Source organism: Chryseobacterium sp. T20, assembly GCF_047345655.1.
Lineage (GTDB): Bacteria > Bacteroidota > Bacteroidia > Flavobacteriales > Weeksellaceae > Chryseobacterium.
The window spans coordinates 228,219-458,904 of record NZ_JBLFDU010000003.1 but is presented as its reverse complement, the minus strand read 5'-3'; the positions used below and the strand labels follow the sequence as shown (position 1 = coordinate 458,904).

Below are 230,686 nucleotides of genomic sequence, written 5' to 3'. Positions count from 1 at the left end.
TCCTGGCGCTTTGTATTACCATCATTGAAGTGGCGCTTATCATCTCGCTGATGGTTGCCGGCGGAGATCAGGCGATCACGCTGGCCAGAGATACCGTTTTTGCTGCTGTAATGCTTATTCTCAACGGAATTCTTGGAATATGTATTTTAGTAGGTGGCGTTAAATATCATGAACAGTTCTTCGCAAGAACTTCAGCAACTACTTATCTGGTGAGTATTGTTTCCATTCTGGTACTTACCCTTGTTCTTCCCAATTTTACCTCAAGTGTCAACGGACCATTCTATAACGAAGCACAGCTTATTTTTATATCCATCGCATGTCTTGCGATTTATGGGGTTTTCCTGATGGTACAGACCGTGCGTCACAGAAGCTATTTTATTGTTCCTGATGAACATCCGGAAGAACATTATATTCCCTCATTGCCCAAAACGCTTATCAGCTTTGTTTTTCTGGTAATCTGTCTTGTGATTGTAGTACTAATGGCCAAAGGGCTTTCCGATACAATAGAAGGAATGGTACAAAGCCTTGGAGCTCCAAAATCCCTGGTCGGAGTAATTATTGCTGCTGTAGTTCTTCTTCCTGAAGGCGTTGCAGCGATCCGTGCGGCAAGAGCCAATCAAATCCAGTCCAGTTTGAATCTGGCATTGGGTTCTGCACTGGCAAGTATTGGACTGACAATTCCTGCAGTTTCTGCGGTATGTATTATGTATGATATCCCACTTGTATTGGGATTGGATAAAAAAGATATTATTCTGCTTTCTTTATCCGTATTTATTGTGATGCTCTCTTTAAGTCGTGGAAAAACAAATATTCTTTACGGAACTGTTCTGTTGGTGAATCTGGCAGCCTATATCTTTACGGTAATTGTTCCTTAAAAAGAAAAAGTACAAAATTACAAATCTGTCTATCTGTAAAATAAATCCAGGAATTTAACCTTGATATCTATATCCCGTACCCCGAATCCCGTATCACTATAACCTTCTCGCCAAATCCATTTTGAAAGCCATCAGTTTTGCTATATTCTCTGACTTGTAAATCGCCATGTCTGCATTTTCGCCTACGAAATTTTCCTCAATAGTGGTACGCCAAAGCAGCAGCCATCTGTCAAAGTGTTTCTGCTCCATAGCCTGTATCTCATTAATCGGGAAGTGGACACCCATTGGATTTCCTTTATAGCTCATCTGGCCAAAAAGAATAGATTCCCAGAAAGAATACATTTTAGGAAGATGTTTATCCCAATCTACTTGAGCAATATCATTAAAAAAGAATCCAATGGTTTCATCTTTAACAACTTTGTTGTAAAATGAATTGACAAGGTGTTCAATATCTTCTCTTGATTCAAGCTTTTTCATAGTTCAAAGTTAGTACAATTCGTATTAAAAATTCCAGTCGCGAAATTGATAAATTTCATGTAAACAGTATTTTAGAGTACAACGTGTTATAAAACAATGGAAAATTGGGAAAGATTAAAATTTGATTAATTCGCAAAAAAACACCTTAAAAGAATTCATTTTTTGTAAATTTAATTATTAAACACTAAAAAATTATTAAAATGATCAAAAAAATCAATTCTGTTTGTATTCTCTTATTGATGTTTTCAGTATCATGTTCAAGGGATGAAGTGAGTGCTATGAATGATGATTCAGAAAAAGTAAATTATTCTGAAGTAAAGAAATCACAGATGACTGAGGCAGAGATGCTTCAGCAAGGTTGGAAAATTGTAGATGACTTTCAATTGGCTGGTAATAATAGTTTGAGGACCAACTACAGTTCGTCTAGTGAAGAGCGCGAAATCCCTTTCAAGTCAAATCACCTGAAAGATATGGGGTATGATGTCAGTTATTCCGGAGAAAGAACAAGATTAAAAAATGTTTTTGCTTATTCTGGCCAGGTTCCGGATGGAATTATCTTCAATCCTGATCTTTCTCTAGATGGAGATACCCGTAATACGGCCCCTAATCCTGATGTTTCCATTGTTTTAGGAACTCCTGAGGTGACCATAAAAACAGACGGAATAGATTTACCGGATAATGCCTATACTACGGAGGCCATTAATAATGGGGACAGAGAAAGTGAAATTACGGTAACCTATTCTTATAAAAAGGGATATTCTACTTCCTGGAAACGGACTGTTTCAGGTTCATTTGAAGTGGCTGCATCAGTATCCGTTGATATTCCGTTAGTGGCAAAAGCCTCAGCAAGTACAAAAGTTGTTGTAGGAGGAGATACCACGGAAGGTACAGAAAATTCTGAAGAAATTACTGAAACCAGCAGCTACAAAACCATTGTTCCTGCCCATTCTAAAAAATCGATTTCTATCCTGACGAAGTTAAAAGGATCATCTGTTGAATACTTTGTACCTATGAAATTAACCGGAAGATTACAGGCCAACTTTCCTTCTCCTGTAGATGGACATTATTATTGGGCTTTTCCTATTGAAAGCTTCCCTAATTTTCTTTCTAATATACATGGAGAGTCCGGGGTTGTAAAATCTGTCAGCAATGTAAGTGTTACTGTACTGGAATCACCGGCACAAAAGATATAATTGCTGTTGCTCAAAAAGGTAAAAGTAGAAAGCTATTTTGTTTTTTTTTTATCTTTTTGAGCAATTTAATGTAAAGCGGGTTCGCGATAATATAATTCAACTGGTGGTGTATTATCAAAAACAGGTAGGTACAAGTTTTTACAATAATTTTAATTCTTAATTTTAGAAATAAAACTTTTAGGATGATGTACAAGTATTGGGTTAAGCTATAATAGAAATATGATCTGGCTCCTAATGATGGTTTCACTGAGAGTTATGTTGATGAATTTTTTACAGGAATAGATAAGCTATAGAAAGATGTAATGCATGGCTGGACAGTTTTCGTTCTTTACTTCATCATTTTGATACAACAGTATCGGCTTGAAAATCTTTCAGTTATATCGCTTTTATAGCAACAGCTCTGAATAAATTTTATTAATCAAAAATTACAACAAGATGAAAAAAAATTATTTTATTCTTTTGTTTCTGATCTTTTTACAGATAGTTTTTGCTCAGCAGTATAAAATGCCTGTAGCTTATGCAAGTTCGTTACAACCACCACAACCCGGACAGGAAGCAGGAATGTGTAATGATAATAATGTGAACACACTTTATCATTCCCGGTATAATTTGAGTACAGCACTTCCGGACCAGTTAAATTTTAAATTTTCCAGTCGGGTAAAAAGTGTAAAAAAGTTGGTATACAAGCCCAGAACAACAGGCCCTAATGGAATCTGGACCAGTGTGAAGGTTTCCTATTCTACGCAATCCGATCCTTCTGTTTTTATTACAGCAACCGGAGTTATTTCCTGGGCATCTGACAATACGGCAAAAACAATAGATTTGCCGACAGCAATTGTTCATCCTGATGTTATTAGGATTGATGTTCTAAGTGCTCAAAATAATTTTTCAAGTTGTGCTGAGATGGAGTTTTATTCTGAAGAACAGATGGATCCTGTACAAGCAGAATGTACACTTCCCACCAATGAGTTTTCAGCATATGCGGATACCCCTGTGTTGCCCCAGATGGCAGGATCTTCGGCTTCAAGTTTCCAATCGGGAGAAAATATAGAGAAATCCTTTGATGGTGACGTCAATACGCTTTATCATTGCAGCTGGAGTGCAACAGCAGCCACTTTTCCTATTTCTCTGATTTATAAGTTTGATGGGCAGACATCTATGAATTATTTAAGGTATACCCCAAGACAAGATGGTGGGCCAAATGGTCTTTTCGGAAATATAAAAATAAGTTATAATACCATTTCTAACCCTGCTTATGTTGATATTGCTACTCAAAATTTTGGACAAACGAGTACTATTAAAACGGTAGTTTTTCCTTCTGCCATTACTCCTTTAAATATAAAAATTGAGGTTCTTGATGGTAAAAACAATTTTGCCAGTTGTGCTGAAATGGAATTTTTTCAGAATAGCCCTAATAGTTTTAATCCTTCAGCTTATTCAAATATTTTTAATGATACTCTTTTCAGTACTTTAAAACCAACAGTAACCCAACAGGATATTGATGCAATTTCCTCACCTTTCATTAAAGGGTTAGCTCAGTGTTTATTTAATAATACCTACAATAGAAAATACAGAGTTCAGACTTTTACGGCATATAAAACAATTGAATCCATAAACAACCAGTATAAGGTTGGGAATTATAATGGCTATGAAAATCCGACAGGCTTAGCATTTCAGCCTAATACTACTGCTATTGTTTTTGCCAAAGATATTACGGAGGCAAACAAAGTTTATTTAAAAGTAAGAGATTTCGCTACTGAAGGTTCTTCTCCTGAAAAATCTTATGAATTGAAAAATGGACTGAATATTCTTAATATTACAAATGCCGGACTTGGATACATTTCATATTACACTGATGATGTAAATGCATTACCTATATCGGCAAATATTACAGCAGGGATTGTAAATGGTATATATAAAAAGGGTACAACGTCTACAGAATGGGCACAAATGCTGACTAATGATGTCTATCCAAAAATTGATATAGAAGGGTATTATACAAAACTGCTGATTAATAAGTCTGTTGTAAGCAATTTCCATTTCACCACCGCTCAGCCTTTAATCGATAAATATGATGCAATTGTTAAATCTGAAAGAGAAATCATGGGCTTTTTTAAGTTCAATAAAAATCTTAAAAACAGACAGCTTGTTTATACAGAATCTTCAGGAGGCTGGTATGCAGGAGGTCTGGGTGCTCATCTTGATCTTAGTTGGGGGCTTTCAAACTCTGCTTCAGCAACTGGGCTAGACATTTGGGGAGTAGCTCATGAACTTGGCCATATTAATCAGATAAGACCCGGCTTAAAATGGATTGGAACAACAGAAATTACCAATAATATATATTCACTGTGGGCATATTACAATTTGTATTCACCAACAGGAGCTAACAGATTTACAAGGCTGGAAGGTGAAATTGCTGATAAAACGGCTTTCCCTAAAGTAGCAGGAAACAGATTTGGAGAAATTATTATTCAAACCCAAATTAACGGGAAGAGTATTATGGATCAGTTCAGAACAGATTATGTGAATCCTGCGGATGCAAATTTCAGAAGCCTTATTCCGTTTTGGCAATTAGAATTGTATTATCAATTGGCGGGTGCTTCAAAAAGTGCTTCTACGCTTACATTTGATTCGGATATGTCGGATGAAGATACACCTACGGTTACACCTGCCGTTCCGGGAATAGATTATGCACATTGGTTTGCTATAGTAGCTGAGAAAGTAAGAAATACAAACGAAACTCAGCTTACCCAAGGACAAATGGTTATGAATTTTGTGAAAAATACCTGTGACGCTGTACAGGAAGACCTTACAGATTTCTTTACCAATACAGGTTTTTTAAAACCTATTGATGCCACAATTTCAGATTACTCAAACGATCAGCTTACAATTACACAAAGTATGATTGATGATGTGAAAAGCTATATTTTAACAAAAGGATATGCAAAACCAGTATCTCCTGTGATTAATTATCTTTCGGCAAATAGCGTGAATGCTTATAAAAATCTTCTGCCGGTCTCAGGGATTACAGGAGTTGGAGCTCAGATTGTGAACAATGCACAAGGTCAGTTTTTATTGGTAAATAATTCTAATTGGAATAATGCTGTTGCCTTTGAAACGTATGATGCTGGTGACCAGCTCATCAGTGTTTCTATTGTAGGAACAGGAGATACTACATTGGCCAATACCTATGTTGATTTCCCTTCCAATGCTTTGAAAGTGTATGCAATAGGATATAACGGGCAAAAAATTCTCGTTTATCCGGCAAATACGTTAGCAGTTAATAATAGTAAGACAAATAATAATGATTTTATTGTTTATCCGAATCCTTTAAAAAACGGACAAAAACTGGTTATTCATATTAAAAATTCAAAAGAAAATCTGAATGCAGAATTATCTGATATGACAGGGACGTTATTGATTTCAGCAAAAGGCTCTCTAAGTGACATCAATAAGGGAATTAACGATAAAGTAAAAGATCTGAAAACGGGAATTTATATTATTTCAATAAATAATGGGACCAATAAATATCAGTCAAGGATTATTAAAGAATAATATTTGTAATTGATTTATGGAATTTAATATTACCCAGTTGACCTCACATAAAATGCTATTACGCAATTGGGATTTAATAAGATGATATAAACAGCAGAAAACTTTGAATTTCTGCTGTTTTTTTATTCATCTTGAGTAAAAATTTTGTAGAAAGTCCATGGTGAAATCATCTATCATCTGAAGGAGTAATTTAAAAAAATGATTACTCAAAAAATTAAGCATCATAATGCGTTCTATTCTTAACTTTGCCTTTTAAAATATCTGTATGCTGAAAGAAAGCGCTGATCATCAAGTGGCTTATGGATAGAGGAAAATCATCATATAACAAAGTTAAAATGATTAAAAAATGACAGGAGGATTCAGAAAAAAGATCCGTCAGAAAAATGCGGAGAACAGTGGTTTCGGAACCAATGCCTCAGGAAGGTTCATCAATAAAGATGGTCTCCCGAATGTTCAGCGAAGAGGCGTGAATGTTTTTAACAGGTTAAGCTGGTATCATACCATGCTGAATTTGTCCTCATTTCGTTTTATTTCTTATTTGGTTATCGCTTATATTCTCATTAATCTACTGTTTGCCATGATATATTACCTGATTGGAGTAGAGCATCTTACGGGAATAGATAAGAGTGATCCACTCAATGAATTTATTGATGTCTTTTTCTTTAGTTCCCAGACATTCACTACAGTTGGATATGGAAGAATAGCTCCGGTAGGATTTTTGGCAAGTCTTGTAGCAACTTTTGAAGCTTTTCTGGGATTGCTTACCTTTGCCATTGCAACAGGACTTTTTTACGGAAGATTTTCAAGACCGCGGGCATATCTTAGATTTTCTGATATAGCAGTTATTGCTCCTTTTCAGGAATCTTCAGCATTGATGTTCAGGCTTGCTCCCTATAAAAATAATGCATTAACGGATGCAGACGTAATTGTATCGGTAGCTATTGAAGTTGTGGAAAACGGGGTTGCCAAAAGTAATTTTTACAGACTTACCACGCAGATGAGTAAGATCAATACGTTGGCTCTCAACTGGACTGTAGTGCATAAAATTGATGAAAACTCTCCGTTTTACGGTTTTTCTGAAGAAGATTTTAAAAATACAGATCTTGAGCTTATCGTACAGGTACGAGCATTTGACGAAGTCTTTTCAAATACGGTGGTTCAAAGATCTTCGTATACTACAGGAGAAATTGTATACGGAGCCAAATTTGTTCCGATGTATTATCCAAACAAAGAAAATCTCTCAACGGTACTGGATCTGGATAAAATTAACGAATATAAAAAAGAAGAACTTCCGGAGTCCGTGAGAAACAAAGAATAAATGGATTTAGATTTTTATAAAAAACAGGCGATACAAAAGCAGAAAGAACACAAGAAATTTCTGGACGGATTAAAGAAAAAACCGCCCAAAAATCTCGATTATATAGTGCAGGAAGCCCATGAGGAAGTTTTTGAAGAAATAGACTGTTTGCAGTGTGCCAATTGCTGCAAAACAACGGGACCTCTCTATACCGAAAAAGATATTGAGAGAATTTCCAAACATCTCCGAATGAAGTCTGCAGACTTTGAAGCAAAGTTTTTAAGAGTAGATGAAGATAATGATAAGGTATTGCAGAATCTTCCCTGTTTTTTTCTGAACAACGATAATACATGCTCTATTTACGACGTAAGACCAAAAGCCTGCCGTGAATATCCCCATACAGACCGTAAAAAGATTTATCAGATCAATAATTTAATGTTGAAAAATACTGTTATCTGTCCGGCAGCATTTGAATTCGTAGAGAAAATGATGAAGAATATTGCGAAGTAGAGGTAAAGCAAGGAGCAGGATGATAGAAGCAGGAAGTCTTGATAATAAGCCGTTTTAGCTAATATTTTCACTGAAATAAACCCCAGCTTCCAACATCCCTCTTCCAGCTAAATCATCCGAACTCATTTTTGCAAATTCCTCTTAAATAATTATAAAGTACGTTAAATAAGCTTTTTACACATAATTTTATAAATGATGCCTCGTTTAAGTTAAACAATCATTTAAATATTACATTATGAAAAAGTTATTTTTAACGGCAGCGTTTACATTAGTCGGAGTAATCGCAGTATCAGCACAATCAACACCACAAAAGCCGGCCGATACTTCTACTAATAACACTACGACAACTCAGACTCAACAACCGAATACACAGACTACAAGTCCTTCGGATCAGAAGAATCAACAGGAGAAATCACCTGCAACTACAATGGAAACGGCACCTGCAACAGATCCATCAGTAAGTACAACGCCTACTGATACTACTAAACCTGCAGATGCTCCTAAAGAAGAGAAGAAAGACAAAAAGAAGAAAAAGTAAAGCACTTTAGCAAACACTAGTCGGAATCCTGAAATCTTGTATTTCAGGATTTTTTTTGTTCAATTTCTTCCACTCTGAACAATAAAATCTTAATGATCAGATCCAGCGGCAGATTTTCAGTGATAGGAAATTGAACGGCCCCTTTTGAAAATTTATATTTTCTTTCCTCAAAATCTTTTTTAAAATTATGGATGCCTTCAGCTCCGGGATAGAATCCGATATGCTTTTTATATCCTGCAAAATAAATCAATGGTTTTCCTTTGTACCGGAAGGCTGGCATCTGATATCCGATATATTCTTCCAAATCCGGAACCTGTAAATGAATTACCTCTCTAAGTTCCAGTAATTTTTTCTGTACATCTATCGGGAACAGAAGAATGTATTCATCAATATTTTTAAACGTGTTTTGCATCATATAAAAATAAAAAAAGCGCTGCATATAGCAGCGCTTTCTCCTTTCACTTTTTACTTTTTTCCCATTATCCCGGGAACAGGCTATATCAAAAAAGGTCGGGAGTTTTTCCCAACCTTTGTTTTTTTGTTACACAACTCCTTGAGCCAACATTGCTTCTGCTACTTTTACGAAGCCGGCAATATTTGCACCTTTTACGTAGTTTACATAACCGTCTTCGTCTTTTCCGTAGTCTCTACAAGCTTTGTGGATACCGATCATGATTTCTTTTAATCTTGCATCAACTTCTTCAGAAGTCCAGTTAAGACGGATAGAGTTCTGAGTCATTTCTAATCCTGATGTAGCAACACCTCCAGCGTTGGAAGCTTTACCAGGAGAGAATAATACTTTATTATCTAAGAAATAGTTGATAGCATCAAGTGTAGAAGGCATGTTAGCTGCTTCAGTTACACAGATACATCCGTTTTCAACTAATTTTCTTGCATCATCTAAATCTAGTTCGTTTTGAGTTGCAGAAGGGAAAGCTACGTCACACTTCACATCCCAAGGACGTTTTCCAGCGTGGAACTCAGCAGATGGATATTTTTTAGCATAGTCTTCAGCTCTGTTATTACCAGAAGATCTAAGTTCTAATAAATAATCGATCTTTTCTCCGCTGATACCATCTTTGTCATAGATGTATCCGTCTGGTCCAGAGATTGTTACTACTTTAGCACCTAATTCGGTTGCTTTTTTGATAACTCCCCAAGCTACGTTTCCGAAACCTGATACTGTTACAATTTTATCCTGGAAATTTTGTCCGATCGTTTTAAGCATCTGCTCTGCGAAGTATACTACACCGTATCCTGTAGCTTCAGGACGGATTAATGAACCTCCATAAGCAAGACCTTTTCCTGTAAGAACTCCAGTAAATTCGTTTCTGATTTTCTTGTACTGTCCGAATAAATATCCGATTTCTCTTGCTCCAACACCGATATCTCCTGCAGGTACGTCTGTTTCAGGACCGATGTGCTTGCATAATTCTGTCATGAAAGCCTGGCAGAAACGCATTACTTCCATATCAGATTTTCCTTGTGGATCGAAATCTGAACCTCCTTTACCACCTCCCATTGGAAGAGTTGTTAAAGAGTTTTTGAATACTTGTTCGAAAGCTAGGAACTTAAGAACTGATAAGTTTACAGTAGGGTGGAAACGGATTCCTCCTTTGTATGGTCCAATAGCAGAGTTCATTTGAATTCTGAAACCTCTGTTAACCTGAATTTCTCCTTTGTCATCAACCCATGGAACTCTGAAAATAATAATTCTTTCAGCTTCAGCCATTCTTTCAAGCAGCTTCATTCCGGTATATTCTTTTTTAGTAGCAATGAATGGAATTACGGTTACGGCAACTTCTTTTACAGCCTGTAAAAATTCCGGTTCGTTAGGATTTTTTGCTTCAATTTTTGCAATAAACTCTTGGATTTTCTGGTCAATATTATATTGTTCCATATATTAAGGTTGAATATTATTGTCAACAAATTTAATTTTTTTTTCAAGATTCACAACACTGTATTTCAACATTGTTAAAAATTAAATAATAATGTTTCGTAATATTATTAAATTGATAATTTATGATCAAATTTTATTAAAAATGAAATGTTATGTGTGAAATAATGCAATATTAAGAAATCGTTAAATATCAAATTGCTATAAATTGCCTCCCGGAAAACGATTTTACTTTCCCTAAAAGTTCCAATTCTAAAATTATTGGTAAGATTTTGTGAGTAGAAACTTCAATTTTCTGTGACAGATCATCCAGAGAAATCTGAGGATGGTCTTTGATAGATTGATATATTAAATTCTGACTACCAGACAATTGTATGCTTTTCTCGCTGTGAGGAAATAACTCTTCCATTTTTTCTTTAGGATCATTTAATCCTAGGAGTCCGATAAGATCTTTTATGGTAGAAATTGCCGTTGCTTTATTATGGAAAATCAGCTGATTACATCCCTGGCTGCTGCTTTCCGTAATTTTTCCTGGCAGTGCAAAAACATCGCGGTTATAATCATTGGCAAAGGCTGCTGTGCTCACAGAGCCTCCTCCGAAACCGGTTTCTACGACAATCGTAGCCGGAGACATTCCTGCCACAATTCTGTTTCTCTGGATAAAGTTTTCCCGGTCAGGTTTTCTGGAAGAGCTGAACTCCGTTATTAATGCACCTCCTTCCTGTAAAATTTTTTCAGAAAGTTTTCTGTTTTTTGCCGGATATAAATATTGAAAACCATGTGCAAGAACTGCTACAGTGGGTTTTTGATGACAAATAGACTGTTCGTGAACTTCTTTATCAATGCCTAAAGCGAGACCGCTTACAGAGGTGTATTCTGAGGATTGTGTTGCTTCAAAAAAATCTTTAATAAACTGTTTCCCATAAGCTGTCATATTTCGGGTTCCTACAATACTTACCTTGGGCTGTGCATCCTCAATATTCCCTTTTTGATAAAGAATAGCCGGAGCATCATTACATTCATTAAGTAGGGAAGGGATTTCTTTAAGGTGTTTCAGCCTGATCTGAATATTATTTTTTTCGCAAAAATTTAATTCTTCTTCTGCGAATTTCAAATGAGACTTATTTCCAATATCCGAAACTGTTTTTTGTCCTATTCCTTCCAGTTTTTTATATTCTTTTTTGGCTCTTTTCCAGGCTTCCTGAGCGCTTCCGAAAGTATGGACAAGTTTATGAAAATGAATGTCGCCAATCTGGCTGCATTCGCGGAGGGCGATGGCATATAAGTATTCTTCGGAGGTCATGTGTGTTTTTTTTCAAATGTAATGAAATAAGTTTTATCTTTTTCTCAATTCATCCAAATGATCCCAGATATCATCTTTTTTCTTGTAAGGAAGTTCCATAAAGTCTTCAGGATGATTTTCCTTGTATTCCTGCCACAATTTATCATCCTTTTCGCTGTAATAATTCGGGAACTCCCAGATAAATTTTTTCTTCTTTTCGCCGACATTTTTAAAGGCAAATGCAATTATACTGCCTACTACAGCTCCGGAAAGATGGGCTTGCCAAGAAATTTTGCTTGGCTCCTGCATATTGTAAAAAAGTTCTTCAGGAAGCATTCCCCATATCAAACTGCCATAATAAAGCACAACAAGCATTGAAATTGTGAGAAGTTTCGTATTCCATTTAAATACCCCACTGAAGAATAGGAAAAAAGCGAGTACATAAACTACACCACTGGCTCCGATAGTACAAGTGTACATATATTCACCAGTAAGGATATCAATAGGAGGAAGAAGCCATACCAAAAGTCCTGTTGCCAGCCAGCCGATGATAAAGACTTTGTTGGCAACCAATGGATAAAACTGGTACAGCAAAAACATAAGTGCTGCTATCGGAATAGAGTTTCCTATAATATGATCAATATTTCCATGTAAAAGGGGAGAGGTAACCACGCCAAGCAATCCCTCGGGCAAGAGAGGAATAATGGCTCCAAAACAGCTTTGAAAAAAGCCCTGCATTTGTAAAAAATACCCGAACCACATTGCTGAAAGCATCAGCAATGGGTATATAACCGCTCTTTTGGAAATTACATTTTTGAACATGTGGATTTTACGTCAAATCAAAAGCCAATAATAAATTTCGGAAAATTTGTCGATGAATTCGTTTCTACCGACCTGATTTTAAGACAAAAGGTATTAAATTTAACTTTTGAACTTATTATTTTGGCATTGATTTTATAGAAATATCTTGTTATGAGGTGATTAAACTTTATTGAATTTCGATTCTTTTAAAGCTGAATTTACCTTTAAAAAAAATTATATTAATATTTTTGCATTGAAAATTATTTAGAGTAATGAAGAAGTTTTTATTGATTCTTTCCTGTTTTATAGGAATATATGCTAGTGCACAAGAAGAATTAAAAAAAGATTCCGTAGTTGTAGACACCGTAAAATACTGGTCGGTTTTAGGAAAAAATACATTAATGATCAACCAGGCTGCCTTTTCAAACTGGGTAGGAGGTGGAGCCAACAACGTAGGATGGCTAGCCGGAATCAATTATAATCTGACGTATGAAAAAGATAAAGACCTTTGGGAAAATATCATCATTCTCGGGTACGGACAGAATGATACAAAAGGACTTGGAATCAGAAAAACACAGGATGTTATTAATGTTTCTACTAATTATGGTAGAAAATTTTCGAAAAGCTGGTATTTCTCTTTAGGAGCTGGTTTGCAATCACAGTTTGCAGCAGGATATGAAGATGGAAATAACCCTGAAGCCAAAAAAATCTCAAACTTTATGGCACCAGGTTACCTGAATGTCGGGATGGGTATCACCTACAGGCCCAATGATGATCTTACGGTAACTTTGCGTCCTACCAACGCCAGATGGACATTTGTATTGGATAAAGACCTTCAGATGGCTGGAAGCTACGGTCTTAAAAATGATGGTGATACTTCTTTATTACAATTCGGTTTTCTGGGTACAGCCATGTATAAATTTAAAATAATGGAAGATATTTATTTAACCAATACAGCTTCCGTCTTTTCGAATTATCTTGATCGGCCGGACAGATTGGTTCTTGCTTATGGAGCTTTGCTGAACCTGAAAGTCAATAAATATATTTCTTCTAATGTGACAGTGGACTTGCTCTACGATCATAATCAGATTGAAAAAACACAGTTGAAGCAAACTCTTGGAATCGGATTCGCATATACGCTGGAAAATGGGGTAAAGCGTTCCGAACGTAAAGATAGCCAGTGGTGGATCAAAAAATAGTTTAGAAAACTTATATTATAATTAAAAACACTTCAGAAATGAGGTGTTTTTTCTTTATAAAATTCTGTAATTTTAAGTTGACTTAAGTTTGATTGGTAATTGTTTTGTTTTCAAGTGATTTAATTTCAGTTATTTATGTACCTGTTTTTAGTTATGTTAAATTCATTTTAAAGTGAATTTTATGACGGCGTAAATTATTATTTATACATTTGTAATAAATCAACATTATGAAAAAACTTTTATTGATCAGTTCTATCTCTTTTGGGGCTGTAGCATTCGCTCAGGAGGCTAAGACAGAAGCTCCGGCATCAGACACCGTTAAAGCATGGTCTATTCAGGGACAAAATACATTAATGCTCAATCAGGCTGCCTTTTCAAACTGGGTAGGAGGTGGAGCTAACAACGTTGGATGGCTTGCTGGTGTTAATTACAACCTGACGTATGAAAAAGGGAAAGATCTTTGGGAAAATATCATTATCCTGGGTTATGGGCAAAATAACACGCAGGGAACTGGAGTAAGAAAGACTCAGGATGTTATTAACCTATCTACAAACTATGGTAGAGAATTTGCCAAGCATTGGTATTTGTCTGCAGGCGCAGGCCTTCAGACTCAGTTTGCTCCGGGTTATGAAGATGGAAATAATCCTGATGCCAAAAAGATTTCTAATTTTATGGCTCCCGGATATCTGAGTGTAGGAGCAGGGGTTACTTATCGTCCCAATGACAATCTTACCGTGACTTTACGTCCGGCGAATGCAAGATGGACTTTTGTTTTAGACGAAGATCTTCAGAAAGCAGGAACTTATGGTCTTAAAAATGATGGAGATTCTTCTCTTTTCCAATTCGGTTTCCTGGGGACAGCAATGTATAAGCTGAAGATTATGGAGAACATAACCTTGCTGAATACGGCTTCTGTATTCTCAAACTACCTTGATCATCCGGGCAGACTTGTTCTCGGGTACAGCGGAGTTTTAAGCATGAAAATCAATAAATATATTTCTACCAACGTTACTCTGGATCTTTTGTATGATCATAATCAGATATGGAAGACCCAGTTGAAGCAGACTTTAGGCGTAGGATTGGCTTATAATTTTGATAACGGTAAGAAACGTTCAGAAAATAAAGATAACCAAAGCTGGTTGAAAAAATAAGACAGAAATACAATCTGTAATACAATAAAAAAGCACTTCAAAATGAAGTGCTTTTTTATCAATATATATAAGTTTTAAAATTCTATATCAACTCCTAATTTCTCAGCTAAAAGTTTTGAAATTTTATCTTTTAGAGGCTCTATATCAATGTTTTGCATGGCGTCATTTGCGAAAGCATATAAAAGTAATGCCTGTGCTTCTTTTTTAGAAATTCCTCTTGCTCTCAGATAGAATAAAGCATCTTCATTCAATTGGCCTACTGTACAACCATGAGAACATTTTACATCATCAGCAAAGATTTCTAACTGAGGTTTGGTATCAATACTTGCCCCTTCGCTTAGCAATACGTTGTTATTCTGCTGATAAGCATTTGTTTTCTGAGCAATTTTGTCCACGAAAACTTTTCCGTTGAAAACTCCGTGAGCATTCCCATCAAAGATTCCTTTGTAGTTCTGGTAACTTTCACAGTTCGGGAAGTTATGGTGAACCGCTGTATGGTGATCTACCAACTGATCTTTCCCGATAATGGTGATTCCGTTCATGAATGAATTGATATTAGATCCATTATGAATAAAATCAAGGTTGTTTCTTACCAGTTTACCTCCGAAAGAGAATGTGTTTACCGTTGTTAAGCTGTCTTTCTCCTGTCTTGCGAAAGTATTGTCGATAAGATAGGTTGTGTTGTTATCGTTCTGAAGTTTGTGCCAGTCAGCCTTTGCATTAGGGTAGGTAAAGATCTCCGTTACAGAGTTTGTTAATACGTAAGTGCTGTCAAAATTGTGATGGCTTTCAATGACCTCTACTTTAGCTCCTTCTTCTACGATCAAAAGGTTTCTTGTGTTGTAAAACGTGTTTTCCTCCTGATTCTGAGAAATGTAAAAAACGTGGATTGGCTTTTCAATCACTACATTTTTAGGAACTTTAAGGAAGAACCCGTATTTGCAGTAAGCAAGGTTCAGGTTCGTAAAAGCCTGTTCTTTGGAAGCAATCGTATTGAAATACTTTTCAAAAACCTCTTTATGCTTCTCATCATTCAATGCATAATTGAATGAAAGGAATTCTACATTCTCAATAGAAACTTTAGATAGCTCTTTGTGAAGCTTACCGTTTACAAAAACAATCCAATCAAAATTTTCTTCTCCAAGGTGCAGTTCATCAAACTGTTCTTTAGTGATATTGTGGCTCTCTTTCGGGAAGAAGTTGTAGCTTTTTTCCGTGATTTCCTTTAGATTGGTATATTTATATTCTTCGTCTTTTTTTGTCGGAAAACCAAGGTTTGAAAATCTTTGAAGAGCTGCTTTTCTGCTGTCATCCAGAAACCTGTGACGAAGACTCTCCAAAAATTCATTATGGTTCTCTATAATTTGTTCTTTTAATGCCATTACTGGTATATCTGTGGTTTGCACCATTTTTTCTTTTTTTATTAACTAAAATATTGTTATTCCGAGGAATAGGGAACCCAATTTTTAATATTAGAGATTCTTTTTTGCCACATTTTATAAATGATTACGAAAAAGTTAATCTCTGAAATAATATATATTCTTCTTAGTTAAGAAGCCAGTCGTAACCTTTTTCTTCAAGTTCTAATGCTAAAGACTTGTCTCCTGTTTTGATGATTTTTCCATCTGCTAAAACGTGAACGAAATCAGGCTGAATATAGTTTAGCAATCTCTGATAGTGCGTAATCAAAAGAACTGCATTTCCTTCATTTTTAAAATGATTTACTCCATCTGCAACGATTCTTAAAGCATCGATATCCAATCCTGAATCAGTTTCATCAAGAATAGCTAACTTAGGATTAAGCATCATCATCTGGAAGATCTCGTTTCTTTTCTTTTCACCTCCGGAGAATCCCTCGTTCAATGATCTTGAAAGGAAATCTTTTTTAATTCCCAGCTTTTCAGACTTCTCACGGATTAATGCAAGCATTTCTTTAGCCGGCATTTCTTCCAGTCCGTTTGCTTTTCTCGTCTCGTTCAAAGCAGCTTTGATAAAGTTCGTTACAGAAACTCCCGGAATTTCCACTGGATACTGGAAAGAAAGGAAGATCCCTTTGTGAGCTCTATCTTCAGGAGCATCTTCGCTGATGTCTTCTCCCTGGAAAAGGATCTCTCCACCAGTTACCTCGTAATCTTCTTTTCCTGCGATTACAGAAGAAAGGGTAGATTTACCAGCTCCGTTTGGTCCCATGATCGCGTGAACTTCGCCCGGCTTTATTTCAAGATTAATACCTTTTAATATTTCTGCGCCATCTTCAATTTTGGCGTGAAGGTCTTTAATTTGTAACATTCTTGCTAACTTTTGCTTTTTATAATTGTATGAGCTTCTTTCCTTTATATACACATCGTCTTTATATTAGGATATCTCCTCAATAGACGGACAGAAGCTTTTTATATTTTATGTTTATAATAATCTTCAATGAAGACTATAACTTATATTTCCGTTAATAACGGTTGATCATCGGATAAAAACTCTGAAAACCTTGCCTTTAAATCAGTTTGTTTTTATCTGAAGGGTAATATTATCCTACTGAACCTTCTAATGAAATCTCAAGTAATTTCTGAGCTTCAATAGCAAATTCCATTGGAAGCTTGTTCAAAACTTCTTTGCTGAAACCATTTACAATCAGAGCAATGGCTCTTTCAGTATCAATCCCTCTCTGGTTACAGTAGAAAATCTGATCTTCCCCGATTTTTGAAGTCGTTGCCTCGTGCTCTAACTGTGCCGTAGGATCTTTAATTTCAATATAAGGGAAAGTATGAGCTCCACATTCATTACCCATCAACAAAGAGTCACATTGTGAGAAGTTTCTTGCTCCTTTTGCAGAAGGCATTACTTTCACCTGTCCTCTGTATGAGTTTTGTGATTTCCCGGCAGAAATACCTTTTGAAATAATTGTTGATTTGGTATTCTTTCCGATGTGGATCATTTTTGTTCCTGTATCTGCATACTGGTGGTTGTTGGTTACCGCGATAGAGTAGAACTCCCCGATAGAATTGTCTCCTTTAAGGATACAAGACGGATATTTCCACGTTACTGCGGAACCTGTTTCAACCTGTGTCCATGAGATTTTTGCATTTCTTTCGCAAAGTCCTCTTTTCGTTACAAAGTTGAATACACCTCCTTTTCCTTCTTCATTACCTGGATACCAGTTCTGTACCGTTGAATACTTGATCTCGGCATTGTCTAAAGCAATAAGCTCTACAACAGCTGCGTGAAGCTGGTTTTCATCTCTTGATGGTGCTGTACATCCTTCAAGGTAAGAAACATAACTTCCTTCATCAGCAACAAGAAGCGTTCTTTCAAACTGTCCTGTTCCTGCCTGGTTGATACGGAAATAAGTGGAAAGTTCCATTGGGCATTTTACCCCTTTAGGAATATAACAGAAACTTCCGTCAGAAAATACTGCGGAATTCAATGCTGCATAAAAGTTATCTCCTCTCGGAACTACTTTTCCAAGATATTTTCTTACTAAATCAGGGTGGTTTTTAATAGCCTCAGAGATGGAGCAGAAAATAATTCCTTTCTCTGCCAATGTATCCTGGAAAGTTGTTTTCACAGAAACTGAGTCCATTACGATATCTACGGCAACTCCGGAAAGTCTTTTTTGCTCTTCGATATTAATCCCTAGCTTTGCGAATGTCTTCAACAACTCAGGATCTACTTCGTCAAGACTTGCCAGTTCTGGCTTTACTTTAGGAGCAGCGTAGTAACGGATTGCCTGAAAATCTGGTTTTTCATATTTGATATTAGCCCATTCAGGCTCTACCATTTTCTGCCAGATTTTGAAAGATTCCAATCGCCATTCAGTCATCCATTCCGGTTCTTCTTTTTTAGCAGAGATCGCACGGATGATGTCCTCATTTAAACCGATCGGGAAATCTTCATAATCAATCTTCGTTTCCCAACCGAATTCATATTTTTTATTTTCTAGATCGACTCTTAAATCGTCTTCTGTATATTTACTCATTACTTTTTTTTAGATTTCAGATTTTAGATTTCAGAATCCAGAGTAGCTCTGAGGTCTGAAATCTAGGATCTAATGTCTTTTCTCTAAAGACTAAATGATTCCCCACATCCACATGTTCTGGATGCATTCGGGTTGTTAAAAACAAACCCTTTTCCGTTCAATCCTCCTGAATACTCAAGAGTTGTTCCTGCTAAATAAAGGATGGATTTTTTATCTATAATAATTTTAATGTTATTATCTTCAAAAATCTGATCTGTGTCTGTTTTTTGGTTATCAAACTTTAAAACATACTCTAAACCAGAGCATCCGCCGCTTTTCACCCCTACTCTTATATAATCTTCAGCAGGGTTAAAACCATCTTCCGTCATTAACTGGATGGCTTTCTCCTTTGCATAGTCTGATACTTTTATCATTGTATTTATTTAGAATGATTTAATGATGCAAAAATACGAACTAATTTCCGCAATCTCAAATCGAAGATATCTATTTTAATGATTCTGATATTAATAGCAATTTCTGAAAGGATAAATTATGTTAAAAAATGATAAATTTAGCCGTTCAATGTGAAGATTTCATTACGGATTTAACCTTGAATCTTATTTTCGATCTATAAAGAAAATTGGTAATGAAACAAAAAATAATAGTTTTTTTTGTATTGTTTTTCACCATTGTATCCTATGGACAGACCACCAGATTTGTTTATGAAACCTTGGTAAATCCGGATTCAATCAATCTGGTAAGTATGAAAAGTGAGAGAACTTTTCTGGATGTTAAAGGAGATCATTCATTATTCATCAGTGAAAATAAATTGAAAAGGGATTCTCTTTTTGCAGAACTAAGGTCAGAAATAAAGGAAAACAAAAAAGAGGAAAAAGATTTTTCCAAAATGGAAGGAAGAAAACATTTTGAACCTACATTTTTTGAATATTTCATTACCAAGACCATTCCGGATCAGAAAGTATATTATTATGAGAAGGCTTCAGGAAAACAAATTTATTATCAGGAAGACAGATCTGTAAAATGGGAAATCACCAATATGATGGAAAAACAGAATGGATATTCTGCCCAAAAAGCAGTTGCCGAGTTTGGTGGAAGAGTCTGGACAGCCTGGTTTACCAAAGAAATTCCATTGTCTGACGGTCCTTACAAGTTTTCAGGATTGCCAGGACTGATTGTAAAACTGGAGGATGATAGAGGAGACTATAAATTTGATCTTGTGAAAAAGCTTACGATTAAAAATGCTTTTGAAGAACAGATAAATTCTGATGCTAAACAAAGTACAAGAATTAATTTCCATGGTGATAAAGCTGCTCTTGAACTGGAATTCGGTAAAAACAAAAAAGCGATAGCCGGGAATAATACTGGTGGAAATATGAACTTCGGAGGTGGAAAACATGGCGGCGGAATGAACGGAGGTGGAATGAGAGGCGGCGGCCACGGAGGTGGTGGAATGCACAGAGGCGGAATGGGTGGAGACAATCAGGGAATGCCAATGCCACAAGGCTCATCTGTAGAAACACCTTCTTTTACCAATACAGCACAGAATCCAATTGAATTAAAATAAATAAAAATATAAATGAAAAAATTAGGTATTATCGCATTGGCACTCTTCATACAGAATGTTTCTGCACAGACTAACAGGTTTGTGTATCAGGTGACTATGAAGCCTGATGCTGAAAATAAAACAGACATCAAAACTGAAAACGCTTATCTGGATATTTCTCCGGAAAAATCAGTGTTTTATTCTGAAAACAGAATCAAAAGAGACTCTATTATGCAAAAAGCATTTCAAGGTGGAGGCGGAAGAGGAAGTATCAACAGAGATCAGATGGAGGGCTTGAGAACCAATATCAACTATTCCATTGAAAAAGATAAAACCAACCAAAAGACGTATTTTAAAGATAGAATTGGACGAGATATCTATTCTTATGAAGAAGACAGACCTCTGAACTGGAAAATTGAATCAGAAACGAGAAAAATTGGTGAATACAAAGTTCAGAAAGCTGAAACCGATTTTGGAGGAAGAAAATGGACAGCATGGTTTACCACAGATCTTCCTTATCAGGACGGACCTTATAAGTTCGGAGGACTTCCTGGACTGATTGTAAAAGTGGAAGATGATAAAGGAGATTATTCTTTTGATTTAATGAAAAACTATAAAATTGCTGAGTTTCCAACATTGAATCAGTTTGGAAATACTTTAAAAGTAAAAAGAACAGATTATTTAAAGCAGCAGCAAAAGTTCAAGACTGATCCAATGTCTTTCATGAGTCAGAGTGCAGGTGGTATCAGCGCTCCGATGAGAGTAGGCGGAGGAGGAAGAGGCCCTGGAGGCGGTGGAAACCAGAATCCTGCCGATATGAGAAAGAGAATGGAAGAAAGAGTAAAAGAAGAAGCCAAGAAAAATTCTAATCCCATCGAATTGCAATAAATAAAAAGCGGTCTCCAACGAGACCGCTTTGTTATTTATTTTAAGTTTTGATCAAACTATTTTAATAGCTGGTTGAAAGTATCACCTTGTCTGATATCACCAGTGTTGTAACCTTTCATAAACCATTCTTTACGTTGTGCAGATGATCCATGGGTAAAGCTTTCCTGATTTACATATCCCTGTGCTCTTTTCTGAATATTATCATCTCCGACGGCTTCTGCAGCATCTATTGCAGATTCAATATCTCCGGGTTCTAGAATATGTTTGCTGTCATTGGTTCTTTTGGCCCAGACTCCTGCATAGAAATCGGCCTGTAATTCTGTAGCAACAGATACTCTGTTCATCTGTTCTTCAGAATATCTTCCACTTCTTCTTAAAGCATCTACTTTTTGAGTAGTTCCCAAAAGAGTCTGTACATGATGTCCTACTTCGTGGGCAAGAACATAAGCTACTGTAAACTCAGTTACCTTAGCTCCGAATTTTTGCTGAAGTTCACCAAAAAAGCTCATATCCATATAAACTTTCTGATCTGCCGGACAATAGAACGGGCCCATGGCAGACTGCGCTGTACCACATGCTGAAGAAGTTGTATTTTCAAAAAGAACAATACCTGGGTCAGTATAAGTCATACCGTTTTCTTTAAATATTTGCGTCCAGGTCTGACTATTCCATGCATCCATCATCTTTACCATTTCTCCAATCTGCTTTTCACCTGTAGTCAGTTCTCTTTGTTCTCCGGAATTTCCTGAAGGCTGCATGCTGCCAGAATTCAAAATACCGGATGGGTCACCTCCCAAAAAGAACACGATGGCTGCTATAATTAAAGTTCCGAGTCCACCTCCTACAATCATGCCACCACTTCCGCCTCCTGAACCACGGCGGTCATCAACGTTTCCGCCTCTGTCGTCTGTCCATTTCATATCAATAAATTTATGGGTTAATTTAAATATTTTAAGCCGAATTATAAGCGAAAATATCTAGATATTTATCTGTTGAGTTGTTTTGTTTTGAGCCAGTAAGAAGTAGATTGATAGGCTGATACAGCATCCTCTACCAGTTTCTGATCAGGATCTTTTAATAATTTTTCGTCGTAATACAGTTTAAATTCCGGTTTCAGATCACTTTTTTCCAGTTCCAAAGAATATTGTTTTACCTTTTTTACTGGCGAAATAATGGTCAAACGCTCACCTTTGATAAATCCAAGATCCTGATAGGTTGCCACATACGCTTTAGGTTGGAATTCCTGTCTGAAGACATCCTGACCTAAAAACTTAGACTGATAGTTGAAATTTAATAATCCCATAAGCGTAGGCATTACATCTATCTGAGACATCAATGCATTGAATTTCTGCGGCTGAATAAATCCTTCAGAGAAGATCATAGCAGGAATTCTGTATTTATCCATCGGAAGTTCTGTTTTTCCTGCACTTGATGCACAGTGGTCTGCAATAATAACAAAAACCGTATTCTTATACCAGTCTTGTTTCTTAGCCATATCAAAGAACAGCTTAAGAGAGTAATCCGTATATTTTACACCACCTTCACGGGATTTTGCGGTCCCAGGAATATCGATTCTTCCGTCAGGATATGTAAACGGCCTGTGATTGGAAACTGTCATCCAGTGATTGAAAAACGGCTTTCCTGACTTGGCTTCAGCATTCATTACCTGAATAGCTTTTCTGGCCATATCTTCATCTGCAACTCCCCAAACATTGGCAAAAGTGATTTCTTCAGGTTTAAAGTTGTTTCTATCTACGATACCATAACCGTTTCCTCCGAAGAAGTCCTGCATATTATCAAAATAGCTGTATCCTCCGTATAAGAATTTAACATCATATCCTTTAGACTTGAAAACACTTCCGGTTGTGAATTTATTCTTATTGTCATCTCTCTTGATGATACTTTCTCCTGCTGTAGGAGGAATACACAATGTCAAAGCTTCCAGTCCGCGTACCGTTCTGTTTCCGGTGGCATACAGATTGGTAAACATCAGTGATTTGTCGGCAAGGCTATCCAGGAAAGGGGTAATTTTTTGGGTATTACCATAATGTTCCATGAAATCCGCAGAAAGACTCTCGATAGAAATCAATACTACGTTTTTCTTTATTTCCGGTTGTTCTGCAACAACAGCTCTTGATAAAGTGTGTTGTGGATATTGGCTTAAGAAATTCTTTTCGGCCTGCTGTTGATTAATCTGCGAGTAAAACTGGAAATAATCCAGCTCATTATGGGTAAATGCCCAGTAGAACTTAGGAAGTCCGTTAGCTTCAATTTCGTCTGCGAAAACATTGTCAGATTTGATCTGCATCAAAGATGGTATTGCCAGGGCACTAAGCGCACAAAGTACCATAAAACTGCCCAGAAGGACCATTTTTTGTTTAAAGTCCGGAAGTTCCAGCAACTCATCTTTTGTTTTCTTATAAATAAACCATGTGATGGTAATGGTAACAATCATGATGGCAGAAAACAATGGAATTACAGGGTAACTTTCCATGATATTCCCAATCACCTCATTGGTATAAATAAGATAATCTACAGCAATAAAATTATATCGGACTCCAAATTCATTGTAAAAGAAGTATTCACTGACTCCGTTAAAAATAATCAGAAGAACATATAATAGTAATGTAATGAAATATAATGTGTTACGTATTTTTATTCTTTGAGTAGGAAGGAAAAGCATCAATCCGAAGAAAAGAGTTTTTATTCCTACGAAAACAAGAGCAATTTCCATGATGGAACCTCCATACTGCTTGAAAATGTTGTTCGGCACAAGCCATATATAAAGGAAGAATAGAACCAGAGCACTCAGAATAATATACCCGTAAGGTTTTTTATATTTTGAATTGGAAAGAAAGAGGAAGTAAAGAGCGAGAATGGAACTGGCCAGTATGAAAACAAAAACGTCATTCACCAGACCTATCAGCAAAACTTTTACGACTTCGAAAAATCCAAAACTAGCGGTAGTAATAGGATGAAAAAAGAATACGGTTCTTATTATCAACGAAATAATAAGATAGAAAATTCCTAAATACAGGAAGGGTTTTATTTTTTTTAAAAACATGTATTGTCTGTTTTTATTAATTTTCACAAAGATAGTTTTTGTGGGGAACTTTTGACGGAAAAAAAGAAAAACATCCTTTTTATTAATAAGATTTATGAATTATTTATATCTTAATAAAAAAGGACTATTAAAAAATAGTCCTATTATATTGTCAAAGTAAATAAGCAGTTAAGAGTGCCCGAAACCGATATTTCCTTTTTTATCAGATAATTTCTTTTTGAAATCAATCATTCTAAGAGCTGTAACGGCTGCTTCCACTCCTTTATTTCCAAGATCTCCACCGCTTCTCGCAATAGATTGTTCTTTATTATCATCTGTTAATACACAGAAAATAGTAGGAGTATCCGTCATGATGTTACAGTCTTTGATTCCCTGCGCTACTGCAGAGCATACATAGTCAAAATGAGGAGTTTCCCCACGGATCACACATCCGATAGAAATTACTGCGTCATATTTTCTCTCTTTGCAAAGCTGCATACTAGCATAGCTTAATTCGAAAGCTCCTGGTACAGGGAAAAGTTTGATGTTTTCAGGTTTTACTCCTTCTTTTTCAAGGATTTCCAAAGCTGCATCACGAAGATTGTAAGTTACAAAATCATTCCACTCAGAAAAAACAATGCCGATAGAAAAATCTTCGGCATTAGTTATATGAAGTGGCTTGTAATCGGATAGATTAACTGTTGCCATTTTTTAATAATATTTAGTCATTTCAATATAAGAATCAGACATTCCGTTGTCGTAGTCCTGATATTTTTCATCAATTGCAGAGAAGTATTTTTTAGCTTCTGCATTTTTCTTTAATCCTAAAGCAACGATACCTGCTTTTCTTGTGAAATAATACGTTGTATAAGGATCATCAGATGCTGATGCAGCCTGATCTAGCAAACCTAAAGCTTCATCATTTTTGTTAAGACCTGATTTTGCATCTGCCATAGCACCATACTTCATTGCCATTAAAGTCTTGTTTTTGGAAGAGAATTTATCTAAAAGATCATAAGCTTCCTGGAACTTTCCTTCTTTGAATTTTAATAACCCGGCATTGTAAGAAGAAAGTTTACCGATTTCAGTAGAAGCATATTCATTTGCTGTCCCTATAAAACCAGGATTAGCAGCAGATTTTCCGCCCAAAGCATCTTTATCTTTACCTTCAGCAAGGTTTTTCTGAGCAGCAAGGAAACTTTTTACAGCTTCAGTGTTCTTTGGAGCAATTACAAATTGCTTATAAGCAAAGAATCCTAAAACCCCTAAAATCAAAGCTCCAAATACAAAACCAAGCGGCTTTGAATATTTTTCAACAAATCTTTCAGTGTTTAAAGCCTCTCTGTCAAGGTCTTTAAAGAACTCAACTGTTTCTTTACCTTCTTGCTCGTTCTGAGCACTCTTTCCCAATTTTGCCATAAGTTTTTAAAAATTGAAATGCAAATTTAATTGTTTCTGAGAGATTTACAAAATACTTTGTGAGTATTATTGATGAAATCTTGTGAATTGTTAATCTTGGATGATGAATTTATTAAAAAAAGATGCTTCGACAGGCTCAGCATGACACTTCTAATCTTACAGTAAATTATTAGCCATTGTCATGCTGAGCGGAGTCGAAGCATCTATCTTTATCTTGTTAGGATCAATCTTAATAACTTAAGATGTGGTAGATCTCTGCACCAAATTTTTTCAGTTTTTCATCACCATTCAAGCCTTGTAAGCCGATAAGAAAACTAAACTGTGAAACAATTGCTCCTTGTTTTTCTACCAACTTGGCAGCAGCTTCAGTAGTTCCTCCTGTTGCTAAAAGATCATCGTGGATTAAAACTCTTTGTCCAGGTTTTATCTGTCCTTCACGGGTTTCAATAATGGCACTTCCATATTCCAGGTCATATTTTTCTGAAATGACTGGTGGTGGAAGTTTTCCTGCTTTTCTGATTAGAATAAATGGTACTTCCAATGCCACAGCAATAGCGATTCCAAAAAGGTAACCGCGGCTTTCAATTCCGCAGACTGCATCTATTTTTCCTTTACTGAAGGCTACAAGATCTGCAATAACGTCTTCGTAAAGTTTTGGGTCTAAAAAGATGGGTGAAATATCCTTAAACTGTATTCCCGGAATCGGAAAATCAGGGATATTTTCAATTGTTTCTTCTAATCTTTTGATCAGTTCTGCTGAAGCCATTTATTAATTGATTTTATAGCTGGAAATTTTCCAGTCTCCATTTACATTTTTAAGTCCGAAAGTCACTTTTAAAGAAGTTGTCTTCCCACTTTTATCCGTTACATCATAAGTAGCATTTACACTGGCACTGTTAGCTGATGTCCCATTAGTCGTAATATTTTTTACGCTTACATTTTTCACAGATCCAAAACCTGAAGTAGGATTTGAGAAAGATTCATAGCTTCCCCAGCTTGGATTGCTGGCTGTTTCGTATGCTGCTTTTAAATTCTGAGAGCTTACACTGTTCAGGAACTTACTAACTGTATTTTTAGGGTCTGCTGTTGGTTGCTTTGGTGCAGCCGGTGTTGCAGGAGTAGATGTTGCAGGATCCGTAGTTGCTCCAGGAATAGCTGTTGGATTGTTTGGATCTACCACCGCGCTTGGTTGCTCTGTCACTGCTGTTGAATCAGTTTTTGGGATGGTAGGAACTTTTAGAGCTGCTGCATTGACATCAAGCCCGATTTTAGACATTTTGAAAGTCTTGGCAGTCGTTTTTACAGAAACTGTGATATCAATTTTATTATCTACCACTTTTGAAGCAGGGATAGATGAGAACTTTAAATTGAATCCTTTAAAGTTATTATCCTGCATCAGGTTTTTAGCAGTAGCTAATCTTACACCGTTACTGAAGACTTCAAGAGTTGCTTCAAGGCCAGCTCCTGTGAAAGATACAGGGTTTCCGGCTGCATCTACAAGTCTTGGAACAATCTGGATTGCTGTAGGCGCTCCGGTTCCGTCATCTCCTGTAGGTATTGTCACAAGGCTTAATGATCCTGCTTTTACATCATTAGGATCACTTTCTTTAGCTTTATCATCCCCGAAGATATTCATTTCTCCAAGTGATGGTGGGGCGGTACTTGCCCATTCTATTCCGTTTTTCTGTGCAATTTCGTCAGCCAATGACATAATTTCAGGAACTTTCTTCCCGTTAATCAGCTTTCCAAGGGCTTTTAGCTCATTGATATCACCGTCTGCCTCTACTCCAAATGTCTTAAGGATATAAAGAGCCTCATTAAACTTAATCTGCTTAATGGTTGGTAAACTGGAGGTCATATCATTGATACTTGACTGCAGTGTTTTAGTATTCGTAGCATCTACATGATCTTTCTTACATGCTGTAAAAAGCAACAGACTGAAAACAAGTAGAAAAGAAAACTTTTTCATTTTTATTTGGTTTGTTGCAAATTTAATAAAACCTTTATTAATACTGGATTTTATTTTCACTTTATGTTTTATGGCTTGTTTTATTTCTTTTTTACACTAGCCATAATTCTATATTTTTACTTTTTATTAGGTTGTTCTTTCAAGTCTCCCTTGAAAAAATTGCTGAAGATGGTCTGCATATTTGGGAATGAAGAATCCTGCCAGTAAGAAGTTTTGTAATTACTGTTTTCTTTATCAAATTTTACTTTTTCAATATCATTGTCATTATTAAAGCTTAGTTCTGTAGGATAAAAATTGGTGTAAACGGCAATCTGATTGTATTCGGGTTCGCTTTTATGTTTTAGTTTTACAAAAACAAGTTCATTGTATTCAAGGAAATCTTTCAATGTCTTTTCTGTTCCCTTTTCAAAGGACATATTCAGAATTGTTCTGATATCATAAAATCTATATCCGAAGAATGAAAACTCTTTTTCCTGAAGCGCTCCCTCTGTTACCTCTATCTGATCTTTACGATCGCCTTTCAATTCTCTGATGATATTTCTTTTTGTTTTATATTCTTCCGGATTTCCTACATTTTTAAGTTTTGGAATCTGTAGAGAATTTCCATAATCCCATGATGAAGTTTCTTTCTTCTCGTTTTTAGGTTCTGTCAATCTGAAAACCCTGTATTGTTCAACATTGGTACTTTTTAGTTTTTTTGTTTTGTTGTCAAAAATATAGGTTACAATTCCGTCAGTATAGCTATTCAGTTTATTATTCACCGTTACGTACGCATTAAAATTTCCTTTGATAAAAATATACTTGGCAGGTTTGTTATTTTTGATAACTACAGTTTCAATTTCCTTTACCTGATCATTGATTTTAATAATGGGCTGGTCAAAATCGGAATATGACAGGGTGGCCACTGGAAAATTATTATAGACAAGCTGAAACTTTTCCTGAGATGGCGACAGCGATTGTTTGTCAATCTTCCCTTCAATATCTGAGTATGCCAGAATAGTTCCGTCTTTCCCAAACACTGAAACCCTGGGAAGGGGAGCATTACTTTTTTCAGAAACGAAAGTGATGGTCTGTGCCTGAATGAAGCTAAACAGAAAAAGGAAAAATGAGTACAAGAAAAGTTTTGTTTTCATAATAAGATTTTGTTTTAGTTGTTGATCTCATGATAGAGATGCACGGTGATCAGTTGTTTCATATGCATAAAAAAAGACTGATCGTTTTAACAATCAGTCTTTTATAATTTTATTTTGTTACAAGTCCTTAGAAAGGATACTCATAAATTTCAGATTCGTGTAAGAATGGGTTTCCTGTAGGGATCAACTTCAGTTTAGATAAAGCTGAAAGTACAGTAAACATAAATAATCCAGCTACGAATAGGATTGCTCCTAGGATTAACAGGAATACTTCAGGAGTGTTCCAGTATGGTCCTACTGTTCCTGGCATTACCATGTTGAAGTAATCTAAGATGTGTCCTAAGATCACTACTACTGCCATTGTAGTAACTACTTTGTAGTTTCTCTTGATGCTGCTACTTACTAATACCAATAGTGGTAATAAGAAGTTGATGATCAACATCGGTAAGAAAGTAGGAGAGTAGTGTTGGAATCTACCGAAGAAGTAGTTAACCTCTTCCGGAACGTTTGCATACCAGTAAAGCATGAACTGAGCGAACCATGTATATGTCCAAAGCATACTTGTAGCGAAAAGGAAAACTCCTAAATCGTGTAAGTGGTTATCATTGAACTGTGGTAAGAAACCATTTTTCTTAAGATAAACACTTAATAGAATGATTACAGCAATACCACTTGAAAGGCAGCTAACCATTGAATACCAGATATACATTGTAGAATACCAGTGAGGGTCAATAGACATCAACCAGTCCCAAGCCCAAGCTGCAGAAGCAAATCCGAAGAATGCGATATATCCTACTGCCCATCTGTAAAGCATTTGGTACTCTACTTTAGACTTAGTTTCATCTACTTTCTTAGACTGAGCTTTTAATTTCCAAGCGAAGAAAGAAGCACCAATCACATAGATTAAAGTTCTTACTGCGTAGAAAGGAATATTTAAGAATTTTTTCTTTTCGAATAAGATCACATCAAAATGCGGAGAATCCGGGTTTGTCAATTCAGGGTCCATCCAGTGGAATAAGTGACCATTATGAGTGATGTTTAAGATCATCAGGATTACTAAGATTGCACCACCGTAAGGGATATAAGAAGCAATAGCTTCCATTACTCTTGTAATGATGATTGGCCATCCTGCGTGTGCAGCGTGCTGAATAGAATAGAAGAATAATACGCAGCAGCTTACTCCAAAGAAAAATACAGCTACAAAATGTATTGCTGCTAAAGGCTGGTTGTGTACCTGCAATGTAGCGTGCTCAAGGTGAGCCGCGTGATCCTGAGGTCCAACCATTTCACTTGAGTGTGTAGGAGCAGTATGACCTGAAGCATGAACAGCTTCCATCATTTGTTCTATTTTCTCAGTAGAAATTCCTTTGTTCAAAAAGAAACCAATACCGAAAAGAACTAAACCTACAACAAGAAGTATTATAGAAGTTGATTTTAATTTTGGTGAAAAACTATACATTTCTTTTCTTATTTTTTAGTTTCGGTAGTCGTTTCAGTTGTTGCTGGTGCCGCCGCTGTAGCTGCTGCCGGTGCTGCTGCTCCTTTTTTGAAAGCACTCATCACATACATTGCTACTCTCCATCTGTCTCCTGCGTTCAATTGTCCCGCATAAGATCCCATGGCATTTCTACCGTTTGTTAATACATAATGAACAGATCCTACAGTAATTTCTCTGTCAGCATAGTTTGGTACTCCAGAGAATGCTCCACTTTGAACGATAGGTCCTTGTCCATCACCTCCTGTACCGTGACATGCAGCACAAGTATGATCGAACAATATTTTACCTCTTTCAAGATCCTTAGCTGCATTAGCTGGGTTCAAAGGAGATGCTGTAAGTTTTTTAGATGCTTCATACCCTGCGTTGTACTCGTCAACATTCTTAGGTAATAAGCTTTCTTCAAAAACTCCGTCTTTATTCTGAGGAACTGATCCTTCTACTGGAGAAAGACCTGTTGCACCATTATTTTTAACAAAAGCAGGAATTTCATTTTCATGATCTGAATAAGCGTCCTGAGCTTTCATCAATGGATCATAAGCTACCGGAAAATACATGTCCGGGAAATATACCAACGGAGTGTTCTCCTTTGGTCCGCAAGAGTTAAGTAAAACTGTTGTTAAACCTAAAACCGCTGTAATTTTTAATACATTCTTTTTCATTTTAAGCGTCTTTAACAGTTATTTCTTCAACTCCAGTTTCAATAAGCAACTGTTTTACAGATTCTACATCTTCAGTTACAAATTCCATCATGAATTTATCATCAGTAGTTCTTGGATCCGGGTTCTGAGCTGGAGCTCCTGGATACATTTTGTTTCTAACTAGGAAAGTTAAAGACATCATGTGAGCAGCACAGAATACCATTAATTCGAACATTGGAACTACGAATGCCGGCATGTTGTGTCCCCAGTCAAAAGCTGGTTTACCACCGATATTCTGAGGCCAGTCGTGATTCATCACGTACCATGTTAAAGTAGCACCGATAGTAACCCCATAAAGAGCATATAAGAATGCGGCATCAGAAATTCTAGTTTTCTTTAAACCTAAAGCTTTGTCTAGCCCGTGAACCGGAAACGGAGTATAAACCTCGTTGATTGCGATTCCTTTATCGTTGAATGCTTTAACGCCGTTCATTAAATCGTCGTCGTCAGCATAAAGTCCGTATACAATTTTAGTGGTGCTCATCTCCTTCTTTTGCTTTATAAGTTTCACCTGAGATTTTCAAAATCGATTTTAATTCAGCCTGTGCAATTACAGGGAATGTTCTTGCATATAATAAGAATAATACAGAGAAGAATCCGATTGTTCCTAAGTATACACCCACATCAATGATCGTTGGCTTAAACATTGTCCATGATCCTGGTAAGTAGTCTCTTGAAAGGTTGATAACGATGATATCAAAACGCTCGAACCACATACCGATGTTGATGATTAATGCAACAATGAATGTCCAGATAATGTTCGTTCTTAGTCTCTTGAACCAGAAAGAAGCAGGAATAACAAGGTTACAGATGATCAATGACCAGAATGCCCACCAGTAAGGTCCTACAGCAGCACCTGGAGAAAGATATGTGAAATCTTCAAATCTAGATCCTGAGTACCATCCGATGAAATATTCAGTTGCGTAAGCTACAGTTACCATACCACCAGTTAAGATGATTACGATGTTCATAATTTCGATATGATACATTGTAATGTACTCTTCTAGGTGACACACTTTTCTTGCAACCAACAATAGGGTCTGTACCATTGCAAATCCTGAGAAGATCGCTCCAGCAACGAAGTAAGGAGGATAGATCGTTGAGTGCCATCCTTTAATTACTGAAGTTGCGAAGTCAAATGATACGGTTGTGTGTACTGAGAATACAAGTGGAGTTGCCAAACCTGCAAGAACCAAAGAAAGTTCTTCGAATCTTTGCCAGTGTTTTGCTTTACCACCCCAACCGAATGCAAGGAATGTATAAATTTTCTTAGTCCAAGGAGTTTTAGCTCTATCTCTGATCATTGCAAAGTCAGGGATTAGTCCCATGAACCAGAATACAGTTGATACTGAGAAATACGTAGAGATTGCAAATACGTCCCAAAGTAGAGGAGAGTTGAAGTTCCCCCAAAGAGAACCGAATTGGTTTGGTAAAGGGAATACCCAATATCCAACCCAAACTCTACCCATGTGGATTACAGGGAAGATTGCTGCCTGTACAACCGCAAAGATCGTCATCGCCTCTGCAGATCTGTTTACAGACATTCTCCATCTCTGTCTAAATAATAATAATACTGCGGAGATTAGGGTCCCGGCGTGACCGATACCTACCCACCATACGAAGTTGGTAATATCCCAACCCCAGTTAATAGTTCTGTTAAGCCCCCATGCTCCAATACCTGTCCCGATAGTGTAAGCGATACAGCCGAATCCATAGAGGAATAGAACTAGTGCAGCATATAATGAGATCCACCATAATTTACCTGCTCTTTCTTCGATAGGTCGTGCGATATCTTCTGTAATATCGTGATAAGTTTTGTGACCAATAATTAGAGGTTCCCTTATCGGAGCTTCGTAATGTCCTGACATTTTTTACCTATTTATTATTTAAACTTTATTTTTCTACTCTGTTTCTTACTTTAGTGTGATAGAACACGTTTGGTTTTGTTCCGATCTCCTCTAGTAAATAATATCTTCTGTTAGATGCATATTGCTCTCTAATTGAAGAATCTTTATCATTCATGTCTCCAAATGTCATTGCTCCAGTAGAACAAGCTTTAGAACAAGCAGTCTGGAATTCTCCATCCTTCACTCTTCTTCCTTCTTTCTTAGCCTCAAGAATAGTATTCTGAGTCATTTGGATACACATTGAACATTTCTCCATTACCCCTCTAGTTCTTACAACTACATCCGGGTTAAGTACCATTCTTCCTAAATCGTTGTTCATGTTGAAATCGAACTTGTCATTTAGGTTATAAGTAAACCAGTTGAAACGTCTTACTTTGTACGGACAGTTGTTTGCACAATATCTGGTACCGATACATCTGTTGTAAGCCATATGGTTTTGACCTTGCTTACCGTGTGAAGTAGCCGCTACCGGACATACAGTTTCACATGGAGCGTGGTTACAGTGCTGACACATTACTGGTTGGAAGATTACATCCGGGTTGTCTGCAGGGTGGTTTAACGCACCTCCGTCTCCGAAAGCAGTACCGTACAATTCTGGTACAGCCATTCCTTCTTTCAATCCTTCGTAAACTTCTACTTTCTGTCTTGAAGAGTAGTAACGGTCAATTCTTAACCAGTACATATCTCTAGACATTCTTACTTCTTCTTTACCTACTACAGGAACGTTGTTTTCTGCCTGACAAGCAATGATACATGCTCCACAACCAGTACAAGAGTTCAAGTCAATAGATAAGTTAAAGTGAGGACCATCAGTATCATCAAAAGCATCCCAAAGGTCGATTTTTCTCGCTGGAAGTGCTCCGCTGATCGTGTGGTATTCCAAAGGCTTGTTCCATCCTTTGTGCTCATCATCAAAAGCAACGTTAATGAATTCAGCTAAAGGAACTTCCTTCGCGATTTCATAACGACCCATTAATGTATTTTGAAGCTGGATACCTGCGAACTCGTGATCTTCTCCTGTTTTTTCAATTTTAACACCTGAAAGAACAAGGTTAGAACCGTCAAATAAAGGATAAGCGTTTACACCAGTATCAGCAGTTGCTCCTGAGTTTTTCTTACCATAACCAAGTGCAAGACCTACAGATCCTTCAGCTTGTCCTGGTTGTACGAATACAGGAACGTTTTCTATTTTAACTCCGTTTACAGTAAGGTTTACAATAGAACCATCTAGCTGCATTCTCGCGTTAAGATCGTTGTCAATTGCAAATTTCTCTGCATCTTTAGGAGAAATTGTAAGGTAGTTATCCCAAGACATTCTTGTGATTGGGTCAGGTAACTCTTGTAACCAAGGGTTGTTTGCCTGAGTACCGTCTCCCATTGAAGTCTTAGTGTATAATACTAATTCTAATTCAGAAGCTTTAAAGTTTCCTAGTTCAGCAACAGCCTGAGCAGCGTTTCCTCCTGCATAAGTAAGAGAAGTTGCATTCGTAGAAGCGTTGATACCGTTATACAATGCTTTGTTGAAAGAAGTACCACCTAAAAGAGAAGCAGAGCTTGCTTTTAAATAATCGTAGTAGTTGTTTGCTGCATTGTTTTTACCATTCTTCCAAACCAATAGAGACTCTTCAATCTGTCTTGATTTGTAGATTTTCTGGATCGTAGGCTGCATTAATGAATATACACCAGTCTGTGGTTCGATATCTCCCCAAGACTCTAACCAGTTAGCTACCGGAATTACAGCTTTCGCTGCTTTGTACATTTCATTTTTCTTATCTGCTACAGCAACTACGTAAGGAACTTTTGATAAAGATTTTTTGAAATCTTCTCCTTTTGGATGAGAGTAGATAGGGTCTACGTTGTTTGTAATCAATACACCAACTTGTCCACCATTTACCCATCCTAAGAATTCCTGGTATTTAGCACCGTTGAATTCTTTAAGGAAGTTTGCCTTACCTGTGAAAGCTACTGAACCTAATTTTTGGTTGATTAAGTGTGCTAAAACCTGTGCTCCTTTAGAACCGTCAGCAAAAACAACAGCTTTGCTTCCTTTTGCTTTTAGTTCGTTAGCAATTTCAGTTGCAGTCTTATCAGTAGTACCGCCACCTACGATTGCATTGTAAACTTCCACTAACGTTTTGTTTACAGCACTTGGTTTTAATCTGTATCTTGAGTCAGCGTTAGCACCAGTTAATGACATGTTAGACTCCACCTGGATGTGTCTCAACATGCTTGCTCCTGGTTTTCTAGCTGCTGCGTAAGAAGTCTCTAAGCTTGAAGCGTTATAATCTCCTAAGAAATCAGCCTGGAAAGAAACTACCAATTCAGAACCGTTAAGGTCATAAACAGGTAATGCTCTTTGTCCGAATACTTCCTGAGCTGCATCTAATCCTGCAGAATAAGGGAAAGCATCATAAGTTACTAATTCAGCTGTAGGATATTTAGCTTTGAATTCAGCGAATAACTTTTTGAAAGTTGGGGAAGCAAAAGAGTGTGATAAAACCACAATCTTTTTGCCTGACGCTTTAGCTTCTTCCAACCCTTTGATAACGAAACTGTCTACTTTATCGAAAGTTTCATCTTTACCGTCTAGTTTAGGCTGCTTTACTTTATCGTTATCATAAAGAGAAAGTACACTTGCCTGAGCTCTTGCGTTAGTTTTACCTAAATCACCACCAGCCGGGTTTGGTTCAATTTTGATAGGTCTACCTTCACGGGTTTTTACTAAAACACTAGCAAAGTCGAAACCGTCAAAATATGTTGAAGCGTAATAATTAGGGATTCCCGGAATAATATCATGCGGCTTTACCACATAAGGAATCGTTTTGATTACCGGAGCTTCGCAGGCAGCTAATGTTACTGCTGCTGTAGAGAATCCTAGTAATTTAAGGAAATCTCTTCTTGAAGTACTTGATCCGTTTTTCTCAGCATCTCCAAGGAAATCTTCTACCGGAATTTCTTCCTGAAACTCTTTCTGAGCCAGCTTATTATTCAAAGCTGGATCTTTAAGTTCATGAATACTTCTGAATTGTATTTTGTTTGAAGCCATTTATACTTCTAATTTTTTAGTTATTAATAATGACATTTACCACACTCAAGACCTCCAATTGCATCTACAGTGATCTTACCTCCATCTTGTGGATATTGTTTTTTCAACTTGTCATGTAGATTTTTGAAGTACTCTTTATTATAACCGTTGTTCATATCAACTTCAGTCGTTCTGTGGCACTCGATACACCATCCCATAGTAAAGTCGTTAGCCATTTGAACAACATTCATTGTATCAATTTTACCGTGACAAGCTTTACATACAACATCAATTTTGTTGTTAGGATTCTTTTTGTTGAAAGAATTGATGATAGCTTGTTCTCCAGCAATTACGTGCTGAGAGTGGTTGAAGTAAACGAAGTCTGGCATGTTGTGGATTCTTGTCCATTCAACCGGCTGTGTTTTTCCTGTGTACTGTTGTTTTGCAGGATCCCAACCTGTTGCAGCGTAGATCTTCTGGATTTCTCCGTCATAGAATGCCTTGTCTTTTCCTGGCTCCATGTAGTGATCTGCGTTGTATTCAGAAATTGTTCTGTGACAGTTCATACAAACGTTCATAGAAGGAATCTCAGATACTTTTCCGTATTTAGCACTAGAGTGACATAACTGACAGTCAATTTTCTGTTCTCCAGCGTGAATTTTGTGAGAGAAGTAGATAGGTTGCTCCGGCTTGTACCCTTTGTAAACCCCGATCCACATTAACCAGTTCCATACTCCGTAAGCGGCTAAAATAGCAAGGATTGCCAATAGACCTTTACCAATGAAGTGGAACTTCTCATACATTTCACTGAAAGAACGAACTCTTGTTTCATTAAGTCCAGCTAAATCTTCAGACTGACCCAGTTTTACCAATTGTCTTAGTTTAACCAAGATCCAAACCAGTAAACCTGCGATCGCTAAAAGTGAAATGATGACAACGTTTGTTGTAGTTTTGTCTGCAGGAGCTGCCGCAGTAGCGTCAGTTGCAGGAGTTGCTTCCGGTTTTTTCTCCTCCGGAGCAGGAGGGTTAGTTGTGAAAGCTAAAATGTCGTCAATATCCTTATCTGTAAGATTTGGAAAGACCTGCATTTCAGTCTTGTTAAACTTTTCAAAAATCTCATTGGCGTATTTATCCCCAGAAGCCCTTAGAGCTTTGTTGTCTTTGATCCACTTGTGAAGCCAATCTTTGTCTACACCACCTTCTGTCTTTACTCGTTCTACAACCCCTTTTAATGGTGGTCCTACAACTTGTTTGTCCAGCGCGTGACATGCAGTACAATTCGCTTTGAAAAGTTTCTCTCCGTTTTTAGGATCGCCGTCTTGCCCGTAAAATGAAGCACTGGTTGATAGCAATAAGCCTATTGCGATCAACGTTTTTTTATAATGCTTTCTCCAACTAATCATTTAAATTATCTTATGTTAGTAAATTATTGAACATTCAATCAATTCCGCAAAAATAATATTTTTAACAGGAATTTAACGGTATATCGAAAAGGGAAAATATCATTTACGTTTAATTTGTATTGATTCTAAATAACCAGTTTGGTATAGTTTTTTAATTTGTATAAATTTGCGGAAACAAGTTTAAATGAGAAATCTAATCAAAATATTTTCGATATTATCATTATTTGGATTTTATAATATTGAAGCACAGCAAGTTGTTAAAAAGGATACCCTGTCAGGAACAGAACTGGTCATGACAATGGATTCCAAAATAAATGCTGCTTTGGAAGGAATTGAAGGAAAGTGTGCGAAAGTTGCTCCAACAAATTCTCCTAAAGATTTCAGTAATAATGATAGTGGAATTTCTACAGGAATCAATACAAAACCCCCTAAGATCTTTGTGCCGAGCAGAGAGCTTACCAATGCTGAAATCTGTAAGAAAAATCCTAGAATTTTAGGGTTCAAAATCCAGATTACAACAGTGAAAAGTAATGAGGAGGCTAATGAGGTGAAATCTTATTTCAGAAAAAGATTCCCGAATCTGAAAGTGGAGACGGATGCTTCTTTAAGACCTAATTATAAAATTTTAGCTGGAAGTTATTTCACAAAACAAAGTGCTGCCAGTGATCTTTCCAAGATCAGAGAATATTTTAAATCTGCAGTAGCAGTACAGTATAGAATTTTCTGTGCCGAGGCAAAATAAGAATAATTTATTTCAATATAAAAAACAAAAAGCTGAGAAATTTCTCAGCTTTTTTTATTGATAATAATTTTCCATAAACCAGAAGAATTCTGTCATTCTAAAGATGTTGTTGACTAACAGATAGGTAAATAATATTGCCACAATTAATGTTAAAAATGACATCATTTTTGCTGATGACCTGTAAGCAAAAAAGAGCCATCCTAAAAGAAGAGGATATACAAAAACAAAATGTCCTCCATAGATATAGGAAGTGTGAAGGCCAAACCTCATTACGCAATGGATAATGATGTCAACTAAAAATGAAATGACGATAACCTGAACCCATTTGTTTTTAAAGTTTTTAAAATAACTCCAACTTATCAGGATTAATAATGTACCGATGAAAAAGTAGGGAAGAGCTGATGAATAAACATCCATGTAAAGCCCTTTAAAATTAAATCCTTTCATATTATGTTTGTCAGACATAATAAACCCAGGGAAAAGAATATTGCCCCCAAAGAAGAAGGAGAGAATCATATCCCATGTCGGCATTGATTCTACATTGGAGAACTTTTCATATTGCTGATTGGTTTTTGAAAAGATGTTCTGATATTTAAAATCAATTCTATTCAGATAAAGCAGTACAAAACAAATGGTAGCAACTATTACCCTTAATGCTGCATTTCCGAATTTCTTCCAGTTTGTAAAAATGCCTTTCTCAAAAATAAGTGGAATGAAAACCTTTACAATATTTGTAATGGTAAGTCCTCCGATAGTAATCCCAGCCAGGGATAAAGCTGTTGCTGGTATTTTCTCTTCTTTCCTTAGTTTGATTGCTGCATAGTAATTGTATAGCGATAGTAAAAATAAGGTATAGGTAAAGTTCTCCGGAGTAAAAGACAAGATGATATTAGTGGAAAAAGCTCCAAAGAATAATATGATTAAAAGGCTTAACCATAAAGGTAGCTGAATGATATTCTTTAAATATTTAAATACCTGAATAATATTTAATGTAATGATAATATTACTGAGCCATGCCAGGGTAAGTCTGAAATTGGCATCCATTTTTCCCCCTGAAATAAATAATGAGAATTCTCTTATCCAGTTAAAAAAATAGTAGGATAAAGGATGTCTTTCAAAACTGCCTCCTGTCATAAGGATTGATTTATTATCAAAACTGAAGTAAGCATCCCACGGAATCCTGCTGTCAAAGATAATCCTGTAATGAAGGGCAATATAAGATCCCAGAATTCCATAACAGACAATGAAAAACAGAAATACCGCCAGCTCGGTATAAGTGGAAGGGAAAACCAGTTTAAGGAAATTGATGATTTTTGTTTTGATAAAAGACACGGGTCAAATTTTTTGCAAAAGTAAAATAAAAAAACCACCAAAATTGGTGGTTGTAAAAGTTTGTATAAACGTTGTTAGTGTTTGATTACTTTTTCTGTTTTAGAAGTTCCGTCTGAGAAATCTACTTTTAATAAATAAACTCCTTTTGGAAGTGAAGAAATATCTAATCTTTCTGAAGTATTGTTGAGCAGAGATTTTCCACTTGCATCACTTACTGTAGCAGATTTGATTTTTTTGTCTGTTTTTATATTAATTTCTCCCTTTGTTGGGTTAGGATAGATGTTTGTAAAGTCTTTTACTTTAGCATTGGTTTCCTGAGTAGCTAATGTAGCACTTGCTAAAACCTGTACATCATCTATGGAAAGGCTGTCTGCATCATTAGCCACATAACGGAATCTGAATTTAACATTGGCCTGCCCTGCATATGAGGCTAAGCTCACGGTAATCGCTAGTGTTTCATAATCGGTATATAATCCATAGTCTTCTTCAACCCATACCTGATTCCAGGTAGTTCCTCCATCTGTGGAAACTTCTACTTTTAAATCTCCGTTAGGATTTGGATCAACCATGTATTCGTATCCAATTTTAGCATTGAATTTTAGTACAGGACTCGTTGTTCCTACCAAACTGAAGGAAGGACTTGTTAAATGAGCATCCTGTGCCTGGGCAATCCATCCTATGCCAGCAGATTTTCCACCATTGATATTGAATGTTGCTTGCCCGGTTGCATTAAATATGGTAGTGGTAAATCCCCAAGGTCGTGAGGCCACATTTGTTCCGGTTGTCCATCCTGTTGGAGGAAATGTCGTACCCTGAAAAGTCTCTGTGAGAATCTGTGCATTTCCAAATACAAAAGAGATTAGGAAAAGGAATAGTAATTTTGTTTTCATTTGGTTTACGTTTAAAGTTGTTAGTAAATGTAATAAAAAAATGAAAATAATTACATGTTTTTTAATTTTTTATGAATATTTGTTAATTACGAACTACATGAAAGTGTGGAACATCCGGCCGTATCATCATATCCAGACGGTCTTTTGGCAGAGAACTCAGGGTATATTTCCTGATATGGATTTTCGAGGGCTTTAATGAGCTTTTCCAGCATCTCTTTTTTGCCATTTCCGATCTCTTCAATACATTCGTAGAGAAGATAATTTCGGAGGATAAATGTTGGATTTGTTTTTTCCATCATGGCTAAAGAGTCTTCTCCTGAAATAGCGTTTAAAGCTTTTCTTGCTTCATAGCTTTTGATGAAACTATTTAGCTTTTCCAGCTTTTCTTTATTCAGAATAATATAAGAGACATCTTTAAAATGTTCTGATATGTTTGTTCTTTGGGTTATTTTTTTTAATTGATTGAAAAACAAGGTGTAATCCAACTGAAGTTCCTGCATAAGACCCTGCCAGTTGGTGAAAAATTCTTCATCATCTTTTTGAAGCTGATCAAAACCGAACTTTTTACAAAGCATCTGGTCGTGAGCTTCCCAAAAATAAGTTCCGAAATTATTTAAAGTATCTTCTAAAAACTTTTCATCCTTGATCAACGGATGAAGAGCATTAGCAAGCTGCCAAAGGTTCCATTGGGCAATTTGTCCCTGTTTTCCGAAAGCATATCTTCTTCCCGGAAGGTCTGTTGTGTTAGGTGTGAAATTCAAATCATATTCGTCCATCATGGAATAAGGGCCATAATCAATGGTTAATCCGAGAACTGACATATTATCTGTGTTCATCACTCCGTGTACAAAACCAACTCTGAACCATTCAACCATTAAGTCAGCAGTTCGGGTGCAGATGTTTTCAAAAAAGTCTCTGTATTTCTTACTGTCAGTTGCTGTAATTTCCGGGTAATAGTTTTCAATGGTAAAGTCGGCAAGCTCCTGAAGATTGTTGTATTCTCTTTGGGCAGACATAAGTTCAAAATGTCCGAAACGTAAAAAACTTTCAGCAGTTCTGATGACCACTGCACCTTTTTCAAGCTGTGGATTTCCACTGTACATGATATCACGCATCACATCTTCACCTGTAAAAGCCAGGCTAAGCGCTCTTGTTGTTGGAATACCTAAGTGATGCATGGCTTCACTCATAAGGTATTCACGTACAGAAGACCTTAATACGGCTCTTCCGTCAGCATGTCTGGAATAAGGAGTAGCACCGGCTCCTTTCCATTGGATTTCGGTCTTTTTTCCTGCCTCATTGGTAATTTCACCTGCAAGGATGGCTCTTCCATCTCCAAGCTGTCCTGCCCAGTTTCCGAACTGATGTCCTGCATAAGCTGTGGCATAGGTTCGAACGTTTTCCGGAAGGTTATTTCCTGCCAGAAAGTTCAGATCTTTATCTTCGTATTTTCCTAAGCCAATTTCCTCTGATAAAGCTTTGTTAAAAGCAATCAGTTCAGGCTTGTCAAAACCTGCAGGCTTAATAGTAGCAAATAAAACCTTTGGAGTGTTTCTTTGTATAGTGTTGTTTGAAAAATCACCGGGAAAAGTTTCAATAAATGGCTGTCTGATGCGTTCGATATTCATCCTTCAAAGGTATTAATTATAAAAGAAAAGACCTTTCAAATTATTGAAAGGTCTTGTATATTTCTAAAAGAGAATTTATTTATTGAAATCTACTTCATCATTAGAATGAAGGTTTTCATTGATATTATCCTCTTTCTTTTCTGTTGGTTTTTTAGGAGTTGGATCTGCCGGTCTTGGATTTTTGATCTCATCGATCGTCTGAAGACTTCCATCGTCTCCATATCCTCCGCTTAGTCCTTTAAGGTTTGAGCATCCGTCTTTCCAGTCTGATGGCTTGACAAACTTGTCATCAGGAGTTACTCCTAAGCTCTTATCAGCCCATACTTTCTTCATAAAAATTGCCCAGATCGGAAGTGCCATTCTCGCACCCTGACCTTCACCTGTTCCAAAGAAGTGGGTTGCTCTGTCTTCCCATCCAACCCATGCTCCGGTTGCCAGTTTTGGTGTGATTCCCATAAACCATCCATCGGAGTTATTCTGAGTTGTTCCTGTTTTAGCAGCAATTTCCACAGCTTTTGAAATTCCTCTTCTTCCCAACTCTCCGGAAGCAGTTCCGTATTGTGCAACACCTTTCATAAGTTCAATCATGGTGTAGGCATACATTGGGTTCATTACTTCTTTTGGCTCTACGTTTACTTCTTTGATGACTCTACCATTGGCATCTTCAATTCTCCAGATCATCTCTGGTTTGTTGTAGTTACCATAGTTGGCGAAAGTACTGTATGCACCTAGCATCTCGTAAATCGTAATGTCTGATGAACCTAAAGCAATTGTATTGTTTCTTGGAATATCTTCTGTTACACCCAGATCTCTTGCCGTCTGGATTACAGCATCTACTCCTGTCATTTCAATAAGTCTTGCAGCAACGGGGTTCTGAGAGTGTGCTAATGCATCTTTTAAAGTAAGCATTCCGCCTCTTCCTGGTACATGCCATCCGTTATGATCATAAGTTCCGTTAGAAACAGCAGAACAAGGTGTCATTCCCAGTTTCATAATAGCAGTAGCATATACGAAAGGCTTGAATGTAGATCCTACCTGTCTCTTACCTTGCTTGATGTGGTCATATTGGAAGTGCTGCCAGTCTATACCACCTACCCAAGCTTTGATTTCTCCGGTTCCCGGAACCATAGACATCAAACCTGCCTGTGCAATTTGTTTGTGGTATCTGATAGAATCCCATGGAGACATTTCCACCTCTTCTTCTCCGGCCCATGTGAATCGTGAAGTTTTGATAGGTTTTTTGAACTCCATCATAATAGAATCCTCAGGCATTCCGTCAGCTTTCAGCAATTTGTAACGGCCGGTTCTTTTCATCGCCTGAACCATTACATCTTTGATTTGTTTATCATTAAGATAGTAGAAAGGTCTGTTCTTTCTTCCTCTCTGTTCTGCATCAAATCTCTTCTGAAGATCTGTTAAGTGTTCTTTGATTGATTCTTCAGCATATTTCTGCATTTTAGAATCAAGAGTAACATATATTTTTAAACCGTCCTTGTAAAGGTTAAGTTTTTTACCGGTTTCTTTTTCATGAGCTTCAAGATATTTGTCAATCTCTTTTCTCAGATAGAACTTGTAGTAAGCAGAATATCCATCCGTGATGCTTTTGATAGGGTGGAAGTCTACTTCAATCGGAGTACTGGCCGCTTTTTCATAAGTTGCGGCATCAATATATCCGGTTTTCTGCATTTGATCCAATACAACATTCCTTCTTTCTTTAGCCTTTTCAGGATATCTGTAAGGATTGTTTTTTCTTGGATTTTCAAGCATTGCTACAAATGTTGCAGCTTCAGGTAATGTAAGTTCAGACGTTTTTTTGTTAAAGTAAACTCTGGAAGCCATTTCAATACCATTAGCGTTGAAAAGAAAGTCAAACTTGTTGAAATAAAGAGTGATGATTTCTTCTTTGGTGTATCTTTTCTCAAGACTTACTGCCACTACCCATTCTTTCAGTTTCTGGAATGCTCTCTGAACTTTATTCTGAGAAGCGTTTCCTGTGAAAAGAAGTTTGGCTAGCTGTTGAGTAATGGTAGAACCTCCACCACGTCCACCACCATATGCTACGGCTCTGGCAACGGAGTATAAATCGATTCCTGAGTGTTCTTTAAAACGCTCATCTTCTTTAGCCTGTAGAGCATAAATAAGATAAGGAGGAAGATCCTTATAAACGATTGGCTGAGTTTTTTCTTTTTCGAATTTACCCAAAGTTACTCCGTCTGAAGAAATAATTTCAGAAGCAACAAAGATATCCGGGTTTTCAAGTTCTTTTACATCAGGCATTTCCCCAAGGAATCCTTGAGAAACCGAAAAGAACAGCCCTGAAATTCCCAGAACTACCGCAATGAGTCCGATCCAAATAAACGAAACCCATTTTCTCCAGGAGGTATCTTTCTTTTTCTTGGGAGGCAGAGGAAATGTTTTCCCCTTATTTCCTGCATTTTTTTTGTTTTCTTCCATTTATGGTTACGGTTTAGCCGTTTCTATTTTTACCCCAATATCCTCAATTCCCGGAAGGTTGTCATTTCTCATCGCCTGAGTAAGACTGATTTCATATTTTCCTTTTCCCGGAAACTGGTAATTTACTTTATACTGAAACAAAGTTTCCTTCGTATCACCAAACCCTGTACCAAGCCATTCTCCGTTTGGTTTAGCCAGAACATAATTCAAGGTGTCTGTTTCCTTTTTTTTGTTCTGAAGATTGGTGAAATTCACTATAAACCTTATATTGCTGTAAGGATAAGTGTTGTTATTTCTTACGACAAATATAATATTTTTAGGATTCTGCGGATCTGAAACTTCAAGATTAAATTTTTGTTCACTTTTCTTATTCCATTTGTTATCAACGGAATTCATGATGACATCCCCTCCTGAGGAAGAGTTGCAGCTAAAGAAAAGGATAAGTGAAAGTAATCCTAAAATTTTATGCATTGTTATCTTTTTTTGGAGGATATTTCTTTTTGAATTTTTTCTTGTTCGGATTGTTGCTCTGTGGCTTTTTATCAGCGTCAGAATTATTCACTGCTTTTTCCACGGGTGCTTTTTGCTGTGGGTGCTGCTTTTGAGGTTTAGGCTGATTTGAAGATTGAGCATTTGGGTTTTCGGTTTTTTCAGATCTTTCCGGTCTGTTTCTTTTTTGTCCTTGGCCCTGACCCTGACTTTGCTGGTTGTTATTTTGCTTATTCTGGTTGCTCTGGTTGTTTCTGTTCCTGTTGTTTCCTCTGTTTTTCTTTTCGAAACGATCCACATTGTTTTCCTGGATCAAATCGATCGTGTGAGTAGAGGCTTCCGGTTGTTTCAGGTCTTCAAGAGGAAGTGTTTTTTCTCCTCTTTTATTCTTTGAAATCAGTTTTTTAACAAGGTCAATGTCAAAATCATACCATGCAATGGAGCTGTCTACATAAGCAAACCACATTTTCTTTTTGAAAACGTCGATTTTAATACAGAATGCTTTTCCTTTCTCTGTTTCCAAAGTAGTTGAAGAAGAAGGGAAGTTGCTTAATGCATCCAGGTAACTGTCAAGCTCATAGTTAAGGCAGCATTTAAGCTTACCGCATTGTCCTGCCAGTTTCTGAGGATTGATGCTCAGCTGTTGATATCTTGCAACATTGGTGTTTACAGATCTGAAGTCTGTAAGCCATGTAGAGCAGCAAAGTTCACGTCCGCAAGATCCGATTCCACCTACTTTGGCAGCTTCCTGTCTGAAACCGATTTGTTTCATGTCGATTTTAGTACGGAAAGCTCCAGCGTAATCTTTAATCAGCTGTCTGAAATCCACTCGGTTCTCAGCAGTGTAATAAAAGGTGATTTTTGAGGAGTCACCCTGATATTCCACGTCTGTAACTTTCATTTCCAGGCCTAATCTCTGGGCAATTTTTCTTGCTTCAAGCTTTACGCCATCTTCTTTTTTTCTTGCTTCCTGCCATACCTCAAGATCTTTTTGGTTGGCCTGTCTGTATATTTTGAGTGCCGATTCTTCTGAAAACTTTTTCTTTTTCATCTGAATCTTTACTAATTCTCCCGTAAGGCTTACTACGCCTACATCGTGTCCCGGACTTGATTCTACTGTAATTACGCTACCTATATGTAAAGGGATATTATTTACATTCTTATAAAACGATTTTCTGTCATTTTTAAATCTAACTTCTACAAAATCACACCTGTTTGGTGCCGGATTGTTGATGTTAGAAAGCCAGTCAAAAACACTTAATTTATAACTATTCCCGCAGGTATTTACATTTTCACAGCCATTTGCGGTTTTTTTAGGGCCGCAAGAATGTGCAGAATCGCCGGATGTTTTACATCCACAACTCATATTTTCTATTATTTATAATCTGCAAATTTATGTATTTTTATCTTTATGCGATTCTAAAATACTTAAATAACCTGAATTGGAGATAAAACATTTTCCTGTTTTTAGCCAGAATGATCGTTAAGAGCTGCTATTAAGGATATAAAGGTCATCGTTTTTTTAATTTAATATTTTTATTCCAGCTCTGTTTAATTTAACATTTATTATCATTTTACTTTCCTGCTAGTGTTTTTTGGAGGTGTTATGACTTAGTGTTAAACATTTGTTTAAAATTAAACAATAAATGATGTTTAGTTTTTTAATCTCTTTAATTATTTCATAATGATTATTTTGTGGTTTATTTCCTTGGAGTTATTATTTTAAACATAGTTTTCTTTTAGGATATTGTTTAAAATATTAGGAAATATTAACAGACGTATTCAAAATAATTTTATATTTGGCTTATATAATAATAGTCTATGAAAAAAATATTAGTATCAACTGCTTTATTGGCGGGAGTTCTATCTTACGCAGGAGGCTTCAGAGTTTCCCTGCAGGGGGTAAAACAATTGGCAATGGCGCATACTAGTGCTCATGCCGAAGACGCGAGTGTGACATTTTTTAACCCGGCGGGTATGTCATTTATCCCTTCCAAACTGAGTGTAGTGGCAGGAGGATTTGCAGCAAGTAACAAGGTTACTTTTCAAAACTTCAATACTTTACAAAGTACAGAGACAGATAACCCTGTAGGAACTCCTTTCTATGCCGCAATTACTTATAGACCGATAGAAAAGCTTACCGTAGGTCTAAGTGTAACAACGCCTTTTGGAAGTACAATTAAGTGGCCGAATGACTGGGAAGGTAAAGAAATGGTTCAGAAATTAGAACTGAAAAGTTTCTATTTCCAGCCAATGGTTTCTGTAAAACTAGCTCCATGGGTATCTTTTGGTGCCAGCTATATCTATGCAAAAGGAGTTGTAGACTGGGATAAAGCAGTTACGCAATTTGGAGGACAGGTAAATATCAATGATAAAAAAGCAAGCGGACACGGATATGGTTTCGGTTTCTACTTCAGACCTGATCCGAAATTAGATGTAAGTATTGCTTACCGTTCTGCAATAGATATGAAAGCTAAAAACGGTACAGCTACTTTCCAATTCCCTTCTCAATCTATCTATAACCAGTTGAAACTAAATGCTGCCGGACAGGATGGGTTCTCTGCAACACTTCCGTTGGTTGAAGAGTATACCATTGGTTTAACTTATAAAGTGACACCGAAATGGCAGGTTTCAGCAGACTTTAACTATCATGGATGGGAGAGATACAGCAAACTTACTTTAGATTTCGAGAATGCTCCTATTGGAAACAATCCATCGGATCCTACTATTCTTACAAGTCCTAAAAATTTCAAAAACTCCAAAACATTCAGATTGGGAACTCAATATGCATTCACCAATATGATCTATGGACGTTTAGGAGCTTATTATGATGAAGCACCATATACTACAAATAACTTTATTCCGGAAACACCTTCATATGACACTTATGTTGTAACAGGAGGAATAGGTATCAAGCTGAAACAATTCGGAGTGGATATTGCCGGGGGATATGCAATGCCTCAATACAGAAATGTAGATAATGCTAACTTAGGTTTCTACGGACAGTCAAAAGCAACAGCATTCTACTTAGGTCTAGGTTTATCTTATAATCCATTTTAATTTTAGAAGACTATGAAAAAAATTATAATATCGACAATTGCAGTTTCTGCACTTCTTTTTACAGTTACAAGCTGTAATACGGATTTCGATACGGATGTGAAAGATATCCAGGTAACAAAAGGTGACGCAGATTTTACGAAATATATTTCACTGGGAAATTCACTTACTTCGGGATATCGTGACGGAGCTTTGTACAGCAGCGGTCAAAATGAATCTTACCCCAATATGATTGCAGGACAAATGAAGCTTGCAGGTGGAGGAGACTTTAAATTGCCATTGATGCCTAATGATGTAGGTGGATTTAACAATCTACCGGGGTTTCCTGGAAAATTGAACCTTCAGGTGGTTAACGGATCTCTGTCTCCGGTGCCAAGTGCTCCGGCAGCAGCATTAGATGTTCTGTCTGGTGGAGGTACTTATAATAATATGGGTGTACCTGGTGCAAAATCATTCCATTTGGTAGCTCCTGGATATGGTAGCCAGGCAGGACTTGCAACCGGAACAGCCAATCCTTATTTTGTAAGGTTTGCATCTTCTGCAACAACAAGTGTGCTGGCTGATGCTATGGCTCAGAAAGCAACATTCTTCTCCCTTTGGATCGGAAATAATGATGTATTATCTTATGCTACGAACGGAGGAACAAACTCACAGACAGTAGGAGGTGTTACCACTTATACAGCAGCTACAGTTCAGACAGGAAATACGAACCCTACCACTTATAAATCAAATGACATCTCCGATCCTGCACTTGTTGCCGGATCTATTAAGGCGGTTTTAGATGGACTTAAAAGTGTAGGAACAACAAAAGGAGTTATTGCTAATATCCCTTCTGTTACTTCAGTTCCTTTCTTTACTACGGTACCTTATAACCCTTTGACACCTGCTCTTTTAGGTTCAAATCTGACAACTCTTAATACGAGTTTATATGGTCCTTTGAAGCAGGCTCTTACTGCTTTTGGAGCTGGGGATAGAATTAATTTACTTTCCGCAACAGGTCCAAACCCTGTTTTAATTAAAGATGTTGCTTTGACAGATTTATCCGCTCAGCTTACTGCTGCTTTAACTCCTTCTTTGGGAGCGCCGACAGCTGCTGCTTTTGGACAAATTTTTGGCCAGGCAAGACAGGCAACAGCAGATGATTATATTTTGCTTACTACGAGTTCTGTAATTGGAAGTACTGCGGCTGGAGTTCCTGCTCCGGTAAATATTTATGGAATTTCTTATCCATTACAAAACCAACATGTACTAACAAAAACAGAAGCTGGATATGTGAAAACAGCAACAACTGCATATAATGCTTCTATAAAATCACTTGCTGATTCCTATGGACTTGCATTTGTAGATGCAGCTGCTAAAATGTTGGAATTAAACGGACAATCCGGTATTTCATTTGACGGAGTAAAATATACTGCGAAATTTGTAACAGGAGGAGCTTTCTCTTTAGATGGAGTTCACCTTACAGGACGTGGATACGGTATTGTTGCTAATGAATTTATCAAGTCTATCAATGCTAAATATAAGTCTACACTTCCACAGGTAGATCCGAACAAATATTCAGGAGTTAAATTCCCTTAATAATTGATAAAATAAAAACTTAGAAACCACAAGAGTAAATCTTGTGGTTTTTTTTTAAATTTGCAAAATCTTTTAAAAAGTAAAAATGGCCGATCAGTTAAGTTATCTATTTTGTACAAGAACCAGCAGGGACTTGGCAGAGAAAATTGCCCAGAATTATGGGAAAGAATTAGGAAAAATCAACTTTCAGGAGTTCAGCGACGGGGAATTTGAGCCTGTTTTGGACGAATCTGTAAGAGGAGGAAGAGTTTTCCTGATTGGATCTACATTCCCTCCTGCAGACAATCTTTTGGAACTTCTTCTAATGATTGATGCAGCAAAAAGAGCTTCTGCAAAGAGCATTACCGTAGTAATTCCTTACTTCGGACTTGCCAGACAGGACAGAAAAGACAAACCAAGAGCGCCGATCGGTGCTAAACTAGTTGCTAACCTTCTTACAGCAGCAGGAGCAACAAGAGTGATGACTATGGACCTTCACGCAGATCAAATCCAAGGATTCTTCGAAATTCCGGTAGATCATCTGTATGCTTCCAGTATTTTTGTGGATTATATCAGATCTTTAGAGCTTGATAATCTTACCATTGCTTCACCGGATATGGGAGGTGCAAAAAGAGCGAAAAACTATGCCGGTCACTTAGGGGCTGAAGTAGTAATTGCTTATAAGGAAAGAAAAAAAGCAAACGTTGTAGAAGAAATGTTCCTTATCGGGGATGTAACAGGTAAGAACGTGATCCTTATTGATGATATGATTGACACTGCAGGTACACTTTGTAAAGCAGCTGATATCTTAATTGAAAAAGGAGCAAAAACAGTAAGAGCTATGGCAACTCACGGAGTGCTTTCAGGGAAGGCTTACGAGAATATTGAGAACTCAAAACTTTTGGAAGTTATTGTAACTGACTCAATTCCTGTTAAAAATAATTTGTCATCTAAAATAAAAGTGCTATCTTGCGCCCCATTATTTGCTGACGTTATGACAATGGTTCATGAGCACAAATCAATTAGCAGTAAGTTTGTTATTTAATTGATTTAAAGCAGATTGCAAATTAAAATTAGAACAATTTTTTAAATTTTTTATAAATGAAATCTATTACAATTCAAGGTACAAAAAGAGAAAGCGTGGGCAAAAAGTCTACAAAAGCTTTACGTGATGCTGAATTAGTTCCTTGTGTTGTTTATGGAGGTGAAGCACCTTTGAACTTCTCTGCTGAAGAGAGCGCTTTCAAAGGATTAGTATACACTCCTGAAGCACACACGGTATCTATTGAAGTTGACGGAAAAACAATTCCAGCAGTTCTTCAAGATATTCAGTTTCACCCAATTACTGACAAAATTCTTCACATCGACTTCTATCAGTTATCTGACGATAAGCCAGTTATCATGGAAGTTCCTGTAAGAATTACTGGACGTTCTAAAGGTGTTGTTGCTGGTGGTGTTTTACGTCAGTCTTTCAGAAAACTAAAAGTAAAAGCTATTCCTGCTAACCTACCTGACGAAATCGTTGTAGATGTTACTCCATTAAGAATTGGTAACAAACTTTACATCGGTAGCATCAAAACAGAAGGATACTCTTTCGTACACCCAGACAACGCAGTAGTAGTTGCTGTTAAGATGTCTAGAAATGCAATGAAAGGTGGTGCAGCAATGCAAGATGATGAGGATGAAGAAGAAGTTGCAACTGAAGAAGGTGCAGCTCCTGAAGCAGCAGCTGAAACTGCAGCAGAATAAGAATTACTTATTTAAACAATATAAAAACCCGTCATTTTTGGCGGGTTTTTTATTTGATATCAAGTCCAGTAGAATAGACTAAACAGATTAATGCGTTACTTTTAATTTTGTCTTTTCGCTTTATTGTCTTTCTCCGCCTTACACTATCGAATATTTCTATCAACTGACAATGATCAGTACCCGACCTGATGCTTCCTTTCGGAAAAAAAGCCGTAAATTTGAAGAGTTCTAAATAAGACCGTTTTAATTTAAAAAATAAATAAATGTTTGACATTCAGGAAATAAGAAACCAGTTTTCTATATTGGACAGAGAAGTGAACGGTAAGCCTTTGGTTTATCTGGATAATGCAGCTACATCCCAAAAACCAAATTCAGTTTTGGAAGTCTGTCACGCATATTATACAGAACTTAATGCCAACGTTCACAGAGGAATTCATACCTTAAGCCAGCTGGCAACTGAGGAAATGGAGCTTTCAAGAAGAAAGATTCAGAAATTCATCAATGCTGAACATGATTTTGAAGTCATTTTTACAAAAGGTACAACAGAAGGGTTGAACCTCATTGCTTATATATTAACACAAAAGCTGCAGAAAGATGATGAAATCATTATTTCATATCTGGAGCACCATTCTAATATTGTTCCCTGGCAGATGCTTTGTGAAAGAACCGGAGCAAAACTTCGTGTGATTCCTATTGATGAAAACGGGATTCTTCAGATGGATCATTTTGATCAGTTTTTAAGCGAAAAAACAAAAGTTGTTTCTGTAAACCAGGTTTCCAATGCATTGGGAATTGTGAATCCTATTGAGGAGATTATTGCCAAAACAAGAAAAAACACAGATGCTTATATTGTGATCGATGGAGCCCAGTCTGCTCCGCATTTCAATATTGATGTTCAGAAGATGGATTGTGATTTCTTTGTATTTTCCGGTCATAAGATGTACGCTCCGATGGGAACGGGTATTTTATACGGGAAACGTGAAATCTTGGAAGCTTTGCCGCCATTCCATGGAGGAGGAGAGATGATTGCAACCTGTTCTTTCGAAGGAACTACCTATGCAGGTCTTCCATTCAAATATGAAGCAGGGACACCCAATGTAGGAGGAAATATAGCCTTAGGTGCTGCTGTTGATTTTATGAACAAAGTAGGGCATACCCAAATTCAGAATCATGAGAATGCGCTGTTAGAATATGCACAAAGACAGCTTTTAGAAATAGATGGTATTAAGATCTATGGTGAAAAAGCAAAGAGAACCGGGGTAGTATCCTTTAATCTGGAAGGAGTGGGGATTGCCTCTGATGTAGGGATGATCCTTGATAAAATGGGAATCGCTGTAAGAACGGGCCACCACTGTACACAGCCTATTATGAACTTCTTTAATATTGCCGGAACGGTGAGAGCGAGTTTTGCTGTTTATAATACGTTCGAAGAAATTGATGCCTTGGTGGAAGGCGTTAAAAAAGCACAAAGAATGTTGAGTTAATTAATATAGAATCTCAATCATATAAATTAAAAGCAGCCCAATGGCTGCTTTTTTTATTAGTCTATTGGAACACAATAGCAGCGGCCATCAATAATGACCTGATAATATCCGATAGCACACTCCAGGCAGATTTCTCCTCCTCCCATAATGTTTTTCATTTTTTGTTTGTTCAGCTTTTTCATATGAAATGATTTTGGTTAGATATAAAGGTATAAATTATAGATAAAAGTTCTCATTCTTTTTAGAATTGATGTAATGTATTGATTTTATGTATAATTGTGTTTTGTGGAATATAATTCATTAATTTTATATAAACATCAAATATTTTATTATGAAAAAACTATTTATTATTTTTTTATCAATTTGCGGTATATGTGATGCGCAAGTTTTTTCTGAAAACTTCAATGGTAATACTCTGCCGACTGGGTGGACGGTAGAAAACCCTGATAACTCTTATAACTGGAATGTAGGTGCACAGAATGGTTTCGCAGGCTTTCCCGATGGGGCGGCTTTTTTTGATGATGATGATGCCGGTCCAACCGGAGTTGTTACAAATGCCAGGCTGATTTCTCCCATAATTAATCTTACCGGAGTGGTGAACCCAAAGCTGTCATTTAATTATGCCAACATGATTTATGATCTTGATTCCACTTTAAAAGTTGAAGTTTTCAATGGAACTTCCTGGATTCAGGTTTTTACCTTTTCAGGGGAAGCAGGGGTATGGGATCTGGATTTTAATACCTTTTCATATGTAGTAACGAGTTATGCTGCCGCAGCAAATATAGATTTGACACCATATGCCAATGCTGCTTTTAAACTAAGATTTGTTTATGATGATGCCGGTGACTATTCTTACGGTGTTGTAGTAGATAATGTGATGATTACAAGTGGTATTTTGGCAACTTCAGAGGTTTCATACGCTGATCATATAAATGTATATCCGAATCCGGTTAAGGGGAATCTTTATATTAAGCAAAGCTCTCAAAATAAGCTTGAAAAGATTTCTGTGATTGATCAGTCAGGGAAGCTTGTGAAAACATTTAACAAAGCATCTGATTCCTATGACTTATCAGATCTGCCAAAAGGAATCTATATTATAATGATTATTAATCAAGATGGAGAAGTTATTAAGAAGAAAGTAATGAAGGAATAATCATTGAAAAAATAATTTAACAAAAAACCCTTATAGAATGCCTATAAGGGTTTTGTATATTTTTAAAAGAATTAATCTTATACATTTGGTTTCCAGTCAACCACTGCTCTGATGAATGCTTCAGCATTTTCAACAGGAACATTCGGTAGAATTCCGTGTCCTAAATTAGCAATGTATCTGTCTTTTCCAAAACGGTTGATCATTTCATTCACCATTTTCTTGATGGTTTCAGGTGTTGAATGAAGTCTTGCAGGATCAAAATTCCCCTGTAGAGTCATCGTATGGTTTGTCAAAGTTCTTGCAAATTCAGGCTTAATAGTCCAGTCTACGCCAAGAGCAGAAGCTTTAGACATCGTCATATCTTCCAGGGCAAACCAGCATCCTTTTCCAAATACTACAACATGAGTAAGCGGGCTTAATGCTTCAACAATCTGGTTGATATATTGCCATGAGAATTCCTGATAATCTGTAGGAGAAAGCATTCCTCCCCAAGAATCGAAAACCTGTACAGCAGAAACTCCTTTTTCTACTTTTCTCTTCAGATAAGCGATTGTAGTGTCTGTAATTTTTTGTAATAATAAATGTGCTGCTTCAGGCTGTTGGAAACAGAAAGATTTTGCAATATCAAATGCTTTGCTTCCTTTTCCTTCTACACAGTAGCAAAGGATGGTCCATGGAGAACCGGCAAAACCGATCAATGGAATATCATTGTCCAGCTTCTGAAGGGTAAGTTCAATAGCATCAAAAACGTATCCTAAAGTATCATTCACATTCGGAGTTTCAATATTCTGAACCTGCTCCATTGTTCTGATAGGAGTATCTAACCATGGGCCCACAGATTCTTTCATTTTGAAATCAATTCCCATTGCCTGTGGAACTACCAGGATATCAGAAAACAGAATCGCGGCATCCAAAGGAAATCTGCGGATAGGCTGTAAAGTGATCTCAGCAGCAAGCTCCGGGGTCTGACATCTTGTAAAGAAATCATACTGATCTCTTAAAGCAATGAATTCCGGCAGATATCTTCCAGCCTGCCTCATCATCCAGACAGGAGGTCTTTCAACGGTTTCTCCGCGAAGTGCTTTTAAATATAGGTCGTTTTTTATCATAATCTATTGTAACTAATATTACCGGCAATATTTCGGTAACAGATATTTTAAACTCTACTTCCGATTTCTTTTCTGATCAATGCAAAGATGGAGGTCAGAGTATTTTCTTCAGAAGTAAAAATTTCTTCCTGCGTATAATTTCTCAGCTCACCGGAAGTGGTTTCGCCAATTGAAAAAAGCTTCATGCCTTCCAGAGAATTTCGCCTTGCAAAACTACGAACTCCGCTCGGACTAAAAAATACTGCAGCATGATATTTTTCAGTTATTACAGGATTGATTTCCTCAGTATTATAAATTGTAACTTTTTTGTACTTAATGTTTTGTAACGGAAGGTCTTTGTCCAGGACATTGATGGCAAGATTGCCACAGAAGTGCAGGAACTGCTCGTGCTGGCATTTTCCAATAATGAATCTGGAAAGAGTTTCAGCATTTTTCAGCACCTTAAATGTTCCAAAACCATGCTTTCTCAGCTCTCTTTTGGTCTTTTCTCCTACACAATAGATCTTGTTATAATTTTTGGCTGTAAAATTCTCATTGGGTTTGAATCTGTTTTTAAAAAAAGAAGCAACTCCATTGACACTGGTGAAAATCAGAGAATAGTTTTTCAGCTCAAAAGGACTGATCATGATAGGTTTAGTCTTAATTACCTCAACACAGTCAACCAAAATATCCTCTCCTAATTCTTTGGATATAATTGTCTGGTCTATATTTTTGGTAAATAAGATTTTCATGTTGTAAGGCTTGAAGCTAGAAGCTGGATGAAGGAAGTTTTTTAAATCTGACTTTTAATTTCTGCCATTAATTCTTTTCCTCCGTTTTCAAGAACAACTTTTGCAAACTTTTCTCCGAAATTCTCGGTTGGAGTATACACAAAGTTTTCATCCACAGCAATGCAGTTTTTCCCATCCAGAGAGCAAAGTGCTGCTTTGAAACGGATCTGATCGCCGATGATTTCTGCAAAAGCTCCGATAGGTGCAGTACAGCCTCCTTCTAAAGTGCTCAGGAAGTTTCTTTCAATTTCTACACAGATCTGAGTCTGTTTGTGGTTGATCTGGCTTACGATCTCATTGATCTCCGGTTTGTCAGTATGTCCGGCTACAGAGATTACCCCTTGTGATGGTGCAGAGATCATTAATGGAAGCATTTCGTAATCAATTTCCATTTTCATTCTTTTGATACCTGCCAAAGATAAAATCGTAGCATCGAAATCTCCGTCTTCAAGTTTTTGAAGTCTGGTTTGAATATTTCCACGGATATCCGAAAAGTCAGTAGTCGGATAATTTCTCAGCCAGAAAGCTCTTCTTCTCAAACTGCTGGTAGCGAGTTTAAGCTCATGGAATTCTTTATTCCTTGAAGATTCTTTTCTGATCAGGATGTCCTGTGGATAATCTCTTTCCAGGTAAGCGATCATCTCAATATTTTGAGGCAATTGAGTAGGAACATCTTTTAAAGAATGTACGGCAATATCAATCTCATCATTCAGTAAGGCGATATCAAGGTCTCTTGTGAAAACCCCGGTAATTCCTAAAGAATAAAGTGGCTGATTAAGGTTCTTATCGCCAGAAGAAACGATAGGAACAATTTCCGTTAAATAATTGTTGTTCTGAAGGTGCCTCGCAACCTCTCTAGCCTGCCAAAGTGCAAGTGCGGAATTTCTCGTTCCGATTCTAATGCTTTTCATTGAATTCGTTGTTTGGTTGTTCAACTAATATTTCGTGCATTAATTTACTAATTTCTTCGGCTTTTAAAGGATTATCGATGATATATTTTGCAAAACGGTTGGTGATTTTCTGGATCATTTTGTCAGAAAGTTCCATGTCCGTGATGTTTATGTATTTATTCTTTTTGTAAAAATTATGCATTTCATTGCGTTCCATATTCTTTAGAACTGCTTTGAAATGATGAATATTGGGTGCCAGCTTTCTCTTTTTCTCCCACTCAATAAAGTCTTTCATCAGTTCCTTAATGATTTTTTCAGCCTTCGGGATTTCTCTTTCTCGCTGTTGAATCGTTTCCTGAATCTGTTTTGAAAGCTCATCTACGTCAATCAGGGTTACATTTTTATTTTCGGTAACATTCTTTTCAACGTTATGAGGAATAGAAAGATCAATGATCAGTGTTTCTTTTCCATTTGGGAAATGAGACTGGTTGACAATAGGATGTTTGGCTCCTGTTGCCACAATAAGAATATCTGTATTTTTTAATTCCTGGTCAAAATCAGAATAATCAACGTGAGGAATATTATATTTCTGGGAAATCTTTTCAGCTTTCTCCTGAGTTCTGTTGGCAATTTTAATTTTCGGCTGATAAACATGTTTTACCAGATTTTCAACGGTATTCTGTCCTATCTCACCTACACCCAAAAGAAGAATGTTTTTTTCAGTAATTCTTTTCTGGCTGTTTAAAATATAATGAACTGCAGCATAGGAAACAGAGGCTGCTCCATTGGAAATGCCGGTTTCATTTTTTATTCTTTTCGAAATCTGAATAGCCGCATTGATAGCTCTCTCCAGATAAGGATTAGAATTTTGTCTTTCTTTTTTGAAACGGCTGTATGCTTTTTTTATTTGCCCGATAATTTCAAAATCTCCGATAATCTGACTTTCTAGACCTGCCGCTACTCTGAAAAGATGAATCAAAGCTTCCTCTTTGGTAAGAATATTAGCGAACTGAAGAAAATCTGTAAGTTGTACCCCAATGGTTTTACAATACTCTTCAGCTACTAAAAGATAATTGGGAGATGTGGTATAAATTTCGGTCCTGTTACAAGTGGAAACAACAAATGCATCACCCAGGTCTTCCTGATGGACTCTGGAAACAAAGTTTTTGATGTTCTCATCAAAGAATGCAAACTTTCCTCTCGTTTCTACATCGGCTTTCTCGTAGCTTATTGAAAGCACGGCAAAATTTGACGTTCGATGAATGTTGGAATACTGTAACATAGGCAGTCGCAAATTTACGATTTTTTTAATTAACCTCTCTCAGATAGTGTATATGATAATTATCGTAAAAAACTATAAAGGGGAATAAAAGGCGTTTCTGGCAGACAGACGAAACGGTAAAATGATAAAATTCCGTGTCGGAAAAGAATTATTGGTGTTTTTAGGTTTTTATTTTGGTCTTCAATGCCGTGTTTTCGTAGTCTTTTTACCCTTTTGTAATTTCCCTTTTTTGCCCATTTAACATTCCATTAATTTTAGTTGAAATCAAACTCTGTAAATGTCTAAATTGAAAGTTAATAAAGAATTATAAATTTTAATAAAATTTTAACCAAATTAAGTTGGTGGGAAATTTCTTTAGTACTGTTAAATTTATATCTTTGTAAACTTAAAATCAGAAGAAAAATATGAGTTTATTTGATATGTTTACGCAAGAAATTGCGATAGACCTTGGAACTGCTAATACCCTAATCATCCATAATAATAAAATTGTTATAGATCAACCTTCAATTGTTGCAATTGAACGTTCATCGGGTAAGCCGATTGCCGTCGGAGAGCAAGCCAAGCATATGCAGGGTAAAACTCACGAGGATATCAAAACAATCCGTCCTTTGAAAGACGGGGTTATTGCTGATTTCCACGCTTCTGAACATATGATCAAGGAATTTATCAAGAAAATTCCTGGAATCAAAGGTAAATTCATTCAACCAGCATTACGAATTGTAATCTGTATCCCTTCTGGTATTACTGAAGTTGAAAAAAGAGCGGTAAGAGACTCCGCTCAGAAAGTAAACGCAAAAGAAGTAAGATTGATCTACGAACCAATGGCAGCTGCAATTGGGGTTGGGATTGACGTTCAAAAGCCTGAAGGAAATATGATCATCGACATAGGTGGTGGTACTACGGAAATTGCTGTGGTAGCTTTAGGAGGTATCGTTTGTGATAAATCTGTGAAGATTGCCGGAGACGTATTTACCAATGATATTGCTTATTACTTAAGAACTCACCATAACCTTTATATCGGAGAAAGAACTGCTGAAAGAATCAAAATTGAAGTAGGTTCTGCAGTAGAAGATCTTGATGTAGATATCGAGGACATTCCGGTACAGGGTAGAGACCTTATTACAGGTAAGCCTAAAGAAATTATGGTTGGATACAAAGAGATTGCACGTGCATTAGACAAATCGATCATCAGAATCGAGGATGCTGTAATGGAAACATTATCTCTTACACCACCGGAATTGGCTGCTGATATTTACAAAACAGGTATTTATCTAGCTGGAGGAGGAGCGCTATTAAGAGGTCTTGCGGACAGAATTCACAAGAAAACAGGTCTTCCTGTATTTGTAGCTGAAGATCCGTTGAGAGCTGTAGTTCGCGGAACAGGTATTGCCCTTAAGAATATGGATAAGTTCAATTTCTTAATTAAATAATTTTAACTTTTTACGACTTTATATCTGAATGGGATTTTTGCTGAGATTATTTTCGAAGAATACTCTTTTCGTCTTCTTTATATTCCTGCAAATTATTGCTCTGGTTTTGATATTCTCAAGAAATGCCATGCAGAAATCCTGGATTGCGGGCCAAACGGCAGCGTTTAATTCCTGGGTTTCCGGATATATTGATGAAGGAGTTTCTTATCTGAAGCTAAAACAGATCAACGAAGATCTTGTGGTTCAGAATAAAGCCCTTATGACTGAGCTCTATGGAAAAGACGGAGAGAAAAATCCTGTTTTCAAAAGAGTTCATGATACCATTGGTGGAGGGCAGATCTATACTTTTGTTGATGGAGAAATTGTTTTCAACAGTATCAACAGAAGAAATAATTATTTTACAATCAACCGTGGCCGTAGAGATGGAGTCTTTCCTCAAATGGGAGTAATGGCGCCAAGAGGTATTGCGGGAATTGTAATCAATTCTACAGACAGTTATGCATTAGTTCAATCCGTGTTAAGTGTTAATAAGATCAGAATTAATGCAGCACTTAAAAACTCAGGGTATTTTGGTACTTTAACATGGAATGGAGATAACTCAAGGGTGATGCACCTGGCGGATATTCCAAAATATGTTGCCTTAAAAGTAGGTGATACTGTCGTTACAGACGGTAAATCTGCTATTTTCCCTAAGGGAGTTACCATCGGTACTATTGCAGGATACTCTGTAGACAATAAAACCGGCTTCTGGGATATTTCCGTAGAGCTGAGTGAAAAAATGGGAGCGTTGAATAAAGTGTATGTAGTGAAGAATCTTAAGAAAGCAGAAGTGCAGAAGATTCAGGACACTATGCAGGCTGTAATAAAAAAAGAAAATGATTAGCAGGACTTTATTTACCGATATATTGATCATGATCTTTCTTGTTGCATTACAAATATTTGTATTGAACAGGATTACCCTTTTCGGGAAATATACTCCGGTATTATATCCTGTGTTTGTCATGTTCTATCCATTTTTCAGAAATAAATTTCAGTTCCTGGCATTGAGCTTTTTAATAGGGCTGTCTATTGACGGTTTCCTTTATTCATGGGGGATCAATGCATTTGCAACAACGTTAATCGCTTATTTCAGAACGTTGATCTTCAGGACTTCCACAGATACGTCTACGGACTTTTTCTCATTCCAGTCCCTTCAATGGGCGCAGTTTTTGCTGTTTTTATTTTCAAGTATTTTCCTGCATCAGCTTTTAGTACAGTATATCGAATTCTTTAAGTTTAGCAGGTTTTTTGAAATATTATTTAATGTGTTGGTGACAAGTGTAATTTCATTTATCTTTATAGTCATCTACGCATTAATATTTAAAATCAAACAAAAAGTTTGAACACACGTTATTTAAAAATTTTTTCCATCCTCGTTATCATCGCCCTTATTTTTGTGGTGAGGCTTGCGTATTTGCAACTGTTTACAGACCGTTATGCCTTAAATGCGGCCAATACCTCCATCAAAACAGAATATGTTATTCCACAGCGTGGAGTTATTTTCGATAGAAATGGGAAAATCATGGTAGGAAACCAGCCTGCTTATGAAATTTCGTTTACCCAGGCTTTGATGAAACCTGATTTTGACACGCTGGCTTTTTGTAGTTTAATGAAAATTACAAAACAGGATTTTATCAATAAAATCAATGTGATCAAAAAGGAAAAATATTATTCTAAGCTGACCCCGATGACTTTCATTAAAGACCTCAGCAGAGAAGATATTGCAAGAGTTCAGGAAATTATTTTTAAATATCCCGCATTTAATATTGTGTCAAGACCTCAGCGCCAGTATGAAGTTTCCACATCCGGAAACCTTCTTGGGTATACGAGTGAGGTGAACGAAAGAGATATCAAAAAAGATTCTATTTACTATTTACCTGGAGACTTTATTGGAAAAACAGGTGTCGAAAAATCCTACGAAAAAGAACTCCGCGGAGTAAAAGGAGTGAAATATATCCAAAAAGATATCAGACTTCGTAATATCGGTTCTTATAAAAACGGATCTCTGGATAAAGATGTAATTACAGGTAAGGATATTACCTTAACCATTGATTACGACCTTCAGAGAACTGCCGAAGAAATGTTGGTCAACAAACACGGCGCAATTGTAGCATTAGACCCTAATAACGGAGAAGTACTAGTGGCTGCAACCGGACCGGATATTGATCCAAACCTTTTTACGGGTCCTTATAAATCAAAAAACTTATACGCCCTTTCAAAAGATACGCTTTACGAGAATAAACCAACTTTTGATCGTGCTTTACAGGCGGGATATCCTCCTGGGTCAACGTTCAAATTATTGACTGCTTTAGCGGCAATGCAGATGGGTGTGATGGATGAGAAAACTATTTTCCCGTGTGGAGGAGGATTCTTCTATAAAGGAAAAAGAATTAAAGGTCACGGTGGAGCAGATCCACTTATTCCTTCCATTCAGGTTTCCAGTAACTGTTTTTTCACCTACGCCTTTATTGCCATTATCAAAAAATATCCGGGAAACCCTTCAAAAGGAGTTGATGAATGGAAAAAAATCATGAGCAGTTTTGGAGTGGGAGAGTTTTTAAATAATGACTTTGCCGTTGGAGCAAGGGGTAGAATACCTTCTGGAGATTTTTACGAAAAAAGATTTAAAGCCATCATGAAGGCAAGCGGTTCTCAGAGAACTGATTTTAAAAACTGGGATGAAATGTCCACCGGTGCTATTTATAACGGAATGGGGCAGGGAGATGTTTTAGTAACTCCTATTCAGCTGGCTAATTATGTAGCTGCTATTGCTAATAAAGGATGGTATTATACGCCTCATATTGTAAAAGGTATCGATGGAAAACCTAATCCTGATCCGAGATTTAAAGTTAAACATCAGACTTTGGTAGATCCAAAACATTTCGAACCGGTCCTTAAAGGTATGGAAGCTGTAGTGTTAAGAGGAACGGCAAGAGGACTGAAATCCAATGACTTTACGCAATTAGCCAAAACAGGAACAGCACAGGTTCCTCAAGGGAAGGATAATTCCATTTTTGTATTGATTGCTCCTGCTGATAAACCCAAAATTGTTGTAGTAGCCGTAATGGAACATGCAGGATTTGGTGCTACATGGGCAGGGCCAGCCTGTACAGTGATTGCTGAAAAATATATTACCGGTGATTTGAAAAGAGAAAATCTTTACAAAAAAATGATTACCTCGAGTTTCATGCCTGAATATAAAAGACAATGGATTGCAGATTTGAAGCGTAAAGGATTATATGTTGATCCTAAACCTGATTCAATCAAACAAAAAAGAATAAAGGATAGTCTGGAATTGGTAAAACAACAAAAGGCTAAGCTACAAAAGAAAATAGAAGAGGAAGCTAAAAAGAATAACACTGCTAAAAAACCTGTAAAGCAATGAAATGGACAGAAGGAATAGATAAACTGGGCCTTGGGCTGTATTTCCTGCTTTGCATTTTTGCCATTGCAAATATTTACAGTGTTGACCAGAAACTAGGAGAGAAGCAATTGGTTTTTTTCTGTATTTCTGTATTTGTAGGGCTTGTTATATTCGTAGGAAGAAGCAAATTCTTTGAGAATATGGCTGGTATTATTTATATAGGCGGGGTTCTGTTATTAGTAGGCCTTTTCCCGTTTGGTAAAGAGATTTTGGGACAAAAGAACTGGTATAAGTTTGGAAGTTTTACCATGCAGCCCGTTGAGTTTGCAAAAATAGGTACAGCTTTGATGCTGGCCAATTTTGTTTCAAGCCCGGATTTTAATATTAAAAATAAAAAATCTATCTGGACTGCCCTTGCTATTATAGGAATTCCGGCAGCAGTCGTTCTGGCTATTCCGGATGTAGGTTCTATGCTTGTGTTCATCGCATTTTTCATCGCATTATATAGAGAAGGATTGAGTGGACTTTTATTTGGAATAGGATTTATTTTTGCCGGAGTTTTTCTGATCTCACTGGCAATTCCTCCCATTTATGTTGCAATCGCGGTTTTAGTGATTGCTGGTGTTTTGATCGCCATGAATTATCATAGAATGTCATGGGACGTGATTTCTATTTCAGGAATTGCAGGTTCTATTCTTATATTGTGCGGACTGGCTTTCGGGTCACCTTATATTTTAGAAAAACTGCCTAAACACCAGAGAGAAAGAATTGAGGTTCTTTACAAAGGTGAAAAGGCATTCAGAGATACTTCCGGGTATAACTTATTATATTCCAAAACAGCCATCGGATCAGGAGGAATCTGGGGAAAAGGATACCGTGAAGGATCCGTTACCCAGGGAAAATTCGTTCCCGAACAGGAAACGGATTATATCTTTTGTACCGTAGGAGAAGAATGGGGCTTTGTAGGAAGTGCAGTTCTTATCCTGTGTTATATGGTCTATATCGGAAGAATCTATTATCTGGCAGAACAGCAGAAATCTACTTTTAACCGGGTATTTGGGTATTGCTTTGCCTCGATTCTGCTGATGCACTTTTCAATCAATTTAGGAATGGTTATGGGGCTTTTCCCTACCGTTGGGATCCCGCTTCCTTATTTCAGTTATGGAGGAAGTTCTTTATTGGCTTTCTCAATGATGACTTTCATCTTCTTTAAGCTTAATTATTCGGATAAGAATAGTTTGGTGTAAAAGAGGGAAGTTGGAAGCTGGATGATGGAAGTTTATCATTGTTCTGCTGATCATTCGTTTTCAAAATCAACTTCATCAACACATTTTTCATGAAACAATCCTATTTCTCAGACGAAGATTTCGAGAGCAAAGATTTCACGCAACTTCCTTTAGAAAAAAGTGAGTACGAAAACTGCACATTCCGAAACTGTAATTTTGAATATGGGAATCTATCTGGTTTCAGCTTTACAGATTGTGAGTTTATCGAGTGTAACCTCAGCATGGCAAAATTGGTAAAAACAGCTTTCCATAACGTGATCTTCAAAGAATGTAAAATGTTTGGACTTCAGTTTAATGATTGTAATGCGTTTGGGCTATCTTTTACGTTTGATGGTAGTGCTTTACATAACTCTGTTTTCTATAAGACATCCGTTAAGAAAACTTTCTTTAAAAATTCCAAATTAATAGAGGTAGATTTCACGGAATGCGATTTGTCTAATGCAGTCTTTAATAACTGTGATCTGTCGGGCGCTGTTTTTTATGGTACAAATCTCGAAAAGACAGATTTCAGGACATCAATCAACTACTCAATAGATCCGGCTTTAAACAGACTTAAAAAGGCTAAATTTTCACTTTCTGAAATCCATGGACTCTTATATAAACTGGATATTGAAATTGATAAGAACAGCTGATCTCCTGGGAGGTATCAGGATTAGTTATAAAAATATAGGTGTTGAATCAATAGGAGTGGGTTTTAACCCGCTTTTCTCTTTAACGGCTATTCCCATTGGCTTTAGGGAAAACTCACCAAAAATGCGCACATAAAAAAGCCATCAGATTTCTGATGGCTTCATTATTTAAATCAATTATTTATAAAATTAAAAATTTGCGGGTGTAGCAAGAGTAGCTGCTGCTAAGTTGTTGTAAGCTTCTCCTTCTTCGTTGATCACTCTCTTGGCAAATCTGAACTTAGGTCCCCAATACGAGTCATTCAGTGAAGAAATCATTACTCCTTTTGATGTTGCTGCGTGGATAAATTTAATCTCACCTTCCTCAGTAACACTTTCTACAATACCTACGTGAGAAATTCTTCTTCCATGAGAAAAGAAGATTAAGTCTCCTTTCTGTAGATCTCCTTTTTCAATTCTTTCCCCTTCCTGAGCCTGAGAAGCTGCTACTCTAGGTAAGCTAAGACCTGCTGCTGCTCCAAATACAGAAAGAACGAAAGCTGAACAATCTATACCGTTTCTGGTTGTTCCTCCATATCTGTAAGGAGTTCCAAGGTATGTTTCAGCTTCTTCAAGGATACCGTCAATGGTTTTATTATGTTTGATTGCTTTGGCAATCTCAGAATTCTTAACTGCTTTTTTTGCACTAGCGATAGATGCTGATTTTTCAGCAAGGAAAGAGTCGATAAGTTTCTGCTTATCTTGCTCCATTTTTTTGTTATCTATAGAAGCTAGTTTGGCATCTGTTTTGTATTCTTTTGTGTAAGTTGCTGGTTTTGAAACCACATAATTTGTAGCACACGATTGCAAAGAAACTGTAGTAACTAAAGCAACTAAATAAAACAAAACTCTTTTCTTCATATATATTTGATTATCCGTGTTAAAAAGGAATATTTATTTTCAAAAGCATTACAAAAGTAGAGATTCCGAGCAAAAGACCCCTGATATGATAATTGTCAGGATCTTATTTTAACACATTTTAACATATAATTTACATATGTTAAAGAAAAATAAACCGCAACAGCCTGTTTTTGGTAAGTGTGCGGTTTTTTTTATTAAGATTCTTTAACAAACTCAATCGATTTTCTTCTAGATATCAGGTTTCGTGATATAAAACTCTAATTTTCAAGGCTGTTAATAAAACAAAAAAATTCCCCGGAAAACCGGGGAATTTAAACTAATATGGAACTTTACAGGACGTTATTTTGTAAACAACATTTCTCTGTATTTTGTCATCGGCCAAAGCTCATCGTCTACCATCATTTCCAATGCATCAGAAGCTTCTCTGATCGGGTCGAATAATGGTTTTACTTTATTACAATAGCTTTCTGCCTGTTTTTGGCTGTCTGAAATACCTTTGGCTGTTTCTCTGGCTTTTAGAAGTTCTTCAACACCAAGTTTAATTTTAGAAACATTTTCAGAAATGCTTGTAATTAAACTCATTTGTTCTTTTGCTAAAGATTTGAACTCTTTATCACCAAAGATTTCTTTAAGACCTTTTACATTTTCAATTAATCTGTTCTGATAATTTAATGCAGAAGGAATGATGTGGTTTCTTGCGATGTCACCTAATACTCTTGATTCGATATCAATTACTGTAGAATATTTCTCTAATTTGATTTCGTTTCTTGCTTCAACTTCTCTGTGGTTGAAAATTCCCATTTCTTCATACAGATCTAGGAATTTCTTATCCATTTCCTGTTTTAAAGCTTCAGGAGTTGTCTTAAGATTGTTCAATCCTCTTTTCTTAGCTTCTTTCGCCCAGTCATCAGAATATCCGTCTCCCTCAAACATAATGTTTTTACACTGCTTGATGTATTCTCTCAATACATTGAAGATCGCTTCGTCCTTCTTAAGACCAGTTTCGATTAAAGCATCCACTTCTTTCTTGAAATCATTAAGCTGTTTTGCTGCAATAGTGTTCATTACCGTCATAGACTCTGCGCAGTTTGCAGAAGAACCTACCGCTCTGATTTCAAATTTATTTCCTGTAAATGCAAAAGGAGAAGTTCTGTTTCTGTCAGTATTGTCTAACAGGATTTCAGGAATTTTTCCAACTACATTTAATTTTAATTCTGTTTTCTCTTCCGGAGATAGTTTTCCGTTGGTTACTTTTTCAAGTTCTTCCAATACGCTGAACAACTGACTTCCGATAAATACGGAGATAATTGCTGGTGGAGCTTCGTTGGCACCAAGTCTGTGGTCATTGCTTGCAGAAGCGATACTTGCTCTTAAAAGGTCTGCATATTCGTGAACCGCTTTAATCGTGTTAACAAAGAATGTTAAGAACTGTAAGTTTTTCTTTGGATTTCTTCCCGGGCTTAAAAGGTTTTCACCAGTATCTGTAGCTAAAGACCAGTTGTTGTGTTTTCCACTTCCGTTTACTCCAGCGAATGGTTTTTCGTGGAAAAGAATGTGGAAGTGGTGTTTGTGAGCTACTCTTGCCATGATGTCCATCAACAAAGAGTTGTGGTCTACAGCAACGTTTACTTCTTCAAACATTGGTGCAAGCTCGAACTGGTTAGGGGCAACCTCGTTATGTCTTGTTGTTGCAGGGATCCCCAATTTCATACATTCGATTTCCAGCTCTTTCATGAAGTTCATTACTCTTGTAGGAATAGAACCGAAATAGTGGTCATCCAATTGCTGTCCTTTTGCAGGAGAATGTCCTAATAATGTCTTCCCTGTTAATACAAGGTCCGGACGGGATTGATATAATGCTGAATCAACAAGGAAATATTCCTGCTCCCAACCCAAAGTAGGAGTTACCTTCGTTACGTTTTTGTCAAAATACTGCATTACGTTAGTTGCAGCTTCATCTACAGCGTTCAAAGCTCTCAAAAGAGGTGCTTTGTAATCTAATGTTTCTCCTGTATAAGAGATAAAGATAGAAGGAATACATAATGTAGTTCCCATAATGAATGCCGGAGATGTAGGATCCCAAGCTGTATAACCTCTTGCTTCAAAAGTATTTCTGATACCTCCGTTAGGGAAAGACGATGCGTCTGGCTCCTGTTGGATAAGCATGTTTCCGCTGAATCTTTCGATGGCTCTACCTCCTTCAATTGGTGTAAAGAAAGAATCATGCTTTTCTGCAGTAGTACCTGTTAAAGGCTGGAACCAGTGCGTGTAGTGTGTTACACCTTTGCTCATTGCCCAGTCTTTCATCGCTACAGCGACCTGATCTGCAATATGTCTCTGGATTTTAGTTCCTTTTTTAATAGCGTCGATAATAGAACCGAATGCTTCTTTCGTTAAATATTCTCTCATGGTTTCTTCTGAGAAAACATTTTTGCAGAATAGCTCTGATAATTTCGCAGGGATCTCAACAGAGTTGTCTTTTCTGAAATCCTTAAATGGAAGGGTTTCTAATGCTTTGAATCTTAAGGTTGACATAATTGGGTTGATTTTTTACAGGGCAAATTTACGAAAAAAATGAATCAAAAACATTTTGACCCTAAAAAAATTAGGGGTGTTTTGAAAATTTATATAATTTAAACAGACGTTTGGTGTTTTTTGAACGGGGTGTTTTTTGATTTATTGTTTAAAACATGAGATTCTGAGCCCGTTTTCTAAGGTAGAAATATAAATGTACTATATGGAGTACAATTTACAATAATTCTACGAGATTAAGCCACTTATTAAAAGACAGTTAAAATAAAGTGGGCAAAGATTTTGTATATTTGTGTGAAATTTATTTTATGACAAATTCTAGAGCAAGAGAAACCACAGAGGCTATTGAAAGACTATACATCTCTATGAGACACCTATTTTATAGAGGATTTTTCAAGCCGGGCGGAGTTTCAGGAGAGAGTATCAGAAGTTTGTTGAAGACCATCAATCCGGAAATCTACGGAACCATGAATATTCCAAGCAAATTGGAACTTGACGGTTTGATGTATGTACTGGACAGACTTCCGGAAGGAATTGAAGAATGCGCTTTTATTCATCTTACATCTGATGAAGGGTTTGATAAAGGAAGTTTCGAACCTATTGTTCCAAAGAAAAGAAGAAGAAACTGTTATAGAATAGACGAACACCAGATGAATATTGAGGTTCTTTTGGGCCGTTCCGAAATTTATGACATTCTTACCCACCTTACCTTCCTTTTTATAGAAGCTGACAAAATCCGTAATCTGGCATTCATCCAGGACGAGAACTGGAAGCCAACACGTGCCTTCAAAATTATTGAAGAAGTGGTAAAAGGTGAAAAGAAATACAGCAGAAAAGAAAAAGAAGTAGCACTTATTCATCTTTCTTCTTTAATAGGAAGATCTTTTGATGAGACTTTAAGAGCTTATAATACTTTTGGTGATGATCACAACCCTGACCGTCTGTTTAAAATCATTTACAACTTAGCAAAAGTAAGTCTTGATGATGCGAAAGGAAGCAGAGAAAGAGAAATTCATTTCAGTTCTATATTAAAAGAAAGAGTAGGTCACCACTATTTTGGAGAAAAATGGGCGAACAAAGTGAAAGAGGTTTTATTTGAAAACAATCTCCACATGCGTCCGCTTCATATTATTTCAGCCAATATGCACTCGGTGAAAAATATGCTGTATGCCAATAATGCCCTTAAAAAGAAGCAGCATCACGAGGTGGATTATAAACTGTACGAAGAGATTTCAAACAAGAAAGAACTTCGTGATAAAGTTTCAAAATATGCTTTGGAGGAAGGAATGATCCATATTGCAGACAAGAGTGGAAGTAATATTGATGTTCAGATCATAGACCTCAGCAAAACAGACCTTAAGAATACACCATTTGCAGACTGCAAATTCGGAGGAGATGATGTAGTGATGGTTTTTGACTATGCATTCGGAGAACAGGCTTTTGAAGTAATGGATGAATTGCTTAGACCTTTTGAGCAGAAAGGAGAAGTTTATATGATGCATGTAAAATCTGTTTCCATTATGGGTAAAGCAGGTATTCTTACGGGAGAGAAAGGAGATATCATGATCCCTACTTCTCATATTTTTGAAGGAACTGCAGATAACTATCCTTTTGAAAATGCTTTAAAACTTGAAGATTTTAAAGATGATGAATTAAAAGCTTTTGAAGGCCCCATGATTACAGTATTGGGAACTTCTCTTCAGAATAAAGATATTCTATTGTACTTTATGAATACTTCATGGAAAGCAATTGGTCTTGAAATGGAAGGTGCTCACTACCAGAAAGCCATTCAGGTAGCATCTAAGATCAGACACCATATTTCACCGGATCTGTTTGTAATGTATGCTTATTATGCATCTGATAATCCATTGGAAACAGGAAGCACATTATCTTCAGGAGGATTAGGTCTTACCGGAGTAAAACCAACGTACCTGATCACTTTAAGAATCCTTGAAAAGATTTTAAGAAGTGGTAAGAAAGAAGCTTCTGCTAAAAAATAATTGTAATTCAATATTATAATATCAACCTCAGATGTATTTTGCATTTGAGGTTTTTTTGTAATTAGTTAAACACGAATGTCACAAATTTATTTGCACAAATTGCACTATTTTATTGTGTTTAAAATAGTGGTTTTCATTGGTGAAATTTGTGTTTAAATAAAAACCTATCTTTAGGAAACATAAATAAAATCTCCATGAGCTCAGTTTCACAACTTGCCAAAAGATTCAGAGAGGTTCTGCTGGATGGTTTCTGGATCGCCAATACGAATTTTAAAGATCAGCTTTCAGAGGTGAGCTGGGAACAGGCGGTAACAAAAGTAGATGCTTTAAATACCATTGCGATGCTTACTTTTCACATTGATTATTATATTGCAGGAATTATCAATGTCTTTGAAGGAGGAGATCTTGAGATCAAAGACAAATTCAGTTTTGATCTTCCTCCCATAGAATCTCAGCAACAATGGGAAGATTTGTTGAATAAACTCTGGACGGATTCTGAAAAGTTTGCCGCATTATTGGAACAAATGCCGGATTCCAAACTTGATGAGGTTTTCGTTGATGAAAAATATGGAACTTACCGAAGAAATATCGACGGAATGATTGAACACAGCTACTATCATCTGGGGCAGATTACTTTAATCAAAAAACTCTTAAAAAATCTATAAGAATATCCACAATCATCTGTGAAAATCTGTGCTATCTGTGGTTAAAAGAATCTTCACATTCATCTTCTCAAGAAATCTGTTCACACCATCTGTGGAAAAAGGAATTTAACAATCCAGATTAAAAGCTATCTAAAACCATAATAAACAGAATAAAACCTCAGAATAACTCCTATTTGAGGTTCTTAGTTAAATTACCTACCTTTAGAAAAAATAAAATTTTAAATGAGAAAATCGGCTGCAATCATTTTTGCGTTTATCATTTCACAATTTCAGGCTCAGCAAGGAGCTTATTATCAGCAGGCTGCGAAGTACAAGATGGATATTGATGTCAATGCTGAAAAATTTACCTATCAGGGAAAACAAACTTTAGAATACACCAACAATTCTCCGGATGAGCTGAATGTGGTATATTTCCACTTATACTGGAATGCTTTCAAGCCTAATTCTATGATGGATCAGAGAGTGGCTTCACAAGGGAAAAATGGTGATGGAAGACTGCAGAAAGATGGTATTTCAAGATTGGCTTCCATTCCTAAAGATCAGGAAGGAACTCAGAATATTCACTGGATTAAACAAAATGGGAAAGACCTTAAATTTGAGGTTCAGGAAACCATTATGAAAGTATATCTGGCAGAACCTATTAAGCCAAATTCTACCACTACCTTTACGATGGATTGGGATTCTGTGATCCCTCAACAGATTAGAAGAAGCGGAAGAAACAATAGAGAAGGAGTGGATATGACAATGACCCAGTGGTATCCGAAAATTGCTGAGTACGATTATGACGGCTGGGCAACTTTTGATTATCTGGGAAGAGAATTCCATGCGCCGTTCTCCGATTTTGATGTTACTATTAAAATCAATAAAGATTATGTGGTAGGAGCAGGAGGAATTCTGGAGAACCCAACAGAAGTAAAAGGCTATGATGCCAATGCTAAAATAAAAACAGAAAAAGATAAAAAGGCAATCTGGAAATGGACAGCAAAAAATATTCTTGATTTTGCATGGAGCGCAGACAGAGATTATTCTGTAGAAAGCTTCAATGTTCCTGAAGGGCCAAAAGTATATCTTGTATATCAGAAAAATGATAAAACGAAGGCATGGGGTGAATCTCAGCCTTATATCACGAAGTATTTCCAGATCATGAATGCTCACTTTGGAAAATATGTGTATCCAACTTACGCATTTATCCAGGGAGGAGATGGCGGAATGGAGTACGGAATGTGTACCATGATTTTAGGAGAAGCTAAAAACGTTAAAGATTTAATGGGCTTAATGGCTCATGAAGGATCTCACTCATGGTATCAGCAGATGCTTGCTACGAATGAATCTGTACGTCCGTGGATGGATGAAGGTTTTACAAGCTATGCAGAAGGGTATACGATGTATCAGCTGTTTCCTGAAGATCTACCCAATCCTTTTGTGGAAAGACTTGATGCTTACAGAAACTTTACAAAAAAAGGAATTGAAGAACCAGCTGTTTGGTTAGGTGATCACCATGATAATGGAACTTCTTACACCTATGCATCTTATGTAAAAGGGGAGTTGTATTTAGTGCAGCTTGGATACATTATGGGAGAGCAGAAGCTAGCCGAAACCTTAAAGCAATATTACGATCAGTGGAGTATGAAGCATCCTTCAGACAGAGATTTCCTTCACATTGCGCAGAAAGTTTCAGGAATGGATCTAAAGTGGTTCCATAACTATTGGATCAATACAACCAAGACGATCGATTATGGAATTAAAGATGTAAAATACGATGCAAAATCTACTACCATTACTTTAATCAACAATGGTCAGGTTCCAATGCCTATTGATTTTGGAGTGATGACAACGGATAAGAAAGTAATCACTTATCAGATTCCAATGAATATGACTCATACATGGAAAGAAAAAGATATCTACGGAGAGTTGAAAACAATGCCTTACTGGCCTTGGACTCAGAAGGAATATACGCTTACTATTCCTTACACAAAATCTCAATTATCTGTTCTGGGAATTGATTTCAGCCAGAGAATTGCAGATGTGAATATGGAGAACAATTTTGTTGAAGTGAAATAACAATAAATATATATAGATAAAAATCCACAGATAAGTCTGTGGATTTTTTATTTTATTCCAAATTGCTGCACCATCCAGTGATGGGGATGATTTTTGATAAGGTCCTGCCTTAAGGCTTCATCTTTGGTATTTAAATAACTGTAAACTTTTAAAGGAATAGAATCGGGATATTCTTTTAAGCCGTTTGCAATCGTAATTTGTGCTTCTTCTTTTTTTGAGCCGCTATCTAAGGCCTCTGCTTTAAAAATGTGAATGATTGCCGGGAGTTTTCCATATACTTCTTTTGTTTCACTTTCCAGAAGGTGCATAGTTTCTATCTGAAACACAGGATTGGGACTTTTTCCTTCTGCTACTGCCTGGCTGATATGCTGCTGATACATCAGAAAAAGATAAAGCAGATGTATATTTTTGGTACCCGGATCAGAAACTGCTTTTTGAAATTTTTGTGTAAACTCGGGCGTCACTTCATCACTATCTGCCTGAAGATTTTTTTGATAAAACTCATCCATCAGATCATATACCATCTTATCCTTAGTGTCAATTTTTGACTGACTCTTTATTTTTTGTAAAATGCTTGCCATTGAATTGTCGGATTGTGCAAAAATGGAGACGCTAAGGCATAGTAAAGTACCAAGGATCAGTTTTTTCATGATATGTTTTGAATGATTGTATTGTGAAATTAAATATACAGATTTGTTCCCAGGAAAGAAAAAATAAGTGAGCCATTGTAATTTAGTTTGATAATGACAGGTTCTTTTTCTTAAAATTATTAAATTTATTGCCTCAAAATTAAGCGGAAATTTCAATTATATATCATGAATTTCTTCTGAAAAATATGTCAATGAATTCAATTGTAATAAATGTAGGAAACAGCAATATCAGATTTGGTCTTTTCAATGGGGATAATTGTGATATTTCGTGGGTAATCAATACAAAGCCTTACAGAACGGCAGATGAACTTTATGTACAGATGCTGATGCTATATCAGACCTATAAAATTGATCCCAAAGAGATTGATAAGGTGATTATAGGATCCGTAGTACCTCAGCTTACCAAAGTAATGAGCTCAGGAATCAAAAAAATTCACGGGACGACTCCTGTAATTGTTGATAGGTCAACGCCTTCCGGAGTACAGGCAAAATCTAAGCAGATGGGAACGGATATCTATGCAAACCTGGTCGCTGCACACAATTTGTACCCGAATAGAAAGAAGATTGTCATAGATTTCGGAACAGCACTTACTGCAAGCTGTGTGGCAGAAACAGGGGAGACTTTAGGAGTAATTATCGCTCCGGGAATTGTGACTTCTCTGAATTCATTAATTAACCAGACGGCGCAGCTTCCGGATATTGAACTGAAGAAACCGAAATCTGTTTTGGGATTGGATACGGTGACCTGTATGCAAAGTGGTATGGTATATGGCTTTCTCGGCATGGTAGAAGGTTTTGTAACCCGCATCAATGAGGAAGTGAACGACGATTGTTTTGTAGTAGCAACAGGAGGTGTTTCCCATGTCTATAAACCTCTGACTGATAAGATACATGTGATGGACAGGCTTCACACCTTGAAAGGTCTTTATTTCCTTGGGAAAGATTTATAAATTAAAGAGTAGAAGTCAGGTCGAATCTAATATCTTACTCTTTACCTCAACCTTAATTTTAATACAATGAACAAGTTTCCTGTAATAGAAACAGAAAGACTTATTCTTTCACAGCTGGAAGAAAGAGATGTTCCTTTTATTGTTGGATATCTTCAGCATAGAATTTTTTCTGATCTTACCTCCAATATTCCTTATCCGTATGTGGAAAATGATGCCAGATCCTGGTTGAAAATGTCAAAAGAAGCTTTTGATACCAATACCGGATATACTTTTGCAATCCGGAATAAGGAAGGTCAAATCATAGGAGCTATCGGGCTGCATGACAGGGATGATGATAAAGCTGAACTTGGGTATTGGATAGGAATCCCTTACTGGAATAAAGGATACGTTACTGAAGCTGCAAAAGCAATTGTAGATTTTGGTCTTAATGAGATGAGGTTTAACAAAATTTTTGCTACTCATTTCCTTCACAATCCGGCTTCAGGAAGAATAATGGAAAAAATAGGAATGGAACAGGAAGCTGTGTTAAAGCAGGAAATGAAGAAAGACGGAGAATATTTTGATATTGTGAGGTATTGTATTTTGAAAACGGATTAGAAAAAATAGTACTATCTATAAAAACAAAAGCCAGAGAAAATTATCCTCTGGCTTTTTATATGTTATTATTTCAGCCCAAATACACTTGATTTTTTGGATGGGTCAGGATTATCTTTTACTTTTAAAAAAGTCTTTAACGATAGAAGAACATTCGGCTTCCATAATTCCTGTGACAATTTCTGTTTTAGGATGTAGAGAAAGATGTTTGTTGATAAAACCTCTTTGCTCATCCCGTGCTCCAATCACTACTTTTGAGATTTGAGACCATGAAAGTGCGCCTGAGCACATCACACAAGGTTCCATCGTTACATAAAGTGTACAGTCTTTTAGGTATTTTCCTCCAAGGAAATTAGCTGCTGAGGTGATGGCCTGCATTTCTGCATGGGCGGTCACATCATTTAATGTTTCTGTGAGATTATGAGCTCTTGCAATAATTCTGTTGTTGGAGACTACCACACATCCTATAGGAACCTCATCTTTTTCTAAAGCGATTTCTGCTTCCTGCAGCGCCATTTTCATATAATATTCGTCGGTAAACATTAGTCCGTTATTGTTAAAGTTAAAGGAAGTCTGAAATGATAAATGGTAGGGCCGCCTTTCAGTATTGCAGGAGAAAACTTTTCTGCCAGAGAGTATAATGCAATTTCTGCCTGTCTGTTGAAAGTGAAATTATTTCCTTGTGCATGAACATTGCTGACAGTTCCATCTTTCTCAACAATAAAGGCAACATCGGTTTTTATCATTTTTTCTTCAGAATAGACCCCGTCAACATACAAAAGATTGGCTACTTCCTGTCTCAAAGAATTAATTCCACCGGGATAATCTGCAATTTTTTCTGCCTCTGAAAATTTTTCAGATGAGGTAAATCTGGGATTTTTGATGGTCTGTAGATCTTCAAGGTTTCTGACTTTTAATAAAGCTCCAATCAGAGCATTATTTTCAATGCTGTCCATTTTTTTCATGAAAAAAAGAAAATCTCCTTTTATAGCAGCTTTTTTGACTGTATTGGATTCTGCATCAAATTTCTTTTTGAACTCTTTATTCAGCATATTTCTGTGCTGGTTATAGTAGCTCTTCACAAGTCTGAACTCTTCTTTCTGCTGAGCAAGAAAAAAGGAAGAGATAAAGCAGCTGATGCCAATGAATAAAGTTTTCAATAAGGGTATATTTATGTAAATATAACAAAAAATATGAAATTTAGTGCTTATGATCAGCTTTCAAGATAACGGTTCAAAGATTCCTGCAAATGATTGCGAATGTCATCAACTAAACCTTTCGGTTCCAGAACAGTTACTTCTTTTCCGAATGAAAGAATTTCCTGCATGAAATCATAAGTAGGGTGGAGGAAGAACTCAAAATAGATCTCTTCCGGCGTTTCTTTGGTTTCTTTCTGAGATTGATGAAGAGGGAAACTTCTAATGTATTCTCCCTGATGGCGGCTGCATTTCAATACAATGTTCTGTGGTTTCTGTTCCGCAAGGTTCATCACTCCGAATGCATTTTTGAAATGCTCCCTGAAGTTGTATTTGTACTTCTCCCTGAACTGATTTTTGGCTACATCCAGATAGTTGATTCTGTCCAACCCAAATGATTTTAAAACTTTATCTTTTGTATCAATGGCAATAAGATACCATCGGTCTTTAGATTCTTTTAAAGCCAAAGGATGAACTTTTCTGGAGGTCATCAGTTTATTCTTGTAATTGTAGTGTTCAAAACTTACCACTCTTTTATTCCTGATAGCGAAGAACAGATCATAAAAATGTTCTACACCAGTGGGTTTTCGACTTTCAAAAAAGATAAAATCTGAAAAATCCGGGTGGGTATTCATGGCGTTACTTACCTGAAAAGATTCGAGTAGTTTTTGGTTGTATTCGTCCACTTCCATGATGGGGCGGCTCTCAATATAATATCGGTTGTCACCCTTTTTTTTGTTATGAATAGAGAGATTAAAAAGATCGGAAATCTCCCGGATATCCCTCTGCAGGGTACGGATAGAGTAGCTCTTGATTCCTGCATCCTGGAATTCAAAAGAGTTTAAAAGATAGTCCTCCAGCTGGGAATACGTAGCAGGAGAACTTTCTAATCTTTTAATTATTAAGGCATATCTTGTCAGATAAAAATCTTTCTTCATTTCTCTATTTTTTAGGGTGCAGCAACGCTGCATTCATGGTAAAGTTTTATAAGACAAATATATGCGGTTAATGCGACAAAACATGTCGTGTTTTATTTTTTATCTATTATATTCTTATTAGAAGGATGCAGTCAAATTACCATTTTCATCCCATTTTTTATAAGTTCCGTCGTATTCTACGTTGTTATGGGCTTTATATTCTGTATATTTTTTACCGTTTTTATGATAAGATCTGAACCATCCTTCCTGATAGCCGTCTTTATATTCCTCTTCGCAAAAAAGTTCGCCGGTGTCATAGTACCGTAAAACAACACCTGTAAAAGGGCTGCCATTGTGATAATATATAGGAACTCCACCGCCATCTAAACGGTTACATGTTAACTCACTTTCTTTTATTTTTAATGCCATGATTATTCGATTAATGTATTAAACAAATTTATTAAAATCCCATGAATCTAATTCCTGAGGTTAAATAATAACAATGGACACATGGAGGTTGTAATTTATCGGGAATTCTTAAATATCTGTTGTATCCGATAATATCATGAAAGACTGCTTCTCCCAGTTTTCCTTCAGGATCAATAGTAGTTAACAGCCTATCTAATGCTCTGATCTCTCCATGAGACCCCATTGCACCAGCCCTTAATATGTCAATTTCTTCAGCAGGAACCCCTTTCATTTTTAAACGGGCAATATGCTTTTCTAACCTTATTTTAAGAGTAGGGTGGATATTATCAATGAAGTTTTTATATACTTCACCTTTTCCTTTTCCTATTTCTGCTTTCAAAAAATTGGTTTCAGTTGAAATATACCTTATTCCATTTTTTACATAAATGAAACCACTTATCATTGTTTTTTCAAAAATAACACCAGCATCGAAAGTAGAAAGGATTTTGGCAGCATCTATATTCACCTTTTCTACGAGGCTTCTACCCCAATCCCCATATTTATTATAAGCTTCTGCTTCAGTAAGTAAATCTTTTAAATTACTTGTAGGATATATTTTACCATATGTAAGAAGTTCTTCAGCTGCTTTAATAAATTCCTTTGGGTTATTAAGGTGCTTCAATAGCTTGTTGGCCTCTTTATAAAACTCGGATTTTTGAGCTCTTGTAATTATTTCACCTTTATATACTATAGCAATCTCGTTATTAACTTCTTCTACAACCTTATTTTTTACAATTCTTTGAGTCTTGAACTGTCCTTCTATAAGGAACATGCCATATTTATTTAGCATTTTTGATTTAGCTTCGTTTACAAGACCTCTTGTTGCATCTATTAATTCCTTGTTTGTCAGGAGTACCTTAAATGTATTTTTGGTAAAGTTCGAAATTTCTCTTTCTAGCATAACTTTTACCATGCAGCTCATTACAAAATTCTTTACTTCTGCTCTGGTTTCTTCGGCTAATATCTTTCCTCCTATTTTGTATAATTGTTGTACTACGGCTGTTGTAGCTGTTGCATAACCTGCTGTTTTATAAATTTTCTCCCATATATCCAGAAATTCTTTCGTTAGGTTGTCTTTGGCTAATTGAATTCCCAAATCTCCTAAAGCGATAGCTCCGTCTACAGCGACTAACATTCCCCAAAATGTAATGGAGCTGGCTCCTTCAGCAGCTAATAAACTTGTTCCAAGAGTTTCTACAGCTAATGCAATCGCCAGCATGTTTATTCCAATTCTGATTGCACTGGCCAGTCCTTCCATATTTTTCTGATGCTGTTTATCATAGAGAAACAATGCAGGTACAAATAAGAGACTTTGAGTTTCTTCTTCTATCACAATAACAATATCTAGTGGATTTAGTTTTATTACTCTTGTTGTAATGGTGTTACTACCAATATCCATGATAACACTTCCAGTATCTATTAACTGTTCGTCTGTAATATATTTTTGTTGAACATAGTATTTGTTTTTGTCCTCTTTTAGATTGGACTCTATTTTTTCCAGACTTACAAAAGATTTTTTCCCAACTGAAAAAAGATGATTAGTAAAAGTGAAGCTATCTTTTGCGATATGAGAGAATGAATTAATGATACTTATAAAGGCCATTTTACAAGGAACCTCCTGTCCCATAAAAGCTATCTCATCATCCAAAGCATGATAGAGGTTAACTACAAAACTTTGGTTTTTATTGAACTGTTGCATCAAAAATGAGATTCGTTGAGGAGTGTTAAATGCAAATAATGCTTTCATTAACGCAGGACTAGCATCTCTTACAAAACTGAAAAAACCGTTTACATCATAGCTATAAAAAGAACAAATGTTTTTCCATAAAACTTCAGGTTTTAAGCTGGATAATGTGAAATCAGGGGCGTTTTCATATAACCAAATAAGTTGTTTAATATCTGTACACCTTTCAATTAATGGAATATATTTGTTGTTAATTAATTGTTGGAACCATTCAGGGGTATCTCCTTGGATTTCTTTGATTAAGTAATATATATCCGTAATGTTTTCACTGAAAAGCATGATGCCAACATATTTATCATTAATGCTAAATGCATTTTCTGAAGTTGTTGATTGTACGGAATTCCGATACTGTTCTGTATTTTTATAAAAGTATGCTGCCTTACACTTTATTTGTTCCTGGTTGCTGTCAATTTGAAAAGATATTGATATTGTATTATCAATATTATCTATTTTTCTATTGATACCACAGCTAATCGATGTTGTAATTTTCTGTTTATAAGAGTTGATATAAGAAAAAGGAATTGTCTCATTAACTTTTCTCTCTACATCAACCACACCATCTGTACCAATTACAACACTTTCATTAATTATTTTTGTTGGGGCAATAAAGGTATTCCAGTCTAAAGGTTCTTCTATACCTGTCTTCAAGTATTTAACTATCCTGGAAAAATCAATTTTTTCATTTCTTTCTAATCCATAAAAATCTTCTGAATATTTACCAGATTTTTTTTTGGGTAGCCCTAGCGGAGGAATAGCTTTTATGACTTGAGATGGAGAGGAAATATCCTGTATTTTTGGAACTTTTAATGCTTTTATTGTGCTCATCTTTTTAGTTTTTAATGTTATGAGAAATAAAATGGCGGATTAACCGCCATTTTATTGAATAAATATTAACCTAAAGTACTGGTGTCTTTTTCTCCATGCTGTAATTGTGCTTGTTCATCTAATCTGAAACTTGTTTCAAATTCCAACTCTGATGGGTTTTCACAATTCTTAGGATCATTTTCCGGGAAAATCGGTAATGGCTGATTTACTGGAAGTCCTGTAGATTTATCCTGAAGGATCGTCAATGTAGTAGGGATTCTGGTAATCCAGTATTTACCTTGAGGTTCTCCGGTTGGCTGTCTCATTTCGTCCACGATACTCATGTACATTGGATCTCCGATTACCGGAACAGAACCGCCATTCCAGATTATTCCTGTTTCAAGGAAGAACTGAACGGCTGCTTCGAAACCTGGTTTTACGGTAACGATAATTCTTGCCATACCTGCCTGTAGGAAGCTTCTGAATAAAGGATCCATACTTTCACTTATGTAGAATTCCTGCCAGCTCTTACGGTTGGCCCAATAATATGGGTAGAAGGTGTAATCCATGATTTCCCATTCGAAAGCCTGTTCCATAAACTTGGCAAGGGCTGTGTATCTGTCCAGATTTTCATTCAGGTATACCTGGAAATTATCCATGGTTGTTTTCTCATCAGCACCGTTGGTTGTTTCCTGGCCTAATGTATAAAGGTAGTCCTGTAACAAATAAGCAATACAGTTGTGCTTTAAGACATCATGCTCCATATAACGATAGAAAGTATCCTGTCTTTCTTTAAGCTGTGCTTCCTTTTCTTTTTGCTCTGCGTCCAGTCTTGCCTGATCTTCCTGGAATTTGGCATAGGCAGCTTCGTATGCTTTAATAATATCGTTAAAACTATCTGTTTTCCATTTATTGATAAAAGCATCACTTAGTTCACAATTCACAACTACTTTGATGGTATAACTTCTTACGTTGTGTCCTTTCACCTGGAAAGTTACATTACCTGTGATATTGAAACCGGATGATCCTTCGCTAAAAACAAGATCTCCACCACGTTCAGAACGGCCAATCATATCTCCTTTTAAGTTAGAGAAGAGGACTTCAGAATAACGTGATCCTGACCATCCGCCACCTCTGTTTCTTGTTGATACGCAGTTGAAGCTTGCATTTTTTCCGGCATAGTTATCCGGAATGGTAAACTGGGTGTGATCAATTCCAAAATCATCATTTGTCTGAGGAACACTAGAAGCTGTATGAATAACCTGTTTGGTTGCTTCCGGGAATGCTTCTAAAGTGACTCCATATTCCTGAGCCCAATGCTGGATCTGTACAATAGTTGCAGATTTTGGATCTGCCATTAACCATGGTTCCGGTGCTTTTCTAGGATCTACAGGAGCTTTAAGTACCTGAGCTTTGGCAACAGTAAGAGCTAAGCGGTGTAATCTTGAAGGTTCAGGAACCATAAATTCAAACATGGTACGTTTACCATAGTTGTAGATCTGATTTTTCATTTTCTTGTCGATCCATCTGTAAACTCCGGTAATATGCTTAGGCTGTGCTGCTTCAGCGTTATCAGTGTTGGTGATTTTTCCTCTGTTATCATATTCATGAACATTGGTTTCCGTATATTCCTTGATGATTTTCTGTACTCTTTCTTCTGAAATTTTAGTAAGAACTCTTTCCATTGCTCTTTCTGTGATTTCCTGAGATTTCATTACAGCTTGTCTTGTGCTGTCGTGTTGTGCCGTATTATTGGCATAGTCTGCTCCAATTTCAAACTTCATTGCACTGTCATTTCCATAGCTGAATCTTGTGTAGGCAGAAATACTTTGCTGCTTCTCAATTTCTTTAGCAACTTCAGTTTGCATATCTGTTCTGGAGGTTTTGGAAGTGTCTGACATCTTCTCTGTTTCCTGAGACTTGGATGTAGTGTCAGTAACTTCAGAATATTCTCTGGAAACCGAAGATTTGTGTCTTAATTCACTTGCCATAACGTTCTCAATATTGGAAACCTCTCCTGGAACGTAAGCATGAACACTTTGTACTACTTTCATATAATCGGCTACTCCAAGTCTTTTGATCCCGAAATTTTTACGTTTTTGGATGGTACCTGGCTCAGGCGTACCTGGGTTTTCAACTGCTGCACGTTTCAATGTAAGCATTCCTGTAAGGTTCAGATCTTCTTTTGGATATTGTGTAGCAATCTCTCCATAAGCTACGCTTCCGTTATCAAAAATGATTTCTATTTTGAAACTAAAACTGCCTCTGAATCTATCTACCAAAGCTGCAGGTAATGTAATCTTATTATCTACCACAGGAATATTGCTGTAGTTTTCTTCAAAAGTTCCGGCAGCATCTGTTGTGGCTGTAATTTTAGCATTAGCAACACTCCATGAAACATCTTCGACTTCAAAAGAAAAATTAACAAATCCTCTGCTACCAGAGACCCTATAAGAGCTATGTGCATATAAGCTGTATGCCATTGGTGTTCTGGCTGTATTTTGAATAAGAGGAATTGAGGCTCCACCGATATTCGCATACTGTTGCTCTGGAAGAGGACTGTTTTGAAGAGCCGTTTCCATAGAAGAAGAAATATTGCTTTTTACAACAAGTAAAGCATCCGCATAGCTTTCTATCTCGTCATCAAGAGTAATGGTTTGTGCACCCATTCTCAACGTGTTATCTGAAAGAATCTGAAGATTTTCTGTTTCTTCTGCCAGAGAAGCCAATCCGGTTGTAGACTCTCCGAAAAGTTCAACAAAAAGGTCGAAAGATTCCGGAGAAAGCTTTGCCTGCAAATCTTCTAGATTGATTTCATTTTTGTACGTAAATACAAACGGAGCAACTTCATATTCTTTTAAAGTGCTATAAAGACGTTCTTTTTCTTCCTCAGACATGTCCGGAGTGATTTTGCTGTCTACTTCAGCCAATTTTCTGTCATAGAGTTCTAATCGTTCTTTGTTTTCTTCCATATATCTTGAATACGCATCCTGGTATGCCTGATGTCTGGATTTATGAAATTTTTTCTGAAGTTTTTCCAGTTCGGAATTCAGTTTGTTCAATGATTCTTTTCTGTGGATCGCTTTGCTGGATACAAAAGAAGCTCTTGCTTCTGCTTCTAATCTTTGGATTGTTCTTGCACCCAAAGCTGGTTCCGAACCTTCAGCCGCTCTTGCAGAAACTGAAGAAACCTCTTCAATATCTTCTGAAAATAGAATGGTTGGTAGAATAATTTTCCCATCCAATGCTTTTTCTAATGGCTTTTCTCCATTAATCTTGATGATTTCCTGATCCGTAAGGTCCTGATTGCTGGCAAAACCTAGCTGAATAGCCATTAGAACGTGGCTGATTGCTTCTTTAATATAGAAATCTCCCTGGGTAACGATTTGATGAATATAATTATTCCAAAGCTGGGAAAATATAGCAATTCCTTCTGTATTTAACTGTCTGTTAGTGTTAATAAGACTTTTGTAATAGTCTGTAACGAAAGCCCAGTCGGCACTCTCTAATGTTTCTTTTTTAGAAAGCTTTCTTCCAATTACCAAAAGATTTTTAAATGCACCTTCTTCGATGTTCTTCTCGCTTTCGAATCCAACATTGTTAAACTCACCGGCAACCCTTTTCATTGCAGCAAATTTTAACGTTTTGGCAGGTCTTCCCGCTACTGCTGTATCAAAAATACCCGTTACTCCCTTAGGTCTATGGATAAATCCTAAGTTTTTATCTTTAGTTTCTGTTAATTGTGGGTTTCTCAGACTTACAAATCTGAAAAGTGATTGTGATGCGTTATTGGTTGTATTCATAGGGTTTGTTTCTTTATAATTAATAATTCCTTCTCCTACTAAGGATTTTCCGACGGTAAATGCGGATTTTGCTGTTGATGTATTGTTTGTTGGCATTTTGTTCTTATTTTTTGGTGTATTCAAGGGTTAGAGTAAACGAATTGATAAGAGAATAATCATAATCAGGCATATTCAACAGTTCAATAATTGCTCTTTCTCTTTCAATAGTGATGTAGACTTTTGTTCGCCACTGATTACCTGCAAATGCGGTTTTAAGATCATACCATTCTGTAAACATTTCATTGGAGATGATGGTTTCAAGATCCGGGAATTCAGCCTTCAGATCAATTTCACCTGTTCTGGGAATCTGATCCAGATACAAGGTTTTTTTATAAACAGGCTTACCGTTGATCCATTTTCCACCTGTTAGCTCTTCTTTGGTGCTGTAAGAGTGCTGTTTATCTGCATATTGTTTCTGGATGTAATCATTCTCCTGAGCATTATCTCCAAAATAAGTTTTAGAACTTAATCCTCTGGGATTTGTTGTTTCATGCTCTATAAGGACAGGTTCATCTATATTGGGGCTTGCAAAAATTCCTTTTACCCCTCCTCCGTTTGTCTGTCTTAAAGCAGCACCTACGTCACTTAGCATCAAACGCGAGCCATGTCCATAAGCAAAAACACCATTTTCTTTACTTACGGAGACACTGGAGGCATTGGTTCCATCCAAATTGCCAGAGGACATCATAGCGGATTCAGAAAATAATCCGAGAACATTTTTTACTCCATCAAGTTCATTCGTTCTGTAAATGACTCTCTCTTCTGGATCTTCATCTGTAAATTGGATATTGCCTGTCACCAGAGCTCCGGCTCCCGTTCCTGTTAATGGAATGAAATCGGTGAAGTCTGATAAATTTTTATATCCGAAAACATTACCGGAATTTAGAACAGCTACTTTTGTATAAGTATTATCAGCCTGTGGTGTTCTTTTAGCACTGATTACAGCATCAAAATCTAATGTTCTTGCAGCAAAGTCTCCACCAATTAAAGGGGTTACAAAATCATGACGTCTTGCTACCGGATTAGATTCAATAACCAGTTTATTGAATGTTGAACCTCCTAACGGGGCATTACAGCCGATAACAACATTGTTATCACCCCAAACACCCATAGCATGAGTAGTAGAGGCTGCATTATATCCAATAAAAGTATTGGAACCCCATGCGCCTGAGGTCGTTGCTTTTCCATGAATCTGTCCGGCATACGCTCCAAGGAATGTATTTTGAACCCCGTGAGTAAGCCAATATCCGGCTCCTACTCCTAAAGCAGTGTTATACTTGCCATCAATATTTTTAACCGCTGCTTCATCTCCAACATAAGTACATCCGAGTGCTGTTGTTGAATTTTTACCGGATTCAGTCCCAACCATTACATTGTAACTTCCGGTTGTTAAAAGTGAGCCACTATTTACCCCAACAAAAGTATTCCAGTCTCCGGTTGTTAAGTTTGCTCCTGCAAAACCTCCAATAGCAATAGCACTTTGGCCGGTTGTTAATTTTGGCAATGTGTTATAACCGATTCCGATTCCATATAGTCCGGTATGATCCGTATTCATATTTCCAAACCATAAAGAATACGTTGTAGGACTGAAGTTTATTTCACCTGCTCTGCCCTGGGCTGGTTGGAAAATAATAGGCTTGGTTGTTCCGTTTCCTCTGTCAATAACATTTTGTAAATTATCATTCCCGCTAAAAGTCGGTTTATCGGAAAGATCATTGTAACTGCCTGTTACAGCCACTTTTTTTACAGTGACTTTTTCCTGCCCTTCCTGTGATAAGGTAACACTTCCATCAGCATTGGTTGTAGGAATAATGCTGAATTCCGAGAGATTGATTTGAAAAGCCGATCCGTCATTTTGTGTAATCGTAATAATATTCTGAGAGGCATCATATACTGCATTCTCAATACTGATATCGTGGGTTACCAAACTGCTTAAATCTACAGATTTACTTTGCTGGACACCATTCTCACCTGTATAGAAAACAGTTAAGATATTTCCATTCAACTGTGGAGCCTGAATTGTTGTTTGCGTTTCAATCTTTTCTTTCCAAAGCTGAGCATTCTGCGGGCTTAGATTGGATGCATTTACATCTGCTTTTTGAGAGAGGTCATAATCTAATTGATCTGCAGGAATCTTTTCATCTTTGTGCCAATAGGAATCATGCCACTCCCAGAATTCTTCCTGTACTGGAATATCTCCGTTTTCGAAATATTTTTTTAATTCTTGTTTTGTTTTCATTTGTTTAATGTTTAATTGATCAGTTTTCCTCCTACGATTTCCACTGTGCTGTCAAAAGAATAAGGAGAATAGGCTGTATCAGGACCTAATGTTACTTTTGTAAGCTGGTTATCTCTGAAAGCATTGTTTTCAATAGTAAGGACACTGCCGGGAATAGTTACCGAGGTAAGTTGATTATTGACAAAAGCATCAGATTTAATTTCTGTTACTCCATCCGGGATGATGATGGACTGAAGCTTGTTAGAAGCAAATGTGCCTAATTTGATATCCTTTATTCCTTTTGGTAGACGCACTTCTTTCAAACTATTTCCTGCGAATGTTTGAATACCGATGTTGGTAACACTGTCAGGAATATATAATGAAGTCAGTTTGTTGCCGTAAAATGCCCAACTTTGGATATCTGTTACGCTGGCAGGGATCTCAAGAGTTGTTAAGCCACCTCCTGAAAATGCACTTTCCTGAATACTTACCACCGAATCCGGAATTTGTAATTCTGTAATGATTAAGCCTCCGGTAAAGTTTTTTGGAATACTTAATGTTCCTGGTTTTATAATGATTGTTCTTCTCATAAAGAATGCCAGTGAGGCATTTTTATCATCATCCATTTCAGCATAGAGCACGTTGAATGTTCCATTCTCAAGGCCTGTAACTTTCTGCATATCGATTTTTTCATCTTTATGCCAGTACGAGTCCTGCCATTCCCAAAAATCTTCCTGTTTTGGGATATCTCCATTTTCAAAATAGAGTTTTAATTCTTCTTTTGTTTTCATAAAACGTTATGTGATGGGTTTATAAATTGAGTGCTGTGATCTTTCCGTTTATAGGATAGGCTCACTTTTGTGTTATATTTTTCAGACATAGTTCTGGCTGTTCAGCATTTTGTGAATGGTGAATTCAAAGGAATTGAGAATGTTTAATGAGATTGCTGTACGGTTATTATAGAGATTTCAAAAGTAATGTTGAACAGCGCCAGAACTTGTCGTGTATTAGTTTTTATTTAAAAAATATCTTCTTCGAGTATTCCTTTTTCAAAATCTTCCCTGAAGAAGTTTTCAATGTCAATGAGATAGTTTTCATAGTCCATCTCAGCATTTTCGATATCGCTCCATTCTATCGTATAGAGATCTTCATTGAAGAGTATATCGGTATTGTGATCTGGTGTTTCCATGTTTTGTGGGGTAAGGTGTTGGTTATATTTTTTTGAACATATTTCAGGCTGTTCAGCATAGGAGAATGTCGAATTCAAAGGCTTTTAAAAGTTTTTTAGGATTATTGTTTTGTGTCTTTCTTATACTCCAAAGGTAGTGGGGCAAAGCGACAAAACTTGACGTGTTTTAAAAAGATTTTTTAATTTTTAAATATAATCTTAATAGCTTATATGAGGGGTTTATAAGGCAAAAAGCTTATATTTTATTTTTGATGAGTTTTTGAACAATCTGGTTCAAAGTTTCTCTGTGATCATCAATATAGCTCAATCCGGCTTGTATCAGATTCTCAATATTTGATCTTCTTACATTATCCATTGCGGGAGACGCATTTTTCAGTGAAGGATTCAAACGGTAATAGTTTTTTTGATTTCTAAGTCCCAGTGTCTGAAACATCTGTTCCAGTTGATAATCCACTGTTTCTGCGTTGGCAGACATCAAAATGTCAACGATTGGACTTACCCAGCCAATTTTTCCAGCTTTTTCCAGTTTTTTAAAAGAATAAGGTCTTGCTTCAATTCCTGTTCCGATAGAGACAATGATCATATCATTTACGCTTGGGTGATTGGCTTTCTGATGGTTTTTTAAAACTTCTGCGAAAGGAATCTTTCTTGCCTCTGCATAAGCACAAAGCGCTGGATTATTAGCAAACATTCCTCCATCAATCAAGCTGAAAATCTGGCCATACATGGATTTAATCTGAACAGGACTAAAATACGTAGGAGCTGCTGAAGTAGCTCTGCAGATATCTCTTACATAGAAATTATCTGTGCTGAGGTTGGCTTTCCACGAGTTGAAAAGTTTTGCTCTTCTGTTCTCTATGTCATAACTTGTTATTAAACATGGTTTTATTAATTCTTTTAATTCTAAATTTCCAAAGAAATCATTTAAGTTTTTTTCAAGAGCTTCCTGAGAAATTCTTTCATTCAATAATCCGAATGGATTGACCAGCTTTTCCCAAAAGGAAACCTGGAAGATGTCGCCGCCCTTTTCAGCATATAATTCCAGCCCTTTTTGAATGGAATATTTTGCTTTTCGGGTTTCATCAGGAGAGAGAATAATAGAAGCAATCAGACCGCCGGTACTGCTGCCCGCTACCAGATCAAAATAATCTCCGAGCTTGGCAGTCGGCTTATCATAATACTGAAGCTGCTCTTCTATGTAACGCAGAATAATGCAGGTTACAATTCCCCTTATTCCACCTCCGTCCAAAGAAAGAATGGTTGTCTTTTTCATGTGATATTTTTAATGGTTTGTTAAAAGGACACATGCAATCTTAAATCTACAGAACCTCATTGAGTAGTCATAAAATGTTGAGATTCCATATTGAGATTTCATTGCTTTTTTGTTGTTTTCTTATAAAGCAAAGGTAGTCTGAGGAGGCGACAGAACATGTCGTATTATATTTAATTTCAAATAAATGATACTAAAAAATAACGTAATTCTGCTGGTCTTTTGGCATCTTCAAAAGAGTTCTCCAACTGGTTTTTACAGGACCTTTTTTAGAGGGGATATTCTTTTTTTCGAAGTGGGGAAGGTCTTTAAATGTTTTCCAGTTTCCACCCCAGTCCCAGCCGTGACGGGCAAAAATTTTTACACACTCGTACCAGTCTGCAACTTTGTCATTGTCCCAGTCCTTTGCGGTGTCCCAACTTGCTGTTTTTCCATCAATCATCAGGCAGATGTCTACAGCAAGTCCATAATTGTGGATGCTTTGCCCTGCCTTTGCATTGGTTACCTTTTTTCCTGAAGTAATTCTTCCGATGGCATAAAGTTTTTCCTGCTCTTCAAAAGATCGTAATCCCTGAGTGATTCGTATCTTAGCTCTTCCGGTAAGGGCTTCGTCACATTCCTGTATAATTTGCTTCACTTCATCTCTTACCAACGGGTGAAGTTTCTGAATCCTTTCTAAGGTTACTTTGTCCATATTTCTTATTTTGTTATAGAACAAAAGTATAGCGCAGAGACGACGAAACTTGACGTGTTTTATTTAAATTTTGTTTAAAATTCTATAACATTCAGCCTTAGGCAAAAAACATAATATGAAAAGAGATTTAGCAACAAGTAACTCATCTGTACATCCAAAAAATGAGAAAAAATTGCTTTTAAATTTTTAAAAATCAAATAGAAGTAGTAAATATGATGGATAAAACACAATAGTAAATGCATACGATCCTACCTTTTTTATTGGCCATGGTGGCAGCCATTGTACTGCTCAATATGTGGGCTACAAAATTAAAAATTGCTTATCCTATTTTGCTCGTTGTATTCGGGCTGCTTGTTAGTTTTGTACCAGGTCTTCCGGTTGTAAAGATCAATCCGGATCTTATCTTTTTTATATTTTTACCTCCTCTTTTATTTGAAGCTGCGTGGTCTATTTCCTTTAAAGAAATGAAACGATGGTGGCGCATTATCGGAAGTTTTGCCTTTTTAGTAGTCTTTTTTACAGCGCTGGCAGTGGCAGTGACTGCCAATTATTTTATTCCCGGATTTACACTTGCTCTCGGGTTTTTGCTGGGTGGTATTGTATCTCCGCCTGATGCCGTAAGTACAGGAGCGATTATGAAATTTGTAAAAATACCGTCCACTACTTCTGCCATTCTGGAAGGAGAAAGTTTATTGAATGATGCTTCTTCATTAATTATATTTCGTTTTGCTTTGATTGCTGTAGGAACCGGACAATTTATATGGCAGGAAGCTTCATTAGACTTTGTATGGATGATCATCGGAGGAGCAGGAATTGGCTTACTATTGGCATGGATCTTTGTACAGGTTCATAAAAGGCTCCCTACAGAAGCTTCTTCGGATATTGCTTTAACGATTATTGAACCTTATCTGATGTATTGGATAGCAGAACAGTTTCATGCTTCCGGAGTTTTAGCTGTGGTTTGCGGAGGTTTGTATATGTCAGGCAAACGATTGATATTTCTCAACAGTACCAGCCGAATTATGGGCTATAGCGTATGGCAGAGCTTTGTATTTATTTTGAATGGTATCGTTTTCTTAATCATCGGACTTGAACTTCCTGAAATTGTTGGTGGGCTTCGGTCAGAAGGAATTCCTTTGAGAATAGCCATTCAATATGGAGTACTGGTGACCGGTATTCTGATTGCCGCCAGAATCATAAGTTCTTATGCTGCTATGCTGGCTACATTGATTTTCCGACCAAGTGTCGCTCCCCGTGCTTCTTCGGCAAGAAGACGCCTGTTGATGCCTTTGATGCTTGGATGGACGGGGATGAGAGGTGTTGTTTCATTGGCTGCTGCACTTGCCATTCCGATTACCCTTGAAAACGGACTTCCTTTTCCCAACAGAAATCTTATCCTCTTCATTACTTTCGTGGTGATTCTTCTTACATTACTTGTACAAGGACTTACCTTGCCATACTTCATCAAATATGGACATGTATTTGATGATTTTACCGACGAAGAGAAAGATAAAAAGGCCAGGGAAGAAATAAAACATCAACTGAAACAGCATGTTTACCATTTTCTTAAAAATAAGCATGAAAATGAACTGAATAGCCATGCAGGATTAGAAAGAATGCTGAAACAATGGGAAGAAAAGATTCAAACCAATAATACTGAATGGATGAATGAAAAGACCAAAGATATCTTTTTTGAAATGCTGGAAAGTCAGAGACAGTTTCTTTCAGAATTGAATAAAGATATTTCTGTCAGCGAAGAAATTATCCGCCATCAGCTCTATCAGCTCGACCTTGAGGAAGAACGATTAAGAATGATTTGATCTATACCATAATTTCTGTTTTTGAAAACAAAATTATAGCGCTAATGCGACAAAACATGTCGTATTATAAAATTTTATTCATTTGTTTTTCAGAGTGTTAAATATGATGTTAATTGTGACTTAAAAGATTATTTTATTCTTTAAAAACTATAATTTTGTATAGATTTTACTATGCAATTGTCATGTACGCTCTGGTAGATTGTAACAATTTTTTTGTTTCCTGTGAAAGGACTTTAGATCCTGATCTCGAAGGCAAACCCGTTGTGGTTCTTTCCAACAACGATGGATGTGTTGTGTCCAGAAGTAAAGAAGCAAAAGACCTTGGAATTCCTATGGCTGCTCCTGCTTTCAAGTACAAAGAGCTATTTCAGAAACATGATGTGAAAAGTTTTTCTGCAAAATTTGAACTGTATAATTATAAAAGCCAGCAGGTTATTAATATTGCCAAATCGTATGTCATTGACCATGAGGTTTACAGTATCGATGAGCTTTTTCTTGATTTGACAGGATTTAAATATATTGATATGTATGAATATTGCCTTAAGATCAGAAATGAAATTGATGAGAAAGAAAATATTCCGGTAAGTATAGGAATTGCGCCCACCAAAACATTATGTAAAGTGGCAAACAGAATCGTAAAAGAATTTCCGAATAATTTTAAAGGGGTGTATATTCTGGATACTCCTGAGAAAATTGAAAAGGCTCTGAAATGGCTCAACATAGGAGATGTATGGGGAATTGGAAGAAGGCTTGCTGCCAAAATGAACGATAGTGGGGTGTATAAAGCGTGGGATCTTCTTCAGAAACCTGAAATGTGGGTTCGAAAAGTGATGGGAATTCATGGCGTAAGAATGATTCATGAATTGAGAGGAATTCGTCAGCTGGAACTGGATGCTCCTTCTCCTAAAAAATCTATCGCAGTGACCCGAAGCTTTATGCAGATGCTTACAAAAAAAGAAGAAGTACGGGAAAGAGTAGAAACTTTTGGAATGTATTGCTCGGAAAGACTCAGAAAGCAGAATACCTGCTGTAAAATGATAACCGTTTTTGTACAAACGAACCGATTCAGAAAAGATTTACCTGAATACAAAAATGCAATGACCAGAATTCTTTCAAATCCTACCAATTCGTCCATTCTGATCGGAAGAGTGGTCAATGAACTTTTTGAGGCCATTTACAGAGAAGGGTTTCATTATAAGAGAGCAGGAGTAATGGTGAATGATTTTGTTCCCGAAGATCAGAGACAGATCGGTCTTTTCGAAGAAGATATTCAAAACCAGCATCTTCCTGTGATGAAAGCTATGGATGCCATGAACAGAAAATTTGGAAAAGATAAAGTACGCCTAGGAAGTATGAGTGGAGAAAATACTTTTGGACGTGCAAAACTCTCCCCGGAGTACGAGGCATTTTTGAAAAATAATACATTACCGGAAGCGAACTTCAGATTTCATTAAAACCTATTTTTAATTCAAAAAACTTTGCTTATTTTCCGCTTTCATTATTTCTTATTGAATGGAAAATAAATGTACTGATATCAATAATTTATTAGAAAAACTGTCTCTGGAAGATCTTTCCGGGTATGAATTTGTGGATTATTGGGATGCAGATACTACAGCTTTAGGACTGAAGAAGGGCAATGTTCTTATCTATATTTCAGCATACGACTATTATAAAACCAATAGCTATGATATCATTATTGAGGAACTTGAAACAGGAGCAATATTGAAATCGGAAGATAATAGATCATACGATGAACTTATTAATGACATTCAATTTTTTCTGAAATAATATTTTTCTTCAAAAAACATAAATTCCTTAAAAATTTCTATTGAAATAAGGTTTCGATTTTATTTTAAATAGTAAAATTCCGTATTTTGATAATGTAAAATATTGCGCTATTTCATTGTTTGTCAATTAATTATGTATTTGTGGTAGATGTAAGGCTGTTGCAGGAGATCTGCTTTTACATTTATCTTTGGCCAAGAATTGTACACGTTTTAAAACCACAAATTACATGAAAAATCTAAGTATTTTGATGAAGGGAATACTGTTTCCTTTGTGCTTATCGATAAGTTATTCAAAAGCGCAGGTAGGTATTAATACTTCAAACCCTCAAGCCACTTTCCATGTGGATGGAGCAAAAGATAATCCCTCATCCGGAGCTCCATCCTCTATCCAAATAGCCAATGATGTTGCTGTCACTTCTGCCGGAGAAATAGGGATTGGAACCTTAACGCCAGCTGTTAAAATAGACACCCGTTCAGCAACAAATTCAGACAACTCAATCGGAATAGGAGAGACCAGCCAGACCGCCTCAGCAGCAGGTGGAGGTGCTGTAAGATATAATCCGCTGAATGGTGGAAAAATGCAGTATTCTGATGGTGTGATATGGCAGGACCTTATTTCTTCCCCTACCAAAGCAGTAGTTGTTGCCAATCTTCAGGCAGCCAACTTTGCGGTAAAAATTCCTTATCAGTTTTCTACAGGTGTTGCGGGATGGACGGAAGTGTCCGATCCAACAGGGAATTTTACTCCCGGAACAGGCGTTTTTACAGCGCCAAGAACCGGAGTGTATCTTATTTCTTTTACCTATGACTTTGTAAGAATTCCTATCGTTTCAGGCTACTTTTCAGAAGCAAGATATGTTGTGAATGGAAACACTACGGTAAAGAAATGTGTGAAATCTTACTCCAATATTTCAAAACAGGCACAGGTGGCCGGATCGTGTGTTGCCGGAGTTCAGCTGAATAAAGGAGATACGCTTCAACCCTATATCTATCAGTCTGTTTATAACGGAAACCTGAGCCTGAGAACAGATACATCTTCTGCAAGCAATGAATATGGCTTTGTAAATCTTTCTATTTTAGAACAATAACACATTTGAATATGAGAAAAATATTAGGACTGGCTTTGGTCATTTGCTGTGGCATAGGGATGAAAGCACAGATAGGAATCAATATGTCTTCTCCGGAAGCAACTGTACATATAGACGGTCAAAAAAATACCACTGTTTCTATACCTTCCAGCTACTACGATGATGTTGTCATTACCCAATCTGGAAATGTAGGGATAGGAACAAAATCTCCCAAGACAAGGTTTGACCTGAGATCAGGAGAACGTTTAAATGCAATAGGAATCGGAGGAACTTCACAGGCTGCTTCTGCTGCAAAGGCCGGAGCGATGAGGTATAATTCCGGAACTCAGGATCTGAGCTATTCTAACGGGACAACCTGGGTAACGCTGGCTCATAAAGCTCCCAATGATTTTGTGGATGCTGAAAATGCTTCCATACAAAGTTTCAGTGATGGAATACAGACAGCTGTTATCGGCTGGACTAAGAAAACAGATGTGAATAGCAGTTTTAATGCAGGTACAGGAACTTTTACCGCTTCAAAAACGGGGGTGTATATCGTGTCATTTTCCTTTTCACTGGCTTCCGGAAGCATTGCAAATGATTCAAGGTATGAAACGCTTATCCAGACTAATTCAGCCTCTTCTTCAACCAATAAGGTATTCAAATGTGTAGGAAGTTACCCTGGAAACAACACCATCGGAAATCGTGTTGCAGGAAACTGTTCCGGGATTTTTAACCTGAATCAGGGAGATAATATTACCGTAAGCCTGAATCAGAAACTTGGAAGTTCAAAAACACTGGATACCGATTCTACACTGACTTCTCTAAGTATTTTCGGATTATAAAAAGATACATGATGAAAAAGAATTGTTTACTGATTTTAATGACTTTAAGTTTCCAGTGTGCATTTTCACAAATTGGAATCAATACCCCAAACCCGCAAGGCATTTTACATATTGACGGGCAGAAAGATAATCCTTCTTCCGGATCAACATTTACTCCAGCTCAGCAGGCTAATGATGTTCTTGTAAACAATGCCGGGAAATTAGGAGTAGGAACTTTAAGCCCGGCCGTAAAAGTAGATGCCAGAAATTCCGGAAACGGAGCGATTGGTTTTGGAACTTCTACTTTAACAGCTGTTGCAGCAGATGAAGGAGCAGTACACTACAACAACGGAGTGGAATATTCCAACGGGAATGAATGGCTTCCTTTGCTGACAGCTCAGCCTGCCAGTAATAAAGTAATTGTGATTGCAGCCAAAACAACGAATAACGTGAAGCTTGCAACCCCAGCCACACCAACCGTAACTGCCGGTTTGCAGAACAGGGCGAGTAATTATCTGGTAGACTGGAGTAAAACCTTTGAAAGTAACTCCGGTACGACTTTCAATGCCGGAACGGGTATTTTTACAGCACCCAGAAACGGAATTTATGTAGCCACTTTCACCACGGACCTGGCTCCGCTGGCCATTAATTATACTACAGATCCTTTAAATCCTATTCAGATAGAAGCCATCTGGCAGCTTTATGATAGTACAACAGGATTGGCTGCTGCCAATATTGTCAATACAGTGAAATGCGCCAATACCATGTCCTCAAACAGTGTCGGAAATATTGATGCCGGAAGTAACTGTACCGCTTCATTCTATATGACGACAGGACAGAGGCTGATGCCTTACATCTGGTTTAATTTAAATAATTCAAACGTTGCGAATTTCTCGCTTAATAATACGGGAGGTTATAATAATCTTACCATAGCAGAACAGTAATCAGGAGATCTCATCAAGGGTTTTAATAAAAGCCGAAGGATGCAGCCCTGTGATCTTTTTGAACTCAAGGGAAAAGGCACTGTGAGAGGAATATCCTGTGATTTCAGCAAGATGATTGATCTTATATTTTCTATATTGAGGTTCGTTTTTCAACTGGGTGACAATATAATTGATCCTTAGATGATTAATGTACTGATTGAAATTGAATTTTTTATGTTTCTTAATAACCGTTGAAAGGTATTTTGTGTTGATATTCAACGTATTTGCAAGATTGTAACGAGAGATGTTTTTGTTGTTAAACTCAAGGTTTTCTTCAAAAATTCTTAATCCGTTTAGTATGTTTTCCTCTACTTCAGGCGAAATTTTTATTTCTATCGGGGTAGAGGTGTTTTTTGTCTGAATATCTTCAGAAGCTTCCTGCGGATCTTCCTCATAAACAACAGGTGAAATCCCATCTTTGTAAATTTTAGCAACTGCTTCTTTATGTATTTTTCGCAGACGAAGGGTATTGAAAATAACGGCCCCTAAAACAATAATCAGAGTAAGACAGGCAATAATAAGTCCTTTTGAAATGCTGTGGCTTTTGTTGAGCTGTTGATGAAAGCTTTCCTCTTTTTTGGATAAAGTTTTGTTGACGGCCATGGCTTTGTTGTAAGCAATGTTGTCTTTTAAGGTAAGGTTTTCAATTTTATATTTTTCCGTATTAGACTCGTCGTGGAGCTGGGCATATGCTTCTTCAAGGTTCTTGGTCACCTCAATCTTTTTTTCATTAAAACCATACTGATCTACAATGGCCAGAGACTTCTGAAAGTACAGCACTGCACTGTCTGGTTTATTCTGTTTTGAAAAAGAAAATCCGATATCATTAAGAATGTTGGCCTGAAGATAATAATTGCTTTCTCCTACTAATGAAAGAGCATTGGCAAAATAATATTTGGCTTCCCTGAATTTTTTTACTTCAGATAAATTATAACCCATATTGGTGTAAGCAGAAATCAGCAATTCATTTCGCCTGGCAGTATTTTTTAGCTTCTGAAATTCCTGAATGGCACTTTTAGAATAAAATGCCTTCTCTTTATACTGATCCTTATTGAGAAGAATCAAAAAAGAATTAAAGATCATGCCTTTCAGTTCATGTCCTTCTTCCGTATTATTGGTTTTTACTTCTGCCAGGGCATTTCTAAGACTTGTAGAAGATTCTTTAAGCAATCCGAGCTTTGCATACTGAGTTCCCTGCATTCTATACGCCAGTGCCTTCCCAATGCTGTAATTGCTTTGCGTAGCTATTTTAAGTGCCTTATCTGCAAAATCAAGACTTTTTTCAGCATCTGATTTTAAATAGCTGTTGAAAGACTTTAAATAATAAGCCTTTGCAAGAAATTCCTGGTGGTTTCTTCTCTGGGCAGAATCAATGATCTTATTCAGAATAATTTCTGAGCTGTCAGGATTTTTAGAAGAAAGCATGCGGGCATACTTGTACTGTCCCTCAAAATCAAATGATTGAGCGAGTGTAAAAATTGAAATAATAAGGAAGAAAAAGAGAATAATTTTTTTCTTCATTGTGTGTGTTTTTTATTTTTTCTGGTACTTCCAGTTGCGGCTTTTACCTTCAGCAATCCATTCCAAAGACTGTTCCAGTCTCTTATTTCTGGTAGCTTCTGTTTTAGCCTCGGAAACCCATGCAATATACTCTTTTCTGAAAGAGGGTGAAGCTTTTTCAAAAAAATCTTTTGCTTTTGGCTGGGCATTTAAAGCATTCTGAAAATCATCAGGAATTTCCATTTCTACTTTTGAAGGAGCTGCTTTTTTCATGGTAACGCCCATATCCGTAAGCTCCATAGCTTCTGTAATTGTCTTTTTCAGCTGAGGTTTGGAGGGAAGATCTCCGACCTGCGTAATTTTTCCTAAACTGAACATCGAATTTTTTTCAATATCCTGAGTGATCTCCTGCATGGTTTTCATTTCCTTTTCCAGCCAGAATCCAAAAGTACAGTGCTGCTTGAAAGAAGCCATAGCACAAAGATTTTTCCCTTTATAGATAAAATGGGGAAAGCTCCACTTCATGGTTTCTTCGGCATCAGGGCAGAATTCATGAACGATTTCACGAATGTAATGTAGTATAGGTTTTGCAAAATCCTGTGATTTTTCAATATATGCATCAATTTTTGGACTGTATTTCTCCATCGTTTTTATTGGAATAATTGTACAATTTCATTAACAAGGAATTTTACCTGATCAGGTCTTCCTCTGTCATTTTTAGGGTTGTTGGAATAGCTTCCGGTTTTTACAATAACCATATTATGCTCCGGAACCATAATGATATACTGACCCTGTAATCCCAGGAAATAGTAATGTTTGATAGGGTTGTCATGATTGATCCAAAGTCCCATTCCATAAATGTTTTCAGACTTTTCAGTAGGAGTTCTCATCTGTTCAATGAAATCTTGATTGAGGATTTGCTGATCTCCCGCTTTTCCGTCATCCAGAAATAACTGCCCCAGCTTGGCAAAATCTCTTGCATTGGAATGAATACAGCAATAGGTTTTTTCCATTCCATAATCATCTGTAGTCCATTTAGCATTCTGTTCCATTCCCAAAGGAGCCCAGAACTTTTCTGATAAATAAGTTGCCAATGGTTTATCAAGAGCTTTACGCAGGGCAAAACCAAGAAGTTGGGTAGAACCGCTTTGATATTCAAATCTGACTCCGGGTTCTTCTTTGAATTTCCTCGAGAATACAGCTTTTACAAGGCTTTTTCCATAATAGGCTTTAGCATTGGGAAGAAAAGGATTGTTGTAGTCTTCATTCCAATCTAATCCTGCTTCCATTTGAGCTAAATTTTTAAGAGTAACCTGATTTCCGAAGGGTTTATTTTTAAATTCAGAATAAAAATCGGAGAACTTTTCATCAATAGATTGAATAATTCCTTCTTCCAGTGCTTTTCCCAAAAGCATCACAGTCACTGCTTTTGCCATAGAAAAAGAATTGGTCTGTGATAACTGGTTGTAGCCATCCCAATATTGTTCATGAAGAATTTTCCCGTTCCTTATCACCACCAAAGCTGCTGTTCTGGAGTGTTTTAAGTTTTCAACTAAATATTTAGGTAATTCTGTTTTATTGTAGTCAGCATCCTCTTCCCAGAGCCTGGGCTCTTCTGTCGCAATAGGGTTGCTGGGGAAAAGATCTCCATCGTCAATGTATGCACTTGACTTTCCTTTAAGGTAGGTTTTGGAAATACCACTAAATAAATAATCATATCCAAAAAAATAAGCTGCTGCTGCACCTGCTACAGCTCCACCTATCATATACTTTAGTATTCTCATTTTTTCATGAATGGGTCTTTAACAAATTTAGAATAATTTGGTTATAAAATTTAAAATGAATCAGCAAATAAGTTATTTTTGTTCTTATTGAAGAAAACTATGACCAGAAAACTTTTTGTATTGGGGTACTTCCTATTTTCAATCATGGGAATAGCTCAGATTTATAAACCAATAGATACTGCAGATTATATACAGAGAAAAGCATTTTTAAAGAGTTTTGAAGGAAATAATGAAGCAACTGTAAAGAGATTAAAGTCTCAATATTCCGGGAAAACAGGTTCTGAATTATCCAAAATTTATAAAGAATTCGGAACTGATTTTGAAAAACAGGTGAAGAATAAGGATTTTATCTTTAAATCTGAATTTGAAATCAGTATACAGTCTATGATTCAACGTCTTAAAAAGAATAATCCTACAATTCCTCAGGACCTGAAAATTCTGATTGCAAAGGACAACACACCCAATGCCTATTGTCTTGCTGATGGAACCTTTGTCATCAACATGGGGCTTTACAGCTGGCTGAATAATGAGGAACAGATTGCTGCGGTGATTGCTCATGAGCTGGGACATAAAATAGAGGAACATTCCCTGAAGACTTTTTTGAAAATTATCGAACAGGATAAACAGGATAAAGTGGTGGTACAGAATATAAAATCTACTACAACAAGCAGAAGCCAGGGCCAAAATCAAAAGGCTTTCGATATTTTTAAAAATACAGCCTACAAGAAAGGAGTAGAAAGAAGACAAAGCGAAATGCAGGCGGATTCTCTCGGATATGTCATCTTTAAAAACAGTGATTTCAAGAAAGCAGAATTTGTCAACGCTCTTCAGAGATTACAGGATTTTGATACCATTTCACCAAGAGAATTGAAGGTAGAAACGTATAAAAAACTATTTAATCTTCCCAAGCAGGCATTCAATGAAAAATGGATGAAGAAGGAAGATTTCTCTTTGTATAATTATAATTTCTATAAAGAAAAGCTGAACAAAGATTCTCTAGCTTCTCATCCTGAAGTTTCCAGAAGACTAGAAGTCCTTAAGAAGACTTTTGCAGAGCTTAAAACTCCTGTTAGTCCGGAAAAGCCCTCAGATCTGTTTTTAACATTAAGAAAAACGGCGAGGATGGAGATCTTACCCAATTATTTCCATTCAGAAGATTATGGTTTAGGAATCTATGCTGCCATGCAGTTTTTACAGGATGAAGAGGAAGAAAAATATTATAAAAGCTGGTTGGGAAGATGTTTTTCCAAAATATATGAAGCAAGAAAAAACTATAATCTGAACCGATATCTGGATCGTATAGAACCCAAAAATCAAAGTGAGAGTTACCAACAATTTCTGAACTTTATGTGGAACTTAAGCCTTGATGAAATAAAGAATATAGCAGACTTTTATCAGGCAAATGAGATGATAGCAAAAGTAAACTGATTTTCATTATGAATAATTGGAATATCAATAGGAACGGGCTTTAGCCCGTTTTTAAAATAATAGAAAATTCTATGGGCTTTAGCCAAAACTTAAAAAGAAGAATCCTGATGCAAATCAGGATTCTTCTTTAATATTAGTAGTTTAATTTCTCCAGACGGATCTTATTAAACTTTTCTTTTTCATTATACTCACGAAGCAGGATGTAGCCTTCTTTTCCAACGTATGGCGTTACTGCATAATTGTCTTTTTCAGAAATTGGAATAATCTCCTGTTTGAATTTTCCATCAATAATGGTATTGATAAACAAATTCCATCTTTTCTGCCTGGTTACCTCGTCTTTTTGATAGTCACGATAGAAAAATACTACGTCTTTTCCACCGTTGAGGTATTGTGAGAAGAGATAATCGCTGTTGACCCATTTTGATTTTTCCTTTTCAAAAACCTGAACATTTTTCACTTTGAAATCTTTATCCGTGTAGATGTACACAAGGTCGGTGGTTTTCGGAGCGTTGTATTGTCCTGCCGGTTTGTATTTTTCGGATAAAATACCCACACTTCCATCATTCATAAAGTACATATCTTTGGTCTGAAGCATGTAACCGCTTTCTACCATTCCATATTTGTCGACCTTTGGAAGAAAAGCAGAAATATTGGGTTCATAATTGATTGCTTTCATATCTACTGAAAAATCAGATTTGTTAAGGATCATCCTTGCAAATCCTACAGATTCTGCATCATCGTAGTTTCTTCCCAACAGAACTACTTTATCATCAAAAGTTTTATCATTATCAAGTTTTCTGTAGTTGGAGTAGAAGGATTCAATATTGTCTATTGTCTCATCAGATAATCCTGTAATCGGTTTGTTGGATGTTTCTTTTCCCGTTTTCATGTCAAGAACCATCAGATTGAATGTCTTCTGCTTGTCATTCACTTTCTTCAGGATACAGTACATATAATTTTCGTCTCTTTCCAGAACGGATAAAGTGGTATACAGTTTTTTACTTCCGTCAGTGTTGTATTTGTATCTCCAGATTTCCTTTTTGTTGTCATCAAATCTCATGAGGCTGTTGCTGTTTTCGTACTTCCCGTAGTCTTTGTATTCAACAGCAAAATAACCACCTTCTTTCAGTTCTCCTACCGCAGAAACGTAGTTGTAGCCTTTCTCTTTTTTCTCATCACGGTTTTCCTTACGTTGTTCTTTCCAGCTTTTCGGCTCGTTGATCTCTTTGAAACTACCGTTTTCCAGATAATCATAATATATTTTTCGGGTAATAGAGTTGGTTTTCGGATCTATTACCATAGAAACCGGAGTAAATACTTCTTTGCTTTTCACAAGAGAATAATCCATCATGGAAGGCTTTAAGATAATCTGACCTTTAAAATCAACATATCCCAAATAAGAGGCAGCCGTGATATCTCCTTCAAACTCTTTATTGGCAACAGGATTGAGGTTTTTGTCCAGGATAACATATTCAAACTTTTTGGTTTTATCACCGGATTTTCCGTAAGAATATAGAGAAACGTAGCCGTAAAGATTGTCTTTATCATCAAATAGAGCATTCATTCCCACGTGATCGCCTGCAGCGAGAGTTGTGAGGTCCTGAGTTTGAGAAAATGCAAATGTCTGGATGAGCCCAAACATCATCAGCGTTATTTTTTTCATGGTTAAAATTTGAGGGATAAAAGTAATAAATTAACCCTTATGTTGCGAAAAATAAAAAAGCCCTGGAAATAATTCCAGGACTTGCTATCTAAAATATAAAATAATTAATAGTATTCGTAAAGCCAGTTATGAGTACTTGTTCCATAGCCTGAACTGTCATATGTAGTAACAGCTTTGGTAGGATAGTTGTCTCCGTTAAGCGTGTAAACTGCAGTGATTTTGTTCGTTCCATTGGATGAGCCAGAATAACTCTCTGTTTGATTCAATAGATTATTATAGCCTATTTGACCATCACTCACATCAAATAAATTGATTTTAACAAACCCTTTAATCCCTTTCATCGGACTATTGAAGGTGTCATAAGTATTGGTGATATTGTAGGTAACTCCGTTATACGTATATTTGGCTGAAGCTACATTTCCTGCATTGGTTAAATTAACATCCACCTGTGCAAATATAAGATTGGAATATGTTCCTGTTGCAGGATTATAAGTTCCGCTTTTATACTCATCAAACTGAACATGGGTATCACTGAGATACTGATAGATTTTGGTATAGGTAAGCGTTCCCTGTTCTTTATCAGTAATTTTCTCCGTTGAAAGCCTTCCATTAGAATAGGTGAATTCTCTCATCAGAACCAGAGCGCCACCAATGAACTCTTCTGTTTTTGCAATATAATCTCCACTGTAAGTATAAACAACTCTATCATCATCCAGTGCATTATAAGTTTCTACAAGTTTATCGCCATTATATTTGAATTCAACTACATAGGGCTGACCTCCCGGATTGACGTCAGTTGCTTTTTTTAAGAGATGAAAAGGACCGTTATTATTGTTCTGAGAATTATTGCTGTTGTCTCTGTGGTCGGCCGGATTATCATTAGAGACACAACTTGAGAGCAATGCCACAGCAAGTGATGAAAACATCAGTTTTTTCATGGTTATTATTAGTTTAGTTTTTAGTCCGCTAAAAATAAACATTTTTGTGGTAGGTTGTTCCGGAATGTATGAAAAATAAAAAAGCCCTGAAAAACAGGGCTTTTAAACTATAATTGAGAAAGTAAATTTCTGAAGTTCGTTTTTTCATCAATGATTCTTCTCAACTCTGAAACAGGAACTCTTTCCTGCTGCATTGTGTCTCTGTCTCTGATGGTTACGGTGTGATCAACTAAAGAGTCATGATCCACAGTGATACAGTATGGAGTACCAATGGCATCCTGTCTTCTGTAACGCTTTCCGATTGCATCTTTTTCTTCGTAGAATAAGTTGAAATCATATTTCAGATCATTGAAGATCTTTTCTGCATATTCTGCTAAACCATCTCTCTTCATCAATGGAAGAATGGCTGCTTTAATTGGTGCCAATGCCGGAGGTAACGATAAAACTGTTCTTTCTGAACCGTCTTCTAACGTTTCGTCTCTTAAACAATGAGAGAATATGGAAAGGAATAATCTGTCTAAACCTACTGAAGTTTCCACTACATAAGGAACATAGTTTTCGTTTCTCTCAGGATCAAAGAACTGAAGTTTTCTTCCTGAGAATTCTTCATGCGCTTTTAAGTCGAAATCCGTTCTTGAGTGAATACCTTCCAGTTCTTTAAATCCGAATGGGAAATTAAACTCAATATCAGCCGCAGCATTCGCATAGTGAGCCAATTTCTCGTGATCATGGAATCTGTAGTTCTCATTACCCAAACCTAAAGCTCTGTGCCAGTTCAGACGTTTTTGCTTCCATTGCTCATAGAATTCAAGTTCCGTTCCCGGAGCAACGAAGAACTGCATTTCCATCTGTTCAAATTCACGCATTCTGAAGATAAACTGTCTTGCAACAATCTCATTTCTGAAAGCCTTACCAATCTGAGCAATACCGAAAGGAAGTTTATGACGTGAAGTTTTCTGTACATTCAGGAAGTTTACGAAGATACCCTGAGCCGTTTCCGGTCTCAAGTAAAGATCCATCGCACTGTCAGCAGAAGCTCCCAGTTTTGTTCCGAACATCAGGTTGAATTGTCTTACTTCCGTCCAGTTTTTAGAACCTGTATCAGGATCTGCAATTTCAAGCTCTTCAATCAAAGCTTTTACATCAGCAAGGTCTTCATTTTCCAGAGATTTTGCCAGTCTTGAAAGAATAGCCTCTCTTTTGGCTCTGTATTCCAGAATTTTTGGATTTGTAGCCACAAACTGATCTTTATCGAAAGCATCACCGAATCTTTTCGCTGCTTTTTCGATTTCTTTATTCTCTTTATCTTCAATTTTAGCACAATAATCTTCTACCAAAACGTCTGCTCTGAAACGTTTCTTAGAATCTTTATTATCAATCAATGGATCGTTGAAAGCGTCTACGTGGCCTGATGCTTTCCATGTGGTTGGGTGCATAAGGATCGCCGAATCAATGCCGACAATATTTTCGTTAAGCTGTACCATAGCTTTCCACCAATATTGTTTGATATTATTTTTTAGTTCGGCACCGTTCTGTCCATAATCATAAACAGCGGATAAACCATCATAGATCTCACTCGATGGGAAAATAAAACCATATTCTTTAGCGTGAGAAATCACTTTCTTGAAAACATCTTCTTGCTTTGCCATAATTTTTTTACGTCTGAAATGCAAAAATAGCAATTTGGATCCAAAATCATGAGTTTCAATAAAAAAAGCCGTTAATAAACAGACAAATATTTACATTTTAATTGTACAGGAGCCGGGAACCTGCTCTCCGTTGCAATTCCTCGTTAGGCGGCTCTGCTTCGCACCGCCGCCTCCCTGCGGGATTTTCTCTTAGATCGGGGCTATTGATAAAGGAATGTCTAAACCTAACAGGTTTTCAAAACCTGTTAGGTTTACAAAGATAGCAGCATATAATATCAGTCGAAAATCTTTACTTTTGCCGAATGTTAGAAATTCTTTATCGCGATGAGTATCTTATTGCCATCAATAAACCCAGCGGATTACTGGTTCATAAATCTTTCTATGCGGGGGAAGCCGATACCTACGCTATTCAGGAATTGAAGAAGCAGATTGGGCAAAAAGTGTATCCTGTACACCGTTTAGACCGAAAAACTTCGGGTGTTCTGCTGTTTACTTTAGATAAAGATACCCTTAGAACCATGAGTGAGCAGTTTGCATCACGGGAAGTGGAGAAGAAATATCTGGCCATTCTTCGGGGCTGGACAAAAGAAGAAGAAACCATTGATTATGACTTGGTTAATGAAAATGAAGTCAAACAAAATGCCGTTACAAACTATCGTCGTTTACAGACTTCAGAAATAGATTTACCTTTTCTAAAGCACCAGACTTCGAGATATTCTTTGGTAGAAGCAATTCCTGAAACCGGAAGATTCCATCAGTTGAGAAAACATTTTAAACATATTCTTCACCCTATTTTAGGTTGCCGAAAACATGGCTGCAATAAACAGAACAAATTGTGGCTTCAAACATTTGAGATCAGCAAAATGACACTTCATGCCCATCAATTGATTTTCAATCATCCTGTTTCTAATGAAAGAATCACTGTAAATGCTACTATAGATGAAGAGTTCAAAAGAGTAGGAGATATTCTGAAATTTGATCTGAGTGCGTACTCTTCATTAAAATCTTAATATTTTAAATATCCTTGTCAAGGTTTTAAACCTTGACAAGGATGGTGAATGTATTTCTCTGTTTCTATTGTCTTAACGCAATGCTCACAAAGTTTAAGTATTTCTGCTTTTTATTTCCGATCGCAAGGGCACTTCGTTCAACCAAGACTGATAGTGTGAACTTCGCTTAGTGAAACGCCTTTGCGATCAAAAAAAATTTTTCAGGATGGTGATATTTCTTTGTGATCGTAGCGTTAAAAAATCTTACTGATTTCTAGAATATATAGTTGTTTTCCAGCTTATAGATACTATAGATCAGACATTTTGATAAAATATCATAGGTTAATCTGCGATTAATTTTAAAATGAGTAATTTTGTAAAACTTTTTTTCAATGTACAAATCGCTCATTCGTCCGATCCTTTTCAAATTTGATCCTGAAGAAGTTCATCATTTTACATTTTCAATGCTTAAAAATTTTGGATTTCTTACCAAACTGTTTTTACCAAAACCTATTGAAGACAAACGTCTGGAAAGAGAAGTCTTTGGATTGAAATTTAAAAATCCTGTAGGACTGGCTGCCGGTTTCGATAAAAATGCAGTGTTATTTAACGAATTGGGAGACCTTGGTTTCGGATTTGTAGAAATCGGGACGGTAACGCCAAGAGCTCAGGCTGGAAATCCTAAGAAAAGATTGTTCCGTCTTATTGAAGATGGTGGAATCATCAACAGAATGGGATTCAACAATGACGGTCTTCAAGCGGCTATTGAAAAGCTGAAATCCAACAAAGGGAAAATAATTATCGGTGGAAACATCGGAAAAAATACAGATACAAGCCCGGAACATTATACTCAGGATTATCTGGACTGTTTCGAAGGTCTTCATCCTCATGTAGATTACTTTGTCCTGAATGTAAGCTGCCCGAATGTTGGAAGTCACGCCAAGCTGGAAGATGTAGACTATCTGAGAGAGCTAATTACAGAAGTGAAAAAAATAAACCAGTCAAAATCTGTACAGAAACCTATATTACTGAAAATTGCTCCGGATCTGAATAACAATCAATTGGATGAAATCATTGAACTGATTGCAGAAACAAAGATTGATGGTATTGTAGTGTCCAATACTTCTGTGAACAGAGAAGGTCTGAAAACCTCTCCTGAAGTTTTAGAACAGATCGGAAATGGTGGATTAAGTGGAAAACCTATCCGTGAGAGAAGTACAAAAATGATCAAATACCTTGCTGATAAAAGCAACAGAGCATTTCCAATTATTGGAGTAGGAGGAATTCATTCTGCTAAAGATGCGATGGAGAAGTTAGATGCAGGAGCTACACTGGTTCAGTTGTACACAGGATTTATTTATGAAGGTCCGGAACTGATCAACGAAATCAACAAGGAACTTCTGAAAAGAGCAAGCAGATTACCAAGATAAAAATAGAAAGAGAGTTCATTGGACTCTCTTTTTTATTTTGACTTTACAACGGATGCATTTTTTAGATCTACGGTAAGCGTATGGGCAGGAGTGCTTTCTGACTTGTTGATTTTATATTGTATGGTTTGCCTGTCTTTGGATCTTGTTTTGGTGACGTCGTAGATATTTTCCCAGCAGCTTTCAATCAAGAATTCCTCATAGTTTTTATAATTCCAGTCTTTGGTGAAATAAAGGACTCTGTAGCCTTTTTCTCCGTCACTAGCCCCACATTGCCCACAGGCATTAAAATTGGAAGTCTGCTCAAAATAAAGCAAAACCCTATTTCCATTTTCTCCTGAAGAATAGGAGATCAATTCATTTCCGCCTGCTTTATTAATGAAATCGTAGGTGTTGATTTTTTTATTATTCGGTAAGTACAGATAATTGTTGAGACGGTAGATCATCGCATTGCCAGTAAATAACTTTGCCGGCTGGGATTTTTTGTCCAGATAAAAATTTCCGGGAATTGGATTATTTTTAAGAGTTGATTGATCAAATATAATAGACTCCTTTGGTGTTAATTTTTGAGCTATTTCATCAGTCTTTTCTACTTTCTGAAGAGAAGTGATCTGCTCTTTCAAAAGCTTCGAATTCTGTTTTTGTTTCGTTCCAAAGTTATACAGCGACAGACTTCCATAATAGTCATATATTCCGGTAAGCGGGATTTTCTTTTTGTATTTGTCATAATAGTACCATCCATCCACATAATGCTGATACTGATCACAGTCTACAATACCTGTATAGTTGAGTTCCATGGTAATAGGTACTCCGTTGATCTCTCCGGTAAAAGTCTGGGAAGAATCAGTTACTTTCTTTAATTCAACTTTCTGACTGAGAAAAAATGTGAGGAAAAAGAAAAAGAAGACACTGAAAATTTTTTTCATGGTTGAGTTATCGTGGATTTTAGTTTTTTTAAATGAAGAAGTGTGCGATGGTGTAGATGATCAACCCGACCAGTCCGCCTACCAGCGTTCCGTTGACTCTGATAAACTGCAGATCTTTTCCTACTTCCAGTTCCAGCTTTTCGCTGAGTTCTTTTCCCTGCCAGTTTCCAACGGTAGTACTGATGAGGTTTCCGAATTGATGGGTGTTTTTCAGAATATATTTATATGCCGTCACCCGAACCCAATGATCAATTTTGTTCTGAAGGCTTTCATCGGTTTTTAAATTCTGGGCAAACTCATTCAAATTTTTAGTAAGATAGTTTTTCAAAGCCGAGTTTTCCTCCTGAAGTTCTTTCATCAGCGTTTTTTTGATGGAGACCCAGATGTCATTGGAATATTCATCCAATTTGTCATTTTTCAGAAGCCCGTTTTTGATGGTTTTAAATTCTTCATCCCATTTCGGATCTTCTTTCAGATCAACGGAGAATTCATGAATTTTCTGGGTAATTAATCCTCTTACTTCGTGCTCGGGATTTTCTTCTATTTCTTTAAAAAAATCAGAAAGTCCATCAGCAATTTTATCAGCAATTTTAGTATCGACAAAAGATGGAATGAATGAATAACTGCCTTTTTTTACCCGCTCCTGAATCATTTCATCGTTTTCAATGATGTATTCTTTGATCTGTTTTGAAAGATTGGTGATAATTCTCTGATGGTCGTTTTTTTCCAGAATATAACCAATTCCGTTTCCCACCACTTTATTAAGCTTGATATCATCTGTCATTTCAGAAACCTTTTTGCTGATAAACTGGCTTACCGTAGAATCATCAAGTTTATTAAGAATATCAAGAACAATATCCGAAAGGTTTTTAATCAGAATTTCCTGACTTTTTTCCTTGCCCAGCCATTCCCCGACAAAATTGGAAACTTTTAGCTTTTGGATATAAGGACGTATATTCTGTGGGGACAGGAAGTTACCCACGACAAAATTTCCAAGGTTGTCTCCCAGTCTCTGTTTACTGTTCTCGATCAGGTTGGTATGGGGAATAGGAAGCCCGAGAGGATGACGGAACAATGCAGTTACTGCAAACCAGTCCGCAAGTGCACCTACCATTGCCGCTTCAGCAAAAGCCCGTACATAACCAATCCAATGAGAGTGATTAGACTTCTGTAAAATAGTGGTAACAATGAAAATAACAGCCATCAGGACAAATAATCCGGTGGCAAATGCTTTGTATTTTCTGAGTTGTTTTCTTTTTGCTTCGTCATTCATATTCTCAAATTTACTAAATTTGGTTATGAAACCATTCGTGGTTAAAGAATTAAAATTTACGATGAAATTTTTAATTTCAATAATCATATTAATTGCTCTGCAGGCATGTACGCAGAAATACGAACCTATTAAAACCCTTCCTATGGAAAATACAGAAGCAAAAAACAATCCATACTATTCCAGAACAGATACTACCAAACTCAATGTTTCCAATGAAGAATGGAAAAAGCTCCTTGCTCCAGATCTCTACGCTATTGCCAGAGAAGCAGCTACAGAAAGAGCTTTTACAGGAAAATACAATGAATTTGATGAGGTAGGTGAGTATTATTGTGCCGTGTGTGGAAATCATCTGTTTCGCTCTACATCAAAATTTTCCAGCAGCTGTGGATGGCCAAGTTTCTTTGAAGCAGATAAAGAAGGCGTGTATTATGTAAGAGATCAGTCGTATGGAATGGATAGAGTAGAAGTACTCTGCAAAAGATGTGATTCCCATCTGGGACACGTTTTCGATGATGGCCCAAAGCCTACAGGGCTGAGATATTGTATGAATTCTGTAAGCCTTGAATTTGTTCCGGATTCTCAAAAATAAGGGCTTTAATTCACAAAATCAGGACGTTAAAGTTTCTTAAATAGCGTTAAACTTTTTAGAGTTATAACCCTTTGGTAATTATGTTTTTATAATTTTGCCCCACTAATTTGGATTTATATAGTATTGAATGAAAGGATTTTATAGCGTATTAGGCCTTGTTTACATGGTGACGACTTCATTCTACATTTCCCCAAAAGTGGTGGCGAAAAGTGAGAATGTAACAACGAAAACTGAAAAAGTAGCTGAAACGAAATCTGAGAAGAGCACAACAGTCGTGTCTTCATCAGAAGCATTGTACCAATCTATTGCCTTTGACCCGGAACATGAACTGAACTATGAGGTGTTCTCAAAAGCATTGACTGGCTATGAAAATTTAAAAAAAGCAGGTTTGCTTACCCAGGATTCGCATTTATTAACCATCTGCGATTTTTCTATGTCTTCTAACACCAAAAGACTTTGGATCATTGACCTTGAAGACAAAAAAGTTCTGTTCAACTCATTAGTAGCACACGGAAAAAATACCGGCGAAGAATTTGCGACGAATTTTTCTAACAAGGAAAGTTCGCTGCAGAGTAGTCTGGGATTTTATATCACGGATGCAACCTATCAGGGTGATAACGGATACTCTCTGAAGTTATTGGGAATGGATAAGGGCTTTAATGATGCTGCATACAGAAGAGCAATTGTAATGCATGGTGCGGATTATGTGAGTGATGCATTTGCTGCGATGCACAAAAGAATTGGAAGAAGCTGGGGATGCCCTGCCGTCCCAAGAGAACTGACACAGTCTATAATCAACACGATTAAAGGAAAAAACTGTCTGTTCATTTATTATCCCGATCAGAATTATCTTTCTTCCTCAGAATGGTTGAAAGCGTAAGATTAAAAAAGCAGTCAAAAAATGACTGCTTTTTTCTTTTGAAGAAATTATTGTAAATACTGTTGAATAATAGTTCTGGCTTCTTCAATGCCATTGCTGATTCGGGCAATTATTTTTCCGTTTTCATCAATGATAAAATGAATAGGATAATTGGTTGCATTCACTTTCTTTTGGAAGTCTTTGTTTACATCAAAGAAATTAATCCAATTCGCATTGTTTTTCTTTAAAATATTCTTGGCAACCTCCATTCTATTAGGTTTTTGCTCGTCTGTTATCGTAATGAAGTTTACATTTTGATCTTTATATTCATTGTACAGCTTCACAATTTCAGGCATTCCTTTGATGCAGGGAGCACAAGTGGTTGACCAGTAATCAATAAAGGTTAATTTGTATTTCTTAAAGTCTTCCGAAGTTAATTTATTCTGCTTGTCAAAATAAATGTCAGGTATTTTCTGTCCGATGGAGGTAGATTGTTCTGCTTTTAAACGAGCCTCAACACCTTTGTATAATTTGTTTTGCTTAAATTTTGGAGAAAATAAATTCAGGTTTTTCAAGTAAGCAGGATGGTAATCGTTAAGAGTATAATCATTCACAATTTCCCATAATGCAACATATGAATTGGGATTTTTTCTGATGTATTCTCCTAAAAACTCCTGTTTTTTGTCCATATTGATCAAGCTATCACTTTGATAGGGATTTTTTGATTTTATATAAAACGGTTCCAATGATGTTTGTAAAATCTTATATTCTCTGTTGGTCGGAGAATCTATATTAGGTTCTACATTATTAAAGTCTTTGGGTAAATCAATTTTATATTTTCCTTTTTCTAAAAAAAATACTTTGGTACTATAACCTGCTTTACCCTCTTTTCCCATATAACCAAAAGCTACTGGTTGAGGGTATTCTATAAAACCATTGACAATATTTTTCTTTTGAATTTTAAAATAATAAATGGAATGAGCCATCCTGATCTTTTTTCCAAAATCAGAAATATTGTTGTTCGTTTGTATTCTGAATGTATAAAGGTCTCCAAATCCTTTTCTCGTCGATGGAGCTCCCAACATGAGGCTGTCATTAATGTATGAATCTGAACGGAGATCAATTTCAAAATTATTCTGAGAATAAATACAATTTGAAATAAGCATCAATAGTGCATAGAAAAGTTTCTTCATAAAATATTTTGTAGGGGAACTAACTTACAAAAACTTTCATACATAAAAAATCCCTGTGCTTTAAAAACACAGGGATTGTCAATATTTTATTAAAGATCTTCCTACATTTTGCCCTTAGGACTAAGCAAGAATCTATTAGTAAATTTCAGCTATAAGAATCACTCGAAATGCATTTTAAAAATTAAGAAAATTTCTTAAAAATTAAAGTGGCATTATGACCTCCAAATCCAAAAGCATTACTTAAAGCATACGTAATGTCTTTTTCCTTTGCTTCTCCAAAGACAATATTGATATCCTGAGGAATATTCTCATCAATACTGTGAAGATTGATTGTTGGAGGAATAATTCCGTTCTGAATGGCCTTGATTGAAAGAATGGCTTCCACTGCTCCGGCAGCACCCAATAAGTGCCCGGTCATGGATTTCGTTGCACTGATATCAAGGTTTTTGCTTCCTTTAAATAACTTATTAATTCCGTTCAGTTCAACCAGGTCTCCCAGTGGAGTAGACGTAGCATGTGGATTAATATAATCAATATCACCTACATTGATTTCTGCTTCATTAAGAGCCAACTGCATTGCTTTAATGGCTCCAACACCATCAGGATGAGGTGCTGTCATATGATAGGCATCTGCTGTCATCGCTGCACCCACCAGCTCTGCATAGATTTTTGCTCCTCTTGCTTTGGCATGCTCATATTCTTCCAGGATCAGAGTTCCCGAACCTTCACCCATTACAAAACCGTCTCTGTCTGCATCATAAGGACGGCTTGCTGTTGCAAAATCATCATTTCTTGTAGACATGGCTTTCATAATAGAAAATCCTCCGATAGAAGCAGGAGAAATGGCAGCCTCAGAGCCACCGCTTACAATCACTTTTGCTTTTCCAAGACGAATATAATTGAAGGCATCCATTAATGCCGTATTTCCTGTAGCACAAGCAGAAACAGTTGTATAATTGATTCCCTGAAGACCATATTTCATAGAAATCATTCCTGATGCCATATTAGCAATAAATTTCGGGACAAAGAAAGGATTGAATCTTGGAGTTCCGTCCCCAGCTGCAAAATTCATGACCTCACTTTCGAAAGTCCACATTCCTCCCTGTCCTGTTCCCCAGATCACACCAATATCAAATGGATCCATGTTTTCCAGCTCAAGCCCTGAATCTTTTAAAGCTTCTGCTGTGGAATACATGGCATATTGTGAAAATAAATCACTTCTTTTAATTTCGTTGTGGGTTAAATGTACTTTTGGATCAAAATTTTTAACTTCACAAGCAAAATGTACTTTAAACTTTTCTGTATCAAAATGGGTGATTTTGTTTGCTCCACTCACTCCATTGATGCTGTTTTGCCAAAATTCTTCGACATTATTTCCCAAAGGCGTCACTGCGCCAAGACCTGTAATGACAACTCTTTTCATACTTAGTTATTGATTTTGAATAAATTCGAGGTTCCTCTCGCTATTAGGCGGGTCTTATCTGCATTCCATATTTCGCACTGAGCGTTTACAAACTGCTTTCCTCTTTTAATGATTTTAGTTTCGGCTACAATATTATCATTTTCTTTTGCAGTTGAAAAATAATCAATGACATTATTTATAGTGGTAATGAAAGAATTTTCATTTAAAGAAAACATGGTAGCACCAATGATATCGTCTATAATGGCAGCCGTAACTCCACCGTGAAGGTTTCCAATCGGGTTCAACCATTCCGGTCTTATGGTATATTGAAATTCCAGTTGTCCTTCTTCTACAGAAAGAACAATAGGATTAAGCCATTTCATAAATGGAGACGGAGATTGGTCAAATTCTTTTCCGATGAATTGTTTTAATTGTGCTAATCTATCCATACTTAATTTTTACTTTTCTAAAATCATTGTTACTCCCTGTCCACGGGCTGCACAGATGGATATAAATCCTTTTCCGTTGCCTTTTTCATGAAGAAGTTTTGCCAGTGTTGCGATAATTCTTCCCCCTGTTGCGGCAAACGGATGCGCTGCTGCAAGGCTTCCTCCTTTCACATTCAGTTTGCTTCTGTCAATTTTCCCCAGAGCTTTTTCCAATCCGAATTTTTTGGCAAGCTCCTCATTTTCCCAGATTTTGATGGTAGCTAAAACTTGTGCGGCAAATGCTTCATGAATTTCATAATAATCAAAATCAGATAAATTCATGCCTGCTTTTTTAAGCATTCTCTCTGCTGCAAAAACAGGGGCAAGAAGTAAATCTTGCTTATTTTCTACATATTCTATTCCTGCGAGTTCAGAAAAGCTGATATAGGCTAAAACAGGAAGGTTATTGGCTTTCGCCCATTCTTCACTGGCCAGTAAAACTGCGGAAGCACCATCCGTAAATGGCGTTGAATTTCCTGCCGTTAAAGTTCCGTTCTGTTTATCAAAAGCAGGTTTCAGCTGTGAAAGCTTCTCAATACTGCTATCACGTCTCAGGTTATTATCTTTGTCTAAACCAAAGGCCGGAGTAATCATATCATCAAAGAACCCTTCATCATAGGCTTTTGCCATATTCTGGTGGCTTTTTAAAGCTAATTCGTCCTGTTCTTGTCTTGAAATATTGTAATATTTTGCTGTTATTTCTGTGTGTTCACCCATAACCAGACCTGTTTTGGGTTCCTGTCCCTTATAAGGAATTGGCATCCAGTCTTTCAGTCTAGGGCTTAACAGTTGTTTTAATTTTCCAAACGCTGATTTTTCTTTATTCGCTTGTAAAAGGGCTTTTCTTAATCTAGGTGAAGATTCGAATGGAATGTTACTCATCGCTTCCACTCCACAGGCAATACCACAATCTATCTGCCCCAGGGCAATTTTATTTCCGATATAAATAGCTGCTTCAATTCCTGTATCACACGCCTGTTGTAGATCACAAGCAGGTGTTGCTGGGTCAAGAGTGGTATTCATCACTGTTTCTCTGATGAGGTTACTCTCAGAAATATGTTTAATGACTGCACCTCCGGCAACTTCTCCGAGTCGTTTTCCTTTTAAATGATAACGATCTATTAATCCGTTGAGAGAAGCAAGAAGAAGATCCTGATTACCCTGCTCTGAATAAGCGGTATTCATTCTGGCAAAAGGAATTCTGTTGTATCCTACAATAGCCACTTTTTTTGTTTCCATATTGTATAATTTATGATGGAAGAATATTGAGTTCATGATCAATCATATGACTGACTTTATCTAAAGCATGGTTTAGAAAACTTTGGTCACCCATTGTTTTTGAAAGTAGAATTCCGCCTTCAATAAGCATGATGAATAGGGAGGCGAATTGCTCAGCACTGACTTTTTTATCAATTTCACCTTTACTTTGTCCTTCTGCAATGGCATTTGATATTTTTGTCATCCATTGTTCAAAGGATTTTTTAACCTGTGTTTTTAAAGCAGGAAAAGAATCATCAGCTTCGGTTGCGGCATTCATTAACGGACAGCCGCCGTTGGCAAAGACAAACTTCCAGTTTTTCCGGTAAAAATCTACAAAAGCATGCAGTTTATCCAGTGAAGTTGGATACTCTTCACCAAAAGAACGACTAAGTGTTTTGCTCAATAATCCGGAATTGTATTTGTAAACTTCAATTGCTACTTCATCTTTGTTTTCAAAATTTCCATAGATGCTGCCTTTTGTCAGTCCGGTTGCCTGAGTAATGTCGGACAGCGATGTGGAGATATAACCCTTGGTATTAAAAAGGGTTGCTGTTTTCTCGATGATATGCTGTTTCGTTTTTTCTGCCTTCGACATTATAAATGTTTAAATATGATGCAAATATACAAAAATATACCATTCGGTATATTTGTTTTGTAAATTTACAATTCAGAAGTTTTGGCTAAAGCCAATGGAATTATTTTTAAACAAGAAAACGGGCTAAAGCCCGTTCCTATTAATGTTGATATACTACTTAGATTCTTAACCCTCTAAAGTAGCATTCAATGTAATTTCAAAGTTGAAAGCCGCGCTTACAGGGCATCCTTCTTCAGCAATCTTAGCAAATTTCTGGAATTCTTCTTCTGAGATTCCCGGAACTTTAGCGGTAAGAGTCAATTCAGATTTCGTAATCTTTCCGATATTGGGATCAAGGGTAATTACAGAAGTTGTCTTTAATTCTTCAGGATTGTAACCTGCCTGAGATAATTCTGCATCCAGTTTCATTGTGAAGCATCCTGCATGGGCTGCTGCCAATAATTCTTCAGGATTTGTACCTACACCATCCGCAAAACGGCTGTTGAAAGAATATTGAGTCTGGTTTAAAGTTGTACTCTGAGTAGTTAAATGTCCTTTTCCTTCTTTAATGGTACCGTTCCAAACGGCTGTTGCGTTACGTCTCATAATGTTTGTTTTTGTATTTAGTATTGTTGTTTGATTTTGATGTTACAAAGGTATGTCTGCAGTGGGGAGTATTCAATAGATAAAATGACTTAAATATTGTACTTTTTTCCCGTAGTGTAATTTTTTTTAAAATTAGCAGGTGTGCTTCCTGTTTTGTTGGTGAAAAGACGGTTGAAATAAGCAGGATCTTCATAGCCTAGATCGTAGGCAATTTCTTTCACAGGTTTATCCGTATAAAACAGTAACCTTTTTGCTTCTAATAAGATTCTGTTGATGATAAACTGATTGGGTGAGTCCAGATTTAAATTTTTAAATTTATGGGTTAACGTTTTCGGAGCTATATGAAGCAGCTCAGCATATTCGGCTACATTATGCTTCTCTCTGAAATGAATTTCCAGATGTCTGCTGAAATCCCGAAAAATATCAAGTTCACTGCCTGGTATTCTGAGCGTGTCATTATCCAGATTTTGTTTCTTCCACTTACGGGTAGCCCTGATGATAATCTGTTTTACATAGGTTCTGATCATTTCCTCTGCGGAAGAATCTTTCCATTCAAGTTCATCCTGAATATTCCGGAACAAACTTTTTATAAGAGAGGTTTCTGAATCATCAAGCTCTACAAAAGGAATTTCAAATACATTATGGAAGAGAAGTCCGTCGCAAGCCACTTCTTTATCATGGATCTGGATGCAGTAGAAATCACGGTTGTAGAAAAGGAGGATAGACTCATCTTTTCCTTTTTGTATATTTAAATGCTGGTTAGTCAGGAAAAAAAGAGAAGGTTTTTTGGTTGTATAATGATTAAAATCTACCGAAAGTTCATATCCTGAAGGAATAAAAAATACTTTAATATCTGTCCTGAATTGATTCCCGTTGAAATTCTCCAGATTTTCTTCTGAAAATATTTCCAGTCCGAGTCTTTTATATTGATCTTCAAAAATAAGCTGGTGCGGCATCCTTTAACTTTAGTTTAAAGATACAAAAAAGGACGATTTGAGCTGTATTAAATTATTAAACCTATGATTTCTTATGTTTGATCTATAAAATTGAAATAAAATAAATCGGAAATATGTTTTTACATTGATATTATTTTATCATTTTTACAAAGATTTGTATTGTGACCTAAAAGTATTAACCTTTTTTCATAACTGCCTGTATGAGCGAATTAGAAAATATTCTGAGAGAAATAACTCCACTATCTCCTGAGGATAGTTTTCTCGTATTTGACAGGATTAAGGCCTCCTTCGACTTTCCGTACCACTATCATCCGGAAATTGAGATCAACTTTATTTATAAAGGGAAAGGCTACCGAAGAATGATTGGAGACCATACCGGAGAGATCGGAAATATAGAGTTGGTGCTGGTAGGCCCCAATTTACCACACTGTTGGGCAAATTACAGATGTAAGAACAGAAAGACCCACGAAATTACTATACAATTCAATCAGGATTTCTTCCATCAGTCCTTAATGGAAAAAAATATCCTGAAACCTATCAATAATCTGATGAAAGACTCCATCAGAGGAATTCTTTTTTCTACAGAAACGGCTGAGAAACTAAAAGATTCGTTTCTCAATCTTTCCAAGATGAACAGTTTTGAATCTTTTATAGAAATTATGAAAATTCTGAATGAATTGGCTGTAGCAGAAAACAAAATACTTTTATCTTCATATAGTATTGAGCTTGAGTCTTTTGCGGATAATGATAAAATGAAGGTTGTTCATGATTTTGTTCATAAAAATTTTGAGAACAAAATAACGCTGGATAATGTAGCATCATTGGTGAATATGAGTAATGTGACGTTTAACAGGTTTATCAAGAAAAGAACCGGGAAAACTTTTGTTAATTATCTTAATGAGATTAGAATCAGTTATGCTGCGCGCTGGTTGATGGAAAAGAATCTTACAGTCTTTGAAATTGCTTTTGAAGCCGGATTTAATAATATTGCCAATTTCAATAAGGTATTTAAGTCCATTAAAAAGACAACTCCAACTGAATTTAAAGAGCAGTTTAAAGGAGTTAAAAAGATTGAATAATACGTATTAAAAATTTACTTTTTTCTTTTTTTGTACCTTATCTATTGCACTAAAATTGTGCATAGAAATCTACTTTTATTTTGTCAAAATACCTGAATAAATCCCCTTTTTTTAATTGTTTGGGAAGTGTTGTATTTTGTTGATATTTAGAATGTTAATTGCTTTTAAATTTGATTGCTGAAAAAATAATATCGTTTTATGATAAAATAGTATTATATCAGACTGGCAACAAAATTTAGATTTGTGAATGTGAATTAAATCTTAACAAAACTTTAAATTATTTAATACATAAACGGCAAAATTTTGCTGAAAAAACAATAATTTTTTTTGTATTAAAAAATAAAGTAATGTCACTGATTCTCAATTAAATCTAACGAATCTATACCTTATGAGAAAAGCAGTTATACCCGTTCTGTTCGTTTTTTCACTTACTGCGAATGCACAGGAGAAAAAAGCGGCCGACACTACGAAGACAACCAGTATTGAGGAGGTCGTGGTCACCTCTTTGGGGATAAAAAGGCAGGCCCGCTCTTTGACGTATTCCAGTCAGCAGATTGGTGGAGATGAGCTTACAGAAGTGAAAACTCCCAATCTATTAAATTCGATCAATGGAAAAGTTTCCAACGTACAGATCAACAGAACCAATGGTGTAGGTAGCTCCGTAAGGGTGATCATGAGAGGGAATAAGTCTGTCTCAAACAGCCAGCCATTGTATGTGGTTGATGGAATTCCTATCATCAATGGAACAGGAAAATCAGCGGATATAAGCCAATATGCTAATATGCCTGATCCGGGGGATGTATTAAGTTCTATCAATCCTGATGATATTGAGAGTATCAACTTCCTGAAAGGAGCATCAGCATCAGCATTATACGGTTCTGCAGGTGGAAATGGAGCTATTTTGATTACCACAAGAAAAGGAAAAATAGGTAAGAGTTCTATCTCTTATAGCTCGAGTTTAACGGTAGAAAGAGCTTATAGCCTACCAAAACTGCAACATAGTTATTTATCTTATGACCCATCCGATCCTACTCAATCTCCAGGAAATAATATTGAGAGCTGGGGAGCAAAAGGAAGTTCGAAGGATTATCTTAAAGATTTTCTGCAAACCGGAACAACATGGGTAAACAGTCTTTCTTTCCAATCTGGAAACGAAAAATCGACTAACTACTTTTCCATTGGAAATACTACCAATAAAGGAGTAATTCCGATGTCTTATTTTGATCAGTATAATGTGTCATTCAGAAACTCAAGTAAGTTTCTTGATGATAAACTGACATTGGATGCTAACTTCATTGGTTCCTTACAGGACAGTAAAAACAGACAAACACCAGGAGCTTCTTTCTCTCCTTTGGCCAGTTTATATTGGTTACCAAGAGGGGTAGATTTCGATCAATATGGACCGGATAACTATTCTTTTCTAGATAAAAAAAGACTTTTACCTGCACAAAATTGGTGGGAAGTAAAGCCTGACGGAAGTTTCAAAGGAAACCCGGAAACCCAAAACCCATATTGGATTTTAAACAGAAACCCGGTTACTGTAAAAAATAAAAATGCGTATAGCGCTGTTTCATTATCTTACGAGATCAACCCATGGTTAACTGCACGAGTAAGAGGTAATTATAGCTGGAATAGTTCAGACAGCCAGCGTGATATTTCAGCCTATTCAGCACCAAGCTTATTAGCTGGAGGACAAAATGGAAGAATGCTTAAAAATGTATACGAAAATTCTTCTACCTATGGGGATGTCCTGTTGATTGGTAGTCCAAAATTAAGCGAATCAATTTCCTTAGACTTTACCGTTGGAGGAAGTGTGAATACCACAAGTAATAAAGTGACACAGGTTGATAATGCTTATCTGTCTAATCCTAATTTATTTGCGATCAACAACCTGCAATGGAATGTAGACCGAAGCCCGGGAGATGGATATCATAACATTTACTGGAACCTGAAGAAACAGGTACGATCAGTATTTGCAAGTGCTTCCGTAGGATATAAAAATATGTTTTATGTAGATATGACCTTCAGAAATGACTGGGATTCTACTTTGGCATTAACAGGAAGAAGCGGATTTGATTATGAGTCTGTAGGAGCTAATGCAATCTTATCTTCTATCTTTAAACTTCCTGAAGCTATTAATTTCTTGAAAGTAAGGGGATCTTATGCAACTGTAGGGCTAGGATTACCAGCCAATATTTCAAATGCAATGGTCGCTTATTACAATGCCTATTCTTATGGAGTAGATGCAGGAACTATTGTATATCCGAAAAGTTCATTTGTTACCAGCCGACCAGACCTTATTCCTCGTCCGGAACTTAATAAAACGTTTGAGGCAGGAACCGAGCTGAGAATGTTTGGCAACAGATTAAATTTTGATTTTACTTACTATAACTCTAATGCCAGTAATCAGTTGTTGGAGACAACTATAGGATCTAACTTCGGAGGAATTCCATCAGGGTCATATTATATCAATGCAGGGAAAATACGCAATACAGGTTTTGAAGCGTCTTTATCATACAAAGTTTTCGGAACAGAAAAATTTGGATGGACAACTACAGTAAACGCTTCAGCAAACAAAAATACAATTGTTGAATTATTCCCGTCAAGCCTGCCTATTTCAGAAAACCAACTTTTCTCATTAACAGGAGGAGGAGATTTTACAAAACTGAGACTGGGAGGATCTTTTGGAGATCTTTATGGAGTTAAATTCAAAAGAGATGACCAGGGACGTGTTTTAGTAGATGAAAATGGAGTTCCATTAGGTACTACAGGCGATCCTCAATATTTAGGCAATCCAAACCCTAAGTTTATTCTAGGTTTTAATAACTCTTTTAATATTGGTAAACTGGGAATATCTTTCCTTATCGATGGTAAATTCGGAGGTAAAGTATTGTCTCTTACTGAAAAAGCAAATGATTTATATGGAGTAAGCCAAACGACTGCTGATGCAAGAGATGCTGGTGGAGTATCCATTCCAAATGCAGTATATGCTCCGGGTACACCTTTAGCAGGACAAGCCTATAATGGAGTTACCGATGCAAAGGCATATTATAAAAGAACTGGTGGTGCCGGTGGTATAGGGACAGGAATTGATGAAGCTTATATGTACAGTGCTACAACAATACGTTTACGCCAGGCATCCATTTCATATAGCTTTGATATCCAGTCAAAATATATGAGAAATGCAACGGTAAGTTTAGTGGGAACTAACTTGTTCTTCTTCTATAAAAAAGCACCATTTGATCCGGAACAAGTATCAGGAAATACACCTGGTGGGGTTGGGGTAGATTCATTTGGTCTGCCGGTTACCCGATCAATCGGACTATCATTAAAGGCTAACTTCTAATTTTACGAAAATGAAATTCAATAATATTAAAACACTGGTATTGGGTGCGGCAGTCTTGATGACTGCTACCGGATGCGGTGATCTAGATCAGTATAATCAGGAAAAACTAGGGAACCCTGAAAATATGTATGCGGATTATAACGCAGTTGTTAATCCTTTAAAATCCCTTCAAAGAGGTCTTCAGTCGGATTATCAGCTGTATCCCAATCTAAGTGCGGATATGTTCAGTGGTATGTTCAGTACAGCAACTCAGTTTAATGGTGGCAAGAATAATACAACTTATTTTATGATGGATGGTTGGAATAACAGGATTATTGCCAGACAGCAGGATATCTTCAATTATTCTATCATTATCGATAATGCCGCTAAAAATTTCTATCCGGGAATAGATTTTACAGGAACATTTGCAGTTAAAAAGATTTTAAAAGTAATCACAGCAGCAAGAGTATCAGACAATCACGGTCCGGTAGTGTATAGTAAATATGAAACACCCAATGCAAATGGAGTAACGGATTTTGATTCCCAGCAACAGGCATATCAAAACTTTATCAATGACCTTACTGTGGCTATTACAGATTTGCAAAAAGTGCAGAGCATGCCTGCTACTGGAAATGAAGGTGATAAAGCAGCATTGAAAAGAGCTGATTTGGTGTACGGTGGGAATATGGCACAATGGGCAAAACTAGCCAATTCATTAAAGCTGAGGCTAGCAATGAGAATGAGCTATGCTGATCCTGCAAAATCTAAGCAATATGCAGAAGAGGCTTTGGCTTCACCTGCAGGATTGATTACTGACAATGCAGATAATGCGTTGATCAGTGTAGGGCAGTCGGAATTGAGTTTTATTATTTACTCATGGGGAGACTGTTTAATCGGAGCTCCTTTGATGGCTTATATGAACGGATATAATGATCCAAGACTTCCGGCATATGCTATTCCGGCAACAGATGCTGGTTTACAAGGAAAATATATAGGAATACGCCAGGGGATTGACTTATTAAATGGTAAATCAACGTACGGAGGATTCTCACAACCACAGGCAAAATCTGCCAATGGAGATTATTTTTCAGGTACCGATGGTAAAATGAAATTATTCACCGCTGCAGAAACATGGTTTCTGAAAGCAGAAGCTGCCTTGAGAGGCTATGCAGGAGCAGGTGATATTCAGGCCAACTATACTACCGGAGTGCAACAATCTTTCGGAGAATGGGGAAAAAGTGCAAACGTTGCAACCTATCTTGCTGATACAACTTCTACAGAAGCTCCTTATGTTGACCCGAAAAATGCAGACAACAATGTACCTGTTGGAAATCCACAGTTAAGTACCATCACCATTGCATGGAATAACGGGGATACCAACGAAAGAAAATTAGAAAGAATCATTACCCAAAAATGGCTTTCTCTTTATCCAAACGGACCAGAAGCATGGGCTGAGCAGAGAAGGACAGGATATCCGATTCTTTTCAAAATAAGAAAAAATGATAGTGGTGGTGCGATCAGTACAGAAGGGATGATCAGAAGAATTCCTTTCACTGTTGATACAAAAACATCATTATATAATTACCAGCAGGCTGCACAGATGCTGAATGGGCCTGACACCGGAGGTACAAAACTTTGGTGGGATAAGAAATAAAGAATATTCAGAATCACTCATTAATAAAGAGACATCTCAAGATCAGATTTTTATTTGATACATTCATTGAAGCGGGAGAATAGAGTAGAATCTCCAAAAAATTTATAGTTTCGTTTTTTAGCCTGAATGAATGTTTGAGATGTTCTCTTTTATTTAGAATCTTATTTTTAAATATGGGAAAAAACAACTCCGAAACCCGTAGAATACAACCAATTCTTTGGATTTCCACATTATATTTTGCAATGGGAGTTCCCTTTGTAACCATTAATGCGGTTTCAGGAATCATGTATAAAGATATGGGTGTTTCGGACTCGCAGATCACTTTCTGGACTGCCCTTATCATGTTCTCCTGGACATTAAAACCTCTTTGGAGCCCGTTTCTGGAGATCTATAAAACAAAAAAATTCTTCGTTGTTTTTACTCAGTTTGCCATAGGAATTCTGTTTGCATTAGTGGCCTTAAGTCTGCCAATGCATGATTTTTTCAAATATAGTATTGCCCTTTTTGCAGTAGTGGCATTTTGTGGAGCTACTCATGATGTGGTAGCAGACGGAACGTATATTGGTTTTTTGACCAATAAAGAGCAGGCGAAATATATCGGTTGGCAGGGTGCTTTTTACAACCTGGCGAAGATTATAAGCAGTGGAGCACTCGTTTATTTTGCTGGTATTTTAGAAAAGACAAAAGGCGTTACCCATGCCTGGATGATCATTATGGTGATCTATGCATTACTCTTTTTTGTATTGGCTATTTATCACTATTTCATTCTGCCGAAAGAAAATAAAGAAGAACAGAAAGGCGAAAAGACTGCCGGAAATGTTCGTCAGGAACTATTGGAAGTCATTACCTCTTTCTTCACCAAAAAGAAAATTCTGTGGTGTATCCTCTTCATTATTTTGTACCGTTTTGCAGAAGGATTTGCGATCAAAATTGCTCCTTTATTTTTTAAAGCTCCAAGAACATCAGGAGGATTAGGATTATCTACTTCAGATATCGGACTTATTTACGGAACATACGGTTCGGCAGCATTTATACTTGGATCCGTACTGGCGGGATATTTTATCTCAGCTCGCGGACTGAAAAGATCTTTGATATGGCTATGCTGTGCATTCAATATCCCATTTGTGGTATATGCATTATTAGCGCACTATCAGCCGGCAGACCTTTTACCGGTAGGAATTGCTGTAGTAGTAGAATATTTCGGTTACGGATTTGGTTTTGTAGGGTTAATGCTCTACATGATGCAGCAGATTGCACCTGGAAAACACAAAACGGCCCATTACGCATTTGCAACAGGAATCATGAATCTTGGCGTAATGATTCCCGGAATGTTCAGTGGAATGATCAGTGACTGGATCGGATACAAAATGTTCTTTATCTGGGTTTTGATTGCTACCATTCCTGCATTTTTGGTCACTTTATTTGTTCCTTTTCCTCATCCGGAAAATCAGAAAGAACAACAAATCAATTCATAATAATTAAAAATAAAAAGTAAAAAATACTTTATGACAGCTCAATCAGTAATGATCCCTTGGCAGGATCGCCCGGAAGGTTGCAATGATATCATGTGGAGGTTTTCCGAAAACCCGATCATTAACAGATACGCGATACCAACATCCAACAGTATATTCAACAGTGCCGTGATTCCTTTTGAGGATGGATTTGCCGGAGTCTTCCGTTGTGACAACAAGGCAGTACAGATGAATATTTTTGCTGGTTTCAGTAAAGATGGAATCAATTGGGACATCAATCATGACCCTATTGAAATGCAGGCAGGAAATACGGATATGATTGAATCCGATTATAAATATGATCCCCGCGTAACCTTCATAGAAGACCGCTACTGGATCACATGGTGCAACGGATACAATGGTCCTACCATCGGAATTGGATATACTTTTGATTTTAAAGAATTTTTTCAGTGTGAAAATGCCTTTCTTCCATTCAACAGAAACGGAGTTTTGTTCCCTGAAAAAATCAATGGTAAATATGCTATGTTGAGCCGTCCGAGTGATAACGGACATACGCCTTTCGGTGATATTTATATCAGCTACAGCCCTGATATGAAATACTGGGGTGAACACCGTTGCGTGATGAAAGTAACACCTTTCGAAGACAGTGCATGGCAGTGTACAAAAATCGGAGGAGGGCCGGTTCCTATCAAAACAGAAGAAGGATGGTTACTTTTCTATCATGGCGTGATCAATACCTGTAGAGGATTCAGATATTCAATGGGAGCAGCTTTGCTTGATCTTGAAGATCCTACAAAAGTATTGTACAGAACGAAACCTTATCTATTGGCGCCAGCAGAATTGTATGAACTGACAGGAGATGTACCGAATGTGGTTTTCCCTTGTGCAGCATTAACTGAGGGAGACAAAGTAACAGTATATTACGGTGCTGCTGATACCGTAGTTGCGATTGCCTTTGGATATATTTCAGAAATCATTGATTTTATGAAAAAGAATTCAATTTAATACAGTAATATAAAGTTTAGGAAAATAGGTTAATCATCTTAATTTTTCCATTTTCTGGGAATTTTATAATGGTTTTCCTATTTTTAAACAAAAAAATCTCCGATACCTCTCTTATCATGAAAAAAGAACTGCTAATCTGCTTTTTTACCACCCTGATTTCTGTAGCCAATGCCCAACAAAATAAAAATGATGTTTTATCCTGGGTAGATCCTTTCATAGGCACAGGAGGACATGGGCATACGTTTCCAGGGGCAACTACACCATTTGGAATGATACAGCTGAGTCCGGATCAGAATACAAAAAGTGGCGACTGGGACTGGTGTTCCGGATACCACTACAGCAGCAAAACGATCATGGGATTTAGCCATAACCATCTGAGTGGAACAGGATGGGCAGACCTTGGAGATATTCTGGTAATGCCTACAGTGGGACAGGTAAAAATGGTGCCGGGATCTGAAGAAAACCCTGAAACAGGGTACCGTTCAAAATTTACGCATGATAAAGAAATTGCCTCTCCTGGATATTATTCTGTAATGCTTGACAGCTATGGAATTAAAGCAGAGCTTACCGCTTCCCCAAGAGTCGGATTTCATAAATATACTTTCCCGAAAAGTAGTGAAGCCAATATCATTATTGATCCTACTAATAAGATCTTCGGAAATATCTACCATACTTTAGTAAGTGTGGAAGGCAATAATAAAATCAAAGGATACTGCTACAGCAACGGCTGGGGAGGTAAACGATTTGCTTACTTCGTGATGGAGTTTTCCAAACCGTTTAAGTCTTACGGCGTGTATGCTGACGGAAAAATCAAAAATGATGAAAAAATTGCCCTTGCCAAGGATGCTAAAGCCTTTGTAAGATTCTCAACTGAAGATCAGGAAAGCATTGAAGTAAAAGTATCTTTATCTCCGGTGAGTACAGAAAATGCACAGGAAAACTTCGATACTGAAGCTAAAAATATAAACTTTGCACAAGCAAAAGAAACAGCACAAAAAACCTGGAGAGACCTGATCGGAAGATTCCAGGTGACAGGAGGAACAGACAGCCAGAGAAAAATTTTCTATACTGGTGTTTACCATACATTCATTGCACCCAACCTATACATGGACGTGAATGGAGATTATGTTGCCGCTCAGGAAAATATGAATACCAAATGGTTTACCAACTACAGTACCTATTCTTACTGGGACGGGTTCAGAGCAACACATCCATTATTGACTATTATGGATCAGAAACATACAAAAGAATTTGCCAACTCTTTGATCAGCAGATATACAGATCGTAAAGATCATATGCCAATCTGGGAGCTTTGCGGATATGATAACTTCTGTATGCTGGGCTATCACAGTGCTTCGGTAATCTGGGATGCCATTTCAAAAGGAGTTCCGGGTATTGATGCTGAAAAAGCATTTGCTGCAATGAAAGATGCTTCTTTAACAGATAAAATGAGCAGCAGTGATGGTGGCGGAGGTCTTAATGATTATATCAAATTAGGCTACACTCCATCAGAAAACGGAGCTTCGGTTTCTGCAACATTAGAATATTCATATGACGACTGGTGTATTCAACAGCTTGCTGAAAAATTAGGTAAAAAAGAAGAATCAGAAGTGTATAAAAAACGTTCTATGAACTTCCTGAATACCTTCAATAAAGAAAACAATCATTTCTGGCCAAGACAGAAAGACGGAAAATTCTTAGCAGATTTTACCCTTAACGACTGGAAAAAACTGCAGCCACACTGGGTTTCCGGAAACATCTGGGCGTATGACTTCTTTGTTCCTCATCAGATTGATGAAATGATGAATCTGTACGGAGGGAAAAAAGGATTTGAAGAAAAACTGGATAAAACCTTTACAGAAGCGCTTCATATGGAAGGAGAGCAGCATGTAGATATTTCAGGATTTATCGGATCTTTAGGATTCGGAGATGAGCCTGGTCATCATGTTCCATACCTGTACAATTATGCAGGAAGTCCTTATAAGACTCAGAAAATGGTAAAATATATCCGTGACAATATGTACGCCGCTAAACCGGATGGAATTGTTAACAATGAAGACTGCGGTCAAATGTCAGCATGGTATATCTTCTCATCATTAGGATTCTATCCTGTGACACCAGGGAAACCTGTTTATGCCATCGGAGCACCACAATTCCCAAAAGCTTCTTTAAAATTGGAGAACGGGAAAACTTTCACCGTGATTGCAGACAAAATATCTGACAAGAATATCTACGTACAGAAAATGTTCCTGAACGGAAAAGAGTACAAAAGCTGGGAGCTGAACCACAGCGATATCATGAACGGTGGTGAATTGAGATTCGTAATGGGGAGCAAACCTGTAAAATAAGACTAATAAAAATAAACGAAACAAAGTATCAATGGAAAGGAGAAATTTTATTAAAACAAGTGCACTGGCAGGCGCCGGATTGCTGTTTACTCAAAATGTTTTTGCTAAAAATTTAGTACTGGATGACTTTCCTGTTGTCCGTGTTCCTAAAGATAAAAGACATTTTACCAGCGAATCCGTAGAAAGTGCTATTGCTGCGTTTAAAAAGAAAGTAAAAAACAAAGAGCTGAGCTGGCTTTTTGAAAACTGTTTCCCGAATACATTAGATACTACTGTTTACTATACGGAAACCGGCGGAACACCGGATACCTATGTGATCACTGGGGATATTGATGCCATGTGGCTTCGTGACAGTTCCGCACAGGTTTTCCCTTATCTGCAATTCTCAAAAAAAGATGAAAAACTTCATAAGCTGATCTCAGGAGTAATCCACAAACAGACTACTTTCATCCTTAAAGATCCTTATGCCAATGCTTTCTATAATGATGATCAGAAGATCAGTAAATGGAAAGAATATGACCACACCGATATGAAACCGGGAACACATGAAAGAAAATGGGAAATTGACTCGCTTTGCTATCCTATCCGTCTGGCATACCACTTCTGGAAAACCACAGGAGATACAAAACCTTTTGATGCCAATTGGCTGAAAGGAATTAAACTTACCCTGCAGACCTTTACAGAACAGCAGAGAAAACATGATCTTGGACCTTACAAATTTGAACGTACCACAGCGTGGGCTACAGACGGAGTTCCTATGGGAGGATATGGTTATCCAACGAAACCGGTAGGACTGATCAGCTCCATGTTCCGTCCAAGTGATGATGCTACTATTTACGGATTCCTGATCCCTTCTAACTTATTTGCAGTGGTAAGCTTACGTCAGGCAGCGGAAATGGTTGCTCAGATTAAAAATGAAAAAACATTGGCTCAACAACTGAACAGCCTTGCTGATGAGGTAGAAACAGCCATTAAAAAATACGGAATTTACAATCATCCTGAATTTGGAAAAATATATGCTTTTGAAGTAAATGGCTTCGGAAGTTATAACCTGATGGATGATGCGAACTGTCCAAGTTTGTTAGGATTACCTTATCTGGATGCGGTGAAAGCTGATGACCCCGTGTATTTGAATACAAGAAAATTTGTGTGGTCAGAAAACAACCCGTTCTTCTTCAAAGGTAAGCTGGCAGAAGGAATAGGAGGTCCACATATCGGACTTGACATGATCTGGCCAATGAGTATCATAATGAAGGCACTTACTACCAAAGATAAAAGTGAGATCAGATGGTGTATAGATACCTTGCAGAAAACGCACGGAGGAACAGGCTTTATGCATGAATCCTTCCATAAAGACGACTCCAAAAAGTTCACCAGAGAATGGTTTGCATGGGCCAATACCCTGTTTGGCGAATTGTTATGGAAAACCTTTAATGAAAACCCTGAGCTACTGACATAGCCCACCCTTTTATATGGCTTATTCATCTGAGATTCCTTCCCGAAAAAGAAGGTGTCAGGGGAATGCTATATAAAATTCACACACCAAAAACACCTTAAAAAAATTATACAATGAAAAAAAAATCCATCTTTACCGCACTGATTGCCATGATGCTTCAGTCTGGTTCTCTGATTAACGCACAACAGCTTAGTCCTACAGGAATTTGCTATGTTGAAGTGAATAACAACAACCTCCTGAATGCAGGAGCGTACAAACTGCAGACATCGAACAGCTACCTGTTCAATGTTGTGAATATTTTTGCGGCCAATATTAATTATGATACCAGCCGTGGAAGAGCTTATCTGTATTCTAATAACAATGTTACCAAGGTTCTTACCAATGCAGATACCTACATAAAGCCACTTCAGCAAAAAGGAATGAAAGTAGTACTGACTATTCTGGGAAATCACCAGGGGGCGGGGATCTGTAATTTTCCTACCCGTGAAGCCGCAAAAGACTTTGCATTACAGTTGGCCAATACAGTGAATACCTATGGTCTTGATGGAATTGATTTTGATGATGAATATTCAGAATATGGGAACAACGGAACAGGGCAGCCTAATGACAGCTCTTTCGTAATGCTTGTTCAGGAGCTCAGAGCCTTATTACCGAATAAAATTATTTCGTTTTATTATTATGGTCCTGCCGCTTCAAGACTTTCCTGGAATGGAGCCAGAGTAGGAGATAATGTCAATTACAGTTGGAATGCCATGTACGGAACATTCTCTGCTCCCAATGTTCCTCCTCTTACCAAAGCACAAATATCTCCGGCTGCCGTTTGGATGGGAAATACTTCCAATTCTACAACTACCAGTTTAGCTAGCCAAACTAAAACTGGGGGCTACGGAGTATTCATGTGGTATGATTTACATGGAACTAATGAAGCATCACAACTCTCAGCAGGAACTCAGACGTTATACGGAGAACCAACTGTTTTAAGCGGTACTTTACAATCATGGACACAAGGAACCAATTGTGATGCACCAATCGGATTGTACACAAGCAACCTTACAGGAACAAGTGCAAAACTAAACTGGTCAGCCGTAGGAACCAATACTTATGATATTGATTATAAACCCGCTTCTTCAACAACCTGGACGAATGCGGTTTCAGCTACAAGTTCTACTTCCGTAACGGTCTCCGGATTAACAGCTAACACCGAATATGACTGGAGAATAAGAACAAATTGCAGCGTGAAAAGCGCTTATATGTTTGCCCCAAGATTTACAAGTACTTCAGGAACAACGCTTACAGGTTCTTATGCATTGTCTTTAGATGGAAGCACTGAATCTGGAGCAGCAGGAAATCTTACTTTGAGCGGTTCTGCACTATCTTTTGAAGGATGGATCAAACCTTCGTCATTCAAATCGGCTTCTCCATATATTTCCTCTATCATGGGAACGGAGGTAAGCGACAGCAATTCTGCATTCTTACGATTAGGAGATGCCAGTCTGGCGAATAATAAACTTCAGTTTGTGGTAAGTATTAATAACGTTCAGCAGAAACTTGCTTCCGCAACGGCGTTGAATGCCAATACATGGTATCACGTGGCAGCTACTTACGATGGATCCAATATGAAATTGTACATCAATGGAGTTCTGGATGCAACTAAAGCACAAACCGGAAGTGTGAATTCAACAGGTGCATTCAACGTGGGATATTTATACAACACATCAAGAAACTTCAATGGAAAAATAGATGAGGTAAGAGTTTGGAAACGTGCATTGAGCCAAACAGAAATCAGTCAGAATATGTGTAATGTATCTGTTCCGGCCACTTCACTGGCTGCTTATTGGAAATTTAACGAAGGAAGTGGCTCTACCGTTCAGGATACTTCAGGAAACGGAGTGAGTCTAACGTTGACAGGTGTTGATTCTTCTAACTGGGGAACAGATGTACCATGTACAACAGGAAGTTCAGCATTAGCAAGAACTGCAGGGCAAAAGGCGATCAGTGCAGGAGAGACAAGCATTAAAAATCAAATAAAGTTATATCCTAATCCGGTAAGTAAATCTTCATCATTGACAGTTTCTGTTCCGGATGAATACAGCAAAGGAAAATTAACGGTTTATGATTTTAACGGAAGAATCGTAGATACAAAATCATTGAATTCAGGAGACAATCAATATGAATTGAGCAGAATTTCCTCAGGAAACTACATCATCCAGTTTGAATCTCACGATGGAAGCCTAAAACAATCCGAAAAACTAATTGTAAAATAATAAAACTCAGTCATTGGGCTTCGGCCCAATGATTTTTCTACTACAAAATTGATAGACTATGAGAAAAAAATCCTTTTTTATTCCCTTAATGGCCCTGATGCTTCAGTGTGCCCCGTTGCTCAAAGCACAGCAGCTTAATCCCTTAGGAGTCTGCTATGTAGAGGTGAATAACAATAATCCGTTGAATGCGGGTTCCTATACGTTGCAGAATACCAACAGACAGCTTTTTGATGTAGCTATTATTTTTGCAGCGAATATCAACTATGATGTTTCCAAAAGCCGTGCTTATATCTCAAACAATAATAACGTTACCAAAGTTCTGAACGATGTTAATACTTATGTAAAACCCTTACAGCAAAAAGGAATCAAGGTATTGCTTGACCTTCTGGGAAACCACCAGGGAGCCGGAATTTCTAATTTTCCAAACCGTGAAGCAGCAAAAGATTTCGCTCTACAGGTTGCTCATACCGTTTACACTTACGGTCTGGATGGAGTAGACCTTGATGATGAATACGCAGGATACGGAAATAACGGAACGGGACAGCCTAATAACAGTTCTTTTGTAATGCTTTTACAGGAACTGAAAGCGGCAATGCCGGATAAACTGATTACATTCTACTACTACGGTCCGGCAACAACCAGACAAACGTATAATGGAGATTTAGCAGGAAATTATATCAACTATACATGGAACGCCATGTACAGTACTTACAATGCCCCTGTTGTTCCTCCTCTTGATAAATCCAAAATCTCTGCAGCTGCAACCTGGATACAAAATTCCAATCCAAGCTCTACATCTGCCACTACACTGGCAAGCTTAGCGACCAGCACAAAGAATGATCAATATGGTGTATTTATGTGGTACGATCTGCCGGGAACCAATGTTGCCAGCTATCTGAGTACTGGATCCAATATTCTTTACAATGAAAATACACTCTTAAGTGGTCAATTATACTCATGGTCTCAGGGACAAGCCTGTGATCCGCCATTGGGACTTGATATTTCCAATGTGACAGGAACTTCTGCTCAACTGAACTGGACTTCCAATGCTTCCCAGTCTTATAATATTGACTATAAACCAGCTAATTCAACAGTATGGACAAACGTTGCCAATAATTATTCAGGAAATAATATTGTTATCAACAATCTTACTCTGAATACCAATTACGATTGGAGAATTCAGTCTAACTGTTCACCGACATTAACAAGTACTTATATTTTTGCACCAAGGTTTAACTCCGGAAGTGGCTGCACTACGCCATCAGGATTGACTTCCGGAAGTTTCCTTGGTAATACGGCTCAGTTATCATGGGATGCCGGAAATGCAACTTCATATACCCTGCAGTATAAAACGGCTGCTGCCACAACCTGGACTGAAATCCAGAATGTTAGCACCAATTCTTATTCATTACAAAATCTTACTCCTAATACAGCCTATGTATGGAAGGTACAGGCATCATGTACAGGAGGAACTACAAGTACTTATTCAGGAGAAGGATCATTCAACAGTGGTTTTGCTCCGGTTACAAGTCCGGGTGCAAGATCTCTTGCTTTCAACGGAAGTACCCATTATCTTAACGCAGGACAATTTAATCTGAGTGGAAACGCGGTGACCTTTGAAGGTTGGGTAAAAGTAAATTCATTTAAATCGGCTTTCCCTTACATCTCATCAGTAATGGGCGTTGAAGTAGGTGATAATAACTCAGCAATGCTTAGATTCGGAGATGGAAACCTGGCAAATAACAAACTTCAGTTTATATTAAGTTTCGGTTCATCACAGGTAAAATTGAATACAAATACCGCATTCAACACCAATACATGGTATCATATTGCAGCTACTTATGATGGTGCTGCCATGAAGATCTATGTGAATGGTAACTTGGATGCCAGCTTTGCAGTAACGGGTAACTTTACAGCAAACGGAATTCTTTATCTGGGAAGAAATTATGACAATTCCCGTACAATCAATGGTTTCTTGGATGAATTCAGAGTTTGGAAAAAAGCATTAACGCCGCAGGAAATTTTAAGTAACAGCTGTAATGTACCTTCTAACTCTACAGGTCTTGAAGCGAACTGGAAAATGGATGAAGGAAGTGGTTCAGGAGCATTAGATGCAACAACAAATACTCATTTTGCTACCCTGATTAATATGACAGATGCGAACTGGAGAACAGACGTTGCCTGTGCAGCATCTCTTGCGGTAAAAGATATAGAATCAGTTAAAGATAACAGTGCAGTTTATCCAAATCCTGTGAAACGAGGAAATGATATTCATTTTGCCATCAGAGATAATTCGGCAACTGAAGTAGCATTGTATGATGCCTCAGGAAAATTGTTCAAAAAACAGAATATTAATCAAAATAATAACGCAGTGAATACGCAGGATTTAATCAGTGGTACTTATATTTACAAGATTACATCTGCGAACAGTAAAGTAATATCAACCGGTAAAATTATCGTGAAGTAAATTCAGATAATGAAATAGTTACCGTACTAATGAAATAGAGTCTGAAAATACAAAGCAGACAGACAGAGGAATACTTCTGTTTGTCTGTTTTTTCAGTCACAGGAAGGACTTGAATTTAAAATAAAAAATAATGCAGAATATAGTAGGAATTGATATCGGAGGGTCGCACATCACGCTGGCTCAGGTAGATCCGGGAAAACGTGAAATCATTTCATCAACCTATGTAAGAGAACATGTAGATGCTTTCGAAAATAAAGAAGTTATTTTCAACGCTTGGGTTTCAGCCATTAATAAGGTGGCTCATGATCTGGTAAAAGAAGATCTTTTAATCGGTATCGCAATGCCCGGACCTTTCGATTATGAAAACGGGATATCCCTAATGCAGCAGGGAAAATTTATTGATATCTATCAGGTCAATATTAAAGAAGAAATGGCAAAAAGACTCAGTATTTCTCAGGAGCAGATTCATTTTGTAAATGATGCAGCTGCTTTTATGGAAGGAGAAGTATTCGGAGGATGTGCCCAAGGTTTCAACAGTGCTTTTGGAGTGACTCTTGGAACAGGATTGGGAACTACCTTCTTCAATGGAGAATTTACTACCGATGAAGACTTATGGGATTCTCCTTTCAGAAATTCCATCAGTGAAGACTATCTGGCGACTCGCTGGTTTGTGAATCATTATAAAGAACTGACCGGAGAAGAAATCTCAGGAACGAAAGATCTTCTGGACAAACCTGCAGAAATACAGACCCGAATGTTTGATGAGTATGCAGACGCCTTTTCTGAGTTTATTATCAGATATGTAGACCATTACAAACCGAAGGTTTTAGTTATAGGAGGGAATATTGCCAAGGCTTATCCTTATTTTGAACAAAGATTTATTCAGAATTTAACAAAGAATAATATTAACTTGCAGGTTAAAATTTCTGCTATATTTGAAGATGCGGCCATTCTTGGAGCTGCCAGCTATGCATTAAAAAAGCGTATATAAATTAACAAACGAAAAGATACAATGAAGTTTATATTTTCTACTTGCTTACTGTTATTACAGGCCTGGGCTTTAGGTCAGAATGTATCTCCCGTAGATTATGTGAATCCTTTGATGGGAACACAATCCAAACCTTCATTATCCAATGGAAATACTTATCCGGCAGTCGGACTTCCTTGGGGAATGAATATCTGGACACCACAGACCGGTAAAATGGGCGATGGATGGGCATATACCTACGATGCAGATAAAATAAAAGGATTTAAACAAACCCACCAGCCCTCTCCCTGGATGAACGATTATGGCGCATTTGCCATTATGCCCGGAGTGGGAAAAGTGAAGTTTAAAGAAGACGAAAGAGCAAGCTGGTTCAGCCATAAAGCTGAGGTGACCACGCCTTACTTTTATAGTGTTTATCTTGCTGACATCAACGTCACAACAGAATTTACACCTACTGAAAGAGCTTCTTATTTTAAATTTGATTTTCCAAAAACTGACAGCGCCTACGTAGTGGTTGATGCCTTGAATAAAGGCTCTTACATCAAGATTTTACCAAAAGAAAGAAAAATCCTGGGATATACAACGAGATATTCTACCGGGAAATATGAGAACTTTAAAAACTACTTCGTTATTCAGTTTGATAAAGATTTTGAACTGACAAAAACCTGGAAAGACGATAAACTGGTGAATGATCAGTTAGAAATTACCAGTGATCACACCGGAGCTGTAGTAGGATTTAAGCTTAAAAATAAAGAAACGGTGTATGCAAAAGTAGCCTCTTCATTCATCAGCTTTGAACAGGCCGAACTGAATCTTAAAAGAGAAATCGGAAACAGAAATTTTGAACAGGTAAAAACCGATGCTAAAAATATCTGGAATAAAACTTTAGGAAAAATAGAGGTAAAAGGAGGGACTGATCAACAGCTGAGAACCTTTTATTCTTCTTTATACAGAACTTTATTCTTCCCGCAAAAGTTATATGAGATTGATGCTCAAAACAAAATAAAACACTGGAGTCCTTACAACGGGAAAATTGTTGACGGAAGAATGTTTGCAGGAACCGGTTTTTGGGATACTTTCCGCGCATTGTACCCTTTCCTGAATCTTGTGTATCCAAGCATTAATGTAGAAATGCAGGAAGGACTGGCCAATGCTTACAAAGAAGGTGGCTTCTTACCGGAGTGGAGCAGTCCGGGATATTCTGATATTATGATTGGAAATAATTCTGCATCCGTAGTCGCAGATGCTTACATCAAAGGACTTCGCGGATATGATACGGAAGCGCTTTGGCAGGCTGTAAAACATGGAGCGAATAACGAAGGGCCTATAGAAGCGGTAGGCCGTGCAGGCGTAGAATATTACAATAGATTAGGCTATGTGCCTTACGATGTAAAGATCAATGAAAATGCAGCAAGAACATTAGAGTATGCTTATGACGACTTCTCGATTTATCAGTTAGGAAAAGCATTGGGGAAACCTGCTTCTGAGATTGATATCTACAAGAAAAGAGCTTATAATTACAAAAATGTATTTGATAAGGAAACAGGCTTAATGCGTGGTAAAAATAAAGATGGCAATTTCCAGAAACCTTTCAATCCTTTCAAATGGGGAGATGCTTTCACGGAAGGAAACAGCTGGCATTACACATGGTCGGTTTTCCAGGACATTGATGGTTTGGCAGAACTGATGGGTGGAAAAAAGAAATTTGAAGCCAAATTAGATGAAGTATTTTCATTGCCTCCGGTTTTTGATGACAGTTATTATGGAGGAGTGATCCACGAGATCAGAGAAATGCAAATCATGAATATGGGGCAGTATGCGCACGGAAACCAGCCTATCCAGCACATGATTTATCTGTACAACTATGCAGGAGCACCTTACAAAACACAATATTGGGCTAGACAGGTGATGAATAAATTATATCATGCAACTCCGGACGGATATTGCGGTGACGAAGATAACGGACAGACTTCAGCGTGGTATATTTTCTCCGCTCTAGGGTTTTATCCGGTAACACCGGCAACGGATCAATACGTGTTGGGAGCACCATTATTTAAAGAAGCTACCATCCATTTGGAGAATGGTAAGAAAATTGAAATAAAAGCTCCGGAAAACAACGCAGAAAATCTATATGTAAAATCATTGAATGTAAACCAACAATCTTATTCCAAAAACTGGCTGAGCCATACAGAACTGATGAAGGGAGCTGTTTTAGACTTTAAAATGGACAGCAAGCCCAATAAAGAAAGAGGTTCACAGGAAAAAGATTTTCCTTATTCAATGTCAAAAGAAGAATCAAATAAATAAATTTTAAATTAAAAATATAGCTGTATGAGTACAGAAAAAAAAGAAATATTCGATAGAGTAGAGAGCATGTTGCAAGGACAAGGTTTTAACATCGCAGCAAAAGACGATACAAGACCATGGGGAGGATTCTTTGTGATTGATGAAACACAGGCACAGGATTTTGCTAACCAATATTTCGATGGGATTGATGTAGACAACCTGAGAATAGGAGGAAAACTGAGCCCGAAAATTCTTATCGTAGCTCCGGAAGCAAGATTAAGCTGGCAGTATCACCACAGAAGAGCTGAAATCTGGCAGGTAGTGGAAGGAACGGTAGGAATCAAAAGAAGCAATACCGATGAAGAAGGAGAGTTGGGAGAATACGGCCCGAAAGATCAGGTGAAACTTCAACAGGGAGAAAGACACAGATTAATTGGTCTTGCAGGCTGGGGAATTGTAGCTGAAATCTGGCAGCATACCGATGCATCCAATCCTTCAGATGAAGATGATATCGTAAGAGTACAGGATGACTTTGGAAGATAAATAAAAAAATCCGCTTCATTGAAGCGGATTTTTTTATTCAGTTAGGAAGCTTGAGGATGGAAGAAGGGAGTTACTGGTAGTTTTCAAAACTTTTTATTGTCCTTTGTTATTCATGCTGAATTTATTAGCTAATGGCAAAAAATAAACCTTATAGGTTTCTGAAACCTATAAGGTTTTTATGTATTCAGCTGTTATCCTCAATAAGATAAAAACTTTACTTGTTTATAGGTACTTCCAGCATCATTCTTCCAGCTTCCAGCCTTTAAAACGTCACATCCAGTCCTACATAGAAATTAGCCTTCATAATTGGAGCATATACCATTCCTCCATCAAAATAACTTCCGAAAGGATTTTTAAAATCAACAATCGCATTTTTCTGATAGTAAGAAGTAAGGTTTTCTCCTCCTACATAAGCTCTGATCTTTTTATTGAAATTTCTTGAGATTTGAGCATTAAGAACCGCATAGGATTCTGAATACGTCGGTAACTGAAACTCTGCCGGATTTGTTGAAGTATCAGGAAGTCTTTGTTTTCCAACCCAGTTTAAAGTCGTATCAAAGCTCCAGAACCCGCCATTATCATTCTTATTGGTTGAATAGGCAAGGTTCACAAAACCTCTGTGCTTTGCCATAAAAGGAACTTCTCTTCTTCCCCCGATATAATCAGCCTGCACGTCATAATATTTATAAGCCAGTCTTACTTCAAGATTTTTTACAGGCATAAAATCCCATTGAGTCTGGAATGAATTCGCAAAAGATTTTCCATCCAGATTATAGAACGTCAGCTGTTGAGGAGACTTATCCAAATCTACCAATACCTGATCCTGGAAATCTGTTCTGAAGAAGTCAGCAACAATGCTTGATTTTCTTCCGAATAATTTGAATTCCTGTTGTAAACTTGCTCCATAATTCCATGCAATTTCAGGTCTTAATCCATAAATATTTCCTCCGTTAGGTAAAATAGTAATCGCTCTGTTGGAAGCAAAATACTGCTGGCTTTCCGCAAATACATTTGCTGTTCTGAATCCTCTTCCCGCAGAAAGTCTTAAAATTGTCTGAGGGGTGAAATCATACTTGAAATTAAGTCTCGGCGTAAACTGAGTTCCTGCCAGATTGTGAAAATCTACTCTTGAACCTGCTACTAAAGTATATTTTAAACCTGTTAAAGTATATTCAGCAAAAATTCCGGGTACAATTTCATTTCTTCTCATATCATCCAGCAAATACGTTTCTTTATAACCGTCATACAAGAAACTTGCTCCAGCCTTATACTTGTGGTTGGTATTTCCGATGATGCTTTCAAAAATTAAATTGGAATAATAAGTATGCTGTTGTCCCGCATAATTTCTCAATCCGAAAAAGCTGTCTTGCTGGTGATACACATATTGGTTCATCCATCCGATACTCTGGTAAGGTTTTCCTTTAAAAACATACCCTGTTTTATTCCAAACCTGAAATCTTGAAATGTCGATTCCTACTCCATAAAAAGGTTGCTTATCCTGACCCAGTTTTTTATCAAAACCAATCTGTCCTGCAGTTCTTTCGTCTCTGATAAAATTAATTCCGAAATGAGACCCGAATCCCGACTTTTCAAGGTCGTTATAATTCAGTAAGTACGCTGCGTTGATCTGAGTTCCTTTCGGTCTGTCCAGAAAACCGTCATGGTTCATATCTGTATTTCCAAACGTTCCGTTTCCGTGAAGAAGGAAAGTTTGTGACCATTTATCGTTGATAGGAGAAACATTGGTGATATTGATTTCCGCTCTTCCATTAAAGTCGGAAAAAAGGTTCAATGATGTTTCAGGCGTTTTTGCATTCTTTAAAAGTTCAGTGTTGATCTGTCCTGTGATGCTTTCGTAGCCGTTGGTTACCGTACTTCCTCCTTTGGTAAGCTGAATACTTTCAATCCATCTTCCTGGAATAAAATTTAATCCATAGGCAGAAGCCAATCCTCTAATCTCAGGGAGTTGTTCCTTCGTTAAGCTGGTGTATTTCTGATCCAGCCCCAGCATTTTCAGCTGTTTTGTTCCGGTAACAGCATTGCTGAAAGAAACATCTACCGTTGCATTGGTTTCGAAACTTTCAGATAGATTACAACAAGCAGCCTTTAACAGCTCTTTTTTATCAATATTAAAAACAAGTCCTGCTTCTTTTTTACTTAAAGCTGTTGCTGCCTTTGAACCCGTTACAACAACTCCGTCAATATTTTTTTCATGCTGAGAGTGATCCTCTTTAGCTGGTGAAGTCTCATTGTCTTTATGATCTTCATGCTTTGTTGCTTCTTCATAATGTACTTTTGGATTGGGCTCACCAAAAGTAAAGTCTCTGTCATATAAGCAACATCCCGGAAGACCATTGTAAACAGCATCTGAAGCTTTGTATTTTTCATTATCATGACCGGCATCAGCAATTGCTTTTAAAATCTTATCCGATGAGGTTTTTGAAGGATCAAAATTTAAAGTAACCGTTTGTTTCTCTGCATTCCATTCCGCAGTATCAGCTCCGGCATCTTTGGACGCTTTTTCAATTCTGGCTTTACAAGAAGCACAGTTTCCTCTTACATAGAATTCATTCTCTTTTTTGGTGGAAATACCAGTGCTTACATGATGCTCATGGTTGGTTTCTGCCTGTGAAGGCTGCAGATCTCTATCATAATGACAACATCCCGGAAGACCTTCATAGGTTGTGTCAGAGGCCTTAAATTTCTCATTGTCATGCCCTGCTTCTGCTACCTTCTTCAGAATATCATCAGCGGATGCTTTGTCTGTTTCAAAGGTTAAGGTTTGAAGATCAATAGAATAAACTGCTGTTTTCGCGCCAGCTTTTTTAGCGGCACTTTCAATTCTTGTTTTGCACATTTCGCAGTTCCCTTTGACCTTGAACTGATTTTTTGAAAGTGTTTGAGCAGATATAAATTGTGTAAATAGGAATAATGTACCAAGTATCAACCTGGAAATATATAATTTCATTTTGTTTAAAAGTTTAAATTAATTAAAAAACAGTTCACTATAAGACATAATGAACCCTTGATGTTTTAATTAACCTATCTTGGGCGGTTGCCAGATTTCCTTTAAACGATCTGAAAGATAAGGATCTGAATAGTGAAACTGAGGATTCTTATTGGCTTTGTAATAAGACAGTTCCAAACGTAGATTTTTTGAAAAAGGGGTTTCAATAAAAGTATAGCAGGCAACACATGATGAGCAGCAGTCATCTTTACATGATTTTGTTTTATCATGGTTGCTGTCTTTTTTTGAAGAATGATTTTTACAGCAGTCCATTTTTTTGGAAGACTCTGCTTTACAGCATGTTTCCTGTGCCCCTTGCGCATAGAAATTATCCTTGGGAATCAGAAAGACTCCCAGGCAAAACACTATGGCAAGTATGTGAAACAGCTTCATCTCTGCAAAAATACAAAATTTATGGCAAAGGATCACCAACTTTTAGAGAGCAGCTATGCCAAGGTTCTCCGTGTGCCGGATTCAGTTTTGGTTTTTCTCCCATCGCCAGATTCTGTGCAGCAGGTGCCGGAGTCGGACTTGGAGAAGGCTGAACTACATTTTGTGTCGGCTGTGGTGTAGGAGCTGGTTTACTGTTTAAGGGCTGTCCTACGGGAATATCACAACGATGTCCGGGTTGCCCGTGCGGAGGGTTCATTCCCGGAGCGGTTTTTACCTGCTTCCCGTTGTTATCAAGGGCGATTTTTCCTGGTGATACAGCATTTGGATCAATCTGGATGGTATTGCCTCCGTTTACGTTTACATTTTGCGTAGCTGGAGTAGCTGCTGCCGGAGCACCATTCAGAGGTTGTCCTACCGGAATATCGCATCGGTGTCCAGGTTGCCCGTGTGGAGGATTCATTCCCGGAGCGGTAGCCATAGGAGCAGGAGCAGCGTTGGACTGGATGCCTGCCTGTTCCATCAGAGCGGTTTTTGAGGTGGTATTTAGAGCTACGTTGGGCTGGCCAGCGTTGGCTTCTTCTTTTAAGTAAGTAGCTCTTTCATCCTTTTTACAAGATGCAGCTAAGAGTGATACGGCGATCAAACCTATAAATGTATTCTTCATATCCATGGGTATGAAACAAAATTAGCAAAACATTTTCAATTGTTTTGCTAATTTTATATTTATAATTTGATTTTTGGATTAATTTTTTACCAAAAGTCTAAATCCTTCTCCGTGAACGTTGATAATTTCTAATCCTTCGTCATCTTTTAATAACTTACGAAGCTTAGCAATATAAACGTCCATACTTCTTGCAGTAAAATAATTTTCTTTTTTCCAGATCTTTCTTAAAGCAAGGTCTCTCGGCATGAAATCATTTCTGTGGATGCAAAGAAGTTTTAATAATTCATTTTCTTTAGGAGAAAGTTTATATTCTTTATCACCTACTTTCAGCTGTCTCAGCATAGAGTCGAAGAAAATATTGCTGATTTTAAACTGCTCCTGTTCTTCATTTTCCAAAGTAGAACTTCTCTGAAGAATTGCTTTTATTTTGTATAAAAGTAGCTCAGTATCAAATGGCTTTGTGATATAATCATCTGCGCCCAGCTGATATCCTTTCAAGATATCTTCTCTCATGTTTCTTGCAGTAAGGAAAATGATAGGTGTATTTTTATCAATCTTTTTTACGTCTTCCGCTAATGAAAATCCGTCTTTTTTAGGCATCATTACGTCAAATATGCAGATATCGAATTCATTTTCTGTAAATTCTTTTAGTCCCTGCTCCCCGTCAGTGGCAAGAGTTACTTCAAAATTATTGATGGTCAAATAATCTTTAAGCACCGCCCCGAAACTCTGATCGTCCTCTACTAATAATATTCTGTTGCTCATAATTTTAATAATTAAAAATTAACAATTAAGAATGAACTTCCTCACTCTATCTTCTATATTTTGATATTTGGTTTAACCTTTTTATAATTGATAAATGATCATTTATCATTTGCATTTTATCCCATTGGTAGCTTTATCGTGAACGTACTTCCTTTTCCTTTATGAGAGTCTACGATAATCTGTCCTTTGTGCAGTTCTACAATTTTCTTCACGTAAGAAAGACCTAATCCCTGTCCTTTTACATTGTGGATATTTCCGGTTTCTTCTCTAAAGAATTTTTCGAAAATTTTGGTTTTATTCTGGGTATCCATTCCCATTCCCTTATCGGAAATTTCAATCACATACCATTGTCCCTCATTTCTTGTTTCCACATGTATTTCCGGTGCTTCCGGAGAATATTTGTTGGCATTATCCAGTAAGTTCACCAGCATATTGGAGATGTGGAATTCGTCTATTTTAAAATTATAATGAGTGGCATTGAACTTCTGCGTAAGCGTTCCATTTCTTTGCTGTACAATCAGATTAAAAGATTCTGTTGTTCTTTTGATCAATTCTCTTACATTGGTTTCTTTTAAGAATAATTCCACTTCATTTCGTTCAAGCTTGGACATGTTAAGTACATTTTCCACCTGCTTTTTCATTCTTAAGTTCTCCTGCTTGATCAGTTCGGAATAGTATTTTACCTTATCCGGATTGGTTGCAATTTTATCATTGGCCAAAGAATCCGTGGCTACAGAAATGGTTGCCAATGGTGTTTTAAACTCGTGAGACATGTTGTTGATGAAGTCTGTTTTCACTTCAGCAAGTTTTTTCTGCCTCATCATATAATTGATAGAAATAATATAAATTCCAAGAATCGTAAGGAGAGACAGGAATGTTCCTAAAAGCATCGGCCAGTTGTTCATTGCCAGAGAATATTCTTTTTTAGGAAATACCAATACAAGGGTGTATAATATATTTTTCTTATCTGCAAAAAGAGGAAAACTGTAGGTATTGCTGTCTTTCTTTTCTTTGTAAGCTTTATTGGCAATACTTGTAAGTTTACTATTGCGGTCCAGAACTCCATATCCGAACTTGGCGGTTATACCTCTTATTTTAAGTTCTTTTGCAATAACAGAGTCAAGCGTTTTTGGATCTACTCTTTTGGTGATAGGAAGATTATTTCCATATACTTTTACAAACTCTTTCATGGAATAATCTCCTGTTTCGATCTCCTGATTGATGTCTGTGGTAAGAAGCTCACGATTGGTGGTATCTCTTTTTATTTTATAGGCTGCTTCATCTGTATACAAAGTGGTCAGCTTGATAGAATCTCCTTTTTGAGAAATCGGAAGCTGTGTTTTTTCAATAATATTTTTAGAGTAAATAATCTGTCTCTGAGTACCGGAGTCTGCTACCTGCTGAATTGTAGTTAAAGACGGCTGTTTGCTGTTGGCCAGAATATTTTTTCTGAAATCTTTATAATCCTGATTCAGGTATTTGTCTGCCTCAATCTCTTCAATACTTTTTGAAGTACTTTCCAAAACCGAATATACTTTATTTGAAAAATCCTGTTCCAGTACGCCGTAATAGCCTTTCAACCAATAAAATTGGAGCGTTACAAAGACAATCAGTGAGATCGTCATAAACACTGAAATTATTGGGATGAATTTGTTATTCATTATTTAATTATATAGGTTTTGGAAAAATGAATGTTAAAATTAATTGTTTTAAGAGTACCTAAACAAAAAACGAGCCAAAAAATTGTTTTTTTTTTCTTAAAAGAGTGTTTTTTAACAATTATTTATGAATTATCTTTTAGTTGTCATATGAAAACTCCCTTTCAATAAATAAAGTGCTAACTTTATTAAAAATAAATATTTATGGAATCTAATATCATTTTCAACAAAGATTTTGATGCGTCCAGCACTTATGTCATGAAGATTTATAAAGCTGATGTTTCAACAGTGTGGAAGTATTTTACAGAAGCCGAATTATTGGATCAATGGTGGGGACCTAAACCGTGGAAATGTGAAACGGTAAGTCAGGATTTCAAAGAAGGAGGGATCTGGATGTATACCATGGTAGGACCAAACGGAGAAAAAGGACCTATGTATTCTCAAACTCAATACGGAGAAATTACAGAACACAGAAGCCTGGACTGGATGAGTGCCTTTTCTGATGAAAAAGGGAATATCAACGAAGATTTTCCAAGATCAAAATGGCTGATTGGTTTTACAGGAGTGGAAGAAGGTACTAAAGTAACCATCAATATCCATTACCATTCTCCTGAAATTATGAAAAAGCTTATGGATATGGGATTTGAAGAAGGATTTAAAATGGGACTGAATCAACTGGAAGAATTGATTGGATGAATTTGAAGAGATAAAAAAATACTTATTTATAAAAAAGAGGATTTTCCATTGGAAAACCCTCTTTTTATTTACTGACAGGGATTACTTTCTGCTTTATTTTTCAAGATTCCAGCCTTTATAAAAGCTCTTCTTCCTGAAAATACTGTATAATCGCCTTTTTCATAAGCAAAGTCTGCTCGTTAGGCTTTAATTCCGGAAGTTCCTCCAGACTTTCAAACTGTGGCCATCCGTCTTCATAATGGGTAAATTTATAATATCCAAAAGGTTCAAGCAATCTGCAGACTGCAATATGAATCAGGTTTACCTTGTCTTCTTTCGTATATTTTTGCTGGCCGCTTCCCAGTTCCTGTAACCCTATCAAAAATAAAAGGGTTTCAATGGGCGGATTCTTCTCAGTCTGAAAATTATCTTCGAAGAACTGTTCTATTTTTTTCCAATATTCGGATTCGTTAATCATTCTTTTTGATTTTCTAATTTTAATAAAAATGCAAATTCCAGTGCATCTTCCTTCAGAGATTCAAATCTTCCGCTTGCTCCTCCATGACCTGAGCTCATGTCCGTTTTGAAGACTAAAATATTATCATCTGTTTTTAATTCTCTCAGTTTTGCTGTCCATTTTGCAGGCTCCCAATACTGTACCTGAGAATCATGGAATCCTGTAGTGATCAGCATGTGAGGGTAATCTTTAGCCTCTACATTATCATAAGGAGAGTAGTCTTTCATATAATGGTAATATTCCTCGTCATTTGGATTTCCCCATTCGTCATATTCTCCGGTTGTCAAAGGGATTGTATCATCAAGCATCGTAGAAACAACATCTACAAACGGTACTTGTGCCACAATTCCGTTGAATAACTGAGGCTCATAATTCACCACAGCACCTACCAATAGACCTCCGGCACTTCCTCCCATCGCATACATATGTTTTGACGAAGTATAATTTTCCTTAATTAAGTATTTTCCTGCATCAATAAAATCGAAGAATGTATTTTTCTTGAATAGCATTTTTCCGTCTTCATACCATTCTCTTCCCAAATATTCTCCGCCACGAATGTGAGCAATAGCATAAATAAAACCTCTGTCCAGTAAAGATAATCTTACATTCGAGAAGCTGGCATCCACAGTGTGTCCGTAACTTCCATATCCATACAGAAGAAGCGGAGTGTCAGCAGACTTTTTGGTGTCTTTATGATACACTAAAGAAATAGGAACTTTTGTCTTTCCATCTCTGGAGTCTGCCCAGATTCTTTCTGAAACGTAATTTTCAGGAGCGAACTTTCCACCCAAAACTTCCTGTTGTTTCAACAGCTTTGTCGTTTTGTCCTTCATATTATACTCATAAGTGGAGCTTGGTTGTGTAAGAGAGGTGTAACCGTAACGTAAAATTTCTGTATCAAATTCCAGATTGATCCCGATATAAGCTGTATAAGTAGGATCGAAGAAAGGTAAGTAATAAGATTCCTGCGTTTTCTCATCAATGATTTTGATCTGAAGTAATCCTCTTTCTCTTTCTTCAAGGACCAGATAATCTTTGAAAATTTCAAAACCTTCCAGTAAAACTTCTGCACGGTGCGGAATAACATCCACCCAGTTTTCTATACCACAGTTATCAATCTTTGCCTTTACAATCTTGAAATTGATGGCATCGTCCGCATTGGTAATGATATAGAATTCATCCTCATAATGCTCTACGGAATATTCAAGGTCATCTATTCTTGGCTGGATCACTGTCCATTCTGCAAATACATTGTCAGAAGGGATAAAACGATGTTCATCAGAAATAGTGCTTGAGCTTGCAATGAAAATATATTGTAACGATTTTGTCTTAAATACATTAACATCAAAAGTATCATCTTCTTCGTGGAAGATCAGTACATCCTCTGCAGAATCTGTTCCCAGCTTGTGTCTGTACACCTGAAATGCACGAAGGCTTTTGTCTTTTCTGATGTAAAATATATGTTGGTTATCATTTGCCCAAACAGCTTTTCCTGTCGTATTAGGAATAGTGTCTGGCAAAATCTCACCTGTCTTTAAGTTTTTAAAATTAAGCGTATAAATTCTTCTTCCTACATCATCAGAAGAAAAAGATGCCAGTTCGTTGCTGGGGCTTACGGCAACACTTCCTACTTCGAAAAACTCTTTGCCTTCTGCGAGAATATTAACGTCAAGTACAATTTCCTCCTCATTGTCGAGGCTTTTGTGCTTTCTGCAGAAAATAGGATATTCCTTACCTTCTTCATAACGTACAATATACCAGTACTCATTAAAGAAATAAGGAAGAGACTCATCATCCTTTTTATAGCGGGCTTTCATCTCTTCGAAAAGCTCTTCCTGAAGGGCTTCCGTATCTTTCATGATGAATTCTTCGTAGGCATTTTCTTCCTCAATATATTTGATCACTTCAGGGTTTTCCCTTTCATTCAACCAAAAGTAATTATCGGTTCTTATATCGCCGTGGGTTTCTAGTATTTTTTCAATTTTTTTTGCCTGTGGAGCTTTCATCCGGGGTATTTTATTTTTTTATTGAATAGAATGTTCTTATACTTTTTCTTCTGAAAGTAAGTAATTTAAGCAGAAATCCTTTCAATATTAATTTTTGTTCAAATTTAGGTAAAAAAAAACCATCTTTCCTTTATTGAAAAGATGGTTCATTGTATTTTTATAATTAAAGACTATTTGTGAAGTGCTTTAATATACTTTTCAAGGGCCATTGTCATAGAAGGAGTTTCCTTCGTAGGTGCCATTAAATCTACTTTTAATCCTGCTTCTTCTGCAGCTGCCAAAGTCGTGTTTCCAAAAACTCCGATCTTTGTTTCATCCTGCTTGAAGTCAGGGAAATTTTGTTGTAGCGATTTGATTCCCTGCGGACTGAAGAAAATCAGCATGTCATAATCTTTGACATTGATATCTGTAAGGTCGCTGCATACGGTACGGTACATAATTGCTCTTGTCCAGTCTACATTAGATGCATCCATGGTTTTTACAATATCCGGACTCAAAACATCTGAAGATGGCAACAGATATTTTTCAGTTGGGAATTTTTTGAAAAGAGGAAGCAGATCTGAGAAGTTTTTCTCCCCAAAGCTGATTTTTCTTTTTCTGTACACAATATGCTTTTGAAGGTAGTTGGCAATTGCTTCCGACTGGCAGATATATCTCATTGTATCCGGAACAGCAAAACGCAATTCCTCCGCGAGTCTGAAGTAATGGTCAATCGCATTTTTACTGGTAAAAATAATACCGGTATACTGCGTCAGATCTATTTTCTGTGTTCTGAGCTCTTTATTGTCAACCCCTTCGACGTGGATAAATGGACGGAAATCAATCTTTATTTTTTCCTTCTTCGCTATATCCAAATATGGAGAAGACTCACTAGGCGCTGGTTGAGAAACCAATATAGACTTTATTCTCATCATTGACTTTTATTAAAAAAATAACAACTTCCAAAGCAATAATAATGGTGCGATTTGGAGGGTGCAAATATACAAAAATTTATAATACCATTTCTCGGGAAGAATCTTGTTCTTGTGAAATAAATAGAAAAAGACTTTGAAAATGAATACAAAAGCGAAGAAGCAGAAATAATATAAAAACATTTTATTTCTGTCTATCGGGAAGTAATAATGGGCTACACAAAGAATTATTAGCAAAAATGAAAGAATGAAATAAAATTTTGTGGAGGTAAAATAAAAAATAGTCCATTTTTTTCCATCCCCTATACTTTGGTAAAATAGAAATCCTAAGGTTGATTTTGTTAAATAAAAAAGCAGCACTGCCAGCAATGTATATCCAAATTTATTAAGCTGATATCCCAGAAGCTGAAGATCTGCAATATATTTCGGTACGATAGGTACGTACTGTGAAATTAATACAGACAGGGTAAGTGTCGTTACACAGGACGTGATGATCCAGCTGGGAAGGTTGTTGCTTGCATCAAAATATTTCTGAAGCAGAAAATCTTTGAGGCTGGCATCCCTTTCTATGACGTTCATCATAAAAACATATAAAAAGATACAGCCCACAAGGATAAAGATTACCCAATCATTGTTCTCAGGTATTCTTACGTGATTGATGAAGTGTTGTGATGATGGCAAAATTTAAGTTTTTTTTATTTATTATTTAACTTCAGATAACACAGCCCGGCACAGATTTTCCTGTCACCAACTCCATGAATCTGCAGTTAAAATATTTGCTCTCATCGATTTTACGTATTGTTCAGATCTGTTGAATAAAAGTTTCTGTTTCATCCGCTTAATCCCCGAGAAATATTTTTGCAAAATTATAGATTATTTTGTATAAAATAAAAAGGTTAAATAAACTATCTTTGCAAACTGAAATGAAAAAACTCGTCATCATCCCAACATATAACGAAAAGGAAAATATTGAAAATATTATTTCCGCGGTTTTTGCATTGGAGGACGACTTTCATATCTTAGTAGTAGATGATTCTTCTCCGGATGGAACTGCAGAAATTGTAAAAGAGCTGCAGAAGAAACATCCGCATTATCTACACCTGTCCATAAGACATGTAAAAGACGGATTGGGAAAGGCATATATCCATGGGTTTAAATGGGCCATCGAAAATAAATACGATTATATTTTTGAAATGGATGCTGATTTTTCACACAATCCTAACGATCTGCCGAAACTTTTTGAAGCATGTAAAAATGCAGATATGGCGATCGGTTCCCGTTACTCAAAAGGAGTGAATGTAGTGAACTGGCCTATGGGTAGAGTACTGCTTTCTTATTTTGCATCCAAATATGTAAGGTTTGTATTAGGACTTCCAATTCATGATACGACAGCAGGATTTGTATGCTTTTCAAGAAAAGTATTGGAAGAAATAGGATTGGATAACGTTAAACTGAAAGGATATGGATTTCAGATTGAAATGAAATTCAGAGCTTTTAAAAAAGATTTCAGAATTGTAGAAGTTCCTATTATATTTACCAACAGAATTTTAGGAGAAAGCAAAATGAATGGCGGAATTATCCATGAAGCTGTTTTTGGAGTGCTGAACTTAAAATGGAAATCAATCATCAACAGATTATGAAACTGATGAAAAAGTTACTCTTTATTTTCGTTTTGTTGGGCTTGCTTTCGTGCGGCGATTATATTGATAAGCCTAAAAATCTGATTGATAAAGATATGATGGCGGAAATCATTGCCGATCTTGCAATCAACGATCAGGCTATTTTTGTATATCCTGACAAAAATATGGAAGCAGGAACAAGAGCTGTTTTGAAATCACATAAGGTAAAGCCTGATGATTTTGTAAATAGTTTCAAATACTATGTGATTAAAGAAGAAATGGATGGGATCACCAATGATGCTCAGGAAATATTGCTGAAAAAAGATCCCAAAGCAGATAAATATGTAAAGGAAAGGCTGAAACAGAATGGTACTGTAATCCCCTTAGTGAGGTAAATTACCATAATAGTTTCTGTTTTACAAAAATCACTGGCAAAAAACAGTGCATTTAAAAAAGTATAGAGATGAAATTTTTTAATATAGAAAAAACCTCTGAAGGAAAAGCAAGAGCAGGGGAAATTACCACAGATCACGGGAAGATTCAAACTCCTATTTTTATGCCTGTGGGAACTGTAGCAAGTGTGAAAACAGTTCATCAGAGAGAATTAAAAGAAGACATTAAAGCTCAGATTATTCTGGGAAATACTTATCACTTATACCTTCGTCCGGGCATGGAAACGATGCAGGATGCAGGTGGTTTACACAAATTCATGAACTGGGATCTTCCTATTCTTACCGATTCAGGAGGTTTTCAGGTATTTTCACTGGCCAGCAACAGAAAGATGACAGAAGAAGGAGCGAGATTCAAATCTCACATCGATGGAAGCTATCACATGTTCTCTCCGGAAAGATCAATGGAAATTCAAAGACAGATCGGAGCAGACATTTTCATGGCTTTTGATGAATGTACTCCTTATCCTTGTGACTACAACCAGGCAAAATCATCTATGGAGCTTACTCACCGTTGGCTGAAAAGATGTATTGAATGGACGAATGATAATCCTGAATTATACGGACATAAACAAAGGCTTTTCCCTATTGTTCAGGGATCTACTTATTCTGATCTAAGAAAAATTTCTGCAGAAGTGATTTCTGAAGCAGGAGCAGAAGGAAATGCTATCGGAGGACTTTCCGTTGGAGAGCCTGAAGAAGAAATGTACAGAATCACTGATGAAGTGACAGATATCCTTCCAAAAGAAAAACCTAGATACCTGATGGGAGTAGGAACTCCTTGGAATATCCTGGAATCTATCGGACTGGGAATTGACATGATGGATTGCGTAATGCCAACAAGAAACGCAAGAAATGCAATGCTTTTCACCTGGCAAGGGGTGATGAACCTTAAAAATGAAAAATGGAAGCGCGATTTTTCGCCTTTGGATGAATTTGGGACCAGTTTTGTAGATCGTGAATATTCAAAAGCGTATCTTCGCCACCTGTTTGTATCTAAAGAATATCTGGCAAAGCAGATTGCTTCGATTCATAATCTGGCATTCTACCTTGATTTGGTAAAAGTAGCCAGAGAACATATTATGGCAGGAGATTTCTACGAATGGAAAAACTCTGTAGTACCGGTTCTTAGACAAAGACTGTAAGAGAATATGCTTAAAATTGTAGACAGATATATCATTAAAAAATACCTTGGGACTTTCAGTTTCATGTTGGTATTATTGTCTATAGTCGTATTGGTAATCGATGTTCAGCAGAAGATTCCAAGGATAGAAAATGCGAAGGCCATTGACCCAAAACTGGATCTGACCTATTTCCTGATCCATTTTTACCCTTTCTGGATCATCAATCTTGTGGTGACCTTTCTTTCCATTCTGGTATTTATTTCGGTGATCTATTTTACCTCAAGAATGGCAAATAATACTGAAATTGTTGCTATTATCAGTAGTGGAGCCAGTTTTCACAGGTTTTCCAAACCCTATCTGGTAACCTCTATTTTTATCGGATTGATTGCTCTTGTAGTCTATCATATGGTGTTGCCGTGGGCCAATATCAAGAAAAATGAACTGGAGGCCTATACTTATAATGCAGCCAATAAAGAAAAGATTTTAGGAACAGCTCCTGCTTCTTCACAGCTGAGTAAAACGGAATATATCTTCGTTGACTCATGGAATAAAAGAGAAAAAAGAGGGTCGAGTTTTGTCTATCAGAAATATGATAAAGACAGAAAGATGACCTATGAGCTGAAGGCAAGTGAAGTATATTGGGATAAAGCCAAAAAACAGTTTGTCTTAAATAATTATCTGGAAAAAACCATCAATAAAGACAATACTGAAAAACTCGGAAACGGGATAGAATTAAGGAAAAACTACGGCCATTCACCGGAAGAGCTTTTCCCTAACGAGCTTTTAGGACAAAATAAAACCACTCCGGAGCTTTTAAAATTTATTGAAAGAGAAAAGGAAAGAGGAAACAGCAACCTGAATTCTTACCTTAATGAGCTTCACCAAAGAACGTCAATGCCTGTTTCAATTATTATTCTGACATTCCTGGCACTCTCTCTGTCATCACAAAAGAAAAGGGGAGGATTAGGAGTTAATCTTGCAATAGGGATTTCATTGGCCTTTATTTTTGTGTTTTCATTCGAAGCTTTAAAAGTGGTTTCGGAAAATAAAAGTTTATCTCCGGCTGTAGCTATGTGGTTGCCTAATATGGTGTTTTTACCACTTACCCTTTATCTTTATATCAAGAGAGCCAATCAGTAAAGTAGTTTTACTTCTTTGTGATAAAACGAATGCATTCCGTCTTCCAGTTCGATCCAGAGTTCACCCTTTTCGTCTGCATGTCGGATGATGCCATTTTGTCGCTCTTTTTCAATTTCAAAAACTGAGATCTGATCTTTTCTGAAAAGGTTTTTATTAAATCCATCCAGAATTTCCTGATCTGAAGGTATGTTTTTAAGCCTTTCAGACAAATATTCATGAAGGTTGAATGCAAGCTCTTCCAGGTCAAATTGGATTCCTGTCTGTGTCAGAAGTGACCCTGCATTGGATATTTCATCAAAATTTTCCTGCAGAATATTGATTCCGGCTCCGATGATGAAATAATTATTTTGATTAATTTTTTTCTTTTCTATTAAAATTCCAACGATTTTTTTACCTTTAAGGATAATATCATTCGGCCATTTGATTTTTACCTCAGAGTCAGACAATTTGGCAAGGAAATCCCGGATCACCATTGCGGTATAATAATTGAACATAAAGTCAGAGCACAGGATGTTCTGAGTATTCACTGCCAGCGTATAAGCCAAGTTTTTTCCGGCAGTCTGAGTCCAGATATTTCCATACTGACCACGGCCTTTAGTTTGATTAAAAGTATGAAGCCCTATAAAATTTGAATCTCCGTAAAGTAAAAACTTTGATATTTCGTCATTAGTAGAAGAACATTCTTTCAGGTAGAAGAGTTGGCTCATTTAAGAAAACTTTAAGAGATTAAGAGGGTAAAAGTAAGGTTAAAGTAAAGAAAAAACAATAAATTTGCAGATTATAGTATTTTTTTAATGAATAAAACAGCAGAAAAACAAGCGTTAATAGATAAAATCGTTGAAGCTATCCAGGATGTAAAAGGGGAAGACATTATGATCTTCGATCTTTCAAACATCGAAAACTCCGTAGCAGAAACGTTCGTGATATGTAGTGGAAACTCAAATACACAGGTAGCTGCATTGGCAGGTAGTGTAGAGAAGAAAGTAAGAAACGAACTGCAGGACAGACCTTGGCACGTAGAAGGTACTGAAAATGCGATGTGGGTATTGGTGGATTACGTTTCAGTGGTGGTTCATATATTCCAAAAACAGGTACGTGAGTACTACGACATAGAAGAGCTTTGGGGTGACGCAGTCATTACCAAAATTGAAAATGAATAATAAAAATTTTAAAAAGTCTAAATGAATAATAAAGGATTCAACTGGTTCTTTCCTATTGCAATCGTAGCACTTTTGCTATTCTTTGGCTCCAATTTCCTTGGAGGTGATGCAGCAAAATCTATTGATGAAGATGGTTTCTTTAGAGAAATGCAGGCGGGCAAAGTCCAGAATATAATTATATACAAAGACATAGAGAAAGCTGATGTTTTCCTAACAAAAGAAGCAAAATCGGCAATGGTTTCCAAAACCGGTAAAGAAAACAACCCTCTTTCTGCCTTCGAAATGGCTCCTAAAGCAGATTTTTCTGTGAAATACGGAGACCTTCAACTTTTCCTTCAGAAATTTGAACAGGTTAAGGCCAGCAATCCGGTTATTAAAACAACTAAAGATTACGGAACTGGTAAGAGTGCATTAATGGACATCTTAGTTCCTGCATTGGTTTGGATTTCTATTCTTGGATTATTCTACTTCCTTCTTTTCAGAAAGATGGGCGGAGGTGGAGGTCCTGGCGGACAGATCTTCTCTATCGGAAAATCTAAAGCGAAACTTTTCGACGAAAAAGAAAGAATTCAGGTAACATTTAAAGATGTTGCAGGATTGGAAGGTGCTAAAGAAGAAGTTCAGGAAGTAGTAGATTTCTTGAAAAACTCTGAAAAATATACAAAACTGGGAGGTAAAATTCCTAAAGGAGTTCTTTTAGTAGGGCCTCCGGGAACAGGTAAAACCTTATTGGCAAAAGCTGTTGCAGGGGAAGCTAAAGTTCCGTTTTTCTCACTTTCAGGTTCTGATTTCGTTGAAATGTTTGTAGGAGTAGGAGCTTCCAGAGTAAGAGACCTTTTTGCTCAGGCTAAAGCAAAATCTCCGGCCATTATCTTCATTGATGAGATTGATGCTATCGGACGTGCCAGAGGAAAGAATAATTTCTCCGGTGGAAACGACGAAAGAGAGAACACTTTGAACCAGCTTCTTACTGAAATGGATGGTTTCGGAACAGATACCAACGTTATCGTAATGGCAGCAACCAACAGAGCGGATATCCTTGATAAAGCTTTGATGAGAGCAGGACGTTTTGACCGTTCTATCTATGTAGACCTTCCGGAACTTCACGAAAGAAGACAGATCTTTGATGTTCACTTGAAAAAGATCAAACTTGATGATAATGTAGACAGAGAGTTTCTTGCAAAACAGACTCCAGGATTCAGTGGAGCAGATATTGCAAATGTTTGTAACGAAGCAGCGCTTATCGCAGCAAGAAATAACCATACATCAGTAACAAAACAGGATTTCCTTGATGCTGTAGACAGAATCATCGGTGGTCTTGAAAAGAAAAATAAAGCAATCAAACCTTCTGAAAAAAGAAGAGTGGCTTATCACGAAGCAGGGCACGCTACAATCTCATGGTTGGTAGAACACGCATCTCCGCTTTTAAAGGTGACGATCGTTCCTAGAGGGCGTTCACTGGGAGCAGCATGGTACCTTCCTGAAGAAAGACAGCTTACCACGACTGAACAGATGTTGGACGAAATGTGTGCAACATTAGGAGGTAGAGCAGCAGAGCAGGTTATTTTCAATAACATTTCTACAGGAGCACTTTCTGACCTGGAGACAGTGACGAAAAGAGCTCAGGCAATGGTAACAATCTACGGATTAAGCCCGAACATTGGTAATATTTCTTATTATGACAGTTCAGGCCAGTCTGAGTACAATTTCGGAAAACCATATTCTGAAGAAACGGCTACTAAGATTGATGCAGAGATTAAATCTATCATTGAAAACCAATATGAGAGAGCAATAAGAATCCTTGCTGATAATAAAGATAAACTGGATGCTTTAGCTAACAAACTGCTGGAAAAAGAAGTGATCTTCCGTGAAGACTTAGAAGAAATATTCGGAAAAAGAGCATGGGATCCTGAATTGACAGAGAAGCCTGTAACCAATACTATTCCTGAAAAAGATCAGCCGGTAGTAGTGGAAACACCTCAGATCAAAGAAAAAGAAGAAGAAAGCGAAATTCAGGCTCCAGAAAGCCCAACACAGCTTTAAGACTATTAAAAAATAGAATTCATAAAAACCTGACAACTGCAAAATTGTCAGGTTTTTTCATATTTAAGGAGATATTTTGGACACTATTGTAATTAATTTTCTATTTTTGTATAAAGTTGACTAAAAATAGATTAAGTTGAATTTATTCAAGAGGATTGTAAGCAAACTTACCAACCAGCCTGAAGAAGAGGACAAACAGAGCCTGGAGAAGCTTGGGGATTCGCTGAAAAATGCGGATCTTGACTATAAGTTTGCGCAATTATTTACGCATTCGGGGGGATTTTTTAATTATTGTGCAGATGAAGCGGAGGCTCTACAAACTTTAAATCAAATTATCAAAATAGAAGGTATCCACAATCTTTTTTGTTGGGATAAAGAACTTCAGAACTTTTTGAACGTTGTGAAGTCTACCTATACTTCAGAACTACAGCCGTCTAATGACGCCGCATTCATCACCTGTGAATATCTGATCGCTTATGACGGCAGAATCATGCTTTCACATAATAATATTCTTCATTATCATTCTTCAAGGCTTCCCGATAGAATTATCATCATTGCCAATGTTTCTCAGATTGTAAACAACCTGAATGACGCTATGGGGAAAATAAAAAGAAACGGAAATATCAAGAACCTTACTTCCATAAGCGGAAGCCAGTCGAAAATGGACAGTTCTTCCAATTCCAATACAAAACTGTTTTTATTGCTGCTTGAAGATTAAGCAACCACTTCTAAATTTTAAATTTTGGACAAAAATCTCATTCAAAGAACCCTATCAGGTATCGTTTATGTAGCTATCATTATTCTTTGTTCTACTCCGCTGGGAGCACAGCTGCTGAACAATATTGCACCTGGTCTTATCAAGCAACAGTATCTTTATCATGGATTAATGAGCCTGCTGCTGATTGTAGGAACCTGGGAGTGTGTCAAAATCATGAAGTTTGGAAACGGCTATGAAAAATGGGTCGTATATCCATTGGTCATTTTTATATTCTACATGTTTTCCAAAAGATATTTTAATCACGATTTCTTTTTTGATTTCAGGCTTAGTGAAATACTGGCACTGGCACTTATTGGGATTGCTGTGGTTACATTATTCAAATATCCCAACGAATTATACTTCGACAGTGGGAAACTTATTTTTACCGTAATCTACGTAGCCCTGCCATTTAGTTTTGCATTGGGGTTGCCAAAGTTCTCAAGCTATAGTGATAGCTTCTCTTTGGAGGTTCTGTTCCTGTTCATCCTGATCTGGAGCAGCGATACCTTTGCGTATCTGGTAGGAAAATTCTTCGGTAAACATAAAATGGCTCCTAAAATATCCCCTAAAAAAACATGGGAAGGGTATGCCGGAGGTGTCGTTTTAACATTGGTTTTATCCTACTTTATTGAACATTATCAGCCTGAGCTGAGAGGCAACTGGATGGTTGTAGGATTTCTGATTGCTGCCTTTGCTCCTTTAGGAGATTTGGTGGAGAGTCAATTGAAGAGAAACTTCGGTGTAAAGGACAGTGGAAACATTATTCCCGGGCATGGAGGAGTTTTAGACAGACTGGATAGTTTTATTATCTGCGTTCCTGTCGTATATTTGTACTTTATTTTAGAAAAATTTATTTAGTCTCATGAAATTACATAGAGAATCAAAAGGAACAATTACCGTTGCAACCCTGCTTTTTATTATTCTGGGTGCTTTAGCAATTTATTTCCTTGAAATATGGTCACTGGTGATCATTATGCCTTTGTTGGTTATTTACGGTTTAGTATTCTGGTTCTTCAGAGTTCCGGATCGTAATATTCTTGATCACAGAGAAAATGTTATTGCTCCGGTAGACGGAAAAGTGGTAATGATCAAAGAAGTGGAAGAGGATGAGTTTATAAAAGGAAAAGCTATCCAGGTTTCTATTTTTATGTCTCCACTTAATGTTCACATCTGTAGATATCCGGTTTCGGGAGAAGTGATTTACAAAAAATATCACCCGGGAAAATATCTGGTAGCATGGCATGAAAAGTCTTCTACAGAGAACGAAAGAACTACGGTAGCTATTCAGACGATGACTAATCATAAAGTAGTCTTCAGACAGATTGCCGGATATGTTGCAAGAAGAATCGTTTTCTACTGTAATGAAGGGGATAAAGCAAAGGCCGGACATGAGTTCGGATTTATTAAATTCGGTTCCAGAATGGATGTATTCCTGCCTTTGGATACTGAGATTATCTGTAAAATCGGAGATATTACAAAAGGAGGTGAAGATGTTATCGCCAAACTGAAAGAAAATTAATATTCTTATCGTATATAAAATCAAAAGAGAGCTATAAAGGCTCTCTTTTTTATTTAGTAAACAGAAGCCTCATTTGAGTGTTTTAAGTTTAAATTACGCATGAGTAATATTGCGTATCGGAAGATTGATGCTTTTACGTTGAGATCAATAATTTTGCATGCTTAAAAACACAAGCTCTTGCTTTTAAGTGATCTGAGGTAAATGCTTATTAATTTATTGTCAAAAATGGTATTTCATTTGAAAATTTTAATAAATTGTAGTTAGAAAACACCTTAATCATATCCTTTTTAATGCTGAAAAAGACTATACATTTCGTGTTGTAGATTTTTTATTTTGCATGAAAGGCTGTTAATATTGGGAAATTTATGCTTTCAGGAGTACGAATGCCAACTTAAGCTTGTGAAAGCATAAAAAAACAACAAGATGATTTATAAGTTTTTCTTTAAGGTGATCAACGACGAAGCTGAGAATATGGATGATGATTTTGAAAGTAGTTATCTTCATCTTATTAACCGGTACTTACTTTTATTGTTTTTCATATTCCTGTTTTACTCCATCTTTATTATTACTTTTTTCGGGGATATGCTGATCTCCATAGTTCTTACCGTTATTACATTTTTCTGGTTGTTTCTGATGGCTATAAAAGGAAAGACCAAACGGTTTAAAAGAGTTTTGAAAACTTCCATTATCGGGATATTCGTATTGCTTACTTTTATCGTAAACTTCTTTAATATTTATACCTACAAAAATGCAGGGGTGGAATATTTTTATTTCTGTCTTCTGTTTGCAGTTCCGTTCTTTCTGAATTATAAAAAAGATTCTTTTGCTATCTTTTTCATTGCCTTTATGATCAGCATTAATTTTATTGCCTGCCTTTACTTTGATTTTGATTTTCTTCCCAAAAGCAGATTTATAGAAAAAGAGGATTTTAAAACAATAAAATTGCTGAATATTTTATTTTCCGTTGCCTCTTTTCTGATGGATATCGTTTTTATTACCCAGAAAGACGCATTGATTCATGGTCTGATTTCCGATAAAAAAGAAAAAGATTCTACCATCAAAGATTTGGTAAAAACGAATGCGGAACTGATGAAACACCAGATGCTCATCAATCATCTTTCAGAAGAAAACATTCAGGAAATATTGAATTTGGCGGAAAGCAATTCGCCCATGTTTTTTGAAAAATTCCAGGTATTTTTCCCTCATTTTATTCCTGATATTTTAAAAATAAATCCTAATCTGATCCATTCTGAGCTCTACTTCTGCGCATTGATGAAGCTGGATTTTGACACAAAAAGAATAGCACAGTGTACCAATAACAGTATTCGGGCTGTGGAAAGTAAAAAATACAGAATCCGGAAAAAATTAAATATTTCCTCAGAGATTAATATCAATAGCTTTCTTATAAAAATTTAAACAAAATTCTGATTTTTGTTACTCATACGTAGTGTTGAGTAGCTTTTGATGGTATTTTTTGAGTTTCTTGTCGATATTTTTACTTAAAAACATTGTGATGAATATTAAAGACATTCATATTGGAAACCTGATCAGGTCTAAAGTAGAAGAATATCAGATTTCAATAGAAAGAATTTCCCGGTTTTTAAACAGAACGGAAGAGGAAGTAGAGATGATGTTTCATGCCAAAAGTATGGATACTGATGTTCTTTTGAAATGGTGTAAGCTTTTAAAATTCGATTTTTTTAGGTTTTATACAGGCCATCTGATTTTGTATGCTCCGCAGTCCAGAATTGATAATGAATTCACTCAAAAGAATGATACTCTGGTTTTCAGAAAGAGTATCTACACACAGGAGGTTAAAGATTTTATTCTTGATAAAATAAAAACGGGTAAAATGACAGCCAATGATGCTGTTAAAAGGTATAGAATACCCAAGACCACTTTATATAAATGGATGAAAAAAATATAATATGATTCCTGATTACAAGCAGATTTATACCGATATTCTTGAAGAAAAGTTTCCTGAGAAATTACTGGATGCGGCCATAAGGCTTAAGCTGGAAACATTGCATTCAGCTTTTGATATTCTGAAATTTAATCAATTGATTTTTGGAGACGCTAACTATACAGTTGGATGTAATAATCAGAGACTCCGTTCTTATGATGAAGAATCTATTTTGAAAATTCTCAGTTACCAAAAAAGAAATGGACTGACTAATCTTCAGGTGAGCCATCATTTTAAGATAAGCCGAAATACTATTGCCAAATGGAAAACCATTTTTAAATCATAAAAAGTGTTGTATTCTGTTTAATCTAATTGTTTTATTTTTTTCTATTACATAAGAAAGAATTGATTTTATGCTGTTTTGATTTTGTTTTTGAATTTATGGTTGAGTTTTTTTTAATAACTCAACTTTTTTATTTGTGTTGAATGTGATGATAAGTCATTGGTGTTTTGTGAGTTTTACTACGCGTGAGTAGTATTGCGTAGCGTGAATTAATTTGTAATCGTCTGTGGTTGATAATTTTGTGGAAGTTAAATGTTCAGGTTAAAATTTAATTATCAAACAATTATAACTTATACAATGATGGAAACAAAATTTACAATGCCTTCAATCAAAGTCTTGTTCATCGCAATGCTCTTTGTTTTTGGAAAATCTTTTTCTCAGACCAACAATGGTGCAGTAGGGATTAATACTACAACCCCGAACGCTAATTCCGTTTTGGATGTTGTTTCAGGAAATAATAACAAAGGAGTCCTTATTCCTCGTTTAACTGAAGCACAGCGAAATGCAATTGTAATCAATCAATCCAATGATGATGGTTTGACGATTTACAACACCACAGAAGACTGTTTCAATTACTGGAGTCTTGCGGATAACGAATGGAAAAGTGTCTGCGGACAGATGGGGAAAGCTGTCTTTACCATAGACTGTTCCACATCCAAAGCCATGGGTAGCTATGTAAAAGGAAAAGAGCTTACCAACTCAAATTATCTGAGCATTGCAGTGAATGTAACAAAACCGGGTAATTATACCATTTCCGGAACTACCACAAACGGATACAATTTTTATGGAACCGGAGTATTTCTAAATGCCGGAACACAAACCATACAGATTCCGGGGCAGGGTGTTCCTCAGAATATTCAGACAGATAATGTGTCGCTGGAAGCCAATGGAACAACTGTTACCTGTACTCCTGCCATTTCTATTGCTGTGTTAAGTCCTGCAGGAACGTATACAATGAGCTGTGGTAGTGCCACCGTAAACGGTATTTATAAAGTAGGAACGGCTCTTACCGCTTCCAATACCATTACTTTACCAGTGAATGTTTCCACATTGGGAAGCTACACTGTTACAACCAACACGGTTGACGGAATTTCTTTCAGCGGGTCAGGAACCTTTACGGCTACAGGAAATCAGAATATAACATTAGGAGGAACGGGAACACCTTCTTCTACGACAGTAAAAACAATAACAATTACTTCAGACAGCCAGGGAGGTGTATCTACAACATGTTCTGTCAATGTGATTGTGGTGGTTCCAAAGAAAAAACTTTTAACAATCGGAACGGCACCAAATGGTTGTGGATATAATGTTTCAGGAACTTCTCCATCAGGAATGGTAACTAAAGCGGCCGCTAATTTTGGAACACTGGCCAACAGCATCGTAAAATACGAAGGATGGGATCAGATCATAGATGGTACAGACAGCCCGAGTGCTGCACAGTTAACGACCTGGACCACCGGATCTAATCCTGTAGATATAATCGTCATAGGATATGCGTGGGGTATGAATGCTGCGGAAGCACAGGTTTTAAAAAATTATCTGGCAAAAGGTGGTGTAATCGTAGCTTATTCTGAAAGTAATGCCGGAATGCAGAATCTTTTCAGAAATGTTTTTGACGGATCAGTAAATACAGGAAGTGTAAACAGTGCAGGAGCTATTTATAAACTGCCAATGACCAATGATGAAATACTGAACGGTCCTTTCGGAGATATCAGAGGATTGCAATGGGGAGAAGATGCTTCTTCTACAACGTATGCAACCGGCTTGCCATCAAGTGAAATTACAGTCTATTCAGGAGATACAAATATTTCTACAGCTTCTCCATCGGGAACTGTTGGGCGTGTAACTGCGTTTAAGCATAATACATTAAACTTCATCTGGGTAGGAGATGGAGGATTTAACTCCCAATGTGGAACAGTTACTTCTCCCAATACTTCTGATACGATATGTCCATTCTATGCAGATACGAACTATAAGCCTATCGCTAAGCCTAATTATGGAAATGGAGCAGCTGCCTACGAAATGAATGTATATAACTCAATATTCTATGCGAATGCTCTTGCCTGGGCAATTAAAAAGGCAGAGTTCAACGGAATAAACACAAAATGATCAAGTTTTTTAAAGATGACTCCGGCACGATTATTCGTGCCGGAGTTTTTTTATTTTATATACTTTTTAATCTCTTCTGTCAGACTTATTATAAATTCTACAGGAATATCTTCTTCCATATCAATAAGAAGGATTTTAAACTTCTTTCTGCCGTCCTGGATCAGTTCGGGATAATCAAGTCTGTCACCATGATAAAAGCTCAGGTAATACTTTTTATATTTTTTGCTGTAATAGAAATAGCACAGCATTTTCTTTTTGTATTTGATAAACGGAAGACCGAAACTGAATGTTTCTGTAATATTTTCCGGATCTGAAGCTAAGATCGTATCACGCAAAAATAAAAGAGTACTTCTTTCAGGCTCTTCGATTCTGTAGAAATACTCTTGTATAGGGTTCATTTTAATTCAATTAAAAGATTAGTCGAAGTTCTGAAGTTCGACAAGTTTGTGATACATTCCTCTTTTTGCAATCAGATCGTGGTGAGTTCCCTGTTCCACAATATCACCTTTTTCCATTACTACAATCCAGTCTGCTTTCTGAATGGTAGAAAGACGGTGAGCAATAACTAAAGAAGTTCTGTTTTCCATCATTTTCTCCAGAGCATCCTGTACGAATCTTTCGGATTCCGTATCCAGTGCGGAGGTGGCTTCATCCAGAATCATGATAGGTGGGTTTTTCAATACAGCTCTGGCAATAGAAACCCTTTGTTTCTGACCTCCGGAAAGTTTACCTCCGTCATCTCCGATATTGGAATCATATCCTTCTGGAAGGGTGGTGATAAATGCGTCTGCATTGGCAATTTTAGCGGCTGCAATCACTTCTTCTCTGGTGGCATCAGGTTTACCCATCAGAATATTATTGTAAACGGAATCGTTGAATAATACAGATTCCTGGGTTACCATTCCCAATAGCTTACGGTATTCCTGTAATTTTAAATGTTTGATATCTGTTCCGTCAATCAGAATTTCTCCTTCCGAAACATCATAGAATCTTGCTAATAGATTAGCAATCGTTGTTTTACCACTTCCACTTTGCCCAACAAGAGCAACCGTTTTCCCTTTTGGAATAGAAAGTGAGAAGTTTTTAAGAATCGTATGATCTTTATCGTAATAAAAACCAATATTATTAAATTCGATTGAACTATTTAATGTTGAGATAGAAACAGGATTAGGTACTTCGTCAATTTTCACATCAGCATCAAGAATCGCCAAAACTCTTTCAAGAGAAGCTTCACCCTTCTGTACATTCGAAATAGATTGAGATAAACTTTTCACAGGAGGTAAAATCTGGAAGAAAATACCCAGGAAAACTAAGAAATCAGCAGGTGAAATACTTTGTTCTACAATGATTTGCTTTCCACCGTACCAGGCAATAATCAAGAATGTTACCGATCCTAAAAATTCGCTCATAGGCGAGGCCAGTTCCTTTTTTCTTCCTAAATTTATTGAACTGTTGATCCATTTCTGCATAGACTGCATAAAACGGTTGTCCATTATTTTTTCTGCGCTGAAAATTTTAATCACCTTTGTAGACTTCAATGTTTCATCTACAATCGAGAAAATATTTCCCATTTCATTTTGAGCCTGGTGAGAATCTTTTTTCAGGCTTTTTCCTATTAAAGCAATCATTGTTCCCATTACAGGCAATACTAAAAGAGAAAAAAGCGTCATTTCTGTACTTAAAAAGAAAAGCGTCACCAATGTACTGATCAGCATGAAAGGGGCGTTGATTAATTCAACTAAACTTCCTAAAATATTACCTTCAACTTCACCCACGTCATTGGACATACGGGACATCAGATCTCCCTTTCTGCTTTCTGTAAAAAAGGAAACAGGTAAAGCAAGAATCTTTCTGTACATCGCTCCACGAAGGTCTTTGGTAACCCCTACACGGTAATTGATCAATAAAAATGAACCTAAATATCTGAAAAGGTTTCTCAGCAAAAACATAAAAGCTGTGATCACACAAAGCCACGCCAAAACGTTAAGTGCTCCATATTGGGTTACTAAACTCTGAACATAATAATTGGCATATTCTTTTGCATAGGAGAAGAAATCTAAAATTTCTCCCGAATACACAGGGGGATGGCTGTATTTTTTAGCCTCAATGGTTCCGAAAAGCATTCCCAAAACTGGTAGGATTGTCCCTAAGGAAGCAATCTGGAATACAGAATACATAAGATTGAAAAACAAACTTCCGTAGATGTATTTTTGGTGAGGTCTTGCGAACTTTAGTATTTTAATATATTGGTTCATTCAATGAAAAAATTGGATAGCAAAATTACGTAAAATTAAAAGATAAGACGTTCTTAATCCTGTTTTACTTTACTGGATAAGTTTCAAAAAGTGTCTTTTTGTTACAACTCAGCGCTATTAAGCATTATTTTTTTGAATACATAAACCTGAATAGGGCTTAAAAACAGGAGATCGTAAGGTATTGCTCTTTAATAAAAAAACCGCTGAAACAGCAGTTTTTATATTATTTCACTTAAAATTTCACCTGATCATTGTATTTAGGAGCAAAATTTTTAGGACTCAGTTTATCCAGTGTTTTTCCCAAATTATTGATGATCTGTGTCATATTATCAAAATCTACAACGTTGATGTCATCATTTTCATGGTGATAATGAGACGCTTTGGTCATATCAACAGTAGAAAATGAATGGGCAATGATTTTCTTTTTGACAAAGCTTACATTGTCTGAACGGTAGAATAGCTGCTGTTTTGCATAGGGATCTGCATTGATTTTTAACCCGTTTACTGCATTTTGATTGAAAAGCTCATCAAGATCTGAGAATCCATCTCCTGTCATATATAATGCATTTTTTCCCCATTGAGACTCTGTAGCAACCATTTCAAAATTGAAAAGAGCAGTCATTTTATTATAAATGTGATCCAGATTTTTATCGGTGGAAATCGCTCTTGAACCCAGCATTCCTTTTTCTTCTCCATTGAATGCCATGAACACCATAGAAAATTCCGGTTTTTTATTTTTAAAATAATCGGCAATGCCTACCAGAGTTGTGATTCCGCTGGCGTCATCATCTGCTCCGTTATAAATATTGTCTCCGCTTTTATCACTGGTTCCGATATGGTCAAAATGCCCTGAGAAGCCCAGATACTGATCTGACTTTCCTTTTTTGATTCCGCAAACATTGTATACGGTCTTTCCGTTGTAGTCAAAAGGCACCAGATAAGATTTTCCGGTACAATATTCCAGATTATTTTCTTTGAAAAGTTTCGCAATATAATTAGCTGCATTTTCATTTTCCTGAGTTCCGATTTCACGGCCTTTCATTTCATCTGAAGCGAGAGTGGAAAGAACTGTTTTTACTCTTTCCTTGGAAACTTCCTGTCCAAAAGTAAATATGGAGAATAGTGATAAAGTAAGATACGTTAGCTTTTTCATTGTCTTTTGTTAAAATTATATGATCTGTCGTGTTTTTAATCAAAAAGTTGCAATGAATTTACATAATTTAAATTAAGAATGGATGACAAATAAAAAACAGCTCCTAAAAAGAAGCTGTTCTCACTCAAAAAATCGTTGTAAGGCTATCGAAGTCTGTCTACAGATTTTACGAGCCTCTCATCTTTACGGATGTAAATGTTTGCTATAAGCAGACAGATGACCGCAATCAATGGGAAAATCGGCTCAATACCCTTCTCAGGAATCTGAATTCCTCCGGATAAGTTTAGTAACCAGTACGCCAATACACCAATCAACAAAGCGTTTATAATGATGCTGATGGTATTCAGCAAAATTTGTCTTTTTCTGTTTTTGAAACTAAAAATACTTAATGCTCCGATAATAACAAGTACTATACAGCTTATATTAAGTAAAGGAATACTGTCTGAAATGACAACATCCTGTCCTGTTATAAAAAGGAAAACAGCAGCTAAAACTGCTAATAAAGTCCATATTGTTTGTATTCTCTGTAGCATTGAATATTAAATTCTTGGCAAAAATAATATAAATTTTGCACAATTCAAAAATAAGTGTAGATTTGCATTATACAATGTACTTGAAAACAAAAGTCACCGGACTTACTTTTCTTACTCACAATTAATTACATTTTTACATTAAATATGTTTAACATAGAAACGTTAAGGTCAAAATCCGTAACGGAACTGACTAAAATCTTAAAAGATTTGGGCGTTAAAGTTGCAAGAACCAGCAATGAAAATGACAAGATCTTTGCTATTCTTGACTTTCAGGCTTCTAACCCTAAAGTTGCAAAAGATTATTTCAACGCCACAGAAACCGCCAGTGTAAATACTGAAGAGGCTCCAGCAGAAAAACCTGCCAAAGCCCCGGCAAAAAAAGCTGCCCCGAAAAAAACAGCAGCCAAGCCAAAAGCACCAGCAAAAGCTCCGGTAGAAACTAAAACAGAGGAAATAGTAGAAGAAAAGGTAGCTGCTTCTGAAGACATAAAACCGGAAGAACCAAAAGCTGAAACCACTGTAGCAACAGTAACAGAAGAGTCAGCAGCAACAGCTCAGGCAAAAAAGAAAAGAAAAAGAGTTTCTACCAATGCAGGAAATGCAGAAGTATCTCAGGAAAGAACTGAAACTCCAAAAAACACAGAACCTCAAGAGCCTGCTCAGGCTGAAGAAAAGCCTAACAATCCTCAACAACCACAGGCTAACAGACCCCAAAAAGGGCACAACCATCCACAGAACAGTGGAAACCAACATAAAAATCAAAACCAACAACATCAGCATCAGCACCAAAACCAAAATCAGAATCAAAACAGACATTCTGAAAAGGCAGAGGAGCAGCACGACCATAAAAAAGAATTCAATTTCGATGGATTGGTAAGTATTGAAGGTGTTTTGGAAATCTTACCGGATAACTACGGATTTTTACGTTCCTCAGATTTCAGTTATATCTCTTCTCCGGATGATGTGTATGTATCTACAGCACAGATCAGGAATTATGGGTTAAAAACCGGAGATACGGTGAAAGGAATTGTAAGACTTCCAAAAGAAGGTGAGAAATACTTTTCATTGTTAAAACCAACAGAAGTAAACGGACGTGATCTTGCATTTATCAAAGACCGTGTTGCTTTTGAATATCTTACTCCGCTTTTCCCGGAAGAAAAATTCAATTTGGCAGGAAGCAATTCTACCATTTCTACCAGAATTGTAGATTTATTTGCACCTATCGGAAAAGGTCAGAGAGCAATGATCGTTGCACAGCCTAAAACCGGTAAAACGATGTTGCTGAAAGATATTGCTAATTCTATTGCAGCCAACCACCCGGAAGTATACATGATGGTTCTTTTGATTGATGAACGTCCGGAAGAGGTTACTGATATGGAAAGAAGTGTAAATGCAGAAGTAATTGCCTCTACATTTGATGAAGCAGCAGAAAAACACGTGAAAGTAGCCAACCTTGTTCTTGCAAAAGCACAAAGAATGGTAGAATGCGGACATGATGTAGTGATCTTACTGGATTCTATTACAAGATTAGCAAGAGCTTACAACACCGTAACGCCTGCATCTGGTAAAGTACTTTCCGGTGGGGTAGATGCCAATGCTCTTCACAAGCCAAAAAGATTCTTCGGAGCGGCAAGAAAAATTGAAGGTGGAGGATCTCTGACAATCATTGCGACTGCATTAATTGATACAGGATCTAAAATGGATGAAGTTATCTTTGAAGAATTCAAAGGTACAGGTAACATGGAGCTTCAGCTAGACAGAAAAATTGCGAACAGAAGAATTTATCCTGCTATTGACCTTATTTCTTCCAGCACCCGTAGAGATGATCTGCTTCTGGATGAAGTAACTTCTCAGAGAATGTGGATTTTCAGAAAATATCTTTCTGAAATGAATCCTGTAGAAGCTATGGAATTTGTTAATAAGAACATCAAAGGAACTCTGAATAATGAGGAATTCCTGATGTCTATGAATAAATAAATTTAATTTAATATTGTTAAATAGAAAGCACGGATCATTGGGTTCGTGCTTTTTATTAATAGGATAAAAAAATTAAAACTTAATTCATTCTAAATCAATATATCAATGTTAAAGATTTATTAAAGTAATCCACAATCCTTGATAATACCTTAAATATTGGCTAATTTTGAAATATAACATTAAAAATAAAGATTATGTCATTTGAATTACCAAAACTAGGATATGCATACGATGCATTAGAGCCAACGATCGATGCAAGAACTATGGAAATCCACCATACAAAACACCACCAGGCATACATTGACAATTTAAATAAAGCAATTGAAGGAACTGAACTAGCAGGAAAAACGATTGAAGAAATCTGCCAGACAGGAACTGACAAGCCAGCAGTAAGAAATAACGGAGGAGGTCACTTCAACCACTCTCTATTCTGGGAAATTTTAACTCCTGGAGGAAGCAAAGAGCCTGTAGGAAATGTAAAGGCTGCTATCGAAAATTACGGAGGTCTTGATAAATTCAAAACTGATTTTTCTGATGCTGCTAAAACAAGATTCGGTTCAGGATGGGCTTGGTTAGTAAAAAATGCTGACGGTTCTGTATCTGTTTCTTCTACACCCAACCAGGACAACCCATTAATGCCTGTAGCAGACGTTAAAGGAACTCCGGTTTTAGGATTAGACGTTTGGGAGCACGCTTACTATTTAAACTACCAAAACAGAAGACCTGACTATGTTTCTGCATTCTTCGATGTAGTAAACTGGGATAAAGTAGAAGAATTATTCAATAAATAATTTTCAGCTATTATAAAAATGAAAAGGAGACCGTCTCAAAAGGTAGACCAACACTCTGAGAATTTCTTAAATGACAAAATTTGTCACACAAGAGTCTGAGAGAAAGGTGCTTTTAGACAGTCTCCTTTATTCTTTAATCTATGAATAGATTGTCTTTTTTAAATTTTTCGTTAATAACCTTTGGGTCTGCTAGTTGAACACTACTCCCCATATACATTTTAGCTTTTCCGGCAGGGTCGGCATAAAAATCGGTTCTTTCTTTAATGAAATTTGCTTTTGTTGTTTCAATAAAGTTTTTTGGTAAAGTTATAATCAAGTTTTGTTTCTTAATACCAATCAAACTAAATGTAAAATAGGAGTTTAAATCATATACTTCAACAATCAGCCCCGGAAGGCCTTTAAATCGGAATGGACCATCATTCGATGGAATATCAGAAGTAAACCAAGCAATAAACTTTCTGTTGTCTAGCGTACAAATTGCTTTTTGGCAATTAAATTCACCTATTTTCTTTTTCTCATTTTCTATTTTCCATGTTATTGATTCAGTGGAATATCCATAAAATTTGTTGACAATTTTATCAAGTATTTTGATTTTTTTATCTACACTATAAAATACTTCATGATTTACCCTTGCTTGTGGCATGGCGGCAAAGTTTATAGAGTAATTTCCTTTCGCAAAATTGCTTTGTACGATTGAGTCTCTACGTGTTTTGGAGAAGCTTTTATAGATAGATTCTTTGCCATCTGAAAGTAGTACCATCGTTTCGTCAAATTTCCGGTCTTTATCTAAGGAATCACGCATGAATGTATATTTATAATAAAATGCGGTATTTGATTTCACCTCTTGTGCCTGAATGAAACTTGTAATGCTAATAATAAGCAGTAATAATATTTTTTTCATTTTTTACGTAATTATAAACTCAGATAGTTTATTTACTATCTGAGTTATTTTTTATTACTGATGGCAGTTAATTTGTTCAACGGCTTCTGCATCGCTCATTAAACACTCTGTCCCCCATTCGCTACACCATGTTGTGTATGAATTAAGCCCGCAAGATGTTTGAACAAAAACCTGCATACATCCAAATGCTTTTACTTTGTTTTCCTTTTCTCTGATTTCTGTAACCTTGGAATCATTATTTGACACTACTGTGCTTTTAGCATTTACTAATCCTGCAACTCCGAAAGCTGCTAATAAAATAATTTTTTTCATAATGAGTTTTTTTAATTCGTTACTAAAATATAAAATAAACCAAATGATGTGTGAATTATTTTTTTTATGTTAAGTCTCTGTTTTTCAGTAGTTTTTGTGCCATTGGGAAAGGGCTGTATTTTTTACTACGGAAATTCGGAATACTATTAAGAAAGACTTTTTGTTGAGTATTTCAATGGAATTTGAACAGCATTTACATAAAAAAGGTTCAAAATTACTTTGAACCTTTTTTATTGACTATGTTTTAAATTTACCTTATTGCATCACTTCCGGATAATCCGTTCAATCTTAGCTTATACTTCCAGTTTACATAGGCGAAAACCTGGTATAATTTATATTCAAACTTGATTCCGTAATTTTCCTTAGGATCATAATCTATCCCGGATTCAATAATATTTCTGTATCTGCCGGAATAATAATAGCTGTTCCATTCATTGACCAAAAATGTGTTTTTGGTCTTCAGATAAGATTCTGTATACTGGCTGATAGGTTTGGCGACAGCACTCAGGAAATAATCAAATTGGGGATCAATAACGGTAAGTTCCCATTCTCCGTCTTCATTTTTAGAAGGCTTCATTTCATGTTGCTCTTTATCTTTCTTTGGTATTTCCTGAGAAAAACAGCTGAAAGGTACCAATGCAATCATTACTAATAAAATAATATTTTTCATGATATAGGTATTTATATAAAAAAAGCACTCCAATAAGAGTGCCTAATTTTTTTATGGTTCTTTCTGAAGAACTACAAATGCCGGAAAGTGGTCACTGTAGCCTCCTGTAAACTGGTCTCCGTTCCATGATCTGAAAGGATATCCTTTATAATTTCCTTCTTTATTGACAAGATAAGCAGGAGCGAAAATTTCTGCTTTGTACACAGAATATTCTTTAGTTACCTGATCTGAAATTATGTTTTTAGAAACGATAATCTGATCAAATAAGTTGGGAGCATCCTGATAAGCCAAAGAGGCAACTCCTTTCTTATATAAAGGATACATCAGATTAAGATATGGAGTTTCTTCACTTAAATCTTTAGGGTTTGCCTGAGCTTTCAAATGGTTTTTTAAACTTGGGCTTACAGGATCATCATTAAAGTCACCCATAGCAAAAAGCTTTGTTGTTGGATCTGCAGCTCTTACGCTGTCCATCTGTTGTTTTAATAAAGCTGCAGCAGCATTTCTTTTAGGTAGAGAAATTGCTTCACCACCTCTTCTTGAAGGCCAGTGGTTCATAAAAAACGCTACTTTTTCATTATCTAAAAATCCTGTTACTACAAGGATGTCTCTTGTGTATTCTCTTTTTCCGTTGTCACCGTAAATTACCAGTTCTTTTTTTAATGAATTGGTTGGGGTAAACCTTCTTTTCTGATAAATCAATGCCACGTCAATTCCTCTGTAGTCATAAGAGTTGTAATGAATAATTCCGTAGTCATATTTCTTTAAAGCAGGTTCGTTCACAAGGTCCTGAATGACCTGTCTGTTTTCAACCTCAATTAAACCTACCACTGCCGGAGCTGTTTTGGTATATTGTGCTCCCATTTCAGAAATCACCTTAGCTTCGTTAGCCAGTTTTGCCTTATAAATTTTAGTTCCGTAGTTCTTAGCGCTTTTAGGAGTGAATTCTTCAGAACCACTTTGTAGTCTTACTGCTTTTTTCCCTTTTAAAGCTCCATCGCTCCATGGTCCTTCATATTTTTCTGCTTCCAGAAACTGAATAGAATCCATCGGGATACTTCTGTGGAAAGCAGGGTTTTTAATGTCTTTGGTTCCGTCAATATAATCTGCTGAGCGAATAGTGTCCCAAAGGTTTTCTACATTTAAGAAACCTACGGTTGCTACTTTTCTCAGTTTTCCTTGTTGTTGGGAGAATGCCACGATCGAAATAAACAGGGCAAACAGACTCGAAAATCTCTTCATCTCTTTGGAGTTTTATTATACTATTAATTACAAATTTACTTTTTTTTAACTTGCTGCGTTTTAAATATTTGTAAATTTAAAAGCAGTAATTCGAACCTCTCTTTTATAATGATTCTTAAAAGATTGCAATGTTAAGGAAAAATAATGTTAAAAAAGTTCTGAATTGCAAAATTTGATTAAATTTGTGCCCCCAACTTTTAAACTGTTGAAAATTAACAATAAAAGTATTAAAAAATAAATATACTCATGATTAAAAAATTATCATTGATCTCTTTATTTACTTTGCTGCCTGCGTCATATTACTATGCGCAGACCACTGTGTTTGCGTATCTTAAGGATGCAGACGGTAAGCCTGTGGAGCAAGCAAGTGTAGATTTAAAAGGAGCAGGAAATGATGCAAAGGCAGACAAAATCGGTTATTTCCAATTTAAGGATTTGATGCCTGGACATTATCAGATTATGGTTACAAAACCCAATTTTGAAACTAAAATTTTTGAATTTGACGTAACCAGTGATGAGAAAAGAAAAGATCTTGGAGTAATTACTCTTTATTCTGCATTGAATGGTGCAGATCAAGGGTTGGCTATCATAGAAGACTCTGGAGAAAGTGATGGCGGTGGTGCACAGCAAACAGCAACGGTAGGATTATTACAATCTTCTCAGGATGTTTTCAGCAGAATTGCAAGTTTTGATTTAGGCCCCTACTGGTTCCGTCCGAGAGGAATTGATAGCAGAACAGGTGAGAATATGATCAATGGGGTTTCTATGGCCGCTGCAGATAATGGAGATGTAGACTTCAGTACCTGGGGAGGATTGAACGAAATTACCCGTTATCCGGAAATTGCAGCTAACCATGCCCCTTCAGAATATGCTTTCGGAGGAACTACCGGAGTATTTTATAAGAATACAAAAGCCAGCGAGTACAGAAAAGGAAGTCAGTTGACGTACTCTCTAACCAATAGAAATTATACTAACAGATTATCCTACAGATTCTCTTCCGGAATGAATAAGAACGGATGGGCATTTACAGGAATGATCGCAAGGAGATGGGCACAGGAAGGGATTCAGGATGGTACTGCGTATGATGCTTACAGCGGATATATCGGTATTGAGAAGAAATTCAGTGATAGCCATACTATGACTTTGAATGCCATAGGTTCTAAATATGCGAGAAGCTCTTCAAGTCCAAGTACTCAGGAAGTATATGACTTCAGAGGTGTTCATTACAACTCTTACTGGGGATGGCAAAACGGAGATAAAAGAAATGAAAGAGTGAAAAGAGGCTTCCAGCCGATGATTCAATTACAGGATTTCTGGAAAATCAATAAAAACTCTCAGTTGTGGACGTCTGTTTCTTACCAGTTTGGGAAAGAGTACAGTTCAAGATTGGATTGGTACAGAGCTAATAACCCGTCTCCAACTTATTACCGTAATCTTCCAAGCTATTGGTTAAACTATACAAATCCGTCTCCGGAACAGGCGGCTAACATCGGAATCACAAGAGACTGGTGGACGAATGATGACCAAACTCACACGCAGATCAACTGGGATAATCTTTATAACGCGAACAGAAATGTAGAATACAATGCGTTACTTGGAGGAAGAAGAGCTGCTTATTATCTTGTAGATGATGTAAAAGATGATAAAGTATGGAATGTATCTACTCACTATACGTATAACTTCACCGATACTTCCCGTTTTATCTTAAACTTATCTTATCAGAACTACAGATCTGAACAGTACAGAGAAGTGAATGATCTTCTAGGGGCTGATTTTGCATTGAATATGGATCCTTTTGCATCTAATACAACAGCAGGAAATGCTTGGGGTAAATTCAATACAAGAGAAAGCGATACGGATGTTGCCAAAAGAGAAGGTGATAAAATCGGATATAGCTATATCTTCAGAAGACAGGAATTCAAAATAAACCCTGCTTTCAAATTCTCTACAGGAAAATTTGATGTTTTTATTTCCGGATTATTCGGTTATACAACAAACAGCAGAGAAGGATTGTTCCAACACTACCTGTATGAGTCTTCTTACGGAAAAGGAGCAGATCAAAACTTCTGGAATGCAGGGGTTAAAGGTCAGGTTACTTATAAAATCAATGGTAGAAACTTCCTGGTTTATAATGGAGCTTACTTTTCACAATCTCCTTTCTTAAATGATATTTACTTTAATACAAGAGTAAGTGGTGTTACTACTCCGGGGATCAAGAACGTTGTTGTTGATGCTAACGATTTGAGCTACGTAATCTCTACCCCAATTGTTAAACTTAGATTGACGGGTTACCTTGTTAATACACAAAATGAAACAAGCGTACAAAGATATTTTGCACAGGGTGTTAAATTAACGACCTTAACTGAAAGTGGAGAACAGGCTCCAATTCAGGATGGGGCTTTCATTACGCAGGTATTGGCAGGTGCGAATAAGAGAAATATGGGAATTGAGCTTGGTGCACAAGTGAAAGTAACTCCTAGCTTAACTGCCAGTGGGTTATTAAGTTTAGGACAATACACGTATACCAATAACCCTACAGTGTATTTTGCATCTGATGCCGTTGGAACTTTCAGAGAGCTTGACGGAAATGGAAATATCGTATCAAGATCTTATACCAACATGGGTGAGGCTACTCTTAAAAACTACAGACAGGGTGGTACTCCTCAGGAGGCATATACGCTAGGTCTTCGTTACAGCAGCCCTAAAAACTACTGGTGGGTAGGAGCAACTTGGAACTACTTTGGGCATTCGTTCCTGGATCCATCTCCTGTAACCAGAACAGAAAGATTCTACACCAACCCAAATACACCTGGAGTACCTTCTGATAATGTCACTGAAGAGGAGCTGGCAAGAGTTCTTACGCCTACAAAATTACCTTCAGCATTCTTCTTCAATGTGAATGCAGGGAAATCCTGGATGATTGGTAAGTATTATGTAATGGTATCCGGATCTGTCAATAACATCCTTAATAACAGAAACTATATTACAGGAGGATTTGAGCAGACCAGAAATGTTAACTATACTGATTATGCTAATGATTATGACAGCGGAAACATGGTATTCGCTCCTAAATATTGGTACAATCAGGGTAGATCTTATTTTGTTAACCTTCAATTCAGATTCTAAAAAACTAAAATTAAAAATCGAAAACAATGAAAAATATATATTTTAAAGCGGCGATCTTCAGTGCCATTTCAATGCTGTCTTTCTCGTCTTGTGTAAAAACTGATGATTATGATGTGCCGGAAATCAAGTGTACCAACAGATTTGCAGCTGCAAATCACCCACTAACTGATCTTGCTACCATTGCAAAAGCAAAACCGGGTGAAGCTGATATTATTAAAGAAGATTACATCGTAGAAGCTTATGTTTCTTCAAGTGATGAGTCAGGAAATATTTACAAAATGATGTTCCTTCAGGATAAACCTGAAAACCCAACTCAAGGGATTGAGATTGATATCGATGGCGGAAACCAATATCTTGATTATCCTACAGGAGCTTTAGTAAGAATTAACCTGAAAGGATTGATCGTTCAAGGTGTTAACGGAAATATCAAAGTAGGTACTTATGATCCAAACTATCCTATTGGTAGAATTAACCCGAATAAAGTATCCAATTACCTGGCAAGAGTTTGTGATGGGCAAAAGCCTGTAGTAGCTGCAATGAAGCCATTAGAGTTCAATTCTATCTCTGATGCTTTGAAAAACGGTGCTCACATCAACCAGCTTGTAAAAATTAAAAACGTTCAGTTTGAAGAGCCTGAACTGACAAAAACTTTTGCTGACGAATCAGCTACAGGTGACCGTTATATTACGGATAAAAAAGCAGGAAGATTAGACCTTCGTTTCAGCAACTATGCAACGTTTGCGAAATCTCCTATCTCTCCTAAATATGAAAAAAGCGGTGATATCGTTCTTCTTTTGAGCCGTTTTACGAGTTCAAGTAATGCTACAATTTTCACAGATCAGGCTTATATCAGAAATCTTGATGATATTAACTTCCCGAATGCCAGATTTACTCCAGGTGAGCCGGAGCTTCCATCAGCTAATGCTGTCAATCTTTTCCCTAGCTCTGATTTTGAAAACTGGCCATCTTTCCTATCAAGTTTAAACAGCTTTGGGCTTATGTCTTATGCATCTCAGGGTATTGGTTTGGGGTATAACGGGACAAATTCCCTTCAGATTAAAGGGACGCCTGCCAGCAATGACTATGTATTTACAGCGAATGCTGCTTCAGGAATGCCAGCAGCTCCAAAGAGAATTACAATGTATATCAAAGGTACCGCATCAGGAAAATCACTTTCTTTCAATGTATACAGAGCAACACCGTTAGCTCCTAATACATCTGCTTTCTATACATTCAATTTAGCAACATTCTCTACAGGTGCTACTTTAAGTCCTGAAAGTACGAATTCATATAATGGTTCTATCAATACGAACGGACAATGGAGACTGATTGAGCTTACGCTTACAGGTCTTACCGATCTTAATACTACCGCTGGAAAAACTATGTTTGCCCTTAAAACAGGAAAAGACGGTATATATGATCTTCAGATTGATAACATCAAAATTGAGTAATAATTAGAATAGAATATATTTTAATTCATTTAATAAAAACAAAAACCACTGCTGATGCAGTGGTTTTTTATTTTCTTTTATTTAACTGTAATCGTTGGATCCCAGTAAAAGTAACCGTACAGAATCTGTTTGTTACTGTCATTCGGATCTAAAATATAAAGTCCAAACTGTACATAGAAATTCTCTGTTCCTGTAGCTTTTACTTTAGAGTCGATACTCGCAAAAGTGATATCAGCGCTGGCAGCAGGAAGACCATTTTGAGAATTCAAATTCGGTACAGCAGCCTTTTTTCTTTCCACAGAATTGTATATAAAGCTGTTAAAAACCTGATCGCCTGACCAGTACTTAATATTATAGATGATTACGGCATCATCGGAGTTTTGGTATATGGATGTTCCTCTGAAAGAAACAGTATCCCCGGCTCTTGCACTGAAATTCAGATCAGCTGTACCTTGTCCGGAAATAGCGTTGGCATTGGAAACGATCATATGTTGGCTGTTATGATCAATTCCGGTAGGATTATTAGGGTCTGTACTAGGGTTTTTATACGTTCCTCTTACATAATCCGTGTCAATAACGATCAGGACATCAATTTCCTGACTGGATGATTTTAGTTCTATATCTTCCATGATATTTAGTTTTGTTTGGTGTTTTCTTACTCATTGGGCTTTTCAGATTCCGCCCCGTTATTAAAGTGATACGGCTTCACTGATTGGGTTGTAATTACAATACAAATGTACATTGCTGAAAATGAAAATATTAGAGTAAAAATGCTGAAATTTTGGATTAGGTATTTGTACTTAATTAATCTCTTTTGAGTGATTTTTTGAAGTTCCAAAAAAATACCCTGAAAAGTTCAACTTTCCAGGGTACCCATTTTATAATGGTTAAATCTAATTTTCGTTTAAAAAGAAACCTCGTTCACTTCTTTTCCTCTTTGGAAGTTCATTGTTTTCTGGCTGCCTTTGTAGGCAATGTTCACCAGATTGATCTGCTTAGGAAAAGCGCTTAAAAGGATCGTATTTTTAATCTTTAAGGTATTGATATCTGAAACGCCTCCGGTTTCAAAATATACCCATACAGTTTCTCCACTGACCTGACTTCCTGTGAAGGTAATCGTTTTAGGAGACCCATTGACAAATACATCAAAATTATTGTTCACATATTTTTTTACCTCTGCTTCAAATCCTGCCGTGTTAGGGTTGATTTTAATAGCATCAGAGATATGGCTTGTATTCATTTTTGTGGTAAACTTCAATGTCTTGCTTCCATCAATATAGTCAACTTTGGTCATTGAAGAGAAAAAGTCTACATACATAAAACTCATTAACACAAAAAATGTTAAAATTCCTGATATATATAAAAGTTTTTTCATCTTAATTAATAGATTTACAATCATACTTGCTAGTTATAAGTCACAAATAATATGCCAATTAGAAATTTACATTTACAGAATATTTATCATAAAAGGCTTTAATATGTGCTACAGCCTCATCAGCAGTATCTACCACACGATAAAGATCAAGATCATCTTCCGCAATCATTCCTTCTTTTAACAGAGTTGCTTTAAACCAATCCAGTAATCCACCCCAGAATTCACTTCCTACCAAAACAATTGGGAATTTTCCAATTTTGTTGGTCTGAATCAAGGTCATCGCTTCAGTCAGCTCATCCAGTGTTCCGAATCCTCCAGGCATTACTACGAAACCTTGAGAGTATTTTACAAACATTACTTTTCTCACGAAAAAGTAATCAAAGTTCATCGAATAGGATTTGTTGATGTAAGGATTGAAATGCTGTTCAAAAGGAAGATCAATATTAAGGCCTATAGATTTCCCTTTGGCATTAAAAGCACCTTTATTTCCTGCTTCCATAATCCCCGGACCGCCTCCGGTAATAATTCCGAAACCTAGTTTGGTGATCTTTTCAGCGATATCTACTGCCATTTCATAATATTTGTTCTCAGGCTTCAGTCGGGCAGAGCCAAATATAGAAACGCATGGGCCAATTTTAGCCAGTTTTTCATAGCCGTCTACAAATTCAGCCATGACCTTGAAGACCATCCAGCTGTCTTTGGTGATTGTTTCGTCCCAGGTTTTCTGTCTGAAACTGTTATGCAATTTTGTTTCGTTACTATCAAGTTCTGGATTTACTAAACTTTCATCCCTGGTTCCATCAATTTCCATTGCAAAAAATTATTTAAAATGTTTTTCGGCCTCTATTATGGATGATGGTCTTCCGACATCAATAAGAATACTGTCGTGTACAAAACCATGTATATGCTCGGTCTGCATCAGATCCAGATATTCTTCCATAACAGAGAATTTGCCTGTTCTTTTTATTTTTTCGAAGATGGCAGGATTGATACAATGAATTCCGCTGAATGCAAGAGCTCTAAAGCCTTTATTGAATTCTGCTAATCTTTGTTCACCAGTCTGTACATTCAGCCAGCCTCTCAAAACCATATCATCATTGAAAAGGAGTTTTCTCGAACTTTCTCTGTCCGAAACCGCTAAAGTAGCAAAATCTTTTATCTTTTTGTGGTATTCTACCAATGCATTGATGTTCAGATCGGTTAGAATATCAGCGTTCATGATTAAAAAATCTTCTCCGTGATCCAGGAATTTTCTTGCAAATATCAAGCCGCCACCAGTTTCCAGAAGCTCATTGGTTTCATCAGAGATTTCAATCTTGCAACCGAAATTATTGTTTTTATTCAGAAAATCAATAATCTGTTCTCCAAAATGATGAATGTTGATAACAAAATCCTTTATTCCGAAGCTTTTCAGGTAATTAATATTTCTTTCCAGAAGCGGAATTTCATTTACCTTGGCGAGTGCTTTTGGGTGATGATCTGTAAATGGCTTAAGCCTGGTACCTTTTCCTGCTGCAAAAATTAAAGCTTTCATAATTTTATAAGTAATGAGTGATTGGTAATGAGTAATAGAGAAGTATAAGAAGAAAATTACTTATTGATCATTACTGATTACTAATGTTCAGTTGCGGTTGTTCATCATGGTGAAGGGTTACCTGAGTTCCTTCAGGATATTTTTCTTTGATGAATTCTGCAATTTTTATAGCGGAATATACTGATCTGTGCTGTCCACCTGTACATCCGAAGTTGATTTGAAGATGTTCAAAGCCTCTTGCAAGATAATCGTCAATATTGATGGAAACCAGAGACTTTATAAGTTCTAAAAACTTTGGCATTTCTGTTTTTGTTTCCAGATATTCCTGAACTCCGATGTCATTTCCGGTCTGGATTTTATATTCTTCGATTCTTCCAGGATTTAAGATTCCACGGCAGTCAAAAGCGAAACCTCCGCCATTTCCTGAATTGTCTTTAGGAATTCCTCCTTTTTTGTAAGAAAAACTGTGTATCTCGATGTGTAGCATATTTTTTATTTTTAAACCATTAAGGCTTATTTAGTTATGTTGAAGTTGCTTTGTGCTTTGCTCAAATATTTTCAATCTGTCAGTCTGAGCGAAGCCGAAGACTTATTTATTTATTATTTCTTCAATTTTTTGCTTTGCCTTCTCTGATGTCAGTTGCTGAATTACTTTTTTCAGTTCCGGATAATTATTCATCTGTTCCCATGAGTCTGCAAATTGGGTAATATTCTGTATCCCTTTTTCAAGGCTGGCCATGAAATGTTGCTTCCTCTGAATCAATCCTCTAAATCCGTATGCTCCCAAAACCTGTAAAAATCTCATCATCTGAATAGGCATCACTGCATTTTTCAGTTGAATTCTTGTTTCAGGATTTTCGAATTGCTGAATATAATATTCCAGCATTTCCTGTTTGAAATCTTCCGGAAAATTGGCTTTAGCCTGAAAAAGAAAAGAGATGACATCATACATTAACGGACCTTTCATTGCTGATTGGTAATCGATGAAAGAGACTTCATTCTTTTCATTCACCATAATATTTCTCGCCTGAAAATCGCGGATCATAATTCCTTTAGGTTCAAGGTTCTCAATGAGCACTGCAATTTTTTTGAACTCTTTAAGAAGAGTAGACTTGTTGTATTCAAGTTCCAGAAAATCGGCGACAAAATTTTTGAAGTAATAAAGATCATGAATCACAGGAAGCTCATCATAACTTTCATATTCAAAGGTTTTTGAAAAATCAATTTTCCCCTGAGTCTGTAGCTGCAATTGGTAAAGCTTTTCTAAGGTCTGCTTAACCAAAGATTTTACAGTGGGAGATAATTGTTCTTTTGTAATCACCTCGGAAAGCGTTTGCTGTCCTAAAAATTCCTGGATATACATTTTCCTGTCATCTGAAACAGCAAGAATGGAAGGAGTATTAAGACTCAGGTCAGAGAATACTTTGGAATAGTAAAGAAAACTTTCATTTTCCGGAAGATTTTCATTGTACGTGATGATGTATTTTTCAGTACCTGTAGTGGCCAGAAAATTGACCCTCGCAGAGCCGCTTTGAGCTAATGTGACGAATTCAGAAGATTTTTTACCTATATGGTTTTCAAAAAATCGTTTTGCGTTATCAGAAGTCATAATATGGAAACAAATATACTAAATTAACATGAGTTGGAAATGATAGATTTAAGAAGTGATGGATGAAGATCAAAGAGTTATTATTATGGAGCTGTAGAATTTTGGTTTTATTGACTGTTTTTGTGAAAAATTTTCAGTGTAAGCCTGGCGATTATACGGTTTGAACTCTTGTTTTTAACTTTTTTCATTCAAATTCAGGATATTACACGCTAATTTTTATCTTTGTAATATGCTGAAAGACTTTAAACCTGTTTTGGGTATCTTATTGCGTTTTATTATTATTTATCTGGTGCTGCTTTTTGCCTATCAGTTCTATCTGAATAGTGGGAAAGACTCCGGATTGGATTCTTTTTCAAGAATGATTGCCAATCAGGTGACAGCTCTTCAGAATTCGATAGGTTACCCTACAGAACTTTATGACGATGTAAAGAACGAACAGGTTTGGTTTTATGTTAAACAGGATTATGTGACGAGAATGGTGGAAGGCTGTAATGCGATTTCTGTTATCATTTTATTTGTGTCTTTTGTTTTTGCTTTTTATAAAGGAACGAAAACTTTTGTTTTTGTGGGAGCGGGATTGGTATTATTGTACGTTATCAATCTTTTAAGAATTGTGGGATTGAATATCGTCATGTCTGACTATAAGGAATACGGAAAGATGTTTCACGATTTTATTTTTCCTGCCATTATTTATGGAAGTGTGGTTGTCCTTTGGCTGATCTGGATTAAATTTTTTGCCTTAAAACATGAAAATTCTTAGCTGGTTTCTGGTTATCGCAGGTGTATGCGGATTGATAGGGGTAAGAGCTTTGGAAGGAACTCTTTTTTATGACCCTTTTTTAGACTACTTTCACGAAGCCAATAAACATATTGAGTTCCCTGTCTTTGAATGGGGAAAACTGATTGCCGGACATATGTTCAGGTTTATTTTAAACCTTATTTTTTCCTGTCTGATTATTTATGGTTTATTTAAAAATAAAGAATGGACTTTGCAGGGCGCTGTAATGATGATTGTAGTTTTTGCCATTACATTCCCGATTTACCTGTACTGCATTCACAGCAAATTCGAAATAGGATATCTTTTTTCTTTTTATATGAGAAGATTTGTGATTCAGCCGTTGATTATCCTTTTGATTGTTCCAATGTTCTATTATCGGAAACAGATGGTACTTAAATCAAATTGATAAAGCCAAAACTGAATTTCCTTACTCACCTCCAGAGATGGTATGTTTATCTACACTTGTGACATTTTCGGGTGTCCATTCTACAAGCTTTACAAAGCCTTTTTCGCGAACAGGACATTCTTTGATCTGGCAGATTGAGCATGAAATCGGTTTGCAATCGTCCATATGAAAATTGAACTCAATAGTACGTTTAATATTTTTAGCAAGAAGGATGATTACCTTTTCCATTTCTCCATGAGCATCGCGAAGGTCATAATACCAGGGAAGCGTGATATGGGCATCAATATGTAAGGAAGAACCAAATTGCTGGATTTTCATATTGTGCACATCAATCCATTCTATTTGTCTGTTTTCTTCAAGGATTTTAATCACCTGATTTAATATTTCAGGATCCTGCTCATCCATAATGCCGCTCAGAGACTTTCGAACGATTTTATAGCCTACAAATATGATATAAAGTCCAAAACTTAATGCTACTACAGAGTCCAGCCAATAGATTTTGGTGAAGTATACAATAATTAAACTGGCAACCACGCCAAGGGTTGTAATGGTATCCGACTGAAGATGTTTACCGGATGAAATAAGAACCAGAGAGTTTTCTCTTTCTCCTTTTTTAATAGAAATATATCCCAACAGATAATTAATAACTGCAGTGGCAGCAATAATCCATATCCCAAGATCAATTTTGCTCAGTGTTTTCCCTACAATAAGACTGTGAATTCCTTCGTAGATAATCATAACACCGGCTATGGCAATTAAAGCCCCTTCAATTCCGGAAGTCACGAATTCTACTTTCCCATGGCCATACGGGTGATCATCATCTTTAGGTTTGGCTGCAAGATGGAGAGAATAAAGTCCCATGAATGCACTGATGACATTCACAATACTTTCCATGGCATCAGAAAATACAGCATCAGAATTGGTCAGCTTCCACGCTATAATTTTTCCGACAAAAAGGATGATTCCGAATGTTGCAATAAGCTTCTGAAATCCTATTTTCTCTTTATGGGCATTTTTCTGGGTGTTCATAATTGTGTTTGATAAAAAAAAGAATCTCAATTCTGAGACTCTTTTTATTTTGTTAGTTTATACTAAGTTGTTTGCTACAAGGTATTCTGCAATTTGTACAGCGTTTGTTGCTGCTCCTTTCCTCAGATTGTCAGCAACGATCCAGAGGTTGAGCGTTTTAGGCTGTGACAGATCTCTTCTGATTCTTCCAACGAAAACTTCGTCTTTTCCTTCTGAATATAATGGCATCGGGTAGTGGTTGTTTTTTACATCATCCATTACGATTACTCCAGGAGTTTCAGATAATATTTTTCTTACTTCGTCCAGTTCAAATTCATTTTCGAATTCGATGTTTACACTTTCAGAATGTCCTCCCTGAACCGGAACTCTTACAGCGGTTGCTGTTAAGTTAAAGGTATCGTCTCCTAAAATTTTCTTAGGCTCCTTCATCAGTTTGATCTCTTCTTTTGTATAGTCATCATCAGCAAATACATCACAGTGTGGCAATGCATTTTTGAAGATTTGATAAGGATATACTTTTTCAGTAGAATCGTCTCCGCTGATTTCACCGTTTAACTGGTCTACAGCAGCTTTTCCTGTTCCTGTTACAGACTGATAGGTAGAAACAATGACTCTTTTTAAATCATATTTTTTGTTCAAAGGTCCAAGAACCATGACCAACTGAATGGTAGAACAATTCGGATTTGCAATGATTTTATCTTCTTTTGTTAAAACATCAGCGTTGATTTCAGGAACGACTAATTTTTTGTCAGGATCCATTCTCCATGCAGAAGAATTGTCAATGACTGTTGTTCCTGCTTCTGCAAACAGAGGAGCGAATTCAAGAGAAGTAGAACCACCCGCAGAGAAGATTGCAATATCCGGTTTGGCAGCTATAGCGTCCTTCATGCTTACGATGGTAAATTCCTTCTGTTTATACTTCACCTTCTTGCCTACAGATCTTTCGGATGCTACCGGGATTAATTCTGTTACAGGGAAGTTTCTCTCCTCCAAAACTTTAAGCATAACTTGTCCAACCATTCCTGTTGAACCTACTACAGCTACTTTCATTGATTTAATTAAAAATTTAAGATTAAACTATTTATAAATTATAACGCATATAATTTCTTTGTCTGTTTTAAGCCCCGAAGACTCTTGTCCAAGGGAATGCAAATGCAAATAAACCTACTGCAATTAATCCCATAATTACTACTCCTAAAGAAATAGTATCATTGGATTTTACTTTTTTGTTGACGATGGTCATCAAAACTGCTGCAATAAGCATAGAGAATGGATGTTCAACATATTGGAATCTTAATGCTGCATTTTTCATTACTTCTCCCATGTTTAAACCTTTGCTGAAAGTGGTGATCAGCATAATGATCCCTAATAAAAACTGAACGTGGAAGAAAATCATTGTGAAAAGAGTTGTTTTCTTCAAAAATTTGTTCACTTTTCCACTGAAACCGAACATGGTAGCTAAAAGTGCAATGACAAATAATGTTACCAAAAGAATTTCAAGATACCCGAAACCTTTATGGGCATTAAGTAAAATGTTGTAAAAATCCATAATCCTATTTTTTTGTACACAAAGATAACAAAAATCCCGGCTCAAAGCCGGGATTGATATTTATAAAATCTAATATTGTGATATTATTAGAAGTTGAATGATAAGTTAGCTGCCCATGTTCTTCCGAATCCGAAAAGTACACGGTTAGTTGGGTCAATTCCTTTGTATAGAGTAGATTGATAAGCCTCATATTGTGCTGCTGTAGCAAACTGATCACTAGTTTTTGTGAATACATTTGTTGATGCATCAGAAATATAAGTAGTATCAAACAAGTTATAAACATTCGCACCAATAGTGAAATACTGAGAACTGTCTCTTAGTCTGATTTTGTAAGAGAATCCTACATCAAACAGGTTGAAATCTGGTAATTTCATTACTCCTTTATCTTGAGCTGCTTGGTTAGAGAATGTTGCAATATCAATTGATGAGTAAAGTTTACCTACGTATCTCCAAGTTCCAAAGATGCTAAGATCTTTTACTGGCTTTACAGTAGCTCCTAATGATGCAGTCATCTGAGGAATACTGTTATTACTTGTTCCTCCTACTTTTACTTTATCTAAGTAAAGAGTTGTTGATGTAGAAGATCCAGCTAAGGTAAGTGGGTTGTTGTTATCATCAAAAGCAGCACCTGTAGCATTTCCTTTATAATAATAATCACCCCAAGAGAACATACCTTGGAATTCAAGATAATTAGTTGGTCTGTAAACAGCGTCAAATTCTACTCCCTGGTGAACTTCAGTAATACCACTAATTTCTGCATATCCTGTAGTTGTAGTATTGTCTGGTAGTGTAAATGTCTGGTTAGTTCTTCTTAACCATCTGTCTCCCCATTGTGTTCTGTAAACATTTACATTTGCACTAAGTTTTGGAGATCTGAAACCATATCCAACTTCTGCTGAGAAGATTTTTTCGTTAGTTAAAGTTGGGTTAACTACCTGGAAGTTACTTGGGTATACAGAGTTAAAGAATGGTTGCTTGCTATAGTATCCAACATTTGCGAAAACATTGTGATTTGCATTGATGTTATAGTTAGCTCCCCCTTTAATGTTATATCCAAAAAGGTTTTTGAATCCTGTTTTTGTATTGACAACTTGTCCTTGTTGTTTAGTTACACCATCTTGAATGAAGTTATCAATTCTTTGGTATCCTTGGTTAGAAACTGATCCTTGTAGGAATGCAGAGAAATCATTTTTAGTGAATTCAACTTGACCAAAACCACTGTACCAGATAACCTCTCCGTCATTACTATAACCAATTTGATCTTGGATAGGAGCTGTTTTTCCTCCAAATGGATTCCAAGCTAATTGTTGATAATTATAAGTTTTGTTGACAATATTAGGTGCAATATTTTTGTTATTACTATCCTTATATCCTGAAGCTCCATACAAGTCAGAAGCAACTTGATAATGGTATCCATAATAATATCTATCATCTGTACCTACTGAGAAATTCCAGTTGTCGTTGATTTTATGTTGGAAGTTAGCCAAGATACCATACCAGTTGTGAGAATTGATACTTGATCTACGGATCAAAGTACTACCAGCACCTGCAGTATTTACGTTAACAGCTTTGTTTGCCGCAAAAATAGCATCGTAGTTGAAATGACCTTCTGTATCAATGAAAGATGCATCTGTAATTCCTTTTCCACCAACTCTACCAATTTCACCGGTTCCACCACCTCTACCGTTAGACATATATAAAACTGTACTTAACTTAGATTTCTCACTCATAGTCCAGTCCCAGTTTAGCATCATAACAGGCTTAGAGTAATAATTTGCTCTGTTAGCTAATGATACTTTATTTCCATTTGCATCAGTGTAATAACCATAATCAGAGTTATATTGTCTGTATGGTGTTCCATCATGATCCGGATTGTATTTTATATAATTTTGGATTGTTGGAGAGAATGTTCTCTGATTATGCCATTGAGGTGCAGAAGTTAGTGTAAACTGGAAGTTATGTTTTTTATTTGGCTCCCATCCTAATGCAAAATAATAAGCGTAAGATTCGTATTGTGTGTTTTCAATATAAGTGCTACCAGCCTGTCTGCTCATCAAGATAGAAGAAGACCATCCATTTTCAGATTTACCTGTATTGTAAGCAAAAGAGGTTTTAAGGTAGTCGTTGTTACCAACTCCGAATCTTAGAATTCCACCTCTTTTCATGTCTGCTGACTTTGTTAAGAAGTTCATAGTACCTCCTACAGAAGCAATTGCTAATTTAGAAGAACCAAGCCCTCTTTGTACCTGCATAGTACTTGTTACGTCAGATAGTCCAGTCCAGTTTGAGAAATAAACAGTACCACCTTCCATATCGTTTACAGGCATACCGTTTACCATTACTGCAATGTTTCTAGACTCAAATCCACGCATAGTGATCTGAGAATCTCCAAATCCACCACCACCTTTTGTAGCATATACTGATGGTGTTGTGTTTAGCAATTCTACCAACTCCTGGTTTCCTTGTCTCTCAAGGATTTGAGCAGCTTTAATTGTAGATACTGCAACAGGCGTTTTTCTATCTTTAGCGATATCCGTAACACCTCTTAAGATTACCTCCTCAATGTCCTTAGATTTAGTTTTCGTAGAATCCTGAACTTCTTGAGCGTAATAAACACTAGCTGTAGATAATGTAATAACCGCAGTTAGTATTGATTTGTTGATTAATTTCATAATCGTTAGTAATAATTAGATTTAATTTTCTGCAAAATTCGCAAAATAAAATTTAACTATTATTAACTCAATGTTAATTTTTAATCAGTCTTAATAATGTTAAAGTGTTAAAAATCAATATTATGGCTAAAAATTGAATTTTTGTATGAAAAAAGTCATGTTATTGAATTTTTAACAAAGTGGGGGTGTTTTTGTTAAAAATTCAACGCTATTTCACTGCTTTGAGACTCAGATCTATATTCTCAGCAGAGTGTGTAAGGGCTCCTACAGAGATATAGGTAACGCCTGTGGAGGCAATTTCTTTCAACATATCACGGGTAATTCCACCTGAAGCTTCAGATTCACAAGAGCCGTTAATCATTTTTACAGCTTGCTTCATCATTTTTACATCCATATTATCCAACATGATTCTGTCAACTTTTGCATTGATGGCTTCCTGAACTTCTTCAAGGTTTCTGGTTTCAACCTCTATTTTTAATTTTTTCTTATTCTTTTTAACGTAATCCTTTGCCATTGCTACTGCGTTGGTAATGCTTCCGTTGTAATCAATATGATTGTCCTTCAGCATGATCATGTCATAAAGACCGTATCTGTGATTGGTTCCTCCGCCAATAGCCACCGCCCATTTTTCACACATTCTGAAATTAGGAGTTGTTTTTCTTGTATCTAAAAGTTTAGTTTTCGTTCCTACTAATCTTGAGTCCCACTCATGAGTAAGAGTTGCAATACCACTCATTCTCTGCATACAGTTAAGAACAAATCTCTCTGTGGAAAGGATAGACCTTGCACTTCCTGTAACAATAAGAGCTACATCTCCGAATTTACATGGAGTTCCATCTTTAATAAAAACCTCTACTTTTAAATTCTTGTCAAATGTTTTAAAAATAATTTCAGCCAGCTCAACACCTGCAAGGATACAATCCTGTTTTACCAAAAGCCTGGCACTTTGCACAAGATCCTGTGGAATAGTAGAAAGAGTAGAATGATCACCATCTTGAATATCTTCTTCAAGCGCACTTTTTATGAATGCTTTTAATGCTTTATCTGTTACGTATGCTGGTCTTTTCATTATATTATGCTTTTAAGCTAAATCTTTATTATAAAACGCTCCCTTATTCTCTGTCATTTCCATGGATTGGGTAATGATGAGGTGTGCAACGGTTGTTAAGTTTCTTAATTCTGAAAGTTGTGGTGAAAGAATGGAGTAGTGGTATATTTCATCAACAGCAGCCGCAATTTCCTGGTGTTTTTGCAATGCCATATTCAGACGTCTGTTGCTTCTTACAATACCTACAAGATCGCTCATCATTTCCTGAAGTTGTTTTCTCAGATAGCTGACGATAACCATTTCGTCCATGATTTTCATTCCTTCTTCATTCCATTCCGGAACGGCTTTCAGATCATCAAAGTTGAAATTGTTTTCATTGAGAAGGTCTACTGTTTTCATGGCTGCATTATGCCCGAAAACCAAGCCTTCAAGAAGTGAGTTTGAAGCAAGTCTGTTGGCACCGTGAAGTCCTGAATTGGTACATTCTCCTACTGCAAAAAGATTTCTGATGGAAGACTGTCCGTCTCTGTCTACTTCAATTCCTCCCATTAGGTAATGGCAGGCTGGAACGACAGGAATCAATTGAGTGAAAGGATCAATTCCTTCGTCTTTGCATTTTTTATAAATATTCGGGAAATGTTCTAAGAATCTTTCATGGTTCATTTCCTTGCAATCCAAGCCAACAAATTCATCTCCGGTAATTTTCATTTCAGCGTCGATGGCTCTTGCTACAATATCTCTTGAGGCTAGTTCTTCACGTTCATCATATTTATGCATGAATTTTTCGCCTCTTTTGGTTCTTAATTTTGCTCCATCTCCACGAACGGCTTCTGAAATTAAAAACAGCATTCCATCCATTTTGCTGTATAGAGCTGTCGGGTGGAACTGGTAATATTGCATATTGGAAACCTTTCCTTTGGCACGGGCAACGAAAGCGATTCCGTCTCCTGTTGCAATCGTAGGATTGGTAGTATTTTTATAAACATGTCCGGCACCTCCTGTGGCAACCAGTGTTATTTTAGAAGTTATTTTTTTGATGGTTTTGGATTTCTCATCCAGAATATAAGCTCCGTAGCAGTGGATGTCTCCTTCATTAAGTTCTTTTCCCGGAACGTGGTGCTGAGTAATGATGTCAATGACATAATGATGGTCAAGAATTTCAATATTCGGGCTGTTATTGGCTGTTTCCAGTAAAGCTCTTTCGATTTCAAAACCTGTGATATCTTTATGATGGACGATTCTGTTTTCAGTATGACCGCCTTCTCTTCCTAAAGCAAATTTGCCGTTCTTCATATCGAACTGTGCTCCCCATTCTACAATTTCATTGAATCTTGCAGGAGCTTCTCTTACCACCATCTCTACGACATCACGTTTATTTTCTCCGTCACCGGCACGCATCGTGTCGTCAATATGTTTTTGAAAATTGTCATTCTGAAAATCTGTAACGACAGCGAGACCGCCTTGTGCATATTTGGTATTGCTTTCGTCTTCGTCAGACTTGGTTACAATAATGATTTTGGCATCAGGGTGCTGTTCAGAAACTTTAATGGCATAGGAAAGTCCGGAAATGCCGGAACCAATTACTAATACATCCGCTTTTATCATATGCTGGCTTTAGGTACAATCGTTTAAGATTAAATAAATTTAAACAATTTTTCGTTTGGTTTTCTTACTTTTTTCATGTGCTGGAAGTGATCTTCTTCAGAACGGTAACCTAAAGCGAGGGTAACAGTTACTTTTTCTGTTTCAGGATCGGTATTCAAAATTTCTTCTATAAGATCCTGACGGAAGCCTTCCATGGGGCAGGAATCTATATTTTCAATAGCGGCGGCATACATAAGATTGGCCAATACTATATAAGACTGTTTTTCTGCCCAGTTGAAAATTTCATCCTGTGTTTTCTGTGTAATATGCTGGTTAATGCTGTTTCTGAAAGGATCCAGTGTTTCCATAGGAGTATTTCTTACTTCAGAAATATGATTAAAATACCCTCGGATATAGTTCTCTTCTATCACTTTTTTTGAAATAATAACAATAAGATGAGAACAGGTGGAAATCTGAGATGGATTATAAAAAGCAGGAATTAATTTCTGCTTCATCTCCTCACTTTCAACAACCACAATTTTATAAGGCTGAAGTCCCAGCGAACTGGCAGACAGCTTTCCTGACTCAAGAATGTTATGAAGAGTTTCCTGAGGAATAATCTGATGATTGAATTTTTTTACAGAATATCTTCTGCTTAAAGCTTCCAAATAATTCATACGACAAATTTAAGAATTGAATATGAATAAAGAGTCTTTAAAATGAAATATCTCCTGCCTGTTAATACAAAAAAATCACCCCGAACGGCGGGGTGATTCTTTTGATGTGGTGGAAAGTGTAATTATTCTCTGTTTTTTACAACAATCCAGCCTGAGAATTTTATCGGAGTACTGTTTTTATTATTTTCATTCCATGAAACAGAATACCAATAGTTTCCTGTAGGGACTTTTTTATGTCCATTGGTAGTTCCTGCCCATTTGTAGCCATTGGTTTTATCGGCCTGGAACATTTTATAACCATATCTGTCGAAGATGGCAATTTCCAGATTTTGTTTATTGGCTAATGCAGAGTAATCAACAAAATCATTGATTCCATCATCATTAGGTGTAATTATATTAATAAGATTCGGTACTGTAATATTAACTTCAACAGGAACGCAATTATAGCCATCTCTTACATATACTTTAGCTTCTCCTCTTGCAATATTGGTAAACACATTGGAGTCCTGCCAGTTGATATTATCCATAGAATACTGATAAGGAGGAGTTCCACCGTTAGCATATACTGTTACTGTACTTCCTGAAATGTCAACCGTGGTAATAACAGGATTGTCGGAAGGATATACTGTTACTTTTTGTGTCGCAATACAATCTCCGGTTTTCAGTTTTACCCAGTAAGTACCTACTCCTACATTCTTGATGGATTGTGTGGTGGCTCCTGTGCTCCATTCATAGCTTTTGAAACCTGCTCCTGCGTCTAATGTTGTGGTGTTTTCAATACAGATGGTCTTGTCAAGTAAAGTTCGTGAATAAACAGGAGGTATTACTGTTAGTGTAACTTTAGCAATAGAATAGCATCCATTTCCATTAAAAACTTTAATATACACAACGCCATTAGGAGCAATGTATGCTGCCGGAGTGGAGATGGCATTGGTTCCACTGACAGCATCTGCCAGCGATGGGTAATATTCTTTTGTAAGACCGCCCTGGGAAACAACAGCTCCTGTAAGGTTAAAAGAAGCCATAGATGGATTGGTTTCAATGAAACAAGATTTGAGTTCAACGTCATTAACAACTACCACAGGGTAAATATTCAGTGTAATTTTAGAAGTACTTACACAACCCTGAGGTGTGGTTACTTTTACATATATTGTTGCCGCTGCAGAAGCATAGGCAGAAGGATTTGTTATCTGGTTCGTACCGTTATTCAGGTCATATAAAGTAGGGTAGAATTCTTTGGTAACTCCGGCAACAGTTGTTACATTAGCCGTGTTGAGATCAAAGGTTGCTGTTCCGGCATTGTTATTATTACATCCGCTAAGAGTAGCATCTGTTGCTGCAAATGGAGTAGGATTAAGCTGAATAACACCATCACCATTATCACAAAGAGTAGACGTAGGATCTTTTACCACCACTTTAATCGTTGTATTTCCGGAATACTGGAAACTTGTAGGGTTGGCGATAGGAGTAGAACTTCCCAATACATAATAAGTGAAAATATAATTTCCGGGATTATTTACAAATTGAGAATTATAAGAAGTAAGGTCCACTGTACCATTTCCGGTAGCTGGATTTGTACAAACGAATGGAGTTATGGTATTGCTCAAAATAGGAACTTTATCTACGTATACTTTAACGTCTTTGATAGAATGTCTTGCGCTGGCACCTCCGGTTGCTGCAGAGAAACCAAAATATCCCTGTGACATCCCTACTGCACCTCCGGAAGGAGCAAAAGACTGATCTACGATAAGAACACCATTTATTCTTACTTTGATGATCCAGTTTGTAGGGTTGGTAAGGTCTGTTTCGCCGTTTACTTCAACGTGTCTGTAGGTGTCTCCCACAAACGGCTGGGTAGCAATAAGGTCCGGAGAGTGGAATGTGCTTCCCGGAGTGGTGTTGAATTCGATATTATTACCTGCTGTATTATTGGTACCATAAAGAATGTGAACTTTACTCATTTGGCCTTCAGTGGTATTGTTGAAAATATCAAAACCAACCATGAGGCCGGAAGCATTGGCAGGAATACCTAACCCTCCTCCTGATACAAATCCTGTTGGCGGATTGGCAAGATACCAGAAGGTAAAACCGTCTCCTTTTCCAAACTGTGTGGTTCCGTTTCCGTCTATTCTGAAATCGAATTCCACTTTCCATTTATCACAGTAGCTCAAAGTAATAGGTGTGGATAATTTTACAGCCCCGTATCTGCTGGTCTGGTCTGTGGTAAGCCTTACAAAGTCTCCGCTTACTATAGCATCAGAGACAAGGTCCCAGCCCGTTGTATTAACAGGGTTTCCGGTAAGTTGATACGTTTGTGAAAATAACCTTCCCGGCAAGCATAATAAGATAGTCAGTACAAAAATGAGTATATCTTTTTTCATAGTGGATGGATTGTGATGTTATACTTAATCTTAGAAATAAAATTGTTTTTTTTTTTTTTTAAATTGGTGATAAAAAGCAATACCTGGTCCCAATCTCTGATTGAGCAGATTCTGCTTTTAATACCGAAACTACCCCAAATGAGGTAGTTTCTGATACTAAAATTTATTCTCTGTTCTTAACCAATACCCAGCCTGAGTATTTAGTTTCAGTATTGTCTTTGTTGTTTTCGTTCCATGAAATGGTGTACCAGTAAGTCCCTGTAAGAACTTTTTTACCGGAAGCTGTTCCGTCCCATGTAAAGTTTCTCATTTTTCCGGCTTCATACAGTTTGTTACCATATCTGTCGTAGACAATGAATATCAGATTTTTCTTGTAAGCCAGTGCTGAATAATCAATGAAATCATTTACGTTGTCGCCGTTTGGAGTGATAGCGTTAATCAGGTTAGGAACGGTAATCTGAACTTCAACAGGTGTACAATTGTAAAAATCTTTTACATACACTCTTACTTCGCCTCTTGCTAAACCTGTGAATATATTACTTGGCTGCCAGTTCATTCCGTCCAGAGAAAACTGATATGGAGGAGTTCCTCCTGCTACATTTACTGTAATGGTATTGTTGTCAATATCAATGCTGGAAATCACCGGATTTGCGGATGCTTTTACCTTGACAGTCTGCGTAGTGATACAGTTGCCGGTTTTCAATTTTACCCAATAAGTACCTACGCCTACATCTTTAATAGATGAAGTTGTTGCTCCGGTGCTCCATTCATAGCCGTCAAATCCTGGTCCTGCATCCAGATCTGTTTTTTCTCCAATACAAATGGTTTTGTCTTTCAGAACAGAAGATGTTACAGGAGGTAATACAATAAGGTTGATTTTAGCAATATTAAAGCAACCGTTGGCGTCTGTTACCTTTGCATACACTGCAGTACTTGTAGATAAATACTGAAGCGGATTCATGATTTCATTGATGCCGTCTAAAGCATTAGCGATGGATGTGTAGTATTTTTTGGCAGCGCCTGCTCCTAAACTAGTAACATCTGCAGTTGTCAAGTTAAAGATAGCACTCGTAATATTATTTTCAATGAAACATGATCTTAAAGTAGCTTCTTTCACAGGAGTGTCCGGATAGAATGCCAGTGTGATTTTTGCTGAACCTGTACAACCCTGGGGAGTTGTTACTTTTACATAAACGACTCCGGGAGCAGATAAGTAATTGTCTGGATTTTGAATCTCATTCGTATCTGCGTTGAGATCTGCCAGCGTTTTGTAATATTTCTTAGTCACCCCAAGAACTGTGGTAACAGGTGCTGTATTCAGATTGAAAGCGGCAGTTCCTGCTTTGTTATTATTACATACCGTAATGGTTTTGTCTTCTGCTTTAAAAGGAGCGAGAACCAGTAAAATTTTACCATCCGGGTTGTCACACAGTAGTCCTGCATTGTCTTTAATAACAACTGTAACCGTTGCATTAGCATTGAACTGATAATTGGTAGGATTGGCAATTGGGGTTGAACTTCCAAATGGATAATAGGTGAATGTATAATTCGAGGGATTGCTTACAAACTGAGAATTAAAAGTAGTAAGGTTTACAGATCCGTATCCGGTTGTGGGATTAGGACAGAATGATTGTGTTGCTGAATTCTGTAAAATAGGAACTTTATCCGTATAAATTTTTACATTTTTAATGGAATGTCTTGATCTTGCTCCTCCTGTAGAAGCCGAAAAACCAAAATATCCTACAGTCATTGAAGCAGCAGCACCTGAAGGTGCAAAAGACTGATTGCAAATTACATTACCGTCTATTGTTATTTTTATAATCCAGCTGGTAGGAGCAGCGGGATCTACCTGCGCCGTTACTTCTACGTGTTTAAAAGTTGTTCCCTGAAAAGGCTGTGTAGTATTCAGATCCGGGGAGTGGAAAGAACTTCCGGGAACATTAAAAAATTCGACATTATTGCTGTCAGTGGTGTTTTGAACCAGTCCATAGCCAACGTGCACCTTACTCATGGTAGCAGTTGTGGTGTTGTTGTATGTGTCAAGTCCTACAACAAGTCCTACAGCGTTTTGAGATACTCCAAGCCCTGAGCCTAATACACTGGCTACCGGAGGATTGGCGAGATACCAGAAGGCGATCCCATCTCCATTGGAGGTTTGGTTGGAATCCATCCTGAAATCAAATTCCACTCTCCATTTGTCGCAATATTTTAAATTGATAGGATCATTCAGTCTGATGGAACCGGATTGGTTGTTGGTATCCGGGGTCAGCTGAATAAAATCTGTGTTTACCTGAGTAGGGGAAACCATGGTCCATCCGGTAGTGTTCACTGGGTTTCCGATAAGCTGATAAGTCTGAGCAAAGGACTTCCCAGCTATACAGAGTAAAAAAACAGTTAAATACAATAATAGATTTTTATTCATTTATAATGGGACTTAGATTAATATGTAAAGATATTAAATCCCAATCAAATAATGTGTATTTAATGTTAATCTTGCTTAAATTTTAATAATATTTTAAAAAAATACTGCTTATTATGATATAATGGTGAATATTATAGTAGCAATTACGTATTTGCATTAATTAAATTAAAATAAGGAATTGTTATCCAAACTCTCAAAATAAGTATCAATTTCAAGATCTGGAGAACTGGCTGCTGCTACGGCTAATTTGTCGCAAAGTTCGTTTTCAAAATGTCCGGCATGGCCTTTTACCCAATGCATTTTTGGGTTGTGTTTGTTGTAGAGTTCAATGAATTTTTTCCAGAGATCAGGGTTTTTTACATTTTTCCAACCTCTCTTGATCCATCCTGCAATCCAGTTTTGGTTGATGGCGTCAGATACATATTTACTGTCGGTATACACATGGATGTCATTTTCTGTAGATTTCAGTTTTTCCAGTGCGGTGATGACCGCCAGAAGTTCCATTCTGTTGTTGGTAGTTTTTCGAAATCCTTTTGAAAATGTTTTCTGGTAATTTTTTTCAGGAACGCGCATAAGAATTCCATATCCGCCTTTTCCCGGGTTTCCGCTGCAAGCTCCGTCCGTATAAATTTCGATTCTCAAATCTGCTTTTTAATAATTGATGTATTGACCGTAAAATTGAACTGAATTTTAGTCTTTGCTTAAAAAGGGAAGTCATCATCATCATCAAAGTCATTCATTGAAGACCCTGAAAGTTTTGAACTATCCGGAAGATCAAATGCTGCTCCTGGCTGAATTGTTGTTTTGATCTTGTCAAATCCGCTCGGCTCTCCGAAGTTGGAAGGATATCCTCCTCCGGCACCACCGTCAAGCGCTGCTTCAATATCACCGAATTTTGCAAAATGTTTCAGGAATGATAATCTTACATCTGCTGTAGCACCATTTCTGTGTTTTGCAATAATCAGTTCGGCCTGGTTTTCGGTAGAAGTTTCCTGTCCTTCCTCATCATTATCCCAAACTGTAATTTTATAATACTCCGGTCTGAAGATGAAAGATACGATATCCGCATCCTGCTCAATTGCTCCTGATTCCCTCAGATCTGAAAGCTGAGGTCTTTTTCCAGGTCGGGCTTCCACACTTCTTGAAAGCTGTGACAGGGCAATTACCGGTACGTTAAGTTCTTTTGCAATGGCTTTTAATGAACGTGAAATCATGGAAATCTCCTGTTCACGGTTTCCGACTCCTTTTCCACCGCTGCTTCCTGCGGTCATCAGCTGAAGGTAGTCAACCATGATAATTCTTACCCCATGCTGCATTACCAGTCTTCGGCATTTTGCACGGAAGTCGAAGATGGAAAGGGAAGGGGTTTCGTCAATATATAAAGGAGCGTTTTCCAATTCAGATACATTGGAGAATAGTCTTTGCCATTCTTCATCATCCAGGGTTCCTTTTCTTAATTTTTCAGAAGAAATCCTTGTTTCAGAAGCAATCATTCTGGTGATCAGCTGTACAGATGCCATCTCGAGAGAGAATAATGCCATAGGAACTTTGTGGCCTACTGCAATATTTCTTGCCATGGAAAGAAGGAATGCCGTTTTTCCCATCGCGGGACGGGCTGCAATAATAATAAGGTCGGAATTCTGCCATCCACCGGTTTCCTTATCCACATCTCTGAATCCTGAAGGAACTCCGGAAAGTCCCTCTTTATCTTTTAAAGATTTAATGGTATCAATAGCCTGCTTTACCAATGAGTTGGCAGTATCGAATCCTTTCTTAATCGTTCCGTTGGTGATCTCAAAGAAAGATTGTTCTGCTTTATCCAGAAGTTCAAAAACATCTGTTGATTCCTTGTAGGAAGAATCAATAACATTAGCAGAAACATTAATAAGGCTTCTTAAAATATACTTTTCAAGAATAACACGTACGTGATATTCGATATGGGCAGATGAACTTACTCCCATTGTAAGATCAATGATGTAATGATCACCTCCTGCCTGACTCAGTTTGTCTTCTTTTTTTAAATTCTGAATAATCGTCATTAAGTCTACCGGGTGGTTGCCTTCATACAATTTTAGAATAGTAGAAAAGATGACCTGATGTCTGGGATCATAAAACACTTCCGGGGTAAGAAGGTCAATGGAATGGTCAAGACCCTTTTTGTCAATCAAAAAAGTTCCGATAACCAATCTTTCAAAATCCACTGCATTGGGAGGCATTTTTCCATCCGCAATAGACAATTCTTTTGCAAAGTTTCCGTGTGTCAGGGATGATAATGTTTCTTTCTGCGCCATGGTGCAAAGATAGTTTATTTAAAAAATAATAAAAAAATAGTATTCAACAAATTATTAGCAGTCTTTCGTAAAATGCTGTAAACAGGAGGTTGTACTTGTTGATAAAAAAAATCACCTCAGTCTGAGGTGATTTTCAAAAAGATGAAGTAAAAACTTATTCTTTATTTTTTACCAATACCCATCCTGAATATTTGGTTTCGGTATTGTCTTTATTGTTTTCGTTCCACGAGATCGTATACCAGTAAGTTCCGGTTAGGATTTTCTTACCAAAGGCTGTTCCGTCCCAAGTGAAGTTATTCATTTTGTTAGCTTCATGAAGTTTGTTTCCATATCTGTCATATACAATGAAGATAAGGTTTTTCTTGTAAGCTAATGCTGAGTAATCAATAACATCATTTACGTTATCTCCGTTCGGAGTAATCGCATTGATAAGATTAGGAACAGTCACCGTTACCTGAATAGGAGTACAGTTGTAAGTATCTTTTACATATATCGTATTCTCTCCTCTAGGAAGTCCTGTGAATACATTGGAGTCCTGCCAGTTAACACCATCAATAGAATATTTGTAAGGAGGAACTCCTCCTGAAGCTGTTACGGTGATGTTGTTGTTGGTAATCTCGATTCCTGAAACCACTGGCTGAAGGCTTGGATGTACACGTACTTCCTGAAGTGTGAAACATTTTCCGGTCTGAAGTTTTACCCAATAAACCCCAACTCCTACGTTGTTGATAGATTGTGTAGTTTCACCTGTGCTCCATTCGTAGCTTACAAATCCAGGTCCTGCATCCAAAGAGGTTTTGGCTTCAGCACAAATTGTCTTATCTTTTAATACTGCTGATTTTACCGGAGGTAATACAATCAGTTCTATTTTAGCAATGGAATAACACTGTTTGTCATTATCTACTCTTGCATATACTGTTTTGCTTTCTGAAAGATAGTTTAATGCTGCTATAATAGGGTTTGTCTGTGCTTTAGCATCAGCTATAGTTGTATAATATTTAATGATAGTTCCTGTAGGTGTTGGAACAGCTACACCAATATCTGCTTTTGAAAGATCAAATGTTGAACGGGTAACATCATTATCAATATAACAGTTTTGGATTACAGCATCTTTCAATACCACTGTTGGATAGAATAATAGTCTGATCGTAGTGGTTGCAATACAACCGAAAGTAGAAACTACTTTTACATATACAGTTGATTCAGCAGAAACATAGTTGGTAGGATCTGTAATTTCATTAATTTCTGCATTCATATCCGCAACCGTAGCATAATACTTAATGGTTGCTCCACCTCCTCCAAATACATTGGCTGTTGTTAAATTATATTTTGCAGTACCGGCTCCATTATTATTACAAGAGTATAATGTGGCAGTATTGGCTGAGATTCCCACATTGACAAATTTGAATTTCCCGGTTATGAAACATCCGTTGATAGGGTTGTTCGGGTTGCTCGGGTCTTGGTATACAACTCTGTAATAATAGGTTGTTGTTCCGTCTACAGTGGCTACTGTAAGTGGATTCTGTCCTGTAAGGGCATCGTTGGTTGTTTTATGATAAGTAACTTTGAAGTTCGGGTTGTTACCATTAATAATAGCTGCAGTTAGCGTTGTAAAATCAAACTGGGTAGGCAACGCACAAACCATCACCTGATTAGGGTCAGTAGGAGTCGCTCCCGGAATACCAGGCGCAATAAATGGGTTAGGAGAAAGAATTGGATCATTAAATGCAGAACTTAAGCTTGCAGTTCCTGACCATTCTAAAGAGAAACCATTAACGGATCTACTGAAGTTGTCAATAACCAGATAATAGGTCTGGCCAACTAATACATCCAGATAAGGGCTCCATTTGCCATTGTTCATACTGGATGTAACTCCGGGAGGATTGGTAGGGAATACTGCAGGTGGAGCAAGAGTCAGATCCAGCCCTGTGTCTCCTGGAGTACCACTATAGTTACATCTTATGGGCTGTATGAAGACGTGATCTGCATTCTGTAATGAAGTACAGCCGTTTGCTGTAGGTCCATACACTGCAAAATCATAATCATCACCCTGATCGTTAGGTTTTATTTTAAATGCCAGCGTTCCTGGTGTGGATACTGTGAAAGTGTACCAAACTGTATATCTTTCATTGGTGCTGAGACATCCTCCGTTTTGGTTAAGAATTTCTATAATATTCCCCGGGCCTGAAGGGGTGTATGAGATGTCAGAATTACCACAGATGGGAATTGCTGTGACACAGTCTGACTGTGAATAGGCCATTTGCGCTATCAATAAAATAAAAAGAAGTAATATTTTTTTCATTGTTAAAACTTTTTTTGTTAAACAAACTTGAAATCAATAAATTTTTATCATTATTTGTAAAAGAAAAAGCCGCCAAAGCGGCTTTTTATATTGTGGTGTTTTTATTCTCTGTTTTTTACAACAATCCAACCTGAAAACTTGAAAGGAGTGTTTTTCTTGTCATTCTCATTCCATGTTACAGAATACCAGTAGGTACCTGTTGGAATGTTCTTGCCACCAATTCTACCATCCCATTTGTAACCATTGGATTTGTCTCCCTGATGGATTTTTGTTCCATATCTGTCAAAGATACTCAAAATAAGATTCTGTTTATCAGCCATAGCAGAATAATCCACTACATCATTCACACCATCTCCGTTTGGAGTAATCATATTGATAAGGTTAGGAACCACTACTGCAACTTCAATTGGTTCGCAGTCATAAGCATCTTTTACATATACTTTGTAAGTTCCTCTTGCTACATTGGAGAATACATTAGAAGGCTGCCATAAAATCTTATCCATAGAATACTGATAATCCGGTGTTCCTCCAATAACGTTGATTGTCAATGTAGTATTGTTAATATCGATATTTGTTACAACTGGCTGCTCAGAAGGATAAACGGTTACCTTTTGAGTGGCAACACATTCACCTGTTTTTAATTTTACCCAGTAAACACCTACTCCTACGTCTTTGATAGACTGTGTTGTTGCTCCTGTACTCCATTCATAGCTTTTGAATCCAGGTCCGGCATCTAAAGTGGTAGTGTCTTCTACACAGATAATTTTATCTTTCAATACACTGGATGTTACTGGAGCAATTACTGTTAAACCAATTTTTACTACTACATAACATCCTCTGGTGTCAGATACTCTTACGTATACTAAGCCGCTTGGTGCAATATAATTAGCATTTAAAATTTGGTTGGTTTCATCTATTGCGTCTGTTAGTGAAGGGAAATATTTTTTAGTGATCCCTGCCTGTGGTGTAATTACAGCGGCATTATCTAAGTTGAATAAGGCTGTAGAAGGGTTGGCTTCAATAAAGCATGATCTTAATTCAGCATCTTTTGCAATGATTTGCGGATAGAATTTAAGGGTAATTTCTGCAATATCACTACATCCAAATACAGAAGTTACTTTTACATATACTTTACCTTCAGCAGAAACAAACTGATAGATGTTGGTGATCTCATTGATTGAATTGTTCAGATCATATAATGTGTAATAGTATTTTTTAGTTGCCGTTGGATCAGCAAAAACTGCAGCAGTGGTAAGATCATACATTGCCGTACCTGCATTGTTATTATTACAACTTGTCAGCGTTACATCAGTAGCTGTGATGGTCCCATCTTTAAATTTAAATTTACCAGTCTGTCTGCATTTATTAATAGGGCTGTTGGGGTTAGTCGGGTCAGTATAGTTGATACTGTAGAAATAAACACCAACAGGAGTAACTGTTTGAGGGCCTACAAGAGGATTGTTGCCTGTTAAAGCATCATTCTGACTTGTGTGGTAACTAATGTTGAAGTTAGGGTTACCATTAAGAATTCCTGCGGATAATGATGCGAAATCAAAAGTCGCCGGATTGGAACAGATCACTACTTCCCTTGGGTCAGCAGGATTAGCTCCCGGAATTCCCGGTGGGATAAATGGGTGAGGCTGTATATTCGGATCAGTGAACGGAGAAGATAAAGTAGCTGTTCCGCCCCATGATAATTTGAATCCGTTAGCTGTTTCTCTGTGGTTGTTTACAATGATATAGTAAGTCTGGCCAGGCAATACATCCATGTATTTTACCCATTTGTCTCCTGTAGCGTCTTCACTAAGGTCAGTAGCGGTCATATTAAGACCCGTGTTTCCACTTTGTCCTGAGTAAGAACAACGAATTGGAGTTCCCAGGTTTCCACAAGATTTGTTCGGACCATAAACCCCAAAGTCATAATCATCAGTCTGGTCATTGGGAATAATCTCAAAAGTAAGGGTTCCTCCTGTAGCTATGGTAAAAGAATACCATACGGAGTACTTTTCGTCAGAAGTTAAACATCCACCCAGGTCTTCTGCAATGTCTCCATGACCGCCTGGTGTATATGAAATGTCAGAATTACCGCAGACTGCCATTGCAGTGCCACAATCTGATTGTGCAAATAAAATATGTGAAAATATGATTAATAAAACAAGTAATGTTTTTTTCATGAGAATTAATTTTTAAAACAAATATTAAATGTGTTTAATTACTAAAAAATGCTGTTTTTATCTGATACAAAATAATGTTTATCAAAACATTCAATGAATTTTCAAGTTTCGTATTAAAAAAAACTGATCGTCCCAATTTACTCGGGAGATCATACATTTTCTTACTGTTAATTTGTTCCGATCAGCTGTTTTCCCCAATTAGGTGAACTTGATGAGGCGTCTGACATTTCAAATTCTTTGGCTGCTTTTTGATAGAACTTTATAGCTTCTGTCTTGTTTCCTTGCTTTTCAGCTATTTCAGCTTTTAAAAAAGAAAGTCTTGGATTGTTCTTTAAAGTTGTTTCCGCTTTAGCCATAAAGCCTGTAGCTGTCTTTAGTTCCTTTTGAGGGTCTGCAGCTGTTTTTATTCTTATTTTCTGAAAATGAATAAGAGCAAGAAGAAGGTTAACTTCCCCATTATTCTTTTCTGAAGCAAGAGCCTGCATTGCAAGTTTTCTCGCAGATTCATTAGACTCTCCAAGAGGGCTGTTCGGGCTGTTCTTTAAAAGGAAATTGGTCTTAAGATACAATGCTGCTGCAGCATAGTAATTAGCCTGCCATTTTTCTGAAGTTTTAGCTTGTGAAAACTTAGAAGAAAGCATATCATAGTCATTTTCTGTTTTAGCCTCATTGAGTTGTAAAACAGTTTGTTGTAAGGTTGGGTCTGAAAAAAATTGAGCGTTCATCAGAGAACCTGTCACGAGAAAGCTCAAAATTAGTAAAAGTTTAGTCATAGGGGGATATTTTATGAAGCAAATATAAAAAATTATTAACGTTAAATTAAAGATTTTGAGATATATTTAATGAAAGTAATGTATTGGTTTTAAATATGGTATTTTATTTTTTGGGTTGATTTATGTAGAGATCGTAAAGATATGTGTGGTTTTGATGAATATTTAAGGTTTAATTCTTTTATAAATTTTTAAAAAACAGCTATAAAACAAAAATCAGAATAGAAAACGTTCTATTCTGATTTTAAGTATTTCGAATTCTGATTTTTTTTATATCAGATTTTAAATAGTCTGATAAACAATAAGTTAATATTGCATCTTTCTCAGTTTAGGATTGGTGCTTCCTACAACAAGGGCCACTAAAACAGTCATGCAGCCACCAAATACCACTGAGCGTACAACTCCCAGTAGTTTGGCCATAAGTCCACTTTCGAATTGTCCCATTTCATTGCTGGACATGATAAAAATTGAATTCACGCTCAGGACACGACCTCTGATGTGATCCGGTGTTTTTAACTGTACAATGGTACCTCGGATAACCACGGAAATTCCATCCAGCATTCCGCTCATCACCAGGAACATAAAAGACAGCCAGTATAATTTTGAGAGTCCGAATCCGATAATGCATAGTCCGAATCCGGTAACCACAACAAGAAGTATTTTTCCCTGATTTTTGCGAAGCGGAACAATAGATAAAATAGTAATAATACACATTGAACCGATATCCGAAGCTGCATTCAGTAAACCGAAACCTTCAGCTCCTGAATTCAGGATGTCTGTCGCAAATACAGGGATCATAGCTACTGCTCCGCCAAAAAGTACTGCAAACATATCAAGGCATAAAGCTCCCAGAATCTCCTTGGTTTTAAAAATATAAGAAATTCCTTCGCGCATGCTTTCTACTACATTTACCGTTTCTTTTTTGTATTCTGAATGCTGTTTATGCAGCTGCCAGAAAAATAATGAAGCAACAAATATGAGTGCTAAAATAGCAACCAGAGTCCATTTTACACCGATAAATCCAATAAGAACACCTCCGATAGCATGTCCGCAGACAGAAGAGATCAGGAAAGTAGCCTGGTTCAGAGTTACGGCATTCGGAAGATTTTCCTTCTTTACAATTTTAGGAATCATGGAAGGAACTATAGGACCGATAAATGCTCTTGCTATTCCTGTAAAAAAGATAACTCCATAAATATAATAAGTAATCTGATGACCGGTAAAGTGCATTTCTACATCCAGGAAGGCAGGGATCAGCAGAAGCCCGATCAGGAAAATATATGCATAATTACAAATAAGAAGCAGTCTCTTCTTTTCATTCATATCAATAACATGTCCCGCGTACAGCGCACAGCTTACTGCAGGAATCACCTCTGAAAGTCCGATAAGACCTATTGAAAAAGGATCTTTTGTTAATTGGTACACCCACCATCCAAGTAAAGTGGCAAGCATTCTGAAGGCTAAAACAATAAAAAATCTCCCGGTGAGAAGATTTCTGAACTCAACATTTTGTAATGTTTGTAACGGGGTAAAGGAAATCATGAACAAAAATAGCCCTAAAAATTTATTTAGGGCTATCCATATGACAATTTTTGAAAGATATATTAAATATATCTCAAAAGATAAAATCTATTTTAGTCAGCTCTGGAAGAACTCAATACGATCGCTGCAACACCTGCTGCTCCGATAATCGTAGCTCCTGCAGCAATTCTTGCTTTTCTTCTGTCTTTCACAGCAGCTACATTGGATTTAGGAATAATCACTTCTGTACTATCTTTTTTACCGGCAGTCCCTACAATATTGTCACCAACGACGTTTCTGAATAAGATAGTCTGCTTCGGAGAGCCGTCTCTCATAGTTACTTTATATACTTTTCCGGCTTCAAGATTAGAGTAGTTGTTTTTTGAAATATCTTCGCTGTATTTTGTAGTAGCACAAGATGTAATAACAAATAAAGATGTTAGTAAAGACGATTTCAACAGTACAGATGCTTTCATTATTTTCTTTTAGTTTTTCAAATTTATAATTTTTTTCGAATATACGTTTTTGGAATTGAAAAAAAATGATTAAAGTTTGTAAATTTCTAAGAGATTTGCAATCTTTCTATCGTTAGCCAATCTCGGAGTCTTGTTTTGACCGCCAAGTTTTCCCTGGGACTTGGCATATTCATGAAAAGCATTTTTTTTAAGCCTCGTGATCTGTAATTTCTGTAAAATATTTCCCGAAATCAAATCATCGTAATACGTATTTCTTGCCCGAAGCTGTTGATCCAGTTCATCTCTGAATGCTTCTAAATGCTCAGGTTCTTTTTCAAATTCAATCAGCCATTCGTGGTAAGGAAGTCCTTCATCAGGGTTTACCTGTGGAGCAAGATGGAATTCTGTAATCTGTGCAGAATGCTTTTCAAGAGTTGCCTTCATAGCTTCTTCTACCTCGAATGCTATCACATGTTCTCCAAATGCAGAGGTGAAATGTTTGGTTCTTCCGCTTACCAAAACCCTGTATGGATCTTTGCTGATGAATCTTACAACATCCCCAATAGAATAAGCCCATAGCCCGGAATTGGTGGTAAGAATCAATGCATAATCTTTATGAAGTTCGATTTCTTTTAATGTTAATCTCCTTGCTCCAGGTTTGCCATATTCTTCCAAAGGAATGAATTCGTAGAAAATTCCATGATTGGTCAATAGCAGTAGTCCTTCTTTGGTGTAATCATCCTGAAAAGCAAAGAAACCTTCAGAAGCAGGGAAAGTCTGAACAATATCTACTTTACCTCCCAATAACTCTTCCATTTTATCACGATAAGGTTCATAGTTGACACCTCCGGTTACAATAAGCTGAAGATTAGGGAAAAGCTGTTTGACCTTTTTACCATGTTTTTCTGTCAACTTCTCAAAATACATGATCAGCCATGGTGGAATTCCTGAGATCAGCGTCATGTTTTCATGTTCCGTTTCTTCAATAATTTTGTCTATTTTGGTTTCCCAGTCTTCGATAATATTGGTTTCCCAACTTGGCAGACGGTTTTTCTGAAGATAATTAGGAATATGATGGGCTACAATACCGGAAAGTCTTCCTGTTTTTATCCCAAACACTTCTTCCAGTTCCGGGCTGCCCTGCAGGAAAATCATTTTTCCATTCACAAAATCAGCGTTATTCTTCTTACTGATATAATGAAATAAAGCACTTTGAGCTCCGGCAATCTGAAATGGCATTCCTTCTTTGGAAATTGGAATGTACTTGGAACCTGAAGTCGTTCCCGAAGTTTTGGCAAAATACTCCGGAGTTTCCGTCCATAGAATATTGGACTGTCCTTTTTTTACTCTTTCAATATAAGGTTTCAGATCTTCATAATCAGCTACAGGAACTCTGTCCTGAAATTCCTTTACAGAATGAATGTTTTCAAAATCATGTTCCCGCCCAAAAAGTGTTTTTTGAGCTGTATTCACTAGAGAAAGTAGTAATTCCTCCTGGTTTTTCTCAGCATTTTTTTTGAAATCCTCCGCTTTTTGAACATGTTTTTTTGCCCAGATCAGCGCTGCATTTTTCTTGAAGAAGTTTAACATGGGTCAAATTTATAAATAAGTAAAGAATCTGGAATCATTTTTTATGAAGCTTCACATAAAAAAACCGATGGAACAAGTTCCACCGGCTTTTCGAAATTTGATTATGAAAATAACAACTATATGTTAATGTTGTGCTTATTTGTTGGCTTTGTACCTTTTGTCGGGAGTACCGTCTTTTTTAAGGTGTTTGTTTTCTTTATATCTCTTATCCGGAGTGCCATCTTTTTTCATTTTGGCAGCCGGTTGTGCAGGCATCGCCGCTTTTGCATCCATTGCTGGTTTTGCAGCTTTTACTTCAGCTGGTTTAACAGCTTTTGCTGTAGTTGCTTTTACAGGTGGATGTGCCGTAGCACCTGTAGCGGGAGCAGTCTGCTGAGCAGTGGCAAGTCCTAATCCAAGGATCAAAGACATTGCAGATAAGAATTTTTTCATAAGAATTATTGTTTGTTTTTTGTTGAATAAAGATATACAAAAAGCAGGCTAGAAAATTGGGATTTTCAAACTTAACTAAAGTTTATTACAGCTTAAAAAAAAATTAAAACAACTTCATTGACAATGAAAAAGCCTGTCTTCAAAGATAAAGACAGGCTTGAATAATATATAAATAGACATGGCTAGCGCGTACAGTTGGCTGTCCACGTTTTGCCATCTTTGACATACAGGATTTTTAGAACATTGTTATCAATTCTGATATAAGAGGTTGCTGTAGAACCAATCATCACCAGCGTATGATCTCCTTCCTGATTAAACTCTATTCCGTTAAGATCCGGAATGCTGTTTGAGAACGCGAAATTATACTTGGTACCGCTGGCGATCTTTGTTACAAATACACTTCCGTTGTCTGTACTGATGCTGGTAGAACCACCATCGTTATAAGAAACCTTTCCTTTATAGGTTCCTGCAAAAAATTCATTGTTTACAGGATCGTCATCTTTACTGCACGACGAAAAAGATACTGCGGTAAATACCAACAGCATCATCACTCCTAAGATTTTAATTGCTTTTTTCATAATACTATTCTTAATGTTTGGTTAGGCTGGAAGTCCCAAACACTATGCCATGGGCGAATAGTTGAATTTTTTTAACAGGTTATTAGATAAAATTGTAAAAAATTAAGATTTATTGTCTAAGTGCTTCATTTTAAATCTGAAAGTTACTCTGTTTTTGAAACAAAGAAAAAAATATCCGTACCTTTGTATAGCAATAAACGGTTTCGGAAAACTCCCGAAATCGCTTTTGTCGTTTATACCATTACTATTTATGCAGTTAAAATCCATCAATGAAAAGTTCCTTCCAGACCTTATGCAGAAAGAGTTTGGGAAAGAAATTTTTACCCAGTTAGAAAACAGTCAGCATATTGCTGTAAAAGGAAGTGCAGGATCTTCAGTTTCTATTTTTGTGGCTGAGCTTTTTTTGGTTCAGAAGAAGAATATTCTTTATCTGGTAGATGATAAGGAAGATGCATTGTACGCCAATACAGAGATGGAAGATCTTCTGGGTAAAGATAAAGTGCTGTATTTTCCGGCGACCCATCTTGAACCTTACCAGGTGGAAAAGACTCAAAATGCCAACCTGGTGTTAAGGACTGAGGTTCTTAATAAAATCAATTCCGGAAGATCTCCGAAAGTCATTGTGGCTTATGCCGGTGCTTTATCTGAAAAGGTTTTGAAAAAAGAAGATTTTAAAGCAATTTCCCATCATATTAAAGTGGGAGATCAGCTGGATTTTGATTTTGTGGATGAACTGCTTAATCATTATCATTTCCAGCAGGCTGATTTCGTTTCCGAACCGGGAGAGTTTTCTGTGAGAGGAGGAATTGTAGACGTGTTTTCCTATTCACACGAAAAGCCATATAGAATTACCTTCTTCGGGAATGAAGTGGAAAGTATTAAAACTTTTGATATTGAAACGCAGCTTTCGGTTGATAAAGTAAAAGATTTTCAGCTGGTATCCAATATGAACTTTTCAGTGACGGGAACCAGAGTTTCTTTGTTGCAGCTATTGCCTAAAGAAAGTTTTGTAGTTTCTAAAAACGGAATGGTGGGAATGCAGAAGATCAGAACGTTCTACGAAAAGTCTTTGGAAAAATACGATACATTAAGTAAAGATATTGCCCACAGAACCCCGCAGGAACTTTTTATTTCTGATCAGGAGTTTCTGTTTGATTATAAAAAATTCAAAACAGTTGATTTTGGAGGAGTAATCATTGAAGGATTGAAAGAAGTAATTGAAGTGAAAATGGAACAGCTTCCACAGCCTTCTTTTCATAAAAACTTTGAACTGCTGATTGAAGATATTGAAGAAAAGCAGAATGGAGGATTCGATACCTGGATTTCTTTTTCAACTGAAAAACAGAAAGAAAGGCTGGAATCTATTTTTGAAGAGCTTGAACATGAGCTTCCATTTAAAAGTTTTAAGTCTGAACTTCATGAAGGATTTGTAGATAATGGACACAAACTGCTGGTCTATACAGATCATCAGATCTTTGACCGTTATCAGAGATATAAAGCGAAAAATACTTTTGCAAAATCTGAGCAGCTTACCCTGAAAGACCTGATGTCTCTGAAAATTGGAGATTATATCGCCCACATCGACCATGGAATCGGAAAATTTATGGGATTGGTGAAAGTGAACAATGACGGAAAGATTCAGGAATGTTTCAAACTGACCTATAAAAACGGAGACTTATTATATGTAAGCATTCACTCTTTGCATAAGATTTCGAAATACAACGGTCCGGATGGAAGAGAAATCGTTTTGAGTAAACTTGGATCTCCAACATGGAAATCTTTAAAACAGAAAACTAAAGCGAAGGTTAAACAGATTGCTTTTGACCTTATTCAATTATATGCCCAGAGGAAAACGGCGAAAGGGTTTGCTTATACTCCGGATTCTTACCTGCAGAACGAGTTGGAGGCCAGCTTTATTTATGAAGATACTCCGGATCAGGAAAAGGCTACCGTAGATGTAAAGAGAGATATGGAGGCGGATACGGTAATGGACAGGCTTGTTTGTGGAGATGTAGGTTTCGGTAAAACCGAGGTGGCAATCCGTGCGGCATTTAAAGCGGCAACAGACGGTAAGCAGGTTGCGGTATTGGTTCCTACTACTATCCTTGCTTTTCAACATTACAGAAGTTTCAAAGAAAGACTTAAAGATTTTCCTGTCAATGTTGCTTATGTCAATAGATTCAGAACAGCTAAGCAGAAATCGGAAACTTTAGAAGCTTTAAAGAACGGAAAAGTAGATATTATTATTGGTACTCATCAATTGGTAAGCAGTTCTGTGAAGTTTAAAGATCTTGGTTTATTGATTATTGATGAAGAACATAAGTTCGGGGTTTCAGTAAAAGATAAGTTGAAAACCTTGAAAAATAATGTGGATACTCTGACGCTTACGGCAACTCCTATTCCGAGGACTTTACAGTTCTCGTTAATGGCTGCAAGGGATTTATCCGTTATCAAAACACCACCGCCAAACAGACAGCCTGTAGATACGCAGTTAATCGGGTTCAATGAAGAAACTCTTCGTGATGCAGTTTCTTACGAGCTTCAGAGAGATGGGCAGGTATATTTTATCAATAACAGAATTGAAAACCTGAAAGATATTGCAGGACTTATCCAGAGATTGGTTCCGGATGCAAGAGTGATTACAGGACATGGGCAAATGGAGGGGAAGCAGCTTGAAAAGAATGTTCTGGATTTTATGGAAGGGAAATATGATGTTCTCGTGTCCACTACCATTGTAGAAAGTGGAGTAGACGTTCCGAATGCCAATACTATTTTCATCAATGATGCCCAAAGATTTGGTATGGCAGACCTGCATCAGATGAGAGGAAGGGTAGGACGTAGTAACAGAAAAGCCTTTTGTTATCTTATTACTCCGCCATATGATATGATGACTTCAGATGCCAGAAAACGTTTGGAAGCTATTGAACAGTTTTCAGATCTGGGAAGTGGTTTCCAGATTGCGATGAAAGATCTGGAGATCCGTGGTGCCGGTGATCTTTTGGGTGCTGAACAAAGTGGGTTTATCAATGAAATGGGGTTTGAAACGTATCAGAAACTAATGCAGGAAGCTTTAGAAGAGCTAAAAGATGATGCTGATTTTGAAAACCTTTTTGAAAATGAAGAAGACAGACAAAAACTTTTCAAATCTGTGAAGGATGTCAACATTGATACAGATTTAGAGCTGATGTTGCCGGATTCATATATTTCCAACACCGAAGAAAGGCTGTTGTTGTATCAGAAAATTGCGGAAATCACTAATGAAGCCGATCTTCATCAGTTTGAGCTGGAACTGATTGACCGTTTCGGAGCATTGCCGAAAGAAGCTGTCAATCTTTTGAAGAGTGTTTCCTTGAAGTGGCTTGCTTCTGACATCGGTTTTGAAAAGATCGTCATGAAAAACGGAGTATTTTTAGGATACTTCCCAGGGAATCCTCAGGATAAGTTTTATCAGACCGACAGATTCCGACATATTATTAATTATCTGACCCGAAATCCGGCTGAAGCCCAGCTTAAAGAGAAGTCAGGAAAAGAAGGTAATCAATTGATGATGAGGAAAGAAAGAGTGAAAAATGTAGATGAGGTCAATCTGTTGTTGAAAGCAATTATTGAACATGATTAAATTTATTTTCTATTTGCTGGAAATAATATCATAAAAATTATTAGAAACGTGTAAAAAGATTAATTTTTACACGTTTTTTTTGTGATTGTTATCATGTTTTTCTTTTGTAATATTCCTGTTGAAGAGAATTAAAGGCCTTTTTAGGGGGTTAAAATCACTTTTTAATGATAAAAGAAATCCTGCAAACTCCCGTACAGTAAGGGTTTGAGACGTTATCTTGTTGTTTTTATGCGCGGAAAGTAGAGTTATGTAGTAATAATTCTACTTTTTAGTATTATTAATTCTATGTTCTAATGTGTTTATTTCTATAGGTTTATAGATGTATAACTGGAATTTTTTGGACTTCGTTGCTTAACTTTGCAGTCCTTAATTATGAAAACAATTATACATTGCTGCGTGGCTGGACTTTTTTCGTTCTGCGCTAACGCACAGGTGGGAATAGGTACTGCAAAACCCAAATCTGTTCTTGATGTGAACGGAAAAACCACCTTAAGAAAAGAACTTAGAGTAGGCGGTAGTTCAACTCAGGCTGGAGATGCCGGGTTGAATGGCCAGGTTTTGGTTTCTCAGGGTGAGGGTTTGCCTCCAGTGTGGAAATCTTTGAATGTTTCCTTTATGGAAGAGGGACAGTATAAGCTGATTAATTCTTATCTGTCATCGGATCAAACGGGTATTAATTCACTTACGGATGGTATCGCTGGTGATGGTATCTACACCAACAACGTGGGAGATAATATTACTGATATCACTAAAGGCAATTGGAAAAAAATTGGCGGGCTCGACAATACTTTTACCATCAAAAATGGAAAGAACAGACTTACCTATCAGTTCCAGACAGGAATTGAAATGAAAGCATCTACATCTACAACCATACAGAGCGTCAGATTTGCCTGCGGTGTTTTCAGAAACGGAGCATTGGTAGCGGTACGTCCGGATAGAATTGCTTCCAATAACAACAGCGGAAAAGCGGGTCTTCAGGATTATATTTTTACTCTTAATTATACCGAGCAGAACGTTCCTGTAGGGGTTCACAATATTGAAATTGCATGCAGAAAGATTGATACATCAAGCTCTACTTCACAATTTACTATTGGACGAAATGTAGATTCTTCAAATGGTGCTTCCAGTGCTTTTACATTGGAATCTACCATGAAAATGGATGTTATCGAATACGTGAGCTATAAAAACAACTAATGATGAAAAAACTATTATCAACGCTGCTTCTTAGCATAGGTCTTTTGGCAACAGCTCAGATAGGAATAAAAACAGACGCTCCACAGGCAAAACTTGATGTAAACGGAGATGCGAATTTCAGAAAGAAAATTGCTGTCCAGAATGCTACTGATAACTCAATCTTTCAAGGGAACAATGATCAGCTTCTTGTATCTCAGGGAGAAGGTTTTGCTCCGATCTGGAAATCACTCCGTATTCCTGAATATGAACCCAATAAATTTTACCTTATATACAATAATTCCTTTTCAGATAAAGTAGGAATCACTTTCTCTTCTTCCGAAAACTCTTCGGTAAGCATGGCCTCAAGAGGAGGGACTTTTACGAAAGGAAAAGAGTATAGTACCCTTACCAATTTTAAGATCATAAACGGACTTTCACAAACCATCACCGTTTACAGTACTCAAAGTAAGGCATATTTTCAGTTTGAAACGGTTGTGCAGGCAGATTTTACGGCGGCAGGAAGTACAGATAATTCCATAGATTATGCATGTGGTATTTTTGTGGATAATAAACTGGTGAACCTGAGACAGAGAAATCTCAAGGCAATTACTACTTCATATCCTTTCCTTACCCATACCCAAATCGGGATTGTAGATAATCTATCTCAGGGTAATCATACCGTTAGCGTTGCCTGTACAAGATTAGGCTCTTATGGAGCTTCAGGTGCAGGAAATACCCTTACTATAGGAACTAATGTGTATAGCAATATCAATAGCTTTATTTCACAGTCTTCTCTTAAAGTTGACGTATATGAAGTTCCTGAAGTATTTAACACGATTATAAACTAAGACGGATTATGAAAAAAATATTATTTGTAACATCACTTTTAGTAGCTGTTGCAACAAATGCCCAAGTGGGTATTAATACTCCTAATCCGACTAATATGCTGGATGTAAACGGAGATCTTAATATCAGAAAAGAATTAAGAACAGGAGGTACTGATGTACTGAAAGGGTCTGCTGGAGAAGCAGGTGACATATTTCACAATAATACGGATTTAGACGCCAATGACTGGAAAGCTATTAAAATTGCAGATGGACAGGGAAGTATGTCTGTGTTTTCCATCAACACCGTTTCGGATAAAGTTGGAGTGGGTTTTTCTGGAAGTAGCGGTGCAACTAACCCTTATACTGATGGGGAAGCCCTGGCTGGTGGCTGGACGGTAATTCCTGGAACCGTGGATACATTCTCCGTAACCAACGGAACCAATAAGGCTACTTTCTCATTTCAAACGACGATTCAGAAAACAGGAACAAATTCTGCGAGTTTTGCCTGTGGAGTTTTTGTTGATAATGCCCTTAGAGCAGTGAGAACGGATGTGTTATTAGGAGACAGCGGTGCTTATAAGATTTTTAATCTTAATGCTACACTTACTAATCTTACTCCTAAAAACCAATATTCTGTTAAAGTTGCCTGTATAAAAAGAGCGATTGCAGGAACAACTCTTGGAATAGGAAGAGCGGTTGATGCGGCCTTTCTCAACAGCGATATGTCACAGTCTGTTTTGACAACATCCATATTGCAACCTTATTAATTTTCATCATAATACAATAATAGGAAATCTAAAAACGTTATGTTTTTAGATTTTTTTTGTTTATTAACTCTATTTCTTGTGAATTTGTTCAGATAAAGTAAAGTGTATTATCGAAAATTGAATTATATTTGGACAAGCTAAAAAAATTCTATATGGTAAAAAACTATTTTTTAAAAATATTTGCCGGTATTGCTTTTCTTGGGCTGCTGACTGCATGTAATACTACCTCAGATCCCACAGAATCCATCCCGAATCCGGATGAAGGAACTCCTCCTAAAAAGATTTTAACGAAGGTAAATTCGAATAATGTTTCTCAGGAAGATTATACTACAACCGCTGTAACCGGAGATCTGCAGACTGCTGTCTCTAAAGATGAATCTTTTGCCGGAACTGCTTATTATACAGGAACCGTAACGTATACCGATAAAAATATTACTAAAATTAAATATGTAAGTTCAGCGGCATCCAGCCTTACTTATGAATTTAATATTGTTCCTGATGCTACAGGTAAAAAGATTTATAACGCTACTTCTACCGCTACGGGGGCAACTCCATCGGCTTCTGTTGTAAGCGACTATACATTTACCTATGATCCGGTTAACAGCAGACTTACTAAAATTCTTGAGAAGAGAAAAGAAGGAGGAATCAGTGCTTATAACAAATTTATTGATTATTCTTTTGTGTATAATGGAGAAAATGTGATTCAGGTCGTTCGCTCCAAAGGTCTGTTGGATATCAACGGAAACCCGAATATGAGTACGGCAGTAATAAGCAAGTTTAGTTTTCAGAACTATGATGCTCAGAAAAGCCCATATTCTACACTACCATCCGTGTATTTCATCACGCGAAGTCTGATTGACCCTGCTCAATTCTATAAAATATCTCCGAACAACCCTACTTCTATGTTTATAGAATTGCCATCACCGGCTACTCCTGTTAATACAGCTCAAAGTTATTCTTATGATAATCAAGGGTATGTGGTTGTTGAAAAAAATCAGAATGTAACTTTTACCTATAAAAACTTATAGAAGAAATATAGTTATTAATCTTACCAGAATATAAATAATAATCTAATTTTTAGGCAAAAAAAAATTATATTTGTCAAAAAAATAATCAATTACAAGGAAATGAAGCAAATTTTCTATTTTATTTTACTAATCGCAGGTTTTTCCTCAATACATTCCTGCAAGGACATGCTGGATGAGGATGGAAATCCATTATTGGATCTTAACAATACAGGAGGCTTAAGCGGCCCCAGAGCATTATACAGAGAAATTACAGATAAAGATACGATCGCAGAATATCAGTACAGCGGGCTTCTTGTGACTAAAGTAATCACAGACAGTGCTTCCATTACAGATATTATGTACAGTGGTGATAAAATCAGCCAGATTAATTTCAATGGTTTCCTTGATCTAGACGGAAACGGAAAACTGGATAAAGACAGTGTGTCATACACTCAATTGTTCACTTATGCAAACAATAACAAACTGCAGCTGATTTCTGAAAACCGTTCAACCTTCAGAAGAACCCCGCCTGTAATACCTGGAGGGCCTGTAGGACCACAGACATTACTGAAAAAAGAGAAAACTGCTTATCAGGTTAAATACAGTACTGCTACAGGAAAACTGGATTCAATCATTATGAGAAACGGACCGGATGTACCAGGAGCTCCACTTAATTTTACAGATTATTCTAAAACAGGTTATACTTATGTAGGAGACAATGTCTCTAAAGTAGTAAGAAACTACGGAACAATGACTGGTGGATCGTTTGGTCCTGTTACCGGAAAATATAGCTATGAATATTATGCCTATGATGAGCAGGTAAGCCCATTCACATTGTTGCCACATGTATATAAAATTTCAAGATTATTATCTACAATCATCAATGACAAAGAAAGTCTTATCTTATCTCCAAACAACCCTAAGAGATGGTCGGTAACAGATCTTACGCCACCCATTCCAACACCGATTGTGAAGAGCACCAATTACGTTTACGATCCTCAGACTTACATGACAAAAGGATACGGCGTTAATTATATCTATAAACCACAATAGAAGAATTTTTAACAATATTCAAACTCAATCTTTCCTAAGATTGAGTTTTTTATTTTTTATACCTTAATTTTGCAAAAAATTTCTGATGAAATATTTAATTGTCGGGCTTGGTAACAAAGGTTCGGAATATGAAAATACAAGACATAACATAGGCTTTAAAGTAGCTGAGAAAATAGCGGAAACTCTTGACGTATCATTTAATACTTCCAATTTTGGCTGGTTGGCAGAAGGAAAGCACAAGGGCAGAAAAGTTTTTGTCCTGAAACCGGATACTTATATGAACCTTTCCGGTAATGCAGTGAAGTACTGGATGCAGAAAGAAAATATTCCTTTGGAAAATGTACTGATCGTTACCGATGATCTGGCTTTACCTTTCGGGACTTTAAGGATGAAAGGTAAAGGGTCTGATGCAGGGCATAATGGCCTTAAAAATATTAATGAAGTATTGCAGACTCAAAACTATGCAAGGCTTCGCTTCGGAATCTCTGCGGATTTTACGGCAGGAAGACAGGTAGATTATGTATTAGGAACATGGAATGAAGAAGAATCTGAAAAGCTTACAGAGAGAATTGAAACTTCTGCTAAGGCTAGTCTTTCATTCGTATTTGCAGGATTGAACAATACAATGTCTGCATTTAACGGAAAATAATTCCGGAAAGGGATAAAAGAGAACTGAAATTACAGCATAGCTTATAAAATTGAATGACTGCCTTAAATTTAAGGCAGTCATTTATTTATATGTCTTTTAAAATTTTTCTGCTGGTTTTATAATTAATTTATCGTCTTTCCTGATAAATAATACCCACACCCAAGGAATGAATGATAATAAAAAAGATAGAATAATATTCTGCATAAATATTTCATTTGCTGCAGGGTTGTTTTGAAACTCAAATATCGCCTGATTAATTGTGAGTCCTTGTTTTACCAATAAAGCAATTACAGTGATAACATTGGCTATAAATATGCTTACAATATTTGTGAAGAAGATAATAGATCTTGTCAGTTTTCCACGAAATCCTTTGAAATAATCATAGCCTAAAAAACCAAGAAGGGCAATAACAAATGCCATTCCTGAGGAAATACCTCCTAAATATACAGCAATTAAGACCCAAAGTATAATGGCAGGAATTGAAAAAATAATGGCTCCTAAAAATCCTGTCAGATAATTTTTTTCTTTTGAAATTCTTGTCTTTTCGATTTCAAAGAATTTATCATCCGTTTCTTTAAAACAATGATCACAAAGGAGTATACCAGTATGGTTAAGGTCGTAATAGTGAATACTTTCATTTGTTTCACAGCTATGACAATGGTTTTGTTCTGGTATGTTCAGCTTTTTTAGTAGATCAGCCATAAAGTCAAACAGAGCATAAACAGTTCTGATTTTAGTAGGCATTATATTTTCTGTGAATTTGAAAAAAATAGTATTTTCTCTAATTTCAAAGAGGGTAAATCTTAATCTTTTTCTGTTTCCTGTTAACTCTGTTTTGATTTTTTGTCTTTGTTCCTCGGTTAAATTGCCGGTTGTTACTGAAACATATTTGTATTGAGGAGTATGTATGATACTTGCATCTGAAACATTGAAAAAATAGCCTTTGTAAAGTCCGAATACCTTATGGTTTGTTTTATGCCATCCAAGATCTCTGCCTATTTTTTTTGCTTTGGGGAAAATCATACTTTTTTGAGTTTGTAGTCATGGTTTGTGAGAATGTTTTCTCAGCGGCACGAATTTATAATTATTTTTCGATAATGAAAACAAACCCTTTTAAAAATGAAATATACTACTGTTTAAGCCAGTTTATTGACAAGCCAGGTTTATAATTGTCTTATTTTATGATGATATATAATAAAACATAAATGCCACCGGATTCCGATGGCATTTTCTGTAAATTATAATTGAAATGTTAAGAGTTTTACTTCTTATAACCAGGTTACTGCACCTGTTTCAACATCATAGTTGGCTCCAACGATTTTAATTTTACCCTCAGCTTCAAGGTTTTTAAGTGTTGAACTTTGCTTACGGATATCTTCAATCGCACTTTTTACGTTTTGATGGTTAAGTCTTTCAAGAAGGGAGCTGTTTTTTGATGAACGTTCTTCATTCTCTTCAATGATCTCGTTGATGATAGGGTTGAAGTGATTGATCAGGTGGTTTAGGTTATCCATTCCCAGTCCTTCAATTTGTGCTGCATCAAGACCTCCTTTTAAAGCTCCACATTTCGTGTGTCCTAAAACTACAATAAGCTTAGAACCTGCAACATTACAGCCAAATTCCATAGATCCCAGAATGTCCTGGTTCACAAAGTTACCGGCAATTCTGATACTGAAAACATCTCCTAATCCCTGGTCAAAGATAAGCTCTGCAGAAGTACGGCTGTCTATACAGCTTAAAACAACTGCGAAAGGCCATTGCCCTTCACGTGTTGCATTCACTTGCTCAAGAAGGTCTCTGTTTGCCTTAAGGTTGTTTACAAATCTCTGGTTTCCCTCTTTTAAGAATTCTAATGCTTTCTCAGGAGTAATAGTTGACTGTGTTTCGTATGTATGTGCTTTCATATTTTTATTGTTTTCGAATTTAAAGTTAAAAAAATTAATTAATTATTGGGATTACATGGCTCTTTTGTGAGTAACTAAAATATGGGAATCCTCACTTCTTTCGTAATCTCTGTATGAAGTTTTAAAGCCTATAAGCTCTACATTGATGTCTTGTTCCTTTGCACGGATATTGGCAAAATCCTGAATCATTTCCAGTACATCGGTTGCAATATAGGAAGTGCTCTTCGCATCAATAATGACTGTAGAGTTGGGTTTTATATTTTTAAGTGTTTTTTTGATGGCTGCCTTATTTAAAAATGATACTTCTTCAGCCAGTTTAATATTGATTCCATCAGCATCATCCAGTCTTTCTCTGCTTAAATAATAAGCCCTTTTCATATTTCCTTGCAGAATATAGAAAACGGAGATCATAAGACCAATTCCTACCCCTTTTAACAGGTCTGTTGCCACTACCGCTACAACAGTTGCCACAAATGGAATAAACTGGAACTTTCCTAAGTGCCAGAAATGTTTGAATGTTGCCGGCTTTGCCAATTTATACCCTACTAAAATTAATACCGCAGCTAATGTCGCCAATGGAATTAAATTTAAAATAACGGGAATAGAAAGTACACAAATCAGCAAGAATACACCATGAATAATAGTTGACATTTTAGAGGTTGCTCCAGCATTGGCATTGGCAGAACTTCTTACTACAACGGAAGTCATCGGAAGACCGCCAATAAAAGAACTTATAAGGTTTCCGATTCCCTGAGCCTTAAGCTCAAGATTGGTATCTGTAATTCTTCTTTGTCTGTCTAATCGGTCTGAAGCCTCAATACAAAGTAAAGTTTCAATAGATGCTACAATGGCAATCGTTGCTCCTACGATCCATACTTTTGGATTGGTAAAACCATTGAAGTCAGGCGTTGTAATCAGATTTTTAAAATCATCAAAAGACTGTGGAACCGGTAAAGAAACCAAATGTTGAGTTTCGATAGCCAGAGAACTTCCGGACATCTTAAAGAGTTGATTTAAAAGAATACTTACAATTACGGCAACCAATGCTCCCGGAAGCATTTTCATCCTTTTCAGTACGTGGATTTTGTCCCATGCAATAAGGATTGCTACAGAAATTAAAGTAATAACAATGGCACCCGGATGGATCGCTCCAAATAATTCAGTAAAATATCCGAAATTCAGGCCATTATCAAAAATAGATTCATGACCTTCATAATCTTTGTCGAAACCTAATGCATGCGGAATCTGTTTTAAAATAATAATGATTCCTATGGCTGCCAGCATTCCTTCAATGACGTTATTCGGGAAATAGTTGGAAATACTTCCGGCTCTTACAAACCCTAAAACCAATTGAATAAGTCCTGCAATAATCCCTGCGCAAAGGAAAAGTTCAAAGGCGCCAAGATCTGTTATTGCTGTTAAAACGATAGCTGTCAGACCTGCAGCAGGCCCTGAAACTGAAATATTTGAATTACTGATGATTCCTACTACCAGGCCGCCCACGATACCGGAAATAATACCGGATAATGGTGGAGCACCTGATGCTAAAGCAATTCCTAAACACAACGGAAGTGCTACTAAAAATACCACGAGTCCTGAAGGAAAATTTTCCTTGATTCCTCCTATTAATGATGTCTTTTTCATAATGTGAAGCTGTAAAGTATAACCGGCTTATTTGTTTTTAAATAAGTCAATTATAAAAAGTTGAGAAAAAATAATTTTTAAAGTACATGGATATCCGATATCATAAAATGATATGGAAATGGTATCAAAAAAATCTAACTATAGGAGTTTACGCTTCCGGAGGAGGGGAAAATATAGTAAGTAAAGGGGAAAGATGAAAAGAATCATCAATCAGAACAAAAGACACACCCTGAACATCTGGTTCTGAAAACTTCAGATAATCGAATACATCTAAAGGTTTCGGAATGGTCTTTTCGTAAACAATGAATGAGGATGGGTGAGAATGAGGCTCTTCTTCATTGATTATTATATTTGTTCTCGCAATATCCCAGCCCGCAACCGCAGCAATGCTTGGCAGCGCTGTAAAATTCAGAAAGAACGTTAATACAATAATACTCCAGAATTTCATTTTATCTTCTTTTTAGAAAAACTATTTCGTCTTTCTGCTCATAACCCAATCCGAACCTGTAAGATTATAGATCTTTTGGATGTCTTTTAAGATTTTCTCAAAATCAATCTCCAGATCAATGATTTTACCTGTTCTAAGGTCAAATACCCAGCCGTGAACAATAGGATACTCTTCTAAAATGTATCTTTCCTGTACACAGGCCATTTTAATTACGTTGATGCATTGCTCCTGAACATTAAGTTCTACAAGTCTGTCATAACGCTTGTTTTCGTCCTGAATAGAATCCAGTTCTGCCTGATGTAATCTGTACACATCACGGATGGTTCTCAACCATGGATTCAATAATCCCAGATCCTGAGGAGTCATTGCTGCTTTTACACCACCACAGTTGTAATGTCCACAAACAATAATGTGTTTTACTTTCAGATGTTCTACAGCGTATTGAATAACTGCTGTGGAACTCATATCTAAAGTATTAACAACATTGGCAATGTTTCTGTAAACAAACACCTCTCCAGGTTTGGCTCCCATCAACTCTTCAGCGGTAGCTCTGCTATCTGAACATCCTATATACAGATAATCCGGATGCTGAGTTTTAGCAAGTTCATGGAAGAAATTTGGATCTTCAGCTACTTTGGACTCTACCCATTTTTTATTGTTTTCGAAAATAACCTCGTACGATTGTGACATAATTTTAAAATATATAATTATTTATTTCGTTTAAATTATTTCCAAAATCAATAGACCAAATCAATAATTGTGCAAAAATATACTTTTTGTTAAAGAATTAATCACTTTTAACAAAGTTTAATATTAAAATATGCTTAAAATCATATCTAATATTCCGATATGCTTTGTCTTACAGCTATTGGGATCTATAAGGAAATCCAAACGTTTAAAAAACTAGGATAAAATTACGAAGTATAAATTAAAATTTGTGATTTGTGAATTAAAATATTCTTAATTATTTAGGTAGCCTGAATTGTTTCTTTTGAAATAGTTGATAAAAAGACTTTGTGTATGCCAAAAAATGAATAATTTAAAGCTCTTATTAATCCCTCTATCTGATGCCTGATTTTGGTCTGCAATCTTTACCATCGGTATTCTATCTGGCAGGAGTTTTTATCGCCTGTTTCTCTTCATTTCTGATTGTTGGAAAACGTAAAAAGATAACAGCTGATTATGTTCTGGCAGCCTGGTTTCTGGTGATAGGAATACATCTTGTCTTATTTATTCTATTTTTTTCCGGAGGCTATATAAAGTTTCCTTATTTTCTGGGCTATGAAGTTATTTTTCCCTTTATCCATGGGCCAATGTTATATATTTATGTTCTCTGTGTTACAGGAAAAGCACCGGGAAAAAAGACCTGGCTGCTACATTTTGTTCCTGTTCTGATTGTCTTTTTCATGCTATTTAAACTATTGATGTTGTCACCGTGGGAAAGACTTGCTATTTATCAAAGCGGAGGCAGACAATATCAATTAATAAGCAATGTTATCAAATACATGATGATATTATCAGGAGTATTATATATTGCATTAAGTTTTTTTGCTGTCAGAAAATATACGCAAGAGATTTCTGACCAATATTCAAATACAGAGAAAATAAATCTCAGCTGGCTCTATTATCTTATTGCTGGATTAGCTTTGATATGGGTTGCAGTGATCATTAGAAATGATATTCTTATTTTTTTCATAGTTGTTCTGTTTATCGTAGCTGCTGCGTATTTTGGCATCACTCGTGTTGGAATTCTGAACTTGCCTGTAGCAGAAGGTATAGTAAATGAAAAAGAAACAAACGAAGAAACGGTAAAATATCAGAAGAATTCTCCCGGAGAAGATGTTATTATGGCTGTTTACGAAAAGCTTGTGGAGAAGATGGAGAAAGAAAAACTTTATAAAGATCCCGAACTGAATCTGAATCATACCGCTACCTTACTGGAGGTTCATCCTAATATCCTTTCTCAGGCAATTAATTCCATTGAGAATAAAAATTTTTATGATTATATCAATCGTCAGAGGATTGAAGAGTTTAAAAGAATTGCAGTACTTCCTGAAAACGGAAAGTATACTATTCTTTCATTAGCTTTTGAGAGTGGCTTTAATTCTAAAACATCATTTAACCGGAATTTTAAAAAATATATGAACTGCTCACCCAGAGAATTTCTAAAAAGCCAAAGTATAGAGATTAATATGGAATGATTTGCTGGTGAATTGAGCAAAGTGTTTATTCATAATGATTTATAAACATGTTCCACCTTTCATTTTGGAACAATTGAACCTTTTATAATCCTCATTTTTACAGAAAAATAATCAGGTATTATGAAAAAAATATTATTTGTAATGATGGGAGTGCTGGCATTACTGATCGGAGCTTATCCTCTTATTTATGCCTTCGTTGAATCTAAATATACTTTTCTGGGTTCGAAATCTCCCGAATTACTCCACGGTATGATCTGGAAAACAGCATTTTTTACTCATATTATTTTTGGAGGGCTGGCTCTTTTTATAGGCTGGCGTCAGTTTGGTCGTTCATTTCGGACTCGATACATGAGAATCCATCGGAATATCGGGATGTTGTATGTAATTGCTGTGGTGCTTAGTTCTGTTTCAGCTATTTATATGGGATTTTATGCCAATGGTGGGCTGGTTTCAGCGATGGGGTTTATCTGTTTAGGATTGATCTGGTTACTAACAACTCTTGCTGCCTTAGCAGAAATAAGGAAAGGAAATATGATCAGACATCAGCAGCTGATGACTTATAGTTACGCCTGTACCTTTGCTGCGGTAACATTGAGGTTGTGGCTTCCCTTACTAAAAAATATTACAGGAGATCCCATGCTGTCTTATCTTGTCGTAGCATGGCTGTGCTGGATTCCAAATTTGTTAGTTGCTTATTTTATCAATAAAAAAACAGTTGCAATATAAGAGAATAGGCTTTACTCTGGCAGTGTGCTATACTCCATACTTTTCATCTCCAGGTTCAGGTATTTATTTCCTTCATTCTTATAATGTAGGGGCGTTTCAAGACCCATATATTTCATGATCAGAGGGTAGATATAAGTGGTTTGAGTCTGCTTGGTTTCATGTCCTGTAATTCTATAGTTGGCAGGTACTTTATCTCCAAACCAAACAAAAAACGGTACCTGAGTAGATTCTTTAGAGTCTACATGCAATAATTTGTCACCTTGTATTTTAAGCCCATGATCTGAAGCATAGATGACTACGGAATTGGTATTTTTCAGCGTACTGAAAATATTTTTGAAAACGTAGTCTGTGTATTTGATAGAGCTGTCATAGCAATTCAGATCACCGGAGTTCCAGTTAGGAGGAAGCCTGTTACATGGATTAGGGTGGCTTCCCATAATATGAAGAACTACAAATTTATTTTCCTTCTTCTGAATAACCTTTTGGAGTTCAGGAACAATTACTTCATCATAGCCGTTTACCCACTTTTTATTTTTAGACATGGAAGCGATAGCTGTAATTCCTCTTGCGCTTGCCTGTGTACTCAGCCAGAAAGAATTATATCCGCTTTGATTCGCCATATTGATGATATTATAGGATAGTTTATCATAACGATATCTGAATTCATCCGGATGGATACTGGACAGCATCAGCGGGACACTCAGGTTGGTGATGCCGGCAGGAGAAATGGCATGATCAAAAATCATCATATTTCCTGCCTGTTCATCCGCATAAGGAGTTGTTTTCTTGTTATAGCCGTATAATGACATGTTTTGCTTTCTCTCAGATTCTCCAATGATGAGAATTACGTTTTCTATTCCTGGCTGTATTTTTTTGATATTGAAAACCGGAATATTCTTTTTTATTTCGTTAATGTCTCTCTGTATATTCAGCGCTGTATTAAAATCAGATAAATGATAGTATACATTCTTGATCATCCTACCTCCTCCTTTATTGCTTACATACTTGTGCTTAAGGTGGTATCCGAAGGGTAAAATAAGCCACAGTAATGCAATCATGATAAATTTAGCATCCACCTTAACTACATTTTTTTTAAGATAATTCACCGAGTACAGGACCATTCCCAGAAAAACGAAAAACAAAATTCCCGGAAGAATAAACATATAAGACATGCTCATTGCTTCATCCGGATTAGATTCAAGAATACTGATAGCCATTCCTACATTAAACCCGGAATGATAGATCAGGTAACAGGATGCTGATATCAGAAAGTTGATGCTTAATAATAAACAGAGAATCACAGCAATGACAGCGGTATATTTATTTTTAAAAAGCAGGGCATTGAACACAAGAAAGGAACAAAACATAATTCCGTACTCAAAAATATTCCGGATACTGTCTATTTTTTCAGCCCCGAACAGATTATCAAAGATGTAAGGGAATGAAATTAAAAAACCTATAAGGTAGATTATAATGAGTAGAATCGGAACTATTTTTTTGAACATGGTTGTATATGCTTCTGTACTGTTAAAATAAATTTTTATATCATCTTCATGTTGGAATTTTCAGAAGAGTTTGTTGAATATCAGAATCATGGAGTGCATGAAAAGAATTAGTATCAGATAATAATTCTTAAGGATTTCGGATATTGCATTCACTCAAAAAGAGAACTTTTGAAGATAAATTGTTGTGGTTGATAGCGGTATCTTGTTTTTCCGCTTTATAAAGTTGATTGTATAGGTAGGAATGGGAGTGTTTGGATAGTATTTTTTTCCATCAAAAATTATTTTTAAAGATTAATAATAAGCCTGGGTTGTGTTTTTAATATTAAGCGATTTTTTTCAGAACAAGTTGTATTGAAGGATTGGAATCATCCAGAAATAAAATGGGATATTTTATATAAAATTGGATGATGGTGATGATATTTTATAATCAAACAATACATTTTTTTCAAATGTACACGAAATTACCGATAAATGCAAGTAGAATTTTCACTATAACTATTGGGTTTCCTACACTTTACGGTTAATATAATCCTTGGTAGCATTGGCGGTAGGGATAATTTTAGCAGGATTTCCTATAACAACAGAATCAGCGGGAACATCAAAGTTGACATAAGAATTCGGAACAATCAAAACATTGTTCCCAATGGTGATTCCTCCTACAATAACGGCATTAGTACCAATCCATACTTCATCGCCAATAACCGGATATCCTTCATTTTTTCCACGGTTTTGCTGTCCTATCGTAACGCCGTGGGCGATGTTGCAATTTTTCCCGATCACTGTTTTCGGATTGATCACAAGGCTTCCAAAATGACCTAAATAAAAACCTTCACCAATCTGAGTCTCAGGATAAATCTGAAACCCGTATTTGATCTGGTAATGTCTTAATATAATTCTCCAGAAAGTATTTAAAACCGGCTTCCTCTGATACTTCTGAGTCATTCTCAGAATGTACACAAAATGAAGATTGGGGTTAATACATTTTTTCCAGATCTGAAAAGTGGAAAGCCATTTTCCACTTTCCCGGTAAAAGTCTTTTTGAATGATTGAATAATCAGCCATCGTCAATATTTTTATACTTCGTCAATTATTTTCTGAAGATGCTCCACAGATTTTTCTAAAACAAAAGGAAGTTCAGTTTCTGAAATCTGTTTTTTGTATTCTTCAGTGATATTTTTATCTGTAAGAAACTTTTTCATTCCTTCATAAATCCCTTCCTCGGAATTTGGAGTGATATTCCCGAGCTTTCCATCCTGCAGAAGATCCCTGATGCCGGAAATATCCGTTGCAGAAATAGGTTTATTCAGAATAAGCGCTTCGGCAATGATGGTAGGAAATCCTTCATGTCGTGAAGACATAATGTAGAAATCCGCCTTTTTCATATAAGGGTAGGGATTACTGCTGAAACCAAGCATTTTTGCCGTATCCTGAAGACCAAGTGTATTGAGCTGATCCTGAATATTATTGAAATCATACCCGTCACCAATAATCAAAAGCTGATGTTTCAACCCTTCATCAATAAGTTTCTTATGAACATTAAGCAATCTGTCGTATCCTTTCTGAGGATATACGGTTCCTACTGTTACAAAAGTGGGAAGATCACTGTTGAAAGGATAGTCATTAACTTCAATATCCGCCTTTTTTAACGTATCATTTTTGTCAATTGGATTGAAAATCTTAATCACAGATGCTTTTTCAGCTTCATTTTTAGCTAAATTATGCATTCCTTCCTGGAGTTTATTAGAAATTACCAGAATTCTATCGAACCTGAAAAACTGCCTGATGACTTCCGGAGTATATTCTTTTAAATTGAAAATATCATTCTGTACCCAAATAATCTTTTTTGAATCTTTTTGAGGGCTGGAAAGAATTTCCTGATGCATCGCATGGATGGCAGCAATCTCTACATCATATTTTTTATTCTTTAAAATAAATTTGTAAAGTAGGGAAGGGAACCAAAGAAACATTTTCTGATAAAGAACCCTGTAAGCTTTCACAGGAATATCCTGCGGCCTGTTGGTTGTTATCATTTCTCCTTTTGTCAAATAGTACAGGGTCACCCATGACGGAACTTCTTTAATGTATAATCCTGAATAGAGATTTACCAGAAGGTCAACTTCATATTTGTCAGCAGGCAGATTTTTCAAAAAGTTGATTAATACTTTCTCTGCACCACCATGACGTAATGAACCTATACGAATGAGGAGTTTTTTCTTTTTCAATTTGTTTTTTTCTTTTTATGATTTTACAAGATTAAATTTATTTAATTTTTCTTGCTTTTTTATACTTGTGAGGAAGATTTTCTTTGATATAGGCATCCAGTTTTTTTCTGTCTTTCTCCAATTCCCGGGGATATTCCGGATTATTTTTAAGAACAATATCTCCATAGTCTTCAATAGTACACAGAAATTGTGCCGGGTTTCCGATAAAAACTGTATTGTCCGGCATAGACTGTGACAATACAGAGTTGGCACCCAGAATACAATTATTCCCAATTTGTACATCCTGCATAATAACAGCATTGAGACCAATGGTACAGTTATTTCCAATTTTTATTCTCCCCAGGATTCTTGCATCTTCATATCCCGGAAGTTTTCTAAGCAGAGTAGTTGTTCCCCCGTGGTTGACAAACCGTACATCTCCGGCAATGTTTACATTATCACCAATTTCGATAAGGTAAGGTTCCGTTCCGAAATACACTTTATCAGGCATATTAAAGTTTTTTCCTACTTTCATCCCTCTATATTTAGCCACTTCAAGACTGCCCCTGTTCAAAAAAGTATGATAGAGGGAGTCTATTTTTAATAGGATTCTGAATATAAAAATCATCACAAGTGTAAATTTGTTTTCGTTACTTTTGCAAAGAAAGAGAATTTATTAATATGATGAAAATTTCAAAAATAGAATATTATCTGCCTCAGCAGGTGCTCACTAACGAGGACCTTGAAAAGCAATTCCCTGAATGGAGTTCCGAACGTATCCAGGAGAAAGTAGGTATTTCCCAACGCCATATTTCTTCTGACAGCGAAACCGTACTGGATATGGCTGTACAATCTTCAGAAAAAATTTTCGAAAACTATGACAGAAACAAGGTAGATTTTATTTTGTTCTGTACCCAGAGTCCGGAGTATTTTCTCCCTACAACGGCCTGTATTTTGCAGGACAGATTGGGGCTTAGAAAAAATATCGGAGCTATGGATTTTAATCTTGGCTGTTCAGGATTCGTATATGGGTTAGCTTTTGCAAAAGGATTAATTGCTGGTGGAATTGCAAAGAGTATTCTTTTGGTTACTTCAGAAACGTACACCAAACATATTCATCCCGAGGATAAAGGAAACCGAAGCATATTTGGAGATGCCTCTGCCTCTGCTATTATTGAAAAAGCAGAAGGGAATGATTATCAGTTCTGCCTGGGAACAGACGGAAGCGGTGCCGAAAATCTTATTGTGAAAAAAGGAGCTTTCAAAAAAGACTTTGAACTGAATCCTGAACACGAATTCAGCCCTGAAAATATTTATATGAATGGCCCTGAAATTTTTAATTTTACGATTGAAAATATTCCGGGACTGGTAAAAGAAACATTGGAAGTTAACGGGATGACCATGGATGATATCGATCATTTTGTTTTTCACCAGGCCAATTCTTTTATGCTGAATTATTTAAGAAAGAAAACAAAAATACCGGCAGAAAAGTTTTATATTGACATGGAAAAAACCGGGAATACGGTTTCTGCAACGATTCCTATTGCTCTTAAAAATATGATGGATAAAGGAATGTTGAAAGAAGGAGATAAGGTTTTAATGGCAGGATTTGGAGTTGGATATTCATGGGGAGCTACCATAATGGAAATTTAAAGAAAACAAACATTTAAAATTATAAAATATGAAAACATCCGTTTTTTTAGAAAAACTACAGGAGGAATTGGAAGAAGATGAAACATTGACTACTGAAACGAACCTGAAATCTTTAGAAAGCTACGATTCTATCAGCTTACTTTCTGTTATTGCGTTTGTAGACGAAAATTTCAGCAAAAAAATTGATACCAAGCATTTTAAAGATATTGAAACCGTTTCAGATCTGATGAATGTTATAGGACAAGAAAATTTTGAAGATTAATGGATGCTTTCTCATTAAAAAATAAAATTATTCTCATTACAGGCGCTTCTTCCGGGATCGGGAGAAGCTGTTCTGTAGAATGCAGCAAAAGCGGTGCTGATCTGATTCTTGTAGGAAGAAACCAGGAAGAACTGATGAAAACCGTTTCTATGCTCAATCCTGAAACAAAAGTTGAAACCATCACTGAAGATATTACCCAATCTGAAAACCTTGAAGCAGTTATTGCAGATAAAGTTTCAATTTTAGGTAAAATATCAGGGTTTATTCACTGTGCCGGTATCGAAAAAACGTTACCATTAAAGAAGCACAATCCTCAGCTCTATCAGGACATATTTGCTGTCAATGTCATTGCAGGACTTGAAATTGCAAAAATTTTATCTTTAAAAAAATACAAAGACGAAAACTCCAGTTTTGTGTTTATTTCTTCTGTTGCAGGGATGATAGGAGAGGCCGGGAAGGCTGCTTATTCTGCCAGTAAAGGTGCTGTAATTTCCGGAGCCCGTTCTTTGGCTATGGAGCTTTCAAG

Annotated in this window: 197 protein-coding genes (2 of these 197 only partly in view); 83 read left to right on the top strand and 114 right to left on the bottom strand. The window is 36.7% G+C overall.

The window, feature by feature from the left end; genetic code table 11:
* A protein-coding gene (locus ACMA47_RS10545; RefSeq protein ID WP_034691860.1) for a calcium:proton antiporter crosses the window boundary here: on the top strand, positions 1-875 show its 3' portion. 196 nt of this gene lie to the left of the window's left edge; 875 of the gene's 1,071 nt are visible here — the last part of the coding sequence; its start codon lies off the left edge, out of view; it ends in the stop codon at positions 873-875.
* Between the two features lie 96 nt (positions 876-971).
* Here ACMA47_RS10545 and ACMA47_RS10540 read toward each other — a convergent pair whose 3' ends face one another.
* Positions 972-1,352: a group III truncated hemoglobin gene (locus ACMA47_RS10540; RefSeq protein WP_413929748.1), complete on the bottom strand. Its 381-nt coding sequence runs from the start codon at positions 1,350-1,352 to the stop codon at positions 972-974.
* 200 nt (positions 1,353-1,552) lie between these two features.
* Here ACMA47_RS10540 and ACMA47_RS10535 point away from each other — a divergent pair, with 200 nt between their 5' ends.
* From ACMA47_RS10535 to ACMA47_RS10515, 5 genes are all read left to right on the top strand, one after another.
* A complete protein-coding gene (locus tag ACMA47_RS10535; RefSeq protein WP_413929747.1) occupies positions 1,553-2,545 on the top strand; it encodes a hypothetical protein in 993 nt (330 codons plus the stop codon).
* Between the two features lie 435 nt (positions 2,546-2,980).
* Positions 2,981-6,100: a M60 family metallopeptidase gene (locus ACMA47_RS10530; protein WP_413929746.1), complete on the top strand. Its 3,120-nt coding sequence runs from the start codon at positions 2,981-2,983 to the stop codon at positions 6,098-6,100.
* Positions 6,101-6,446: 346 nt separating this feature from the next.
* Positions 6,447-7,418 (top strand): ion channel, encoded by a 972-nt coding sequence (locus ACMA47_RS10525; RefSeq protein WP_062673079.1) that lies wholly within the window; start codon positions 6,447-6,449, stop codon positions 7,416-7,418.
* Positions 7,419-7,907, top strand: a complete 489-nt coding sequence (locus tag ACMA47_RS10520; RefSeq protein ID WP_413929745.1) for a YkgJ family cysteine cluster protein — start codon at positions 7,419-7,421, stop codon at positions 7,905-7,907.
* A 235-nt stretch (positions 7,908-8,142) separates the two neighbouring features.
* Positions 8,143-8,445 (top strand): hypothetical protein, encoded by a 303-nt coding sequence (locus ACMA47_RS10515; RefSeq protein ID WP_413929744.1) that lies wholly within the window; start codon positions 8,143-8,145, stop codon positions 8,443-8,445.
* A 43-nt stretch (positions 8,446-8,488) separates the two neighbouring features.
* On the opposite strand, the gene ACMA47_RS10510 is transcribed toward ACMA47_RS10515, so the two are convergent.
* The 4 genes from ACMA47_RS10510 to ACMA47_RS10495 all read right to left on the bottom strand — a co-directional run bounded on the left by ACMA47_RS10510 (position 8,489) and on the right by ACMA47_RS10495 (position 12,446).
* The gene (locus tag ACMA47_RS10510) at positions 8,489-8,884 is read right to left on the bottom strand and encodes an iron chaperone (protein ID WP_413929743.1); all 396 of its coding nucleotides are present in this window, start codon (positions 8,882-8,884) and stop codon (positions 8,489-8,491) included.
* A gap of 102 nt (positions 8,885-8,986) precedes the next feature.
* The gene (gdhA, locus tag ACMA47_RS10505) at positions 8,987-10,345 is read right to left on the bottom strand and encodes an NADP-specific glutamate dehydrogenase (RefSeq protein WP_034691843.1); all 1,359 of its coding nucleotides are present in this window, start codon (positions 10,343-10,345) and stop codon (positions 8,987-8,989) included.
* 190 nt (positions 10,346-10,535) lie between these two features.
* The gene (dprA, locus tag ACMA47_RS10500) at positions 10,536-11,645 is read right to left on the bottom strand and encodes a DNA-processing protein DprA (RefSeq protein ID WP_413929742.1); all 1,110 of its coding nucleotides are present in this window, start codon (positions 11,643-11,645) and stop codon (positions 10,536-10,538) included.
* 33 nt (positions 11,646-11,678) lie between these two features.
* Positions 11,679-12,446: a rhomboid family intramembrane serine protease gene (locus ACMA47_RS10495; RefSeq protein ID WP_079240009.1), complete on the bottom strand. Its 768-nt coding sequence runs from the start codon at positions 12,444-12,446 to the stop codon at positions 11,679-11,681.
* Between the two features lie 251 nt (positions 12,447-12,697).
* On the opposite strand from ACMA47_RS10495, the gene ACMA47_RS10490 reads away from it, so the two are divergent.
* Both ACMA47_RS10490 and ACMA47_RS10485 read left to right on the top strand, forming a co-directional pair.
* On the top strand, positions 12,698-13,624 hold the full coding sequence (locus ACMA47_RS10490; RefSeq protein WP_413929741.1) for a DUF3078 domain-containing protein: 927 nt from the start codon (positions 12,698-12,700) through the stop codon (positions 13,622-13,624).
* Between the two features lie 227 nt (positions 13,625-13,851).
* Positions 13,852-14,775: a DUF3078 domain-containing protein gene (locus ACMA47_RS10485; protein WP_413929740.1), complete on the top strand. Its 924-nt coding sequence runs from the start codon at positions 13,852-13,854 to the stop codon at positions 14,773-14,775.
* Between the two features lie 74 nt (positions 14,776-14,849).
* Here the strand turns inward: ACMA47_RS10485 and sufD are convergent, their stop codons facing one another.
* The 4 genes from sufD to ACMA47_RS10465 all read right to left on the bottom strand — a co-directional run bounded on the left by sufD (position 14,850) and on the right by ACMA47_RS10465 (position 19,158).
* Positions 14,850-16,157, bottom strand: a complete 1,308-nt coding sequence (gene sufD, locus ACMA47_RS10480; protein ID WP_413929840.1) for a Fe-S cluster assembly protein SufD — start codon at positions 16,155-16,157, stop codon at positions 14,850-14,852.
* 163 nt (positions 16,158-16,320) lie between these two features.
* Positions 16,321-17,064, bottom strand: a complete 744-nt coding sequence (sufC, locus tag ACMA47_RS10475; protein ID WP_105683083.1) for a Fe-S cluster assembly ATPase SufC — start codon at positions 17,062-17,064, stop codon at positions 16,321-16,323.
* 232 nt (positions 17,065-17,296) lie between these two features.
* Positions 17,297-18,745: a Fe-S cluster assembly protein SufB gene (gene sufB, locus ACMA47_RS10470; protein WP_034691827.1), complete on the bottom strand. Its 1,449-nt coding sequence runs from the start codon at positions 18,743-18,745 to the stop codon at positions 17,297-17,299.
* Positions 18,746-18,828: 83 nt separating this feature from the next.
* Positions 18,829-19,158 (bottom strand): HesB/IscA family protein, encoded by a 330-nt coding sequence (locus ACMA47_RS10465; RefSeq protein ID WP_027372006.1) that lies wholly within the window; start codon positions 19,156-19,158, stop codon positions 18,829-18,831.
* Positions 19,159-19,370: 212 nt separating this feature from the next.
* Between ACMA47_RS10465 and ACMA47_RS10460 the strand changes: the two genes are divergently transcribed.
* Positions 19,371-20,309 (top strand): GLPGLI family protein, encoded by a 939-nt coding sequence (locus ACMA47_RS10460; RefSeq protein WP_413929739.1) that lies wholly within the window; start codon positions 19,371-19,373, stop codon positions 20,307-20,309.
* 12 nt (positions 20,310-20,321) lie between these two features.
* Positions 20,322-21,176 carry a GLPGLI family protein gene (locus ACMA47_RS10455; protein ID WP_413929738.1) on the top strand — a complete coding sequence of 285 codons (855 nt, stop codon included), beginning with the start codon at positions 20,322-20,324 and terminating at the stop codon, positions 21,174-21,176.
* Between the two features lie 56 nt (positions 21,177-21,232).
* Here ACMA47_RS10455 and ACMA47_RS10450 read toward each other — a convergent pair whose 3' ends face one another.
* From ACMA47_RS10450 to ACMA47_RS10390, 13 genes are all read right to left on the bottom strand, one after another.
* Positions 21,233-22,096, bottom strand: a complete 864-nt coding sequence (locus ACMA47_RS10450) for a neutral zinc metallopeptidase (RefSeq protein WP_413929737.1) — start codon at positions 22,094-22,096, stop codon at positions 21,233-21,235.
* A gap of 65 nt (positions 22,097-22,161) precedes the next feature.
* Complete coding sequence (locus ACMA47_RS10445) at positions 22,162-24,240, bottom strand: LTA synthase family protein (protein ID WP_413929736.1); 2,079 nt, start codon at positions 24,238-24,240, stop codon at positions 22,162-22,164.
* A 168-nt stretch (positions 24,241-24,408) separates the two neighbouring features.
* On the bottom strand, positions 24,409-24,927 hold the full coding sequence (gene ribH, locus ACMA47_RS10440; protein WP_034691815.1) for a 6,7-dimethyl-8-ribityllumazine synthase: 519 nt from the start codon (positions 24,925-24,927) through the stop codon (positions 24,409-24,411).
* Between the two features lie 3 nt (positions 24,928-24,930).
* Positions 24,931-25,638 (bottom strand): hypothetical protein, encoded by a 708-nt coding sequence (locus ACMA47_RS10435; RefSeq protein WP_034691813.1) that lies wholly within the window; start codon positions 25,636-25,638, stop codon positions 24,931-24,933.
* A 229-nt stretch (positions 25,639-25,867) separates the two neighbouring features.
* On the bottom strand, positions 25,868-26,404 hold the full coding sequence (locus ACMA47_RS10430) for an adenine phosphoribosyltransferase (RefSeq protein ID WP_413929735.1): 537 nt from the start codon (positions 26,402-26,404) through the stop codon (positions 25,868-25,870).
* A gap of 3 nt (positions 26,405-26,407) precedes the next feature.
* Positions 26,408-27,607: a hypothetical protein gene (locus ACMA47_RS10425; protein ID WP_413929734.1), complete on the bottom strand. Its 1,200-nt coding sequence runs from the start codon at positions 27,605-27,607 to the stop codon at positions 26,408-26,410.
* A 116-nt stretch (positions 27,608-27,723) separates the two neighbouring features.
* Positions 27,724-28,740, bottom strand: a complete 1,017-nt coding sequence (locus ACMA47_RS10420; RefSeq protein ID WP_413929733.1) for a hypothetical protein — start codon at positions 28,738-28,740, stop codon at positions 27,724-27,726.
* Between the two features lie 127 nt (positions 28,741-28,867).
* Positions 28,868-30,199 (bottom strand): hypothetical protein, encoded by a 1,332-nt coding sequence (locus ACMA47_RS10415; protein ID WP_034691800.1) that lies wholly within the window; start codon positions 30,197-30,199, stop codon positions 28,868-28,870.
* A gap of 8 nt (positions 30,200-30,207) precedes the next feature.
* Positions 30,208-30,897: a c-type cytochrome gene (locus tag ACMA47_RS10410; protein ID WP_034691797.1), complete on the bottom strand. Its 690-nt coding sequence runs from the start codon at positions 30,895-30,897 to the stop codon at positions 30,208-30,210.
* A 1-nt stretch (position 30,898) separates the two neighbouring features.
* Positions 30,899-31,420 carry a DUF3341 domain-containing protein gene (locus tag ACMA47_RS10405; RefSeq protein ID WP_034691794.1) on the bottom strand — a complete coding sequence of 174 codons (522 nt, stop codon included), beginning with the start codon at positions 31,418-31,420 and terminating at the stop codon, positions 30,899-30,901.
* Positions 31,407-32,804, bottom strand: coding sequence for an NrfD/PsrC family molybdoenzyme membrane anchor subunit (gene nrfD / locus ACMA47_RS10400; RefSeq protein ID WP_034691792.1), 1,398 nt, complete (start codon positions 32,802-32,804; stop codon positions 31,407-31,409). The genes ACMA47_RS10405 and nrfD overlap by 14 nt, the downstream gene beginning before the upstream one ends.
* 25 nt (positions 32,805-32,829) lie before the next feature.
* Positions 32,830-35,889 carry a TAT-variant-translocated molybdopterin oxidoreductase gene (locus ACMA47_RS10395; RefSeq protein ID WP_413929732.1) on the bottom strand — a complete coding sequence of 1,020 codons (3,060 nt, stop codon included), beginning with the start codon at positions 35,887-35,889 and terminating at the stop codon, positions 32,830-32,832.
* Positions 35,890-35,912: 23 nt separating this feature from the next.
* Entirely contained in the window at positions 35,913-37,271 is a 1,359-nt protein-coding gene (locus tag ACMA47_RS10390) for a c-type cytochrome (protein WP_047426932.1), read from the bottom strand.
* Positions 37,272-37,455: 184 nt separating this feature from the next.
* Between ACMA47_RS10390 and ACMA47_RS10385 the strand changes: the two genes are divergently transcribed.
* Complete coding sequence (locus ACMA47_RS10385; RefSeq protein WP_034691785.1) at positions 37,456-38,013, top strand: SPOR domain-containing protein; 558 nt, start codon at positions 37,456-37,458, stop codon at positions 38,011-38,013.
* A gap of 54 nt (positions 38,014-38,067) precedes the next feature.
* Here ACMA47_RS10385 and ACMA47_RS10380 read toward each other — a convergent pair whose 3' ends face one another.
* The 6 genes from ACMA47_RS10380 to ACMA47_RS10355 all read right to left on the bottom strand — a co-directional run bounded on the left by ACMA47_RS10380 (position 38,068) and on the right by ACMA47_RS10355 (position 46,172).
* The gene (locus ACMA47_RS10380; RefSeq protein ID WP_413929731.1) at positions 38,068-39,345 is read right to left on the bottom strand and encodes a DUF6080 domain-containing protein; all 1,278 of its coding nucleotides are present in this window, start codon (positions 39,343-39,345) and stop codon (positions 38,068-38,070) included.
* Between the two features lie 74 nt (positions 39,346-39,419).
* Positions 39,420-40,235 (bottom strand): T9SS type A sorting domain-containing protein, encoded by an 816-nt coding sequence (locus ACMA47_RS10375; protein WP_413929730.1) that lies wholly within the window; start codon positions 40,233-40,235, stop codon positions 39,420-39,422.
* A gap of 86 nt (positions 40,236-40,321) precedes the next feature.
* Positions 40,322-41,863 (bottom strand): protein adenylyltransferase SelO, encoded by a 1,542-nt coding sequence (locus tag ACMA47_RS10370; RefSeq protein ID WP_413929729.1) that lies wholly within the window; start codon positions 41,861-41,863, stop codon positions 40,322-40,324.
* Between the two features lie 75 nt (positions 41,864-41,938).
* Complete coding sequence (locus ACMA47_RS10365) at positions 41,939-44,317, bottom strand: transglycosylase domain-containing protein (protein WP_034691777.1); 2,379 nt, start codon at positions 44,315-44,317, stop codon at positions 41,939-41,941.
* A 6-nt stretch (positions 44,318-44,323) separates the two neighbouring features.
* Positions 44,324-44,788: a gliding motility lipoprotein GldH gene (locus ACMA47_RS10360; protein WP_413929728.1), complete on the bottom strand. Its 465-nt coding sequence runs from the start codon at positions 44,786-44,788 to the stop codon at positions 44,324-44,326.
* Positions 44,781-46,172: a stage 0 sporulation family protein gene (locus tag ACMA47_RS10355; protein WP_413929727.1), complete on the bottom strand. Its 1,392-nt coding sequence runs from the start codon at positions 46,170-46,172 to the stop codon at positions 44,781-44,783. The genes ACMA47_RS10360 and ACMA47_RS10355 overlap by 8 nt, the downstream gene beginning before the upstream one ends.
* Before the next feature lie 455 nt (positions 46,173-46,627).
* Here ACMA47_RS10355 and ACMA47_RS10350 point away from each other — a divergent pair, with 455 nt between their 5' ends.
* From ACMA47_RS10350 to ACMA47_RS10330, 5 genes are all read left to right on the top strand, one after another.
* Positions 46,628-47,866 (top strand): OmpP1/FadL family transporter, encoded by a 1,239-nt coding sequence (locus ACMA47_RS10350; protein ID WP_413929726.1) that lies wholly within the window; start codon positions 46,628-46,630, stop codon positions 47,864-47,866.
* Positions 47,867-47,878: 12 nt separating this feature from the next.
* Positions 47,879-49,441, top strand: coding sequence for a G-D-S-L family lipolytic protein (locus ACMA47_RS10345; protein WP_413929725.1), 1,563 nt, complete (start codon positions 47,879-47,881; stop codon positions 49,439-49,441).
* Positions 49,442-49,526: 85 nt separating this feature from the next.
* Entirely contained in the window at positions 49,527-50,465 is a 939-nt protein-coding gene (locus ACMA47_RS10340; protein ID WP_034691764.1) for a ribose-phosphate pyrophosphokinase, read from the top strand.
* 56 nt (positions 50,466-50,521) lie between these two features.
* The gene (locus ACMA47_RS10335) at positions 50,522-51,169 is read left to right on the top strand and encodes a 50S ribosomal protein L25/general stress protein Ctc (protein ID WP_034691761.1); all 648 of its coding nucleotides are present in this window, start codon (positions 50,522-50,524) and stop codon (positions 51,167-51,169) included.
* A 263-nt stretch (positions 51,170-51,432) separates the two neighbouring features.
* On the top strand, positions 51,433-52,653 hold the full coding sequence (locus ACMA47_RS10330; protein ID WP_413929724.1) for a cysteine desulfurase: 1,221 nt from the start codon (positions 51,433-51,435) through the stop codon (positions 52,651-52,653).
* 56 nt (positions 52,654-52,709) lie between these two features.
* On the opposite strand, the gene ACMA47_RS10325 is transcribed toward ACMA47_RS10330, so the two are convergent.
* Positions 52,710-52,835 (bottom strand): GNAT family acetyltransferase, encoded by a 126-nt coding sequence (locus ACMA47_RS10325; RefSeq protein WP_413929723.1) that lies wholly within the window; start codon positions 52,833-52,835, stop codon positions 52,710-52,712.
* Between the two features lie 149 nt (positions 52,836-52,984).
* On the opposite strand from ACMA47_RS10325, the gene ACMA47_RS10320 reads away from it, so the two are divergent.
* A complete protein-coding gene (locus ACMA47_RS10320; RefSeq protein ID WP_413929722.1) occupies positions 52,985-53,806 on the top strand; it encodes a T9SS type A sorting domain-containing protein in 822 nt (273 codons plus the stop codon).
* A gap of 77 nt (positions 53,807-53,883) precedes the next feature.
* Here the strand turns inward: ACMA47_RS10320 and hemE are convergent, their stop codons facing one another.
* From hemE to hemA, 4 genes are read right to left on the bottom strand one after another with little or no spacing between them, the layout of a single operon-like run.
* Positions 53,884-54,915 carry a uroporphyrinogen decarboxylase gene (gene hemE / locus ACMA47_RS10315; RefSeq protein ID WP_413929721.1) on the bottom strand — a complete coding sequence of 344 codons (1,032 nt, stop codon included), beginning with the start codon at positions 54,913-54,915 and terminating at the stop codon, positions 53,884-53,886.
* Between the two features lie 47 nt (positions 54,916-54,962).
* Positions 54,963-55,646, bottom strand: coding sequence for a uroporphyrinogen-III synthase (locus ACMA47_RS10310; RefSeq protein ID WP_413929720.1), 684 nt, complete (start codon positions 55,644-55,646; stop codon positions 54,963-54,965).
* Positions 55,647-55,687: 41 nt separating this feature from the next.
* Positions 55,688-56,596: a hydroxymethylbilane synthase gene (gene hemC / locus ACMA47_RS10305; protein WP_413929719.1), complete on the bottom strand. Its 909-nt coding sequence runs from the start codon at positions 56,594-56,596 to the stop codon at positions 55,688-55,690.
* Positions 56,583-57,857, bottom strand: coding sequence for a glutamyl-tRNA reductase (gene hemA / locus ACMA47_RS10300; protein ID WP_034691745.1), 1,275 nt, complete (start codon positions 57,855-57,857; stop codon positions 56,583-56,585). The genes hemC and hemA overlap by 14 nt, the downstream gene beginning before the upstream one ends.
* Before the next feature lie 404 nt (positions 57,858-58,261).
* Here hemA and ACMA47_RS10295 point away from each other — a divergent pair, with 404 nt between their 5' ends.
* The 6 genes from ACMA47_RS10295 (at position 58,262) to ACMA47_RS10270 (ending at position 64,608) form a co-directional block, all read left to right on the top strand.
* Positions 58,262-59,287, top strand: coding sequence for a rod shape-determining protein (locus ACMA47_RS10295; RefSeq protein WP_002982450.1), 1,026 nt, complete (start codon positions 58,262-58,264; stop codon positions 59,285-59,287).
* A 28-nt stretch (positions 59,288-59,315) separates the two neighbouring features.
* The gene (gene mreC, locus ACMA47_RS10290; RefSeq protein WP_034691743.1) at positions 59,316-60,170 is read left to right on the top strand and encodes a rod shape-determining protein MreC; all 855 of its coding nucleotides are present in this window, start codon (positions 59,316-59,318) and stop codon (positions 60,168-60,170) included.
* Entirely contained in the window at positions 60,163-60,669 is a 507-nt protein-coding gene (locus ACMA47_RS10285) for a hypothetical protein (protein ID WP_002982456.1), read from the top strand. Before mreC ends, ACMA47_RS10285 begins: the two co-directional genes overlap by 8 nt.
* Positions 60,666-62,711: a peptidoglycan D,D-transpeptidase FtsI family protein gene (locus ACMA47_RS10280; RefSeq protein WP_413929718.1), complete on the top strand. Its 2,046-nt coding sequence runs from the start codon at positions 60,666-60,668 to the stop codon at positions 62,709-62,711. The genes ACMA47_RS10285 and ACMA47_RS10280 overlap by 4 nt, the downstream gene beginning before the upstream one ends.
* Complete coding sequence (gene rodA, locus ACMA47_RS10275) at positions 62,708-63,937, top strand: rod shape-determining protein RodA (protein ID WP_413929717.1); 1,230 nt, start codon at positions 62,708-62,710, stop codon at positions 63,935-63,937. Before ACMA47_RS10280 ends, rodA begins: the two co-directional genes overlap by 4 nt.
* A gap of 89 nt (positions 63,938-64,026) precedes the next feature.
* Positions 64,027-64,608: a pentapeptide repeat-containing protein gene (locus ACMA47_RS10270; protein WP_413929716.1), complete on the top strand. Its 582-nt coding sequence runs from the start codon at positions 64,027-64,029 to the stop codon at positions 64,606-64,608.
* Between the two features lie 186 nt (positions 64,609-64,794).
* On the opposite strand, the gene ACMA47_RS10265 is transcribed toward ACMA47_RS10270, so the two are convergent.
* Together ACMA47_RS10265 and ACMA47_RS10260 are read right to left on the bottom strand one after the other, a co-directional pair.
* A complete protein-coding gene (locus tag ACMA47_RS10265; RefSeq protein ID WP_413929715.1) occupies positions 64,795-65,505 on the bottom strand; it encodes a C40 family peptidase in 711 nt (236 codons plus the stop codon).
* 339 nt (positions 65,506-65,844) lie between these two features.
* Positions 65,845-68,040 (bottom strand): glutamine synthetase III, encoded by a 2,196-nt coding sequence (locus ACMA47_RS10260; RefSeq protein WP_034691727.1) that lies wholly within the window; start codon positions 68,038-68,040, stop codon positions 65,845-65,847.
* A 305-nt stretch (positions 68,041-68,345) separates the two neighbouring features.
* On the opposite strand from ACMA47_RS10260, the gene ACMA47_RS10255 reads away from it, so the two are divergent.
* The 3 genes from ACMA47_RS10255 (at position 68,346) to ACMA47_RS10245 (ending at position 72,763) form a co-directional block, all read left to right on the top strand.
* Positions 68,346-70,037, top strand: coding sequence for a DUF6909 family protein (locus tag ACMA47_RS10255; RefSeq protein WP_413929714.1), 1,692 nt, complete (start codon positions 68,346-68,348; stop codon positions 70,035-70,037).
* A gap of 194 nt (positions 70,038-70,231) precedes the next feature.
* Complete coding sequence (locus ACMA47_RS10250) at positions 70,232-70,702, top strand: DUF1572 domain-containing protein (protein WP_413929713.1); 471 nt, start codon at positions 70,232-70,234, stop codon at positions 70,700-70,702.
* Positions 70,703-70,924: 222 nt separating this feature from the next.
* Positions 70,925-72,763, top strand: coding sequence for a M1 family metallopeptidase (locus ACMA47_RS10245; protein WP_413929712.1), 1,839 nt, complete (start codon positions 70,925-70,927; stop codon positions 72,761-72,763).
* Between the two features lie 47 nt (positions 72,764-72,810).
* Here ACMA47_RS10245 and ACMA47_RS10240 read toward each other — a convergent pair whose 3' ends face one another.
* Positions 72,811-73,413 (bottom strand): hypothetical protein, encoded by a 603-nt coding sequence (locus tag ACMA47_RS10240; protein ID WP_413929711.1) that lies wholly within the window; start codon positions 73,411-73,413, stop codon positions 72,811-72,813.
* 191 nt (positions 73,414-73,604) lie between these two features.
* Here ACMA47_RS10240 and ACMA47_RS10235 point away from each other — a divergent pair, with 191 nt between their 5' ends.
* Together ACMA47_RS10235 and ACMA47_RS10230 are read left to right on the top strand one after the other, a co-directional pair.
* The gene (locus tag ACMA47_RS10235; protein ID WP_034691706.1) at positions 73,605-74,363 is read left to right on the top strand and encodes a type III pantothenate kinase; all 759 of its coding nucleotides are present in this window, start codon (positions 73,605-73,607) and stop codon (positions 74,361-74,363) included.
* Positions 74,364-74,429: 66 nt separating this feature from the next.
* Positions 74,430-74,960: a GNAT family N-acetyltransferase gene (locus ACMA47_RS10230; protein ID WP_413929710.1), complete on the top strand. Its 531-nt coding sequence runs from the start codon at positions 74,430-74,432 to the stop codon at positions 74,958-74,960.
* Positions 74,961-75,068: 108 nt separating this feature from the next.
* On the opposite strand, the gene ACMA47_RS10225 is transcribed toward ACMA47_RS10230, so the two are convergent.
* From ACMA47_RS10225 to ACMA47_RS10175, 11 genes are all read right to left on the bottom strand, one after another.
* The gene (locus ACMA47_RS10225; protein WP_413929709.1) at positions 75,069-75,500 is read right to left on the bottom strand and encodes a nucleoside deaminase; all 432 of its coding nucleotides are present in this window, start codon (positions 75,498-75,500) and stop codon (positions 75,069-75,071) included.
* Positions 75,500-76,117 (bottom strand): hypothetical protein, encoded by a 618-nt coding sequence (locus ACMA47_RS10220; protein WP_413929708.1) that lies wholly within the window; start codon positions 76,115-76,117, stop codon positions 75,500-75,502. Before ACMA47_RS10220 ends, ACMA47_RS10225 begins: the two co-directional genes overlap by 1 nt.
* A gap of 53 nt (positions 76,118-76,170) precedes the next feature.
* A complete protein-coding gene (locus ACMA47_RS10215) occupies positions 76,171-77,091 on the bottom strand; it encodes a helix-turn-helix transcriptional regulator (RefSeq protein ID WP_034691697.1) in 921 nt (306 codons plus the stop codon).
* 117 nt (positions 77,092-77,208) lie between these two features.
* A complete protein-coding gene (locus tag ACMA47_RS10210; RefSeq protein ID WP_413929707.1) occupies positions 77,209-77,499 on the bottom strand; it encodes a hypothetical protein in 291 nt (96 codons plus the stop codon).
* 31 nt (positions 77,500-77,530) lie between these two features.
* The gene (locus ACMA47_RS10205) at positions 77,531-80,107 is read right to left on the bottom strand and encodes a hypothetical protein (RefSeq protein WP_413929706.1); all 2,577 of its coding nucleotides are present in this window, start codon (positions 80,105-80,107) and stop codon (positions 77,531-77,533) included.
* Positions 80,108-80,172: 65 nt separating this feature from the next.
* Positions 80,173-83,985, bottom strand: coding sequence for a hypothetical protein (locus ACMA47_RS10200; protein ID WP_413929705.1), 3,813 nt, complete (start codon positions 83,983-83,985; stop codon positions 80,173-80,175).
* Between the two features lie 7 nt (positions 83,986-83,992).
* Positions 83,993-86,167 (bottom strand): hypothetical protein, encoded by a 2,175-nt coding sequence (locus ACMA47_RS10195; protein WP_413929704.1) that lies wholly within the window; start codon positions 86,165-86,167, stop codon positions 83,993-83,995.
* 11 nt (positions 86,168-86,178) lie between these two features.
* Complete coding sequence (locus ACMA47_RS10190; protein ID WP_413929703.1) at positions 86,179-86,937, bottom strand: leucine-rich repeat domain-containing protein; 759 nt, start codon at positions 86,935-86,937, stop codon at positions 86,179-86,181.
* A gap of 227 nt (positions 86,938-87,164) precedes the next feature.
* Entirely contained in the window at positions 87,165-87,413 is a 249-nt protein-coding gene (locus ACMA47_RS10185; RefSeq protein ID WP_413929702.1) for a hypothetical protein, read from the bottom strand.
* A gap of 157 nt (positions 87,414-87,570) precedes the next feature.
* A complete protein-coding gene (locus ACMA47_RS10180; protein ID WP_253315949.1) occupies positions 87,571-88,608 on the bottom strand; it encodes a patatin-like phospholipase family protein in 1,038 nt (345 codons plus the stop codon).
* Positions 88,609-88,798: 190 nt separating this feature from the next.
* Positions 88,799-89,299, bottom strand: coding sequence for a M15 family metallopeptidase (locus ACMA47_RS10175; RefSeq protein WP_062673190.1), 501 nt, complete (start codon positions 89,297-89,299; stop codon positions 88,799-88,801).
* A gap of 236 nt (positions 89,300-89,535) precedes the next feature.
* Here ACMA47_RS10175 and ACMA47_RS10170 point away from each other — a divergent pair, with 236 nt between their 5' ends.
* The 6 genes from ACMA47_RS10170 to ACMA47_RS10145 all read left to right on the top strand — a co-directional run bounded on the left by ACMA47_RS10170 (position 89,536) and on the right by ACMA47_RS10145 (position 95,741).
* On the top strand, positions 89,536-91,119 hold the full coding sequence (locus ACMA47_RS10170; protein ID WP_413929701.1) for a Na+/H+ antiporter: 1,584 nt from the start codon (positions 89,536-89,538) through the stop codon (positions 91,117-91,119).
* Positions 91,120-91,274: 155 nt separating this feature from the next.
* Positions 91,275-92,573 (top strand): DUF4113 domain-containing protein, encoded by a 1,299-nt coding sequence (locus ACMA47_RS10165; RefSeq protein WP_413929700.1) that lies wholly within the window; start codon positions 91,275-91,277, stop codon positions 92,571-92,573.
* 58 nt (positions 92,574-92,631) lie between these two features.
* Entirely contained in the window at positions 92,632-92,907 is a 276-nt protein-coding gene (locus tag ACMA47_RS10160) for a hypothetical protein (protein ID WP_413929699.1), read from the top strand.
* 226 nt (positions 92,908-93,133) lie between these two features.
* Positions 93,134-93,994 (top strand): hypothetical protein, encoded by an 861-nt coding sequence (locus ACMA47_RS10155; protein ID WP_413929698.1) that lies wholly within the window; start codon positions 93,134-93,136, stop codon positions 93,992-93,994.
* Between the two features lie 11 nt (positions 93,995-94,005).
* Complete coding sequence (locus ACMA47_RS10150; protein ID WP_413929697.1) at positions 94,006-94,818, top strand: hypothetical protein; 813 nt, start codon at positions 94,006-94,008, stop codon at positions 94,816-94,818.
* 8 nt (positions 94,819-94,826) lie between these two features.
* The gene (locus ACMA47_RS10145) at positions 94,827-95,741 is read left to right on the top strand and encodes a hypothetical protein (RefSeq protein ID WP_413929696.1); all 915 of its coding nucleotides are present in this window, start codon (positions 94,827-94,829) and stop codon (positions 95,739-95,741) included.
* Here ACMA47_RS10145 and ACMA47_RS10140 read toward each other — a convergent pair whose 3' ends face one another.
* From ACMA47_RS10140 to ACMA47_RS10130, 3 genes are read right to left on the bottom strand one after another with little or no spacing between them, the layout of a single operon-like run.
* Positions 95,742-97,301, bottom strand: coding sequence for a helix-turn-helix domain-containing protein (locus tag ACMA47_RS10140; protein WP_413929695.1), 1,560 nt, complete (start codon positions 97,299-97,301; stop codon positions 95,742-95,744).
* A gap of 12 nt (positions 97,302-97,313) precedes the next feature.
* Complete coding sequence (locus ACMA47_RS10135) at positions 97,314-97,925, bottom strand: YdeI/OmpD-associated family protein (RefSeq protein ID WP_413929694.1); 612 nt, start codon at positions 97,923-97,925, stop codon at positions 97,314-97,316.
* A 5-nt stretch (positions 97,926-97,930) separates the two neighbouring features.
* Positions 97,931-99,064 carry a serine hydrolase domain-containing protein gene (locus ACMA47_RS10130; protein ID WP_413929693.1) on the bottom strand — a complete coding sequence of 378 codons (1,134 nt, stop codon included), beginning with the start codon at positions 99,062-99,064 and terminating at the stop codon, positions 97,931-97,933.
* Positions 99,065-99,163: 99 nt separating this feature from the next.
* Here ACMA47_RS10130 and ACMA47_RS10125 point away from each other — a divergent pair, with 99 nt between their 5' ends.
* Positions 99,164-100,492, top strand: coding sequence for a M48 family metalloprotease (locus ACMA47_RS10125; protein ID WP_413929692.1), 1,329 nt, complete (start codon positions 99,164-99,166; stop codon positions 100,490-100,492).
* A gap of 133 nt (positions 100,493-100,625) precedes the next feature.
* Here the strand turns inward: ACMA47_RS10125 and ACMA47_RS10120 are convergent, their stop codons facing one another.
* The 3 genes from ACMA47_RS10120 to ACMA47_RS10110 form a co-directional block, all read right to left on the bottom strand.
* Positions 100,626-102,155, bottom strand: a complete 1,530-nt coding sequence (locus ACMA47_RS10120) for a hypothetical protein (protein WP_413929691.1) — start codon at positions 102,153-102,155, stop codon at positions 100,626-100,628.
* Positions 102,156-102,259: 104 nt separating this feature from the next.
* Positions 102,260-103,093, bottom strand: a complete 834-nt coding sequence (locus tag ACMA47_RS10115) for a hypothetical protein (protein WP_413929690.1) — start codon at positions 103,091-103,093, stop codon at positions 102,260-102,262.
* 107 nt (positions 103,094-103,200) lie between these two features.
* Entirely contained in the window at positions 103,201-104,742 is a 1,542-nt protein-coding gene (locus ACMA47_RS10110) for a glycine--tRNA ligase (protein WP_034691655.1), read from the bottom strand.
* A gap of 302 nt (positions 104,743-105,044) precedes the next feature.
* Here ACMA47_RS10110 and ACMA47_RS10105 point away from each other — a divergent pair, with 302 nt between their 5' ends.
* Together ACMA47_RS10105 and ACMA47_RS10100 are read left to right on the top strand one after the other, a co-directional pair.
* Complete coding sequence (locus ACMA47_RS10105) at positions 105,045-105,752, top strand: pseudouridine synthase (RefSeq protein WP_413929689.1); 708 nt, start codon at positions 105,045-105,047, stop codon at positions 105,750-105,752.
* A gap of 371 nt (positions 105,753-106,123) precedes the next feature.
* Entirely contained in the window at positions 106,124-107,161 is a 1,038-nt protein-coding gene (locus tag ACMA47_RS10100) for a quinone-dependent dihydroorotate dehydrogenase (protein ID WP_413929688.1), read from the top strand.
* A 32-nt stretch (positions 107,162-107,193) separates the two neighbouring features.
* Here the strand turns inward: ACMA47_RS10100 and ACMA47_RS10095 are convergent, their stop codons facing one another.
* Positions 107,194-108,084: a hypothetical protein gene (locus ACMA47_RS10095; protein WP_413929687.1), complete on the bottom strand. Its 891-nt coding sequence runs from the start codon at positions 108,082-108,084 to the stop codon at positions 107,194-107,196.
* A 28-nt stretch (positions 108,085-108,112) separates the two neighbouring features.
* Entirely contained in the window at positions 108,113-109,357 is a 1,245-nt protein-coding gene (locus ACMA47_RS10090; protein WP_413929686.1) for a DUF445 domain-containing protein, read from the bottom strand.
* A 61-nt stretch (positions 109,358-109,418) separates the two neighbouring features.
* Here ACMA47_RS10090 and msrB point away from each other — a divergent pair, with 61 nt between their 5' ends.
* On the top strand, positions 109,419-109,946 hold the full coding sequence (gene msrB, locus ACMA47_RS10085; RefSeq protein ID WP_413929685.1) for a peptide-methionine (R)-S-oxide reductase MsrB: 528 nt from the start codon (positions 109,419-109,421) through the stop codon (positions 109,944-109,946).
* Positions 109,947-110,073: 127 nt separating this feature from the next.
* Entirely contained in the window at positions 110,074-110,826 is a 753-nt protein-coding gene (locus ACMA47_RS10080) for a murein L,D-transpeptidase catalytic domain family protein (RefSeq protein ID WP_413929684.1), read from the top strand.
* Between the two features lie 47 nt (positions 110,827-110,873).
* Here ACMA47_RS10080 and ACMA47_RS10075 read toward each other — a convergent pair whose 3' ends face one another.
* The 7 genes from ACMA47_RS10075 to ACMA47_RS10045 form a co-directional block, all read right to left on the bottom strand.
* The gene (locus ACMA47_RS10075) at positions 110,874-111,998 is read right to left on the bottom strand and encodes a TlpA family protein disulfide reductase (protein ID WP_413929683.1); all 1,125 of its coding nucleotides are present in this window, start codon (positions 111,996-111,998) and stop codon (positions 110,874-110,876) included.
* 181 nt (positions 111,999-112,179) lie between these two features.
* Positions 112,180-113,421 (bottom strand): beta-ketoacyl-ACP synthase II, encoded by a 1,242-nt coding sequence (gene fabF, locus ACMA47_RS10070; RefSeq protein ID WP_413929682.1) that lies wholly within the window; start codon positions 113,419-113,421, stop codon positions 112,180-112,182.
* A gap of 2 nt (positions 113,422-113,423) precedes the next feature.
* Entirely contained in the window at positions 113,424-113,849 is a 426-nt protein-coding gene (locus ACMA47_RS10065) for a PaaI family thioesterase (RefSeq protein WP_034691630.1), read from the bottom strand.
* Between the two features lie 9 nt (positions 113,850-113,858).
* Entirely contained in the window at positions 113,859-115,127 is a 1,269-nt protein-coding gene (locus ACMA47_RS10060) for an acetyl-CoA C-acetyltransferase (RefSeq protein WP_413929681.1), read from the bottom strand.
* 10 nt (positions 115,128-115,137) lie between these two features.
* Positions 115,138-115,743 carry a TetR/AcrR family transcriptional regulator gene (locus ACMA47_RS10055; protein WP_413929680.1) on the bottom strand — a complete coding sequence of 202 codons (606 nt, stop codon included), beginning with the start codon at positions 115,741-115,743 and terminating at the stop codon, positions 115,138-115,140.
* Positions 115,744-115,908: 165 nt separating this feature from the next.
* On the bottom strand, positions 115,909-116,328 hold the full coding sequence (locus ACMA47_RS10050) for an OsmC family protein (RefSeq protein WP_413929679.1): 420 nt from the start codon (positions 116,326-116,328) through the stop codon (positions 115,909-115,911).
* 89 nt (positions 116,329-116,417) lie between these two features.
* A complete protein-coding gene (locus ACMA47_RS10045; RefSeq protein WP_413929678.1) occupies positions 116,418-117,284 on the bottom strand; it encodes a helix-turn-helix domain-containing protein in 867 nt (288 codons plus the stop codon).
* A gap of 200 nt (positions 117,285-117,484) precedes the next feature.
* On the opposite strand from ACMA47_RS10045, the gene ACMA47_RS10040 reads away from it, so the two are divergent.
* The 12 genes from ACMA47_RS10040 to ACMA47_RS09985 all read left to right on the top strand — a co-directional run bounded on the left by ACMA47_RS10040 (position 117,485) and on the right by ACMA47_RS09985 (position 138,171).
* Positions 117,485-118,363 (top strand): AraC family transcriptional regulator, encoded by an 879-nt coding sequence (locus ACMA47_RS10040; protein ID WP_413929677.1) that lies wholly within the window; start codon positions 117,485-117,487, stop codon positions 118,361-118,363.
* Between the two features lie 388 nt (positions 118,364-118,751).
* Complete coding sequence (locus ACMA47_RS10035; protein WP_413929676.1) at positions 118,752-121,709, top strand: SusC/RagA family TonB-linked outer membrane protein; 2,958 nt, start codon at positions 118,752-118,754, stop codon at positions 121,707-121,709.
* A gap of 10 nt (positions 121,710-121,719) precedes the next feature.
* Positions 121,720-123,342, top strand: coding sequence for a SusD/RagB family nutrient-binding outer membrane lipoprotein (locus tag ACMA47_RS10030; protein ID WP_413929675.1), 1,623 nt, complete (start codon positions 121,720-121,722; stop codon positions 123,340-123,342).
* Positions 123,343-123,515: 173 nt separating this feature from the next.
* Positions 123,516-124,817 (top strand): MFS transporter, encoded by a 1,302-nt coding sequence (locus ACMA47_RS10025; RefSeq protein WP_413929674.1) that lies wholly within the window; start codon positions 123,516-123,518, stop codon positions 124,815-124,817.
* Between the two features lie 30 nt (positions 124,818-124,847).
* Positions 124,848-125,819 carry a glycoside hydrolase family 130 protein gene (locus ACMA47_RS10020; protein ID WP_047376309.1) on the top strand — a complete coding sequence of 324 codons (972 nt, stop codon included), beginning with the start codon at positions 124,848-124,850 and terminating at the stop codon, positions 125,817-125,819.
* 116 nt (positions 125,820-125,935) lie between these two features.
* Entirely contained in the window at positions 125,936-128,167 is a 2,232-nt protein-coding gene (locus ACMA47_RS10015; RefSeq protein WP_413929673.1) for a GH92 family glycosyl hydrolase, read from the top strand.
* Between the two features lie 31 nt (positions 128,168-128,198).
* Complete coding sequence (locus ACMA47_RS10010) at positions 128,199-129,626, top strand: glycoside hydrolase family 125 protein (RefSeq protein WP_120232475.1); 1,428 nt, start codon at positions 128,199-128,201, stop codon at positions 129,624-129,626.
* A gap of 110 nt (positions 129,627-129,736) precedes the next feature.
* Entirely contained in the window at positions 129,737-131,887 is a 2,151-nt protein-coding gene (locus ACMA47_RS10005) for an endo-beta-N-acetylglucosaminidase H (RefSeq protein ID WP_413929672.1), read from the top strand.
* 58 nt (positions 131,888-131,945) lie between these two features.
* On the top strand, positions 131,946-134,354 hold the full coding sequence (locus ACMA47_RS10000) for an endo-beta-N-acetylglucosaminidase H (RefSeq protein ID WP_413929671.1): 2,409 nt from the start codon (positions 131,946-131,948) through the stop codon (positions 134,352-134,354).
* A 130-nt stretch (positions 134,355-134,484) separates the two neighbouring features.
* Complete coding sequence (locus tag ACMA47_RS09995) at positions 134,485-135,345, top strand: ROK family protein (RefSeq protein ID WP_413929670.1); 861 nt, start codon at positions 134,485-134,487, stop codon at positions 135,343-135,345.
* Between the two features lie 21 nt (positions 135,346-135,366).
* Entirely contained in the window at positions 135,367-137,649 is a 2,283-nt protein-coding gene (locus ACMA47_RS09990) for a GH92 family glycosyl hydrolase (RefSeq protein WP_413929669.1), read from the top strand.
* Between the two features lie 24 nt (positions 137,650-137,673).
* On the top strand, positions 137,674-138,171 hold the full coding sequence (locus ACMA47_RS09985) for a phosphoheptose isomerase (RefSeq protein WP_034691610.1): 498 nt from the start codon (positions 137,674-137,676) through the stop codon (positions 138,169-138,171).
* Between the two features lie 262 nt (positions 138,172-138,433).
* Here ACMA47_RS09985 and ACMA47_RS09980 read toward each other — a convergent pair whose 3' ends face one another.
* The 5 genes from ACMA47_RS09980 to ACMA47_RS09960 all read right to left on the bottom strand — a co-directional run bounded on the left by ACMA47_RS09980 (position 138,434) and on the right by ACMA47_RS09960 (position 144,661).
* Positions 138,434-141,139 carry a TonB-dependent receptor domain-containing protein gene (locus tag ACMA47_RS09980; RefSeq protein WP_413929668.1) on the bottom strand — a complete coding sequence of 902 codons (2,706 nt, stop codon included), beginning with the start codon at positions 141,137-141,139 and terminating at the stop codon, positions 138,434-138,436.
* A 69-nt stretch (positions 141,140-141,208) separates the two neighbouring features.
* Positions 141,209-141,571 (bottom strand): hypothetical protein, encoded by a 363-nt coding sequence (locus tag ACMA47_RS09975; RefSeq protein ID WP_413929667.1) that lies wholly within the window; start codon positions 141,569-141,571, stop codon positions 141,209-141,211.
* Positions 141,572-141,590: 19 nt separating this feature from the next.
* On the bottom strand, positions 141,591-142,235 hold the full coding sequence (locus tag ACMA47_RS09970) for a hypothetical protein (RefSeq protein WP_413929666.1): 645 nt from the start codon (positions 142,233-142,235) through the stop codon (positions 141,591-141,593).
* A gap of 78 nt (positions 142,236-142,313) precedes the next feature.
* Complete coding sequence (locus ACMA47_RS09965) at positions 142,314-143,000, bottom strand: response regulator transcription factor (RefSeq protein ID WP_002982671.1); 687 nt, start codon at positions 142,998-143,000, stop codon at positions 142,314-142,316.
* Between the two features lie 116 nt (positions 143,001-143,116).
* Positions 143,117-144,661: a sensor histidine kinase gene (locus ACMA47_RS09960; RefSeq protein ID WP_413929665.1), complete on the bottom strand. Its 1,545-nt coding sequence runs from the start codon at positions 144,659-144,661 to the stop codon at positions 143,117-143,119.
* A 201-nt stretch (positions 144,662-144,862) separates the two neighbouring features.
* Here ACMA47_RS09960 and ACMA47_RS09955 point away from each other — a divergent pair, with 201 nt between their 5' ends.
* Complete coding sequence (locus ACMA47_RS09955) at positions 144,863-145,354, top strand: SRPBCC family protein (RefSeq protein ID WP_413929664.1); 492 nt, start codon at positions 144,863-144,865, stop codon at positions 145,352-145,354.
* 115 nt (positions 145,355-145,469) lie between these two features.
* Here the strand turns inward: ACMA47_RS09955 and ACMA47_RS09950 are convergent, their stop codons facing one another.
* From ACMA47_RS09950 to ACMA47_RS09935, 4 genes are all read right to left on the bottom strand, one after another.
* Entirely contained in the window at positions 145,470-145,811 is a 342-nt protein-coding gene (locus tag ACMA47_RS09950; RefSeq protein WP_079240088.1) for a hypothetical protein, read from the bottom strand.
* Positions 145,808-147,856, bottom strand: coding sequence for a S9 family peptidase (locus tag ACMA47_RS09945; protein ID WP_413929663.1), 2,049 nt, complete (start codon positions 147,854-147,856; stop codon positions 145,808-145,810). The genes ACMA47_RS09950 and ACMA47_RS09945 overlap by 4 nt, the downstream gene beginning before the upstream one ends.
* Before the next feature lie 170 nt (positions 147,857-148,026).
* The gene (locus tag ACMA47_RS09940; RefSeq protein WP_034691594.1) at positions 148,027-148,767 is read right to left on the bottom strand and encodes a uroporphyrinogen-III synthase; all 741 of its coding nucleotides are present in this window, start codon (positions 148,765-148,767) and stop codon (positions 148,027-148,029) included.
* 12 nt (positions 148,768-148,779) lie between these two features.
* Positions 148,780-149,448 carry a DUF4271 domain-containing protein gene (locus tag ACMA47_RS09935; RefSeq protein ID WP_051934165.1) on the bottom strand — a complete coding sequence of 223 codons (669 nt, stop codon included), beginning with the start codon at positions 149,446-149,448 and terminating at the stop codon, positions 148,780-148,782.
* A gap of 242 nt (positions 149,449-149,690) precedes the next feature.
* Here ACMA47_RS09935 and ACMA47_RS09930 point away from each other — a divergent pair, with 242 nt between their 5' ends.
* The 4 genes from ACMA47_RS09930 (at position 149,691) to ACMA47_RS09915 (ending at position 153,099) form a co-directional block, all read left to right on the top strand.
* Entirely contained in the window at positions 149,691-150,407 is a 717-nt protein-coding gene (locus ACMA47_RS09930) for a polyprenol monophosphomannose synthase (RefSeq protein ID WP_079240090.1), read from the top strand.
* Between the two features lie 5 nt (positions 150,408-150,412).
* On the top strand, positions 150,413-150,781 hold the full coding sequence (locus tag ACMA47_RS09925) for a DUF4296 domain-containing protein (protein ID WP_413929662.1): 369 nt from the start codon (positions 150,413-150,415) through the stop codon (positions 150,779-150,781).
* Between the two features lie 68 nt (positions 150,782-150,849).
* Positions 150,850-151,980 carry a tRNA guanosine(34) transglycosylase Tgt gene (tgt, locus tag ACMA47_RS09920; RefSeq protein WP_306596454.1) on the top strand — a complete coding sequence of 377 codons (1,131 nt, stop codon included), beginning with the start codon at positions 150,850-150,852 and terminating at the stop codon, positions 151,978-151,980.
* A gap of 6 nt (positions 151,981-151,986) precedes the next feature.
* Entirely contained in the window at positions 151,987-153,099 is a 1,113-nt protein-coding gene (locus ACMA47_RS09915) for an LptF/LptG family permease (RefSeq protein ID WP_034691587.1), read from the top strand.
* On the opposite strand, the gene ACMA47_RS09910 is transcribed toward ACMA47_RS09915, so the two are convergent.
* A complete protein-coding gene (locus tag ACMA47_RS09910) occupies positions 153,093-153,806 on the bottom strand; it encodes a biotin--[acetyl-CoA-carboxylase] ligase (RefSeq protein ID WP_413929661.1) in 714 nt (237 codons plus the stop codon). The genes ACMA47_RS09915 and ACMA47_RS09910 overlap by 7 nt on opposite strands.
* 87 nt (positions 153,807-153,893) lie before the next feature.
* On the opposite strand from ACMA47_RS09910, the gene rsfS reads away from it, so the two are divergent.
* From rsfS to ACMA47_RS09865, 9 genes are all read left to right on the top strand, one after another.
* Positions 153,894-154,259, top strand: a complete 366-nt coding sequence (rsfS, locus tag ACMA47_RS09905) for a ribosome silencing factor (RefSeq protein ID WP_047376360.1) — start codon at positions 153,894-153,896, stop codon at positions 154,257-154,259.
* A 21-nt stretch (positions 154,260-154,280) separates the two neighbouring features.
* Positions 154,281-156,302, top strand: coding sequence for an ATP-dependent zinc metalloprotease FtsH (ftsH, locus tag ACMA47_RS09900; protein WP_413929660.1), 2,022 nt, complete (start codon positions 154,281-154,283; stop codon positions 156,300-156,302).
* A 136-nt stretch (positions 156,303-156,438) separates the two neighbouring features.
* Positions 156,439-157,020, top strand: a complete 582-nt coding sequence (locus tag ACMA47_RS09895; protein ID WP_165790439.1) for an LUD domain-containing protein — start codon at positions 156,439-156,441, stop codon at positions 157,018-157,020.
* Between the two features lie 24 nt (positions 157,021-157,044).
* Positions 157,045-157,917 (top strand): phosphatidate cytidylyltransferase, encoded by an 873-nt coding sequence (locus tag ACMA47_RS09890; protein WP_413929659.1) that lies wholly within the window; start codon positions 157,045-157,047, stop codon positions 157,915-157,917.
* A 4-nt stretch (positions 157,918-157,921) separates the two neighbouring features.
* Positions 157,922-158,578, top strand: coding sequence for a phosphatidylserine decarboxylase family protein (locus ACMA47_RS09885; RefSeq protein ID WP_413929658.1), 657 nt, complete (start codon positions 157,922-157,924; stop codon positions 158,576-158,578).
* A 423-nt stretch (positions 158,579-159,001) separates the two neighbouring features.
* The gene (locus ACMA47_RS09880) at positions 159,002-159,994 is read left to right on the top strand and encodes a helix-turn-helix transcriptional regulator (protein WP_413929657.1); all 993 of its coding nucleotides are present in this window, start codon (positions 159,002-159,004) and stop codon (positions 159,992-159,994) included.
* A 97-nt stretch (positions 159,995-160,091) separates the two neighbouring features.
* The gene (locus ACMA47_RS09875) at positions 160,092-160,505 is read left to right on the top strand and encodes a transposase (RefSeq protein ID WP_413929656.1); all 414 of its coding nucleotides are present in this window, start codon (positions 160,092-160,094) and stop codon (positions 160,503-160,505) included.
* A 1-nt stretch (position 160,506) separates the two neighbouring features.
* Positions 160,507-160,827, top strand: coding sequence for a helix-turn-helix domain-containing protein (locus ACMA47_RS09870; RefSeq protein ID WP_413929655.1), 321 nt, complete (start codon positions 160,507-160,509; stop codon positions 160,825-160,827).
* A 294-nt stretch (positions 160,828-161,121) separates the two neighbouring features.
* The gene (locus ACMA47_RS09865; protein ID WP_413929654.1) at positions 161,122-162,933 is read left to right on the top strand and encodes a hypothetical protein; all 1,812 of its coding nucleotides are present in this window, start codon (positions 161,122-161,124) and stop codon (positions 162,931-162,933) included.
* 50 nt (positions 162,934-162,983) lie between these two features.
* On the opposite strand, the gene ACMA47_RS09860 is transcribed toward ACMA47_RS09865, so the two are convergent.
* The 4 genes from ACMA47_RS09860 to ACMA47_RS09845 form a co-directional block, all read right to left on the bottom strand.
* The gene (locus tag ACMA47_RS09860; protein ID WP_413929653.1) at positions 162,984-163,331 is read right to left on the bottom strand and encodes a DUF1801 domain-containing protein; all 348 of its coding nucleotides are present in this window, start codon (positions 163,329-163,331) and stop codon (positions 162,984-162,986) included.
* Between the two features lie 18 nt (positions 163,332-163,349).
* Positions 163,350-165,188 carry an ABC transporter ATP-binding protein gene (locus tag ACMA47_RS09855; RefSeq protein ID WP_034691567.1) on the bottom strand — a complete coding sequence of 613 codons (1,839 nt, stop codon included), beginning with the start codon at positions 165,186-165,188 and terminating at the stop codon, positions 163,350-163,352.
* 232 nt (positions 165,189-165,420) lie between these two features.
* The gene (locus ACMA47_RS09850) at positions 165,421-166,341 is read right to left on the bottom strand and encodes a M28 family peptidase (RefSeq protein WP_034691565.1); all 921 of its coding nucleotides are present in this window, start codon (positions 166,339-166,341) and stop codon (positions 165,421-165,423) included.
* 143 nt (positions 166,342-166,484) lie between these two features.
* Positions 166,485-166,874, bottom strand: coding sequence for a DUF4293 family protein (locus ACMA47_RS09845; RefSeq protein ID WP_216443473.1), 390 nt, complete (start codon positions 166,872-166,874; stop codon positions 166,485-166,487).
* 144 nt (positions 166,875-167,018) lie between these two features.
* Here ACMA47_RS09845 and rho point away from each other — a divergent pair, with 144 nt between their 5' ends.
* The gene (gene rho, locus ACMA47_RS09840; protein ID WP_413929652.1) at positions 167,019-168,851 is read left to right on the top strand and encodes a transcription termination factor Rho; all 1,833 of its coding nucleotides are present in this window, start codon (positions 167,019-167,021) and stop codon (positions 168,849-168,851) included.
* A gap of 194 nt (positions 168,852-169,045) precedes the next feature.
* Complete coding sequence (locus ACMA47_RS09835; RefSeq protein WP_034691558.1) at positions 169,046-169,642, top strand: superoxide dismutase; 597 nt, start codon at positions 169,046-169,048, stop codon at positions 169,640-169,642.
* Between the two features lie 133 nt (positions 169,643-169,775).
* On the opposite strand, the gene ACMA47_RS09830 is transcribed toward ACMA47_RS09835, so the two are convergent.
* The 4 genes from ACMA47_RS09830 to ACMA47_RS09815 form a co-directional block, all read right to left on the bottom strand.
* Entirely contained in the window at positions 169,776-170,543 is a 768-nt protein-coding gene (locus ACMA47_RS09830; protein WP_413929651.1) for a GLPGLI family protein, read from the bottom strand.
* A gap of 54 nt (positions 170,544-170,597) precedes the next feature.
* A complete protein-coding gene (locus tag ACMA47_RS09825) occupies positions 170,598-170,855 on the bottom strand; it encodes a hypothetical protein (RefSeq protein WP_413929650.1) in 258 nt (85 codons plus the stop codon).
* Between the two features lie 250 nt (positions 170,856-171,105).
* The gene (locus ACMA47_RS09820) at positions 171,106-171,525 is read right to left on the bottom strand and encodes a DUF6146 family protein (RefSeq protein WP_413929649.1); all 420 of its coding nucleotides are present in this window, start codon (positions 171,523-171,525) and stop codon (positions 171,106-171,108) included.
* Positions 171,526-171,576: 51 nt separating this feature from the next.
* Positions 171,577-172,767 carry an endonuclease gene (locus tag ACMA47_RS09815; RefSeq protein WP_413929648.1) on the bottom strand — a complete coding sequence of 397 codons (1,191 nt, stop codon included), beginning with the start codon at positions 172,765-172,767 and terminating at the stop codon, positions 171,577-171,579.
* Between the two features lie 246 nt (positions 172,768-173,013).
* Between ACMA47_RS09815 and ACMA47_RS09810 the strand changes: the two genes are divergently transcribed.
* The gene (locus tag ACMA47_RS09810; RefSeq protein ID WP_413929647.1) at positions 173,014-175,893 is read left to right on the top strand and encodes a carboxypeptidase regulatory-like domain-containing protein; all 2,880 of its coding nucleotides are present in this window, start codon (positions 173,014-173,016) and stop codon (positions 175,891-175,893) included.
* A 26-nt stretch (positions 175,894-175,919) separates the two neighbouring features.
* Positions 175,920-177,344, top strand: a complete 1,425-nt coding sequence (locus tag ACMA47_RS09805; RefSeq protein WP_413929646.1) for a DUF5689 domain-containing protein — start codon at positions 175,920-175,922, stop codon at positions 177,342-177,344.
* A gap of 77 nt (positions 177,345-177,421) precedes the next feature.
* On the opposite strand, the gene ACMA47_RS09800 is transcribed toward ACMA47_RS09805, so the two are convergent.
* The 6 genes from ACMA47_RS09800 to ACMA47_RS09775 all read right to left on the bottom strand — a co-directional run bounded on the left by ACMA47_RS09800 (position 177,422) and on the right by ACMA47_RS09775 (position 181,862).
* Complete coding sequence (locus tag ACMA47_RS09800; protein ID WP_034691547.1) at positions 177,422-177,973, bottom strand: inclusion body family protein; 552 nt, start codon at positions 177,971-177,973, stop codon at positions 177,422-177,424.
* Between the two features lie 275 nt (positions 177,974-178,248).
* Positions 178,249-178,719 (bottom strand): DUF6702 family protein, encoded by a 471-nt coding sequence (locus ACMA47_RS09795; protein WP_226798727.1) that lies wholly within the window; start codon positions 178,717-178,719, stop codon positions 178,249-178,251.
* Positions 178,720-178,777: 58 nt separating this feature from the next.
* Positions 178,778-179,530: a TIGR00730 family Rossman fold protein gene (locus ACMA47_RS09790; RefSeq protein ID WP_114819820.1), complete on the bottom strand. Its 753-nt coding sequence runs from the start codon at positions 179,528-179,530 to the stop codon at positions 178,778-178,780.
* Between the two features lie 9 nt (positions 179,531-179,539).
* Positions 179,540-180,253 (bottom strand): nucleotidyltransferase family protein, encoded by a 714-nt coding sequence (locus ACMA47_RS09785; protein ID WP_413929645.1) that lies wholly within the window; start codon positions 180,251-180,253, stop codon positions 179,540-179,542.
* Positions 180,254-180,323: 70 nt separating this feature from the next.
* Positions 180,324-180,740 (bottom strand): ATP-binding protein, encoded by a 417-nt coding sequence (locus tag ACMA47_RS09780; protein WP_413929644.1) that lies wholly within the window; start codon positions 180,738-180,740, stop codon positions 180,324-180,326.
* A 102-nt stretch (positions 180,741-180,842) separates the two neighbouring features.
* A complete protein-coding gene (locus tag ACMA47_RS09775; protein WP_413929643.1) occupies positions 180,843-181,862 on the bottom strand; it encodes an aminoglycoside phosphotransferase family protein in 1,020 nt (339 codons plus the stop codon).
* 229 nt (positions 181,863-182,091) lie between these two features.
* On the opposite strand from ACMA47_RS09775, the gene xrtF reads away from it, so the two are divergent.
* Positions 182,092-182,622 carry an exosortase family protein XrtF gene (xrtF, locus tag ACMA47_RS09770; protein ID WP_413929642.1) on the top strand — a complete coding sequence of 177 codons (531 nt, stop codon included), beginning with the start codon at positions 182,092-182,094 and terminating at the stop codon, positions 182,620-182,622.
* The gene (locus tag ACMA47_RS09765; protein WP_413929641.1) at positions 182,609-183,046 is read left to right on the top strand and encodes an exosortase F system-associated membrane protein; all 438 of its coding nucleotides are present in this window, start codon (positions 182,609-182,611) and stop codon (positions 183,044-183,046) included. The genes xrtF and ACMA47_RS09765 overlap by 14 nt, the downstream gene beginning before the upstream one ends.
* Before the next feature lie 21 nt (positions 183,047-183,067).
* Here ACMA47_RS09765 and ACMA47_RS09760 read toward each other — a convergent pair whose 3' ends face one another.
* The 19 genes from ACMA47_RS09760 to ACMA47_RS09670 form a co-directional block, all read right to left on the bottom strand.
* Complete coding sequence (locus ACMA47_RS09760; RefSeq protein ID WP_413929640.1) at positions 183,068-184,075, bottom strand: cation diffusion facilitator family transporter; 1,008 nt, start codon at positions 184,073-184,075, stop codon at positions 183,068-183,070.
* A gap of 57 nt (positions 184,076-184,132) precedes the next feature.
* The gene (locus ACMA47_RS09755) at positions 184,133-185,125 is read right to left on the bottom strand and encodes an aspartate-semialdehyde dehydrogenase (RefSeq protein WP_047427247.1); all 993 of its coding nucleotides are present in this window, start codon (positions 185,123-185,125) and stop codon (positions 184,133-184,135) included.
* Positions 185,126-185,192: 67 nt separating this feature from the next.
* Positions 185,193-185,624 carry a hypothetical protein gene (locus ACMA47_RS09750; protein WP_034691532.1) on the bottom strand — a complete coding sequence of 144 codons (432 nt, stop codon included), beginning with the start codon at positions 185,622-185,624 and terminating at the stop codon, positions 185,193-185,195.
* Positions 185,625-185,710: 86 nt separating this feature from the next.
* A complete protein-coding gene (locus ACMA47_RS09745; RefSeq protein ID WP_413929639.1) occupies positions 185,711-188,296 on the bottom strand; it encodes a TonB-dependent receptor in 2,586 nt (861 codons plus the stop codon).
* A gap of 208 nt (positions 188,297-188,504) precedes the next feature.
* Complete coding sequence (nadC, locus tag ACMA47_RS09740) at positions 188,505-189,365, bottom strand: carboxylating nicotinate-nucleotide diphosphorylase (RefSeq protein WP_413929638.1); 861 nt, start codon at positions 189,363-189,365, stop codon at positions 188,505-188,507.
* Between the two features lie 12 nt (positions 189,366-189,377).
* Positions 189,378-190,949 carry an L-aspartate oxidase gene (gene nadB / locus ACMA47_RS09735; protein ID WP_413929637.1) on the bottom strand — a complete coding sequence of 524 codons (1,572 nt, stop codon included), beginning with the start codon at positions 190,947-190,949 and terminating at the stop codon, positions 189,378-189,380.
* 29 nt (positions 190,950-190,978) lie between these two features.
* Positions 190,979-191,605 (bottom strand): NAD(P)H-dependent oxidoreductase, encoded by a 627-nt coding sequence (locus ACMA47_RS09730; RefSeq protein ID WP_413929636.1) that lies wholly within the window; start codon positions 191,603-191,605, stop codon positions 190,979-190,981.
* Between the two features lie 122 nt (positions 191,606-191,727).
* The gene (locus ACMA47_RS09725; protein WP_413929635.1) at positions 191,728-193,986 is read right to left on the bottom strand and encodes a T9SS type B sorting domain-containing protein; all 2,259 of its coding nucleotides are present in this window, start codon (positions 193,984-193,986) and stop codon (positions 191,728-191,730) included.
* A 163-nt stretch (positions 193,987-194,149) separates the two neighbouring features.
* Positions 194,150-196,408 carry a lectin-like domain-containing protein gene (locus ACMA47_RS09720; RefSeq protein WP_413929634.1) on the bottom strand — a complete coding sequence of 753 codons (2,259 nt, stop codon included), beginning with the start codon at positions 196,406-196,408 and terminating at the stop codon, positions 194,150-194,152.
* A gap of 165 nt (positions 196,409-196,573) precedes the next feature.
* Positions 196,574-197,050, bottom strand: coding sequence for a ribonuclease HI (gene rnhA, locus ACMA47_RS09715; protein WP_413929633.1), 477 nt, complete (start codon positions 197,048-197,050; stop codon positions 196,574-196,576).
* A 59-nt stretch (positions 197,051-197,109) separates the two neighbouring features.
* Complete coding sequence (dnaB, locus tag ACMA47_RS09710; protein ID WP_079240125.1) at positions 197,110-198,699, bottom strand: replicative DNA helicase; 1,590 nt, start codon at positions 198,697-198,699, stop codon at positions 197,110-197,112.
* 154 nt (positions 198,700-198,853) lie between these two features.
* Positions 198,854-201,001, bottom strand: a complete 2,148-nt coding sequence (locus ACMA47_RS09705) for a T9SS type B sorting domain-containing protein (protein WP_413929632.1) — start codon at positions 200,999-201,001, stop codon at positions 198,854-198,856.
* 101 nt (positions 201,002-201,102) lie between these two features.
* The gene (locus ACMA47_RS09700) at positions 201,103-203,175 is read right to left on the bottom strand and encodes a T9SS type B sorting domain-containing protein (protein WP_413929631.1); all 2,073 of its coding nucleotides are present in this window, start codon (positions 203,173-203,175) and stop codon (positions 201,103-201,105) included.
* A 167-nt stretch (positions 203,176-203,342) separates the two neighbouring features.
* Positions 203,343-203,948: a tetratricopeptide repeat protein gene (locus ACMA47_RS09695; RefSeq protein WP_413929630.1), complete on the bottom strand. Its 606-nt coding sequence runs from the start codon at positions 203,946-203,948 to the stop codon at positions 203,343-203,345.
* A gap of 303 nt (positions 203,949-204,251) precedes the next feature.
* A complete protein-coding gene (locus ACMA47_RS09690; RefSeq protein WP_413929629.1) occupies positions 204,252-205,487 on the bottom strand; it encodes an MFS transporter in 1,236 nt (411 codons plus the stop codon).
* A 92-nt stretch (positions 205,488-205,579) separates the two neighbouring features.
* Entirely contained in the window at positions 205,580-205,942 is a 363-nt protein-coding gene (locus ACMA47_RS09685) for a hypothetical protein (protein ID WP_309522481.1), read from the bottom strand.
* Between the two features lie 69 nt (positions 205,943-206,011).
* A complete protein-coding gene (locus tag ACMA47_RS09680; RefSeq protein WP_413929628.1) occupies positions 206,012-207,511 on the bottom strand; it encodes a GH3 auxin-responsive promoter family protein in 1,500 nt (499 codons plus the stop codon).
* 135 nt (positions 207,512-207,646) lie between these two features.
* Positions 207,647-207,943 carry a hypothetical protein gene (locus ACMA47_RS09675; RefSeq protein ID WP_413929627.1) on the bottom strand — a complete coding sequence of 99 codons (297 nt, stop codon included), beginning with the start codon at positions 207,941-207,943 and terminating at the stop codon, positions 207,647-207,649.
* 182 nt (positions 207,944-208,125) lie between these two features.
* Positions 208,126-208,521 carry a hypothetical protein gene (locus tag ACMA47_RS09670; protein ID WP_413929626.1) on the bottom strand — a complete coding sequence of 132 codons (396 nt, stop codon included), beginning with the start codon at positions 208,519-208,521 and terminating at the stop codon, positions 208,126-208,128.
* Positions 208,522-208,771: 250 nt separating this feature from the next.
* On the opposite strand from ACMA47_RS09670, the gene mfd reads away from it, so the two are divergent.
* The 7 genes from mfd (at position 208,772) to pth (ending at position 217,616) form a co-directional block, all read left to right on the top strand.
* Positions 208,772-212,140: a transcription-repair coupling factor gene (gene mfd, locus ACMA47_RS09665; protein WP_413929625.1), complete on the top strand. Its 3,369-nt coding sequence runs from the start codon at positions 208,772-208,774 to the stop codon at positions 212,138-212,140.
* Between the two features lie 372 nt (positions 212,141-212,512).
* Entirely contained in the window at positions 212,513-213,334 is an 822-nt protein-coding gene (locus ACMA47_RS09660; RefSeq protein WP_413929624.1) for a hypothetical protein, read from the top strand.
* Positions 213,334-214,161, top strand: a complete 828-nt coding sequence (locus ACMA47_RS09655; protein WP_413929623.1) for a hypothetical protein — start codon at positions 213,334-213,336, stop codon at positions 214,159-214,161. Before ACMA47_RS09660 ends, ACMA47_RS09655 begins: the two co-directional genes overlap by 1 nt.
* A gap of 8 nt (positions 214,162-214,169) precedes the next feature.
* Positions 214,170-214,907 carry a hypothetical protein gene (locus ACMA47_RS09650; protein ID WP_413929622.1) on the top strand — a complete coding sequence of 246 codons (738 nt, stop codon included), beginning with the start codon at positions 214,170-214,172 and terminating at the stop codon, positions 214,905-214,907.
* 152 nt (positions 214,908-215,059) lie between these two features.
* Complete coding sequence (locus ACMA47_RS09645) at positions 215,060-215,935, top strand: hypothetical protein (RefSeq protein ID WP_413929621.1); 876 nt, start codon at positions 215,060-215,062, stop codon at positions 215,933-215,935.
* Positions 215,936-216,034: 99 nt separating this feature from the next.
* Positions 216,035-216,967, top strand: a complete 933-nt coding sequence (locus ACMA47_RS09640) for a hypothetical protein (protein ID WP_034691494.1) — start codon at positions 216,035-216,037, stop codon at positions 216,965-216,967.
* 85 nt (positions 216,968-217,052) lie between these two features.
* Positions 217,053-217,616, top strand: coding sequence for an aminoacyl-tRNA hydrolase (pth, locus tag ACMA47_RS09635; RefSeq protein WP_413929620.1), 564 nt, complete (start codon positions 217,053-217,055; stop codon positions 217,614-217,616).
* A gap of 96 nt (positions 217,617-217,712) precedes the next feature.
* On the opposite strand, the gene ACMA47_RS09630 is transcribed toward pth, so the two are convergent.
* The 5 genes from ACMA47_RS09630 to ACMA47_RS09610 all read right to left on the bottom strand — a co-directional run bounded on the left by ACMA47_RS09630 (position 217,713) and on the right by ACMA47_RS09610 (position 222,302).
* Positions 217,713-218,639 (bottom strand): hypothetical protein, encoded by a 927-nt coding sequence (locus ACMA47_RS09630; protein WP_413929619.1) that lies wholly within the window; start codon positions 218,637-218,639, stop codon positions 217,713-217,715.
* 245 nt (positions 218,640-218,884) lie between these two features.
* A complete protein-coding gene (locus ACMA47_RS09625) occupies positions 218,885-219,520 on the bottom strand; it encodes a carbonic anhydrase (protein ID WP_034691487.1) in 636 nt (211 codons plus the stop codon).
* A 51-nt stretch (positions 219,521-219,571) separates the two neighbouring features.
* Positions 219,572-221,164, bottom strand: coding sequence for a SulP family inorganic anion transporter (locus ACMA47_RS09620; protein ID WP_413929618.1), 1,593 nt, complete (start codon positions 221,162-221,164; stop codon positions 219,572-219,574).
* A gap of 148 nt (positions 221,165-221,312) precedes the next feature.
* Entirely contained in the window at positions 221,313-221,612 is a 300-nt protein-coding gene (locus tag ACMA47_RS09615) for a hypothetical protein (RefSeq protein WP_089692794.1), read from the bottom strand.
* A gap of 21 nt (positions 221,613-221,633) precedes the next feature.
* The gene (locus tag ACMA47_RS09610; protein WP_079240141.1) at positions 221,634-222,302 is read right to left on the bottom strand and encodes a carbonic anhydrase; all 669 of its coding nucleotides are present in this window, start codon (positions 222,300-222,302) and stop codon (positions 221,634-221,636) included.
* Positions 222,303-222,679: 377 nt separating this feature from the next.
* Between ACMA47_RS09610 and ACMA47_RS09605 the strand changes: the two genes are divergently transcribed.
* The gene (locus ACMA47_RS09605; RefSeq protein WP_413929616.1) at positions 222,680-223,813 is read left to right on the top strand and encodes a helix-turn-helix domain-containing protein; all 1,134 of its coding nucleotides are present in this window, start codon (positions 222,680-222,682) and stop codon (positions 223,811-223,813) included.
* Between the two features lie 120 nt (positions 223,814-223,933).
* Positions 223,934-224,539 carry a DUF2306 domain-containing protein gene (locus ACMA47_RS09600; RefSeq protein WP_413929615.1) on the top strand — a complete coding sequence of 202 codons (606 nt, stop codon included), beginning with the start codon at positions 223,934-223,936 and terminating at the stop codon, positions 224,537-224,539.
* Between the two features lie 11 nt (positions 224,540-224,550).
* On the opposite strand, the gene ACMA47_RS09595 is transcribed toward ACMA47_RS09600, so the two are convergent.
* The 4 genes from ACMA47_RS09595 to ACMA47_RS09580 form a co-directional block, all read right to left on the bottom strand.
* Positions 224,551-226,044: a sulfatase-like hydrolase/transferase gene (locus ACMA47_RS09595; RefSeq protein WP_413929614.1), complete on the bottom strand. Its 1,494-nt coding sequence runs from the start codon at positions 226,042-226,044 to the stop codon at positions 224,551-224,553.
* 507 nt (positions 226,045-226,551) lie between these two features.
* The gene (locus tag ACMA47_RS09590) at positions 226,552-227,106 is read right to left on the bottom strand and encodes a serine O-acetyltransferase (RefSeq protein ID WP_413929613.1); all 555 of its coding nucleotides are present in this window, start codon (positions 227,104-227,106) and stop codon (positions 226,552-226,554) included.
* Positions 227,107-227,117: 11 nt separating this feature from the next.
* Entirely contained in the window at positions 227,118-228,266 is a 1,149-nt protein-coding gene (locus tag ACMA47_RS09585; RefSeq protein WP_413929612.1) for a glycosyltransferase, read from the bottom strand.
* Between the two features lie 37 nt (positions 228,267-228,303).
* Complete coding sequence (locus ACMA47_RS09580) at positions 228,304-228,780, bottom strand: acyltransferase (RefSeq protein WP_227941083.1); 477 nt, start codon at positions 228,778-228,780, stop codon at positions 228,304-228,306.
* A 146-nt stretch (positions 228,781-228,926) separates the two neighbouring features.
* Between ACMA47_RS09580 and ACMA47_RS09575 the strand changes: the two genes are divergently transcribed.
* The 3 genes in view from ACMA47_RS09575 to ACMA47_RS09565 are tightly spaced (at most 28 nt apart) and all read left to right on the top strand, a layout consistent with a single transcriptional unit that may run on beyond the window.
* Complete coding sequence (locus ACMA47_RS09575; RefSeq protein ID WP_413929611.1) at positions 228,927-229,898, top strand: 3-oxoacyl-ACP synthase III family protein; 972 nt, start codon at positions 228,927-228,929, stop codon at positions 229,896-229,898.
* Between the two features lie 28 nt (positions 229,899-229,926).
* On the top strand, positions 229,927-230,160 hold the full coding sequence (locus ACMA47_RS09570; protein WP_034691472.1) for a phosphopantetheine-binding protein: 234 nt from the start codon (positions 229,927-229,929) through the stop codon (positions 230,158-230,160).
* Positions 230,160-230,686, top strand: the 5' portion of a protein-coding gene (locus tag ACMA47_RS09565; protein ID WP_413929610.1) for an SDR family NAD(P)-dependent oxidoreductase. 232 nt of this gene lie beyond the right edge of the window; the window shows 527 of its 759 coding nt (coding positions 1-527); its start codon is at positions 230,160-230,162; its stop codon lies off the right edge, out of view. The genes ACMA47_RS09570 and ACMA47_RS09565 overlap by 1 nt, the downstream gene beginning before the upstream one ends.

Bases quoted from the DNA above. Each gene is read 5' to 3' on its own strand.
- ACMA47_RS10540 (WP_413929748.1), bottom strand. From the start codon at position 1,352: ATGAAAAAGCTTGAATCAAGAGAAGATATTGAACACCTTGTCAATTCA.
- ACMA47_RS10535 (WP_413929747.1), top strand. From the start codon at position 1,553: ATGATCAAAAAAATCAATTCTGTTTGTATTCTCTTATTGATGTTTTCA.
- ACMA47_RS10530 (WP_413929746.1), top strand. From the start codon at position 2,981: ATGAAAAAAAATTATTTTATTCTTTTGTTTCTGATCTTTTTACAGATA.
- ACMA47_RS10525 (WP_062673079.1), top strand. From the start codon at position 6,447: ATGACAGGAGGATTCAGAAAAAAGATCCGTCAGAAAAATGCGGAGAAC.
- ACMA47_RS10520 (WP_413929745.1), top strand. From the start codon at position 7,419: ATGGATTTAGATTTTTATAAAAAACAGGCGATACAAAAGCAGAAAGAA.
- ACMA47_RS10515 (WP_413929744.1), top strand. From the start codon at position 8,143: ATGAAAAAGTTATTTTTAACGGCAGCGTTTACATTAGTCGGAGTAATC.
- ACMA47_RS10510 (WP_413929743.1), bottom strand. From the start codon at position 8,884: ATGCAGCGCTTTTTTTATTTTTATATGATGCAAAACACGTTTAAAAAT.
- gdhA (WP_034691843.1), bottom strand. From the start codon at position 10,345: ATGGAACAATATAATATTGACCAGAAAATCCAAGAGTTTATTGCAAAA.
- dprA (WP_413929742.1), bottom strand. From the start codon at position 11,645: ATGACCTCCGAAGAATACTTATATGCCATCGCCCTCCGCGAATGCAGC.
- ACMA47_RS10495 (WP_079240009.1), bottom strand. From the start codon at position 12,446: ATGTTCAAAAATGTAATTTCCAAAAGAGCGGTTATATACCCATTGCTG.
- ACMA47_RS10490 (WP_413929741.1), top strand. From the start codon at position 12,698: ATGAAGAAGTTTTTATTGATTCTTTCCTGTTTTATAGGAATATATGCT.
- ACMA47_RS10485 (WP_413929740.1), top strand. From the start codon at position 13,852: ATGAAAAAACTTTTATTGATCAGTTCTATCTCTTTTGGGGCTGTAGCA.
- sufD (WP_413929840.1), bottom strand. From the start codon at position 16,157: ATGGCATTAAAAGAACAAATTATAGAGAACCATAATGAATTTTTGGAG.
- sufC (WP_105683083.1), bottom strand. From the start codon at position 17,064: ATGTTACAAATTAAAGACCTTCACGCCAAAATTGAAGATGGCGCAGAA.
- sufB (WP_034691827.1), bottom strand. From the start codon at position 18,745: ATGAGTAAATATACAGAAGACGATTTAAGAGTCGATCTAGAAAATAAA.
- ACMA47_RS10465 (WP_027372006.1), bottom strand. From the start codon at position 19,158: ATGATAAAAGTATCAGACTATGCAAAGGAGAAAGCCATCCAGTTAATG.
- ACMA47_RS10460 (WP_413929739.1), top strand. From the start codon at position 19,371: ATGAAACAAAAAATAATAGTTTTTTTTGTATTGTTTTTCACCATTGTA.
- ACMA47_RS10455 (WP_413929738.1), top strand. From the start codon at position 20,322: ATGAAAAAATTAGGTATTATCGCATTGGCACTCTTCATACAGAATGTT.
- ACMA47_RS10450 (WP_413929737.1), bottom strand. From the start codon at position 22,096: ATGAAATGGACAGACGACAGAGGCGGAAACGTTGATGACCGCCGTGGT.
- ACMA47_RS10445 (WP_413929736.1), bottom strand. From the start codon at position 24,240: ATGTTTTTAAAAAAAATAAAACCCTTCCTGTATTTAGGAATTTTCTAT.
- ribH (WP_034691815.1), bottom strand. From the start codon at position 24,927: ATGGCAACAGTTAATCTATCCGATTACAAGCCACTTCATATAACTAAT.
- ACMA47_RS10435 (WP_034691813.1), bottom strand. From the start codon at position 25,638: ATGGCAAAATTGGGAAAGAGTGCTCAGAACGAGCAAGAAGGTAAAGAA.
- ACMA47_RS10430 (WP_413929735.1), bottom strand. From the start codon at position 26,404: ATGGCTTCAGCAGAACTGATCAAAAGATTAGAAGAAACAATTGAAAAT.
- ACMA47_RS10425 (WP_413929734.1), bottom strand. From the start codon at position 27,607: ATGAAAAAGTTTTCTTTTCTACTTGTTTTCAGTCTGTTGCTTTTTACA.
- ACMA47_RS10420 (WP_413929733.1), bottom strand. From the start codon at position 28,740: ATGAAAACAAAACTTTTCTTGTACTCATTTTTCCTTTTTCTGTTTAGC.
- ACMA47_RS10415 (WP_034691800.1), bottom strand. From the start codon at position 30,199: ATGTATAGTTTTTCACCAAAATTAAAATCAACTTCTATAATACTTCTT.
- ACMA47_RS10410 (WP_034691797.1), bottom strand. From the start codon at position 30,897: ATGAAAAAGAATGTATTAAAAATTACAGCGGTTTTAGGTTTAACAACA.
- ACMA47_RS10405 (WP_034691794.1), bottom strand. From the start codon at position 31,420: ATGAGCACCACTAAAATTGTATACGGACTTTATGCTGACGACGACGAT.
- nrfD (WP_034691792.1), bottom strand. From the start codon at position 32,804: ATGTCAGGACATTACGAAGCTCCGATAAGGGAACCTCTAATTATTGGT.
- ACMA47_RS10395 (WP_413929732.1), bottom strand. From the start codon at position 35,889: ATGGCTTCAAACAAAATACAATTCAGAAGTATTCATGAACTTAAAGAT.
- ACMA47_RS10390 (WP_047426932.1), bottom strand. From the start codon at position 37,271: ATGATTAGTTGGAGAAAGCATTATAAAAAAACGTTGATCGCAATAGGC.
- ACMA47_RS10385 (WP_034691785.1), top strand. From the start codon at position 37,456: ATGAGAAATCTAATCAAAATATTTTCGATATTATCATTATTTGGATTT.
- ACMA47_RS10375 (WP_413929730.1), bottom strand. From the start codon at position 40,235: ATGAAAACAAAATTACTATTCCTTTTCCTAATCTCTTTTGTATTTGGA.
- ACMA47_RS10370 (WP_413929729.1), bottom strand. From the start codon at position 41,863: ATGAATATCGAACGCATCAGACAGCCATTTATTGAAACTTTTCCCGGT.
- ACMA47_RS10365 (WP_034691777.1), bottom strand. From the start codon at position 44,317: ATGGAAGAAAACAAAAAAAATGCAGGAAATAAGGGGAAAACATTTCCT.
- ACMA47_RS10360 (WP_413929728.1), bottom strand. From the start codon at position 44,788: ATGCATAAAATTTTAGGATTACTTTCACTTATCCTTTTCTTTAGCTGC.
- ACMA47_RS10355 (WP_413929727.1), bottom strand. From the start codon at position 46,172: ATGAGTTGTGGATGTAAAACATCCGGCGATTCTGCACATTCTTGCGGC.
- ACMA47_RS10350 (WP_413929726.1), top strand. From the start codon at position 46,628: ATGAAAAAAATATTAGTATCAACTGCTTTATTGGCGGGAGTTCTATCT.
- ACMA47_RS10345 (WP_413929725.1), top strand. From the start codon at position 47,879: ATGAAAAAAATTATAATATCGACAATTGCAGTTTCTGCACTTCTTTTT.
- ACMA47_RS10340 (WP_034691764.1), top strand. From the start codon at position 49,527: ATGGCCGATCAGTTAAGTTATCTATTTTGTACAAGAACCAGCAGGGAC.
- ACMA47_RS10335 (WP_034691761.1), top strand. From the start codon at position 50,522: ATGAAATCTATTACAATTCAAGGTACAAAAAGAGAAAGCGTGGGCAAA.
- ACMA47_RS10330 (WP_413929724.1), top strand. From the start codon at position 51,433: ATGTTTGACATTCAGGAAATAAGAAACCAGTTTTCTATATTGGACAGA.
- ACMA47_RS10325 (WP_413929723.1), bottom strand. From the start codon at position 52,835: ATGAAAAAGCTGAACAAACAAAAAATGAAAAACATTATGGGAGGAGGA.
- ACMA47_RS10320 (WP_413929722.1), top strand. From the start codon at position 52,985: ATGAAAAAACTATTTATTATTTTTTTATCAATTTGCGGTATATGTGAT.
- hemE (WP_413929721.1), bottom strand. From the start codon at position 54,915: ATGATAAAAAACGACCTATATTTAAAAGCACTTCGCGGAGAAACCGTT.
- ACMA47_RS10310 (WP_413929720.1), bottom strand. From the start codon at position 55,646: ATGAAAATCTTATTTACCAAAAATATAGACCAGACAATTATATCCAAA.
- hemC (WP_413929719.1), bottom strand. From the start codon at position 56,596: ATGAAAAGCATTAGAATCGGAACGAGAAATTCCGCACTTGCACTTTGG.
- hemA (WP_034691745.1), bottom strand. From the start codon at position 57,857: ATGTTACAGTATTCCAACATTCATCGAACGTCAAATTTTGCCGTGCTT.
- ACMA47_RS10295 (WP_002982450.1), top strand. From the start codon at position 58,262: ATGAGTTTATTTGATATGTTTACGCAAGAAATTGCGATAGACCTTGGA.
- mreC (WP_034691743.1), top strand. From the start codon at position 59,316: ATGGGATTTTTGCTGAGATTATTTTCGAAGAATACTCTTTTCGTCTTC.
- ACMA47_RS10285 (WP_002982456.1), top strand. From the start codon at position 60,163: ATGATTAGCAGGACTTTATTTACCGATATATTGATCATGATCTTTCTT.
- rodA (WP_413929717.1), top strand. From the start codon at position 62,708: ATGAAATGGACAGAAGGAATAGATAAACTGGGCCTTGGGCTGTATTTC.
- ACMA47_RS10270 (WP_413929716.1), top strand. From the start codon at position 64,027: ATGAAACAATCCTATTTCTCAGACGAAGATTTCGAGAGCAAAGATTTC.
- ACMA47_RS10265 (WP_413929715.1), bottom strand. From the start codon at position 65,505: ATGAAGAAAAGAGTTTTGTTTTATTTAGTTGCTTTAGTTACTACAGTT.
- ACMA47_RS10260 (WP_034691727.1), bottom strand. From the start codon at position 68,040: ATGTCAACCTTAAGATTCAAAGCATTAGAAACCCTTCCATTTAAGGAT.
- ACMA47_RS10255 (WP_413929714.1), top strand. From the start codon at position 68,346: ATGACAAATTCTAGAGCAAGAGAAACCACAGAGGCTATTGAAAGACTA.
- ACMA47_RS10250 (WP_413929713.1), top strand. From the start codon at position 70,232: ATGAGCTCAGTTTCACAACTTGCCAAAAGATTCAGAGAGGTTCTGCTG.
- ACMA47_RS10245 (WP_413929712.1), top strand. From the start codon at position 70,925: ATGAGAAAATCGGCTGCAATCATTTTTGCGTTTATCATTTCACAATTT.
- ACMA47_RS10240 (WP_413929711.1), bottom strand. From the start codon at position 73,413: ATGAAAAAACTGATCCTTGGTACTTTACTATGCCTTAGCGTCTCCATT.
- ACMA47_RS10235 (WP_034691706.1), top strand. From the start codon at position 73,605: ATGAATTCAATTGTAATAAATGTAGGAAACAGCAATATCAGATTTGGT.
- ACMA47_RS10230 (WP_413929710.1), top strand. From the start codon at position 74,430: ATGAACAAGTTTCCTGTAATAGAAACAGAAAGACTTATTCTTTCACAG.
- ACMA47_RS10225 (WP_413929709.1), bottom strand. From the start codon at position 75,500: ATGTTTACCGACGAATATTATATGAAAATGGCGCTGCAGGAAGCAGAA.
- ACMA47_RS10215 (WP_034691697.1), bottom strand. From the start codon at position 77,091: ATGAAGAAAGATTTTTATCTGACAAGATATGCCTTAATAATTAAAAGA.
- ACMA47_RS10210 (WP_413929707.1), bottom strand. From the start codon at position 77,499: ATGGCATTAAAAATAAAAGAAAGTGAGTTAACATGTAACCGTTTAGAT.
- ACMA47_RS10205 (WP_413929706.1), bottom strand. From the start codon at position 80,107: ATGAGCACAATAAAAGCATTAAAAGTTCCAAAAATACAGGATATTTCC.
- ACMA47_RS10200 (WP_413929705.1), bottom strand. From the start codon at position 83,985: ATGCCAACAAACAATACATCAACAGCAAAATCCGCATTTACCGTCGGA.
- ACMA47_RS10195 (WP_413929704.1), bottom strand. From the start codon at position 86,167: ATGAAAACAAAACAAGAATTAAAAAAATATTTCGAAAACGGAGATATT.
- ACMA47_RS10190 (WP_413929703.1), bottom strand. From the start codon at position 86,937: ATGAAAACAAAAGAAGAATTAAAACTCTATTTTGAAAATGGAGATATC.
- ACMA47_RS10180 (WP_253315949.1), bottom strand. From the start codon at position 88,608: ATGAAAAAGACAACCATTCTTTCTTTGGACGGAGGTGGAATAAGGGGA.
- ACMA47_RS10175 (WP_062673190.1), bottom strand. From the start codon at position 89,299: ATGGACAAAGTAACCTTAGAAAGGATTCAGAAACTTCACCCGTTGGTA.
- ACMA47_RS10170 (WP_413929701.1), top strand. From the start codon at position 89,536: ATGCATACGATCCTACCTTTTTTATTGGCCATGGTGGCAGCCATTGTA.
- ACMA47_RS10160 (WP_413929699.1), top strand. From the start codon at position 92,632: ATGGAAAATAAATGTACTGATATCAATAATTTATTAGAAAAACTGTCT.
- ACMA47_RS10155 (WP_413929698.1), top strand. From the start codon at position 93,134: ATGAAAAATCTAAGTATTTTGATGAAGGGAATACTGTTTCCTTTGTGC.
- ACMA47_RS10150 (WP_413929697.1), top strand. From the start codon at position 94,006: ATGAGAAAAATATTAGGACTGGCTTTGGTCATTTGCTGTGGCATAGGG.
- ACMA47_RS10145 (WP_413929696.1), top strand. From the start codon at position 94,827: ATGATGAAAAAGAATTGTTTACTGATTTTAATGACTTTAAGTTTCCAG.
- ACMA47_RS10140 (WP_413929695.1), bottom strand. From the start codon at position 97,301: ATGAAGAAAAAAATTATTCTCTTTTTCTTCCTTATTATTTCAATTTTT.
- ACMA47_RS10135 (WP_413929694.1), bottom strand. From the start codon at position 97,925: ATGGAGAAATACAGTCCAAAAATTGATGCATATATTGAAAAATCACAG.
- ACMA47_RS10130 (WP_413929693.1), bottom strand. From the start codon at position 99,064: ATGAGAATACTAAAGTATATGATAGGTGGAGCTGTAGCAGGTGCAGCA.
- ACMA47_RS10125 (WP_413929692.1), top strand. From the start codon at position 99,164: ATGACCAGAAAACTTTTTGTATTGGGGTACTTCCTATTTTCAATCATG.
- ACMA47_RS10120 (WP_413929691.1), bottom strand. From the start codon at position 102,155: ATGAAAAAAATAACGCTGATGATGTTTGGGCTCATCCAGACATTTGCA.
- ACMA47_RS10115 (WP_413929690.1), bottom strand. From the start codon at position 103,093: ATGAAAAAACTGATGTTTTCATCACTTGCTGTGGCATTGCTCTCAAGT.
- ACMA47_RS10110 (WP_034691655.1), bottom strand. From the start codon at position 104,742: ATGGCAAAGCAAGAAGATGTTTTCAAGAAAGTGATTTCTCACGCTAAA.
- ACMA47_RS10105 (WP_413929689.1), top strand. From the start codon at position 105,045: ATGTTAGAAATTCTTTATCGCGATGAGTATCTTATTGCCATCAATAAA.
- ACMA47_RS10100 (WP_413929688.1), top strand. From the start codon at position 106,124: ATGTACAAATCGCTCATTCGTCCGATCCTTTTCAAATTTGATCCTGAA.
- ACMA47_RS10095 (WP_413929687.1), bottom strand. From the start codon at position 108,084: ATGAAAAAAATTTTCAGTGTCTTCTTTTTCTTTTTCCTCACATTTTTT.
- ACMA47_RS10090 (WP_413929686.1), bottom strand. From the start codon at position 109,357: ATGAATGACGAAGCAAAAAGAAAACAACTCAGAAAATACAAAGCATTT.
- msrB (WP_413929685.1), top strand. From the start codon at position 109,419: ATGAAATTTTTAATTTCAATAATCATATTAATTGCTCTGCAGGCATGT.
- ACMA47_RS10080 (WP_413929684.1), top strand. From the start codon at position 110,074: ATGAAAGGATTTTATAGCGTATTAGGCCTTGTTTACATGGTGACGACT.
- ACMA47_RS10075 (WP_413929683.1), bottom strand. From the start codon at position 111,998: ATGAAGAAACTTTTCTATGCACTATTGATGCTTATTTCAAATTGTATT.
- fabF (WP_413929682.1), bottom strand. From the start codon at position 113,421: ATGAAAAGAGTTGTCATTACAGGTCTTGGCGCAGTGACGCCTTTGGGA.
- ACMA47_RS10065 (WP_034691630.1), bottom strand. From the start codon at position 113,849: ATGGATAGATTAGCACAATTAAAACAATTCATCGGAAAAGAATTTGAC.
- ACMA47_RS10060 (WP_413929681.1), bottom strand. From the start codon at position 115,127: ATGGAAACAAAAAAAGTGGCTATTGTAGGATACAACAGAATTCCTTTT.
- ACMA47_RS10055 (WP_413929680.1), bottom strand. From the start codon at position 115,743: ATGTCGAAGGCAGAAAAAACGAAACAGCATATCATCGAGAAAACAGCA.
- ACMA47_RS10050 (WP_413929679.1), bottom strand. From the start codon at position 116,328: ATGAGACGTAACGCAACAGCCGTTTGGAACGGTACCATTAAAGAAGGA.
- ACMA47_RS10045 (WP_413929678.1), bottom strand. From the start codon at position 117,284: ATGCCGCACCAGCTTATTTTTGAAGATCAATATAAAAGACTCGGACTG.
- ACMA47_RS10040 (WP_413929677.1), top strand. From the start codon at position 117,485: ATGAGCGAATTAGAAAATATTCTGAGAGAAATAACTCCACTATCTCCT.
- ACMA47_RS10035 (WP_413929676.1), top strand. From the start codon at position 118,752: ATGAGAAAAGCAGTTATACCCGTTCTGTTCGTTTTTTCACTTACTGCG.
- ACMA47_RS10030 (WP_413929675.1), top strand. From the start codon at position 121,720: ATGAAATTCAATAATATTAAAACACTGGTATTGGGTGCGGCAGTCTTG.
- ACMA47_RS10025 (WP_413929674.1), top strand. From the start codon at position 123,516: ATGGGAAAAAACAACTCCGAAACCCGTAGAATACAACCAATTCTTTGG.
- ACMA47_RS10020 (WP_047376309.1), top strand. From the start codon at position 124,848: ATGACAGCTCAATCAGTAATGATCCCTTGGCAGGATCGCCCGGAAGGT.
- ACMA47_RS10015 (WP_413929673.1), top strand. From the start codon at position 125,936: ATGAAAAAAGAACTGCTAATCTGCTTTTTTACCACCCTGATTTCTGTA.
- ACMA47_RS10010 (WP_120232475.1), top strand. From the start codon at position 128,199: ATGGAAAGGAGAAATTTTATTAAAACAAGTGCACTGGCAGGCGCCGGA.
- ACMA47_RS10005 (WP_413929672.1), top strand. From the start codon at position 129,737: ATGAAAAAAAAATCCATCTTTACCGCACTGATTGCCATGATGCTTCAG.
- ACMA47_RS10000 (WP_413929671.1), top strand. From the start codon at position 131,946: ATGAGAAAAAAATCCTTTTTTATTCCCTTAATGGCCCTGATGCTTCAG.
- ACMA47_RS09995 (WP_413929670.1), top strand. From the start codon at position 134,485: ATGCAGAATATAGTAGGAATTGATATCGGAGGGTCGCACATCACGCTG.
- ACMA47_RS09990 (WP_413929669.1), top strand. From the start codon at position 135,367: ATGAAGTTTATATTTTCTACTTGCTTACTGTTATTACAGGCCTGGGCT.
- ACMA47_RS09985 (WP_034691610.1), top strand. From the start codon at position 137,674: ATGAGTACAGAAAAAAAAGAAATATTCGATAGAGTAGAGAGCATGTTG.
- ACMA47_RS09980 (WP_413929668.1), bottom strand. From the start codon at position 141,139: ATGAAATTATATATTTCCAGGTTGATACTTGGTACATTATTCCTATTT.
- ACMA47_RS09975 (WP_413929667.1), bottom strand. From the start codon at position 141,571: ATGAAGCTGTTTCACATACTTGCCATAGTGTTTTGCCTGGGAGTCTTT.
- ACMA47_RS09970 (WP_413929666.1), bottom strand. From the start codon at position 142,235: ATGAAGAATACATTTATAGGTTTGATCGCCGTATCACTCTTAGCTGCA.
- ACMA47_RS09965 (WP_002982671.1), bottom strand. From the start codon at position 143,000: ATGAGCAACAGAATATTATTAGTAGAGGACGATCAGAGTTTCGGGGCG.
- ACMA47_RS09960 (WP_413929665.1), bottom strand. From the start codon at position 144,661: ATGAATAACAAATTCATCCCAATAATTTCAGTGTTTATGACGATCTCA.
- ACMA47_RS09955 (WP_413929664.1), top strand. From the start codon at position 144,863: ATGGAATCTAATATCATTTTCAACAAAGATTTTGATGCGTCCAGCACT.
- ACMA47_RS09950 (WP_079240088.1), bottom strand. From the start codon at position 145,811: ATGATTAACGAATCCGAATATTGGAAAAAAATAGAACAGTTCTTCGAA.
- ACMA47_RS09945 (WP_413929663.1), bottom strand. From the start codon at position 147,856: ATGAAAGCTCCACAGGCAAAAAAAATTGAAAAAATACTAGAAACCCAC.
- ACMA47_RS09940 (WP_034691594.1), bottom strand. From the start codon at position 148,767: ATGAGAATAAAGTCTATATTGGTTTCTCAACCAGCGCCTAGTGAGTCT.
- ACMA47_RS09930 (WP_079240090.1), top strand. From the start codon at position 149,691: ATGAAAAAACTCGTCATCATCCCAACATATAACGAAAAGGAAAATATT.
- ACMA47_RS09925 (WP_413929662.1), top strand. From the start codon at position 150,413: ATGAAAAAGTTACTCTTTATTTTCGTTTTGTTGGGCTTGCTTTCGTGC.
- tgt (WP_306596454.1), top strand. From the start codon at position 150,850: ATGAAATTTTTTAATATAGAAAAAACCTCTGAAGGAAAAGCAAGAGCA.
- ACMA47_RS09915 (WP_034691587.1), top strand. From the start codon at position 151,987: ATGCTTAAAATTGTAGACAGATATATCATTAAAAAATACCTTGGGACT.
- ACMA47_RS09910 (WP_413929661.1), bottom strand. From the start codon at position 153,806: ATGAGCCAACTCTTCTACCTGAAAGAATGTTCTTCTACTAATGACGAA.
- rsfS (WP_047376360.1), top strand. From the start codon at position 153,894: ATGAATAAAACAGCAGAAAAACAAGCGTTAATAGATAAAATCGTTGAA.
- ftsH (WP_413929660.1), top strand. From the start codon at position 154,281: ATGAATAATAAAGGATTCAACTGGTTCTTTCCTATTGCAATCGTAGCA.
- ACMA47_RS09885 (WP_413929658.1), top strand. From the start codon at position 157,922: ATGAAATTACATAGAGAATCAAAAGGAACAATTACCGTTGCAACCCTG.
- ACMA47_RS09880 (WP_413929657.1), top strand. From the start codon at position 159,002: ATGATTTATAAGTTTTTCTTTAAGGTGATCAACGACGAAGCTGAGAAT.
- ACMA47_RS09875 (WP_413929656.1), top strand. From the start codon at position 160,092: ATGAATATTAAAGACATTCATATTGGAAACCTGATCAGGTCTAAAGTA.
- ACMA47_RS09870 (WP_413929655.1), top strand. From the start codon at position 160,507: ATGATTCCTGATTACAAGCAGATTTATACCGATATTCTTGAAGAAAAG.
- ACMA47_RS09865 (WP_413929654.1), top strand. From the start codon at position 161,122: ATGATGGAAACAAAATTTACAATGCCTTCAATCAAAGTCTTGTTCATC.
- ACMA47_RS09860 (WP_413929653.1), bottom strand. From the start codon at position 163,331: ATGAACCCTATACAAGAGTATTTCTACAGAATCGAAGAGCCTGAAAGA.
- ACMA47_RS09855 (WP_034691567.1), bottom strand. From the start codon at position 165,188: ATGAACCAATATATTAAAATACTAAAGTTCGCAAGACCTCACCAAAAA.
- ACMA47_RS09850 (WP_034691565.1), bottom strand. From the start codon at position 166,341: ATGAAAAAGCTAACGTATCTTACTTTATCACTATTCTCCATATTTACT.
- ACMA47_RS09845 (WP_216443473.1), bottom strand. From the start codon at position 166,874: ATGCTACAGAGAATACAAACAATATGGACTTTATTAGCAGTTTTAGCT.
- rho (WP_413929652.1), top strand. From the start codon at position 167,019: ATGTTTAACATAGAAACGTTAAGGTCAAAATCCGTAACGGAACTGACT.
- ACMA47_RS09835 (WP_034691558.1), top strand. From the start codon at position 169,046: ATGTCATTTGAATTACCAAAACTAGGATATGCATACGATGCATTAGAG.
- ACMA47_RS09830 (WP_413929651.1), bottom strand. From the start codon at position 170,543: ATGAAAAAAATATTATTACTGCTTATTATTAGCATTACAAGTTTCATT.
- ACMA47_RS09825 (WP_413929650.1), bottom strand. From the start codon at position 170,855: ATGAAAAAAATTATTTTATTAGCAGCTTTCGGAGTTGCAGGATTAGTA.
- ACMA47_RS09820 (WP_413929649.1), bottom strand. From the start codon at position 171,525: ATGAAAAATATTATTTTATTAGTAATGATTGCATTGGTACCTTTCAGC.
- ACMA47_RS09815 (WP_413929648.1), bottom strand. From the start codon at position 172,767: ATGAAGAGATTTTCGAGTCTGTTTGCCCTGTTTATTTCGATCGTGGCA.
- ACMA47_RS09810 (WP_413929647.1), top strand. From the start codon at position 173,014: ATGATTAAAAAATTATCATTGATCTCTTTATTTACTTTGCTGCCTGCG.
- ACMA47_RS09805 (WP_413929646.1), top strand. From the start codon at position 175,920: ATGAAAAATATATATTTTAAAGCGGCGATCTTCAGTGCCATTTCAATG.
- ACMA47_RS09800 (WP_034691547.1), bottom strand. From the start codon at position 177,973: ATGGAAGATATAGAACTAAAATCATCCAGTCAGGAAATTGATGTCCTG.
- ACMA47_RS09795 (WP_226798727.1), bottom strand. From the start codon at position 178,719: ATGAAAAAACTTTTATATATATCAGGAATTTTAACATTTTTTGTGTTA.
- ACMA47_RS09790 (WP_114819820.1), bottom strand. From the start codon at position 179,530: ATGGAAATTGATGGAACCAGGGATGAAAGTTTAGTAAATCCAGAACTT.
- ACMA47_RS09785 (WP_413929645.1), bottom strand. From the start codon at position 180,253: ATGAAAGCTTTAATTTTTGCAGCAGGAAAAGGTACCAGGCTTAAGCCA.
- ACMA47_RS09780 (WP_413929644.1), bottom strand. From the start codon at position 180,740: ATGCTACACATCGAGATACACAGTTTTTCTTACAAAAAAGGAGGAATT.
- ACMA47_RS09775 (WP_413929643.1), bottom strand. From the start codon at position 181,862: ATGACTTCTGATAACGCAAAACGATTTTTTGAAAACCATATAGGTAAA.
- xrtF (WP_413929642.1), top strand. From the start codon at position 182,092: ATGCTGAAAGACTTTAAACCTGTTTTGGGTATCTTATTGCGTTTTATT.
- ACMA47_RS09765 (WP_413929641.1), top strand. From the start codon at position 182,609: ATGAAAATTCTTAGCTGGTTTCTGGTTATCGCAGGTGTATGCGGATTG.
- ACMA47_RS09760 (WP_413929640.1), bottom strand. From the start codon at position 184,075: ATGAACACCCAGAAAAATGCCCATAAAGAGAAAATAGGATTTCAGAAG.
- ACMA47_RS09755 (WP_047427247.1), bottom strand. From the start codon at position 185,125: ATGAAAGTAGCTGTAGTAGGTTCAACAGGAATGGTTGGACAAGTTATG.
- ACMA47_RS09750 (WP_034691532.1), bottom strand. From the start codon at position 185,624: ATGGATTTTTACAACATTTTACTTAATGCCCATAAAGGTTTCGGGTAT.
- ACMA47_RS09745 (WP_413929639.1), bottom strand. From the start codon at position 188,296: ATGAAATTAATCAACAAATCAATACTAACTGCGGTTATTACATTATCT.
- nadC (WP_413929638.1), bottom strand. From the start codon at position 189,365: ATGAAAAGACCAGCATACGTAACAGATAAAGCATTAAAAGCATTCATA.
- nadB (WP_413929637.1), bottom strand. From the start codon at position 190,949: ATGATAAAAGCGGATGTATTAGTAATTGGTTCCGGCATTTCCGGACTT.
- ACMA47_RS09730 (WP_413929636.1), bottom strand. From the start codon at position 191,605: ATGAATTATTTGGAAGCTTTAAGCAGAAGATATTCTGTAAAAAAATTC.
- ACMA47_RS09725 (WP_413929635.1), bottom strand. From the start codon at position 193,986: ATGAAAAAAGATATACTCATTTTTGTACTGACTATCTTATTATGCTTG.
- ACMA47_RS09720 (WP_413929634.1), bottom strand. From the start codon at position 196,408: ATGAATAAAAATCTATTATTGTATTTAACTGTTTTTTTACTCTGTATA.
- dnaB (WP_079240125.1), bottom strand. From the start codon at position 198,699: ATGGCGCAGAAAGAAACATTATCATCCCTGACACACGGAAACTTTGCA.
- ACMA47_RS09705 (WP_413929632.1), bottom strand. From the start codon at position 201,001: ATGAAAAAAATATTACTTCTTTTTATTTTATTGATAGCGCAAATGGCC.
- ACMA47_RS09700 (WP_413929631.1), bottom strand. From the start codon at position 203,175: ATGAAAAAAACATTACTTGTTTTATTAATCATATTTTCACATATTTTA.
- ACMA47_RS09695 (WP_413929630.1), bottom strand. From the start codon at position 203,948: ATGACTAAACTTTTACTAATTTTGAGCTTTCTCGTGACAGGTTCTCTG.
- ACMA47_RS09690 (WP_413929629.1), bottom strand. From the start codon at position 205,487: ATGATTTCCTTTACCCCGTTACAAACATTACAAAATGTTGAGTTCAGA.
- ACMA47_RS09685 (WP_309522481.1), bottom strand. From the start codon at position 205,942: ATGAAAGCATCTGTACTGTTGAAATCGTCTTTACTAACATCTTTATTT.
- ACMA47_RS09680 (WP_413929628.1), bottom strand. From the start codon at position 207,511: ATGTTAAACTTCTTCAAGAAAAATGCAGCGCTGATCTGGGCAAAAAAA.
- ACMA47_RS09675 (WP_413929627.1), bottom strand. From the start codon at position 207,943: ATGAAAAAATTCTTATCTGCAATGTCTTTGATCCTTGGATTAGGACTT.
- ACMA47_RS09670 (WP_413929626.1), bottom strand. From the start codon at position 208,521: ATGAAAAAAGCAATTAAAATCTTAGGAGTGATGATGCTGTTGGTATTT.
- mfd (WP_413929625.1), top strand. From the start codon at position 208,772: ATGCAGTTAAAATCCATCAATGAAAAGTTCCTTCCAGACCTTATGCAG.
- ACMA47_RS09660 (WP_413929624.1), top strand. From the start codon at position 212,513: ATGAAAACAATTATACATTGCTGCGTGGCTGGACTTTTTTCGTTCTGC.
- ACMA47_RS09655 (WP_413929623.1), top strand. From the start codon at position 213,334: ATGATGAAAAAACTATTATCAACGCTGCTTCTTAGCATAGGTCTTTTG.
- ACMA47_RS09650 (WP_413929622.1), top strand. From the start codon at position 214,170: ATGAAAAAAATATTATTTGTAACATCACTTTTAGTAGCTGTTGCAACA.
- ACMA47_RS09645 (WP_413929621.1), top strand. From the start codon at position 215,060: ATGGTAAAAAACTATTTTTTAAAAATATTTGCCGGTATTGCTTTTCTT.
- ACMA47_RS09640 (WP_034691494.1), top strand. From the start codon at position 216,035: ATGAAGCAAATTTTCTATTTTATTTTACTAATCGCAGGTTTTTCCTCA.
- pth (WP_413929620.1), top strand. From the start codon at position 217,053: ATGAAATATTTAATTGTCGGGCTTGGTAACAAAGGTTCGGAATATGAA.
- ACMA47_RS09630 (WP_413929619.1), bottom strand. From the start codon at position 218,639: ATGATTTTCCCCAAAGCAAAAAAAATAGGCAGAGATCTTGGATGGCAT.
- ACMA47_RS09625 (WP_034691487.1), bottom strand. From the start codon at position 219,520: ATGAAAGCACATACATACGAAACACAGTCAACTATTACTCCTGAGAAA.
- ACMA47_RS09620 (WP_413929618.1), bottom strand. From the start codon at position 221,164: ATGAAAAAGACATCATTAATAGGAGGAATCAAGGAAAATTTTCCTTCA.
- ACMA47_RS09615 (WP_089692794.1), bottom strand. From the start codon at position 221,612: ATGAAATTCTGGAGTATTATTGTATTAACGTTCTTTCTGAATTTTACA.
- ACMA47_RS09610 (WP_079240141.1), bottom strand. From the start codon at position 222,302: ATGTCACAATCGTACGAGGTTATTTTCGAAAACAATAAAAAATGGGTA.
- ACMA47_RS09605 (WP_413929616.1), top strand. From the start codon at position 222,680: ATGCCTGATTTTGGTCTGCAATCTTTACCATCGGTATTCTATCTGGCA.
- ACMA47_RS09600 (WP_413929615.1), top strand. From the start codon at position 223,934: ATGAAAAAAATATTATTTGTAATGATGGGAGTGCTGGCATTACTGATC.
- ACMA47_RS09595 (WP_413929614.1), bottom strand. From the start codon at position 226,044: ATGTTCAAAAAAATAGTTCCGATTCTACTCATTATAATCTACCTTATA.
- ACMA47_RS09590 (WP_413929613.1), bottom strand. From the start codon at position 227,106: ATGGCTGATTATTCAATCATTCAAAAAGACTTTTACCGGGAAAGTGGA.
- ACMA47_RS09580 (WP_227941083.1), bottom strand. From the start codon at position 228,780: ATGAAAGTAGGAAAAAACTTTAATATGCCTGATAAAGTGTATTTCGGA.
- ACMA47_RS09575 (WP_413929611.1), top strand. From the start codon at position 228,927: ATGATGAAAATTTCAAAAATAGAATATTATCTGCCTCAGCAGGTGCTC.
- ACMA47_RS09570 (WP_034691472.1), top strand. From the start codon at position 229,927: ATGAAAACATCCGTTTTTTTAGAAAAACTACAGGAGGAATTGGAAGAA.